201 protein-coding genes, 1 tRNA gene, 1 pseudogene and 5 riboswitches (2 of these 208 cut by a window edge) are annotated in these 223,509 nt (G+C 67.9%); of the genes and pseudogenes, 136 read left to right on the top strand and 67 right to left on the bottom strand.

The features are described from left to right. The 9 genes from LMJ29_RS18190 to pdxH form a co-directional block, all read left to right on the top strand. Nucleotides 1–762, top strand: the 3' portion of a protein-coding gene (locus LMJ29_RS18190; protein WP_229606932.1) for an acetyl-CoA carboxylase carboxyltransferase subunit alpha. Its footprint begins 189 nt before the window's first position; 762 of the gene's 951 nt are visible here — the last part of the coding sequence; its start codon lies beyond the left edge, outside the window; its stop codon occupies nucleotides 760–762. Between the two features lie 133 nt (nucleotides 763–895). Further along, nucleotides 896–2,209: a tRNA lysidine(34) synthetase TilS gene (tilS, locus tag LMJ29_RS18195; RefSeq protein ID WP_229606933.1), complete on the top strand. Its 1,314-nt coding sequence runs from the start codon at nucleotides 896–898 to the stop codon at nucleotides 2,207–2,209. Between the two features lie 106 nt (nucleotides 2,210–2,315). Next, on the top strand, nucleotides 2,316–3,950 hold the full coding sequence (locus LMJ29_RS18200) for a CTP synthase (protein ID WP_229606934.1): 1,635 nt from the start codon (nucleotides 2,316–2,318) through the stop codon (nucleotides 3,948–3,950). A 2-nt stretch (nucleotides 3,951–3,952) separates the two neighbouring features. Further along, nucleotides 3,953–4,798, top strand: coding sequence for a 3-deoxy-8-phosphooctulonate synthase (gene kdsA, locus LMJ29_RS18205; RefSeq protein ID WP_229606935.1), 846 nt, complete (start codon nucleotides 3,953–3,955; stop codon nucleotides 4,796–4,798). Between the two features lie 129 nt (nucleotides 4,799–4,927). Next, nucleotides 4,928–6,217 carry a phosphopyruvate hydratase gene (gene eno, locus LMJ29_RS18210; RefSeq protein ID WP_229606936.1) on the top strand — a complete coding sequence of 430 codons (1,290 nt, stop codon included), beginning with the start codon at nucleotides 4,928–4,930 and terminating at the stop codon, nucleotides 6,215–6,217. A 73-nt stretch (nucleotides 6,218–6,290) separates the two neighbouring features. Further along, complete coding sequence (ftsB, locus tag LMJ29_RS18215; RefSeq protein WP_229606937.1) at nucleotides 6,291–6,569, top strand: cell division protein FtsB; 279 nt, start codon at nucleotides 6,291–6,293, stop codon at nucleotides 6,567–6,569. Continuing rightward, nucleotides 6,566–7,270, top strand: a complete 705-nt coding sequence (gene ispD, locus LMJ29_RS18220) for a 2-C-methyl-D-erythritol 4-phosphate cytidylyltransferase (RefSeq protein ID WP_229606938.1) — start codon at nucleotides 6,566–6,568, stop codon at nucleotides 7,268–7,270. Before ftsB ends, ispD begins: the two co-directional genes overlap by 4 nt. A gap of 300 nt (nucleotides 7,271–7,570) precedes the next feature. After that, complete coding sequence (locus tag LMJ29_RS18225) at nucleotides 7,571–8,431, top strand: OmpA family protein (RefSeq protein WP_229606939.1); 861 nt, start codon at nucleotides 7,571–7,573, stop codon at nucleotides 8,429–8,431. An 83-nt stretch (nucleotides 8,432–8,514) separates the two neighbouring features. Continuing rightward, a complete protein-coding gene (pdxH, locus tag LMJ29_RS18230) occupies nucleotides 8,515–9,162 on the top strand; it encodes a pyridoxamine 5'-phosphate oxidase (protein ID WP_229606940.1) in 648 nt (215 codons plus the stop codon). A gap of 29 nt (nucleotides 9,163–9,191) precedes the next feature. Here the strand turns inward: pdxH and LMJ29_RS18235 are convergent, their stop codons facing one another. After that, nucleotides 9,192–9,428 carry a hypothetical protein gene (locus LMJ29_RS18235; protein WP_229606941.1) on the bottom strand — a complete coding sequence of 79 codons (237 nt, stop codon included), beginning with the start codon at nucleotides 9,426–9,428 and terminating at the stop codon, nucleotides 9,192–9,194. A 101-nt stretch (nucleotides 9,429–9,529) separates the two neighbouring features. Between LMJ29_RS18235 and LMJ29_RS18240 the strand changes: the two genes are divergently transcribed. Continuing rightward, nucleotides 9,530–9,991 carry an outer membrane lipoprotein gene (locus LMJ29_RS18240; RefSeq protein ID WP_229606942.1) on the top strand — a complete coding sequence of 154 codons (462 nt, stop codon included), beginning with the start codon at nucleotides 9,530–9,532 and terminating at the stop codon, nucleotides 9,989–9,991. Between the two features lie 62 nt (nucleotides 9,992–10,053). Here the strand turns inward: LMJ29_RS18240 and LMJ29_RS18245 are convergent, their stop codons facing one another. Next, entirely contained in the window at nucleotides 10,054–10,713 is a 660-nt protein-coding gene (locus tag LMJ29_RS18245; protein WP_229606943.1) for a COG3650 family protein, read from the bottom strand. Between the two features lie 188 nt (nucleotides 10,714–10,901). Here LMJ29_RS18245 and ihfB point away from each other — a divergent pair, with 188 nt between their 5' ends. Genes ihfB through LMJ29_RS18260 form a run of 3 tightly spaced genes read left to right on the top strand, consistent with a single transcriptional unit; the run spans nucleotide 10,902 to nucleotide 12,681 of the window. Beyond that, nucleotides 10,902–11,186 carry an integration host factor subunit beta gene (gene ihfB, locus LMJ29_RS18250; protein WP_229606944.1) on the top strand — a complete coding sequence of 95 codons (285 nt, stop codon included), beginning with the start codon at nucleotides 10,902–10,904 and terminating at the stop codon, nucleotides 11,184–11,186. 40 nt (nucleotides 11,187–11,226) lie between these two features. Then, complete coding sequence (locus tag LMJ29_RS18255) at nucleotides 11,227–11,532, top strand: lipopolysaccharide assembly protein LapA domain-containing protein (protein WP_229606945.1); 306 nt, start codon at nucleotides 11,227–11,229, stop codon at nucleotides 11,530–11,532. A 3-nt stretch (nucleotides 11,533–11,535) separates the two neighbouring features. Beyond that, complete coding sequence (locus LMJ29_RS18260; protein WP_229606946.1) at nucleotides 11,536–12,681, top strand: tetratricopeptide repeat protein; 1,146 nt, start codon at nucleotides 11,536–11,538, stop codon at nucleotides 12,679–12,681. A 24-nt stretch (nucleotides 12,682–12,705) separates the two neighbouring features. On the opposite strand, the gene LMJ29_RS18265 is transcribed toward LMJ29_RS18260, so the two are convergent. Further along, nucleotides 12,706–13,905, bottom strand: coding sequence for a CaiB/BaiF CoA transferase family protein (locus tag LMJ29_RS18265; RefSeq protein ID WP_229606947.1), 1,200 nt, complete (start codon nucleotides 13,903–13,905; stop codon nucleotides 12,706–12,708). A gap of 195 nt (nucleotides 13,906–14,100) precedes the next feature. Between LMJ29_RS18265 and LMJ29_RS18270 the strand changes: the two genes are divergently transcribed. From LMJ29_RS18270 to LMJ29_RS18300, 7 genes are all read left to right on the top strand, one after another. After that, on the top strand, nucleotides 14,101–15,252 hold the full coding sequence (locus LMJ29_RS18270; protein WP_229606948.1) for a GGDEF domain-containing protein: 1,152 nt from the start codon (nucleotides 14,101–14,103) through the stop codon (nucleotides 15,250–15,252). 117 nt (nucleotides 15,253–15,369) lie between these two features. After that, complete coding sequence (gene bacA / locus LMJ29_RS18275) at nucleotides 15,370–16,002, top strand: biofilm formation regulator BacA (protein ID WP_229606949.1); 633 nt, start codon at nucleotides 15,370–15,372, stop codon at nucleotides 16,000–16,002. Continuing rightward, nucleotides 15,999–16,697 carry a PspA/IM30 family protein gene (locus LMJ29_RS18280; protein ID WP_229606950.1) on the top strand — a complete coding sequence of 233 codons (699 nt, stop codon included), beginning with the start codon at nucleotides 15,999–16,001 and terminating at the stop codon, nucleotides 16,695–16,697. Before bacA ends, LMJ29_RS18280 begins: the two co-directional genes overlap by 4 nt. A gap of 77 nt (nucleotides 16,698–16,774) precedes the next feature. Beyond that, on the top strand, nucleotides 16,775–17,413 hold the full coding sequence (locus LMJ29_RS18285; RefSeq protein WP_229606951.1) for an OB-fold-containig protein: 639 nt from the start codon (nucleotides 16,775–16,777) through the stop codon (nucleotides 17,411–17,413). A gap of 31 nt (nucleotides 17,414–17,444) precedes the next feature. Next, complete coding sequence (locus LMJ29_RS18290) at nucleotides 17,445–19,490, top strand: flotillin family protein (protein ID WP_229606952.1); 2,046 nt, start codon at nucleotides 17,445–17,447, stop codon at nucleotides 19,488–19,490. A gap of 182 nt (nucleotides 19,491–19,672) precedes the next feature. Next, nucleotides 19,673–24,901 (top strand): DNA repair ATPase, encoded by a 5,229-nt coding sequence (locus tag LMJ29_RS18295; protein WP_229606953.1) that lies wholly within the window; start codon nucleotides 19,673–19,675, stop codon nucleotides 24,899–24,901. Nucleotides 24,902–25,055: 154 nt separating this feature from the next. Continuing rightward, complete coding sequence (locus tag LMJ29_RS18300) at nucleotides 25,056–25,598, top strand: YaeQ family protein (protein WP_229606954.1); 543 nt, start codon at nucleotides 25,056–25,058, stop codon at nucleotides 25,596–25,598. 24 nt (nucleotides 25,599–25,622) lie between these two features. On the opposite strand, the gene LMJ29_RS18305 is transcribed toward LMJ29_RS18300, so the two are convergent. From LMJ29_RS18305 to LMJ29_RS18320, 4 genes are all read right to left on the bottom strand, one after another. Then, complete coding sequence (locus LMJ29_RS18305) at nucleotides 25,623–26,849, bottom strand: NRAMP family divalent metal transporter (protein ID WP_229606955.1); 1,227 nt, start codon at nucleotides 26,847–26,849, stop codon at nucleotides 25,623–25,625. A 139-nt stretch (nucleotides 26,850–26,988) separates the two neighbouring features. Continuing rightward, nucleotides 26,989–27,945 (bottom strand): 5-oxoprolinase subunit C family protein, encoded by a 957-nt coding sequence (locus LMJ29_RS18310; RefSeq protein WP_229606956.1) that lies wholly within the window; start codon nucleotides 27,943–27,945, stop codon nucleotides 26,989–26,991. Next, entirely contained in the window at nucleotides 27,942–28,643 is a 702-nt protein-coding gene (locus LMJ29_RS18315) for a 5-oxoprolinase subunit B family protein (RefSeq protein WP_229606957.1), read from the bottom strand. The genes LMJ29_RS18310 and LMJ29_RS18315 overlap by 4 nt, the downstream gene beginning before the upstream one ends. After that, complete coding sequence (locus LMJ29_RS18320) at nucleotides 28,640–29,389, bottom strand: 5-oxoprolinase subunit PxpA (protein ID WP_229606958.1); 750 nt, start codon at nucleotides 29,387–29,389, stop codon at nucleotides 28,640–28,642. Before LMJ29_RS18320 ends, LMJ29_RS18315 begins: the two co-directional genes overlap by 4 nt. A gap of 179 nt (nucleotides 29,390–29,568) precedes the next feature. Between LMJ29_RS18320 and LMJ29_RS18325 the strand changes: the two genes are divergently transcribed. Next, entirely contained in the window at nucleotides 29,569–30,096 is a 528-nt protein-coding gene (locus LMJ29_RS18325) for a winged helix DNA-binding protein (RefSeq protein WP_229606959.1), read from the top strand. A 38-nt stretch (nucleotides 30,097–30,134) separates the two neighbouring features. Continuing rightward, a complete protein-coding gene (recJ, locus tag LMJ29_RS18330; protein WP_229606960.1) occupies nucleotides 30,135–31,850 on the top strand; it encodes a single-stranded-DNA-specific exonuclease RecJ in 1,716 nt (571 codons plus the stop codon). A gap of 36 nt (nucleotides 31,851–31,886) precedes the next feature. Here the strand turns inward: recJ and LMJ29_RS18335 are convergent, their stop codons facing one another. From LMJ29_RS18335 to ydcS, 3 genes are all read right to left on the bottom strand, one after another. Then, entirely contained in the window at nucleotides 31,887–32,363 is a 477-nt protein-coding gene (locus tag LMJ29_RS18335) for an ester cyclase (RefSeq protein WP_229606961.1), read from the bottom strand. Between the two features lie 159 nt (nucleotides 32,364–32,522). Continuing rightward, nucleotides 32,523–33,947, bottom strand: coding sequence for a gamma-aminobutyraldehyde dehydrogenase (locus LMJ29_RS18340; protein WP_229606962.1), 1,425 nt, complete (start codon nucleotides 33,945–33,947; stop codon nucleotides 32,523–32,525). A 400-nt stretch (nucleotides 33,948–34,347) separates the two neighbouring features. Continuing rightward, entirely contained in the window at nucleotides 34,348–35,499 is a 1,152-nt protein-coding gene (gene ydcS, locus LMJ29_RS18345) for a putative ABC transporter substrate-binding protein YdcS (RefSeq protein WP_229606963.1), read from the bottom strand. 397 nt (nucleotides 35,500–35,896) lie between these two features. On the opposite strand from ydcS, the gene LMJ29_RS18350 reads away from it, so the two are divergent. Together LMJ29_RS18350 and LMJ29_RS18355 are read left to right on the top strand one after the other, a co-directional pair. Then, on the top strand, nucleotides 35,897–37,003 hold the full coding sequence (locus LMJ29_RS18350) for an NADH:flavin oxidoreductase/NADH oxidase (protein ID WP_229606964.1): 1,107 nt from the start codon (nucleotides 35,897–35,899) through the stop codon (nucleotides 37,001–37,003). A gap of 94 nt (nucleotides 37,004–37,097) precedes the next feature. After that, nucleotides 37,098–37,811, top strand: coding sequence for a tellurite resistance TerB family protein (locus LMJ29_RS18355; protein WP_229606965.1), 714 nt, complete (start codon nucleotides 37,098–37,100; stop codon nucleotides 37,809–37,811). Nucleotides 37,812–37,816: 5 nt separating this feature from the next. Here the strand turns inward: LMJ29_RS18355 and LMJ29_RS18360 are convergent, their stop codons facing one another. Further along, nucleotides 37,817–38,713 carry a LysR family transcriptional regulator gene (locus LMJ29_RS18360; RefSeq protein ID WP_229606966.1) on the bottom strand — a complete coding sequence of 299 codons (897 nt, stop codon included), beginning with the start codon at nucleotides 38,711–38,713 and terminating at the stop codon, nucleotides 37,817–37,819. Between the two features lie 163 nt (nucleotides 38,714–38,876). Between LMJ29_RS18360 and LMJ29_RS18365 the strand changes: the two genes are divergently transcribed. The 8 genes and pseudogenes from LMJ29_RS18365 to rpoS form a co-directional block, all read left to right on the top strand. Next, on the top strand, nucleotides 38,877–39,989 hold the full coding sequence (locus tag LMJ29_RS18365; protein WP_229606967.1) for an S-(hydroxymethyl)glutathione dehydrogenase/class III alcohol dehydrogenase: 1,113 nt from the start codon (nucleotides 38,877–38,879) through the stop codon (nucleotides 39,987–39,989). 83 nt (nucleotides 39,990–40,072) lie between these two features. Beyond that, the gene (gene fghA, locus LMJ29_RS18370) at nucleotides 40,073–40,918 is read left to right on the top strand and encodes an S-formylglutathione hydrolase (RefSeq protein ID WP_229606968.1); all 846 of its coding nucleotides are present in this window, start codon (nucleotides 40,073–40,075) and stop codon (nucleotides 40,916–40,918) included. An 88-nt stretch (nucleotides 40,919–41,006) separates the two neighbouring features. Continuing rightward, nucleotides 41,007–41,480: a 2-C-methyl-D-erythritol 2,4-cyclodiphosphate synthase gene (gene ispF, locus LMJ29_RS18375; protein WP_229606969.1), complete on the top strand. Its 474-nt coding sequence runs from the start codon at nucleotides 41,007–41,009 to the stop codon at nucleotides 41,478–41,480. After that, the gene (truD, locus tag LMJ29_RS18380) at nucleotides 41,477–42,547 is read left to right on the top strand and encodes a tRNA pseudouridine(13) synthase TruD (RefSeq protein ID WP_229606970.1); all 1,071 of its coding nucleotides are present in this window, start codon (nucleotides 41,477–41,479) and stop codon (nucleotides 42,545–42,547) included. The genes ispF and truD overlap by 4 nt, the downstream gene beginning before the upstream one ends. Further along, nucleotides 42,535–43,281, top strand: coding sequence for a 5'/3'-nucleotidase SurE (gene surE, locus LMJ29_RS18385; RefSeq protein WP_229606971.1), 747 nt, complete (start codon nucleotides 42,535–42,537; stop codon nucleotides 43,279–43,281). The genes truD and surE overlap by 13 nt, the downstream gene beginning before the upstream one ends. Before the next feature lie 32 nt (nucleotides 43,282–43,313). Continuing rightward, nucleotides 43,314–43,949 (top strand): protein-L-isoaspartate(D-aspartate) O-methyltransferase, encoded by a 636-nt coding sequence (locus LMJ29_RS18390; protein WP_229607232.1) that lies wholly within the window; start codon nucleotides 43,314–43,316, stop codon nucleotides 43,947–43,949. Between the two features lie 29 nt (nucleotides 43,950–43,978). Then, complete coding sequence (locus LMJ29_RS18395) at nucleotides 43,979–44,821, top strand: peptidoglycan DD-metalloendopeptidase family protein (protein ID WP_229606972.1); 843 nt, start codon at nucleotides 43,979–43,981, stop codon at nucleotides 44,819–44,821. Nucleotides 44,822–45,071: 250 nt separating this feature from the next. Continuing rightward, nucleotides 45,072–45,935 (top strand): annotated as a pseudogene (gene rpoS / locus LMJ29_RS18400) (RNA polymerase sigma factor RpoS); the annotation flags it as partial. A gap of 780 nt (nucleotides 45,936–46,715) precedes the next feature. Here the strand turns inward: rpoS and LMJ29_RS18405 are convergent. Then, nucleotides 46,716–47,570 (bottom strand): sulfurtransferase, encoded by an 855-nt coding sequence (locus LMJ29_RS18405; protein WP_229606974.1) that lies wholly within the window; start codon nucleotides 47,568–47,570, stop codon nucleotides 46,716–46,718. A 146-nt stretch (nucleotides 47,571–47,716) separates the two neighbouring features. Between LMJ29_RS18405 and rnd the strand changes: the two genes are divergently transcribed. The 5 genes from rnd (at nucleotide 47,717) to LMJ29_RS18430 (ending at nucleotide 51,913) form a co-directional block, all read left to right on the top strand. Further along, nucleotides 47,717–48,835, top strand: coding sequence for a ribonuclease D (gene rnd / locus LMJ29_RS18410; RefSeq protein WP_229606975.1), 1,119 nt, complete (start codon nucleotides 47,717–47,719; stop codon nucleotides 48,833–48,835). A gap of 8 nt (nucleotides 48,836–48,843) precedes the next feature. Next, complete coding sequence (locus LMJ29_RS18415) at nucleotides 48,844–49,137, top strand: YcgL domain-containing protein (protein WP_229606976.1); 294 nt, start codon at nucleotides 48,844–48,846, stop codon at nucleotides 49,135–49,137. 178 nt (nucleotides 49,138–49,315) lie between these two features. Continuing rightward, entirely contained in the window at nucleotides 49,316–49,765 is a 450-nt protein-coding gene (locus tag LMJ29_RS18420; protein ID WP_229606977.1) for a YcgN family cysteine cluster protein, read from the top strand. Between the two features lie 50 nt (nucleotides 49,766–49,815). Continuing rightward, a complete protein-coding gene (locus LMJ29_RS18425; RefSeq protein ID WP_229606978.1) occupies nucleotides 49,816–51,039 on the top strand; it encodes a M61 metallopeptidase family protein in 1,224 nt (407 codons plus the stop codon). Between the two features lie 337 nt (nucleotides 51,040–51,376). After that, nucleotides 51,377–51,913, top strand: a complete 537-nt coding sequence (locus LMJ29_RS18430; protein WP_229606979.1) for a hypothetical protein — start codon at nucleotides 51,377–51,379, stop codon at nucleotides 51,911–51,913. A 47-nt stretch (nucleotides 51,914–51,960) separates the two neighbouring features. Here LMJ29_RS18430 and LMJ29_RS18435 read toward each other — a convergent pair whose 3' ends face one another. Continuing rightward, nucleotides 51,961–54,000: a S9 family peptidase gene (locus LMJ29_RS18435; RefSeq protein WP_229606980.1), complete on the bottom strand. Its 2,040-nt coding sequence runs from the start codon at nucleotides 53,998–54,000 to the stop codon at nucleotides 51,961–51,963. A 74-nt stretch (nucleotides 54,001–54,074) separates the two neighbouring features. Here LMJ29_RS18435 and LMJ29_RS18440 point away from each other — a divergent pair, with 74 nt between their 5' ends. Both LMJ29_RS18440 and LMJ29_RS18445 read left to right on the top strand, forming a co-directional pair. Then, nucleotides 54,075–54,509, top strand: a complete 435-nt coding sequence (locus LMJ29_RS18440; protein WP_229606981.1) for an MFS transporter — start codon at nucleotides 54,075–54,077, stop codon at nucleotides 54,507–54,509. Nucleotides 54,510–54,537: 28 nt separating this feature from the next. Beyond that, nucleotides 54,538–55,317, top strand: a complete 780-nt coding sequence (locus LMJ29_RS18445; RefSeq protein WP_229606982.1) for a class II glutamine amidotransferase — start codon at nucleotides 54,538–54,540, stop codon at nucleotides 55,315–55,317. A 73-nt stretch (nucleotides 55,318–55,390) separates the two neighbouring features. Here the strand turns inward: LMJ29_RS18445 and LMJ29_RS18450 are convergent, their stop codons facing one another. From LMJ29_RS18450 to cysK, 3 genes are all read right to left on the bottom strand, one after another. Then, on the bottom strand, nucleotides 55,391–55,597 hold the full coding sequence (locus LMJ29_RS18450) for a cold-shock protein (protein ID WP_090348816.1): 207 nt from the start codon (nucleotides 55,595–55,597) through the stop codon (nucleotides 55,391–55,393). 214 nt (nucleotides 55,598–55,811) lie between these two features. Further along, nucleotides 55,812–57,533 (bottom strand): bifunctional isocitrate dehydrogenase kinase/phosphatase, encoded by a 1,722-nt coding sequence (aceK, locus tag LMJ29_RS18455; protein ID WP_229606983.1) that lies wholly within the window; start codon nucleotides 57,531–57,533, stop codon nucleotides 55,812–55,814. Between the two features lie 135 nt (nucleotides 57,534–57,668). After that, a complete protein-coding gene (cysK, locus tag LMJ29_RS18460; protein WP_229606984.1) occupies nucleotides 57,669–58,643 on the bottom strand; it encodes a cysteine synthase A in 975 nt (324 codons plus the stop codon). Between the two features lie 159 nt (nucleotides 58,644–58,802). On the opposite strand from cysK, the gene LMJ29_RS18465 reads away from it, so the two are divergent. The 5 genes from LMJ29_RS18465 (at nucleotide 58,803) to LMJ29_RS18485 (ending at nucleotide 63,231) form a co-directional block, all read left to right on the top strand. Next, entirely contained in the window at nucleotides 58,803–59,648 is an 846-nt protein-coding gene (locus LMJ29_RS18465) for an AAA family ATPase (RefSeq protein WP_229606985.1), read from the top strand. Nucleotides 59,649–59,658: 10 nt separating this feature from the next. Beyond that, nucleotides 59,659–60,054 carry a GFA family protein gene (locus LMJ29_RS18470; protein ID WP_229606986.1) on the top strand — a complete coding sequence of 132 codons (396 nt, stop codon included), beginning with the start codon at nucleotides 59,659–59,661 and terminating at the stop codon, nucleotides 60,052–60,054. A gap of 10 nt (nucleotides 60,055–60,064) precedes the next feature. Beyond that, a complete protein-coding gene (locus LMJ29_RS18475) occupies nucleotides 60,065–61,246 on the top strand; it encodes a vWA domain-containing protein (RefSeq protein ID WP_229606987.1) in 1,182 nt (393 codons plus the stop codon). Nucleotides 61,247–61,611: 365 nt separating this feature from the next. Beyond that, nucleotides 61,612–62,565: a DMT family transporter gene (locus tag LMJ29_RS18480; protein WP_229606988.1), complete on the top strand. Its 954-nt coding sequence runs from the start codon at nucleotides 61,612–61,614 to the stop codon at nucleotides 62,563–62,565. A 51-nt stretch (nucleotides 62,566–62,616) separates the two neighbouring features. After that, nucleotides 62,617–63,231, top strand: a complete 615-nt coding sequence (locus LMJ29_RS18485) for a tRNA-uridine aminocarboxypropyltransferase (protein ID WP_229606989.1) — start codon at nucleotides 62,617–62,619, stop codon at nucleotides 63,229–63,231. 36 nt (nucleotides 63,232–63,267) lie between these two features. Here the strand turns inward: LMJ29_RS18485 and LMJ29_RS18490 are convergent, their stop codons facing one another. From LMJ29_RS18490 to LMJ29_RS18500, 3 genes are all read right to left on the bottom strand, one after another. Continuing rightward, nucleotides 63,268–64,623, bottom strand: coding sequence for an HlyD family type I secretion periplasmic adaptor subunit (locus LMJ29_RS18490; RefSeq protein ID WP_229606990.1), 1,356 nt, complete (start codon nucleotides 64,621–64,623; stop codon nucleotides 63,268–63,270). A gap of 10 nt (nucleotides 64,624–64,633) precedes the next feature. Beyond that, nucleotides 64,634–66,793: a type I secretion system permease/ATPase gene (locus LMJ29_RS18495; protein ID WP_229606991.1), complete on the bottom strand. Its 2,160-nt coding sequence runs from the start codon at nucleotides 66,791–66,793 to the stop codon at nucleotides 64,634–64,636. Nucleotides 66,794–66,940: 147 nt separating this feature from the next. Continuing rightward, a complete protein-coding gene (locus tag LMJ29_RS18500) occupies nucleotides 66,941–68,230 on the bottom strand; it encodes a TolC family outer membrane protein (protein ID WP_377655780.1) in 1,290 nt (429 codons plus the stop codon). 534 nt (nucleotides 68,231–68,764) lie between these two features. Between LMJ29_RS18500 and LMJ29_RS18505 the strand changes: the two genes are divergently transcribed. Next, nucleotides 68,765–74,917, top strand: a complete 6,153-nt coding sequence (locus LMJ29_RS18505) for a retention module-containing protein (protein ID WP_229606993.1) — start codon at nucleotides 68,765–68,767, stop codon at nucleotides 74,915–74,917. Nucleotides 74,918–75,005: 88 nt separating this feature from the next. Beyond that, nucleotides 75,006–75,347, top strand: a complete 342-nt coding sequence (locus LMJ29_RS18510) for a tryptophan synthase subunit beta (RefSeq protein ID WP_229606994.1) — start codon at nucleotides 75,006–75,008, stop codon at nucleotides 75,345–75,347. 195 nt (nucleotides 75,348–75,542) lie between these two features. Here LMJ29_RS18510 and lapD read toward each other — a convergent pair whose 3' ends face one another. The 4 genes from lapD to LMJ29_RS18530 form a co-directional block, all read right to left on the bottom strand. After that, entirely contained in the window at nucleotides 75,543–77,492 is a 1,950-nt protein-coding gene (gene lapD, locus LMJ29_RS18515) for a cyclic di-GMP receptor LapD (protein ID WP_229606995.1), read from the bottom strand. 9 nt (nucleotides 77,493–77,501) lie between these two features. Continuing rightward, on the bottom strand, nucleotides 77,502–78,206 hold the full coding sequence (gene lapG / locus LMJ29_RS18520) for a cysteine protease LapG (protein WP_377655867.1): 705 nt from the start codon (nucleotides 78,204–78,206) through the stop codon (nucleotides 77,502–77,504). A 72-nt stretch (nucleotides 78,207–78,278) separates the two neighbouring features. Further along, nucleotides 78,279–78,680, bottom strand: coding sequence for a YbaN family protein (locus LMJ29_RS18525; protein WP_229606996.1), 402 nt, complete (start codon nucleotides 78,678–78,680; stop codon nucleotides 78,279–78,281). 10 nt (nucleotides 78,681–78,690) lie between these two features. Next, the gene (locus tag LMJ29_RS18530; RefSeq protein WP_229606997.1) at nucleotides 78,691–79,278 is read right to left on the bottom strand and encodes a UPF0149 family protein; all 588 of its coding nucleotides are present in this window, start codon (nucleotides 79,276–79,278) and stop codon (nucleotides 78,691–78,693) included. 265 nt (nucleotides 79,279–79,543) lie between these two features. On the opposite strand from LMJ29_RS18530, the gene recQ reads away from it, so the two are divergent. The 5 genes from recQ to LMJ29_RS18555 all read left to right on the top strand — a co-directional run bounded on the left by recQ (nucleotide 79,544) and on the right by LMJ29_RS18555 (nucleotide 85,351). Next, entirely contained in the window at nucleotides 79,544–81,685 is a 2,142-nt protein-coding gene (gene recQ, locus LMJ29_RS18535; RefSeq protein ID WP_229606998.1) for a DNA helicase RecQ, read from the top strand. Nucleotides 81,686–81,836: 151 nt separating this feature from the next. Continuing rightward, nucleotides 81,837–82,268 carry a MarR family transcriptional regulator gene (locus LMJ29_RS18540; protein WP_229606999.1) on the top strand — a complete coding sequence of 144 codons (432 nt, stop codon included), beginning with the start codon at nucleotides 81,837–81,839 and terminating at the stop codon, nucleotides 82,266–82,268. Next, nucleotides 82,268–83,668, top strand: a complete 1,401-nt coding sequence (locus LMJ29_RS18545; protein WP_229607000.1) for a DHA2 family efflux MFS transporter permease subunit — start codon at nucleotides 82,268–82,270, stop codon at nucleotides 83,666–83,668. The genes LMJ29_RS18540 and LMJ29_RS18545 overlap by 1 nt, the downstream gene beginning before the upstream one ends. Nucleotides 83,669–83,763: 95 nt before the next feature. Further along, the gene (locus tag LMJ29_RS18550; RefSeq protein ID WP_229607001.1) at nucleotides 83,764–84,057 is read left to right on the top strand and encodes a SelT/SelW/SelH family protein; all 294 of its coding nucleotides are present in this window, start codon (nucleotides 83,764–83,766) and stop codon (nucleotides 84,055–84,057) included. Between the two features lie 250 nt (nucleotides 84,058–84,307). Beyond that, nucleotides 84,308–85,351 (top strand): glycosyltransferase family 4 protein, encoded by a 1,044-nt coding sequence (locus LMJ29_RS18555; RefSeq protein WP_229607002.1) that lies wholly within the window; start codon nucleotides 84,308–84,310, stop codon nucleotides 85,349–85,351. A gap of 13 nt (nucleotides 85,352–85,364) precedes the next feature. Here the strand turns inward: LMJ29_RS18555 and rtcR are convergent, their stop codons facing one another. Further along, nucleotides 85,365–86,957 carry an RNA repair transcriptional activator RtcR gene (gene rtcR / locus LMJ29_RS18560; RefSeq protein WP_229607003.1) on the bottom strand — a complete coding sequence of 531 codons (1,593 nt, stop codon included), beginning with the start codon at nucleotides 86,955–86,957 and terminating at the stop codon, nucleotides 85,365–85,367. 226 nt (nucleotides 86,958–87,183) lie between these two features. Between rtcR and LMJ29_RS18565 the strand changes: the two genes are divergently transcribed. The 4 genes from LMJ29_RS18565 (at nucleotide 87,184) to rtcA (ending at nucleotide 90,809) form a co-directional block, all read left to right on the top strand. Then, on the top strand, nucleotides 87,184–87,606 hold the full coding sequence (locus LMJ29_RS18565; protein ID WP_229607004.1) for a zinc-ribbon domain containing protein: 423 nt from the start codon (nucleotides 87,184–87,186) through the stop codon (nucleotides 87,604–87,606). A 130-nt stretch (nucleotides 87,607–87,736) separates the two neighbouring features. Further along, a complete protein-coding gene (locus LMJ29_RS18570; protein WP_229607005.1) occupies nucleotides 87,737–88,951 on the top strand; it encodes an RtcB family protein in 1,215 nt (404 codons plus the stop codon). Between the two features lie 17 nt (nucleotides 88,952–88,968). Further along, the gene (locus LMJ29_RS18575) at nucleotides 88,969–89,772 is read left to right on the top strand and encodes a nucleotidyltransferase domain-containing protein (RefSeq protein ID WP_229607006.1); all 804 of its coding nucleotides are present in this window, start codon (nucleotides 88,969–88,971) and stop codon (nucleotides 89,770–89,772) included. Continuing rightward, complete coding sequence (gene rtcA / locus LMJ29_RS18580) at nucleotides 89,769–90,809, top strand: RNA 3'-terminal phosphate cyclase (protein WP_229607007.1); 1,041 nt, start codon at nucleotides 89,769–89,771, stop codon at nucleotides 90,807–90,809. Before LMJ29_RS18575 ends, rtcA begins: the two co-directional genes overlap by 4 nt. Nucleotides 90,810–90,967: 158 nt before the next feature. Here rtcA and LMJ29_RS18585 read toward each other — a convergent pair whose 3' ends face one another. Both LMJ29_RS18585 and LMJ29_RS18590 read right to left on the bottom strand, forming a co-directional pair. After that, nucleotides 90,968–91,819, bottom strand: coding sequence for a DMT family transporter (locus tag LMJ29_RS18585; protein WP_229607234.1), 852 nt, complete (start codon nucleotides 91,817–91,819; stop codon nucleotides 90,968–90,970). Nucleotides 91,820–91,956: 137 nt separating this feature from the next. Beyond that, nucleotides 91,957–92,706, bottom strand: a complete 750-nt coding sequence (locus LMJ29_RS18590) for a helix-turn-helix transcriptional regulator (protein ID WP_229607008.1) — start codon at nucleotides 92,704–92,706, stop codon at nucleotides 91,957–91,959. A gap of 127 nt (nucleotides 92,707–92,833) precedes the next feature. On the opposite strand from LMJ29_RS18590, the gene LMJ29_RS18595 reads away from it, so the two are divergent. From LMJ29_RS18595 to LMJ29_RS18605, 3 genes are all read left to right on the top strand, one after another. Then, a complete protein-coding gene (locus tag LMJ29_RS18595; RefSeq protein ID WP_229607009.1) occupies nucleotides 92,834–93,661 on the top strand; it encodes a UDP-2,3-diacylglucosamine diphosphatase in 828 nt (275 codons plus the stop codon). Next, nucleotides 93,658–94,668 (top strand): glycosyltransferase family 4 protein, encoded by a 1,011-nt coding sequence (locus tag LMJ29_RS18600; RefSeq protein ID WP_229607010.1) that lies wholly within the window; start codon nucleotides 93,658–93,660, stop codon nucleotides 94,666–94,668. The genes LMJ29_RS18595 and LMJ29_RS18600 overlap by 4 nt, the downstream gene beginning before the upstream one ends. A 440-nt stretch (nucleotides 94,669–95,108) precedes the next feature. Further along, the gene (locus LMJ29_RS18605; protein WP_229607011.1) at nucleotides 95,109–96,431 is read left to right on the top strand and encodes a dicarboxylate/amino acid:cation symporter; all 1,323 of its coding nucleotides are present in this window, start codon (nucleotides 95,109–95,111) and stop codon (nucleotides 96,429–96,431) included. Here the strand turns inward: LMJ29_RS18605 and LMJ29_RS18610 are convergent. The 3 genes from LMJ29_RS18610 to LMJ29_RS18620 all read right to left on the bottom strand — a co-directional run bounded on the left by LMJ29_RS18610 (nucleotide 96,406) and on the right by LMJ29_RS18620 (nucleotide 98,412). Next, on the bottom strand, nucleotides 96,406–96,897 hold the full coding sequence (locus LMJ29_RS18610; RefSeq protein WP_229607012.1) for a SprT family zinc-dependent metalloprotease: 492 nt from the start codon (nucleotides 96,895–96,897) through the stop codon (nucleotides 96,406–96,408). The genes LMJ29_RS18605 and LMJ29_RS18610 overlap by 26 nt on opposite strands. A gap of 152 nt (nucleotides 96,898–97,049) precedes the next feature. Beyond that, entirely contained in the window at nucleotides 97,050–97,649 is a 600-nt protein-coding gene (locus tag LMJ29_RS18615) for a Yip1 family protein (RefSeq protein ID WP_229607013.1), read from the bottom strand. A 169-nt stretch (nucleotides 97,650–97,818) separates the two neighbouring features. Next, nucleotides 97,819–98,412, bottom strand: a complete 594-nt coding sequence (locus tag LMJ29_RS18620; protein ID WP_229607014.1) for a DNA-J related domain-containing protein — start codon at nucleotides 98,410–98,412, stop codon at nucleotides 97,819–97,821. A gap of 347 nt (nucleotides 98,413–98,759) precedes the next feature. On the opposite strand from LMJ29_RS18620, the gene ttcA reads away from it, so the two are divergent. Beyond that, entirely contained in the window at nucleotides 98,760–99,584 is an 825-nt protein-coding gene (gene ttcA, locus LMJ29_RS18625) for a tRNA 2-thiocytidine(32) synthetase TtcA (protein ID WP_229607015.1), read from the top strand. A gap of 30 nt (nucleotides 99,585–99,614) precedes the next feature. Here the strand turns inward: ttcA and LMJ29_RS18630 are convergent, their stop codons facing one another. Genes LMJ29_RS18630 through cbiE form a run of 3 tightly spaced genes read right to left on the bottom strand, consistent with a single transcriptional unit; the run spans nucleotide 99,615 to nucleotide 102,301 of the window. Beyond that, entirely contained in the window at nucleotides 99,615–100,331 is a 717-nt protein-coding gene (locus LMJ29_RS18630) for a (2Fe-2S) ferredoxin domain-containing protein (RefSeq protein ID WP_229607016.1), read from the bottom strand. Between the two features lie 33 nt (nucleotides 100,332–100,364). Next, nucleotides 100,365–101,102 carry a cobalt-precorrin-6A reductase gene (locus LMJ29_RS18635; protein ID WP_229607017.1) on the bottom strand — a complete coding sequence of 246 codons (738 nt, stop codon included), beginning with the start codon at nucleotides 101,100–101,102 and terminating at the stop codon, nucleotides 100,365–100,367. Beyond that, a complete protein-coding gene (cbiE, locus tag LMJ29_RS18640; protein WP_229607018.1) occupies nucleotides 101,099–102,301 on the bottom strand; it encodes a precorrin-6y C5,15-methyltransferase (decarboxylating) subunit CbiE in 1,203 nt (400 codons plus the stop codon). Before cbiE ends, LMJ29_RS18635 begins: the two co-directional genes overlap by 4 nt. Nucleotides 102,302–102,362: 61 nt before the next feature. Beyond that, nucleotides 102,363–102,551: riboswitch (cobalamin riboswitch) on the top strand. Nucleotides 102,552–102,644: 93 nt separating this feature from the next. Here cbiE and cobG point away from each other — a divergent pair. From cobG to cobJ, 4 genes are all read left to right on the top strand, one after another. After that, nucleotides 102,645–103,973 (top strand): precorrin-3B synthase, encoded by a 1,329-nt coding sequence (cobG, locus tag LMJ29_RS18645; protein WP_229607019.1) that lies wholly within the window; start codon nucleotides 102,645–102,647, stop codon nucleotides 103,971–103,973. Then, entirely contained in the window at nucleotides 103,970–104,596 is a 627-nt protein-coding gene (locus LMJ29_RS18650) for a precorrin-8X methylmutase (protein ID WP_229607020.1), read from the top strand. The genes cobG and LMJ29_RS18650 overlap by 4 nt, the downstream gene beginning before the upstream one ends. Continuing rightward, nucleotides 104,596–105,339 carry a precorrin-2 C(20)-methyltransferase gene (locus LMJ29_RS18655; protein WP_377655790.1) on the top strand — a complete coding sequence of 248 codons (744 nt, stop codon included), beginning with the start codon at nucleotides 104,596–104,598 and terminating at the stop codon, nucleotides 105,337–105,339. The genes LMJ29_RS18650 and LMJ29_RS18655 overlap by 1 nt, the downstream gene beginning before the upstream one ends. A gap of 304 nt (nucleotides 105,340–105,643) precedes the next feature. Then, nucleotides 105,644–107,305: a precorrin-3B C(17)-methyltransferase gene (gene cobJ, locus LMJ29_RS18660; protein ID WP_229607022.1), complete on the top strand. Its 1,662-nt coding sequence runs from the start codon at nucleotides 105,644–105,646 to the stop codon at nucleotides 107,303–107,305. Nucleotides 107,306–107,522: 217 nt separating this feature from the next. On the opposite strand, the gene LMJ29_RS18665 is transcribed toward cobJ, so the two are convergent. Both LMJ29_RS18665 and norR read right to left on the bottom strand, forming a co-directional pair. Continuing rightward, nucleotides 107,523–108,020, bottom strand: a complete 498-nt coding sequence (locus LMJ29_RS18665) for a hypothetical protein (RefSeq protein WP_229607235.1) — start codon at nucleotides 108,018–108,020, stop codon at nucleotides 107,523–107,525. Nucleotides 108,021–108,187: 167 nt separating this feature from the next. Next, a complete protein-coding gene (gene norR, locus LMJ29_RS18670; RefSeq protein ID WP_229607023.1) occupies nucleotides 108,188–109,717 on the bottom strand; it encodes a nitric oxide reductase transcriptional regulator NorR in 1,530 nt (509 codons plus the stop codon). A 138-nt stretch (nucleotides 109,718–109,855) separates the two neighbouring features. On the opposite strand from norR, the gene ytfE reads away from it, so the two are divergent. Further along, nucleotides 109,856–110,539, top strand: a complete 684-nt coding sequence (ytfE, locus tag LMJ29_RS18675; RefSeq protein ID WP_229607024.1) for an iron-sulfur cluster repair protein YtfE — start codon at nucleotides 109,856–109,858, stop codon at nucleotides 110,537–110,539. Beyond that, nucleotides 110,532–112,811 carry a nitric-oxide reductase large subunit gene (locus LMJ29_RS18680; protein WP_229607025.1) on the top strand — a complete coding sequence of 760 codons (2,280 nt, stop codon included), beginning with the start codon at nucleotides 110,532–110,534 and terminating at the stop codon, nucleotides 112,809–112,811. Before ytfE ends, LMJ29_RS18680 begins: the two co-directional genes overlap by 8 nt. A 331-nt stretch (nucleotides 112,812–113,142) precedes the next feature. Here the strand turns inward: LMJ29_RS18680 and LMJ29_RS18685 are convergent, their stop codons facing one another. Both LMJ29_RS18685 and LMJ29_RS18690 read right to left on the bottom strand, forming a co-directional pair. Next, nucleotides 113,143–113,877, bottom strand: coding sequence for a hypothetical protein (locus LMJ29_RS18685; RefSeq protein WP_229607026.1), 735 nt, complete (start codon nucleotides 113,875–113,877; stop codon nucleotides 113,143–113,145). After that, nucleotides 113,864–114,691, bottom strand: coding sequence for a hypothetical protein (locus LMJ29_RS18690; RefSeq protein ID WP_229607027.1), 828 nt, complete (start codon nucleotides 114,689–114,691; stop codon nucleotides 113,864–113,866). The genes LMJ29_RS18685 and LMJ29_RS18690 overlap by 14 nt, the downstream gene beginning before the upstream one ends. Nucleotides 114,692–115,146: 455 nt before the next feature. Between LMJ29_RS18690 and LMJ29_RS18695 the strand changes: the two genes are divergently transcribed. After that, nucleotides 115,147–115,362 carry a DNA-binding protein gene (locus tag LMJ29_RS18695; RefSeq protein ID WP_229607028.1) on the top strand — a complete coding sequence of 72 codons (216 nt, stop codon included), beginning with the start codon at nucleotides 115,147–115,149 and terminating at the stop codon, nucleotides 115,360–115,362. Between the two features lie 162 nt (nucleotides 115,363–115,524). Then, on the top strand, nucleotides 115,525–116,370 hold the full coding sequence (locus LMJ29_RS18700; protein WP_229607029.1) for an alpha/beta fold hydrolase: 846 nt from the start codon (nucleotides 115,525–115,527) through the stop codon (nucleotides 116,368–116,370). Here the strand turns inward: LMJ29_RS18700 and LMJ29_RS18705 are convergent. From LMJ29_RS18705 to LMJ29_RS18720, 4 genes are all read right to left on the bottom strand, one after another. Further along, on the bottom strand, nucleotides 116,360–116,929 hold the full coding sequence (locus LMJ29_RS18705; RefSeq protein ID WP_229607030.1) for a flavin reductase family protein: 570 nt from the start codon (nucleotides 116,927–116,929) through the stop codon (nucleotides 116,360–116,362). The genes LMJ29_RS18700 and LMJ29_RS18705 overlap by 11 nt on opposite strands. A gap of 240 nt (nucleotides 116,930–117,169) precedes the next feature. Next, nucleotides 117,170–117,937, bottom strand: a complete 768-nt coding sequence (gene cobF / locus LMJ29_RS18710; protein WP_229607031.1) for a precorrin-6A synthase (deacetylating) — start codon at nucleotides 117,935–117,937, stop codon at nucleotides 117,170–117,172. Then, nucleotides 117,934–118,644, bottom strand: a complete 711-nt coding sequence (locus tag LMJ29_RS18715; protein ID WP_264758962.1) for a vWA domain-containing protein — start codon at nucleotides 118,642–118,644, stop codon at nucleotides 117,934–117,936. The genes cobF and LMJ29_RS18715 overlap by 4 nt, the downstream gene beginning before the upstream one ends. Beyond that, entirely contained in the window at nucleotides 118,626–119,627 is a 1,002-nt protein-coding gene (locus tag LMJ29_RS18720; RefSeq protein WP_229607033.1) for an ATP-binding protein, read from the bottom strand. The genes LMJ29_RS18715 and LMJ29_RS18720 overlap by 19 nt, the downstream gene beginning before the upstream one ends. 49 nt (nucleotides 119,628–119,676) lie before the next feature. Between LMJ29_RS18720 and LMJ29_RS18725 the strand changes: the two genes are divergently transcribed. Both LMJ29_RS18725 and LMJ29_RS18730 read left to right on the top strand, forming a co-directional pair. Beyond that, on the top strand, nucleotides 119,677–119,832 hold the full coding sequence (locus LMJ29_RS18725; RefSeq protein ID WP_229607034.1) for a hypothetical protein: 156 nt from the start codon (nucleotides 119,677–119,679) through the stop codon (nucleotides 119,830–119,832). Nucleotides 119,833–120,102: 270 nt separating this feature from the next. Then, nucleotides 120,103–121,176: a 3-deoxy-7-phosphoheptulonate synthase gene (locus LMJ29_RS18730; RefSeq protein ID WP_229607035.1), complete on the top strand. Its 1,074-nt coding sequence runs from the start codon at nucleotides 120,103–120,105 to the stop codon at nucleotides 121,174–121,176. A 383-nt stretch (nucleotides 121,177–121,559) separates the two neighbouring features. Here the strand turns inward: LMJ29_RS18730 and cobN are convergent, their stop codons facing one another. Then, the gene (cobN, locus tag LMJ29_RS18735; RefSeq protein ID WP_229607036.1) at nucleotides 121,560–125,294 is read right to left on the bottom strand and encodes a cobaltochelatase subunit CobN; all 3,735 of its coding nucleotides are present in this window, start codon (nucleotides 125,292–125,294) and stop codon (nucleotides 121,560–121,562) included. Nucleotides 125,295–125,298: 4 nt separating this feature from the next. Further along, nucleotides 125,299–126,351: a cobalamin biosynthesis protein CobW gene (gene cobW, locus LMJ29_RS18740; protein WP_229607037.1), complete on the bottom strand. Its 1,053-nt coding sequence runs from the start codon at nucleotides 126,349–126,351 to the stop codon at nucleotides 125,299–125,301. Between the two features lie 97 nt (nucleotides 126,352–126,448). Further along, nucleotides 126,449–126,645, bottom strand: a riboswitch (cobalamin riboswitch). 319 nt (nucleotides 126,646–126,964) lie between these two features. After that, a riboswitch (cobalamin riboswitch) is annotated at nucleotides 126,965–127,175 on the top strand. A 98-nt stretch (nucleotides 127,176–127,273) separates the two neighbouring features. Here cobW and LMJ29_RS18745 point away from each other — a divergent pair. The 4 genes from LMJ29_RS18745 to cobM all read left to right on the top strand — a co-directional run bounded on the left by LMJ29_RS18745 (nucleotide 127,274) and on the right by cobM (nucleotide 129,537). Continuing rightward, nucleotides 127,274–127,459 carry a CbtB domain-containing protein gene (locus tag LMJ29_RS18745; RefSeq protein WP_229607038.1) on the top strand — a complete coding sequence of 62 codons (186 nt, stop codon included), beginning with the start codon at nucleotides 127,274–127,276 and terminating at the stop codon, nucleotides 127,457–127,459. Nucleotides 127,460–127,628: 169 nt separating this feature from the next. Then, the gene (locus LMJ29_RS18750) at nucleotides 127,629–128,354 is read left to right on the top strand and encodes a CbtA family protein (RefSeq protein WP_229607039.1); all 726 of its coding nucleotides are present in this window, start codon (nucleotides 127,629–127,631) and stop codon (nucleotides 128,352–128,354) included. Beyond that, nucleotides 128,351–128,764, top strand: coding sequence for a cobalamin biosynthesis protein (locus LMJ29_RS18755; RefSeq protein ID WP_229607040.1), 414 nt, complete (start codon nucleotides 128,351–128,353; stop codon nucleotides 128,762–128,764). Before LMJ29_RS18750 ends, LMJ29_RS18755 begins: the two co-directional genes overlap by 4 nt. Beyond that, nucleotides 128,761–129,537, top strand: coding sequence for a precorrin-4 C(11)-methyltransferase (gene cobM, locus LMJ29_RS18760; RefSeq protein ID WP_229607041.1), 777 nt, complete (start codon nucleotides 128,761–128,763; stop codon nucleotides 129,535–129,537). The genes LMJ29_RS18755 and cobM overlap by 4 nt, the downstream gene beginning before the upstream one ends. On the opposite strand, the gene LMJ29_RS18765 is transcribed toward cobM, so the two are convergent. Then, entirely contained in the window at nucleotides 129,497–129,802 is a 306-nt protein-coding gene (locus LMJ29_RS18765) for a hypothetical protein (RefSeq protein ID WP_229607042.1), read from the bottom strand. The two genes, cobM and LMJ29_RS18765, sit on opposite strands and share 41 nt — an antisense overlap. Nucleotides 129,803–130,070: 268 nt before the next feature. Here LMJ29_RS18765 and LMJ29_RS18770 point away from each other — a divergent pair, with 268 nt between their 5' ends. From LMJ29_RS18770 to LMJ29_RS18780, 3 genes are all read left to right on the top strand, one after another. Further along, nucleotides 130,071–130,742 (top strand): DNA-3-methyladenine glycosylase I, encoded by a 672-nt coding sequence (locus LMJ29_RS18770; protein ID WP_229607043.1) that lies wholly within the window; start codon nucleotides 130,071–130,073, stop codon nucleotides 130,740–130,742. A 300-nt stretch (nucleotides 130,743–131,042) separates the two neighbouring features. Beyond that, nucleotides 131,043–131,624 carry a C40 family peptidase gene (locus LMJ29_RS18775; RefSeq protein WP_264758936.1) on the top strand — a complete coding sequence of 194 codons (582 nt, stop codon included), beginning with the start codon at nucleotides 131,043–131,045 and terminating at the stop codon, nucleotides 131,622–131,624. A gap of 99 nt (nucleotides 131,625–131,723) precedes the next feature. Continuing rightward, entirely contained in the window at nucleotides 131,724–132,236 is a 513-nt protein-coding gene (locus tag LMJ29_RS18780) for a C40 family peptidase (RefSeq protein ID WP_229607045.1), read from the top strand. Between the two features lie 19 nt (nucleotides 132,237–132,255). On the opposite strand, the gene LMJ29_RS18785 is transcribed toward LMJ29_RS18780, so the two are convergent. Next, nucleotides 132,256–132,744: a BCAM0308 family protein gene (locus tag LMJ29_RS18785; protein ID WP_229607046.1), complete on the bottom strand. Its 489-nt coding sequence runs from the start codon at nucleotides 132,742–132,744 to the stop codon at nucleotides 132,256–132,258. A gap of 261 nt (nucleotides 132,745–133,005) precedes the next feature. On the opposite strand from LMJ29_RS18785, the gene LMJ29_RS18790 reads away from it, so the two are divergent. Beyond that, the gene (locus LMJ29_RS18790; RefSeq protein WP_229607047.1) at nucleotides 133,006–133,677 is read left to right on the top strand and encodes a phosphoribosyltransferase; all 672 of its coding nucleotides are present in this window, start codon (nucleotides 133,006–133,008) and stop codon (nucleotides 133,675–133,677) included. A gap of 7 nt (nucleotides 133,678–133,684) precedes the next feature. Here LMJ29_RS18790 and LMJ29_RS18795 read toward each other — a convergent pair whose 3' ends face one another. The 3 genes from LMJ29_RS18795 to LMJ29_RS18805 all read right to left on the bottom strand — a co-directional run bounded on the left by LMJ29_RS18795 (nucleotide 133,685) and on the right by LMJ29_RS18805 (nucleotide 137,632). After that, nucleotides 133,685–134,302, bottom strand: coding sequence for a trimeric intracellular cation channel family protein (locus LMJ29_RS18795; protein WP_264758937.1), 618 nt, complete (start codon nucleotides 134,300–134,302; stop codon nucleotides 133,685–133,687). Nucleotides 134,303–134,326: 24 nt separating this feature from the next. Then, a riboswitch (glycine riboswitch) is annotated at nucleotides 134,327–134,426 on the bottom strand. A 1-nt stretch (nucleotide 134,427) separates the two neighbouring features. Beyond that, nucleotides 134,428–134,525, bottom strand: a riboswitch (glycine riboswitch). 243 nt (nucleotides 134,526–134,768) lie between these two features. Next, entirely contained in the window at nucleotides 134,769–135,776 is a 1,008-nt protein-coding gene (locus LMJ29_RS18800) for an adenosine deaminase (protein ID WP_229607048.1), read from the bottom strand. Nucleotides 135,777–136,009: 233 nt separating this feature from the next. Continuing rightward, a complete protein-coding gene (locus LMJ29_RS18805; protein ID WP_229607049.1) occupies nucleotides 136,010–137,632 on the bottom strand; it encodes a L,D-transpeptidase family protein in 1,623 nt (540 codons plus the stop codon). A gap of 214 nt (nucleotides 137,633–137,846) precedes the next feature. Between LMJ29_RS18805 and LMJ29_RS18810 the strand changes: the two genes are divergently transcribed. Beyond that, entirely contained in the window at nucleotides 137,847–138,566 is a 720-nt protein-coding gene (locus LMJ29_RS18810) for a murein L,D-transpeptidase catalytic domain family protein (RefSeq protein WP_229607050.1), read from the top strand. Between the two features lie 13 nt (nucleotides 138,567–138,579). Here the strand turns inward: LMJ29_RS18810 and LMJ29_RS18815 are convergent, their stop codons facing one another. Continuing rightward, entirely contained in the window at nucleotides 138,580–139,134 is a 555-nt protein-coding gene (locus LMJ29_RS18815; RefSeq protein ID WP_229607051.1) for a DedA family protein, read from the bottom strand. Between the two features lie 153 nt (nucleotides 139,135–139,287). Then, nucleotides 139,288–139,515 carry a DUF3565 domain-containing protein gene (locus LMJ29_RS18820; protein ID WP_229607052.1) on the bottom strand — a complete coding sequence of 76 codons (228 nt, stop codon included), beginning with the start codon at nucleotides 139,513–139,515 and terminating at the stop codon, nucleotides 139,288–139,290. A 103-nt stretch (nucleotides 139,516–139,618) separates the two neighbouring features. On the opposite strand from LMJ29_RS18820, the gene recC reads away from it, so the two are divergent. From recC to LMJ29_RS18840, 4 genes are all read left to right on the top strand, one after another. Then, a complete protein-coding gene (gene recC / locus LMJ29_RS18825) occupies nucleotides 139,619–143,071 on the top strand; it encodes an exodeoxyribonuclease V subunit gamma (protein ID WP_229607053.1) in 3,453 nt (1,150 codons plus the stop codon). Then, nucleotides 143,068–146,748 carry an exodeoxyribonuclease V subunit beta gene (gene recB / locus LMJ29_RS18830; RefSeq protein ID WP_229607054.1) on the top strand — a complete coding sequence of 1,227 codons (3,681 nt, stop codon included), beginning with the start codon at nucleotides 143,068–143,070 and terminating at the stop codon, nucleotides 146,746–146,748. The genes recC and recB overlap by 4 nt, the downstream gene beginning before the upstream one ends. Further along, nucleotides 146,745–148,859 (top strand): exodeoxyribonuclease V subunit alpha, encoded by a 2,115-nt coding sequence (gene recD / locus LMJ29_RS18835; RefSeq protein WP_377655802.1) that lies wholly within the window; start codon nucleotides 146,745–146,747, stop codon nucleotides 148,857–148,859. The genes recB and recD overlap by 4 nt, the downstream gene beginning before the upstream one ends. Before the next feature lie 110 nt (nucleotides 148,860–148,969). Next, nucleotides 148,970–149,749: an SIR2 family NAD-dependent protein deacylase gene (locus LMJ29_RS18840; protein WP_377655870.1), complete on the top strand. Its 780-nt coding sequence runs from the start codon at nucleotides 148,970–148,972 to the stop codon at nucleotides 149,747–149,749. Nucleotides 149,750–149,753: 4 nt separating this feature from the next. Here LMJ29_RS18840 and LMJ29_RS18845 read toward each other — a convergent pair whose 3' ends face one another. From LMJ29_RS18845 to LMJ29_RS18860, 4 genes are all read right to left on the bottom strand, one after another. After that, nucleotides 149,754–150,842, bottom strand: coding sequence for an acyltransferase family protein (locus LMJ29_RS18845; RefSeq protein ID WP_229607056.1), 1,089 nt, complete (start codon nucleotides 150,840–150,842; stop codon nucleotides 149,754–149,756). 150 nt (nucleotides 150,843–150,992) lie between these two features. Next, nucleotides 150,993–151,244 (bottom strand): hypothetical protein, encoded by a 252-nt coding sequence (locus tag LMJ29_RS18850; RefSeq protein ID WP_229607057.1) that lies wholly within the window; start codon nucleotides 151,242–151,244, stop codon nucleotides 150,993–150,995. A gap of 703 nt (nucleotides 151,245–151,947) precedes the next feature. Next, nucleotides 151,948–152,023, bottom strand: a tRNA-Asn gene (locus tag LMJ29_RS18855). Nucleotides 152,024–152,092: 69 nt separating this feature from the next. Next, nucleotides 152,093–153,289, bottom strand: coding sequence for an amino acid aminotransferase (locus LMJ29_RS18860; protein ID WP_229607058.1), 1,197 nt, complete (start codon nucleotides 153,287–153,289; stop codon nucleotides 152,093–152,095). Between the two features lie 258 nt (nucleotides 153,290–153,547). Between LMJ29_RS18860 and uvrB the strand changes: the two genes are divergently transcribed. Continuing rightward, nucleotides 153,548–155,563: an excinuclease ABC subunit UvrB gene (gene uvrB, locus LMJ29_RS18865; RefSeq protein WP_229607059.1), complete on the top strand. Its 2,016-nt coding sequence runs from the start codon at nucleotides 153,548–153,550 to the stop codon at nucleotides 155,561–155,563. Between the two features lie 185 nt (nucleotides 155,564–155,748). Here uvrB and LMJ29_RS18870 read toward each other — a convergent pair whose 3' ends face one another. Next, nucleotides 155,749–156,924, bottom strand: coding sequence for a benzoate/H(+) symporter BenE family transporter (locus LMJ29_RS18870; RefSeq protein ID WP_229607060.1), 1,176 nt, complete (start codon nucleotides 156,922–156,924; stop codon nucleotides 155,749–155,751). Nucleotides 156,925–157,028: 104 nt separating this feature from the next. Here LMJ29_RS18870 and LMJ29_RS18875 point away from each other — a divergent pair, with 104 nt between their 5' ends. Beyond that, on the top strand, nucleotides 157,029–157,586 hold the full coding sequence (locus LMJ29_RS18875) for a helix-turn-helix domain-containing protein (protein ID WP_229607061.1): 558 nt from the start codon (nucleotides 157,029–157,031) through the stop codon (nucleotides 157,584–157,586). Between the two features lies 1 nt (nucleotide 157,587). Here the strand turns inward: LMJ29_RS18875 and LMJ29_RS18880 are convergent, their stop codons facing one another. Further along, nucleotides 157,588–158,049, bottom strand: coding sequence for a DUF1499 domain-containing protein (locus LMJ29_RS18880; protein ID WP_229607062.1), 462 nt, complete (start codon nucleotides 158,047–158,049; stop codon nucleotides 157,588–157,590). A gap of 22 nt (nucleotides 158,050–158,071) precedes the next feature. Between LMJ29_RS18880 and LMJ29_RS18885 the strand changes: the two genes are divergently transcribed. Beyond that, nucleotides 158,072–158,878: an MOSC domain-containing protein gene (locus tag LMJ29_RS18885; protein WP_229607063.1), complete on the top strand. Its 807-nt coding sequence runs from the start codon at nucleotides 158,072–158,074 to the stop codon at nucleotides 158,876–158,878. A gap of 142 nt (nucleotides 158,879–159,020) precedes the next feature. Here LMJ29_RS18885 and LMJ29_RS18890 read toward each other — a convergent pair whose 3' ends face one another. After that, complete coding sequence (locus LMJ29_RS18890; RefSeq protein ID WP_229607238.1) at nucleotides 159,021–160,949, bottom strand: transglycosylase SLT domain-containing protein; 1,929 nt, start codon at nucleotides 160,947–160,949, stop codon at nucleotides 159,021–159,023. A gap of 135 nt (nucleotides 160,950–161,084) precedes the next feature. Between LMJ29_RS18890 and LMJ29_RS18895 the strand changes: the two genes are divergently transcribed. Further along, entirely contained in the window at nucleotides 161,085–162,995 is a 1,911-nt protein-coding gene (locus LMJ29_RS18895) for an ATP-binding cassette domain-containing protein (protein ID WP_229607064.1), read from the top strand. A 33-nt stretch (nucleotides 162,996–163,028) separates the two neighbouring features. Next, entirely contained in the window at nucleotides 163,029–163,721 is a 693-nt protein-coding gene (locus LMJ29_RS18900) for a DUF6901 family protein (protein ID WP_229607065.1), read from the top strand. A gap of 50 nt (nucleotides 163,722–163,771) precedes the next feature. Here LMJ29_RS18900 and LMJ29_RS18905 read toward each other — a convergent pair whose 3' ends face one another. Beyond that, complete coding sequence (locus tag LMJ29_RS18905) at nucleotides 163,772–164,209, bottom strand: universal stress protein (RefSeq protein WP_229607066.1); 438 nt, start codon at nucleotides 164,207–164,209, stop codon at nucleotides 163,772–163,774. A 330-nt stretch (nucleotides 164,210–164,539) separates the two neighbouring features. On the opposite strand from LMJ29_RS18905, the gene fadB reads away from it, so the two are divergent. The 6 genes from fadB (at nucleotide 164,540) to LMJ29_RS18935 (ending at nucleotide 171,959) form a co-directional block, all read left to right on the top strand. Beyond that, a complete protein-coding gene (fadB, locus tag LMJ29_RS18910; protein WP_229607067.1) occupies nucleotides 164,540–166,687 on the top strand; it encodes a fatty acid oxidation complex subunit alpha FadB in 2,148 nt (715 codons plus the stop codon). A gap of 28 nt (nucleotides 166,688–166,715) precedes the next feature. Beyond that, entirely contained in the window at nucleotides 166,716–167,891 is a 1,176-nt protein-coding gene (fadA, locus tag LMJ29_RS18915; protein ID WP_229607068.1) for an acetyl-CoA C-acyltransferase FadA, read from the top strand. 75 nt (nucleotides 167,892–167,966) lie between these two features. Continuing rightward, complete coding sequence (locus LMJ29_RS18920) at nucleotides 167,967–168,230, top strand: DUF1653 domain-containing protein (RefSeq protein ID WP_229607069.1); 264 nt, start codon at nucleotides 167,967–167,969, stop codon at nucleotides 168,228–168,230. A gap of 122 nt (nucleotides 168,231–168,352) precedes the next feature. Then, nucleotides 168,353–170,953 (top strand): type I DNA topoisomerase, encoded by a 2,601-nt coding sequence (gene topA / locus LMJ29_RS18925; RefSeq protein ID WP_229607070.1) that lies wholly within the window; start codon nucleotides 168,353–168,355, stop codon nucleotides 170,951–170,953. A gap of 128 nt (nucleotides 170,954–171,081) precedes the next feature. Then, nucleotides 171,082–171,606, top strand: coding sequence for a DUF6586 family protein (locus LMJ29_RS18930; RefSeq protein WP_229607071.1), 525 nt, complete (start codon nucleotides 171,082–171,084; stop codon nucleotides 171,604–171,606). Between the two features lie 113 nt (nucleotides 171,607–171,719). Beyond that, on the top strand, nucleotides 171,720–171,959 hold the full coding sequence (locus LMJ29_RS18935) for a hypothetical protein (RefSeq protein WP_229607072.1): 240 nt from the start codon (nucleotides 171,720–171,722) through the stop codon (nucleotides 171,957–171,959). An 85-nt stretch (nucleotides 171,960–172,044) separates the two neighbouring features. On the opposite strand, the gene lexA is transcribed toward LMJ29_RS18935, so the two are convergent. Then, nucleotides 172,045–172,659 carry a transcriptional repressor LexA gene (lexA, locus tag LMJ29_RS18940; RefSeq protein WP_229607073.1) on the bottom strand — a complete coding sequence of 205 codons (615 nt, stop codon included), beginning with the start codon at nucleotides 172,657–172,659 and terminating at the stop codon, nucleotides 172,045–172,047. A gap of 193 nt (nucleotides 172,660–172,852) precedes the next feature. Between lexA and LMJ29_RS18945 the strand changes: the two genes are divergently transcribed. From LMJ29_RS18945 to LMJ29_RS18960, 4 genes are all read left to right on the top strand, one after another. Then, nucleotides 172,853–173,557: a TetR/AcrR family transcriptional regulator gene (locus LMJ29_RS18945; protein ID WP_229607074.1), complete on the top strand. Its 705-nt coding sequence runs from the start codon at nucleotides 172,853–172,855 to the stop codon at nucleotides 173,555–173,557. A 204-nt stretch (nucleotides 173,558–173,761) separates the two neighbouring features. Then, entirely contained in the window at nucleotides 173,762–174,298 is a 537-nt protein-coding gene (locus tag LMJ29_RS18950; RefSeq protein ID WP_229607075.1) for a L,D-transpeptidase, read from the top strand. 10 nt (nucleotides 174,299–174,308) lie between these two features. After that, on the top strand, nucleotides 174,309–175,304 hold the full coding sequence (gene nagZ, locus LMJ29_RS18955) for a beta-N-acetylhexosaminidase (RefSeq protein WP_229607076.1): 996 nt from the start codon (nucleotides 174,309–174,311) through the stop codon (nucleotides 175,302–175,304). A gap of 16 nt (nucleotides 175,305–175,320) precedes the next feature. Then, complete coding sequence (locus LMJ29_RS18960) at nucleotides 175,321–176,058, top strand: S-methyl-5'-thioinosine phosphorylase (RefSeq protein ID WP_229607077.1); 738 nt, start codon at nucleotides 175,321–175,323, stop codon at nucleotides 176,056–176,058. 72 nt (nucleotides 176,059–176,130) lie between these two features. Here LMJ29_RS18960 and LMJ29_RS18965 read toward each other — a convergent pair whose 3' ends face one another. Together LMJ29_RS18965 and mfd are read right to left on the bottom strand one after the other, a co-directional pair. Beyond that, on the bottom strand, nucleotides 176,131–176,658 hold the full coding sequence (locus LMJ29_RS18965; protein ID WP_229607078.1) for a CsiV family protein: 528 nt from the start codon (nucleotides 176,656–176,658) through the stop codon (nucleotides 176,131–176,133). An 11-nt stretch (nucleotides 176,659–176,669) separates the two neighbouring features. Beyond that, nucleotides 176,670–180,110 (bottom strand): transcription-repair coupling factor, encoded by a 3,441-nt coding sequence (gene mfd, locus LMJ29_RS18970; protein ID WP_229607079.1) that lies wholly within the window; start codon nucleotides 180,108–180,110, stop codon nucleotides 176,670–176,672. 129 nt (nucleotides 180,111–180,239) lie between these two features. On the opposite strand from mfd, the gene LMJ29_RS18975 reads away from it, so the two are divergent. The 10 genes from LMJ29_RS18975 (at nucleotide 180,240) to sthA (ending at nucleotide 190,645) form a co-directional block, all read left to right on the top strand. Next, nucleotides 180,240–181,700, top strand: coding sequence for a glyceraldehyde-3-phosphate dehydrogenase (locus tag LMJ29_RS18975; protein ID WP_229607239.1), 1,461 nt, complete (start codon nucleotides 180,240–180,242; stop codon nucleotides 181,698–181,700). Between the two features lie 287 nt (nucleotides 181,701–181,987). Then, on the top strand, nucleotides 181,988–183,325 hold the full coding sequence (locus LMJ29_RS18980; protein ID WP_229607080.1) for a Na(+)-translocating NADH-quinone reductase subunit A: 1,338 nt from the start codon (nucleotides 181,988–181,990) through the stop codon (nucleotides 183,323–183,325). A gap of 2 nt (nucleotides 183,326–183,327) precedes the next feature. Continuing rightward, nucleotides 183,328–184,539 carry an NADH:ubiquinone reductase (Na(+)-transporting) subunit B gene (locus LMJ29_RS18985; RefSeq protein WP_229607081.1) on the top strand — a complete coding sequence of 404 codons (1,212 nt, stop codon included), beginning with the start codon at nucleotides 183,328–183,330 and terminating at the stop codon, nucleotides 184,537–184,539. Further along, nucleotides 184,532–185,320 (top strand): Na(+)-translocating NADH-quinone reductase subunit C, encoded by a 789-nt coding sequence (locus LMJ29_RS18990; RefSeq protein WP_229607082.1) that lies wholly within the window; start codon nucleotides 184,532–184,534, stop codon nucleotides 185,318–185,320. Before LMJ29_RS18985 ends, LMJ29_RS18990 begins: the two co-directional genes overlap by 8 nt. Further along, a complete protein-coding gene (locus tag LMJ29_RS18995; protein ID WP_229607240.1) occupies nucleotides 185,317–185,991 on the top strand; it encodes an NADH:ubiquinone reductase (Na(+)-transporting) subunit D in 675 nt (224 codons plus the stop codon). Before LMJ29_RS18990 ends, LMJ29_RS18995 begins: the two co-directional genes overlap by 4 nt. After that, on the top strand, nucleotides 185,991–186,599 hold the full coding sequence (gene nqrE, locus LMJ29_RS19000) for an NADH:ubiquinone reductase (Na(+)-transporting) subunit E (protein ID WP_229607083.1): 609 nt from the start codon (nucleotides 185,991–185,993) through the stop codon (nucleotides 186,597–186,599). Before LMJ29_RS18995 ends, nqrE begins: the two co-directional genes overlap by 1 nt. Nucleotides 186,600–186,614: 15 nt before the next feature. Then, a complete protein-coding gene (gene nqrF, locus LMJ29_RS19005) occupies nucleotides 186,615–187,841 on the top strand; it encodes an NADH:ubiquinone reductase (Na(+)-transporting) subunit F (protein ID WP_229607084.1) in 1,227 nt (408 codons plus the stop codon). Between the two features lie 4 nt (nucleotides 187,842–187,845). Then, nucleotides 187,846–188,877, top strand: a complete 1,032-nt coding sequence (locus LMJ29_RS19010) for an FAD:protein FMN transferase (protein WP_229607085.1) — start codon at nucleotides 187,846–187,848, stop codon at nucleotides 188,875–188,877. Further along, a complete protein-coding gene (gene nqrM / locus LMJ29_RS19015; protein WP_229607086.1) occupies nucleotides 188,874–189,110 on the top strand; it encodes a (Na+)-NQR maturation NqrM in 237 nt (78 codons plus the stop codon). The genes LMJ29_RS19010 and nqrM overlap by 4 nt, the downstream gene beginning before the upstream one ends. A gap of 140 nt (nucleotides 189,111–189,250) precedes the next feature. Further along, a complete protein-coding gene (gene sthA, locus LMJ29_RS19020; RefSeq protein ID WP_229607087.1) occupies nucleotides 189,251–190,645 on the top strand; it encodes a Si-specific NAD(P)(+) transhydrogenase in 1,395 nt (464 codons plus the stop codon). Between the two features lie 42 nt (nucleotides 190,646–190,687). Here the strand turns inward: sthA and LMJ29_RS19025 are convergent, their stop codons facing one another. Then, the gene (locus tag LMJ29_RS19025) at nucleotides 190,688–191,410 is read right to left on the bottom strand and encodes a glycerophosphodiester phosphodiesterase (protein WP_229607088.1); all 723 of its coding nucleotides are present in this window, start codon (nucleotides 191,408–191,410) and stop codon (nucleotides 190,688–190,690) included. A 224-nt stretch (nucleotides 191,411–191,634) separates the two neighbouring features. Here LMJ29_RS19025 and LMJ29_RS19030 point away from each other — a divergent pair, with 224 nt between their 5' ends. Then, nucleotides 191,635–192,879 (top strand): lipoprotein-releasing ABC transporter permease subunit, encoded by a 1,245-nt coding sequence (locus tag LMJ29_RS19030; RefSeq protein ID WP_229607089.1) that lies wholly within the window; start codon nucleotides 191,635–191,637, stop codon nucleotides 192,877–192,879. Further along, complete coding sequence (gene lolD / locus LMJ29_RS19035; RefSeq protein ID WP_229607090.1) at nucleotides 192,872–193,561, top strand: lipoprotein-releasing ABC transporter ATP-binding protein LolD; 690 nt, start codon at nucleotides 192,872–192,874, stop codon at nucleotides 193,559–193,561. The genes LMJ29_RS19030 and lolD overlap by 8 nt, the downstream gene beginning before the upstream one ends. 52 nt (nucleotides 193,562–193,613) lie before the next feature. Here lolD and LMJ29_RS19040 read toward each other — a convergent pair whose 3' ends face one another. Next, nucleotides 193,614–194,144: a DUF2062 domain-containing protein gene (locus LMJ29_RS19040; RefSeq protein ID WP_229607091.1), complete on the bottom strand. Its 531-nt coding sequence runs from the start codon at nucleotides 194,142–194,144 to the stop codon at nucleotides 193,614–193,616. A gap of 136 nt (nucleotides 194,145–194,280) precedes the next feature. Between LMJ29_RS19040 and LMJ29_RS19045 the strand changes: the two genes are divergently transcribed. The 8 genes from LMJ29_RS19045 to murB all read left to right on the top strand — a co-directional run bounded on the left by LMJ29_RS19045 (nucleotide 194,281) and on the right by murB (nucleotide 201,104). Then, complete coding sequence (locus LMJ29_RS19045; RefSeq protein ID WP_229607092.1) at nucleotides 194,281–196,506, top strand: DNA internalization-related competence protein ComEC/Rec2; 2,226 nt, start codon at nucleotides 194,281–194,283, stop codon at nucleotides 196,504–196,506. Nucleotides 196,507–196,577: 71 nt separating this feature from the next. Further along, nucleotides 196,578–197,213: a MotA/TolQ/ExbB proton channel family protein gene (locus LMJ29_RS19050; protein ID WP_229607093.1), complete on the top strand. Its 636-nt coding sequence runs from the start codon at nucleotides 196,578–196,580 to the stop codon at nucleotides 197,211–197,213. Next, nucleotides 197,210–197,638 (top strand): ExbD/TolR family protein, encoded by a 429-nt coding sequence (locus LMJ29_RS19055; protein ID WP_229607094.1) that lies wholly within the window; start codon nucleotides 197,210–197,212, stop codon nucleotides 197,636–197,638. Before LMJ29_RS19050 ends, LMJ29_RS19055 begins: the two co-directional genes overlap by 4 nt. Continuing rightward, nucleotides 197,638–198,636: a tetraacyldisaccharide 4'-kinase gene (gene lpxK, locus LMJ29_RS19060; protein ID WP_229607095.1), complete on the top strand. Its 999-nt coding sequence runs from the start codon at nucleotides 197,638–197,640 to the stop codon at nucleotides 198,634–198,636. Before LMJ29_RS19055 ends, lpxK begins: the two co-directional genes overlap by 1 nt. A gap of 39 nt (nucleotides 198,637–198,675) precedes the next feature. Next, complete coding sequence (locus tag LMJ29_RS19065; protein WP_229607096.1) at nucleotides 198,676–198,861, top strand: Trm112 family protein; 186 nt, start codon at nucleotides 198,676–198,678, stop codon at nucleotides 198,859–198,861. Continuing rightward, nucleotides 198,858–199,622, top strand: coding sequence for a 3-deoxy-manno-octulosonate cytidylyltransferase (gene kdsB, locus LMJ29_RS19070; protein WP_229607097.1), 765 nt, complete (start codon nucleotides 198,858–198,860; stop codon nucleotides 199,620–199,622). The genes LMJ29_RS19065 and kdsB overlap by 4 nt, the downstream gene beginning before the upstream one ends. Nucleotide 199,623: 1 nt before the next feature. Beyond that, on the top strand, nucleotides 199,624–200,088 hold the full coding sequence (locus tag LMJ29_RS19075; protein ID WP_229607241.1) for a low molecular weight protein-tyrosine-phosphatase: 465 nt from the start codon (nucleotides 199,624–199,626) through the stop codon (nucleotides 200,086–200,088). Then, complete coding sequence (gene murB, locus LMJ29_RS19080; protein ID WP_229607098.1) at nucleotides 200,085–201,104, top strand: UDP-N-acetylmuramate dehydrogenase; 1,020 nt, start codon at nucleotides 200,085–200,087, stop codon at nucleotides 201,102–201,104. The genes LMJ29_RS19075 and murB overlap by 4 nt, the downstream gene beginning before the upstream one ends. 94 nt (nucleotides 201,105–201,198) lie before the next feature. Here murB and rne read toward each other — a convergent pair whose 3' ends face one another. After that, nucleotides 201,199–204,324, bottom strand: coding sequence for a ribonuclease E (gene rne, locus LMJ29_RS19085; protein ID WP_229607099.1), 3,126 nt, complete (start codon nucleotides 204,322–204,324; stop codon nucleotides 201,199–201,201). Between the two features lie 546 nt (nucleotides 204,325–204,870). Between rne and rluC the strand changes: the two genes are divergently transcribed. Genes rluC through LMJ29_RS19100 form a run of 3 tightly spaced genes read left to right on the top strand, consistent with a single transcriptional unit; the run spans nucleotide 204,871 to nucleotide 207,475 of the window. Further along, nucleotides 204,871–205,824: a 23S rRNA pseudouridine(955/2504/2580) synthase RluC gene (gene rluC / locus LMJ29_RS19090; protein ID WP_229607100.1), complete on the top strand. Its 954-nt coding sequence runs from the start codon at nucleotides 204,871–204,873 to the stop codon at nucleotides 205,822–205,824. Continuing rightward, nucleotides 205,817–206,494, top strand: a complete 678-nt coding sequence (locus tag LMJ29_RS19095) for an HAD-IA family hydrolase (protein ID WP_229607101.1) — start codon at nucleotides 205,817–205,819, stop codon at nucleotides 206,492–206,494. The genes rluC and LMJ29_RS19095 overlap by 8 nt, the downstream gene beginning before the upstream one ends. A 6-nt stretch (nucleotides 206,495–206,500) precedes the next feature. Then, entirely contained in the window at nucleotides 206,501–207,475 is a 975-nt protein-coding gene (locus tag LMJ29_RS19100) for a S49 family peptidase (RefSeq protein WP_229607102.1), read from the top strand. A 6-nt stretch (nucleotides 207,476–207,481) separates the two neighbouring features. Here the strand turns inward: LMJ29_RS19100 and LMJ29_RS19105 are convergent, their stop codons facing one another. Then, on the bottom strand, nucleotides 207,482–208,060 hold the full coding sequence (locus LMJ29_RS19105) for a Maf family protein (protein WP_229607103.1): 579 nt from the start codon (nucleotides 208,058–208,060) through the stop codon (nucleotides 207,482–207,484). Nucleotides 208,061–208,165: 105 nt separating this feature from the next. Here LMJ29_RS19105 and LMJ29_RS19110 point away from each other — a divergent pair, with 105 nt between their 5' ends. The 13 genes from LMJ29_RS19110 (at nucleotide 208,166) to LMJ29_RS19170 (ending at nucleotide 218,194) form a co-directional block, all read left to right on the top strand. After that, nucleotides 208,166–208,696: a YceD family protein gene (locus LMJ29_RS19110; RefSeq protein WP_229607104.1), complete on the top strand. Its 531-nt coding sequence runs from the start codon at nucleotides 208,166–208,168 to the stop codon at nucleotides 208,694–208,696. 13 nt (nucleotides 208,697–208,709) lie between these two features. Beyond that, nucleotides 208,710–208,892 carry a 50S ribosomal protein L32 gene (rpmF, locus tag LMJ29_RS19115; RefSeq protein ID WP_013791824.1) on the top strand — a complete coding sequence of 61 codons (183 nt, stop codon included), beginning with the start codon at nucleotides 208,710–208,712 and terminating at the stop codon, nucleotides 208,890–208,892. Nucleotides 208,893–208,895: 3 nt separating this feature from the next. Then, nucleotides 208,896–209,903 (top strand): phosphate acyltransferase PlsX, encoded by a 1,008-nt coding sequence (gene plsX, locus LMJ29_RS19120; protein ID WP_229607105.1) that lies wholly within the window; start codon nucleotides 208,896–208,898, stop codon nucleotides 209,901–209,903. A 110-nt stretch (nucleotides 209,904–210,013) separates the two neighbouring features. Next, nucleotides 210,014–210,952: an ACP S-malonyltransferase gene (gene fabD / locus LMJ29_RS19125; RefSeq protein ID WP_229607106.1), complete on the top strand. Its 939-nt coding sequence runs from the start codon at nucleotides 210,014–210,016 to the stop codon at nucleotides 210,950–210,952. 19 nt (nucleotides 210,953–210,971) lie between these two features. Continuing rightward, nucleotides 210,972–211,712, top strand: coding sequence for a 3-oxoacyl-ACP reductase FabG (gene fabG / locus LMJ29_RS19130; protein ID WP_229607107.1), 741 nt, complete (start codon nucleotides 210,972–210,974; stop codon nucleotides 211,710–211,712). 204 nt (nucleotides 211,713–211,916) lie between these two features. After that, nucleotides 211,917–212,156 (top strand): acyl carrier protein, encoded by a 240-nt coding sequence (acpP, locus tag LMJ29_RS19135; RefSeq protein WP_090348699.1) that lies wholly within the window; start codon nucleotides 211,917–211,919, stop codon nucleotides 212,154–212,156. Between the two features lie 133 nt (nucleotides 212,157–212,289). Beyond that, a complete protein-coding gene (gene fabF, locus LMJ29_RS19140; protein ID WP_229607108.1) occupies nucleotides 212,290–213,534 on the top strand; it encodes a beta-ketoacyl-ACP synthase II in 1,245 nt (414 codons plus the stop codon). Beyond that, complete coding sequence (gene pabC, locus LMJ29_RS19145) at nucleotides 213,534–214,349, top strand: aminodeoxychorismate lyase (RefSeq protein ID WP_229607109.1); 816 nt, start codon at nucleotides 213,534–213,536, stop codon at nucleotides 214,347–214,349. Before fabF ends, pabC begins: the two co-directional genes overlap by 1 nt. Nucleotides 214,350–214,351: 2 nt before the next feature. Next, nucleotides 214,352–215,407 carry an endolytic transglycosylase MltG gene (gene mltG, locus LMJ29_RS19150; RefSeq protein WP_319942235.1) on the top strand — a complete coding sequence of 352 codons (1,056 nt, stop codon included), beginning with the start codon at nucleotides 214,352–214,354 and terminating at the stop codon, nucleotides 215,405–215,407. Beyond that, on the top strand, nucleotides 215,404–216,036 hold the full coding sequence (gene tmk, locus LMJ29_RS19155; RefSeq protein ID WP_229607110.1) for a dTMP kinase: 633 nt from the start codon (nucleotides 215,404–215,406) through the stop codon (nucleotides 216,034–216,036). The genes mltG and tmk overlap by 4 nt, the downstream gene beginning before the upstream one ends. Next, entirely contained in the window at nucleotides 216,029–217,015 is a 987-nt protein-coding gene (locus LMJ29_RS19160; RefSeq protein ID WP_229607111.1) for a DNA polymerase III subunit delta', read from the top strand. The genes tmk and LMJ29_RS19160 overlap by 8 nt, the downstream gene beginning before the upstream one ends. A gap of 34 nt (nucleotides 217,016–217,049) precedes the next feature. Beyond that, nucleotides 217,050–217,406 (top strand): PilZ domain-containing protein, encoded by a 357-nt coding sequence (locus tag LMJ29_RS19165; RefSeq protein WP_229607112.1) that lies wholly within the window; start codon nucleotides 217,050–217,052, stop codon nucleotides 217,404–217,406. Nucleotides 217,407–217,408: 2 nt separating this feature from the next. Further along, nucleotides 217,409–218,194, top strand: coding sequence for a TatD family hydrolase (locus tag LMJ29_RS19170; RefSeq protein WP_229607243.1), 786 nt, complete (start codon nucleotides 217,409–217,411; stop codon nucleotides 218,192–218,194). 270 nt (nucleotides 218,195–218,464) lie between these two features. On the opposite strand, the gene LMJ29_RS19175 is transcribed toward LMJ29_RS19170, so the two are convergent. Continuing rightward, entirely contained in the window at nucleotides 218,465–219,592 is a 1,128-nt protein-coding gene (locus LMJ29_RS19175) for an aminotransferase class V-fold PLP-dependent enzyme (protein WP_229607113.1), read from the bottom strand. A gap of 117 nt (nucleotides 219,593–219,709) precedes the next feature. Between LMJ29_RS19175 and LMJ29_RS19180 the strand changes: the two genes are divergently transcribed. Beyond that, entirely contained in the window at nucleotides 219,710–220,276 is a 567-nt protein-coding gene (locus LMJ29_RS19180) for a DUF1285 domain-containing protein (RefSeq protein WP_229607114.1), read from the top strand. Nucleotides 220,277–220,317: 41 nt separating this feature from the next. Here the strand turns inward: LMJ29_RS19180 and LMJ29_RS19185 are convergent, their stop codons facing one another. Together LMJ29_RS19185 and LMJ29_RS19190 are read right to left on the bottom strand one after the other, a co-directional pair. Beyond that, the gene (locus LMJ29_RS19185) at nucleotides 220,318–221,973 is read right to left on the bottom strand and encodes an electron transfer flavoprotein-ubiquinone oxidoreductase (RefSeq protein ID WP_229607115.1); all 1,656 of its coding nucleotides are present in this window, start codon (nucleotides 221,971–221,973) and stop codon (nucleotides 220,318–220,320) included. 14 nt (nucleotides 221,974–221,987) lie between these two features. After that, on the bottom strand, nucleotides 221,988–222,278 hold the full coding sequence (locus LMJ29_RS19190) for a hypothetical protein (protein ID WP_229607116.1): 291 nt from the start codon (nucleotides 222,276–222,278) through the stop codon (nucleotides 221,988–221,990). A 9-nt stretch (nucleotides 222,279–222,287) separates the two neighbouring features. On the opposite strand from LMJ29_RS19190, the gene LMJ29_RS19195 reads away from it, so the two are divergent. Both LMJ29_RS19195 and LMJ29_RS19200 read left to right on the top strand, forming a co-directional pair. Further along, nucleotides 222,288–223,037, top strand: a complete 750-nt coding sequence (locus tag LMJ29_RS19195) for an electron transfer flavoprotein subunit beta/FixA family protein (protein WP_229607117.1) — start codon at nucleotides 222,288–222,290, stop codon at nucleotides 223,035–223,037. After that, nucleotides 223,037–223,509: the 5' portion of an electron transfer flavoprotein subunit alpha/FixB family protein gene (locus LMJ29_RS19200; protein ID WP_229607118.1), read on the top strand. Its footprint extends 457 nt past the window's final position; 473 of the gene's 930 nt are visible here — the first part of the coding sequence; it begins with the start codon at nucleotides 223,037–223,039; its stop codon lies beyond the right edge, outside the window. The genes LMJ29_RS19195 and LMJ29_RS19200 overlap by 1 nt, the downstream gene beginning before the upstream one ends.

Genomic DNA, 223,509 nt, shown 5'->3' on the forward strand with positions numbered 1-223,509 from the left:
GCCCGTCATCCGCGCCGTCCGTACACCCTGGACTACATCCAGCACATCTTCACCGAGTTCGACGAGCTGCATGGCGACCGTCACTTCGCCGACGACGCCGCCATCGTCGGCGGTGTCGCGCGTATCGACGACAAGCCGGTGATGGTCATCGGTCACCAGAAGGGTCGCGAGGTGCGCGAGAAGGTGCGCCGCAACTTCGGCATGCCGCGTCCGGAAGGCTACCGCAAGGCGTGCCGTCTGATGGAGATGGCCGAGCGCTTCCAGCTGCCGATCCTGACCTTCATCGACACCCCCGGCGCCTATCCGGGCATCGATGCCGAGGAGCGTGGGCAGAGCGAGGCCATCGCCTGGAATCTGCGCGTGATGGCGCGTCTGAAGACCCCGATCATCGCCACCGTGATCGGCGAAGGCGGCTCGGGCGGTGCGCTGGCCATCGGCGTGTGCGACCAACTGAACATGCTGCAATACTCCACCTACGCGGTGATCTCGCCGGAAGGTTGCGCCTCGATCCTCTGGCGTACCGCCGAGAAGGCGCCGGAGGCCGCCGAGGCCATGGGCATCACCGCCGAGCGCCTGAAGGATATCGGTATCGTCGACACCGTGATCGCCGAGCCGCTGGGTGGCGCCCACAGCGATCACGCCGCCATGGCGGCGAGCCTGCGCCAGGTGCTGGTCAAGCAGCTCGACGAGCTCGGCAAGCACGACACCAAGGCCCTGCTGGCGCGTCGCTACGAGCGCCTGATGAGCTACGGCGCGGTCTGATCCGCCGCGCTTGGTTCGCTGGTTTCCGCGCGCCGCGTGGGAGCCGGCGGCCGGGGCGCTGCGCGTCCCAGGCGGTGCGTCCGGTTCGAATGCCGGACGCGACCTGTCGGCCCTTTTCCTGGAGCCCGCCGCCATGTCCCTGGAATCCCGTCTTCTGCAAGCCCTCGAGCCCTGGCGTCAGGCGCCGGCCTGGTGGGTCGCCTTCTCCGGCGGGCTGGATTCCGCCGTCCTGCTCCATCTGCTTGCCCGCCTGCGCGACGCCCACGCGCTGCCGCCGATCGCCGCCATCCATATCCATCATGGCCTGCAGGCGGTCGCCGACAGCTGGGTCGGCTTGTGCCGCGCCCAGTGCGAGGGGCTGGGCATTGCCCTGGCGATCCGCCATGTCCGGGTGGACGAGGGCGCCAGTCTCGAGCGTGCCGCGCGCGAGGCTCGCTATCAGGCCTTCGCCGGGCTGCTCGGCGAAGGTGAAGTGCTGCTCACCGCCCAGCACCAGGACGACCAGGCCGAGACGCTGCTGCTGCGCCTGCTGCGCGGCGCCGGCGTGCGCGGCCTGGCGGCCATGCCGACGAGCCGGCCGCTGGGGGGCGGGCAACTGGTGCGCCCCTTGCTCGGCGTGGCGCGCGCCGAGCTGGAGACCTGGGCGTGCCGCGAGCAGCTGGCGTGGATCGAAGATCCGAGCAATCTGGATATCCGTCTGTCGCGCAACTTCCTGCGTCACGAGATCCTGCCGCGTCTGACCCAGCACTGGCCGGCGGCCGGTGCCGTACTGGCGCGCGACGCCGAGCAGCTGGCCGAAGCCGACCGCCTGCTCGGCGAGCTGGCCGAACTCGACCTGGCGACGGCGCGCACGCCGGCGGAGCCCGCCTGGCTGGCGCTGCCTTCGCTGGAGCTGGCGCCGCTGCGAGCGCTGCCCTCGGCACGCCAGCGCAATGCGCTGCGGCATTGGTTGCGCGGCCTGACGCTGCCGCCCGAGCGCGAGCACTGGGTGGGCTGGGACAATCTGCGCGATGCGGCCGAGGACGCGGCGCCGGTCTGGCGGCTGGCCGGTGGCGAGCTGCGGCGTGCCGGCGGGCGCCTGTGGTGGCTGAGCGGCGACTGGTTGCAGCTGCCGGTCGCCGCATGCGACTGGGCGGATCCGCGCCAGGCGCTGGTGTTACCCGGCAACGGCCGGGTCTGGCTGGAGGGCGAGGCGGGCGCCGGACGGCTGCAGATCCGCTATCGGCGTGGCGGCGAGGTGCTCGAGCTGGCCGGGCGCGGCCATCGCGACCTCAAGCGTCTGCTGCAGGAAAGCGGCGTGCCGGCCTTCGTGCGCGGCCGTCTACCGCTGCTGTATGCCGACGAGCGTCTGCTCGCCGTGGCCAACCTGCCGCGCCTGCAGGCGCCCGCTGCCGGGGCGCTGCGCCTGTGCTGGACAGGGCCGACGGGCGGTGCGGGTTTGAGCTGAAGGGGCCTTTCGCGTAAACTATGCTCCCGTCTTCAAGAGGCTTTCTGCCTCCCTTCGCATTCTCCGGCGGTGCCGACCGCCTCAACGCAGACTTCTAGGGTTATTCATGACGCGCTACATCTTCGTCACGGGTGGTGTTGTTTCTTCTTTGGGGAAAGGCATCGCCTCGGCTTCCTTGGCGGCAATCCTGGAGGCGCGGGGACTGAAGGTCACCATGCTCAAGCTCGACCCCTACATCAACGTCGATCCGGGCACCATGAGCCCGTTCCAGCATGGTGAAGTGTTCGTGACCCACGACGGCGCGGAAACCGACCTCGATCTGGGCCACTACGAGCGGTTCATCCGCACCACCATGACCCAGAACAACAACTTCACCACCGGTCGCGTCTACATGGACGTGCTGCGCAAGGAGCGCCGCGGCGACTACCTGGGCGCCACCGTGCAGGTGATTCCGCACATCACCGACGAGATCAAGCGTCGCATCATCAAGGGCGCCGGCGATGCCGACGTGGCCCTGGTGGAGATCGGCGGCACCGTCGGCGACATCGAATCGCAGCCGTTCCTCGAGGCCATTCGCCAGCTGCGCGTCGAAGTCGGCGCCAAGCGCGCCATGCTGATGCACCTGACCCTGGTGCCGTACATCGCCACCGCCGGCGAGACCAAGACCAAGCCGACCCAACATTCGGTGAAGGAGCTGCGCTCCATCGGCCTGCAGCCGGACGTGCTGGTCTGCCGCTCCGACCACCCGGTCGACCTGTCTTCGCGGCGCAAGATCGCCCTGTTCACCAACGTCGAAGAGCGCGCGGTGATCAGCCTGGAAGACGTCGACACCATCTACAAGATCCCCGCGGTGCTGCACGCCCAGGGTCTCGACGACATCGTCGTCGAGCGCTTCGGCCTTGACTGCGGCCCGGCCGACCTGTCCGAGTGGGACCGCGTGGTCGATGCCAAGCTCAATCCCGAGCACGAAGTCACTATCGCCATGGTCGGCAAGTACATGGAACTGCTGGACGCCTACAAGTCGCTGATCGAGGCGATGGGCCACGCCGGCATCCAGAGCCGCACCAAGGTCAACCTGCGCTACATCGATTCCGAGGACATCGAGAACCAGGGCACCGGCCTGCTGGAGGGCGTCGACGCCATCCTGGTCCCGGGCGGCTTCGGCCTGCGCGGCGTGGAAGGCAAGATCACCGCCGTGCGCTACGCCCGCGAGAACAAGATTCCCTACCTCGGCATCTGCCTCGGCATGCAGGTGGCGGTGATCGAGTACGCCCGCAACGTGCTGGGCTGGAAGGACGCCAACTCCACCGAGTTCGACCATGCCAGCAGTCATCCGGTGGTCGGCCTGATCACCGAATGGCAGGACGCGACCGGTGCCGTCGAGCAGCGCAGTGAAGGCTCCGATCTGGGCGGCACCATGCGTCTGGGTGGCCAGGAGTGCCAGCTCGAGCGTGATTCGCAGGTGCACGCCTGCTACGGCAAGGACGTGATCGTCGAGCGCCATCGCCACCGCTACGAGGTCAACAACAACCTGCTGCCGCAGCTGCAGGAAGCCGGCCTGCGCGTCAGCGGCCGTTCCGGCGACGGTGCGCTGGTGGAAGTGGTCGAGGCTCCGGAGCATCCGTGGTTCGTCGCTTGCCAGTTCCACCCGGAGTTCACCTCCACCCCGCGCGACGGCCACCCGCTGTTCAGCGGCTTCGTCAACGCCGCCCTCAAGCAGCATCAAGCGAAGAAGGCCTGACCATGGCGCAGAAGATCATCCGCGTCGGCGACCTCCAGATCGGCAACGAGCTGCCGTTCGTGCTGTTCGGCGGCATGAACGTGCTGGAGTCGCGCGACCTGGCGCTGAAGGTATGCGAGGAATACGTGCGGGTCACCGACAAGCTCGGCATCCCCTACGTGTTCAAGGCCAGCTTCGACAAGGCCAACCGCTCCTCGATCACCTCGTTCCGCGGCCCCGGCCTGGAAGAGGGCATGAAGATCTTCGAGGAAGTGAAGAAGACCTTCGGCGTGCCGGTGATCACCGATGTTCACGAGCCGCACCAGGCGGCGCCGGTGGCGGAGGTCTGCGACATCATCCAGCTGCCGGCCTTCCTGTCGCGGCAGACCGACCTGGTGGTGGCCATGGCCAAGACCGGCGCGGTGATCAACATCAAGAAGGCCCAGTTCCTCGCTCCGCAGGAAATGAAGCACATCCTCAGGAAGTGCGAGGAAGCGGGCAACGACCAGTTGATCCTCTGCGAGCGCGGCTCCTCGTTCGGCTACAACAACCTGGTCGTCGACATGCTCGGCTTCGGCATCATGAAGCAGTTCGAATACCCGGTGTTCTTCGACGTGACCCACGCCCTGCAGATGCCGGGCGGACGCGCCGATTCGGCCGGCGGCCGCCGCGCCCAGGTCACCGACCTGGCCAAGGCCGGCATGAGCCAGGGCCTGGCCGGCCTGTTCCTCGAGGCCCATCCGGATCCCGACCAGGCCAAGTGCGACGGTCCCTGCGCGCTGCGTCTGGATAAGCTGGAGCCGTTCCTCGCCCAGCTCAAGGCGCTGGACGACCTGGTCAAGAGTTTCCCGCCGATCGCGACTGCCTGAGGCAGCACCGTTCCGGTAAAGTAGCGGCGCCCCGAGCGGGCGCCCGTTCCGTTTCTCCCAGTGGCGGCGGCCGAGGTGCAAGCCTCTCCGCGGTCACCTGTACGTCAACCCTCTGGAGTGCTACCAGCAATGGCAAAAATCGTCGACATCAAAGGCCGTGAGGTCCTGGATTCCCGCGGTAATCCGACCGTTGAAGCCGATGTGATCCTTGATAACGGCATCATCGGGAGCGCCTGCGCGCCGTCCGGTGCCTCCACCGGTTCGCGCGAAGCGCTGGAACTGCGTGATGGCGACAAGAGCCGTTACCTGGGCAAGGGCGTACTGAAGGCGGTGGCCAACGTCAACGGCCCGATCCGCGACCTGCTGCTGGGCAAGGACCCGGCCGACCAGAAGGCGCTGGACCAGGCGATGATCGAGCTGGACGGTACCGAGAACAAGGCCACCCTGGGCGCCAACGCCATCCTCGCCGTGTCCCTGGCCGCCGCCAAGGCCGCTGCCCAGGCCAAGGGCGTGCCGCTGTACGCGCACATCGCCGACCTGAACGGCACTCCGGGCGTCTACTCCATGCCGGTGCCGATGATGAACATCATCAACGGCGGCGAACATGCCGACAACAACGTCGACATCCAGGAGTTCATGGTCCAGCCGGTCGGCGCCAAGACCTTCGCCGACGCCCTGCGCATGGGTGCCGAGATCTTCCATCACCTGAAAGCCGTGCTGAAGTCCCGTGGCCTGAACACCGCCGTCGGTGACGAGGGTGGCTTCGCCCCCAACCTGGCCTCCAACGAGGACGCCCTGGCCGCCATCGCCGAAGCCGTGGCCAATGCCGGCTACAAGCTGGGCGAGGACGTCACCCTGGCCTTGGACTGCGCCTCCTCCGAGTTCTTCAAGAACGGTCAGTACGACCTGGAAGGCGAGGGCAAGGTGTTCAGCGCCGAAGGCTTCGCCGACTACCTGGCCGGCCTGACCCAGCGCTACCCGATCATCTCCATCGAAGATGGCATGGACGAATCCGACTGGGCCGGCTGGAAGGTGCTGACCGACAAGATCGGCGCCAAGGTGCAACTGGTCGGCGACGACCTGTTCGTCACCAACACCAAGATCCTCAAGCGCGGTATCGAGGAGTCGATTGGCAACTCGATCCTGATCAAGTTCAACCAGATCGGCTCGCTGACCGAGACCCTGGAAGCCATCCAGATGGCCAAGGCCGCCGGTTTCACCGCGGTGATCTCGCACCGCTCCGGCGAGACCGAGGACAGCACCATCGCCGATCTGGCCGTGGGCACCGCCGCCGGCCAGATCAAGACCGGCTCGCTGTGCCGCTCCGACCGCGTTTCCAAGTACAACCAGCTGCTGCGCATCGAGGAGCAACTGGGTGCCAAGGCCCCCTACAAGGGTCGCGCCGAGTTCCGCGGCTAAGCTGTAGTTACCGGCCGGGTCGCCTGCGGGCGCCCGGCCGGCGACGCCACTCGGACTTGGAGGGCTGACCGGGATGCAAAAGGCCCACTGGCTGTTCGTTGTTCTCCTGTTGCTCCTCGGGGGGCTGCAGTATCGCCTGTGGTACGGCGACGGCAGCATCACCCAGAACCGCCAGCTGCTGGCGCAGATTGCCGAGCAGAAGAGCGAGAACGAACAACTGCAGGAGCGCAACCGCATTCTCGAAGCCGAGGTGGCCGAGCTCAAGCGCGGGATGGAAACCGTCGAGGAGCGTGCCCGTCATGAGCTGGGCATGGTCAAGGAAGGCGAAACCCTGTATCAGCTGAGCCAATGAGCCTGACCCCGCTGCCCGAATTCTGGGCCGTCGTGCCGGCGGCCGGAGTGGGCGCGCGCATGCGCGCCGACCGTCCCAAGCAGTACCTGCGCCTCGGCGAGCGCACGGTGCTCGAGCATACGCTCGACTGTTTCCTCGACCATCCGACCCTCAGGGGGCTGGTGGTGTGCCTGGCCGAGGACGATCCCTACTGGCCAGCCCTGGCCTGTGCCGGCGACCCGCGCATCGCCCGTGCCGCCGGTGGCTGCGAGCGCGCCGACTCGGTACTCAATGGCCTGCTGCACCTGCGCACTCTGGGCGCCGCCGACGATGACTGGGTGCTGGTCCACGATGCCGCTCGTCCCAACCTGAACCGTTCCGATCTCAACCTGCTGCTGGGGGAGCTGGCCGAGGATCCGGTCGGCGGCCTGCTCGCCGTACCGGCGCGCGATACCCTCAAGCGCGCCGACAAGGCGGGCCGCGTGTGCGAAACCATCGATCGCAGCGTGATCTGGCAGGCCTATACGCCACAGATGTTCCGCCTCGGCCAGCTGCACCGCAGCCTGGCCGACGCCCTGGTCTCGTGCGCCAATATTACCGATGAAGCATCCGCCCTCGAATGGGCTGGCCTTGCGCCGCGTCTGGTGGAGGGGCGAGCCGACAACCTGAAGATCACCCGCCCGGAGGATCTCGAATGGTTACGGCAACGCTGGAATTGTTAGGCGCCGCTGGCCCAGCCGGCCCGGCAACCGTTGGTCGGGGACAATCGCCGATTTTTTCGCGCGCCATTCCCGCGGCGCCGACCGCACGTCTGCGATGCGACCCGCAGCGCTTCGCCGCGCTGGCGACGCCCGGCCTATTGCGTCACCATCATTGTGAATGCCCGACCCGGTCTACGCTTGTGTCGGTACAGAGGATTCTGGGGCGCGGTGCCTGGGGCTGAACCAGGCACAGGCCGTTTCCATTGCGGCAGCCGGTCGACGACCGCTGCAGGTTTTTGTTCTGTTCAACTGGAATTGATCATGTCACTCATCAAACCCGCTGCTCTGTTCGTTTGTGTCGCCCTGGCCGGTTGTGCCGGGAAGTGGGGGCTGGCCGATCCGGCCAAGGATGTAGCGGCCACCAAGGAAAAGCCGCTGGTCCAGGCACAGAAATCTGAATCCAGGCCGGCGGCGGAGCCGCAGGGCAAGAAGGCGAGCGGTCCGGACGCTGCGCAGAGCGCCAGGAAGGATGAGAGCAGCGCCGCCGCGAAAAAGGACCTCAAGCCCAGCGCGCCGGCCGCCAAGGCGGAAGAAAAGGTGGCCGCTGAGCCGGCGGTCAAGGAAGTTGAAAGCTCCTGGTGGTCGTTTGGCAGCAAGAAGAAGCCGGCTGCCGGAGAGGTCGCTGCGAAGAAGGTCGAAGTGATCAAGGTCACTCCGGCCTGGCTGGACGACAACGAGAAGCGCCTCAAGGAAGCCGTGGCCGGCAGCAAGTTCCAGGTCGAGCGTCGGGGCGACGTGCTGGTGGTGGTGGCTCCGGTCGACGCCTCGTTCAACCCGGATCGCCCGAGCATGCTGCTGCCGATTACCCTCGGCCCGCTGAGCCGGATCGCCAAGCTGGTAGCCAGCGATCCGCAGAATGCCGTGCTGATCCTCGGTCATGGCGACGGTAGCGGCAAGGCCGAGGACGGTCGCAAGCTCAGTCTGGAGCGCGCCCAGTCGGTGGCCTCGATCTTCCGCATGAGCGGTCTGAAGAGTGATCGCCTGATGCTGCGCGGCCTCGGCGCCGACAAGCCGCTGGTGAGCAACGACAATGCCAAGGGGCGCGCTCAGAATCGTCGCGTCGAGGTCATGCTGACCATGCGCCATACCCTTTCCGGGCTGGTGGCGCAGAACAGCCGCTGACCGACGAGGGTTTTGCCCGGGCGGGGGTGTGACAAGGCGAGCGAATGGTTAAGCTGAGGCAGGATTCCCCAAGGAGTTTTGCCATGACCCATTCGCTTGCCGACATGCGCCGTGATTACGCCCGGGACGGGCTATCCGAGGAGCATGCGCCGTCGGAGCCGTTCGAGCTGTTTCACCACTGGTTCGCCGAGGCGGTCAAGACCGAGCAGCCGCCCGTCGAGGCCAACGCCATGACCCTGGCCACCGTCGACCGCGAGGGCCAGCCGCATTGCCGCGTGCTGCTGCTCAAGGCCCTCGACGTCCGTGGCTTCACCTTCTTCACCAACTACGACAGCGCCAAGGGCGAGCAACTGCTCGCCAATCCCCGCGCGGCGATGACCTTCTTCTGGCCGACCCTCGAGCGTCAGGTGCGCATCGAGGGGCTGGTGGAGAAAGTGACCGCGGAAGAGTCGGACGCCTACTTCAAGGTGCGGCCGCTGGGCAGTCGGCTGGGGGCCTGGGCGTCGCCACAGAGCCAGGTGATCGAAGGCCGTGCCGAGCTGGAGCGCTTGCTCGCCGAAACCGAGCAACGCTTCATGGACACCGCGCCGCACTGCCCGGAGCACTGGGGAGGCTACCGCCTGATTCCGCAGCGCATCGAGTTCTGGCAGGGGCGGCCGAGCCGCCTGCACGATCGCTTGAACTATCGCCTGGGTGACGGCGGCTGGACGCGCGAGCGCCTGGCGCCCTGACCGCACGAACGTCGGCGACTGTTGTCTCATCAGGCAGCTTGGTATTCCTCTGCGGCCTTCTTCAGCCAGGTGTCGAGCTCCTTGCGCTTGACGCCCTGGCGTTGCGCCTCCTGCAGGCGGCTCAGCATGTAGTCGCGCTTGGCCGGATCCTCGCCGCCGAAGGAAAGGGCCAGGTCGCGATCGGTCCAGCGCTGGATACGGCGATACAGCCACCAATGGAAGTACAGGCCGCTTACCGTGGCGACCAGGATGATGAAATAATCCATGACAGGTTCCTTGATTGAGGTCCTCACCCTAGCCGATCGGGCGTTTGCGGCAAAGTCCGGCGAGCGACAGGGAGGGCCGGCATGCACTATGGAGAACGGTGATGCGTAAGACAGCGGTATTTCTGAGTCTGGCCCTGGCGGCTCTCGCGGTCGGCGGTTGTGCCTCCAAGCTCAGTGGCGACACCTATACGCGCGAGGAGGCGCGGGCGGTGCAGATCGTGCGCATGGGCACCATCACCGCCTTGCGTCCGGTACGTATCGAGGGCACCAAGACGCCCATCGGTACGGGGGCCGGCGCAGTGGTCGGCGGCATCGGCGGCAGCACCATCGGCAGCGGTCGTGGCAGCGCGGTGGCGGCGGTCATCGGTGCGGTAGCCGGCGGTCTGCTTGGTGCGGCCACCGAGGAAGGGATGACCCGCACCCAGGGCGTCGAGATCACCGTGCGCGAGGACGACGGCACCATGCGCGCCTACGTCCAGGAGGTCGCCGAAGGGGAGGTCTTCCGGGTCGGCGAGCGCGTGCGCATCCTCTCGGTCAACGGCAACAGCCGCGTGGCGCACTGATCGGCAGGCCTAGCGAGCCTGGCATCCTCCCCGCATAAACCCCGTGCCCAGCGCCGGGGTGTTCAATTACGAGCGCCTCCCAAGGCGCCGCAACCGGCGAGCGGCGCCTCGCCGTTGAGCGTCAGGCGCGCCTGCAGATGGCTGCGGGCGCCGCTCATGCTGTCCACGCAGCGCGTCGGCGCCAGCCACAACTCGATGCGCTGGTCGTTGGCCTCGCTGGAGAAGCTCAGGCTGCCGTCCGGCAGGCTTTCCTCGACGTAGGGCAGGGCGAGCGGTGCGCTGCCGGGACGCTCGAGCACCATGCCGCGCGCCGAGACGCTGACCAACCATTCCGGCTCGTGGCCGCCGGCGCGCACGATCAGTCGCTTGAAGGCCGGATTGGCGCAGCCCGGACCTTCGGCCTGCAGGCGGTACAGCCGGGTGACGGCAAAGAGGCCGTCGGCGTCGCCGTCCAGGTCGCCGCCAAGATCGGCGAACAGCGGCTGGGCGCCGGGCGACTGCAGATGCGCTGCACTTTCCTCCAGGCCGAGCTGGGCGGCATCGATCAACAGCAGATTGCGCTGTTCGCCGCACGGCACCATCAACAACATCTCGCCGGCGCGGCGCAACTCGCCCTGCAGGCGGGTCGGGATGGCATCGGACTCCTCGGGCTTGCTCGACAGCCACTGGCAACCGGCCACGACAGGAAGCAGGCCGAGGGCCAGCAGGGGGGCAATACGCATGCAATCTCTCCATGGCTGAATGGCTGCCACGGTAATCGGCACCGTCGCCAGCGACAAGCCGCCAACGCTGAAAACGCGAGCGCTCACAACGGTCAATGGCTGTCAATAGCGATGGGCTGGTCAAACCCTGCAGAGCATGCTAAAAACACATCAGAGTGATCTAGCCGCTTGAAAGACAAGGGAAAACCATGACCAAGTCGGAGTTGATCGAACGCATCGTTACCCATCAGGGCCAACTCTCGTCCAAGGACGTCGAGCTGGCCATCAAGACCATGCTCGAGCAGATGGCACATGCCTTGGCTGCGGGAGATCGCATCGAGATCCGCGGCTTCGGCAGCTTCTCGCTGCACTACCGGGCGCCGCGGGTCGGACGCAATCCGAAGACCGGCGAGTCGGTACGGCTTGATGGTAAATTCGTCCCCCATTTCAAGCCGGGCAAGGAACTGCGCGACCGCGTCAACGAGTTGCCGTGAGTTGCGTGGCCCTCCGGCCGCTTCCGTCCAAGGAGTCGACATGCTCTGGATCAAACGCATCCTGGTGATTGCTGTCGCCCTGCTGGTCGCGGCGGTGACACTGGTGTTCATTCTCGAGAACCAGAGCCACGCCCGCCTGCAATTCATGACCCTGCAAAGTCCCGAGCTGCCGGTCGCCTTCTTCGTCGCCCTGGCCTTCGTCGCCGGCGGTCTGGCCGGTGTCCTGCTCAGCCTCTACCTGCGCGCCCGCCTCAAGTTCGCCCTCGCGCGCAATCGCGGCGAACTCAACCGCTGCCGCCGGGAACTCGACAGCCTGCGCCAGAAGCTCACCGACCCGGGGCGCTGAGGCGTGTCCGAGCTGCTGTGGCTGGGCCTGTTCACCCTGGCCGTCGGCAGTGGCTGGTGGCTGGGCAGGCGTGAGCAACTGCCCCACCTGCGCCGCCGCAGCGCGGCCATCATCAGCTACAACCACCTGCTCGATGCGCAGTCCGATCAGGCCCTGCGCCGTCTGGCGGAGGTGCTGGAGGTCAACGACGAGACCTTCGAGGCCCATCTCGGCGTCGGCCGCCAGTTCCGCCAGCGCGGTGAGCTGGAAAAGGCCACCCAGGTCCACCAGAACCTGCTCGGTCGCCCCGAACTGGGGGCGGCGCAGCGCGAGCGGGTCCAACTCGAACTGGCCCATGATTTTCTCGCCGCCGGCGAGCTGTCGCGCGCCGAGTCGCTCCTGCAAGGCCTGATCGACGGCGACTCGGCGATCGCCGTGCAGGCGCAGCGCGGTCTACTGCGCATCTACGAACAGGAGCGCGAGTGGGAACGGGCGATCGAGATCGGCAACCGGCTGGCGCGCAGCGAGCCCACCGCCAGGGTCGCCTGCGGCCACTATCATTGCGAGCTGGCCGAGCAGTTGCTGCGCCGCGAGGCGGTCGAGGCGGCGCAACGGCAGCTCGAACTCGCCCTGCAGGCCGATCCCGCCTGCGTGCGTGCCAGCCTGATCCTCGCCCGCCTGGCCTGGCAGCAGGGGCATGCCGATGAGGCCGTCGACCATCTGTTGCAGGTGGCCGGCCAGGACGCCACCCTGTTCCCCGAGGCGCTGCCGCAATTGCTCGATTACACCGCCGGCAGCGCCGCGCGCGAGCGCCTCGAGCGCTTCCTGAACTCAGTGCTCGAACGGGCCGGCGACAGCCGCGCCGATCCGCTGGTGCTCGCCCTGGCGCTGGTGATCCGCGAGCGTCAGGGACTTACCAGCGGCATCGATTTCCTCAGACAGCGCCTGGCGTGCCAACCCTCGCTGCGTCTCATCCAGCGCCTGCTCGAGTGGCAGGACGAGCAGGCCACCAGTGCCGAGTCCGCCTGTCTGCGCGAGGCGGTCGACAGCCTGATCGGCCACAGTCCGGCCTACGGCTGCCGCCAGTGCGGCTTCCAGGCCCGCCAGCTGCACTGGCAGTGTCCGACCTGCCACGGCTGGTCGGTACTGCGCCGTCGCAGCCACGGCTGAGGGCGCTCGTCTGCGCCGTCCTCGTCAGATCGCTCCTGCGGCTTTCAGCGCGGCGATACGCGGGGCATCGTAGCCCAGCTGCTGGAGGATCGCCGCGGTGTGCTCGCCGAGCTGCGGGCCGAGCCACTCGGTGCCGCCGGGAGTCTCCGAGAGCTTGGGCACGATGCCGGGGATGCGGAACTCCTTGCCGTCCGGCAGCCTGGCCTTCTGCAGCATGTCGCGGGCGAGGAACTGCGGATCGCCGAACATGTCCTCGACGCTGTAGATGCGGCTGGCTGGCACCTCGGCCTGCTGCAGCACTTCCAGCACGGCGTCCAGCGGCAGCGACTGCGCCCAGCGGTCGATCACCCCGTACAGCTCGTCGCGTCGCGCATCGCGGCCGGCGTTGTCGGCCAGGCTCGGGTCGTTGGCCAGGTCGTCGCGGTCGATGGCCAGCATGAAGCGCCGGAAGATGGCGTCGCCGTTGGCGCCGATCTGCACATGCTTGCCGTCGGCGCTGGTATGGATGGAGGAGGGCGTGATGCCGGGCATGATGTTGCCGGTGCGCTCGCGGATGAAGCCGAACACGTCGAATTCCGGCACCAGGCTCTCCATCATGGCGAACACCGCCTCGTAGAGCGCCACGTCCACCACCTGGCCCAGGCCGCCGTTGACCTCGCGATGGCGCAGCGCCATCAGCGCGCCGATCACCCCCCACAGCGCGGCGATCGAGTCGCCGATGGAGATGCCGGTGCGCACCGGCGGACGATCCGCGAAGCCGGTGATGTAGCGCAGCCCGCCCATCGACTCGCCGACCGCGCCGAAGCCCGGCTGATCCTTCATCGGTCCGGTCTGGCCGAAACCGGACAGGCGCACCATCACCAGCTTCGGGTTGAGTTCGTGGAGCACCTCCCAGCCGAGACCGAGTTTTTCCAGCACGCCGGGACGGAAGTTCTCGATGACGATGTCGGCCTCGCGCACCAGCTGCTTGAGGATCTCCTGCGCCTCGGGATGCTTGAGATTGAGGGTCAGCGACTGCTTGTTGCGCGCCTGCACGAACCACCACAGCGAGGTGCCCTCGTAGAGCTTGCGCCACTTGCGCAGCGGATCGCCGCCGTCGGGCGACTCGATCTTGATCACCTCGGCGCCGAACTCGGCGCAGATGCGCGAGGCGAACGGCCCGGCGATCAGGGTGCCGAGTTCGATGACCTTGAGGCCGGCGAGGGGTTTGGCGGGCAGTGACATGGCGACTCCGGGGTAGAAGGGATGGCCAAGCCTAGGCGATTGCCGGCGTTGCGGCGAGCGGCGCCGCTTCGCGGTAAGGAAGGGCCGATCACTGGCGTCGCGCTGCCGAGTGTGATGTGCTTCACTTTTGGCAAACTGCGGGCAAAAGCCTCACGGGCCGTCCCGTGGTCGCCCCTCCTTCCAGCGAGCCCGGCGATGACTCTGCACCTACCGACGCTGCTCCTGCTCGACATCAGCGTACTCATTCTGCTCGGCCTGCTGCTGCTGTACGTCTGGTCGCGCAGCGGCGGCGAGGCGGTGCTCGGCTTCCTCGCCGCCACGCTCCTGCTGGCCGCACTGGGGACCGCGGTGCTCAGCCTGCGTAGCTGGGGATGGGTCGGGCTGGCGGTCGTCCTCGGCAACCTGCTGCTCAAACTGGCGGGCGGCGTTGGCTGGACGGTCATGCGCGTGTTCGCCGGGCGACGACCCTGCTGGCCGGGCGTGGTCGCCGGCGCGTTGCTGTGGGGAGGACTGTGCCTGTGGCCGCCATTCATGGTTTCCTTGCCGCTGCGGGTGACGATCGGCACCCTGCTCGTGGTCGCCTACGCCTGTCTGGGCGCCTGGGAGCTGTGGCGCGCGCGCGACCGCCTGGAAGTGGCCATCCTGCCGACGGTGGCGCTCTTGTTGATGCATGCGCTGTTCTGCATCGGTCTCCTGCTGGCGGATGGCGGGCCGGCCCTCGAATGGATCTGGAACGAGCAGACCAGCGGCTTCATGACCTGGCGCCTGCTGGAAGCCCTCCTGTTCGCCATCGGCCTCGCCTTCGTCACCCTGGCGATGGTCCACGAGCGCGCCGCGCTGCGTTACCGGGCGGTGGCCAATCGCGACCCGCTCACCGACATCGGCAACCGCCGCGCCTTCATGGAAGGCGCGCAGGCCCGGCTGGCCGCCTGTGCGGTGGCGGGGCGACCGGCGGCCCTGCTGCTGTGCGATCTCGACCATTTCAAGCGCCTCAACGACAGCCACGGCCACGCCATGGGCGACGCCGCGCTGGTGGCCTTCGGTCGCGTGCTGGTGCGCAGCGTGCGCCAGCACGACGTGTGCGGACGCATCGGCGGCGAGGAGTTCGCCTGCCTGTTGGCCGAGGCCGACGCTGCGGTGGCGGCGCAGGTGGCGGAACGCGTTCGCCGCGAGTGCAGCGAGCTGGCCCTGCAGGCCGCCGAGCCGGTTTCCGTCAGCGTCAGCATCGGCCTGGCGGCGAGCGAGCAGGCCGGCTACGACCTCGCCGTGCTGCTGGCGCAGGCCGACCGCGCCCTGTACCGCGCCAAGGCCGGCGGTCGCGACCGCGTCGAGTTGTATCGCGACTAGGCGATTGTGCGTGCTGCAGCGCGGGGCGAAAGGCTTGTGCCGATTCTGTGCGCGGCTTGGCGAAAATCACACATGTAAGACGTGGCGATTCCACATGTGATGTTCTAGCCTCAAGGCATGGACAGCAAATCGTCAGCTCACTACCAGCGCCTGTATCGGCAGCGCCTGCGCGAACAGGGGCTGGTGAAGAAGGAAGTGTGGATACGGCCCGAGCACTCCGTGCGGCTGGCCGCCTTGGAACGGAAACTACGCCAGCCCGTCGAGGGCCTGGCCTCAATGGAAGAGGAAGGGATGCACATGCCCAGGTTATGGACCACCGCCGAGCTGCACGATGCGCTGGCGGACGTGGAGTTGCTGCGCACGGGACGGGCGAGCATGGAGTTGCTGCAGGGGGCCGATCCCAGCCTGCTCCTGACCCTGCACGAGTATGGCGATCTGCCGCTGTTCGCCGCCGTGTTCGGCGAGCAGATCCTGGTCGAGGCCCTGCTCTGGCCCCAGGCCGACGTGCGCGATCCAGCCGCCTTCAATGAGGAAGTGCTGCGCACTCACAAGCTGTTCCCGCTCTCCAGCATCGCCCTGGAGACGCTGGCCGACGGCCGCTCCGGCTACCTGATGTTCGGTGCCCTGAGCGCCGCCGCCAGCCTGGCCGACGTGGTCTGCGAGATCGAGACCCTGGCCGATAATGTGATCAAGGCCACCGAGGCCTACGAAGACTTCCTGCTTGTCACTGTCGAGGAGAGCCGCGCATGAACGTCTGGAGCAAGCTGCTGACCGCGCTGCGCGGCGGCGTCAACGAGGCGGGCGAGGCACTGGTGGACAGCCAGGCGCTGCGCATCCTCGATCAGGAAATCCGCGACGCCGATCAGGAGCTGCGCCAGTCGCGCGAGGCGCTGGCGGAGATCATGGCCAGGCAGAAGCTGGCCGCCGAGCGGGTCGGCAAGGGCGAGGCGCGGGTCGCCGAATACGAGCAGTACGCGCTCAAGGCGCTGGCCGCCGACAACGAGGCGCTGGCCAGCGAAGTGGCGGAGAAGATCGCCCATCTGGAGGCCGAACTGGCGGCCGATCGCGAGCAGGCCGCCGGTTTTGCGGCCAGCGTGGCGCGCCTGCGCCAGGCGGTGAGTCAGGCAGAGGGGCACATCCGCCGGCTCAAGCAGCAGGTCGACACGGTCAAGGCCACCGAGAGCGTGCAGCGCGCGCAGTTGGCGGTGGCCCAGCGCCACGGCGGCTCGCAGGCCAAGCTGCACACCGCGGTCGAGTCTCTGGAGCGCATCAAGCAGCGCCAGGCCGAACGCGCCGCCAAGCTGGAGGTCGAGGCCGAGCTGGCCGCCGAGCAGCCGGAAGCCAGCCTGGAGAGCAAGCTGCGCGCCGCCGGCATCGTCCCCGACAACGGCAGCGCCGCGAGCGTGCTGGCACGCCTCAAGGACAAGGCGCACAACCCCTCCTGACCGCCTCCGGGCTGCGCTGCGCATCGGCTTGACGCCGGCGCGCAGCGCCCGGCTTCCAGATTCACGGATGGAACACGATGGAACTCTTCCTGCACAGCGCCCTGGCGTTTCCCACCGTGCTGTTCAGCTTTCTGCTGTGCCTGGCGATCCTCTACTGGCTGATCGCCGCACTGGGCATTCTCGAGGTGGACGTGCTCGACGGCGACTTCGCCGCCGATGGGGAGGGCCTCGAGCTCTCGGGGCTGGCCGGCCTGTTGCTCAAGCTCGGCTTGGGCGGCGTACCGGTAACGCTGGTGCTGACCCTGCTGGTGTTCTTCGCCTGGTTCGCCAGCTACTTCATCGAGCTGCTGTTGCTGCGCCATCTGCCGCTGGGCTGGCTGCGCTATCCGCTCGGCCTGGCGGTGGCGGCCCTGGCGCTGCTGCCGGCGGTGCCGCTGACCGGCATGCTGTGCCGGCCGCTGCGCCGGCTGTTTCGCAAGGTCGAGGCGCCCTGCGCGCGGAGCGTGCTCGGCCAGGTGGCGCGGGTGCGTAGTGGCACGGTCACCCCGCAGTTCGGCGAGGCCGACCTGGACGACCAGGGCGCCGGGCTGATCCTGCGCATCCGTGCCGACGAATCCGCCGGTTTCCGGCGTGGCGACCGGGTGGTGTTGCTGCAGTACCTGGAGGCCGAGCACGCCTACCGGGTGGTCAGCGAAGACGAATTCAAGGGCCTCTGAGCCGTCTGTTTCATAAGGAGATGATGAAAAAATGATCGAGATTCTGATGCCCTTCGCCATCGGGGTCGGCGTGGTCTTCCTGCTGATCTTCGGCTTCTTCGTGCTGTTCAAGGCCTTCTACATCAAGGTGCCGCAGGGCACCGCGCTGATCGTCAACGACATGTCCTCACAGCCCAAGGTGCACTTCACCGGCGCCTTGGTCTACCCGGTGATCTACAAGAAGGAGTTCATGCAGATCTCCCTGATCACCCTGGAGATCGACCGCCGCGGCAAGGACGGCCTGATCTGCCAGGACAACCTGCGCGCCGACATCACCGTGGCTTTCTACCTGCGGGTCAACGAAACCCAGCAGGACGTGCTCAAGGTGGCCAAGGCCATCGGCGCCGAGCGCGCCTCCGACCGCGGCGCGGTCAACGACCTGTTCAACGCCAAGTTTTCCGAGGCGCTGAAGACCGTCGGCAAGCGCTTCGACTTCGTCCAGCTGTTCGAGGAGCGGCAGAACTTTCGCGACCGCATCGTCGAGGTGATCGGCAACGACCTCAACGGCTACGTGCTGGAAGACGTGGCCATCGACTACCTGGAACAGACGCCGAAGAGCTCGCTCGATCCGACCAACATCCTCGACGCCCAGGGCATCCGCAAGATCACCGAGCTGACCGCCGCGCAGAACGTCATCACCAACGATCTGGAGCGCAACCAGGAACTGGCGATCAAGAAGAAAAACGTCGAGACCCGCGAGGCGACCCTGGCCCTGGAGCGCCAGCAGGCCGATGCCGAGGCGCGCCAGCAGCGCGAGATCGCCACCATCCGCGCCCGCGAACAGGCCGAGACCCTCAAGGTGCAGGAAGAGGAGCGCCTCAAGGCCGAGCAGGCGCGCATCCAGACCCAGCAGGAGCTGGACATCCGCGCCGAGAACCACCAGCGCGAGGTGGAGGTGGCGCAGCAGAACCGCCAGCGCGCGGTAGTGATCGAGGAAGAGAAGGTCACCCGTGCCCGCGAGCTGGAGATCGTCTCCCGCGAGCGCGAGGTCGAGCTGCAGCGCATCGAGAAGGAAAAGGCGCTGGAAGAACAGCGCAAGAACATCGCCAACGTCGTCCGCGAGCGGGTGGCGGTGGAGAAGACCGTGGCCCAGGAGGAGGAGCGCATCAAGGAAGTGCGCGAGGTTTCCGAGGCCGAGCGGCTCAAGCAGGTCGCCGTGCTCAACGCCCAGGCCGAGGCCGAGCAGGAGCTGGTGCGCCAGGTCAAGCAGGCCGAAGCCGACGAGACTCGCTCGCGGCACAAGGCGGTGGAAATCAACACCCTGGCCCAGGCCGAGCTGGAGGCGGCGGCCAAGCAGGCCGAGGCGAAGAAGAAGCTGGCCGAGGGCATCGAGGCCGAGCGCGCCGCGCCAGGGCTGGCCGATGCGCGGGTGCGCGAGGTGACCGCGGCGGCCAAGGAGAAGGAAGGACTCGCCGAGGCGCGGGTGAAGGCCGAGCAGCTGATCGCCGAAGCCCGCGGCGAACAGGAAAAGGGCCTGGCCGAAGCGCGCATCACCGAGGCTCAGGCGCAGGCCAAGGAGAAGGACGGTCTGGCCGAGGCCAAGGTGCTTGAGGAGAAGCTCGGCGCCCAGGCGCGCGGCGAGGAGCAGCTGGGCAGCGCCAAGGCCAAGGCGACCAAGGATCTCGGTCTGGCCGAGGCCGAAGTGTTGCTGCAGCGCTTCAATGCCGAGGCTGAGGGCCTGGGCAAGAAGTTCGGCGCCCTCGACGAGCTCAGCGACAGCGCTCGTCAGCACGAGGAGTTCCGCATGCAGCTGGAGAAGAACTTCGAGGAGTCGATGGCCAGCATCGCCGCCAACCAGGAGATCGCCAAGGAACAGGCCGAGGTGCTGTCCGCCGCGCTGTCCAAGGCGAAGATCGAGATCGTCGGCGGCGAGGGCGACTTCTTCAACTCCTTCGCCAAGTCGCTGTCGGTGGGCAAGGCCATCGAGGGTGTGGTCGGCAAGAGCCCGGTGGTGCAGGAAGTGCTGGCGCGGCTGATGGCCGGCAAGCCGGCCGAGCCGAAGAACGTCGAAACGCTGGTCGACAAGACCCCAGCCTGATTGTGGCGGCCCCGCCCGGGGCCGCACGTCACCCCCGGCGCAGGCTCTGGAAAACCCGCGTGCCGTCGCGCCCGCGCAGGCGCAAACCCTGGCACTACGAGCTTCTGGATTCCCGCCGGCGCGGGAATGATCGCCTGCGCAGACTTTCCCTACCCCTCGCGTCACCCTGAGGAAGCACAACGATGTCGGATGCCAAGGACGCAAGCCGCGAACAGGACATGGTGGACCAGGCGGTCGCCCAGGGCGGCGCCTACGAGGTGCTGCAGCGCCGTCTGGCCGAGCAGGGCCAGCGCCTGCGCCAGGGCGTCGATGCGCTCAATGGCCGGCGCCTCGCCGAGTTCGGTGGCAGCGAGATGGCGGTGCTCGGCCGCGTGCGCATCCGCACCGAGAACAACTGCATTGCCCGTGACATCGTCCAGGTCGGCGACTGCCTGCTGTTCGGCTACAACGTGTTCCTCGGCCTCAAGCAGGAAACCCGCGTCGAGGACGTGTTCTCCCTGTACCGCCTGACGGCCGAGGCGGAGGGCTTCGATGCCGAGCCGCTGGCGCTGGAGAGCAGCTTCCTCGCCCAGACCAGCTTCGTGCAGGACTTCCGCGAGCTGTACGCCTACTACAAGAACACTCGCCTGCTGCAGCTGGTGGTGCGCGACGGCAAGCTGCTGGCCAGCTTCCAGATCGGCGAGCGCCTGACCGACATCCGCGTGTTCCGCTGGTCGATTTCCGTGGACGGCCACGAGGTGCGCTACATCGACAACCGCGGCGAGCGCGACATCGCCCTGCCGGCGCCCTACGACTTCGCCTGGCAGAAGACCACGCGCGAGATGGTGACCAACGGCCGCCATCCGCACCTGAACATTCTCGACACGGTGTTCGTCGAAACCATCGGCGGCGACCTGACCATCAAGGTCGAGAACAACACCGAGGACGGCCTGGGCATCTACCGCGAGGCGGTGGTGGACCAGACCCAGTCGCTGGACGACGCGCAGATCGAGTTCGCCCGCCTCGGCAGCCTGATCCTGCTCAAGGTGCTGCCGTATCGCGAGGAGCAGTGGCGCTACCTGGTGTTCAACGGCCTGACCCGCCAGGTCGAGCGCATCGACGCCATCGGCCAGGCCTGCGTGCAGCTGCCCGAGGACCACGGCATCGTCTTCCCCGGCGGCTACTACCTGCAGAGTGGCGAGTCCCGGACCTTCGACCAGCCGATGGCCGGCATGCGCTTCAAGCGCGCGGTGCGCTCGCCCAACGGCGAGGACGTGCTGTACATCTTCTACCAGCCGGAGGAGGGCCGCGCCGCGCTGTTCACCTACAACCTGATCGAGCGCCAACTGCACAGCCCGATCTTCGGCCACGGCTATGCGCGCCTGGAGGACGGGCGCATGGTGATCTTCGCCGCCGAGGGCGCCGAGCCGACGCGCATCCATCCCATGCAGATCTGGCAGACGCCGTTCGCCAGCGACGAGTTCGCCGCCCGCCAGCCGGCGCGCAGCGGCTTCCTCGGCCGCATCGGCAACGCCGAGTTGGTGCGCGGGGTGTCCGAGCTGCGCAACCTGTGCCGCGAGATCGATGCCCCGGTGGTGTCGGTGCAGCGCTACAGCCAACTGTGCCAGGTCGTGCGCCGGCTGTTCGACGCCCACCACTGGCTGGGCGCCGCCGAGGTCGGCGAGCTGGCGCCGCTGCTGCGCGAGATCGCCGCCACCGCCGAGCTGGTGCTCGACGAGTTCGAGAAGGTCGAGAGTATTCGCCAGCAGTCGGCGCGCGCCATGGCCGAGGCCGAGACCCGCCAGCAGGCGCTGCTGTCCGGCCTGCACGTCGACAGCTGGGACGCGGTGGCCGCCTTCGTCGAGGCGCTCAACGCGCTGACCGCCCAGCGCGGCCTGCTGCTGACCATCCGCGACTACCGCTACATCGACGTGGCGCGCATCGACGCCATGGAGAGCGCGCTGCTCGAGGCCCAGGCGCAGGTCGCCGCGGCCACCGCGCGCTTTCTTGCCGGCGAGCGGGCACTGCAGCCTTACGTGGAGCGCCTGGAGCAGCTCGACGCAGCGGCCCAGCACGCACCGAGCGTTGCCCAGCTGGCCGAGCCGCTGGCCGGCCTGCAGACGATGGCCGCCGATCTGGACATGCTGTCCAACCTGATGGCCAGCCTGGAGATCGACGACGCCACCCAGCGCACGCGCATCGTCGAGGCGATCTCGGAGCTGTACGCCCGCCTCAACCAGGCGCGGGCGCGCGCCGAACAGCGGCGCAAGGGCCTCGGCTCGGCGGAGACGGTCGCCCAGTTCGGCGCCCAGTTCCGGCTGTTCGGCCAGGGCATCACCAGCGCACTCGGCCAGGCGACCGATCCCGAGCGCTGCGACGAGCAACTGGCGCGCCTGCTGCTGCAACTGGAGGAGCTGGAAAGCCGCTTCGGCGAGCAGGAACAGTTTCTCGCCGACATCCTCGCCAAGCGCGAGGAGCTGCTGGAAACCTTCGAGGCGCACAAGCAGGCGCTGCTCGACGAGCGCCAGCGCAAGGCCCAAGGCCTGCAGGACGCCGCGCGGCGCATCCTCGACAGCCTGGCGCGGCGCACCGCGCGCTTCGCGGCGATGGAGGAGCTCAACGCCTTCTTCGCCGCCGACCCGCTGATCCTCAAGCTGCGCGACCTGGCCGAGCGCCTGCGCGAGCTGAAGGACAGCGTCAAGGCCGACGACCTGGAGGCGCGCCTCAAGGGCGCCCGCGACCAGGCGGTGCGCGCCCTGCGCGACAAGAGCGAGCTGTTCGAGGAGGGCGGCAATCTGATTCGCCTCGGCCGCCACCGCTTCAGCGTCAACAGCCAGGAACTGGACCTGACCCTGCTGCCGCGCGGCGACCAGCTGTGCCTGCACCTGACCGGCACCGACTTCATCGAGCCGCTGGTCGATGCCGAGCTGGAGGGACTGCGCGCGTTCTGGCAGGCCAGCCTGGAGTCGGAATCGGCTGAGTTGTACCGCGGCGAATACCTCGCCGGCGAGGTACTGAACGCCGCCGAGCGTGGCGAGTGCGGCCTCGATCTCGACCGCCTCAAGCTGCTGCTGGCCCAACCCGAGGCGCTGGTGCGCGCGGTGCGCGAGTTCGCCGCGCCGCGCTACAAGGAAGGCTACGAGAAGGGCATCCACGACCAGGACGCCGCCGTGATCCTCGCCCGCCTGCTGCCGCTGACCGGCAGCGCCGGGCTGCTCCGCCATGCGCCGCTACCGCGCGCCTTCGCCTGCCTGTGCTGGGACCGCCTGCGCGACCGGGAGCAGCCGGCGCAGTGGCCGGAGCGGGCGCGCACCAGCCGGCACATCCGCCAGCTGTTCGGTCGCGACGACGGCCTGCGCAGCCTGCAGGGCGAGATCGTCGCCGCGCTGCAGGCCTTCCTCGCCGAGCAGCCGCTGGGCCTGGACCCGGCGGTGGTGGCCGAGGCCGCCGAGTATCTGGTGCAGGAGCTGGCCGCCGAGCGCGTCGAGTTCACCTTCAGCAAGTACGCCCGCCAGCTGCAGGACGCCCTGCGCGCGCGTCTCACCGAGGCGCGCATGTGGGACGACTACCGCCAGGCGCTGGCGCGCCTGGGCGAACGCCCGGCGGCGCAGTGGGCGCTGGCGCTCGACTGGCTGCACGGCCTGTGCAGTCAGAACGAGTTCGCCGCGCTGGCCGCCTACGCGGCCGAGGCGGCGGCGCTCGAGCTGCTTGGCGAGGAGCTGCCGCGGCGGGTCACCGAGGTCGACCTGCGCTTCAGCATCGAGGGCCTGCTCGGCGAGCATCCGCGCATCCGCGAGCAGCGCCTGGAGCTGGCCCTGGACGATCTGTTCGCCCGCCTGCGCGCGCACCGCGAGCACTACCTGCCTGGGCTCGCGCGCTACCAGACGCTGCGCCAGGCGGTGATCGCCCGCGAACGCGCGGCGCTGCGCCTGGCCGAGTTCAAGGCCCGTCCGCTCAGCTCCTTCGTGCGCAACCGGCTGATCAACGACGTCTACCTGACCTTCATCGGCGACAACCTGGCCAAGCAGATGGGCAGTGCCGGGGAGAACAAGCGCAGCGACCTGATGGGCCTCTTGATGCTCATCTCGCCGCCCGGCTACGGCAAGACCACCCTGATGGAGTACGTCGCCCACCGCCTCGGGCTGATCTTCATGAAGATCAACGGTCCGGCGCTGGGCCACGAGGTGCGCTCGCTGGACCCGGCGCAGGCGCCCGACGCCACCGCCCGTCAGGAGCTGGAGAAGCTCAACCTGGCGCTGGAGATGGGCAACAACGTGATGCTCTACGTCGACGACATCCAGCACACCCACCCCGAGTTCCTGCAGAAGTTCATCTCGCTGTGCGACGGCACCCGGCGCATCGAAGGGGTGTGGAAGGACCGTACGCGCACCTACGACATGCGCGGCAAGAAGTTCTGCGTGGTGATGTCCGGCAACCCCTATACCGAGTCCGGCGAGGTGTTCCGCATCCCCGACATGCTGGCCAACCGCGCCGACATCTACAACCTCGGCGACACCCTGGGCGGCATGCAGGAGGCCTTCGCGCTCAGCTACATCGAGAACGCGTTGACCTCCAACCCGGTGCTCGCGCCGCTGGCCACGCGCGAGATGGCCGACCTCTATCGCCTGGTGGCCAGGGCCGAGGGCCGCGAGTTCTCCGCCAACGAGCTGTCGCACACCTACAGCGGCGCCGAGCTGGACGAGATCACCGCCACCCTGCAGCGCCTGATGCAGGTGCGCGACGTGGTGCTCAGGGTCAACCAGCAGTACATCGCCAGCGCCGCCCAGGCCGACCAGTATCGCAGCGAGCCGCCGTTCAAGCTGCAGGGCAGCTACCGCAACATGAACAAGATGGCCGAGAAGGTCAGCGCGGTGATGAACGACGCCGAGCTGCTGCAGCTGATCGCCGACCACTACCAGGGCGAGGCGCAGTTGCTCACCAGCGGCGCCGAGGAGAACCTGCTCAAGCTCGCCGAGCTGCGCGGCAACCTGACGCCCGAGCAGGCAGCGCGCTGGGAACAGATCCGCGCCGATTTCCGCCGCGCCAAGGCCATGGGCGGCGGCGAGGCCGACGTCGGCGTGCGCATGGTGGCCCAGCTGCGCGACCTGGCCGACGCCGTGCAGAGCCTCGGCGCCGCCGCGCCGGTGCCCTGGGAGGAACTGCTCGCTCGCCTGCAGGCGCTGGCCGAGCAGCGCCCGCAGGTCGCGGTGGAAGTGGCTGCGGCGCCGCAGCCGGACTTCGCCGCGCTGCTCGTTGGGTTGGGGCAGTCGCTGCAGGACAGCTTCCTGCCGCTGATCCACTCCATCGAGAAGAAGGGCGACATCGGCCTGCGCATTCACAAGCACCTGCACGAGCTGTCCCGCGACATGCGCCAGCTGGGTCTGCTCCGCGCGCGTGCGCCGGACGGCAAGATCGAGGAACTGCCGGGCTGAGAAGGCCTCAGGAGCGTATTCATACGCGGCAGCGGTCGCGGATGAATGCGCTCCTGCACGGGGGCGCACCTGTTATCCAGAGCCTTCTCGGCTGCAGGGCCATGAGCGCTTTCGGTTACACTGCCGACCTTTTCCATTCCAGCCGGAAAGCCTCATGGCCCTGCAGTCCACCCCCTACAAAGTCGAACTCAACCTCACCGACCTCGATCGCGGTGTCTACGAGAACCTGCGTTTCACCGTCGCCAAGCATCCCTCGGAAACCGAGGAGCGCCTGGCCGTGCGTCTCTTGGCCTACGCGCTGTGGTACGACGAGCAGGTCGCCTTCGGTCGCGGCCTGTCCGACGTGGACGAGCCGGCGCTGTGGGAGAAGAGCCTCGACGACCGCGTGCTGCACTGGATCGAGGTCGGCCAGCCGGATGCCGAGCGCATGACCTGGTGCTCGCGGCGCGCCGAGCGGGTCAGCGTGCTGACCTACGGCAACCTGCGCGTCTGGCAGGACAAGGTGGTGAGCGCGGTGAAGACGCTGAAGAACCTCAACATCGCCGCGCTGCCCCAGGAGCCGCTGGCCGAGCTGGCCCGCGACCTGCCGCGCTCGCTCTCCTGGAGCGTGATGATCAGCGAGGGCACCCTGTTCGTCACCGACGAGCGCGGCCAGCACGAGCTGCCCGTCGAGTGGCTGCTCGGCGAGCGCGGCTGAGCCACGCCCGCCTGGAGTTCGGTTTCAGCTGAACCAGAACTGCAGCAGCGACTGGAACGACATCGCCACGCCGACCACGGTGGCCAGCATCGCCACCACGCCGAACACCAGCATCCAGCGCGGGTGCTGGTAGTGGCTGCCGACGATGCGCTGCTGATGCGCCGCCCACAGCACGCAGCCGAGCGCCAGCGGCAGGACCAGGGCGTTCAGTGCGCCGGCCACCACCAGCACCTGCACCGGTTTGCCAATCAGGCAGTAGATCAGCGTCGAGCAAACGATGAAGGCCACCACCCAGCGCTGGCTGTGGTTGCGCACGCTGCTGTGCAGCGAGTACAGGAAGCTGACACTGGTGTAGGCGGCGCCGATCACCGAGGTCAGCGCCGCGGCCAGCAGCACCAGGCCAAAGGCCTTGTAGCCGAACGCGCCGAGGGCGTGGGCGAATACCGAGGAGGCCGGGTTACCCGGATCGAGCTTGAGGCCCTGGCTGACCACGCCGAGGGTGGCTAGGAACAGGCAGATGCGCACGGCGCCGGTGGTCAGGATGCCGGTCACCGCGGCGCGGGTCACCACGCCGACGTTCTCCACGCCGGTGATGCCGGCCTCCACCAGGCGATGGCCGCCGGCGAAGGAGATGTAGCCGCCGACGGTGCCGCCCACCAGGGTGATGATCGGCAGCATCAGGATCAGCGGGTCGTCCGGAGCGAAGGTGTGGCTCAGTGCCGCGGCCACCGGCGGATTGGCGGCGAACACCGCGTAGCCGACCATCACCAGCATCAGCAGGCCGAGCAGCTGGCTCACCGCGTCCATCACCCGGCTGGCGTTGCGCACCAAAAAGATCGCAATGCATGCCACGGCCGAGATCAGCGAGCCGACCAGCGGCGAGACGCCGAAGATCACGTTGAGCGCCAGGCCGGCGCCGGCGATGTTGCCGATGTTGAAGGCGATGCCGCCGAGGGCGATGAAGGCAGTGAGCAGATGGCCGAGGCCGGGCAGTACCCGGTTGGCGACGTCCTGGCCGCGCATGTTGGACACGCTGATCACTCGCCAGATGTTGAGCTGGGCGCCGATGTCGATCAGCAGCGAGATGAGGATCGCGAAGGCGAAGCTGGCCAGGTATTTCTCGGTGAACAGCGAGGTCTGGGTGAGGAACGCCGGGCCGATCGCCGAGGTCGCCATCAGGAAGATGGCGCCGCGCAGTACGCTGCGTTGCGAGGCTTGGGGGACGCTGGAGCAGACTTGGGTGGGCTGCATTTTTCTTTACCTTTAATAGTTCTTGTTGGTCTGAGGGCAGGTGGTTCAGGGCCTTCGGGTTGTGATCCCTGCATCCAGTGCCACGGCGTCCCGGCCGTGGGCGTTTCTCTTCGAGTCGATTGTCCTCCTTCCGGGCGACTCAGGCGGTTCGCCTGGCCTGCTCGGTGGACGTTTCATGGCCGTGCTGCCAGAGCGCCAGCAATTGCCGCTGCTGGCGCTGGGCGGCTTCCAGACCGACCGGGCTCAGGCGCAGGACGCTGCCCGGCGGGCACTGCGCCAGGCGTGCCACCGCCAGCGGGGTGAGCGCGCCGAGGCGCGGGTAGCCGCCGATGGTTTGACGGTCGTTGAGCAGCACGATGGGCTGGCCGTCGGCCGGCACCTGGATGGCGCCCAGCGGGATGCCTTCCGACACCATGTCGCGGCTCCGGCACTCCAGGCGCGGGCCGAGCAGGCGCACGCCCATGCGGTCGGCACGGTTGTCCACCGTCCAGTCGCTGTTGAAGGCATCGAACAGGCTCTGTCCGGCGAAGTCGCCGATCTGCGCGCCGAGCACCACCGCCAGCGGTGCACGGCTGTCCAACGCCGGGATCCGCTCGGCCGGCACTTCGCGCGGTGCCGGCGAGGTGCCGCGCCAGCTCAGGCGCTCGCCCTCGGCCAATGGCCGGCCGTCGCGATGCAGGCCGCCGAGACCTTCGCGGACCACCGTAGCGCAGCTGCCCATCACCGCAGGCGCCTGGAAGCCGCCCGGCGCGGCCAGGTAGGCGCGCAGGCCGAGGCGCGCCTGGTTGAGGCTCAGGCGCTGGCCTTTGCGGATGACGAAGCTGCGCCACGGGGCGAGCGGCGTGTCGTCGAGGTGCGCGTCGAGGTCGGCGCCGCACAGGGCCAGACAGACGTCCTGCTCGGCGACCAGGCTGAAGCCGCCGAGGGTGATCTCGATCACCGCGGCGTCCGGCGCATTGCCCAGCAGCCAGTTGGCCCAGCGCTGGGAAATCCAGTCGGCGCCTCCGCCCTGGCCGACGCCGAGGTGGCGCACGCCGAAGCGTCCGGCGTCCTGCAGGGTGGCCAGCAGGCCATGGCGTTCGATCACAAGGCTCATGGCTGCACCTCGAAGGGGCTGGCGTCGCCGCCCAGGCGGATGAATTCGGCTCTGTCGACCGGCTCGAAGCGCACCCGGTCACCCGGCTGCAGCAGGCTGCGGCCCTGTTCGCGATCGAACAGCGGGATGGGCATGCGGCCGATCAGGTTCCAGCCACCCGGGGAGACGGAGGGATACACGGCGGTCTGGCGGTCGGCGATGCCGAGGCTGCCGGCGGGTACGCGCTGGCGCGGGGTGGCCAGGCGCGGCGAGGCCAGTTGCGGCTCGACCAGACCCATGAAGGCGAAGCCGGGAGCGAAACCGAGGGCGAACACCTGGTACTCGCGGCCGCTGTGGCGCTCGATCACCCCGGCGATGCCCAGGCCGCTACGCTCGGCGAGCCGCGTCAGCTCCGGGCCGACGCTGGCGTCGTACCACACCGGCAGACGGTGCAGGGTGCCGCTGCCGGCGCTGGCCGGCTCGAGGTTGCGCAGGGCCTGCTGGATCAGCGCGCGCGCCTGGCCGTCGTCCAGTTGCTCGAGGTCGTAGTGCAGCATCAGGGTGGTGTAGGAGGGCACCAGGTCGACCAGCGCCGCGCCGAAGGTCTCGCGCAGGCGCTGCGTGGCGGCCAGCAGCCAGGGCATGTGCGCCTCGTCGATGGCGTCGAACAGGCGCAGCATCAGGCAGTCGATGGCGACGGGCTCGATGCGCAGGTTCATGCCGGCAGCCCGTCCAGTGCATCGCGGATGCGCCGCACCGCCGCCACCGAGCTGGCGTTGTCGCCGTGCACGCACAGGCTGTCGGCGCGCAGGACCAGGACGCTGCCGTCGCTGGCGGTCAGCGGCTGGCCGCTGGCCAGCGCCAGCGCCTGGGCGATCACCTGCTCGCTGTCGTGGTGCACCGCACCGGGCTGGCTGCGCGCGACCAGGAAACCGGCGCCATCGTAGGCGCGGTCGGCGAAGGTCTCGAACCACAGCCGGACGCCCTGTTCGGCAGCCAGTGCCTCGGCGGCGCTGTTGTCGCGCACCGACATCAGCATCAGCGGCAGGGAGGGATCGTAGAGACGCACCGCGCGCAGCACCGCGCGCAGCAGCTCGGGCTTGCGCATCATGTCGTTGTACAGCGCGCCGTGCGGCTTGACGTAGCTGACCCGGGTGCCCTCGGCGCGGCAGATGCCGTCCAGCGCGCCGATCTGGTAGAGCAGCATGTCCTCGACCTCCTGCGCGCTGCAGGCCATCGAGCGGCGGCCGAAGCCGACCAGGTCGGGGTAGGCGGGGTGGGCGCCGATGCGCACCTCGTGCCGCACCGCCAGGGCCACGGTGCGGCGCATGATCGAGGGATCGGCGGCGTGGAAACCGCAGGCGATGTTGGCGCAGTCGATATGCGGCATGACCTCGGCGTCGAGGCCCATGGTCCAGGCGCCGAAGCTTTCGCCGATATCGCAGTTGAGGAGCGGGCGACTCATGGCTGGGTTCCCTTGGTTGTTATTGGCGGGATAGGGAGGGCGATTGAACGTCCTGGGTAAAACAATGATAAAACGTTGATAAAACGTCAACATAAATTTGCTATGCGCCCGTGCTGCAGATGAACGGCGCATTCCTGTTATTCTTGCCTGCCCCAATCGCCTCCCCGATGGAATGCCCGATGGCTGATCTACCCACCCCCCGGTCGCCGCGCTCGCCCATAGTGGCCTCCGCCCACCTGGCGGCGCAGTCGCAGGAGCTGTCCGAGTTCGAGTTCGGCCTGATCATCGCCGGCCATGCCTTCATGCGCTGGATGGAGCGGTGCATGAGGGCTGCGGGTGGCGCCGAGCTCAACGCCCTCGACGTGATGGTGCTGCACAACCTGACCAGCCGCGACCGTGCCAAGCGCCAGGCGGACCTGTGCCTGCTGCTGAACATCGAGGACACCCACACGGTGACCTATGCGCTGAAGAAGCTGATCAAGCTCGGCCTGGTGGAAGGCGAGAAGCAGGGCAAGGAGATGTTCTACCGCACCACCGAACAGGGCCGGTCGCTGTGCCTGGAGTACGCGGAGATCCGCGGCGAATGCCTGATATCCTCCTTCGAGAGCCTGAAGATCGACCCCGCCGAGCTGCATCGCCTGGCCGGACTGCTGCGGACCCTGTCCGGGGTCTACGACCAGGCCGCCCGCGCCGCCACCTCGCTGTGATCCGTCCGTCCCCCGTCGAGTCCCGAACCCAATTCCCGATGCGCATCGTCCCCCGCCCCCTGCCGTCCGTGCTGCCCGATCTCGGCGACCTGCCGCCCCTGCTGACTCGCCTGTACGCCGCCCGTGGCGTGCAGTCCGCCGCCGAGCTCGACAAGGCGCTGGCGCGGTTGATTCCCTACCGCGAGCTGAAGGGCATCGACGCCGCGGTGGAGCTGCTGGTGACGGCGCTGGAGAGCCGCCAGCGCATCCTCATCGTCGGCGACTTCGACGCCGACGGCGCCACCGCCAGCAGTGTCGGCGTGCTGGCGCTGCGGATGCTCGGCGCCGCCCAGGTCGACTACCTGGTGCCCAACCGCTTCGAGTACGGCTACGGCCTGACCCCGGAGATCGTCGCGGTGGCGCTGGAAAAACAGCCGCAGCTGCTGGTCACCGTGGACAACGGCATATCCAGCATCGACGGCGTGGCGGCGGCCAAGGCGGCGGGCCTCGCGGTGCTGGTCACCGACCATCACCTGCCCGGCCCCGAGCTGCCGGCGGCCGACGCCATCGTCAACCCCAACCAGCCGGGCTGCAGCTTCCCGAGCAAGGCGCTGGCCGGCGTCGGGGTGATCTTCTACGTGCTGCTGGCCCTGCGCGCGCGGCTGCGCGAGCTGGACTGGTTCGCCCGCCGCGGGATCGCCGAGCCCAACCTCGCCGAACTGCTCGATCTGGTGGCCCTCGGCAGCGTCGCCGACGTGGTGCCGCTGGACGCCAACAACCGCATCCTGGTCCACCAGGGCCTGGCGCGCATCCGCGCCGGGCGGGCTCGTCCGGGCCTGCGCGCGCTGCTCGAGGTGGCCGGCCGCGACCATCGGCGCATCACCTCCACCGATCTCGGCTTCATCCTCGGCCCGCGCCTGAACGCCGCCGGCCGTCTGGACGACATGAGCTTGGGGATAGAGTGCCTGCTCTGCGAGGACGAGACGCTGGCCCGCGACATGGCCCAGCAGCTCGATCAGCTCAACCACGACCGCAAGGCCATCGAGCAGGGCATGCAGCGCGAGGCGCTGGCCCAGCTCAAGGAGCTCAAGGTCGAGGAGCTGCCGTTCGGCCTGTGTCTGTTCGACGCCGACTGGCACCAGGGGGTGATCGGCATCCTCGCCTCGCGCCTCAAGGAGCGCTACCACCGGCCGACCATCGCCTTCGCCGATGCCGGCGACGGCGTGCTCAAGGGCTCGGCGCGCTCGATCCCCGGTTTCCACATCCGCGACGCGCTGGATGCGGTGGCGGCGCGCCATCCCGGCCTGATCGCCAAGTTCGGCGGCCACGCCATGGCCGCCGGCCTGTCGCTGCCGGCGGAGAATTTCCCGGCCTTCGCCGCCGCCTTCGATGCCGAGGTGCGCCGCCAGCTGGTCGAGGACGACCTGGCCGGCCGCCTGCTCACCGACGGCGCGCTGGCCGCCGAGGAGTTCCGCCTCGACCTCGCCCAGTCGCTGCGCCACGCCGGCCCCTGGGGCCAGCACTTCCCCGAGCCGCTGTTCCACGGCGTGTTCGAGATCGTCCAGCAGCGCATCGTCGGCGAGCGCCACCTCAAGCTGGTGCTGAAGACCGAGTGCGGGCGCAGCCAGCTGGACGCCATCGCCTTCAACGTCGACCGCGAGCGCTGGCCCAACCCCAACGTGCGCTGGGTCGAGGCGGCCTACAGGCTGGACGTCAACGAATACCGCGGCCAGGAGAGCGTGCAGCTGATGGTCGCCCACCTCGAGCCGCGCTGAAGCAGGCGCCGCCGGCCGGGGGCGGCGGCGGGCGGCTTACCAGCCGAGCTGCTTGTTGAAGCCCAGGGCGTCGTAGTAGTCGCCCTGGTAGACGATCTTGCCATCCTTGACGCGCACGAAGCTGACCCCCTGGAACTTCAGCGGCTTGCCAGTGGCCGGGGTTTCCGCATTCCAGGCGCCGGTGTTGGTACCGGCGAACTCCCATTGGAAGGCGATGCCGTCGGGACTGACGATGGGGGCGCTGGTCATTTTCCAGGTCAGGTCCGGCACGGCATTGACGAACACCTTGATCACCTTGTCGCGGGCGGCGGCACGGCCTTCCTGCGGGGTGCCGACGGTGGCGTCGAAGTACACCGCGTCCTCGGCGAGGAAGCTGGCGGCCTTGTCGACGTCGTGGGCATTCCACGCCGCCATGTAGCCGTCGACGATCGCCTTGGCGTCGTCCGCCGCCTGCGTCAGGCCGGCGACGGCACAAAGCAGGATGAAGCTGAAATTACGCAAGGTATTACGCATGGCGTGTGCTCCTGGTGGGGGCAGCGTGGGTTACATCCTGTAGGGGCGATTTCAATCGCCAAACGGACTGCAGGCCCGCCCTTGGGATCGTCAGGGACAGCTGCGCTGCCCGTGGCGAATGAATTCGCCCCTACAACAACGTGCTAAGCGGCGCTCGGATCAATGCTTGATCATCACGTGGCGGATGGCGGTGTAGTCCTCCAGGCCGTACATGGACAGGTCCTTGCCGTAACCGGAAAGCTTCATGCCGCCGTGGGGCATTTCGCTGACCAGGGTGAAGTGGGTATTGACCCAGGTGCAGCCGTACTGCAGGCGCGCGGACAGGCGATGGGCGCGGCCGACGTCGCGGGTCCACACCGAGGAGGCCAGGCCGTAGCCGGAGTCGTTGGCCCAGGCCAGCGCCTGCGCCTCGTCGTCGAAGCGGGTGACCGAGACCACCGGACCGAACACTTCGCGGCAGACGATCTCGTCCTCCTGGCGGGCGCCGGCCAGCACCGTGGGCAGGAAGAAGAAGCCGGCGCCGCCGGCCGGCTTGCCGCCGGTGACCACGTCAATGTGCGGCTGCGCGCTGGCACGCTCGACGAAGCCGGCTACCCGTTCGCGGTGCAGGTCGGTGATCAGCGGGCCGAGCTCGGTGGCCGGATCGTCCTGCAGGCCGTGCTTGATCGAGCCGACGGCGGCGGCCAGCTTGGCAACGAACTTCTCGTAGATGCCCTTCTGCGCGTAGATGCGGCAGGCGGCGGTGCAGTCCTGCCCGGCGTTGTAGAAGCCGAACACGCGGATGCCCTCCACGGCGGCGTCGATGTCGGCGTCGTCGAAGATCAGCACCGGCGCCTTGCCGCCCAGCTCCATGTGCATGCGTTTCACGCTGGCCGCGGTGCTGGCGATGATCTTCGCGCCGGTGGGAATGGAGCCGGTCAGCGACACCATGCGCACCTTGGCGTGGTTGACCAGCGTCTCGCCGACGCTGGCGCCGCGGCCGAACACGATGTTGACCACCCCGGCGGGGAAGAGGGCGGCGATCAGCTCGCCCAGGCGCAGGGCGGTCAGCGGGGTCTGCTCGGAGGTCTTGAGCACCACGCAGTTGCCGGCGGCCAGCGCCGGGGCGAGCTTCCAGGCGGCCATCATCAGCGGGTAGTTCCAGGGCGCGATGGAGGCGACCACACCGATCGGGTCGCGGCGGATCATCGAGGTATGGCCGGGCAGGTACTCGCCGGCGGCGGAGCCCTGCAGGCAGCGGCTGGCGCCGGCGAAGAAGCGGAACACGTCGGCGATGGCCGGCAGCTCGTCGTTGCGCACGGCGGCGTAGGGCTTGCCGCAGTTCTGCGACTCCAGGCGGGCCAGTTCGTCGGCATGGGCGTCGATGGCGTCGGCCAGCGCCAGCAGCAGGGCCGCGCGGTCCCTAGGCGGGGTCTGCGCCCAGCCGTCGAAGGCGGCGTCGGCGGCGCGCACGGCGGCGTCGATCTGCTCGGCGCTGGCCTCGGGTATCTGCACCAGCGCCGCGCCGAGCGAGGGATTGAGCACGGGCTGGGCCGTCCCCAGACCGGCGACCAGTTCGCCATTGATCAACAGTTTGGTCTGCATGACGAGTCCTCCTTTGGAATTCTCGTGGATGTTGTCCGTGCCGGCGGCCCTGGCCGGTCCGCCGAAAAAGTCACGGGCCGCTGCCGGCCACCGTTTCGCTGTCCCGACTCGGGTAAACGGCGCCGAGGCGCGGCCGTATCACCAGCATGGCCGCCCCTGGCGCTCCGGCACGTCGCGCGGTCGCGCCCGTAGGTCGAGCCGCCCGATCGGCAGGGACCGTTGCTGGCCGGCGGGGATGGGGCGCGACGATGGCGTCGGGCGACAGGACGAAGGCCTGCGCGCCGTCCTGGCGGCCGCCCAGGGGCCGGGCGTCCGGACAGAAGGCCAGTGGCCTTGCGGCCACTGGCCGAGCATTGCCCAGGCACCGATCAGGCCTGCGCCGCAGCCGCCAGGCCGGCGTTCAGCGGCCGCCCATGATGGCGATGTAGTCCTGGGTCCAGCGGCTGTAGGGCACGTACTTGCCGCCCTCGGCCTGCGGGGTCTTCCAGAAGGCGATCTTGTCGAAGTTGTCGAAGCCGTTGGTCTTGCAGCCTTCGTCGGTCAGCAGGGCGTTGCCCGTGCACGCCGCCGGTACCGCCGGCACCGAGCCGAACCAGGCGGCCAGGTCGCCCTGCAGCTTGGGCTCCAGCGACCAGTTCATCCAGGCGTAGGCACAGTTGGGGTGCTTGGCCTCGGCGTGCAGCATGGTGGTGTCGGCCCAGCCGGTGGCCCCTTCGCTCGGCACCACCGAGGCGATCGGCTGCTTCTCGCCCTGCAGGGCGTTGACCTGGTACTTCCAGGAGCTGGAGGCGACCACCCCCTCGTTCTTGAAGTCGGACATCTGCACGGTGGCGTCATGCCAGTAGCGGTGCGCCAGGGCGTGCTGGCGGCGCAGTAGCTCGAGGGTGGCGGCGTACTGTGCCTCGGTGAGCAGGTAGGGGTCCTGGATGCCCAATTCCGGCCGGGTGGCCTTCAGGTAGAGCGCCGCGTCGGCGATGTAGATCGGCCCGTCGTAGGCCTGGATGCGCCCCTTGTTGGACTTGCCGTCGGGCAGGGTCATCTCCTCGAACACCACCTTCCAGCTGGTCGGCGGCTGCTTGAACACGTTGGTGTTGTACATCAGCACGTTCGGGCCCCACTGATAGGGCGTGCCGTAGTGCTGGCCGTCGACCACATGCCAGGCGCCGTTCTTCAGGCGCTCGTCGACGTTCTTCCAGTTGGGGATCAGCGCCAGGTTGACCGGTTGCACGCGCTTGCCATGGATCAGGCGCAGCGAGGCGTCGCCCGAGGCGGTGACCAGGTCGTAGCCGCCCTTGGTCATCAGGCTGACCATCTCGTCGGAGGTCGCCGCGGTCTTGACGTTGACCTTGCAGCCGCTGGCCTTCTCGAAGCCGGTCACCCAGTCGTAGTTCTTGTCGGTGTCGCCGCGCTCGATGTAGCCGGGCCAGGCGATGATGTCGAGCTGGCCTTCGTTCTTACCCAGGGCCTTGAGCGGCTCCGCCGCCTGGACGACGCCGGCGGCCAGCAGGGCGGCGCTGAGCGCGCCGAGCAATGCGGTTTTACGCGTGGACATCATGGTTCCCTCTTGTTGTTTCGTTGTGGTCGGGGCGGTGAATGTCGGGACAGCGGTGGCCGGCGGTCAGGGCAGCTTTCCATGACGGGCCATGCGGTGGCGCACCACGCGATGGGCCTGCAGCGCATCGCGGGGCGGGGAGATGAACACCGCCCGGGCGCGGGAGGTGGCGCCGGTCTGGGGGACGGCGATGAAACAGCGAATCGGGCGCAGGGTCGGCATGGTGGCGTGGCCGGGCAGCGACGATGGGTTGAGTATGGTTTGTGGAATGCCGGGGCGATGGTTCTTTTTTATCGAAGGCCGGGCCGCAGGTTGGGAGCCATCCGCGGTGGGCCTTGATTCTCTGCGCCGGTGGTGCCATATCCGCTGGATAACGGACTACCTGTGGAGCCCCGCCATGATCCAGCTGTTCCAGCCGCTGACCCTGCGGCAACTGACCCTGCCCAATCGCATCGTGGTGTCGCCGATGTGCCAGTACAGTGCCCGCGACGGCCTGGCCAACGACTGGCACCTGGTCCACCTGGGCAGCCGCGCCACCGGCGGCGCCGGGCTGATCCTCGTCGAGGCCACCGGGGTCACCCCGGAGGGGCGCATCAGCCCGCATTGCCTGGGATTGTGGGACGACGCGCAGATCGAGCCGCTGCGGCGCATCACCCGCTTCATCGACAGCCAGGGCTCGGTGGCCGGCATCCAGCTGGCGCACGCCGGGCGCAAGGCCGGTACCTGGCGGCCGTGGGAGGGCAAGGCCGGCTCGGTGCCGCTGGAGCAGGGCGGCTGGACGCCGCTGGCGCCGTCGGCGCTGGCCTTCGATACCAACCATCACGTCCCGCAGGCCCTGACCCGCGAGCAGATCGCCGCGCTGGTGCAGGATTTCGCCCGCGCCGCCGAACGCGCGCTCAAGGCCGGCTTCAAGGTGGTCGAGGTGCACGCCGCCCACGGCTACCTGCTGCACCAGTTCCTCTCGCCGCTGAGCAACCAGCGCGACGACGAGTACGGCGGCAGCTTCGCCAACCGTACCCGCCTGCTGCTGGAGGTGGTCGACGCGGTGCGCGCGGTGTGGCCGGCCGAACTGCCGCTGTTGGTGCGCCTGTCGGCTACCGACTGGCTGGACGGCGGCTGGCACGAGCGGGACACCGTCGAGCTGAGCGCACTGCTCAAGGAGCACGGCGTCGACCTGATCGACGTCTCCTCCGGCGGCCTGGCGCCCAACGCGCAGATCCCGGTGGGTCCGGGCTATCAGTCGCGCTTCGCCGAGCGGGTGCGCCACGAGGCCGGCATCCCCACCGGCGCGGTCGGCCTGATCACCGAACCGGCGCAGGCCGAGCACGTGCTGCGCAGCGAGCAGGCCGATCTGGTGCTGATGGCCCGCGAGCTGCTGCGCGATCCCTATTGGCCGTTGCACGCCGCCGAGGCGCTCGGCCATCGCCTGCCGTGGCCGCCGCAGTACGTGCGCGCCGCGCAGCGCGACACGCCGATCCGCGAGCTGGGCGAGGATCTCGACTGAGGCCGTCATATCCGCTTGCAGTTTTGTGCCGCCGCCGGGCGTTGCCCCGGCGAGCTGCCCGGCATAATCGACTGATCTTCACAGGAGGATGACCATGGACACTCGCAGTCTGCTCGACCAGTTGCTCAAGGCCGCGCCTGATTTGCTGGGCAAGTCGGGTTCGGCTCGCCCGGAGGGGCGGCAGGCCGCTGGCAAGGGTGGTGACACGCGTGGCGGCCTCGACAGCCTGCTCTCCGGCGCAGCCAGCAGTACCTTCGCCGCGGGCGCCCTCAGCCTGCTGCTGGGCAGCAAGAAGACGCGCAAGTACGGTGGCAAGGCGCTGACCTACGGTGGTCTGGCGGCCCTCGGGGTGATGGCCTACAAGGCCTACAGCAACTGGCAGCAACAGCAGGGCAGCGCGGCTCAGCCCGCCGGTGCCGCCCCGCAGACCATCGACCGGCTGCCGCCGCAGCAGGCTGAGCAGCACAGCCATGCGATCCTGCGCGCGCTGATCGCGGCGGCCAAGGCCGATGGCCATATCGACGAGCGCGAGCGCCAGCTGATCGACGCCGAGGTGGCCAAGCTCAGTCAGGATCCGCAGCTGTTGCAGTGGATCGACAACGAACTGCACCAGCCGCTGGATCCGGTGGCGGTGGCGCGCGCCGCGCAGACCCCGGAGATGGCGGCGGAGATGTATCTGGCCAGCCTGCTGGTGGTGGATGAGCAGAGCTTCATGGAGCGCGCCTACCTGGACGAACTGGCCCGCCAGTTGCGTCTCGATCCCGCCTTGCGTGCCGAACTGGAGCGTCAGGTGCAGCAGACGCCGTAGGTCGCTCAGCCGGCGCTGCGGTACTCCGGCAATTCGCCCAGCCGTTGCCGGAGGAAGTCCACCAGCTGGCGCACCTTGGGCGACAGGTTGCGCTGCGGCGGATGCAGCGCCCACACCGCAGTGTTCGGCGGGCGGTGCTGTTCCAGCAGGGAGACCAGCGCGCCGCTTTTCAGGTGCTCCCGCACGTAGTAGTCGGGCAGCTGGCACAGGCCGAAGCCGCGCAGCGCCGCGTCGAGCACCGCTACGCCGCTGTTGCAGCGCCAGTTGCCCTGCACCCGCAGCTGGGTTTCCCCGCCGTTCTCGGCGAAGCTCCACAGATCGCTGCTGCCGACCAGGCAGTTGTGGCGACCCAGCTCGGCCAGGCTCTGCGGTGCCCCGGCGCGCTCGAGGTAGGCCGGCGCCGCGCACAGGTACATCTCGCGCGGTGCCAGACGGGTGGCGACCAGCCGGGCTTCGCTGAGGCGGCCGAGGCGGATGGCGAGGTCGAGACCCTCGTGGAGCAGGTCGAGGGGACGGTTGGTCAGCTGGATGTCGACGCTCAGCTGGGGATGCAGACTCATGAACTCGTTGACCAGCGGCACCACGAAGCGCTCGCCATAGGCCACCGCGCAGGTCATGCGCAGCAGGCCCTTGGGCTCGGCGGACAGGTCGCTGACGGCGCGCCAGGCCTCGTCGCGGGCATCGATCAGGTTGCGGCAGTGCTGCAGGAAGGTCTGCCCGGCCTCGGTCAGGCTGACCTTGCGGGTGCTGCGGTAGAGCAGGCGACTCTGCAGGCACTCCTCGAGGCGGGCGATCTGCCGGCTGACGTGCGAGGAGGACACGCCGAGACGCTCGGCGGCGGCGGTGAACTGGCCGCATTCGGCCACGGCGACAAACTCGTCCAGGCCTTCCCAGCGATTCATGGCAACTCCTTGGGTGTAGGGAGGGATTATCCCTGTACGGCAATAATATTTTGCCTGAACGCCGATTACTCGCCATTCTGAGGTGATCTACACTTTTCGCTATTCTGGGCGCAGTGGCGGTTCGCCGCTGCGCCGTTTCCGTCAGCGTTCCAAGGAGTTGCGCATGATCAAGTCGCGTGCCGCCGTAGCCTTCGCCCCCAACCAGCCGCTGCAGATCGTCGAGGTGGACGTGGCGCCGCCGCAGAAGGGCGAGGTGCTGGTGCGCATCGTCGCCACCGGCGTCTGCCACACCGATGCCTATACCCTGTCGGGGCAGGACAGCGAGGGCGTGTTCCCCTGCATCCTCGGCCACGAGGGCGGCGGTATCGTCGAGGCGGTGGGCGAGGGCGTCACCTCCCTGCAGGTCGGCGACCATGTGATCCCGCTGTACACCGCCGAGTGCGGCCAGTGCAAGTTCTGCAAGTCCGGCAAGACCAACCTGTGCAGCTCGGTGCGCGCCACCCAGGGCAAGGGTCTGATGCCCGACGGGACTAGCCGCTTCTCCTACAACGGCGAGCCGGTCTACCACTACATGGGCTGCTCGACCTTCTCCGAGTACACCGTGCTGCCGGAAGTCTCCTTGGCCAAGATCCCCAATGAGGCGCCGCTGGAGAAGGTCTGCCTGCTCGGCTGCGGCGTGACCACCGGCATCGGCGCGGTGCTCAACACCGCCAAGGTGGAGGAGGGCGCCACCGTGGCGATCTTCGGCCTGGGCGGCATCGGCCTGGCGGCGATCATCGGCGCCAAGATGGCCAAGGCCAGCCGCATCATCGGCATCGACATCAATCCGGCCAAGGAAGCCGTGGCCCGCGAGCTCGGTCTCACCGACTTCGTCAATCCGAAGGACCATGACAAGCCGATCCAGAACGTCATCGTCGAGATGACCGACGGCGGCGTGGACTACAGTTTCGAGTGCATCGGCAACGTGCAGCTGATGCGCGCGGCGCTGGAGTGCTGCCACAAGGGCTGGGGGGAGTCGACCATCATCGGCGTGGCCCCGGCCGGCGCCGAGATCAGCACCCGGCCGTTCCAGCTGGTCACCGGCCGCGTCTGGCGCGGCAGCGCCTTCGGCGGCGTGAAGGGCCGCAGCGAGCTGCCGAGCTACGTGGCGAAAGCGCAGAGCGGCGAAATCCCCCTGGACACCTTCATCACCCACACCATGGGGCTGGAGGACATCAACCAGGCGTTCGACCTGATGCACGAGGGCAAGAGCATCCGCACCGTCATCCACTTCTGAGTGGGACGGCGCCTGCCTCTCGATGACCGCGCCCACGCCATTGCGTGGGCGTTCCGTTTCAGGACTCCGCTAAGGAACCGCCCATGACCCTCGAACTGCTCTCCAGCCAGAAAAGCTTCGGCGGCTGGCACAACCGTTACCGCCACCGTTCTTCCACCCTCGCCTGCGACATGGTGTTCGCCGTCTACCTGCCGCCGCAGGCGGGGCAGGGCGCGAAACTGCCGGTGCTCTACTGGCTGAGCGGTCTGACCTGCACCGACGAGAACTTCATGCAGAAGGCCGGTGCCCAGCGCCTGGCCGCCGAGCTGGGCTTGGTCATCGTGGCGCCGGACACCAGTCCGCGTGGTGCGGACGTGCCCGGCGATCCGGATGGCGCCTGGGATTTCGGCCTGGGTGCCGGTTTCTACCTGAACGCCACCGAGCAGCCCTGGGCGCAGCACTACCAGATGCACGACTATGTGGTGCACGAGCTGCCGGCGCTGGTCGAGGCGAATTTCCCGGTCAGCGACAAGCGCGGCATCAGCGGCCATTCCATGGGCGGCCACGGCGCACTGGTCTGCGCCCTGCGCAATCCCGGGCGCTATCTGTCGCTGTCGGCCTTCGCGCCGATCGGCAATCCGAGCAACTGCCCGTGGGGCGAGAAGGCCCTCTCGCGTTTCCTCGGCGACGACCGCGATGCCTGGCGCGAGTGGGACGCCTGCGCGCTGCTGATCGCGGCCAGCGAGCGTCTGCCGATCCTGGTCGACCAGGGCGAGGCCGACAGTTTCCTGAACAGCCAGCTCAAGCCCGAGGTGTTGCGTGCCACCGCCGAGGCGGCCGGTCATCCGCTGACCCTGCGCCTGCAGCCGGACTACGACCACAGCTACTACTTCATCGCCAGCTTCATCGACGATCACCTGCGCCATCATGCGGCGGCGCTGACCGGTTGAGTGCCTTCACGGGCGGGACTCGCCCCTAGGGGGAGTAGCGGCCTGTCCTGTAGAATTGCGCCCTGACTTTTCCAGGGCGTTTTTCCATATGCGTATCGGCCACGGCTACGACGTGCATCGCTTCGGCGAGGGCGAGTTCATCACCCTCGGCGGCGTGCGCATCCCCCACAAGTTCGGGCTCATCGCCCACTCCGACGGCGACGTGCTGCTGCATGCGCTGAGCGATGCGCTGCTCGGCGCCGCGGCGCTCGGTGACATCGGCCGCCACTTTCCGGATACCGACCCGCAATTCAAGGGCGCCGACAGCCGTGCCCTGCTGCGCCACGTGGTCGGTCTGGTGCAGAACAAGGGTTGGCGGGTCGGCAACGTCGACGCCACCATAGTCGCCCAGGCGCCGAAGATGGCGCCGCACATCGAGGCCATGCGCGCCCATATCGCCGCCGACCTGCAGGTCGAGCTCGACGCGGTCAACGTCAAGGCCACCACCACCGAGAAGCTCGGCTTCACCGGCCGCGAGGAGGGCATCGCCGTGCATGCGGTGGCCCTGCTGCTGCCGCGATGAGCGAGGTTCTCGACGAACTGGCCCTGCTCGGCCCGACCGCCTGGGGCGCGCCCTGCGGCTCCGCGCTGCTCAAGCACACGGCCGAGGACTTCCAGGTCAACGAGGTGCTCGACATCCCGCTGTCCGGCAGCGGCGAACACCTCTGGCTGTGGGTGGAGAAGCGCAATCTCAACACCGAGGAGGCCGCGCGGCGGATCGCCCGTGCCGCCGGCGTACCGCTCAAGGCGATCAGCTACGCGGGGCTCAAGGATCGCCAGGCGCTGACCCGCCAGTGGTTCAGCCTGCACCTGCCGGGCAAGGCCGATCCCGATCTGGCCGCCGCCGAGGGCGATGACCTGCGCATCCTCGAGCGCACCCGCCATTCGCGCAAGTTGCAGCGCGGCGCCCATGCCGCCAACGGCTTCATCATCCGCCTGACCGCCCTGCAGGCCGATCATGCGGCGCTGGAGGAACGCCTCGCGCAAATCGCCGCCGGCGGGGTGCCGAACTACTTCGGCCTGCAGCGTTTCGGCTTCGACGGCGGCAACCTGCACGAGGCGCGCCACTGGGCGGCGCAGGGCAGCCTGCCAGAGCAGCGCAACCGCCGCTCGCGGGTGCTGTCGGCGGCGCGCAGCCATCTGTTCAACCGGGTGCTGGCGGCACGGGTGGCCGAGGGCAGCTGGAACCATGCCCGTCCCGGCGACCTGCTGGCGTTCACCGACAGTCGCAGCCACTTCCTGGCCGGCGAGACCGAGTGCGCCGATCCGCGTCTGGCCGCGCTGGACCTGCATCCCACCGGGCCGTTGTTCGGCCGCGGCGAGCCGTCGACCGCAGGGGCGACGCTGGCTCTCGAGCAGCAGGTGCGCAACGAGCACGCGGCCTTGGTGAACTGGCTGGCAAATGCCGATCTCGAGCAGGAGCGGCGCATCCTGCGGCTCCCCATCGGCGACCTGGCATGGCATTATCACGGCACTGACACCCTGCAACTGGAATTCGTCCTGCCGGCTGGCTGTTTCGCAACCGTGGTGGTGCGCGAACTCGTCCGGCTGATGCCGAATGGACCTACGGAAACCCCATGCGCTTATTGATCGCCAACGATGACGGCGTATACGCCCCCGGGATAGTTGCGCTGCACGACGTACTGGCCGACTACGCGGAGTGCGTGGTGATCGCTCCCGATGCCGACCGCAGCGGCGCGAGCAGCTCGCTGACTCTCGACCGCCCCTTGCATCCCCAGCGCCTAGGCAATGGTTTCATCAGCGTCAACGGTACGCCTACCGACTGCGTGCACCTGGGACTCAACGGCCTCCTCGAGTACATCCCGGACATGGTGGTGTCGGGGATCAACCTGGGCGCCAATCTCGGCGACGACGTGCTGTATTCCGGCACGGTGGCGGCCGCGCTGGAAGGCCGTTTTCTCGACAAGCCGGCGTTCGCCTTCTCGCTGCTGTCGCGCCTGCCGGACAACCTGCCGGCCGCCGCGCATATCGCCCGCCGCCTGGTCGAAGCGCACGAGCAGCTCGACCTGCCGCCGCGCACGGTACTCAACGTCAATATCCCCAACCTGCCGCTGGAGCGTATCCGCGGTGTGCAGCTGACCCGTCTCGGCCACCGTGCCCGAGCGGCGGCGCCGGTCAAGGTGGTCAATCCGCGCGGCAAGGAAGGCTACTGGATCTCGGCAGCCGGCGATGCCGAGGATGGCGGAGCGGGCACCGACTTCCACGCGGTGATGCAGGGCTATGTATCGATCACCCCGTTGCAACTGGATCGGACCTTCCACGAAGCCTTCCGCGGCCTGAGTATCCTGGAGAACCTGCTTTGATTACGGACGACCTGCAGCGCCGCGGCATCGGCATGACCTCCCAGCGTACCCGCGAGCGCCTGATCCAGCGCCTGTACGAGGAGGGGTTGAGCAATGCCCACGTGCTCGAGGTCATCCGGCGTACGCCGCGGCATCTGTTCGTCGACGAGGCGCTCGCCCATCGCGCGTACGAGGACACCGCCCTGCCGATCGGCCACAACCAGACCATCTCGCAGCCGTTCATGGTGGCGCGCATGACCGAGTTGCTGCTGGCCGGTGGCCCGCTGGACAAGGTGATGGAGATCGGCACCGGCTCCGGCTATCAGACCGCGGTGCTGTCCCAGTTGGTTGAGCGGGTGTTCTCCGTCGAGCGCATCCAGCCGTTGCAGGACCGCGCCAAGGAACGGCTGCTCGAACTCAATCTGCGCAACGTTGTCTTCCGATGGGGCGATGGCTGGGAAGGCTGGCCGGCGCTGGCGCCGTACAACGGCATCATAGTCACCGCCGCCGCTGCCCAGGTACCGCAGGCGCTGCTCGATCAACTGGCTCCGGGCGGACGCCTGGTGATCCCGGTCGGTAGCGGCGACGAGCAGCAATTGATGTTGATCGTCCGCGAGGGCGCCGGTTTCACCCGCCAAGTTCTCGATTCCGTGCGCTTCGTCCCCCTGCTGAGTGGTACGGTGTTCTGATCCGCATTCCCTGTTTTACGGAAAAATCGATGCGAAATTCTTTCCTGTCCCTGCGCCTGTGCGGCGGCATCTGCGCGAGCCTGCTGCTGGGCGCGCTGGCGGGGTGTGCGACTTCCAGCGGTACCAGTCAGAGTATCGAAACGCGCCCGACCGCCGCCCCGACCCGCCAGCCGGTGACCCAGGGGCAATACCGCGTGCGCCGTGGCGACACCCTGTACTCGATCGCCAACCGCCATGGCTGGGACTGGCAGCCTCTCGCCCAGTACAACGGCATCGAGCCGCCATACAGCCTTCGGGTCGGGCAGGTGATCCGCTTCGGCAATTCCAAGGCGTCGAAAGCGCCAGCCGCGGCGGTTACCCCGGTGACGCCGGCCGTTGCTGCGGCCCCGGCAGCGACGCCCACCCAGCCCACCACGGCAGTTGCCCCGGTCGTCGTCACTTCGCCGGCCCAGTCCGCCGGTTCGGCAACTTCCGTCAGCAGCGCACCGGCGGCGATATCCCCGAGTGGCTGGGGATGGCCGGCCAATGGGCAAGTGATCGGCCTGTTTTCCTCAAACAGTAGTTTGAATAAAGGTATTGATATAGCCGGCGACTTGGGACAGCCTGTTTACGCCGCGTCGACTGGGAGTGTGGTGTACGCGGGAAGTGGACTCAGGGGATACGGCGAGCTCGTTATCATTAAGCATAGCGACACTTACGTCAGCGCCTACGGTCATAACCGTAGGTTGTTGGTTCGGGAGGGGCAGCGGGTCAAGGCCGGGGAGAAGATTGCCGAAATGGGATCAACGGGGACGGACCGGGTCAAACTGCATTTCGAGATTCGCCGTCAGGGAAAACCCGTAGACCCATTGCAATACCTGCCGCGTCGCTGACCTGTCACCTTTTGCCGATAGCGTAAGTCAACGGACCCAACTGGCCCCGTCAGGGGCGGAAGGGCGCGTTGTCGAACTCAGCAAAGGGACAGTAGAAATGGCCATTACAAAAACAACGCCGGAGTTTGATGCTGACGATGAATTGCTCCTTCTGGAGTCAAGCGTCATTCCGGAATTGCTTGCGTCTGAAGGACCGGACAGTGAAGAAGGCAATAGCGAGCCATTCAGGGGCTCGGCCAAATCTGGGGGTGGTCGGCAGCACAAGTTTGTCGATTACAACCGCGCTCTTGATGCTACTCAACTGTATTTGAATGAAATCGGCTTCTCTCCCTTGCTGAGCCCGGAAGAAGAAGTCCACTTCGCCCGCATGGCCCGCCGTGGCGAGGCTGCGGGACGCAAGCGCATGATCGAGAGCAATCTGCGCCTGGTGGTGAAGATCGCCCGCCGCTACGTCAATCGCGGCCTGACCCTGCTCGATCTGATCGAGGAGGGCAATCTCGGTCTCATTCGCGCCGTGGAAAAGTTCGATCCCGAACGCGGCTTCCGCTTCTCCACCTACGCGACCTGGTGGATCCGCCAGACCATCGAGCGCGCGATCATGAACCAGACGCGCACCATCCGCCTGCCGATCCACGTCGTCAAGGAACTCAACGTCTACCTGCGGGCCGCGCGCGAGCTGACCCAGAAGCTCGACCACGAGCCGACCGCCGAGGAAGTCGCTCTGTTGCTGGAGAAGCCGGTGACCGAGGTCAAGCGTATGCTCGGTCTCAACGAGCGGGTGACCTCCGTTGACGTTTCCTTGGGGCCGGACTCGGACAAGACCCTCCTGGATACCCTGACCGACGATCACCCCACCGATCCATGCGAACTGCTGCAGGACGAGGATCTCGGGCAGAGCATCGATACCTGGCTGTCCGATCTGACGGAGAAGCAGCGGGAGGTGGTCATCCGGCGCTTTGGTTTGCGCGGCCATGAGAGCAGCACCCTGGAGGAGGTCGGTCGGGAGATCGGGCTGACTCGCGAGCGGGTACGGCAGATCCAGGTCGAGGCGCTCAAGCGTCTGCGCGAGATTCTGGAAAGCAACGGCTTGTCGAGCGACGCGCTGTTCCAGTGAGCGGGACCGTCTCCATGGCTGGCAGGGAAGAAGCCAGGCGTTTCAGGCATTGATGCCGCAGGAGGTGTGAGTTTGGATCGCGCTTATGCAAAAACCCCGACCCCGTTCGGGGTTTTGCTTTTCTGGGCAGCACCTTTTAAGGAGCGCGTGGTGGAGGGCTTTTTCTGAGCTGATGGTCAAAATTCCTCGCCCGGCTCCATCTTCCAGTTTCACGGTTGAACAGCAGGATAGGGATGTTGTTCAGTGGGGTTCACAACGTTGGGAAAATTGGCGCAGGCTGGTGTAAGTCGATGCTTACACGGCGTGTAGGTTGGAGGCGGAATATGGCAGCTGTTATAACCGCTTTTTTCCTGCGTGAATTTATAAGATATTGTTTTTGAAGGATTATTTTCTCTGCAAAAGCAGTGAAGCAGAAGGTCGTGGCGGTCTGTGTCCGCTTGCAGGGGCTGCTGGGTGAAGTAATATCAACTTGCGCTCACGGACGAACGCAACCGGCAAGGAAGCCGGTAAGGGACACCGCAGGACGCGGTCCACTAGGATGGTGGCGAGGGACTAAAGAATAGGCGGGGAAACCCGCCTTTCTTTATTTCTGCTGCAAAAATCTTCCTGCTTCCTGCTTCCTGCTTCCTGCTTCCTGCTTCCTGCTTCCTGCTTCCTGCTTCCTGCTTCCTGCTTCCTGCTTCCTGCTTCCTGCTTCCTGCTTCCTGCTTCCTGCTTCCTGCTTCCTGCTTCCTGCGCCTTCTCTCGCCGGTGCTTTGCTCCTTTCCCGCGATCGCTCTTTCAGGCTTCCTTCACCACCGGTCGGCTTGGATCGGTAATCCATTCGCTCCAGGAACCGGCATACAGGCGTGCCAATGGATAACCGGCCAGGCACAGGGCGAACAGGTTGTGGCAGGCCGTCACACCCGAACCGCAATAGGCGACCAGTTGCTCCGACGAGCGATTGCCGATCACCGCGGCGAAACGCTGATGGAGGATCTCGGCCGGCAGGAAGCGGCCGTCATCGCCCAGGTTGTCGATGAAGGGCGCGCAATACGCTCCCGGAATGTGCCCGGCGACCGGGTCGATCGGTTCGACTTCGCCACGAAAGCGCGGCAGGCCGCGAGCATCCAGCAGGGTCAGTTCGGGATCGATCAGTCGGGACAGCAGCTCTTCGGCTTCGACGACCAGTTCGGAATCGGGTTTCCCCTCGAAGTTACCCTTGGGCGGATGGGGCAGTTCCTGGCTCAGCGGCAAGCCGGCGGTCTGCCAGGCGTTCAGCCCCCCATCGAGCAGATAGACGCCCTCGCGCTTCCCCATCCACAGCAGCAGCCACCAGGCGCGTGCCGCGAAGGCTCCGGGACCGTCGTCGTAAAGCACCACCTGGCTGTCGTTGTGCACGCCCCAGTCGCGCAGGCGCTGGATCAACTGCTCCGCGTTCGGCAGCGGATGGCGCCCGGTCTTGCCTGGCACCACCGGAGCGGACAGGTCGCGTTCGAGGTCGGCAAAGCAGGCGCCAGGCAGGTGCCCGGCCGTATAGGCGCGGCTGCCCTGGTTCGGGTCTTCCAAGGCAAAGCGACAATCGAGAATCACCAGTCCCGGCTGACCCAGGCGCGGGGCGAGGTCTTGCGGGGTGAGGAGGCGGGCGAGTGACATGGTAGGCGGCTCCTTGGGGTAGGGCGGGCCTTCCAAGCCCGCGATGGGGCACAGCTTAACCTGCGCCGGAGCCGCTGCGCAGAGCGGATTCATGGGTGAAGCGGCGGTCTGTCGCGGTATACTGCGATTTTTCGCAGGAGATCCCCGTGTCCGCTATCGATATCCGTTGGATACTGGATGATGCGACTCTGGCGGCGTGCTGTCGCGAGTGGCGCACCCGGCCGTTCGTCGCCCTGGATACCGAGTTCATGCGGGTCGACACCTTCTATCCGATTGCCGCGCTCGTGCAGGTTGGCGATGGCGAAGCTGTGTGGCTGATCGATCCGCTGCGTATCCAGGATTGGGCGCCGTTCGCCGCGTTGCTGGAGGACGCGGCGGTGGTCAAGGTGTTGCACTCCTGCAGCGAAGATCTGGAGGTGTTCCGCCGCCTGACCGGCAGCCTGCCCCAGCCCCTGTTCGACAGCCAGCTGGCCGCCGGCTACCTCAACATCGGCTTTTCCATGGGCTACTCGCGCCTGGTGAAGGAGTTGCTCGGCATTGAGCTGCCGAAGGACGAGACCCGTTCCGACTGGCTGGTGCGTCCGCTCAGCGAGATGCAGGTGCGCTACGCCGCGGAGGACGTACAGCACCTGTGCGAGGTCTACCGCGAACTGGATGGTCGGCTGAGCGCGGAGAAGCGCGCCTGGTTGCTGGAAGATGGCGCAGAACTGGTCGCCGCCCAAGGCGTCGAGGTGGACCCGCAGGACGCCTGGCGCGAGGTCAAGCTGGCCTGGCGGCTCAATCCGCAGCAACTGGCCGTGCTGCGCGCGCTATGCGCCTGGCGCGAGGAGCAGGCGCGCAGCCGCAACCTGCCGCGCAATCGCATCCTGCGCGAGCGCTCGCTGTGGCCGCTGGCGCGGACCCGCCCGCGAGATGTCGGCAGCCTGGCGGCCATCGAGGACATGCATCCGCGTACCGTGCGCCAGGATGGCGAGACCATCCTGCGCCTGATCGCCGAGGCGGCCGCCCTGCCGCCCGAGCAGTGGCCGTCGCAGCTGCCCGAACCCTTGCCGCTCGAGGTTTCGCCGCTGCTCAAGACGCTGCGCGCGGTGGGCCAGCGCGAGGCTGAGCGCCTGCAGATCGTGCCCGAGTTGATGCTGCGCAAGAAGGTGCTCGAGGCACTGCTGAAAACCGGCTATCCCGCCGGCCCCTATACCCTTCCGGATTCCTTGCGTGGCTGGCGCCGCGCGCTGATGGGCCAGGCCCTGCTCGATACCCTGGCTTGAGGTTGACGATGAAACGTATCTGCTCCATCTACAAAAGCCCGCGCAAGCGCGAGATGTACCTGTACGTCGACAAGCGCGAAGCGCTGACGCGTGTCCCCGAAGCATTGCTGAGCGTGTTCGGTGCCCCGCAGCATGTGTTCGACATGCTGCTCACCCCCGAGCGCAAGCTGGCCCGCGAGGAAGCCGGCCAGGTGCTGGAGAACATCGAGAAGCAGGGCTTCCACCTGCAGATGCCGCCGCCGGAGGAGGAGTACATCGAGCACCTTCCCGAGGAACTGCTACGCCGCAACGATCCGGTCTGACGCAAAACTTCGGCAAGCCCCTGAGGGGTTGGCCAGGGGCAAGGAGCAGGGCGTCAAGATAGGCAAGTAAGTCCGAGCGCCGCCCCGGTCTGGGCGGCGGTCCGTCGGTTTGTCGACTCCGTACTTGGCCGCATGGGGGTGTCCCGCTAGACTGCCGCACCCCGCCCGGAGTCCCGCCATGGCCGCCAAAACCGAACCCTTCTGGATCCGCAAGACCCTCGACCAGCTCGACCGCGAGGAGTGGGAGTCGCTGTGCGATGGCTGCGGCCTGTGCTGTCTGCAGAAGCTCGAAGACGAGGAGGACGGCAGCGTCTATTACACGCGTATCGCCTGCAAGCTGCTCGATCTGCAGACCTGTCGCTGCAGCAACTACGCCGAGCGCAAGCGTTATGTGCCCGACTGCATCCAGCTCACCGCGGACCAGGCCGACCAGTTCCGCTGGCTGCCACCGACCTGCGCCTACCGCCTGGTGGCCGAGCGCAAGGACCTGCTGCCCTGGCACCACTTGGTCTGCGGCGATCCGCAGGCGGTGCACGAGGCGCGTATCTCCCAGGCTGGGCGCATGCTCAGCGAATCCAGCGTCGCCGAGGACGACTGGGAAGACCATCTGATTTTTCGCGCCGGTTGAACCTGCCGCAGCGCGCAGAATCAAACTTCCCGGCATAAGGAGATTCATTCATGTTGCAAGGTTTCAAGCCCTGCTGGGCGGTGCTGCTTTGTGGCCTGGCAGCGCCCTTGGCGGCGGCGCAGCGGGTCGATCTGGACTATCAGGTGCGCTTCCTGCCGGACAGCGACCAGGCTGAGGTCAGCCTGATCCTGGAGCGCGGCGAGGCGGTCAAATACTTCGACTTCTCCTTGGGCGATGAGGGCGCCTACAGCGACTTCAAGGCCGAGGGCGACTGGCAGCAGAGCAGTCCCGAGCACGGCGTCTGGCGCCCGCAGGCCGGCAAGGCGCGGCTCAGCTACCGGGTGAAGATCAGCCATCCGCGCGACAACGGCCGTTTCGACGCGCGGATGACCCCGGATTGGGCGCTGCTGCGCGGCGACGACCTGGTGCCGGCGGCCAAGCTCAGCCTGGAAGACGGTACCGATCTGGTCAGCCGCGTGCAGTTCGAGCTGCCTGAGGGCTGGAAGGGTATCGAGACCGGCTGGCCGCGCATCGGCAAGAACCGCTTCCGCATCGACAATCCCGAACGGCGTTTCGACCGCCCCACCGGCTGGATCCTGGCCGGCAAGCTCGGCGTGCGGCGCACCACCCTCGGCAAGACCGAAGTGGCGGTGGCCGCGCCGGTGGGCGAGGGGCTGCGCCGGATGGACATACTCACCCTGCTGACCTTCGTCTGGCCGCAGGCGCAGGCGGTGTTCCCGCGCGAGCCGGAGAAACTGCTGATCGTCGGCGCCGGCGAGCCGATGTGGCGCGGTGGGTTGTCCGCCGCCAATTCGCTGTTCATGCACAGCGACCGGCCGCTGGTCAGCGAGAATGGCACCAGCTCGCTGGTGCACGAGCTGGTCCACGTGTTCAGCCGGATCAGCGACACCGACCGTAGCGACTGGATCAGCGAAGGGCTGGCCGAGTACTACGCCATCGAGCTGATGCGCCGTGCCGGTGGGTTGAGCGAGGAGCGCCACAAGAAGATCCGCGAGCAGCTGGTCCGCTGGAGTCGCAAGGTCACCAGCGTGCGCGGCGAACAGGCCACCGGGGCGGTGACGGCGCGGGCCGTGCTGCTGCTGCAGGATCTCGACGCCGAGATCCGCAAGGGCACGGGTGGCGAGCGCTCGCTGGACGACGTGACCCGCGGCCTGATGCGCCTGAAGAAGGCCAGCACCGACGATTTCGTGCAGATCAGCGAGAACGTCCTGGGCGGGCCATCGCAGGTGCTGGATAGCCGCCTGCTGCGCTGACCCTTCATCGGCTGGGAAGAGGCTCCGTGTTTCGACACGGGGCCTTTTTTATGCGCGCGCCAATCGGCTGCGATCGAGCGAAGGGTTGGCGTGGTTGAGGCGGGCGTCGTCGAAGGCGCAGGGCAATGGGGAGAGGCAGGCCAAGCTTACGACCAAGGGCAAGGCAGAGTGGCGAGTTTCGATATTTTCGCCGGCTTCCGGTTGGTGGCGTCGTAGTCCGGGCCCCGCGTTCCGGTCGAGCGAGCATTTGTCATCTGGCTGCCATCCAGCCTTCATCGGTCGGTCATCGAATTGCGGCAACGTGCCAGCCCATCATAAAACGCCAACAGGAGTTGCCATGTCCCTTCTCAAGCCGCTGTCCTTCGCCGTGCTGGCCGCGACCCTCACCGCCTGCGCCGCGCCGATGCAGGCAGCCAAGCAGGAGCCGCTGAACAACGAGGACTGGTATCAGGTGCGCACCGATACCCAGGTCTTCGTCTTCGATGACTACCAGGTGTTCAAGGACTTCCTGGCCACCGGCAAGGCGCCGGTCCTGCGCACGCTGGAGGAGAAGGACCCGGCCGGCCAGGAGCTGATCCTCGCCCTGCGCGCCGAGGACGAAGGCAAGGCGCTGGAGAAGATTTCCGCCTACCGTTTCCTCAAGGTTGCCCAGCCGCCGGCCGACCCCTTCTACGGCGAGGTGCGCAAGGACGGGAAGATCTTCGTGTTCAAGCGCTACGGCGACATGCAGGACGCCATCAAGCTGGGCGAGCCGATCTTCCGCTACACCGATATCGGCGGCGGCCCGGACGGCAAGACGGTGATCTACGGTCTGCAGAAGGAAGAAGGCCGTCCGGAGGCGACCATCAAGCAGTTCAAGACCAAGCACATGTAAGACGGCTGGCCGCGTCGGGGGCGCCATGCTCCCCCGCGCGGCGCGGTTCAGACCAGCCCCAGTACCTTGAGCAGGAAGGCGTACTCCAGCGCCGCGTCCTTGAGCGCCTGGTAGCGCCCGCTCATGCCGCCGTGGCCGGCGGCGAACTCGGTCTTCAGCAGCAGCGGGCGCTCGTCGATCTTGCTCGCGCGCAGCTTGGCCACCCACTTGGCCGCCTCCCAGTACTGCACCCGACTGTCGTGGTAGCCGGCTACTGCGAGGATCGCCGGATAGGCTTGGGCGGTGACGTTCTCGTAGGGCGCGTAGGCCCTGATCCGCGCGTATACCTCGGGCTCGCCGGGATCGCCCCACTCGTCGTACTCGGTCACCGTCAGCGGCAGCTCGGGATTCTGCATGGTGTTGAGGATGTCGACGAAGGGCACCTCGGCGATGGCGGCGGCGAACAATTCCGGCCGCTGGTTGAGCACCGCGCCGATCAGCAGGCCGCCGGCGCTGCCGCCACTGATCGCCAACTGCGCCGAGCTGGTGTAGCCGTCGGCAAGCAGTTTTTCCGCGCAGGCGATGAAGTCGCCGAAGGTGTTCTGCTTGTGCTCCAGCTTGCCGGCCAGGTACCAGGCCTCGCCCAGCTCGCCGCCGCCGCGCACGTGGGCGATGGCGAACAGGAAACCGCGCTCCAGCAGGCTCAGGCGGGCGTGGGAGAACCAGGGGTCGAGGCTCTCGCCATAGGCGCCGTAGCCGTACAGATACAGCGGCGCGGGACACTGCGACTGCAGGACGTCGCGGCGGCCGACCAGGCTGATCGGCACCAGGGTGCCGTCGGCGGCGCGGGCCCACACACGGCGACTCTCGTAGGCGTCGGCGTCAAACGGGCCTTCCACCGGAGTCTGCTTGAGCACCGACTGTGCACCGCTGGCCAGCTCCAGCTGGCGGATCTGCGCCGGGCGGTTGAGCGCCTCGTAGCGCAGGCGGATCACCGGGCTGTCGAACTCCAGATGGTCGTAGACGTGCAGGCTGTAGGCGGCGTCCGGCAGCTGCACGCGATAGGGCGCGCCGCCGGCGGGCAGCACCTCGATCACCGGCAGGCCGTTGTCGCGCAGACCGAGGGTGATGGCGCCGGCGTTCAGACTGACTTCTTCCAGCATCAGTTCGCTGCGGTGGGACACCAGTTCCTGCCAGTGGGTGCGGGTCGGTGCTGTCTCTTCCGCTTGGTACAGAGCAAAGTTGATCCCCGCCTGGTTGCTGCGGATCACCCAGCACCAGCGGCCCTCCACCTGGCCGTGGTCGGGGTAGTACTCGTGGCCTTCCTCACGCGGTGCCAGGCACTGGAATGCGTCGTCGGGCCGCTCGGCATCCAGTACCCAGGCCTCGCTGGTCGTCTTGCTGGCCAGCAGCAGGATCAACTGGCGTTCGGAGCTTGCGCGGTGGCAGCCGAGGAAGAAGCGCCCGTCGCGCTCCTCGAACACCAGCGTGGCGCCGTCCTCGCCGAGACGGTGGCGATACAGCTTGTGCGGGCGGTGGGTGTCGTCCAGCTCGCCGAAGAACAGCGTGCGGCTGTCGTTGGCCCAGGTCATGCTGCCGTCGCAGTCGGCGAAGGGCAGGGCACTGACCGCGCCGCTCTGCAGGTCCTTGACGTACAGCTGGTAGACCTCGTCGCCCTGGGTGTCCAGGCTGTAGGCCAGGCGGCTGTGGTCGGGGCTGATGCTGAAGGCGCCGAGCGCCAGGTAGCCGTCGCCGGCCAGGGCGTTGGGATCGAGCAGCAACTGCTCGGCGGCTGCGTCGATGCTCAGCGAGCCGTCGGCCGGGCGCGGGCAGCGATAGTGACGCGGGTATTCCTCGCCGGCGGTGGTGCGTTGGTAGTACAGCCAGGGGCCCCAGGGCGAGGGCAGGGACAGGTCGGTCTCACGGATGCGCGCGCGGATCTCCTCGAACAGCTGCTCGCGCAGCTGCGCCTGGTCGGCGAGCTGCGCCTCCAGCCAGGCGTTCTCGGCGTGCAGGTAGTCGAGCACTTCGGCGCTGTCGCGCTGCTCCAGCCAGGCGTAGGGATCGGCGCCGTCCTGGCGGCGGGCGATGGGCGGGGTGGTGGACATCGGTTGACCTTGCGCGCGGCTGCGGGGAAAAGCCGCTATCATAAGCGCCCTGATTCCGCCGCTGCCATGCACCGATGACTGAACAAGACTATCTCCTCGCCTGGGCCGTCTACGCCGTTGCCGCCCTCGGTTGCCTGCTGGTCGGCTGGCATATCACCGGCTGGCTGTGGCGCTGGCTGCGCGAGCCGTTGCGGGTGGTGATCGGCGTGCTGCTGTTCACCCCGACCCTGGTCGAGCCGGCCCGCGAGCTGTATGCCCCGGCCATCGCCATTGCCGCCCTCGATGTGCTGTTCAAGGTCGGCAGCAACGTGTGGCGCGCCGCCACCGACCTGGCCACCGTCGGCATGGTCGCCATCGCCCTCTATCTGGTCTTCGCTGCCCTGCGCTGGCCATTGCAGCGCTGGCTCCGGCAGCGCCATGTGGCCGCCGCTGCCGAGCGCGAGCCGACCATGAGCGAGCTGCTCGAGGGCCGCGCGCGCAGCGACGGGCGCATCGAGCCGCGGGCCTGAGCCCGCTTACCGTCAGGAGACTCTCGCCATGTGCGAACTGCTGGGCATGAGCGCCAACGTTCCCACCGACATCGTCTTCAGTTTCACGGGGCTGATGCAGCGCGGCGGGCGCACCGGGCCGCACCGTGACGGCTGGGGCATCGGCTTCTACGAAGGCCGCGGCCTGCGCCTGTTCCAGGACCCGCAGGCGAGCAGCGAGTCCGAAGTCGCGCGCCTGGTGCAGCGCTATCCGATCAAGAGCGAGGTGGTGATCGGCCACATCCGCCAGGCCAACGTCGGCCGGGTCGGTCTGGCCAACACCCACCCGTTCGTGCGTGAGCTGTGGGGACGCAACTGGTGCTTCGCCCACAATGGCCAGCTCGCCGGCTTGGCGCCGCCCACGGGCTTCTACCGCCCGGTGGGCGACACCGATAGCGAGACGGCCTTCTGCGACCTGCTCAACCGGGTGCGCCTGGCCTTCCCGGAGCCGGTGGAGGTCGAGCAATTGCTGCCGGTCCTGGTGGCGGCGTGCCGCGAATACCGCACGCTCGGCGTATTCAACGCGCTGCTCAGCGATGGCGACTGGTTGTTCAGCTTCTGCTCCACCAAGCTGGCGCACATCACCCGTCGCGCGCCTTTCGGTCCGGCCCAGCTCAAGGACGCCGACGTGGTGGTGGATTTCCAGGCGGAAACCACGCCGGACGACGTGGTGACGGTGATCGCCACCGAGCCGCTCACCGCCAACGAGAACTGGAGCCGCTACCAGCCGGGGCAGTGGCTGCTGTGGCGCAGTGGCGAGTTGCTGGCCTGCGGTCAATTGACTGGCTGAGCTCCAGGACTGCGAATTGCAGGCATAAAAAAACCCGGCTCGAGAGCCGGGTTTTTTACATACAGATCAGCGATTAGCCGATGACCTGGATGTTGGAAGCTTGCTTGCCCTTCGGACCGGTGGTCACTTCGAAGGAGACTTTCTGGTTTTCGGCCAGGGTCTTGAAGCCCTGAACGCGAATTTCGGAGAAGTGGGCGAACAGATCATCACCGCCATCGTCCGGCTTGATGAAACCGAAGCCTTTGGTGTCGTTGAACCACTTAACAGTGCCAGTTGCCATTTCGTGCAATTCCTTGGTGTTGATTTGTTGCTGGACCGAAGTCCACGGGTGTGGAATCAAGATATCGAGAATGACGGACTGACGTACTGATTCAGTGCGTTCACAGCTGACGTATTCCGCCTTGACCAACGACTTCACTTTGCCCGTTCCGTTGCGGCATGGCAAACAATTTTTGTCGGGCCCGGAAAAATTCATTTTGCACCCTGGCCCGTGCTCAGGCCCCATGGGCCGCCTGCTGCGGGCGTCGATAGGGGAACACGTCGATCACCTTGCCGGCGCGGATCGCCTCCTGCAGCCCCTGCCAGTAGGCGGCCTGGAACAGGTCGCCGTGCAGTTCGGCGAACAGTCGCCGCAGCGCCGGATCGGCGAACAGGAAGGTGGGGAATTCCTCGGGAAACACATCGTTGGGCGCCACCGAATACCAGGGTTCGGAGGACATTTCGTCCTCCGGATAGCGTGGCGGGGGAATGCGTCGGAAGTTCACCTCGGTGAGGTAGGAGATCTCGTCGTAGTCGTAGAACACCACCCGGCCATGCCGGGTGACGCCGAAGTTCTTCAACAACATGTCACCGGGGAAGATGTTGGCGGCGGCCAGTTGCTTGATGGCCATGCCGTAATCGTAGAGCGCCTCGCGGGTCTGCGTCGGGCTGGCGGTTTCCAGGTAGAGGTTCAGCGGCGTCATGCGCCGCTCGGTCCAGCAGTGGCGGATGCGCACCAGCTCGCCCTCCACGCTGATGGTCGAGGGCGCCACCTCGAGCAGCTCGGCCAGGCAGTCGGGGGCGAACTTGCCGACCGGGAAGCGGAAGTCGGCGAACTCCTGGGTGTCGGCCATGCGCCCGACCCGGTCGACGCTCTTCACCAGGCGATAGCGGTCGATCACCGTGCGGCGATCGACCGTCTTCGACGGCGAGAAGCGGTCCTTGATCACCTTGAACACGGTATTGAAGCCGGGCAGGGTGAATACCGTCATCACCATGCCGCGCACGCCGGGAGCCATGACGAAGCGGTCGTCGCTGCCGGCCAGATGGTTGAGCAGGGCGCGGAAGAACTCCGACTTGCCGTGCTTGTAGAAGCCGATCGAGGTGTACAGCTCGGCGATGTGCTTGCCGGGCAGGATGCGCTTGAGGAAGGCGACGAACTCCGCCGGAATCGCCACGTCCGCCATGAAGTAGGAGCGGGTGAAGGAGAAGATGATCGACACCTCGGCCTCGTCGGTGATGATGGTGTCGCTCTCGATGCCCCGTCCCTCGCTGTGGATCAGCGGGATCACCAGCGGCCAATGCTCGTCGCGGGTGTACAGACGGCCGACCAGGTAGGCGCCCTTGTTGCGATAGAGCACCGGGTTGACCAGTTCCAGGGTCAGCTGCGGGTCCTTGCATACCCAGTCCGGCAGGTTGCTGCGCAGGATATCCTCGAGCTTGGCCAGGTCCCCCTCGAGATCGTGGTAGGGCACGTCGAAGCGGTAGTCCTCGAAGATCTCCGCGAGGGCGCCGCGCAGGTTGCCGTGCGGGATGTATCTGCGTACCTGGGGCAGCGCAGGCTGGTTGCGCAGGGCCGGGCGGGTGGTGTGGACGAACATGTTGCCGTCGTTGATGCAGTCGTGGCTGAGCAGGCTGCAGAAGATCGAGTTGTACCAGGTCTCGGCCAGCTCGTCGTCGAAGCGCGGGTCGATTAGGCGGATGTAGGCGCTCTTGATCAGCGGCCAGATCTGCACGTCGAGCAGTTCGCCTTCGGGAAAGCGCTTGCGCAGGTGCTCGGCGACCGCGTTGACCTTCTCCTCGTAGAGGTCGATACGCGCGGCGGCTGCGCGTTGCGCCTCCTGCCACTGTGCCTGCTCGAAGCGGGCCTGGGCGCCGTCGGTGATGCGGCGGAAACCGTCGCGGTAGTCGTCGAAGCCTTGCAGGATGCTCTGGGCGATTTCGGCGGCTTGCGGCATGGGGAGCTCCCGACGGCTGGGCTGAGCGTGCAGCTTAGCCACTGCGGGGGAGGTTGGGGAAGCCTGCGCAAGTACTGGGCGGCTCGGCCGCCGGGAGGAGGGGAGGTGCCGGCGCCTGGCGCCGGCACCCGGTATTTACTGTTGCAGCTCTTGTTCGCCGAACAGACCGTCGAACAGCATGGAGGACAGGTAGCGCTCGCCGGAGTCGGGGAGGATCACCACGATGGTCTTGCCCTGCATCTCCGGCTCCTGGGCGATGCGCACCGCGGCGGCCATGGCGGCGCCGCAGGAGATGCCACAGAGGATGCCTTCCTCGCGCATCAGGCGCAGGGCCATTTCCTTGGACTCGTCGTCGGTAACCGTCGCCACGCGGTCGACCACCGACAGATCGAGGTTCTTCGGCACGAAGCCGGCGCCGATGCCCTGGATCTTGTGCGGGCTGGGCTTGACCTCCTGGCCTGCCAGGGTCTGGCTGATCACCGGCGAACCGGCCGGCTCCACCGCCACCGAGAGGATCGGCTTGCCCATGGTCTTTTTGATGTAGCGCGACACGCCGGTGATGGTGCCGCCGGTACCGACGCCAGAGACCAGCACGTCGATGGCGCCGTCGGTGTCGTTCCAGATCTCCGGGCCGGTGGTCTGCTCGTGGATCGCCGGGTTGGCCGGGTTCTCGAACTGCTGCAGCAGCAGGTACTGCTCGGGGTGGGCGGTGGCGAGTTCGGTGGCCTTCTCGATGGCACCCTTCATGCCCTTGGCCGCCTCGGTCAGCACCAGCTCGGCACCGAGGGCCTTGAGCACCTTGCGTCGTTCCAGGCTCATCGAGGCCGGCATGGTCAGGACCAGCTTGTACCCCTTGGCGGCGGCGACGAAGGCCAGGCCGATACCGGTGTTGCCGGAGGTCGGCTCGACGATGGTCATGCCCGGCTTGAGCCGGCCGCTCTGCTCGGCTTCCCAGATCATGCTGGCGCCGATCCGGCACTTGACCGAGTAGGCCGGGTTGCGCCCCTCGTTCTTGGCCAGGATGGTCACGCCCTGCGGGCCGAGACGGTTGATGCGGATCAGCGGCGTGTTGCCGATGGCCTGGGCGTTGTCTGCGAAAATGCGGCTCATGTCGGGCCTTCTCCTCCGATGAAAAGTTGAATCGCAACAGCCTATGCCCTCGCCGCGGGAGCGTCCAGCGCCGGCGTTCCCCGTCCGCGGGCCCGCGCGCTATAGTCGGACATTCGCCGCCGGCCCGGCCGGCCACGCATTGCACGAGGATGATTTCCGATGAAGTTCGCAGGTACCGCCTCCTACGTCGCCACCGACGATCTCAAGCTGGCGGTCAACGCCGCCATCACCCTGCAGCGCCCGCTGCTGGTCAAGGGCGAGCCGGGCACCGGCAAGACCCTGCTCGCCGAAGAGCTGGCCGGGGCGCTGGGCACCCGGCTGATCACCTGGCATATCAAGTCGACCACCAAGGCCCACCAGGGCCTCTACGAGTACGACGCGGTAAGCCGCCTGCGCGATTCGCAGCTGGGCGTCGACAAGGTCCACGACGTGCGCAACTACATCAGGAAGGGCAAGCTGTGGGAGGCCTTCGAGGCTGACGAGCGGGTGGTCCTCTTGATCGACGAGATCGACAAGGCCGACATCGAGTTCCCCAACGACCTGTTGCAGGAACTCGACCGCATGGAGTTCTTCGTCTACGAGACCGGCGAGACGATCAAGGCCCGCCAGCGGCCGATCATCATCATCACCTCCAACAACGAGAAGGAGCTGCCGGACGCCTTCCTGCGCCGCTGCTTCTTCCACTACATCGCCTTCCCCGACCGCGCCACCCTGCAGCGGATCGTCGACGTGCACTTTCCCAGCATCCGTCAGGAACTGGTGCAGGAGGCGCTGGAGATCTTCTTCGACATCCGCAAGGTGCCGGGGCTGAAGAAGAAACCGTCGACCTCCGAGCTGGTCGACTGGCTCAAGCTCTTGATGGCCGACCAGATCGGCGAGGCGGTGCTGCGCGAGCGCGATCCGACCAAGGCGATCCCGCCGCTGGCCGGCGCGCTGGTGAAGAACGAGCAGGACGTCATGCTGCTCGAGCGCCTGGCGTTCATGACTCGGCGTGGCAACCGCTGAGGAGCCGGTGATGCATAAAGGCAGTTGCCTGTGCGGCGCGGTGGAATATGCAATCGACGCCGCCATCGAATCCGCCACCCATTGCCATTGCAGTCAATGTCGCAAGGGCCACGGCGCGGCGTTCGCCAGCTACGCCAACGTGCGTCGCGAACACTTCCGCTTCACCCGTGGCGAGGACGCGGTCAGCGAGTTCCAGTCCTCGCCCGGCGTTACGCGTACTTTCTGCCGGCACTGCGGCTCCAACCTGCAATGGTTCGCCGAGCGGCCCTATCCGGAGTGGCTGTCGGTCGCCCTGGGCACGCTGGACACGCCGCTGGAACGCATCGCGCAGAAGCATATCCACGCCGAATCCTGCGCCAGCTGGTACGCGATTGCCGACGACCTGCCGGTCGAAGAGCGCCACTGAGGAAGCCGCCATGCTGCTCAACCTGTTCAACGAACTGCGCGCTGCCAAGGTGCCGGTGTCGCTACGCGAGCTGCTCGACCTGCTCGAAGCGCTCGAGCGCCAGGTGGTGTTCGCCGACCTGGATGCCTTCTACTTCCTGGCGCGCACCACCCTGGTGAAGGACGAGCGCTATTTCGACAAGTTCGACCGCGCCTTCGCCGCCTACTTCAACGGCCTGCAGAACCTCGACGCGGCGCTGCAGGCGCTGATTCCCGAGGAGTGGCTGCGCAAGGAGTTCGAGCGTTTCCTCAGCGCGGAGGACAAGGCGAAGCTGCAGAGCCTGGGCGGCCTGGACAAGCTGCTCGAGGCGTTCAGGGAGCGCCTGGCCGAGCAGAAGGAACGCCACGCCGGCGGCAACAAGTGGGTCGGCACCGGCGGCACCAGCCCGTTCGGTTCCGGCGGCTACCATCCCGAAGGCATCCGCGTCGGCGATGCCGGCGAGCGCCAGGGGCGCGCCGCCAAGGTGTGGGACCAGCGCCAGTACCGCAACCTCGACGACCAGATGGAGCTCGGCTCGCGCAACATCCAGCTCGCCCTGCGCCGCCTGCGCAAGTTCGCCCGCGAGGGCGCGGCCGAGGAGTTCGATCTCGACGGCACCATCGAGCACACCGCGCGCGACGCCGGCCTGCTCAACATCCGCATGCGTCCCGAGCGGCGCAACGCGGTCAAGCTGCTGTTGCTGCTCGATATCGGCGGCTCCATGGACGCCCACGTCAAGGTCTGCGAGGAGCTGTTCTCCGCCTGCCGCACCGAGTTCAAGCACCTCGAGCATTTCTACTTCCACAACTTCGTCTACGAGTCGGTGTGGAAGGACAACCAGCGGCGTGCCGGCGAGCGCATCGCCACCTGGGACCTGCTGCACAAGTACGGCGCCGACTACAAGGTGGTGTTCGTCGGCGACGCCTCCATGGGGCCCTACGAGATCACCCACGCCGGGGGTAGCGTCGAGCACTGGAACGAGGAGCCGGGCTTCGTGTGGATGCAGCGCTTCATGGACACCTTCCGCAAGCTCGTCTGGATCAATCCCTACCCGCAGGACGCGTGGAAATACAGCAGCTCCAACGCCCTGGTGCGCGAGCTGGTGCAGGAGCGCATGTATCCCCTGACCCCGGCCGGCCTGGAGGAGGGCATGCGTTTCCTGGCCGCCAACTGAGCCGCCGCGCCTGGCGGCTGCGGTTCCCGCGGCATGGGCGCTCGTGATGATCGGCGCGCAGGGATTGGCGCGCGTGTCGCGGAGGGGTAGCCGCCAAGTCGCGGATAAGCATCCGGGAGTGCGGGGTCGCCTCGCATCATCGGTTTCAAGGCCCCGACTGCCGGGGCAGGCGCATAAAGCCAATTTGCCGATCCGCGGGGGCGAATTCCTTCACCTTGGCGGTATATTTCGGTGAATAAATCCGCCCCTAGAGCGGATCGACCAGACTCTGAAGCCATTCGCGCGCCCCAGAGCGCCGCGATAACCGTTTTCGGCCGGCCACTCTGCACTCATGCAACGGCCTGCCCCTGCCCGAGGATTTACCGATGTCCGCCACCCGCCGGGGAATGGATGCTTTCGCCTTGCAGCTGATGGTGGTGCTCTGCGCCCTGTGGGGCATGCAGCAGGTGGTGATCAAGCTGGCGGCGGCGGACATGACGCCGCTGTTGCAGGTGGGCCTGCGCTCGGCCATCGCCGCGGTGCTGGTGGCGCTGTTCATGCTCTGGCGCCGCCAGCCGTTCGACCTCGGTGACGGCACCGCGCGCGCCGGTGCGCTGGTCGGCGTGCTGTTCACCCTCGAGTTCCTCACCGTCGCCGAGGCGCTGCGGCATACCAGCGCCGCCCACGTGGTGGTGCTGCTCTACACCGCACCGATCTTCTCCGCCCTCGGTCTGCATCTGCTGTTGCCCGGCGAGCGCCTGCGCCGCCTGCAGTGGGGCGGCATTCTGCTGGCCTTCGCCGGCATTTTCGTGGCCTTCGGCGCGGGCGCGCTGCAGCAGCGATTGTCCTCCGAGGTGCTGCTTGGCGATGTCTGCGCCCTGCTGGCCGGGCTGTTCTGGGGGCTGACCACGGTGGCCGTGCGTTGCTCGCGGCTGGCCGAGGCGACGGCGGCCAAGACCCTGCTCTACCAATTGGCCGGTGCCGCCCTGCTGCTCCTGCCGCTCGCCTGGTTCGGCGGCCAGGCCAGCGAGGTGCGCTTCACCGCGCCGGTGTGGATCAGCCTGCTGTTCCAGGGCGTGCTGGTGGCCTTCGTCAGCTACCTGGCCTGGTTCTGGCTGCTGCGCCGCTACCTGGCCTCGCAGCTTGGCGTGTGCTCGTTCCTGACACCGCTGTTCGGCGTGGCCTTCGGCGTGCTGCTGCTCGACGAGCGTATCGATGTCTACTTCGTCGCTGGCGGGCTGCTGGTGCTGCTCGGCATCAGCCTGGTCAGCGCCGATGGCTGGTGGCGCCGTATCCTGGGGGCTGCGGCGCCGGGCGCACGGGCGGCGGACGGGAAATAGCCGGCCGGCGGAGCGCGCCACCACGGGGGCGGCCGTGCGACAATGCGCGCCATGTCCCGAGCCCGCTGCCCGCGCTGCATGCGCCCGCTGACACACTGCCTGTGTCCGCTGATTCCCCATCTCGAAAGCCGTACCCGGGTGCTGATCCTCCAGCACCCGGACGAAACCGGCCACGCGCTGAACACCGCCCGCCTGGCGGCGCTCGGCCTGGCCAACGCCGAGCTGCGCGTCGGCGAGACCTTTGCAGAATTGCCGGCCGAGCTGGCCGGAGTCGAGGCCTGGCTGCTGTTTCCCGGTGAGACGGCGCTCGGTGTGGAGCGGCTGGCCGCCACGGACGCCGGCGTGCCGGTCGAGCGCTGGCTGATCGTGCCGGACGGCACCTGGCGCAAGGCCCGGCGCCTGCTGCACTGCAACCCCTGGCTGGCGCAGCTGCCGCGCCTGACCTTGGAGGAAGCGCGGCCCAGCCGCTATCGCCTGCGCAAGGCGCCCGGCCCGGGCGCGCTGTCCACCCTGGAGGCCATCGTTGATTGCCTCAACGCGTTGGAGGGGGAGGGGCGCTTCGATGCGCTGCTGCGCCCGTTCGAGGCGCTGATCGACGGGCAGATCGCGGCGATGGGCGAGGACACCTATCGGCGCAACCACCTGGGCGAAGGTCGCTCGGAGTGACGCGGGGGGCATCGGCCCCCGCTGGCGGGACGGCGCTCAGCGCTCGCGCAGGGCCTCGGTGCGTGCCTTGAGCACCGGCTTGAGCAGGTAGTCGAGCACGCTCTTGCGGCCGGTGATGATATCGACGTTGGCCACCATGCCGGGAATGATCAGCAGCGGCTTCTCATCGCTGCCCAGGTGGTTCTTCTCGGTGCGTAGCTGGATCAGGTAGAAGCTGTTGCCTTCCTCGTCGGTGATGGTGTCGGCGCTGATCAGCTCCAGCTTGGCCTTGAGGCCGCCGTAGATGGTGTAGTCGTAGGCGGTGAACTTGACCATGGCCGGCTGGCCGGGGTGCAGGAACGCGACATCCTGCGGGCGGATGCGCGCCTCGATCAGCAGGCTGTCCTCCAGCGGCACGATTTCCAGCAGGTCGCTGCCCGGCTGCACCACGCCGCCGATGGTGTTGACCTTGAGCTGCTTGACGATGCCGCGCACCGGCGACACCACGGCGGTGCGGCTGACGCGGTCCTCGATGGCCCGGCCAGACGCGGTGATCTTGCTCAGCTCGGTACGTGCCGCGTTGAGATCGCCCAGCGCCTCGGTGCGGAACTTCAGCCTGGCTTCCTCGATCTTGCGCTCGACCTCCTTGACCCCCGCTTCGGCGCGCGGGATCGCCAGGGTGGTGGCGTCCAGCGCGCCGCGGGTTTCCACCGCGCTACGACGCAGGCGGAGGATCTCGACCGGGGAGATGGCGCCGCTCTTCACCAGCGGTTCCGACATGTTCAGCTCGCTCTGGATCAGGCCCAGGCTGGAGCGGTATTGCTGCGCCTTGGCACGGAATTCGGCCAGCTCCTGGGTCTTCTGGCGCAGCTGTTCCTGCAGGATGTTGACCTCGCTGGCCAAGCCCTGCTGGCGCGAGCGATACAGCGCCTGCTCGTCGGCAGCCAGCCCGGGGGCCGCCTTGGTGATCTCCGCGGGCAGCTGCAGCTCGCGCCCTTCCGCCTCGGCGCTGAGCCGCTCGACCTTGGCGAGCAAGGCGAGGCGGTCGGCCTCGCTCTCGCTCATGTTGGAGACGAAGCGGGTATCGTCCAGGCGCAGCAGCATGTCGCCCTTGTCCACCACCTGGCCTTCGCGCACGAAGATCTCCGCGACTATGCCGCCCTCGAGGTTCTGGATGGTCTGCAGCTTGCTGGAGGGGATCGCCTTGCCTTCGCCGGTGGTCACCTCGTCGAGCACGGCGAAGTGCGCCCACACCAGGGCGGTGAGGATGAACAGCGCGATCAGCCACACGGTCAGCCGGGTCAGGCGGGTGGAGTCCTCGACCAGCGCGCCCTGGACCTCGGGCATGAACTCGATGTCGTGCTTGCCGTGGCGCGGGCTGAGGTAGTCGCTGATGTTCTGCAGGGCACCCATGATCGCCTCCTCACACCGCTGCCGGGCCGACGCGCCCCTTGCGCAGGGCCTCGATGACCGCTTCCTTGGGCCCATCGGCGACGATCTTGCCGCCATCGAGGACGATCAGCCGATCGACCAGACTGAGCATGGCCGCGCGGTGGGTGATCAGCAGCAGGGTCTTGTTGCGGTTCCACTCGGCGAGGCGGTTGCGCAGGATTTCCTCGCTGCTGTTGTCCATCGAGCTGGTCGGTTCGTCGAGCACCAAGATCGGCGGGTCGAGCATCAGGGCCCGGGCCAGCAGCACCGCCTGGCGCTGGCCTCCGGAGAGCAGCTGGCCGCGTTCGCCGACCGGCCGCTCGAAGCCCTGCGGGTGCTGGCGGGCCAGCTCGCTGACGCCGGTCAGCTCGGCGACTTCCAGCAGGCGCTCGTCGCTGACGTAGCGGGCGCCGAGGGTCAGGTTGCTGCGCAGGGTGCCGGAAAGCAGCGGCAGGTCGTGGGCGACGTAACCGATCTGGTGGCGCAGGTCGGCCACGTCGAGCTGCCGCTGGTCGAGGCCGTCGAACAGGATCTGCCCGTCGCTCGGCGCGTAGAAGCCCATCAGCAGACGGGCCAGGGTGCTCTTGCCCGAGCCGCTGCGGCCGATGATGCCGATCTTCTCGCCGGGGGCGACGCGCAGGTTGATGTCCTGCAGGGCGGGCGAACTCTGCTCGGGGTAGCTGAAGGCGGCCTGGCGCAACTCGATCGCCCCCTTCAGGCGCGCATGCTCCAGCGGCCTTTGCTGGCTGGCGCGCTCCTGCGGCAGGGCCATCAGGGCGTCGGTGCTCTTCATGGTCAGCTGCGCCTGCTGATGGCGGGTGATCAGGCTGGCGATCTGTCCCAGAGGGGCCATGATCCGGCTGTTGAGCATGTAGCAGGCGACCAGCGCGCCGACGCTCAGGTTGCCGGCGATGATGCTGTAGACCCCGGCGACGATCACGGCCATGCCGGCCAGCTGCTGCAGGAACAGGGTGCCGTTCAGGGCGATGGCCGAGAGCATGCGGGCGTGGCCGTCCAGGCGGGCCAGCGCGCCGTGGGTGCTTTCCCACTGGTGCTGGCGCTCGCTCTCGGCGCCGCAGCTTTTCAGGGTTTCCAGGCCGCTCAGGGTTTCGATCAGCAGGGCCTGGCGTTCGGCGCCCAGCGCCAGGCTGCGCTGCACGGTGTCGCGCAGGCGGTGCTGGATGACCAGGGCGAACACCGCGGTGATCGGGAAGGCCAGCAGCGGGATGACCACCAGCCAGCCACCGAGCAGGCCGATGACCAGGATCATCAGCAGGGCGAAGGGCAGGTCGATCAGGCTGGTCAGGGTCACCGCGGTGAGGAATTCGCGCAGGCCCTGGAAGTCGTGGATGCTCTGGGCGAAGCCGCCGATGCTGGCCGGGCGCGCCTTCATCGTCATGCCGGTGATGCGCTCGAACAGGGTGGCGGAAAGCACCACGTCGGTCTTCTTGCCGGCCACGTCGAGCAGGCGGAAGCGCAGGACGCGCAGCAGCAGCTCGAACAGCGTGCCGAGCAGCAGGCCGATGGCCAGCACCCACAGGGTGGAAAGCGCCTGGTTGGGCACCACGCGGTCGTAGGTCTGCATGACGAACAGCGGCGCCATCAGACCGAGCAGGTTGATCAGCAGGCTGGCGAGGATGGCGTCGGTGTAGAGGCCTCGGGACAGCTTGAGGGTGTCGCGGAACCAGGACTGCACGCGCGGCACCAGCGGCGTGCGCAGCTCCTCCAGCTCGTGGCGCGGGCGGGCGAACAGCGCCTGGCCGGTGTATTCGTCGGCCAACAGGGCGCGCTCGACCCATTGTTCGCCGCCGGCGGCTTCGCTCGGCAGGATCAGCGCGCGGCCCTGCGCGTCCCATTGGCGCAGCACGGCGCTGCGACCGTCCCGCAGCAGCAGCAGTACCGGCAGATTGAGGGCGGAAATGGCCTCCAGCGGCCGGCGCAGCAGGCGCGCCTGCAGACCGGCGCGCGCGGCGGCACGGGGCAGGAGCTCGGCACTGAGGCGCTGGTCGGCCAGCGGCAGACCGGCGCTGAGACTGGCCCGGCTGATCGCCCGTCCATGCAGCCTGCTGAGGATCAGCAGGCCATCGAGCAGCGGGTCGTCATGAAATTGCCGTTGGTCGCAGGCTTTGCCCACTTGTTCCATGGTCATCATGACGACATCCCCCATCCAGCAAGTGAGTCACTCTTCTTATTGTGGTACTCGTCATGCAGCGTGACCATTTCACGCCGGTGGCCCATTCCCTGAGCCGCCCGCCGGCCCCGCCGGACCGGCTTCGCGTGCAGCGTCACGGCGCTGCGCTCACTTCAGGTTAGGCAGACGTGCCTCGCTCTTCACTTCGGTCAGTGCCACGGACTCGCTCGGCGCCACTATGTTGTGGGTGCGCAGCAGGTTGCCCATGGTGGCTATCACCCGGTACATGGAGAACTCTTCGGTGTAGCGCACCTCGGTGTAGCGGCGGTTGGCGGTGAACAGTTCGTTCTCGCTGTCCAGGAGGTCGAGCAGGGTGCGCTGGCCGAGCGAGAACTGCTGCTGGTAGCCCTCGCGAACCCGGCTGCTGTAGTCCGCGTAGTCGCGGGCTCGCGGCGTTTGCAGGCGGGCGTTCTCCATGGCATTCCACGACAGCATCAGGTTCTCGTTGAGCAACCGCAGCGCATTGTTGCGGATGTCCATCGACTCGTTGATCCGGTGGGCGTTGGCCTGCAGCAGCGCCTTGTCACGGGTGCCGTTGAACAGGTTGTAGTTCATCAGCACACCGGCATACCAGGTGTTGTGGTGGCCTTCGTCCCCCTCGATATCGTTGTCGGCGGTGCTCGACAGTTCGACATCGAAGCGCGGATAGAACCTCGACTTGGAAGCCTCGTACTGCTTCTCGGCGGCTTGCACGTCGGCCTGGGCCGACTTGAGCAGCGGGCTGTTGTCCATCAGGGTGTCGCGGGCGCTGGCGATGCTGTCGGGCATCTGGCTGCGCAGCGAGGCGGGGGTTTCCAGCTGGTCGGGCATGCGGCCGACCGTGCTGAAGAAGTTCGCCTCGGCATCGGCCAGGTTCACCTGCTCGGTGTAGAGGTTGTTCTCGGCCAGGGCCAGACGGGCGTCCGACTGGTTGCCGTCGGCGGCGCTACCGACGCCGCGCTCGGTGCGCAGGCCGATCTGGTCGTGGATGCGCCGGTGGGCCTGCAGGTTGTTTTCGGCCAGGGCGACCATCTCGCGCCGCTTGAGCACCTCCAGGTAGACCTCGACGGTGCGCAGCGCCAGGCTCTCCGCCGCGCCCAGCAGACGATAGGCCCGCGAGTTCACCACCGCTTCGCTGCGCGCCACTTCGTTGGGGGTGAGAAAACCGTCGAACACCATCTGCCGCAGGCGCAGCTCGGAGGTGCCGGCGTTCAGGGTTTCCTTGTTGTGATCGCCGACGAAACGGGTGCTCGGGCTGTCGGTCTGCTCGCGCCCATAGCTGGCCAGCACGTCCACGGTGGGCAGGTAGCCTCCCTTGGCGATCTTCAATTCTTCGTCGGCCGACAGGCGGCTGTTGGTGGCGGAATGGATTTCAGGATGGTTGTCGATCGTGCTCTGAATCGCTTCCGAAAGGCTCATGGCCGAAGCCTGATTGAAGCCCGCAGTCAGCAGAAGCCCGACCCAAAGGGGAGGTAAACGCATGGGTATCTCCTTTTCCACATTCCATTCTTGCGGGTGGTTCAGGCGCCAAAAAACTGGCGAATCCTGCATCCTTGGTACGTCCCGGTTCTAAAAACATGTAAGAACATTCAGATGGAAATGCTCAGAAGAGTTCTTCATAAAACCTATGCCGAAACGGTCTTATGTCTTCCTGTGAATCCTGACCATTTTTTAGAGAGGAAAAATCCGTGCATTGGGACGTGGTCGGCGGATTTTTGGGAGAGAGTAGATCGGGCGGAAGGAACGAATTAAGGAAAACCCAGCCAGGGCGCCGGTCATTGTGGATTCATGGTCACTGGAATGACGACTTTCCGTCATTTGTCTGCGGTGAGTGGCCCGATCAACCGCAAGCATCCGCATCGTTTCACCATGGACTGGCTGGCTTCCGATAGCTCCTCTGCCTGACTCGGCGATGCACGCTGGCTGCCCCTGGCGGCCACTGGAGGATGAGTCATGGCTAGGTTGATCGGAGTCGTCAAGACGGTTGTCGGCGAGGTGTATGCGATAGCGCCTGACGGCAGCAAGCGCCTGCTCGAGCAGGGCGATCGCGTCTATGCCGGCGAACAGCTGCTCACCGGCGCCGATGGGGCCGTCGCCATTCGTCTGGTCAATGGCGAGGAACTGACGGTCGGCCGCGACAGCACGCTGGCGCTGGACGACCAGCTCCTGGCGGGCGAGGACGCGCGGGTGAGGATCGAGCCCGCCTCCCACGACGAGGCTCCGGGCACCTTGCAGGTGACCGAGGTCGATCAGGCACAGCAGGCCATCGCCGCCGGCATCGACCCGACCACCGGGTTGCCGGCCACCGCCGCAGGTCCGGGCGGAGGAGGGGCTGGCGGCGCCGGGAGTGGCGGTGGTGGTCTTACCTTCGTGCTGCTCGGCGAAACGGGCGGCCGCGTGGACCCGACTATCGGCTATCCGACCGGACCGATCTCGTCCTCGGTGGAGGCGCCCCGGGAGTTTCTCATCGATCTCGATGACCAGCCCGATCCCCGGCCGTCGATCAAGATCGAGTATTTCACCGACGCCAGTGGCCAGTTCCTGGCGGAGCGTGGCCTGGTGGACGAAACCGCACTGCCGGGCGGCAGCAACGCGCAGAGCAACGGCGAGGTCGCTTTCGGTCGTCTGGTGATCAACTCGCCGGACGGCATCCAGGCCATCCAGGTCCTCGATGTCAATGGCAACTGGGTCGACGTGACCCAAGGTGGCACCGTGGAGGGGCCGTTGGGCACGTTGGTCGTGACAGCCGACGGCCTGTGGATCTTCACTCTCAGGCAACCCAGCCTCGACCACAGCGATCCGAATGCCTCGGGTACGGCCGATCAGGTGGAGCGTACCTTCCAGGTCCGGGTGATCGATGGCGACGGCGACGTCGCAGGGCCGGTCTCGCTGGTGATCAACATTGCCGACGATGCGCCGCAGGCGTTCAACGACAGCGTGACCACGCCCGAAGACACGCCGGTCACCGTCAACGTGCTCGGCAACGACATCGCGGGCGCCGACGGCGGTGCCACGCTGGTTTCCGCCGTGGTGACCGGCGGCAGCGGCACGGTCAGCTTCACCGCGGACGGTTCGCTGACCTTCACGCCCGCCCCGGGCTTCGAGGGGCTGGCCTCCATTCGCTACGTCATGCGCGATGGCGACGGCGATACCTCCCAGGCAGTGCTCACCGTGGGCGTGGGTGTGGATTCCATTCCGGACCTGGGCATCACCTATGGTCCGGGCGGGGGAGTGGTCGACGAAGCTGCGCTGGACTCGGGAGGCAGCAATCCCTCCAGCACGGCAGAGCAGACCTCGGGCTCCCTGATCGTGGACACCAGGGGCGACTCGCTTGGCAGCGTGACCATCGGCAGCGTCATCATCGGCGGCGTCGACGTGACCAACGGCGGCACGGTCGCCGGACAGTACGGCGTGCTGACGGTGACCAAGGTCTCCGAGGGGGAGTACAGCTGGACCTACACCCTGGACGGCAACAGTCCCGACCATACCGGAGCCGGCCTGACCGGCAGCGCAGACCAGGTATTCGACGTCTTCACCGTGCAGGCCACCGACAACGAGGGGGATCCGGCGGGGCCCCAATCGCTGACCATCGCCATCAACGACGATGGGCCCGCGGCGGTCGCCGACCTCAACAGCCTGACCGAGGACACTCCGGTCGCGACCGGCAATGTGCTGGCCAACGATGTGGGTGGTGCCGACAGCGGTCCGGTGGTCACCACGGCCGGTACCTTCGCCGGCAACTACGGCCAGCTGACCCTGGGCGCCGACGGGGTCTACTCCTACGCCCTGGCTTCCGGCAATCCGCTGGTGCAGGGCTTGGACGAGGGCGAGAGCCTGACCGAGACCTTCGCCTACACCCTGAGCGATGCGGACGGTGACACCAGCAGCGCCACCCTGACCATCACCATCACCGGCAGCAACGACGGGCCGGGCGTGACAGTGGACCCCGGCAACGGCGGCGCCAACGACGTGGTGTTCGAGTCCGGCCTGCCGACCGGTTCGAATGCCGCGGCGGGCAGCGAATTCGCCGGCGGCACCTTCACCCTGACGGACGCCGACGGGCTGGGCGATCTGCAGAGCGTGACCATCAACGGCACCACCGTGGCCATCGCCAGTCTGGCCGGCTCCAGCTTCGCCGGCAGCAACGGCACCCTGACCATCACCAACTACGATGCGGCCAGCGGAGTGGCCAGCTACACCTACCAGCTCACCAGCCCGACCACCGACGGTGCGGGCGTGGAGGTCGACGAGTTCACCCTGAGCGTGTCGGACGGCACGGCCTCGTCGAGTCCGGCGCTGATCACCATCGAGATCACCGACGACCTGCCGACGGCGGTGGACGACAACAACAGCCTGAGCGAAGACGCCAGCAGCGTCGGCGGCAACGTGCTGGACAACGACATTGCCGGCGCCGATGTCGCCCCGGCCGTCACCACGCCCGGCAGCTATGCCGGCACCTACGGTCAGCTGGTGTTGAGTGCCAACGGCAGCTACACCTACACGCTGTACACCGACCCCGCCACTCAGGCGGTCATTCAGGGGCTGAGCGAAGGCGAAACGCTGAGCGAATCCTTCGGCTACACCATGCAGGATGCCGACGGCGATCAGGACAGCGCGACCCTGACGCTCACCATCCAGGGCGCCGAAGATGGCGTGGTCATCACCGGCCTGAACCAGCAGGGTGGCGAAGCGCTGGTGGACGAGGACGACCTGCCCAGCGGCACCGACCAGACTCCCGAGTCGCTGAGCGACAGCGGCACCTTCGGCATCAGCGCACCGGACGGCATCGCCACCATCAGCGTCGGCGGGACGACCTTCACCTTCGCCCAGCTGGCCAACTCCGGCACCGGCAACCTGGTGATCGACAGCCCGGCCGGCGTGCTGGTGATCAATGGCTACAGCGGCACGGCCACCGACGGCACGGTGTCCTACACCTACACACTGCAGGCGCCGGTGAGCAACGCCACCGGCTCCGATCTGGCCAACGAAAGCTTCGCTGTGGTGGTCACCGACACCGACGGCACCTCGGCCTCCGCCTCCCTGGATATCGCCATCGTCGACGACCTGCCGGTCGCGGCGAACGACAGCAACAGCCTGAGCGAAGACGCCAGCAGCGTCTCCGGCAACGTGCTGACCAACGACATCGCCGGCGCCGACGGCGGCGCGGTGGTGACCAATCCCGGCAGCTATGCCGGCACCTATGGGCAACTGGTGTTGAATGCCAACGGCAGCTACACCTACACGCTCTACACCACCCCGGCCACCCAGGCGCTCGTCCAGGGACTGAGCCAGGGCCAGTCGCTGAGCGAATCCTTCAACTACGGCATGCGCGACGCCGACAACGACCCGGGTTCCGCCACCCTGACCCTGACCATCCAGGGCGCCAACGACGTCGTGACCATCACCGGCCTGAACGTGACCGGCGGCGAGGTGCTGGTCGACGAGGACGACCTGCCCAACGGCACCGACCAGACTCCCGAGTCGCTGAGCGCCAGCGGCACCTTCGCCATCAGCGCGCCGGACGGCGTCGCCACCATCAGCGTCGGCGGGACGACCTTCACCTTCGCCCAGCTGGCCAACTCCGCCACCGGCAACCTGGTGATCGACAGCCCGGCCGGCGTGCTGGTGATCAACGGCTACAGTGGCACGGCCGCCGGCGGCACGGTGTCCTACACCTATACGCTGCAGGCGCCGGTCAGCCATGCGGCTGGCTCCGACCTGGCCACCGAAAGCTTCACCGTGGTGGTGACCGATGAGGATGGCTCCGCATCCACGGCCTTCCTCGACGTCAACATCGCCGACGACCTGCCGATCGCCAGCGCCAACACCAACAGCGTCGCCGAAGGCGGCGTGGTCGGCGGCAACGTCCTCACCGACGGGGTCGACGACGTGTTCGGCGCCGACGGCCCCACCGCCGGTGGCGGGGTGGTCGGCGTGAAGGCGGGCGGCAACACCGGCACGCCGGCGTCCGGCAATCTCGGCGTGGCGGTGGCGGGCACCTACGGCACCCTGATCCTCAATGCCGACGGCAGCTACACCTACGACGGCGCGCCGAACCAGGTGCCGCCGGCGGGGGCCACCGATGTGTTCACCTACACCATTCGCGATGCGGATGGCGACCTGAGCACCACGACGCTCACCATCAGTCTGACCGACAGCGGCCTGGTCGCCGTGGCCGACAACGATGACGTGCTGGTCTACGAGAAGGCGCTGGATACCACCGTCTCCGGCGCCGATCTCGCCGCCGGGACGGTGACCGGCAGTCTGGCCGGCGACCCGGGCGAAACGGACGCCAGCAACCAGCTCACCGCCACCGGCGGCGTGGGAGCCCTCACCTACAGCCTGGTGGGCAGTGCCACGGGGACCTACGGCACCATCCAGATCAACAGCGACGGCAGCTACATCTACACGCTGACCAAGCCCTACGACACCAGCCCGGATGCCGACAACGGCGCCAACGTCGAGCAGAACAAGGACAGCTTCACCTACAGGGTGACCGACGCCAACGGCAACACCGCGACGGCCACCATCGTGGTCGACATCGTCGACGATGTTCCGAGCGTATTCGCGCCGGTCCGCGCGCTGCTGGCCGACCAGAGCACCTCGACCCACACGGTGACGGTCGACCTGCGCTTCGCCGAGTCGGCCGGTGCCGACGGGGTGGGCAACGTGGTGTTCAATCTTGCCCAGGAAGGGCTGGCGGCCACCGACGTCAACGGCAAGCTGCTGCTGCTCGATGGAGAGCAGCTGTACCTCTTCTATGGCGATGACCGCACCGAACTGGTGGCCAGGACGGCGGATGGCGATCTCGGCTACACCATCGATATCGACCCGGCTGCCGACAGCTACACGCTGACCACTCACGGGATCATTTCCATCGCGGTGAAGGAGATCACCACCACCAACCTTTCCGGGGTCGGCGCCGGCAACGTCAACGTCAAGGGGTTGATCAATATCGGCGGCACCGAGGAGGACGTGCTGGTTTCTTCGACCACCGGCAGCATCAACAGCGATATCGACGACATCGGTATCGGCAGCCAGTGGATCAGCACCGCCGAGAATGTGCGTTTCGACTTCGTCAACAGCCTGGCCTTGGGCGGCTCGAACGGCACGGGGTTCGTCTACGGCAACCACAACCAGATATTCAGTTTCCGCCAGCGCATCTTCGTTCAGGGTGGGCCCAGCAGTCTGGCCAGTCTGGTGGTGACCGCGATCCTGGCCGATAACGACTACGTGTTCGGCAGTACCGACAGCGGCGAAACCCGGGTCGATCTCTCGACTTCGGACATCCAGGTGTTCAACGGCAGCGTGGATGTGACCAGCCAGGTAACGCTGGTGGACAACGGCGACTCCATCACCATCCAGGGCATGAAGGACGGCTGGAGCTTCCAGATCACCTCCGATGATCCTTTCAGCGCCGTGCAGGTCGCCGGGGCATCGGGGACGAGCGAGTTTTCCCTGAGCTTCTTCAGCTATAGCAGGGAGCTGCCCACGCAGCCGATCAGCCTCAGCCATGCGATCACCGCTACCGATGGCGACGGCGACAGCGTCTCCAGCACTATCGCGGCCACGCTGTATTCGGAGGGCGATAGCCAGGTGGGTAGCGATGCCGTCGATACCCTCACCGGCACCGGCGAGACCGATTACCTGTTCGGCAATGGCGGCGCGGACCAGCTGTATGGCCTGCTCGGCGACGACGTGCTGGCGGGCGGCGAGGGCAACGACCTGCTGGTGGGCGGGCTGGGCAACGATCTGCTGAGCGGCGGGGCCGGTGTCGATACCTTCAAATGGCAACCCGGCGACAGCGGAACGGACCGCATCGCCGACTTCAAGCCGGGCGAGGACGTCCTGGATCTTTCCGATCTGCTCACCGGGCTGTCGCCGGCTCCCGATGCGACCGAGCTGACCCACTACCTGAACTTCACCTTCGCCACCACGGGAACCACTATCGCGGTGGACGTGCAGGGCGACGGCAGCGCGGCCGAGCAGACCATCGTGCTGGAAGGCGTGGACCTTTCCAGTGGAGCCTATTACGGCAGCACCGACGCGGGACAGGTGATCGGCAAGATGCTCGACGACGGTTCCCTGAAGGTAGACACTGCCTGAGTTTGCCATTGCAGCCCCTGCCCGCCATTCTCTGAATGGCGGGCATTTTTATGGCCGAACGTTTATGACCGAACTACAGGAGGTAGCGATGGTTTACGTACAGAGAGGCCCGGAGGGCCAACTGCTGCGGGTCGAGCACCAGCCGTTCGAGGGGATGACCGAGCAACTGGCCATGGAAAGCGAGGAGTTGCAGACCTGGCTGACCCGTGAGGAAGTGCGCGACCGGCTGAGCCGGCTGAAGGACTCCGACCTGGAGCTGATCCGCGTGCTGGAGGACCTGGTCGGCGTGCTGGTCGAGCGCGGGGTTATCCGCTACACCGACCTGCCGCTGGCGGCGCAGCGCAAGCTGCAGGAGCGCGCCGAGGTGCGTGCCGGCCTGGGCGGTCTGAGTGGCCTGCTCGGCGACGAGGAAGACCATCACCTGATCTAGTGGCCTGCCGGGCTCGCCGGGTCGATTCCGGCGCCCGAGGCCCCGATCCGGCGTGCCGCTCCTCGCCATAGTCCTGCTATGACTCGTTGCGGCGCTGGGTCTCGGAACCTCGGTCGTCCGAACCTGAATCAATCCTGAATCAATCAACCGCACACCTCATTGGCCGGACCCCGGCGGCCGCCCCGCAGCGCCGGCTCAGCCCTGCGGCCAGGGCGCCGGGGCGCCGATCAGGCGACCCATCACGCCGTGGATGCCCAGTTCGCGCAGCGCCTGGGCCTCCCCCTCGTTTTCCACCATCTCGGCGATCAGCGGCAGATCGATGCTGTGCGTGGTACGGCGGATGGCCTCGATGAACACGCGCTTGTCGGCTTCCTTGTCCAGCCCGCGGATGTAGCTGCCGTCGATCTTCAGATAGGCCAGGCCCAGGTGGGTGAGGTTGCCGATCAGGCTGAAGCGGCCGCCGAAATGCTGCAGGGCGATGCGGAAGCCGGTTTCGCGAATCGACTGGCAGAGCGGCTGCAACTGCTCCGGCGGCGGCAGGCTGCGCTCGTCCAGCTCCAGGGTGAGCAGCTCGGCGGCCTGCGGATGTTCGCGCAGGGTGTGCAGGATCAGCGCCATGCTGACCTGGTCGTGCAGGGTGGCGCCGGCCAGGCTGAGGCCCAGCGGCTGGCGATGGCGGCGGACGTGGTCGAGGGCGTGCTCGAGCATCAACTGGTCGAGGCGCGCCGACCAGCCGAGGCGGGCGATCCACGGCAGGAACAGACCGGCCGGGATGGCCTTGCCCTGCGGATCGAGCAGGCGGGCGAGCACCTTGTGCTGGAGGATCGCCGAGCGGTCGGCGCTGCGCACCACCGGCTGGAAGTACAGCTGCAGCTTGCTCTGTTGCAGGGCCTCGTCCAGCCACTGGTGCCACTCGTGCTGGTCGCGGCCGCCGCCCGCCTCGTAGGCGTCGACGCGCTCCCACGGACGGTCGGGACGCTGTTCGGCCTGGGCCAGCGCCTGGTCGGCGCGGGTCAGCAGTTGCTGCTCGCTTTCCCCGGGCTGGAACAGGGTGAGGCCAAGCGTGGCCACCGGCACGCAATCGCTGGCGCCGGTATCGCGCAGGTTTTCGCACTCCTTGCTGAGCGCCGCCGCGAGGGCGTCGGCCTCGCCGGTGGACAGGCCGGGCGCGAGCAGGGCGAAGTCGCCGCCGCGCATGCGCGCTGCCAGCCAGTCGGAGTGGTCGTGCCGGGCCGCCTGGCGGCGCAGCAGCTCGGCGATGGTGCGGATCAATTCGTCGCTGCGCGCGGCGCCCAGGCGCTGATTGAGGCCGGCCAGGTCGTTGATGCGCAGCAGCAGCAGGTAGCCGGAGGCGTTCTGTTCGCCGGCGATGAGCTGGGCGTTCAGGCGGATGTCGAGCTGGCGGCGGTTGGCCAGGCCGGTGAGGCTGTCCTGGTAGGCCTCGCCGCGCAGCGTTTCGCTGCGCGCGGCCTCCTCGGCGAACAGGCTGCGCAGCTTGTCGGCCATCTGGTTCATCGCCAGCACCACCCGGCGCAGTTCCGGTGTGCGCGGAACCTGCGGCAGACTGAGGAATTCGCGGCGACTGATCGCCTCGGCCTGCCGCACCATGTTGTCCAGCGGGCGCAACTGCATACGCAGCAGCCAGCCGCCGAGCGCCGCGCTGAGCAGGCCGCAGAGCAGCAGCCAGGACAGGCTGCCCAGTGCGCTGTCCCACAGGCGGGCGAGGGCGAACTGCGGATGGCTGACCACCTCGACCCGCGCCGCCTGCTCCCAGCCGCGCATCACCAGCGCCTCGCCGCCTTCCGGATCGAGGTCGACCAGATGGGCGAACCAGCCGGGCACCGCGTCGCTGCCCGGCGTCATCTGCCGTTCGACCAGCACCTTGCCGTCCTCGACCTGCAGCACGCGGATGCTGGAAAAGTAGCCGCTGTCGAAGATCGAGCTGACCATCAGCTCGACCATCGCCGGGTCGTCGATGTGCGGGGTGAGCGACAGGCCCAGGGCCGTGGCGGCATCCTGGGCGTGCGAGCGCAGCTGGGCGATCATCTGCGTGCGCGAGGCTTCCAGGCCGGTGACGAAGCTGCCGGTGAAGGCCACCAGCAGGAACAGGCAGATGGCCAGGAACAGTTGTTTCAGCAGAGACATGGAGCCCTCCTAGCCCTCGGTCGGGGCGAAGCCTTCGGCGCGCATCTTCTTCAGCAGGTCCTGCCAGCGCGACAGCTTCTTGCTGTCGCCCGCGCGCCGTCCTCCGCCGGGGCCGGGCAGCCAGAGGCCTTCGGCGTTGAAGGCGTACACCGGCAGCAGGTCGCGGCGTTGCGAGGCGGGACGGATGTCGGCGGTCAGGTTGTCCAGCACCAGCGGGTCGCTGGTCGGTGTGGCGTACCAGGTCAGCACCATGTGCGCCTGGTTGATTCTCAGTGCCTTGACGTAGGTGATGCGCAGCTTCTCGCTGGCGATGCCGAGGCGGCGCAGGGTGAGGTACTTGGCGATGGCGTAGTCTTCGCAGTCGCCGGCGCCCTTGACCAGCGCCTCCACCGGCGTCGCCCAGTAGTCGACCTGCCGCCAGTTGCGCTCATCGTCGATGAACAGCAGGGAGCGGTTGAAGAAGGCGTTGACCTCGCGCAGCTGCTCCTGCTCGCTCATCGCGCCGCCCTGTTCGACCAGCGCGGCCCAGTCCTGCAGCCGTGCCTTGCCGCGGCCCAGGTCGCCATAGCGCTGCTCGGCCAGGCGGATGATTTGTGCGAAATCCCAGCGCGCCTGCACCTGCAGGCCCAGCAGCAGGGCGGCGAGCAGACAGAGGGCGACGACGAGCCGCCTGCCCATCCGTTGCGCCGGGGGAATCCCTTGCCGCTGCTCCATCGCCGTGCTCATGCCTGGCTGCATTGCCGTTGAGTCTAGGCGCAAACCCAAGGGCTTGCCGCCCGGCGCAAATCACTGACGGTAGAGAGTTTTCTGGCGAAGGATGTAGACGGTGACCAGCACCGCGCTGGTCAGCATGAAGAGGCGCGCGTAGAGCAGCGGCACCAGGTAGCAGGACAGCAGGATGCTCGGCCACATCAGGCCGATGGCCCAGACCTTGCCCTTGAGCGGGATGCCCTGGCCTTCGAGGTAGTCGCGCACCCAGGGGCCGAGGCGCGGATGGCCGACCAGCCACTGGTAGAGGCGCCGCGAACTGCGCAGGAAGCAGGCGGCGGCGAGAAGCAGGAAGGGCGTGGTCGGCAGCACCGGCAGGAAGATGCCGAGCACGCCGAGCGCCACGCTGAGGCAGCCGACCCCGACCAGCGCGATGCGCAGCCAGGGCTGGCGGACCTGTCGGGGTTCGCGTGGCGCCATAGGCGCAGGCTCAGTGCTGACGGGGCTTGAGCAGCGAGGGCTTCTCGTCGGGCGCCTGGCAGAGCAGGAACAGGGCGGTCAGGATCTCGGGAATCTGCTCGACCATGTCGTCGACCAGGTCGCGGTCGCGGGCGATGTCCTCGAACTCCGGCTGTTCGTCGAACAGGCCCGAACCGACCATGATCGGCAGCAGCAGCTCGCTGACTTCTTCCTCGGCGTCCTCGAACCACACGTTCTCGCGCAGGAACACGCCCTCCATGAAGCCGATGCACCAGCCGCGCAGGTCGGAATCGTCGGGGTCGGCGCCGAGGTCGTGGTCGCAGGGCAGCTCCATGTCCTCGTCGCTGGCCAGCTGGCGGCCGATGTGCGCCTTGAGCTGGATGAGGGTTCCCTCGATTTCCACCTTCTCGGCTTCGCTGCGGTAGTGCGGCGGCTCGGCGAACAGGGCGTCGATCCACTCGCGATCGGGAACCGGATCGGGACAGATGGCCAGCGCGGTCAGGTAGCCGTGGGCGGCCACATAGTCCAGAGCCTCCTCGTGCAGGTCATCGGCATCGAGAAAGGCTTGCAGGCGGGACAGTTGCTCGGCGAAGGACATCGGGACACTACCTTGGAAAGAATGCCGGGAAATTGTAGACGAGCAGCGGACCCGCTGCTAGGCAGAGGCACTGCATGAAGCCGACTTCCCGGCCTGCAGGAGCGAATTCATTGGCCACGGCGGGGTATTTCGGCGCATGGAGTCGCCCGGGCAGGGGATCGGCCAGGCTCGGAAGCCACCCATGCGTTTGTCCTGCGGCAAGGCGAGTGGCGCACGGCAGAGGGACGGGGCTCGCGTATAATCCCCCGCTTCATTCGGAGGCCCCATGCTCGATTCCGCCCTGCGCACCCTCAAAGACGTATTCGGTTACGACGCCTTCCGCGGCAATCAGGCGCGGATCATCCAGCGCGTGAGCGAGGGTGGCGATGCCCTGGTGCTGATGCCCACGGGCGGCGGCAAGTCGCTGTGCTATCAGGTGCCGGCGCTGCTGCGCGACGGCGTGGCCGTGGTGGTGTCGCCGCTGATCGCGCTGATGGACGACCAGGTCGCCACCCTCGACGAGCTGGGCGTGGCGGCGGTGGCGCTGAACTCGACGCAGACCCCGGACGAGCAGCGCGAGATCGCCGAGCGCCTGCGCCGCGGCGAGATCAAGCTGCTCTACCTCGCCCCCGAGCGCCTGGTGCAGCCGCGCATGCTGGCCTTCCTGCAGCGCCTGCCGATCGCCCTGTTCGCCATCGACGAGGCGCACTGCGTGTCGCAGTGGGGCCACGACTTCCGCCCCGAATACCTGCAGCTCGGCCAGCTCGCCGAGCTGTTCCCGCAGGTGCCGCGCATCGCCCTGACTGCCACCGCCGACAAGCGCACCCGCGAGGAGATCGTCCAGCGCCTGCACCTGGCCCAGGCCGAGCGTTTCCTCTCCAGCTTCGACCGGCCGAACATCTTCTACCGCATCGTGCCCAAGGATCAGCCGCGCAAGCAGCTGCAGGCCTTCCTCGCAGGCCGCAAGGGCGACGCCGGCATCGTCTACTGCATGTCGCGCAAGAAGGTGGAGGAGGTCGCCGCCTTCCTCGTCGAACAGGGCTACCCGGCGCTGCCGTATCACGCCGGGCTGTCCAGCGAGCTGCGCGCGTTCAACCAGAAGCGCTTCATCAACGAGGAAGGGCTGATCATGGTGGCGACCATCGCCTTCGGCATGGGCATCGACAAGCCCAACGTGCGCTTCGTCGCCCACCTCGACCTGCCCAAGTCGCTGGAAGCCTACTACCAGGAAACCGGCCGCGCCGGCCGCGACGGCCTGCCTTCGGAAGTGTGGATGGCCTACGGCCTGCAGGACGTGCTGTTCCTGCGCCAGATGCTGCAGAACTCCGAAGGCGACGAGCAGCACAAGCGCGTCGAGCGGCACAAGCTGGACGCCATGCTCGCGCTCTGCGAGGAGTCCCGCTGCCGCCGTCAGGCGCTCCTGGCCTACTTCGACGAGGACATGCCGCAGCCCTGCGGGCACTGCGACAACTGCGTGGACGGCGTGGAAACCTGGGACGCCACCGAGCCGGCGCGCCTGGCGCTGTCGGCCATCTACCGCAGCGGCCAGCGCTACGGCGTCGGCCACCTGGTCGACCTGCTGCTCGGCCGCGAGAACGACAAGATCCGCACCCTCGGCCACCAGCACCTGGCGGTGTTCGGCAAGGGCAAGGAACTGGCCGAGGCCGACTGGCGCACCCTGTTCCGCCAACTGGTGGCGCGCGGCCTGGCCGACGTCGACATCGACGGCTTCGGCGGCCTGCGCCTGACCGATAGCTGCCGGCCGCTGCTGCGCGGCGAGGTGTCCCTCGAACTGCGCCGCGACCTCAAGCCGCAGCGCGCGCAGCGCAGTTCGGGCGGGCCGAGCCAGGCCAGCCAGCTGGTGCGCGGCGACGAGCGGCCGCTGTGGGAGGCGCTGCGCACCCTGCGCCGCAAGCTGGCCGAGGAGCACAGCGTGCCGCCCTACGTCATCTTCCCCGACGCCACCCTGCTGGAGATGCTGCGCAGCCAGCCGCAGTCGCTGTCCGACATGGCCCGCGTCAGCGGCGTCGGCGCGCGCAAGCTGGAGCGCTACGGCCAGGCGTTCCTCGACGTGCTCACCGACAGCGCCGAGGCGCCGAGCACGCCGCCGGTGGTCACCGACCTGCGTCACGAGCTGGTCAGCCTGGCGCGCTCGGGCATGACCCCGACGCAGATCGCCCGCCAGCTCGATTGCACCGAGAAGAACGTCTACAGCCTGCTGGCCGAGGCCATCGGCCGCCAGCAGCTGAGCCTCGAGCAGGCCATCGACCTGCCCGAAGAGCTGTTCGGCGAAATCCAGGACGCCTTCCTCGACGGCGACGGCGAACTGCCGCCGGTGGCGGCGGTGGCCGAGCTGTTCGACGGCCGTGTGCCGCTCGGCGTGCTGCACTGCGTCAGGGCGGCGCTGGAGAGCGAGCTGGGCGCCTGACGCGCCGCGTCTTCCGCTACGGCGCTCGCCCGATCCGGCGGGCGCTGTGATTTCTTACCTGAAGCCAGCGATCCTGCGGGAGAGAAACTTATTGCAGGCTAATAATTAGCGCGCTAATAATTAGCTCATTAATTTTCTGGAGCATCGCGCCATGGCCCATACCGATCACCGCCTGGGTGCCCACGTGGCCCTGCTGGCCCGCACCTGGCGTGCCGAACTGGATCGCCGTCTCAGCCACCTCGGACTGTCGCAGGCCCGCTGGCTGGTGCTGCTGCACCTGGCCCGGCATGCCGAGGCGCCGACGCAGAGCGAGCTGGCGCAGATGGTCGGCGTCGAATGCCCGACCCTGGCGCGCCTGCTCGACGGCCTCGAGGCGCAGCAGCTGGTGCGCCGGGTGACGGTGACGGAGGATCGCCGCGCCAAGCGCATCGAGTTGATGCCGCAGACCGCCGGCCTGATCGCCGACATCGAGGCCATCTCCAGCCAGTTGCGCGCCGAGGTGCTCGCCGGCATCGACCAGGGTGAGCTGGAGGTGTTCCAGCGGGTGCTCGGCCAGATGCTGGGCAACCTGGAGCGGCTCTGATGGGCCACGACCTCGACGCCTTGCAGGCGCGCTTCGGCGCCCGCTATCCGGCCTGGCTGCTGGCTCTGCTGATTCTTTCCACCATGACCATGGTGCTGGCCTCGACCAGCATCAACGTCGCCCTGCCGGCGATCATGGCCGACTTCGCCATCGGCCGGCCGCTGGCCCAGTGGCTGATCACCGGCTTCCTCGCCGCCATGACCTCCGGCCTGCTGCTCTCGGCCTGGGCGCAGGCGCGCTTCGGCGCGCGCCGTACCCTGCTCGGCACCTTCGCCCTGTTCCTCGCCACCTCGCTGCTGGCGCCGCTGGCGCAGACCATCTGGCAGCTGATCGCCCTGCGCATCTTCCAGGGCGCCTGCGCCGGCATCGTCCAGCCGCTGGCCATGGTGCTGATCTTCCGCGCCTTCCCCGACCGCGGCCGCGGCCTGGCGCTCGGCCTGTTCGGCCTCGGCGCGATGATGGCGCCGGCGCTGGGGCCGTCGCTGGCCGGCTACCTGGTCGATCATTTCGGCTGGAGCGCGATCTTCTGGCTGCCGGCGCCGATCTGCATCCTCAGCCTGGTGGGCGGCGCCTGGCTGCTGCCGAGCTTCCGCTCGCTGACCCCGCCGCGTCTCGACGTGCCGGGCTTCGTGCTCCTCAACCTGGCGGTGTTCGGCATTCTCGGCGGCCTGGCCGAGGCGCAGCGCTTCGGCTGGCTGGCCGCGCCGACCCTGGCGCCGGGCGGCATCGGCCTGCTCGCTCTGGCGGCCTTCCTCTGGCGCTGCAGCCGGCACGACGCGCCGCTGCTGCCGCTGCGCCTGTGGCGCAACGCCAGCTTCCGGCGCACCAGCTGGGTGGCGATGGCGCTGGGCGTCGGCCTGTTCGGCATCACCTACCTGGTGCCTTTGTACGTGCAGACCGTGCAGGGCTTCAGCGCCTCCGACGCCGGCCTGGTCCTGCTGCCCACCGGCCTGGTACTGGGCGTGGCGGTGTTCGCCGGCGGCTGGCTGAGCGATATCCTTTCGGCGCGCTGGCTGCAGGTCGGCGGGCTGGCGCTGCTCGCCCTGTCCGCCGCCGGCCAGGCATTGATGGGCGGCGCGGGGGGCTTCTGGGCGATCTGCGCATGGGCTTCGCTGGGCCGCGTCGGCCTCGGCGGCATCATGCCCGGGGTGAGTACCGCGGCGGTGCAGGACCTGCCCGCCGAGGAACTGTCGCGCGCCACCGGCGCCACCACCTTCATGCGCCAGCTCGGCGGCGCGCTGGGCATCAACCTGCTGACCTTCTTCCTCGAATGGCGCCACGAAGCCGAAGGCGGCGGCGTGGCCGGCAACGCGCTGGCCTTCCAGCAGAGCTTCTGGCTGGTGACGGCGCTGTTCGCCCTGGCGATCGTGCCCGCCTGGCGCCTGCGCAACAATCGCTGATCCTCCCGCCACGCCCTGCCGCGCGTGAAGGAACGCTAGGTCGGCGGGCGGGGCGCTATCATGGCGTTCCGCCCGTTTCCGTTCAGGACCCCGCCATGAGCACCGGCAAACCCGAAGTCGTCATCACCTACTGCACCCAGTGCCAATGGCTGCTGCGCGCTGCCTGGCTGGCCCAGGAGCTGCTCTCCACCTTCAGCGACGACCTCGGCCGGGTCAGCCTGGAGCCGGGCACCGGCGGGGTGTTCCGCATCACCTGCGACGACGTCGAGATCTGGGAGCGCAAGGCCGACGGCGGCTTCCCGGAGGCCAAGGAACTCAAGCAGCGGGTGCGCGACCGCATCGATCCGGAGCGCGATCTGGGCCACAACGACCGGCCGCGCGCCGGCTGAGCCGCAGCGCCCGGCGGCCGCCGTTCGGCAGGGCCTTTGCTATGCTGCGAAGAGGAGGTCAGTCACGGCTGTAGTTCCGGTTCGGCGCGTCGTTTGCCGACGGATTGTCATGTCGCCTTCATCACCGCCGAACCCCGAGCCAGTCTCGCTGGAGGCCGTCGATGATGTGTAATCCGTTCGCCGTGTCGGTCAGTACCCTGCCGCCTGGCGATCCGCGAGCCAGCCAGCCCATCCCCAGCGAGCCATCGTCATGCGGTTGCTGATCGTCAGCGACACCTGGATGCCGCGGGTCAGCGGCGTGGTCACCTGCCTGCGTGCGCTGATCGCCGAGCTGGAGGCGCTCGGTCACGAGGTGTGCGTGCTGTCGCCGCTGGAGTTCCATTCGCTGCCCTGTCCGGGCTATCCGGAAATCCCCCTGGTCTGGGATGTCTGGCGGGTGGCCCGCAAGATCGACGAGTTCGCCCCCGATGCCGTGCACCTGGCCACCGAAGGGCCGCTCGGCTGGGCGGCGCGCCATTGGTTGCGCCGGCGCGGCCTGGCGTTCTCCACCGCGATGCACACGCGCTTTCCCGAGTTCGTCCATGCCCGCTGGCCGGTGATCCCGCTCGGCGTCGGCTACGCCTGGATGCGCGCCTTCCACCGCTCCAGCGATGCCGTGCTGGTCAGCACCGTGCGCATGCAGGCCGAGTTCGCCGGGCAGGGCTTCGCCCACCTGGCGTTGTGGCGCAAGGGCGTCGATCTCCAGCAGTTCCGGCCGCGCCTCGAGCGGCGGGCGGGCGAGCCGGTGTTCCTCTACGTCGGCCGCCTGGCCGCGGAGAAGACCCTGGAGGACTTCCTCGACCTAGACCTGCCGGGCGAGAAGCGGGTGGTGGGCGACGGCCCGCTGCGCAGCGAGCTGGAGCGCCGCTACCCGCAAGTGCGCTTTCTCGGTTACCTGCGCGGCCCGCTGCTGACCGACGCCTACCGTGACGCCAGCGTGCTGGTCTTCCCCTCGCGCACCGACACCCTCGGCCTGGTGATGCTCGAGGCCATGGCCTGCGGCACGCCGGTGGCGGCCTTCCCGGTCTGCGGGCCGCTCGACGTGCTGCGCCAGGGCGTCAGCGGGGTGATGGACGAGGATCTGCGCCGCGCCTGCCTGCAAGCCCTGCGCCTGGATCGCCAGCTGTGCGCCGCCGAGGCGCGGCGCCAGTCGTGGCGGGTCTCGGCGCTGGAGTTCCTGGCCCGCCAGCCGCGTCTGGATGGCGCGCCCTGCGTGTCCGCCGAGCAGCTGCGCGCCGAGCGTGCCGCGCCCTGAGCGGGCCGTAGCCTCATCCCTCCTGCTTGAGCGTCGCCCACTCCAGGCCGAAGCGGGCCAGGTACTTGCGCAGGCGGTCGGCGTCGTTGCTGCTGGCCTTCTGCTGGCGCGACACGCCGAACAGCCGGCGGCCGGCCTCGGACAGCGAGGTGCACTGACGGGCGACGGCGACGACCTGCTCCAGTTGCAGACGGTCGAACAGATCGAGCTGCTCGGCCGGGGCGCCCAGCAGATCGTCCAGCGGCCCGTCCCGGCGCGCCTCCTGCCAGTCGTGGCGCAGGCGGGCGAGTTCCTCCTCGACGCCGGCCAGACCGATGCGCCCGACCTCGGCCAGGGTCGCCATGCGCGTGACCGAGGCCGACAGCTCGCGGAAGTTGCCCGGCCAGCGCGCCTCGCCGGAAGTGGCGAAGGCCAGCCAGGCCTGGCGAGCCTCGCTGGTGAAGCGCACCCGCTGGCCGTTCTCGCGCGCGAAGCGCTCCAGCTCGAATTCGAGGTTGGGCTCGATGTCCTCGCGGCGCTCGGCGAGGCCGGGCAGCGTGAAGGTCCACAGGTTGATGCGCGCGTAGAGATCCTCGCGAAAGCGCCCCTCGGCCACCCACTGGCGCAGGTCGCGCACCGTGCCGGCGATCAGCTGGAAGTCGCTCGCCACCTCGCGGTCGCTGCCCAGCGGAAAGAAGCGCTTCTCCTCGATGGCCTTGAGCAACATGGCCTGCTCGTCGAGGCCGAGTTCGCCGATCTCGTCGAGGAACAGCAGGCCGCCGTCGGCGCTTTTCAGCAGGCCGGCGCGCTCGTGCTGCGCGCCGGTGAAGGCGCCCCTGGCGTGGCCGAACAGCGCCGACATGGCGCCGTCGCCGCGCAGGGTGGCGCAGTTGAGCTCGACGAAGCGCCCGGCGAGGCGCTGACGGCTCTTCTTCAGCTCGAAGATGCGCCGGGCGAGGAACGACTTGCCGGCGCCGGTCGGCCCGCACAGCAGGATCGGCGCCTTCGAGCGCACCGCGACCTGTTCGATCTGCTCGATCATGCGGTTGAAGCGCGGGTTGCGGGTGGCGATGCCGGACTTGAGGAAGGACACCGTGCGCTCGTGCTCCACCGCGAAGCGGCTGGCGATGCGGTCGTAGCGCGACAGGTCGAGGTCGATAAGGGTGTGGCTGCCGGCGCCCTCATCGCCATCGCGCTTGCGCGGCGGCGAGGTCTGTACCAGCCGCGCCGGCAGGTAGTGGGCCTCGGCCAGCAGGAACCAGCAGATCTGCGCGACGTGGGTGCCGGTGGTGATGTGGATCAGGTAGTCCTCCGCCTCGGGAGCGAAGGGGTAGCCCGCGGCGAAGTCGTGCAGCGTGGCGTAGACCTCCTCGAAGTCCCAGGGATCGCGCAGGTCGATCTCCACGCCGCGGACTTCGGTTTCCGGCGACACCTGGGCGATGTCCTGCCGCAGGCGTTCGAACAGGCTGCGGCTGCGCGCGTCGTGGAGCAGTTCGAGGCGGTCGATCAGCAGGTCCGGCTGCTGGCACAGGCCGATGGTCGGGCGCCACTTCTCCCAGCGGCGCTGGCCGCGCCCGGCGAAATCCAGCACGGTGCCGACGAAGCCGAAGGCGACGGTCTTGCGCATCCTGTCTATCCCAAAAGATAAATGACGAGATAAGCATATCGGATTTTCGGCGCAGCCGACCTGCGCGGCGTTGCGTTTGTTGCGCGGGATTTTTGATAAATCCTTACAAATCAATGTCTTGTATTTTTTATAGAGAGGTGGGGCAGGCCTGGCATGCCAGCTGCAATACCTGGGTGCCAGGGCCAAGCGGCCAGGCGCAGGCGAGCCGGCGCGGCCGGGAGGAGCAATGGACAGTGGCAAGCAGAAACGCGCGCGCATCATGGCGCGCCGCCGGCAACGGCGCGAAAGGGCGGCGCTGGTGGCTGCGGGTTGCGACAGCTCCAGCGGCGGGCTGCCGGTCGACGAGCATCTGCTGTCCTGGGCCGGCTACCACAGCTACGGCGTACCGGACTTCGTGATGCGCGGCCGCTACGTCGACCGGCCGTTCCGCTGCCGCGACTGCGGCAGCCAGGAGGTCTGGACCGCGGCGCAGCAGAAATGGTGGTACGAGACGGCCCACGGCAGTCTGTACACCACCGCGGTACGCTGCCGGGCCTGCCGCCAGGCGCGTCGGGACAATTGTATGAATACCCGCGCGGCGGCCTGGCTTGGCCCGCGATCTACTGTGGGGGCGAATTCATTCGCCAACGCGGCCCGGTCAGGCGAATGAATTCGCCCCTACAGGAGGGGACCGCCGGGCTCCCTGCGATTGCCCAGCCGGACCGCCGCAAGCGAAGCGAAAAGTCGCCCGCCCGGCCCACGGCCTGATCGAATCGAATACATGGAAAAAGAGAAAAACGATGAGTAGCCACGACACCCTCGCCGTCACCGACGGCGCCCCGATCAAGCTGTGGACCCGCGGCGTGCCGGTGGAGGACGAGGCGCGCGAGCAGTTGCTGAAGACCGCGCGCATGCCCTTCATCTACAAGCACCTGGCGGTGATGCCGGACGTGCACCTGGGCAAGGGCTCGACCATCGGCAGCGTGATCCCCACCGTCGGCGCGATCATCCCGGCGGCGGTCGGGGTGGACATCGGCTGCGGCATGATGGCGGCGCGTACCAGCCTGGTGGCCGCCGACCTGCCGGACAACCTGGCCGGGCTGCGCAGCGCCATCGAAGCGGCGGTACCGCACGGTCGCACCGCCGGGCGCCGCGATCTGGGCTCCTGGGAAACGCCGCCGGCGGCGGTGGACGCCATGTGGGGCGAGCTGCACGAGGGCTTCAAGCGCATCACCGACAAGTACCCACGGCTGAAGAACACCAACAACCACAAGCACCTGGGCACCCTGGGCACCGGCAACCACTTCATCGAGGTGTGCCTGGACGAGGTCGACCGGGTGTGGTTCATGCTCCACTCGGGCTCGCGCGGGGTCGGCAATGCCATCGGCAACCTGTTCATCGAACTGGCCCAGGCCGACATGCGCCAGCACATCGCCAACCTGCCGCACCGCGATCTGGCCTACTTCGAGGAAGGCAGCGCGCACTACGACGACTACGTCGAGGCGGTCGGCTGGGCCCAGGACTACGCGCGGCGCAACCGCGGGGTGATGATGCACAGCGTGGTCGCCGCGGCGCGCCGGGTGATCGCCAAGCCGTTCACCGCCGACGTGGAGGCGGTCAACTGCCACCACAACTACGTGCAGAAGGAGACCCACTTCGGCCGCGAGGTGCTGGTGACCCGCAAGGGCGCGGTGGCGGCGCACAAGGGCCAGCTGGGCATCATTCCCGGCTCGATGGGCGCCAAGAGCTTCATCGTCCGCGGCCTGGGCAACGAGGAGGCGTTCTGCTCCTGCAGCCATGGCGCCGGTCGCACCATGAGCCGGACCCAGGCGAAGAAGCGCTTCAGCGTCGCCGACCAGGTGCGCGCCACCGCCCACGTCGAGTGCCGCAAGGACGCCGAGGTGATCGACGAGATCCCCATGGCCTACAAGGACATCGACGCGGTGATGGCGGCCCAGGCCGATCTGGTCGAGGTGGTGCACACCCTGCGTCAGGTGGTGTGCGTGAAGGGATGAACGAGGAGGTATCGGAAATGGAGTTCCCCTATGCCCACCCGGTGGGCGATGCGGTGCGCGCACGCGTGCTCGCCGAACTGGCCGAAGTGGAGCGCCGCCACCAGGTGCGCGTGCTGTTCGCCTGCGAATCCGGCAGTCGCGGCTGGGGCTTCGCCTCGCCGGACAGCGACTACGACGTGCGCTTTCTCTACGTGCACCGGCCCGAGTGGTACCTGCGGGTTGAGGCGCAGGCGGATGTCATCGAGCGGCCGCTGGACGACGAGCTGGACATCTCCGGCTGGGAACTGCGCAAGGCCCTGCGGCTGATGCAGCGTTCCAACCCGACGCTGTTCGAGTGGCTGGATTCGCCGCTGGTCTACCGCGAGGATGCGATGGTCGCCGCCCGTCTGCGGGCGCTGGCGCCGGCGTTCTACTCCGACTGCAAGGGCCGCTGGCACTACCTGTCGATGGCGCGCAAGAACTACGCCCGCCATCTGGAGGGCGAACAGGTACGGCTGAAGAAATACCTGTACGTGCTGCGCCCGCTGCTGGCGGTACGCTGGCTGGACGCCGGGCGCGGCATGCCGCCGATGCGCTTCGCCGATCTGGCCGCGGCGACCGTGGACGATCTGGCGCTGGCCGCCGAGATCCGCGCCTTGCTGGAGCAGAAGATGGTGGCGGGCGAGGCCGAATATGGGGCGCGTTTCCCGCATATCCATGCTTTCATCGAGGAGGCGCTGGCGGCGGAGCCGGTGGTGGGGGATTTCCGCCAGCCGACGGGCGAGCCGGTCGTGTTGGACCGGCTGCTCTACCGGACGGTATGCGAGGAGGAAGCGGCATGAAGACTCGCCAGACGGGGCCGATCGTGCTCGATGGCGCCGAAGGCGGCGGCCAGCTGCTGCGCACGGCGCTGAGCCTGTCGATGCTCACCGGCACGCCCTTTCGCATCGAGCGCATCCGCGGCGGGCGCAGCCGGCCGGGGATGCTGCGCCAGCACCTGACCGCGGTGCAGGCCGCCGCCGCGGTGTGTGGCGCCACTGTCGAAGGCGCGGTGCTGGGCTCGCTGGCGCTGAGCTTTCGTCCCGGCCCGATTCGCGGCGGCGACTACCGCTTCGCCATCGGCAGCGCCGGCAGCTGCATCCTGGTGCTGCAGACCGTGCTGCCGGCGCTGTGGTTCGCCGACGGCCCGGCCACCGTGACGGTGAGCGGCGGCACCCACAACCAGGCGGCGCCGCCGGCAGATTTTCTGATCCGCAGCTGGCAGCCGCTGCTGGCGCGCATGGGCGTGCGCCAGCGCCTGGAGCTGCGCCGCCACGGCTTCTATCCGGCCGGCGGCGGCGAGCTGCTGGCTACGGTGGAGCCCTGCGCCGGGCTGACGCCGCTGGAACTGCCCGGGCGCGGCGAACTGCGCCGGCTGCGGGCCGAGGCCCTGGTTGCCGGGCTGCCGGCGGGGATCGCCTGGCGCGAGCTGCAGCGGGTCCGGCAGCTGCTCGCCGACGCCGATATCCAGCCCCGCGAGCTGCCGCGTGAGCAAGGGCCGGGCAACGTGCTGATGATCGAGGTCGCCGGCGACGCGGTGTGCGAGCTGTTCACCGGCTTCGGCGCCAAGGGCGTGAGCGCCGAAAGCGTGGCCGAGCGCACCGTCGCCGAGGTCGAGCGCTACCTGCACAGCGGCGCGGCGGTCGGCGAGCACCTGGCCGACCAGTTGCTGTTGCCGCTGGCGCTGGCCGGTGGTGGCGCCTTCACCACCACCCACGTTTCCGATCACCTGCACAGCAATGCCGCGGTGATCGAGCGCTTCCTCGCCGTCGAGGTGCGGTTCGAGCCGCAGGAGACGCGGGTGCTGGTGCGCGTGCGGCCTAGTGGTCTGTTTGGTTAGTTCAGTCAGTCAATTTCGGCGCCCATGGCTCCGATACTGCGTTGCCACTCCTCGCCATAGCCCTGCTATGACTCGTCGCGGCGCCTTGTCGCGGAACCATTAGTTGGTTGAGTAAAGGGTCATCCGAACTTGAGTTAACCAACTAACCGCACAGGCCACTAGCGCCCCAGCCGCGCGCTGAGGAAGGTCGCCAGCACGATCAGCGCGCCGCCGCCGAGGGGGCGCAGGCCGGGCACCTCGGCGAACAGCAGCCAGGCGAAGCCGATGCCGTAGACCGGTTCCATGGCGAACACCACCGCCGCGGTGCGCGCCTTGAGCACGCGCAGGCTGGAGACGAACAGGCTGTGGGCGAGGCCGGTGCACAGCACGCCGAGCAGGCCCAGCCACAGCCAGTCCAGCGGCGCCATCGCCGGCAGCTGCGGCGCGGCCAGCGGCAGCAGGCACAGGGCGATGGTCAGGTTCTGCCACAGCGCCGCCTGTACCGGGCTGATGCCGCGCGCGCTGACCCGGTTGGTGAGCGACAGCAGGGCGAACAGCAGGCCGGACAGCACTGCCCACAGCAGACCCTGGGTGGCCTCTCCGGCCAGCTCGAATTGCGGGGTGACCAGCAACAGGCCCAGGCACACCAGACCGACCACGGCGAACTCGCCGGCGTGCAGGCGCTCGCGGAACAGCAGGCCTTCGAGCAGCAGGGTGAAGGCCGGGAAGCTGGCGAAGCCGAGGGTGGCGATGGCCACGCCGCCGACCTTCACCGCCTGGAAGAAGGTCAGCCAGTGCGCGCCGAGCAGCAGGCCGCCCAGCACCAGCAGGCCGAGCTGGCGCAGGCCGGGGCGGGCATGCGCGCCGTTGCGGGCGAGCGCGGCGAACAGGCCGAGGGCGACCACGGCGAAGGCGGCGCGGCCGGCGGTGATCAGCAGCGGCGCGGCGGCGGCCAGCTTGCCGAGCACGCCGGTCAGGCCGAACAGCAGGGCGCCGAGGTGCAGGGCGAGCAGGGCGTTGCGCGGGCCCATGGACGGCGCATCCGGGCTGGCGGAGTGCGGCAGGGCGGGAGTGGTGGACTTCACGGCGGGACTTCCTGGCAGGATCGGGCGCAGTCTAGGCGCTCCGGCCCTGCCTGTCTGTCGCGCGCCTCGCGGCTTTTGTCGCGCTACTCGCCCCGTCGGCGCAGCTCGCGCGGAGTCGCGCCGAACTCGCGGGCCAGGGCGGCGGTGAAGGCGCTCTGCGAGCTGTAGCCGACCCGCGCGGCGATCTCGCCGACGCCGAGGGCGCTGTCCAGCAGCCACTGGCGGCCCTGGCGCAGGCGCCGGCGGCGCACGTAGTCCATCGGCGTCTGCCCGGTGGCGGCGAGGAAGCGGTCGTGGAAGCGTGCCACCGACAGGCCGCTGAGCCGCGCCAGGTCCGCCACCTGCAGCGGGCTGGCCAGGTGGCGGTCGATGTGCGCGTCCAGCGCCGCCAGCGGCAGGCCGACCGGCTCGGCGGGCGCGGTCGGGACGGCCAGGCTGGCCAGCAGCAGGCGGGCGGAATGTTCGGCGACCAGCGCATCGGCGAGCGCCGTGCTGGCGATCCAGCCGACCAGCTGGCTGTGCGCCGGCGCGAGGTCGTGCTGGCCGGGCTTCTCCAGCAGGCGGCGGCCGGCGTCGTAGTGCGCGCCCAGGCTGTCCTGCAGCCAGTCCTCGCTCGGCACGTCGAGCACCAGGCACTGGCTGCCATGGCGGCTGGCGCAGGCGTGGTGTTCCTCGGGCGGCACTATGGTCAGTCCCTGGCGCTCGATGCGGGTGGTCTGCCCGCCGACCGCCAGCTCCAGGCAGCCGGACAGGCCGAACACCAGCTGCACGTGGGCGTGGCTGTGGGCCAGCAGCTCTTCGCGGTAGTGGCGCAGGGTGAGGATCGGGGACATGACGAACTCCATGACGAGGCCGCCAGTTTACCCGCCGGGCATCGCCTGTCATCGCCCTGCCGTCGTGCTGTCATGGCGGTTAAACGGGGAGATCGCAGCATCGAGGCAAAACCGCCGGAGGCCGTCGATGACCAGTGCCCAACCGCTGCCGCTGAAACGCAAACTGCACGTACGAACCCTGTGGATCTCCGACGTGCACCTGGGGACCCGCGACTGCCAGGCCGAACGCCTGGATGCCTTTCTCAAGCGCTACCGACCCGAGCGGGTGTACCTGGTCGGCGACATCATCGACGGCTGGAAGCTGCGCAGCGGCGTGTACTGGCCGCAGAGCCACACCAACGTGATCCGCCGGCTGATCAACATGAGCCGGCGCGGCACCGAGGTGATCTACGTCACCGGCAACCACGACGAGTGCCTGCGCCGCTACGCCGACCTGGTGCTCGGCAACATCCGCCTGGTCGACGAGGCCGAGCACCTGACCGCCGACGGCCGCCGCCTGCTGGTGCTGCACGGCGACCAGTTCGACGTGATCACCCGCTACCACCGCTGGCTGGCCTTCCTCGGCGACTCCGCCTACGAGTTCACCCTGACCCTCAACCGCTGGCTCAACCACTGGCGCCAGCGCTGGGGCTACGGCTACTGGTCGCTGTCGGCCTGGCTCAAGCACAAGGTCAAGGGCGCGGTCAGCTACATCAGCGAATTCGAGGACGCGCTGGCCCATGAGTGCACCCGGCGCGGTTTCCAGGGCGTGGTCTGCGGCCATATCCACCACGCCGAGATCCGCCGCATCGGCGCCGTCGAGTACCTCAACTGCGGCGACTGGGTGGAATCCTGCTCGGCGCTGATCGAGCACGCCGACGGGCATATCGAGCTATATCGGCTGGCCGCCGAACGGCAGGTCAAATTGTTGCCCGCTGCCCCCGTCAGCGAGCCCGCCACGGAGGTGCAGGCATGAGACTCTTGATCGTCAGCGACGCCTGGGCGCCGCAGGTCAATGGCGTGGTCACCAGCCTGGTCGCGCTGGTCGAGGAGCTGGAGCGCCTCGGCCACCAGGTCGGCGTGCTGTCGCCGCAGGACTTCCGCACCCTGCCATGCCCGGGCTACGCGGCCATCCCGCTGGCCTGGGACGTCTGGAAGATGGCGGAGAAGATCCGCGACTTCGCCCCGGATGCCGTGCACCTGGCCACCGAGGGACCGCTCGGCTGGGCGGCGCGGCGCTGGCTGCGCCGCGAGGGGCTGGCGTTCTCCACCGCCATCCACACGCGCTTTCCCGAATACGTGACCGGCCGCTGGCCGTGGCTGCCGCTGAACTGGGGCTACGCCTGGCTGCGCGCCTTCCACCGGCCGAGCCGGGCGGTGCTGGTCAGTACCGAGCGCCTGCAGGACGAGTTCGCCGGCCGCGGTTTCCCGCGTCTGGCGCTGTGGCGCAAGGGCGTCGACCTGCGCCAGTTCCAGCCGCGCCTGGAGCCGGGGGAGGGCATGCCGCTGTTCCTGTATGCCGGGCGGCTGGCGCCGGAGAAGAACCTCGAAGCTTTCCTCGATCTCGACCTGCCGGGCAGCAAGGAGGTGGTCGGCGACGGCCCGCTGCGCGAGGAGTTGCAGCGGCGCTACCCGCAGGTGCGCTTCCACGGCTACCTGCCGACCGACGAGCTGGCCGCCGCCTACCGGCGGGCCAGCGCGCTGGTGTTTCCCTCGCGCACCGACACCCTCGGCCTGGTGATGCTCGAGGCGCTGGCCAGCGGCACGCCGGTGGCGGCCTTCCCGGTGCCCGGCCCGCTCGACGTGCTGCGCCAGGGCGTCAGCGGGGTGATGGACGAGGACCTGGAGCGCGCCTGCCTGGGCGCCCTCGAACTGGACCGCGGCACCTGCGCCGCCGAGGCCCGTCGCCTGTCGTGGCAGGCCTCGGCGCTGGAGTTCCTCGCCCACCAGCCGCGCCTGGACGGCGCGCCCATCTGGCGCTGAGCCCGCCGCGCCGGATCGCGCGCGGCATCCCCTGACGCCGGTCGCCCTGGCCGGCCCGCGGGCCGCCGGGGCGCAGTCGCGTCGCCGCCAGCACACCGCCGCAGCGGGCCGGGCCGCCGACTGGCGACCCGGGCCCGGCGACTTGTCGCCGCCGCGCGCCGTGCCTGGCGGCCAATTCCTGTCCCCCCAGGGCGGGGTGGCGAAAATCCCGCCGCCCAGGTGGCGGAAGTCCGCCGCAAACGCCCGGCGGATGCCCGCACGAGCCTCTCAATGCGTTGATTTACAAGGGTTTTTACTGTCTTTTGGCGGCTGGCACAGGGCTTGCTTTAGGCAGATTGCCCTCTCGCGAGGGCCAAACAATAAGCCCCCGGGGTGGGGTCAACGCATAGGTGATGATCGACCACAGGGAACAGGTCGGTTCTGCCCGAGAGGAACAACCAATGTCTCGCCAACCGCTGTACAAGAGCCTGTATGTCCAGGTGCTGGTCGCGATCGCCATCGGCGTTGCGCTGGGCCACTTCTATCCGGAAACCGGCGCGGCGATGAAGCCGCTGGGTGACGGGTTCGTCAAGCTGATCAAGATGGCCATCGCGCCGATCATCTTCTGTACCGTGGTCAGTGGCATCGCCGGCATGCAGGACATGAAGGCGGTGGGCAAGACCGGCGGCATCGCCCTGCTGTACTTCGAGATCGTCTCCACCCTGGCGCTGGTCATCGGCCTGGTGGTGGTCAACGTGGTCAAGCCCGGCGTCGGCATGCACGTCGATCCGGCCACCCTGGATGCCAGCAGCATCGCCGCCTATGCCAAGGCCGGTGCCGAGCAGAGCACCGTCGGCTTCCTGATGAACGTCATCCCCAACACCGTGGTCGGCGCCTTCGCCGAGGGCAACATCCTCCAGGTGCTGTTCTTCGCCATCCTGTTCGCCTTCGCCCTGCAGCGCATGGGCAAGCTCGGCAAGCCGGTGCTGGAGTTCATCGACGGCATCGCCCACGTGATGTTCGGCATCATCGGCGTGATCATGAAGCTCGCCCCCATCGGTGCCTTCGGCGCCATGGCCTTCACCATCGGCAAGTACGGCGTCGACTCGCTGGTGCAGCTCGGCCAGCTGATGCTGTGCTTCTACATCACCTGCGTGTTCTTCGTGCTGATGGTGCTGGGCGCCATCGCCCGCGCCAACGGCTTCAGCATCCTGCGCTTCATCAACTACATCCGCGAAGAGCTGCTGATCGTGCTGGGCACCTCCTCCTCGGAGTCGGCCCTGCCGCGCATGCTGAACAAGATGGAGAAGCTCGGTTGCCACAAGTCGGTGGTCGGCCTGGTGATCCCCACCGGCTACTCCTTCAACCTCGACGGCACCTCGATCTACCTGACCATGGCCGCGGTGTTCATCGCCCAGGCCACCGACACCCCGATGGACCTGACCCAGCAGCTGACCCTGCTGGCCGTGCTGCTGATCTCCTCCAAGGGCGCCGCCGGCGTCACCGGCAGCGGCTTCATCGTTCTCGCCGCCACCCTGTCGGCGGTCGGCGGCCTGCCGGTGGCTGGTCTGGCGCTGATCCTCGGCATCGACCGCTTCATGTCCGAAGCCCGCGCGCTGACCAACCTGATCGGCAACGGCGTGGCCAGCGTGGTGGTGGCCAAGTGGTGCGGCCAGCTGGACAACGAGCAGCTGCAGCGCGAACTGGCCACCCCGAGCCGCGGCGCGGTGGAGCTGCCGCTGGCGGCCGAGCCGGCGGCTACGGCTGACGCAGCTCGCCGCTGAACACCAGCGTCTCCCTGCAGCGCCGGCACAGGTAACGGCGCCCCCGCAGCACCAGCGCATGGCGCTGCGGGGTGAACGGAAACTCCCCCTCCGGACACCGACAGCGGTACACATAGTGCCGCTGTCGGCGTTTCACTTCGTAGGTATGGCAGCGCTCGGCCGGCAGGCCGTAGACCTTGCCCATGATCTGCTGCCACTCGCCGCCGTGCGGGCGGATGCCCGAACCGAACAACTGATGGGCGACCAGATGGGCCACCTCGTGGGCCACGGTCTGGCGCAGGAAGTGTTCGCGATTCTCCCGATACAGCTGGGCGTTGAAGCGCAGGCGGTTCTCCGTCAGATGGGCGACGCCGGCCTTGAGGCCGCGCAGGCGCAGGCTGACCTTTGGGCGGGGAAAGCGGCGGGCGAAGAAGGCTTCGGCCTGCTGGTAGCAGGCCTCGACGCGGGCGAGCAGCTGGTCGGGCATGGACGGATCGGGGGAGGGGGAAAGGGCGATTATGCCAGCGGCCTGCGGCACAAACAGCAGGGCCGCCCGCAGGCGGCCCAGGTATTTTTGGTCCGAGATTGTTTTACGCTCGACCGGACCTACGCCATCTATTCGTTCAACTGGCTATTCGTTCAACTCGAGTACACGGGGCCGATGCCGAAGCCCCACAGCACCACCGAAATGGCCATCATCGCCACCAGCACCACCAGTCCCACCGCCAGCACCGAGCTGGAGAACATGAAGCCTTCCTCTTTGGGAATGTTCATGAAGGTGGGAATGCCGACGTACAGCAGGTAGGCCGTGTAGCACACCGCCGCCGTTCCCACCGCCATGGCCAGCCACAGGTTGGGATACAGGGCCGCCAGGCCGCCGATGAACAGGGGCGTGGCGCAGTAGGCGGCGAACACGATCGAGTCGGTCAGGCTGGGCTTGGCGTCGTAGGTGCGCGACATCCAGTGGATGAAGGCGCCCATGGCAGCGATGCCGGCCAGCATGGCCAGGTAGGACAGCACGGTCATCTGCAGCGCGCTCGACTCGGTGAGGCGAACCGCCTCGCCGCCGGCGACCGACCAGCCGACCCGGGTGGTGCCGATGTAGGCGGATACCACGGGAATCGCCGCCAGGATGAGTACGTGGCTCAGATACATATGGCTGATGGTTTCTTTATCGCCACGAATCTCTTGCCATTCTTGATCAGGATGGGTGAAGAGCCCCCAGACGTGGTGAATCATGATAGGACACCTCTTCTTCGTTATATGCGAATCGACCCCAATTAGGCTTAGGCGCCGGAGGCACGTGATCCAGTGCCTTCCGGTGCCAGATCGCTCTCTGCGACCTTATGACGCAGTATAGGTGTCGGCGTCTCGCCTGCTCGTCGGAAGAGTAGAGCGATTCGCTCCCTCAGGCCGGCTTGTAATAACGATCGAGAATTTCCATGGCCTTGTTGATCGACTGCAGGCGCGTGGTGCTGCCGCCGCGGTCGGGGTGGTGCTGGCTGACCAGTTGGCGGTAGCGCAGGCGGATGGCGGAGTAGTCGGCGCGCGCGTCGAGGCCGAACAATTCCAGCGCGGCTTCGCGCTCCTCGCCGCCGTGCATGCGCGTCCAGAAGCTCTGCAGCAGGTGCACGACGTCCGCCTCGGTGGTGTCGCGCAGGCGCGCCTCGTCGAGGTAGTAGGCGCGCAGCGGATCGTGCTCGCCGAGCGCCTGCGGGCCGTCCTGGTAGGGCAGCAGGCGGATCAGCAGCGGGTTGATCTCCAGGTGCGCGCTGCGCTCGCCCCACAGGCGGTCGCGCAGGCGGTAGAGGGCGTTGAACAGCAGGAAGTGGGTGCGGAACAGCACCAGCTTGTCGGTCAGTGGCAGCTGGGGCAGGTGGGTGCAGTGCGCCTCGCGCAGACGGCGGATGAGCTGGTGCTCGCTGAGGCCGTCGGGCACCCGGCGCAGCAGGGCGAGCAGTTGTTCCATCAGGTCGATGGCGGGATCGTAGCTGGTATTCATGGCCGGCAAGCCTAGCACGGGGGTTTGCGGCGAGCCCGAACAGCGGCGGAAGGCGTGAACCGCCTCGCAAGGGCAGGACGACGGTCGTTGCGCCAGGGCAATGCGCTCTTTTGTAGGGGCGAATTTATTCGCCGAGGGGTGCGAAGCGCCCCAGGAGCCATCAAGGGCAGGCCGTTGGCCTGCTCGGCGAATGAATTCGCCCCTACAGGCGGACGTTGGCGCCCGTACCTCGGGCATTGCGGCGATGGGGCTGGGGTGTGCGGCCATTTGTGCGTAAAATGACCGCCTTTTTCGCACTTCCCTTTCCGCAACTCCTTTTTCTCAAATCCCCCGGACTCCACATCACCATGGGCACCCTTTCGGTCAACCAGAACAAGCTGCAGAAGCGCATTCGCCGCCTGGCCGGCGAAGCCGTCACCGACTTCAACATGATCGAGGACGGCGACAAGGTCATGGTCTGCCTGTCCGGCGGCAAGGACAGCTACACCATGCTCGACGTGCTGCTCTATTTGCAGAAGGTCGCGCCGATCAAGTTCGAGGTCGTGGCGGTGAACATGGACCAGAAGCAGCCGGGCTTCCCCGAGCACGTGCTGCCCGAGTACCTGAAGTCGATCGGCGTCGAGTACCACATCATCGAGAAGGACACCTACTCGGTGGTCAAGGAGAAGATCCCGGAAGGCAAGACCACCTGCTCGCTGTGCTCGCGCCTGCGCCGCGGCACCCTGTACACCTTCGCCGACCAGATCGGCGCGACCAAGATGGCCCTCGGCCATCACCGCGACGACATCCTCGAGACCTTCTTCCTCAACATGTTCTACGGCGGCACCCTCAAGGCCATGCCGCCCAAGCTGCTCTCCGACGACGGCCGCAACGTGGTGATCCGCCCGCTGGCCTACTGCAACGAGGCGGACATCGAGGCCTACGCGAAGATCCAGGAATTCCCGATCATCCCCTGCAACCTGTGCGGCTCGCAGGAGAACCTGCAACGCCAGGTGGTCAAGGAGATGCTCCAGGAGTGGGAGCGCAAGAGCCCGGGCCGCACCGAGATCATGTTCCGCGCCCTGCAGAACGTGGTGCCCTCGCAGCTGGCCGACCGCAACCTGTTCGACTTCAAGAGCCTGAAGATCGACGACGAGGCGACGCCGCGCTTCCTCGACGTGATGAGTCTGTGACCCCCGACCGGCTGCCCAGTGCAGCCGGTTTCACATCTGCCGCATGATCAGCTCGACCACCTCGCGCCCCTCGACGAACTGCTCCTGGACCAGGCGCTGCACATCGTCTTCGCTGCTTACCCGATACCAGGTGCCGGCGGGGTAGACGCTGAGGGTCGGCCCCTGATCGCAGGGGAACTGGCACTGGGTGCGGGTGAGGTGCACGCCGCCTTCGCACTCCAGCCTGCCGGCCGCCTTCAGCCGCTCGCGCAGCGTTTTCCACAGCGGCAGGGCGCCGCGCCGGATGCAGCGCGGACCGTTGCACAGCAGCACGCGGTAGTGATGCTGGGGAATGCACGACCAGGCATGCGCCGCCGGCAGCGCCGGCACCTCCACGCAACCCAGATGGCGCTCGGGCTGTTCGATCAGGGCGCAGACGGCATCGAGCTGGCCGGCATCGCTGCTGGCGACGAACAGCCGGTCGGCCACCCCCTCGCCGATGGCCTGCAGCTCGCTGCGCAGCCAGTCCAGGTACGGGCTGCTGGCGTTGGGGTCGAGATCGACCAGCAGCAGAGGTAGCTCGCCGGCGGCGATGCAGTCGCGCACGCGTTGCCAGAGCCCGGCGTAGCCTTCGGTGGTATCGACGATATCGGCCAGCGCCGCCGCGCCGCGCAGGGCCGAAAGCTCGCGCTGGAACAGTTCGGCGAAGCTGCCGCGGGCCAGGTCGGGGCCGACGAACAGCACGCGGGCGTAGGGCGAAGTGGACATGGCGGTACCTGCTGGCGGCAAAGGGCCGGCAGTCTACCCGAGAGCGCCGGGCAGGGCTTGCAGCGCCTGCCAGAGTTCCTCGACGGCGGCGAACTCGCAGTCCACCGCCGGCAGTGGCGGGCGCGCCAGGACCAGCACCGGCAGACCGCGCTCGCGGGCCACCTGCAGCTTGGCCTCGGTGGCGCCGCCGCCGCTGTTCTTGCTGATCAGCACGTCGAAATCCTCCGCCGCGAACAGTGCGCGCTCGGCCTCCAGGCCGAACGGTCCGCGGGCGGCGATCACCCTGGCCCGCGCGTTGCCCGGATGCTCGTCGAGCACCCGCACGGTCCAGAACTGCCCGGCGGGGATGGCGTCGAGGTGGGCCAGCGGCTCGCGGCCGAGCGTGAAGAACGGCCGGCGGAAAGCCGCCAGCGCGTTGCTCAGCTCGTTCCAGCCGGCCACCTCGCGCCAGTCGTCGCCGGCGCCGGCCTGCCAGCCGGGACGGCGCAGCGCCCAGCAGGGAATGCCGGCGAGCTGTGCGGCCTGGGCCGCGTTGGCGCTGATCCGCGCCGCGTAGGGGTGGGTGACGTCGAGCAGCAGGTCGATGCCTTGCTCGTCGATGAAGCGCGCCAAGCCCTCGGCGCCGCCGAAGCCGCCGACCCGCACCCGGCAGGCCAGATCCTGCGGCACCTTGCCCAGCCCGGCCAGGCTGTAGACGTGTGCGGGGCCGAGGCGCCGGGCGATGGCCAGGGCGTCGCCGACGCCGCCGAGCAGCAGGATGCGCCGGCTCACGGCTTGCGCACTTGCAGCAGGGTGATCGGCAGGGCGCTGCGCCAGGTGTCGAAGGCGCCGAGCGGCTGCGCCTGGGCCACGGCGATGCGGGTCAGCTCGCCGCCGTGTTCCTCGCGCCAGGCCACCAGCGCCGCCTCGCTCTGCAGGGTCACCGCGTTGGCGATCAGCCGGCCGCCGGGCTTGAGCGCCTGCCAGCACTGTTCCAGCACGCCGGGCACGGTCACCCCGCCGCCGATGAAGACCGCATCCGGTCGCTCCAGCCCGTCCAGTGCCTCGGGTGCGGCGCCGGCCACCAGCTGCAGGCCGGGCACGCCGAGGGCGTCGCGGTTGTGGGCGATCAGTTGCTGGCGGCCGGCATCCGCCTCGATGGCGATGGCCCGGCAGCTGGGGTGGGCGCGCAGCCACTCGATGCCGATCGAGCCGCAGCCGGCGCCGACGTCCCAGAGCAGTTCGCCCGGCGTCGGCGCCAGGCGGGCCAGGGTGATGGCGCGCACGTCGCGCTTGGTCAGCTGGCCGTCGTGGCGGTAGGCGTCGTCCGGCAGGCCGCAGGTCAGCGGCAGGCGGCGGGCGTCGGCACCGGCGACGCACTCCACCGCCAGCAGGTTGAGGTCGGCGACCTGCTCGACCGCCCAGCTTTCCGCCAGGCCGTCGATGCGCCGCTCCAGCGCGCCGCCCAGGTGCTCCAGCACGCTCAGCCGGCTGGGGCCGAAGCCGCGCTCGCGCAGCAGGGCGGCGATGGCGGCGGGGCTGGCGCCGTCGTTGCAGAGGATCAGCAGGCGCTGGCCGGCATGGATGTGCAGGTTGAGCGCCGCCAGCGGGCGGGCCACCACCGACAGCACGGTGGTCTCCTGCAGCGGCCAGCCGAGGCGCGCGGCGGCCAGGGAGCAGGAGGAGGGCGCCGGCAGCACGCGCAGCTCGTCCGCCGCCACCTGGCGCGCCAGGCTGGCGCCGACGCCGAACAGCATGGGATCGCCGCTGGCCAGCACGCACACCGGCGTGCCGCGCCGCTCCAGCACCGGCGCCAGGCTGAACGGGCTCGGCCAGCTGTGCCGCGTGGCGCGGATCTCCGCCGGCAGCAGCTCCAGCTGGCGCGGTGCGCCGACTATCTGCTCGGCCGCCAGCAGGGCGCGGCGCGCCGCCTCGCCGAGTCCCGCATAGCCGTCCTCACCGATGCCCACCACCGTCAGCCAGGCTGTCATGCACGTCTCCTCGTTGCCCGTTGCCGACGGACAGGCTTGGCCTGGCGCCGGAAAAAGCGGGCATAATAGCGCCTTCGTCGGTGCCTGATGGGCTTGCCCATCGGCCTAAGAGGGAACACGGACCAACCGTGGCTGCCCCCGCAACTGTAAGCAGCGAGTCGCTCCGCACACGCGCCACTGAGCAATCGGGAAGGCCGCGGATCGATGCCGACCTGCCAGCCAGGAGACCTGCCGACGACGCAGTCGCGAGTGCCAACATCGGGCGGGGTGTACCGATGCCAAGGAATCCCTTCGTGCGGATTCCGCTGGTTCGGTCGCCGCGTCGTTCGTTGCCGGTGACCGCGTGCCGCCCGATTCTTCCATTCCCGTTCCGTTTTCCCCCCGGCCCTCCGCCTGCCCGGGGCTGTGGCGCATCGTCTCCGCGCTGGACGGAGGCATCTGCCGGGTCAAGCTGCCCGGCGGCCAGCTGTCCAGCGCCCAGGCGCGCGCCGTGGCCGCCGCCGCGCGCACCTGCGCCAGCGGCGTGCTGGAGTTGACCAACCGCAGCAACCTGCAGCTGCGCGGCGTGCGCGTCGAGCGTCAGGCCGAGCTGGTGGGCGGCCTGCTGGCCGCCGGCCTCGGCCCGCGCCGCGCGGAAGCCGACGATGTGCGCAACCTGCTGCTCAGCCCCGCCGCCGGTCGCGACCGCGCGGCCCAGCTCGACGTGCGCCCGCTGGCCGGGCAACTGCTCGACCTGCTGGAGGACACCCCCGACTTCCATCGCCTGTCCGCCAAGTTCGCCCTGCAGCTGGACGGCGGCGAGGCGCTGGCCATGCTCGACCATCCCCACGACCTCTGGCTCGCCGCCTGGCCCGGCGGCACGCGGATCGCCTTCGGTCTGGCCGGCGGCGCCCGGCGCCAGGCGCTGGCCAGCGTCGAACCGGCGCAGGTGCCGCAGCTGGTGGAAACGCTGCTGCGCCTGTTCCTCGAACTGGCCGGCGCGCACACGCGCATGCGCGAGCTGCTGGCCGAGCTGCCGGTGGCGGAGTTCCTCGACCGCCTGCAGGCGCGCCTGCCGTTCGCCCTGGAGCGCGCGGTGCCGGCGCTGCCGCTGGCCGACACGGCCGCCGCGCCGCTGGGCGTCTACGTCCAGGCGCAGCCGGGACTGACCATGCTGCTGGCCGGCGCGCCGCTGGGCCGCGTGGACGCCGCGCAGCTCGACGCTCTCGCCGAGCTGGCCGAGCGCGAAGGCAGCGGCGAGCTGCGCCTGACTCCCTGGCAGGGCGTGCTGCTGCCGGATATCCCCGTGGCCCGGATGGCCGCGGTGGCCGACGCCTTGGGCGAGATCGGCCTGCTGCTGGACGCCCGCGCGCCGCTGGCCCGCCTGCTCGCCTGCAGCGGCAGCAGCGGCTGCGTCAAGGCCCACGCCGACACCAAGGCCGACGCCCGCCGCCTGGCCGCGCGGCTGGGCGAGCACGGGCCGGCGCAGGTGCACCTGAGCGGCTGCCCGCGCTCCTGCGCGGCCGCCCACGTCGCCCCCTACACCCTGCTGGCCCAGCCCGGCGGGCGCTACCACCTCTATCGACGCGAGCAGGGACTGGCCGGATTCGGCCGCCTGCTCGCGCCGTCCCTCGACATCGACCAAGCCGGCGACTGGCTCGCCGCACTGCCCCCCTCAGGAGCTCCCGCATGATCGACTACATCCGCGACGGGCAGGAAATCTACCGCCAGTCCTTCGCCACCATTCGCGCCGAGGCCGACCTGTCGGCCATCCCGGCGGACCTGGAAAAGCTCGCCGTCCGCCTGATCCACGCCTGCGGCATGGTCGACGTGGTGCAGGACCTGCGTTTCTCAAAGGGCGCCGGCGCCGCCGGCCGCGCCGCGCTGGCCGCCGGCGCGCCGATCCTCTGCGACGCGCGGATGGTCGCCGAGGGCATCACCCGCGCGCGCCTGCCGGCCCACAACGAGGTGATCTGCACCCTCAACCAGCCCGACGTGCCGCAGCTGGCCCGCGAACTGGGCAACACCCGCTCGGCGGTGGCCCTGGAGCACTGGCGCGAGCGCCTGGAAGGCAGCGTGGTGGTGATCGGCAACGCGCCGACCGCGCTGTTCTACCTGCTGGAAATGCTCGACGCCGGCGCGCCCAAGCCGGCGCTGATCCTCGGCATGCCGGTGGGCTTTATCGGCGCCGCGGAATCCAAAGAGATGCTCGCCGCCGACAGCCGCGGCGTGCCCTACGTCATCGTGCGCGGTCGTCGCGGCGGCAGCGCCATGGCCGCCGCGGCGGTCAACGCCCTGGCCACGGAGGTGGAATGATGCGCAAGGGACGTTTGCTCGGCCTGGGCGTCGGCCCCGGCGACCCCGAGCTGATCACCCTCAAGGCCCTGCGCCTGCTGCAGTCCGCGCCGGTGGTCGGCTACTTCGTAGCCAAGGCCAAGGCCAGCAAGGGCCAGGGCGGCAACGCCTTCGGCATCATCGCGGAGCACCTCGCCGACGCCCAGCAGCGCCTGCCGCTGGTCTACCCGGTGACCACCGAGAAGCTGGCGCCGCCGCTGTCCTACGAGGATGTGATCGCCGACTTCTACGACACCTGCGCGGCGCAGATCGCCGGGCACCTGGACGCCGGCCGCGACGTGGCGGTGATCTGCGAGGGCGACCCGTTCTTCTACGGCTCCTACATGTACCTGCACGACCGCCTGGCCGCCCACTACGAGGTCGAAGTGGTCCCCGGCGTGTGCTCGATGCTCGGCTGCGCCTCGGTGCTCGGCACCCCGCTGGTGTACCGCAACCAGAGCCTGTCGGTGCTCTCCGGCGTGCTGCCCGAAGAGGAACTGAAACGCCGCCTGCAGGACGCCGAGGCCGCCGTGGTGATGAAGCTCGGCCGCAATTTCGACAAGGTGCGCCGGGTGCTCCAGCAGCTCGGCCTCGACCGCCGCGCCCACTACGTCGAGCGGGCGACCATGGACAACCAGCGCATCGTGCCGCTGGACGAGGTCGACCCGCTGTCCTCGCCGTACTTCTCGATGATCCTGGTGCCCGGGGAGAAGTGGCGTGGCTGAACGCGGGCCGCGCCGGTCGAGGGCGCGAATCGCTGCCCGCCGCACGGGCGAATTCATTCGCCCGTGCGAGCAATCCCGCCAGCACGGCCACCGCTGCTTTTCTGTAGGGGCGAATTCATTCGCCCACGCGCAACACCGCCCGTACCGCCGCCGCTGCCTATCTGTAGGGGCGAATTCATTCGCCTATGGGCACCACCGCCAGCCCGGCCACCGCTGCCTTACCTGTAGGGGCGAATTCATTCGCCTCTATAAAGCCTCGGGCCAATGACCCGGCCCCGGCCGCTCATCGAATAGGAAACACCCCATGTCCAAATCCCCGGCCATCGTCATCCTCGGCCCCTCCGCGCTGGCCACCGCTCGACGCCTGCAGGACCTCTATCCGCAGGCCGCGATCCACGGCCTGCGCGCGCGGATCGACGACGTCGAGCAGCCCTACGACGACTTCGGCGCCACCCTGCGTGCGCTCTACCGGGACGGCACGCCGATCATCGCCCTGTGTGCCGCCGGCATCGTCATCCGCAGCTTGGCGCCGCTGCTCGCCGAGAAGGGCGCCGAGCCGCCGGTGCTGGCGGTGGCCGAGGACGGCAGCGCCGTGGTGCCGCTGCTCGGCGGCCTGGCCGGGGTGAACGTGCTGGCCCGCGAGATCGCCGCGCTGCTCGCGGTGGCGCCGGCGATCACCACCAGCGGCGAGCTGCGCTTCGGCACCTGCGTGCTCAACCCGCCGCCCGGCTACGTGCTGGCCGACCTGGAGCAGGGCAAGCGGCTGGTCAGCGATCTGCTCGGCGGCCAGCCGGTGCGCGTCGAGGGCGAGGCGCCCTGGCTGGACGCGGCGCGCCTGCCGCTGGACGAAGCAGCCGAGCGGCGCATCCGCATCAGCCCGCAGCGCCAGGGCGGCGCCGACGAACTGCTGATCCACCCGCGCCTGGTGCTGGCCCGCTGCAGCGCGGAAGAGGGCGATCTGCCCGCCGCCGTGCGCGCCGCGCTGCAGCGCGTGGATCTGGCCGAGGCGGCGCTGGCCGCCGTGCTGGCCGATCCGGCCGACCTCGGCAATGCGCGCCTGGCCGCCGCGGCGGCCGAGCTGGGCGTGCCGCTGCGCTTCTTCCCTGCCGACGCCGCGCTGCCGCCGGCCTGCTTCGAGGCGCCGGGCCTCAGCCTGCACCTCGCCGACAGTCCCGCCCAGGCCGCCGCCATCGGCCAGCCGCGCGGTCGGCTCAGCGTGGTCGGCCTCGGCCCCGGCGCCAGTGAGCTGATGGCCCCGGCCGTGCGCCACGCGCTGGATACGGCCGAGGACGTGCTCGGCTACGACACCTACGTCAACATGGCCGGCCCGTTCCGCGCCGATCAGGTGCTGCACGGCAGCGACAACCGCGAGGAACTGCAGCGCGCCGCCCACGCCTTCGAACTGGCCGCGCAGGGACGCCGGGTGGTCATGGTCTCCTCCGGCGACCCCGGCGTGTTCGCCATGGCCGCCGCGGTGCTCGAAGCGCTGGAAGCCTCCAGCGACCCGCGCTGGCACGCCGTGGAGTTGGAAGTGCTGCCCGGCATCTCCGCCGCCCTGGCCACCGCCGCCAAGGCCGGCGCGCCGCTCGGACACGACTTCTGCCTGCTGTCGCTGTCGGACAATCTCAAACCCTGGACGGTGATCGAGAAACGCCTCGACCACGCCGCCGCCGCCGATCTGGCCATGGCCTTCTACAACCCGATCTCCAAGGCCCGCCCCTGGCAACTCGGCCGCGCGCTGGACATCGTCCGCCAGCACCGCACCCCGCAAACCCTGGTGGTCCTCGGCCGCGACATCGGCCGCCCGGCCGAAAGCCTGCGCGTGCTGACCCTCGGCGAGCTGAGTCCGGAGTTGGTGGACATGCGCACCCTGGTGATCATCGGCTCCAGCCAGACCCGCCGTTTCCCCCGCGCCGGGGGCGGGGAGTGGGTGTATACGCCGCGGTGGTATCCGCAGGAGGGGTGAGGGTGAGGCCCGGTTGCTAGGTGGTGGTGCGACGGGCGCCTTATCGCAGGGAGAGCATCCGATCGGATGCTCCGGGCTTGGCGCCTGCGAGCGTTAGGCTACCCAGCCCTGTCCGCTAGGGCGGCTGGAATCGACCAGAAGCAGCCAGAGGGCAGACGCTGCGCCAGGACCGCTCCCGGTCGAACGGACTCGCCAACAGTAGCTGCCCGGCGCGCGGCTAAACCCGGGCGCTCGAGGTGCCGCGAGCGTACTTCTTCTGCAGGATCATCGACGCTTCGTTGTAGGCAGTCTGGAAGGCGTCGCCGCCGATCCACTTCACTGCCGTGTCTTCGTCTTCATCGTGGAAGATCCCGCGATAGACGATCAACAGGCCCATCATGAAGTCGATGGCAGCGTCTTCCTCTTCCTCAGCGACGACCAGCTCCAACACCGGGTACTGCAGGAACACCAGGCACATCGCCAGCAGGCTGATGCCTTCGCCGACCTTCATCGCCTGGAACAGGTCGTCGAAGTGCGCCGGATCGAAACCGTTCTCTTCGATGTCCTTGAAGTCGAAGGTGCTCAGGTCGATATCGACATCATCGAATGGCTCGTTGACCAGCGGATTGGCCAGCAGCGGATGCAAGACATTGGCCTTGGCTTTGCCCGAACGGTTCTGCTTGGCCTTGGCTTTCGCCCGCTGGGCACGTTTTTGCTGTTTATCCGGGGAGGCCATGGAGGCGAGTTCCTTGTTCGATGCAGCCATGTTCATGGCTCGGGGTAATCGGGCACAAATTGTATTGAGTCTTGGCCAGGTTCGTCGGCCAAGGGGGCGGATTTTTGTGCTCCCAACGGTGCTTTCGACCAGAGGCAGCCCTTTGCTCAACGGATTCCCCCGTCGACTCAAACCAGATTCAACCGTTTCGCCAGCTTGCGCAGGTTGCTCGGGTCTATGGCCAGCGCCCGGGCCGCGGCGGCCCACTTGCCGTCGTGCTGGGCCAGGGCGCCCTGGATCAGTTCGCGCTGATAGCGGTCCATGGCCTGCTGCAGGCTTTCGCTCGGCGCCGGCGGCACGGACGCCGGCGCGCTGGCCGGGGCTGGCGCCGGTCCGTCCAGCCCCAGCCAGGGCGCCTCGATGCTGAGCAGGGCGGTGCGCGATTCGGCCTGGCTGAGGACCTTGAGGGCGGCGCGGCTGATCACATGCTCCAGCTCGCGCACGTTGCCCGGCCAGGGGTAGGCCAGCAGGGCACGCTCGGCATCGGCGGACAGGCGCAGGCAGCGCAGGCCCAGGCGGGCGCGGTTGAGTTCGAGGAAGTGGCCGGCCAGCACCAGCACGTCGCGGCCACGCTCGCGCAGCGGCGGGATGTGCACCGGGTAGACCGACAGGCGGTGATAGAGATCGGCGCGGAAACGCCCCTCGCGCACCTCCTCCCACAGCCGCCGGTTGGTCGCCGCGATCACCCGCACGTCGACATGCCGCGGACGGTCGGCGCCCAGGCGCTGAATCTCGCCGTTCTGCAGGGCGCGCAGCAGCTTGGCCTGGATCGACAGCGGCAGCTCGCCGATCTCGTCGAGGAACAGGGTGCCGCCGTTGGCCGCCTCGAAGCGTCCTGGGCGGTCCTGCGCAGCGCCGGAGAAGGCGCCTTTCACATGACCGAACAGTTCGCTCTCGGCCAGGGTCTCCGGCAGCGCCGCGCAGTTGACGTAGACCAGCGGCTGGCGCGCGCGCGGCGAGTGGGCATGCAGCCAGCGGGCGAACAGCTCCTTGCCGACACCGGTTTCGCCCTGCAGCAGCACCGACAACTCGGAGTCCGCCACGACCGCCAGTTCATCGAGCAACTGGCGCAGCACCGGGCTGTCGCCGAGCAGCATGCCGGCCGCTTCGTCGCTGACCTCGCCTTCCTCGCGCCGCGCCAGGCGCAGGCTGCGAATCTCGTTCTCCAGCCGGCAGACGCGCAGCGCCGCCTCGATCAGCAGGGCGTGGCTCTGCAGGCGCTCGCTCGCGCTGCAGTCGAACGTGCCGGGGTGCAGGGCATCCAGGGTCACCGCGCCCCACAGGCGGCCGTCGAGGAACAGGCTCATGCCCATGCAATCGTGCACCGGCAGCGGCTCGTCGGGGCTGTTCTGCAGCAGGCCGTCGTAAGGGTCGGGCAACTCGCTGTGGGCGGCGAACTGTAGCGGCTCGCGCTGCGCCATGATCTGGGCCAGGCGCGGATGTTTGGCCAGCACGAAGCTGCGCCCGAGTACCTCGTGGGCCAGGCCCACCGCCGCCTGCGGGCGCAGACTCTCGCCGTCCAGGCGCAGCAGCACCACGGCGCTGCAGGCGAAGATCTCGCGCAGGCTGACCACCAGCCGTTGCAGGCGCACGGCCGCTGGCAACTCGCCGACCAGGTCGGCGAGCAAGGCGTTCTGCAGCGGGGTGAAATCTACCATTTCGGGTATCCATGACCTGATCTGTATCGGGTAATTTATACCGCTGCGGCGCGCAAACCCTTGATTTCCGTCAGGTTTGAGCATGGCACGGGGCTTGCGATGGAGATGGCAGACCAACACGCCTGAAAGGAGTCCTTCATGGCCAGCCAATTGCTCGACAAAACCCTCGGCGACATCGCCTGCAGCATCCCCGGCGCCACCCGCGTGTTCCACGAATTCCATCTCGACTTCTGCTGCGGCGGCCAGAAAACCCTGCGCGAGGCGGCGCTGGCGCGCGGCGTCGACGCCGAGCGCGTAGAGCAGCGCCTGCTCTCCCTCAGCGGCGAGGACGACCGGGAGATAGACTGGCGCCAGGTGCCGCCGGAGCGCCTGATCGAGCATCTCCTGCAGCGCTACCACGCGGTGCACCGCGAGCAATTGCCGGAGCTGATCCGTCTCGCCGGGCGGGTCGAGCAGGTCCACAGCGACCGCGAGCACTGCCCGCTGGGGCTGACCGAGCTGCTGATCGACATGCAGCAGGAGCTGGAAAGCCACATGCAGAAGGAGGAGCAGATCCTCTTCCCGATGATCCAGCGCGGCGGCGGCAGGATGGCCGGCGGCCCCATCTCGGTGATGCGCTTCGAGCACGACCAGCACGGCGAAACCCTGGAGCGCATCGTCGAGCTGACCGACGACATGCAGCCGCCGGCCAACGCCTGCAACACCTGGCGCGCGCTGTACCGCGGCCTGGACGAGCTGCGCTGCGACCTGATGCAGCACATCCACCTGGAAAACAACCTGCTGTTCCCGCGCGCCCTCGGCGAAGAGGTGCAGCATGGGTGAGTACCGCAAACTCTGGTGGACGCTGATAGCCGTACTCGGCGTGACCTTCTGCCTGCTCGGCTGGTTCGGCCGCGAGGTGTATCGCCAGGCGCCGCCGATTCCGCAACAGGTGCAGAACGCCGACGGCCGCCCGCTGTTCACCGGCGATGACATCCTCGATGGCCAGACCGCCTGGCAGAGCGTCGGTGGCATGCAGCTTGGCTCGATCTGGGGCCATGGTGCCTACCAAGCGCCGGACTGGACCGCCGACTGGCTGCACCGTGAACTGACGACCTGGCTCGACCTGGCCGCCCAGCAGGAATATGGCAAGCCCTTTGCCGAGGTGGACGAAGACCACCAGGCGCTGCTGCGCCAGCAACTCAAGCGCGAGTACCGCGGCAACCAGGTGCAGGGCGAGGTGCTGGTACTCAGCGAGCGGCGCATCGCCGCCATCGCGCAGACCGCCAGCTACTACGACGCGCTGTTCGGCAACGACCCGGCGCTGCAGGGCAGCCGCAAGAGCTTCGCCATGAAGGAGAACACCCTGCCCGACGCCGCGCGGCGCGAGCAGCTGACCCGGTTCTTCTTCTGGACCGCCTGGGTGGCCGCCACCGAGCGCCCCGGCAGCGAGGCGACCTACAGCAACAACTGGCCGCACGAGCCGCTGATCGACAACCAGCCGACCGCGGAGAACCTGATGTGGTCGGTCGCCAGCGTGGTCCTGCTGATCGCCGGCGTCGGCTTCCTGGTCTGGGCGTGGGCCTTCCTGCGCGGTCGCGAGGAGGACGAACCGGCGGCGCCGGCCCACGATCCGCTGAGTCTGGTGGCGCTGACGCCGTCGCAGAAGGCGCTGGGCAAGTACCTGCTGCTGGTGGTCGGCCTGTTCGCCTTCCAGGTGCTGCTCGGCGGCGCCACGGCGCACTACACGGTGGAAGGCCAGGACTTCTATGGCTTCCCACTGTCGCAGTGGTTCCCCTATTCGCTGCTGCGCACCTGGCACATCCAGAGCGCGCTGTTCTGGATCGCCACCGGCTTCCTCACCGCCGGCCTGTTCCTCGCGCCGCTGATCAACGGCGGCAAGGACCCGAAATTCCAGAAGCTCGGTGTCGATGTGCTGTTCTGGGCGCTGGTGGCGGTGGTGGTCGGCTCCTTCGTCGGCAACTACCTGGCGATCGCCCAGGTCATGCCGCCCGAGTGGAACTTCTGGCTCGGCCACCAGGGCTACGAATACGTCGACCTCGGCCGCCTGTGGCAGATCGGCAAGTTCGCCGGCGTGGCCTTCTGGCTGCTGCTGATGCTGCGCGGCATCCTGCCGGCCTTCCGCCAGCCCGGCGACAAGAACCTGCTGGCCCTGCTGTCCGCCTCGGTGATCGCCATCGGCCTGTTCTACGGCGCCGGCTTCGCCTACGGCCAGCGCACCCACCTGTCGGTGATGGAGTACTGGCGCTGGTGGGTGGTCCATCTGTGGGTCGAAGGCTTCTTCGAGGTATTCGCCACCACCGCCCTGGCCTTCATCTTCTCCAGCATGGGCCTGGTGTCCAGGCGCATGGCCACCACCGCCAGCCTGGCGTCGGCCTCGCTGTTCATGCTCGGCGGCGTGCCCGGTACCTTCCACCACCTATACTTCGCCGGCACCACCACGCCGGTGATGGCGGTCGGCGCCACCTTCAGCGCCCTGGAAGTGGTGCCGCTGATCGTGCTCGGCTACGAGGCCTGGGAACACTGGCGCCTGAAGAGCCGCGCGGTGTGGATGGAGCGGGTCAAGTGGCCGCTGATGTGCTTCGTCGCCGTGGCCTTCTGGAACATGCTCGGCGCCGGCGTATTCGGCTTCATGATCAACCCGCCGATCTCGCTGTACTACGTGCAGGGCCTCAACACCACGCCGGTGCATGCCCATGCCGCGCTGTTCGGGGTCTACGGCTTCCTCGCCCTGGGCTTCACCCTGCTGGTGCTGCGCTACATCCGCCCGCAGCTGCAGTTCAACGAGGGACTGATGAAGGTCGCCTTCTGGTGGCTCAACGGCGGCCTGGTGCTGATGATCGCCACCAGCCTGCTGCCCATCGGCATCATCCAGTTCCACGCCAGCGTCAGCCAAGGCCTGTGGTACGCCCGCAGCGAAGCCTTCATGCAGCAGGACCTGCTGCAGACCCTGCGCTGGGTGCGCACCTTCGGCGACGTGGTGTTCATCGTTGGCGCCCTGGCCATGGCTTGGCAGGTGGTCAGCGGGTTCTTCTCGCCCAGCGGCGAGAGCGTGCCGCAGCGCGGGGAGGCGGGGGCTGCATCGGCTAGTTGATGGGGTGTAGGTGGATTGGCTGGACTCGGCCCGCGTTGTGCGGGTTGAGTCATTTTTACCGCCGCGCCGTACCGTTCGATAGAAGTTTTCAGCGCCCAGAAAACGAAAAAGCCCTGAAGACCAAGGCCCTCAGGGGGGCGTGAAAGTGGCGGTGAAGGAGGGATTCGAACCTACTTTTGCCGTTCCGTATCGTCTCAAACCCGCTCAATCTATGGCCTCGGCGCCCTCCTTCCTCTCAATGTGTAGCTATCCGGCTCAGTGATTTTGACGCATTTTAGACACATGCCACCCCTTGGCCTACACAAGATTACAGCACCCAATTAGCAGAACATTACTGAGCCTTAATCAAAGATTTCATAGCATCCAACGCCTCCTTATTGGCTTCTCGATCAAAAAAGCCCAGCCCTCTAGGCTGCTCTAGTATTCTCCAGCCGCTATAGGCCTCCATCATAAAAAGCAAGAATTGGGCTTTTGTGGGAATTATAAGGCTTATCATGTCAACATATCGCGCTCGCTCTTGCTCTGGACAGATGTCGACAGTCAATTTAAATAGGGCGCAGAACGATCTTACCAAAGAATAAATGCATTCATGATTGCTCTGATCAATTTCATTTATCAGCTTATCAAAATCATTTTTACTGCGCTCGGCAGATAGTAGCCTTTCCTGTAAGTAAGTTACTGCCTCCCCGCTCTTTAAAAGAGTCCCATCTAATCCAGGCAGCGAGAACGACTTGTATTCATCAATTGCAACCTGAGCAAAGGTCAACAACGAACTTTCATATGATCGAAGAGCTTCGTTTCTTCTGGCTTCTGCGAGATCATTTCGAGCCTCATCAGCCTCAGACTTTGCAATCTCTATTTGTTTTTCTTGGAAGCTCAAGCTCTTTATCAAAAGATAAATCGTTATAAAATTTAGGAGTGGGTTTAAGACTCCGCCCGTGTAGTCACCAAAAACCCCCCATTCCCCAGGGTCTTTTGAGAGCGCCCCGCCAAAATTGCCGTAGTATACAGTCCACACTAAGGCTAGAAGTGCTGCAGCCAAAATAACCGGACTAAACTTTTTCATAAACACGATGCAGTATGTAGTGTTTTACGCGCCCATCATATGAGCGTATCTCTGTCACGTCCGCTTGAACAGGCAAAAACAAATCGTTTACAACCCCAGTTAGGCTGCTGGCGAGAAAGTTCATTTCCTTCTTGGTGATCTGAGGCTGCCCCTTAACCACTTTAGGCGAAAAACTAATTGATTCTGCATCATGCCGATCAATAAAACGCCCAGTACAACGCCGGCCATTGAAACGACTTACTGCAACAGTTATCGTTTTTTCTTTGGGGTCTTTAATGTCCTCAGTCATATACTTATGACTCAGGCTATCAAATATAACCATTTTGGTTTGTGCTTTTTTGAGGGTTACCTTGTACCCCTGCCCGCTAACAGGGTGGTGAATCCGCACAAGAGGCCTATATAAGCGATCTAGCAACTTATCCAGATCATCCATATTATTTAGCCACTTCATTGTTTTGCGGCGCTCTGATTTAGTAGTCCCTCCCATAGGGATTCCTAGAAGTAGCGTTAGGGTCTCAATGAAGGCGGGAATTCCCATGGTGGTGAGGGCGCTTACTGCCATCGCATCGGTAAACTCAATTTCGAACTTCTGCCGAAAAGACCCTGGCGATGAATTTTTGAAGTTAAGACCAAAGCCTTTAACTGAAGGTGTTTGCGTAACCACCTCATCGTGAATTATCGCGTGAGTAGCAATGGCTATCGCTTCGGCTGCACCACCCATAGAGTCGGTCCCATAATAAAAATCCAACTCACTAAACTTGCTTTCGCCGCTCTCATAATAAAGCTCGAGTGGTATTTTTACACTTCCCTGCATGACAATCCTCAAACATACTTCTTGGTAATAATTTCCGTGCGAACTAGCGCCTGACTACATTTTGAGTGATCGCTATTCTGCGCTCTGATTGGGCTGGCTTGAACTTTCTTCATCATGGTCTGGGCTAATCTGTCCAATATCTGGAATTACCTCTTCAGTGAGTAGCCACCATCGATAATGCGGGAAAAGACGGCCTAATATTTCTATTTCGTTTGCGCCTAGTCGAGATCGGAGACGGTTAATGTTTTGCCAGCGTATAGTCGATTCCCCCTGCCTCAGCTAGCAGTTTGATGCTTGCCGGCTCTGTCAATAGCATGGCTCTATTGCTTTTCTATTATTTAATAGAGGAATTCCATCGTTGCGCTCTGTACATACATCACAATGGGTGTCCTCTGCGCATAGGTATATATTACATATCCAGTCCTGATAATGCCTCAAATAGTGACGTAACGAGCATGGAACTGAAAGAGCTGAAGTCCGCCAAGCTAGTAGGGCCACAACAGGATCTAGAGCCCATAGAGAAATGGGCAGACCGCAACGGCGTTACCTATGGCACTGCCCGCGCCTGGGTCTATCGGGGCGTATTACCTTCGGTGAAGCTGGGCAAGCTGCGGATGGGGAACCGCGCTTTGTTACGCACTTGGCTACTTGAGCAAGAGTCGACCTCATGAGTCGTACTGACCCGGAATTCAAACTCCGCGTCCCGCCGGAGTTCCGCGCTCAGACTCGAAAAAAGGGACGGATTAATTTTCCACGAATGACCGCCGTGTCCGGCGGGGCACCGACTAGTCTGATTCGGTGTTCATCCCGTCGATCAGCGCAGGAGCCCCGTCATGCCGCAGAATCAGCCCGCCCATCAGGTAGCCAACCAGTTCGTCGAAATCAACGGCCGTCGCCTGGCCTACCGGGTGATGGGTGAGGGCGTGCCGCTGCTGCTGTGCGTGCGCTTTCGCGGCACGATGGATTCCTGGGATCCGCTGTTTCTCGATGAGCTGGCCGCGCGGGGTTTCAGGGTGCATGTGTTCGACTACAGCGGCCTGGGCTTGTCCAGCGGCGAGCGCAGCTACGACCCGGCGACCCTGGCGCGCGACGTGCTCGACCTGATCCAGGCCCTCGGCTTGCAGCGCCTGGTGCTCGGCGGCTGGTCGCTGGGCGGCATCGTCGCCCAGCTGGTGTTCCTGCAGGCGCCGCAGTTGCTCAGCCATCTGCTGCTGCTCGGCACCACGCCGCCCGGCGAGCTGGCCAAGACCGGCGAGGCGCTGTTCTATCAGCTGGCGCGGCGGGAGAACGACTTCGAGGACTTCGTCCAGCTGTTCTTCGAGCCCCTCTCGGCGGAGAGCCGCGAGGCGGCGGCCCGCTCGGCCGAGCGCATCGCCGCGCGCTGCGAGGGCGCCTGCCCGCCGGTGCCCCACGAATGGGCCGGCCAGCAGCTGGGCGAGGGGCCGCGCAACCCGGCGTTCCCGGTGCCGGCGGTGCTCGACGCGCTCAAGCGCACGCGGATTCCACTGCTGCACATCGGCGGCAGCCACGACATCGTCTTCCCGGTGGAGAACTGGCACGCCCTCAGCGGCGTGCTGCCGACCCTGCACCTGCTGACCCTGCCGAGCTCCGGCCACGGCCCGCACCTGCAGTACCCGCAGCTGTGCGCCGCGAGCATCGCGGCCTTCGTTAGGCCTTGAGCGCCTCGCCGATGGCATAGAAGTGCCCGCCGGCCACATGGTGCAGGCTGCGCCAGGCCGGGTCGGCGTCCTCGAAGTGCCAGCGGCCGTCGCGGAACACGCGGTCGTCCGCCCAGGCGCCGACCACTTCGCCGATGAACAGGTCGTAGACCGCCTGGTTGTGCGGCTCGGGGATCAGCTCGCAGGCCAGCCAGGCCGAACAGCCGGCGACCAGGGGCAGGTTGTGGCCGGGCAGTTCGAACAGCTCGACGCCGGCCCTGGCCAGTTTGTCCGGCTCGTCCTTGAGGCTGTGGTTGCCGACCTGGTTGGTCAGCTGCAGCTGCGCCGCAGTCGGCACCTGGATCGCGAAGCGGCCGCTGCGCTCGATCAGCTCGCGGGTGCGGGTGGCCTTGTCCAGCACCACGGTGAGCTTGGGCGGGGCGAAGTCCAGCGCGCAGGCCCAGGCGGCGGCCATCACGTTGTCCACGCCGGCGTGGCGGGCCGAGACCAGCACGGTCGGGCCGTGGTTGAGGAGGCGATAGGCCTTGGCGAGGTCGACGGCGCAAAGGTCGGGATTCATTCGGGGTTCCTGACGACAAGGGTGGCGGGATGCTCGCCTGTGGAGCGGGGTTCGGCAACTGGTGTTGGCTGGGGGCGGGGTGTTTCGGCTGCTCTGTGATCGCTCCGACGCTCTGCGTGGGAGTGCTTCGCTGGACGCTTTGCGTCCGTTTCAGTGACGCAGAGCGTCACTGGCTGCATTCCCACGCAGAGCGTGGGAACGATCAAATCCGCGGGATGGCCATCGGTGGGGTGGACAGCGCTAGTCCCGCGTCGTCCCGCTCTTGCGCAACAAATAGCTGTCCATGATCCAGCCATTGCGCTGGCGCGCTTGCGCGCGGATCGCGGCGATGCGTTCCGCCACCTCGTCCAGCGGCCCGGCGATCAGGATCTCGTCGGCCGTGCCGACATACGCTCCCCAATAGATATGCAGGCCCTGACCGACGAAGCGCAGGTAGGTGTCCTTGGCGTCGAGCATCACCGCCACGCTGTCCACGCCCTGCGGCCAGCCTTCGGCGAGCAGGCGGCCGGTGGTGATTTCCACGGCGCGGCCGATGCTGTTGAGCAGCACGCGGTGGCGGGCGGTGAGGGCCTGCAGGCTGGTGATGCCGGGGATCACATCAAAGCTGAGGTCGCTGCGGGCGGCGGCGATGGACTCGATGATGCGGATGCTGCTGTCGTACAGCGAGGGGTCGCCCCAGACCATGAAGGCGGCGACTTCGCCATCGCTCATCTGCTCGTCGATCAGTTGCTCGAACACCGCCTGCTTGTCGCGGTTCAGGTCGTCCACGCTGGCGCGGTAGTCGGCGGCGTCGCGTTCGCGCTCCGGCTGCTGGCCTTCGGCGAAGCGCGGGCTGTGGCCATCCAGAAAGCGCGCGCAGATTTCCCGGCGCAGGGCGTTGAGCTTGTGTTTGGCCGGGCCCTTGTCCATCAGGAAGATCACGTCGGCGCGGCGCAGGGCCTTGATCGCCTGTTGGGTGATGTAGTCCGGGTCGCCGGCGCCGATGCCGACCAGCAGCAGTTCTTTCATGGTCTGTTCCAGGTGGGCGCACGGGGGCTCGGCGCCAGTTCGTCGATATGGTGGTAGTCGGCGCCCAGCTCGGCGGCCAACTGACGGGCGCGGCCGAGGCGGATGGGCGCGCGTTCGATGTCCAGCAGCAGGCCGGGGCAGGGTAGCGCCGCTAGGGCCGGCCATTCGCGCAGGCGACCGTCGGTGAGCAGCAGCAGGCGCTGGCGTTCGCCTGGTTTGTGGCGTTGCCGGCGCAGCAGCCAGGGGCTGGCCAGTTGCAGGGCCTCGATGATCGGCGTGCCGCCGCCGGCGCCGAGTTGCTGCAGCCAGGTATGCAGTTCGCTAGATGACTTTTGTCCTTGCCACAGCCAGCGCGGCTGGGCGCCGCCGGCCTCCAGCACGGCCAGGCGCGCGCGCTGGCGGTAGGCACTGTCGAACAGCTCGGCGAGCAGGCCCTTGGCCTGGGCCAGGGCTCCATGACGACGGGTGCTGGCCGAGGCGTCGACGATCACCAGCCACAGCTCGCCGGGGCGCAGCTGGCGGGCGTGCCAGCGCAGATCGGCGTGGCGGCGCGGGCGGCCGTGGGCGAGGGTCGCCGGCCAGTCGATGCGCGTGGGCGCGCCGCTGCCGCGGGCGCCGCTGCGTCCGCCTGGGGCCTGGCCGGGGAGGGGAAGGGCATCCGCGCCTGTGGCCGGGCGCGGGCGGATGCTCAGGGCTTTTTTGGCCAGGCCGGCGGCGCGCGGCGCTCGCCGATCGCCACGGCCTGCGGCGGCAGCGCGCCCCACTGGCCTTCGCCCCGATCCTGTTGCGAGGACTGTTGTTCCGACTGGTTCGGTGCCGGCGGCGCACTGGCGGTGGGTGGCGTGTGTTCGCGGCGGCGATGGGCGAGGACGAAGGGCTCCAGGGCGTCGATATCCTGCACCCCGATCCGGCTCGCGCCGCGCCAGGCGGCGTGGGCGCGGGCGCCGCGCAGCCAGACCAGATCGGCGCGCAGTCCGTCCACGGCGGCGGCGAAGCAGCGCTGGGCGATGGCCTCCAGGCTGGCGTCGTCCAGCGGGATTTCGCTCAGCCGTCGGCGCGCCTCGGCGCAGCGCTGACGCAGGGCGTCCTGCTCGCTCTGCCAATGGGCGAGGAAGGCCTGCGGCGCCTCGTCGAAGGCCAGGCGGCGACGGACGATCTCGGCGCGCTGCGCGGGCTCGGGCGTGCCGCCGAGCTGCACCTTGAGGCCGAAGCGGTCGAGCAGTTGCGGGCGCAGTTCGCCTTCCTCGGGATTCATGGTGCCGATCAGCACGAAGCGCGCCGGATGGCTGTGCGACAGGCCATCGCGTTCGACATGGTTGATGCCGCTGGCGGCCACGTCGAGCAGCAGGTCGACTAGGTGGTCGGGCAGCAGGTTGACCTCGTCGACGTAGAGTACGCCGCCGTGGGCGTTGGCCAGCACGCCGGGGGAGAAGCGCGCGCGGCCTTCGCCGAGCGCGGCGTCCAGGTCGAGGGTGCCGACGATGCGTTCCTCGCTGGCGCCCAGCGGCAGTGTGACGAAGCGCCCGCCATCGAGCAGGTCGGCCACGCCGCGCGCCAGGGTCGACTTGGCCATGCCGCGCGGCCCTTCGATCAGCACGCCGCCGAGGGCCGGATCGATGGCGGCCAGGCACAGGGCCAGCTTGAGGTCGTCGGCGGCCACCACGGCGGCCAGGGGGAAATGGGGCTCCATGGCGTTATCTCGGATCAAAGGTTGAAAGGGCACGGGGGGATCGGTTAGCGTGGCAACCATCGTTTTGGAGATCAGCATGTCGCCTCGTCCTTCCCTGAACCGCCTCGTTCGCTCCGCCGCTGTCGGCGTGGCCGGCGTGCGCGCGCAGGTCGCGGCGGCCGGTTATTTCTTTTACGGGTATTGGTTTAGCCAACGGCGCGCCTGATACCCCACAGGCGCCCCAGAGCAAAGGGTCGCCACCAGCCAGTTTCACGAAACCCCGGTCGGCCACCCGACCGGGGTTTTTGTTTTTCCGGCCCACAAGGCCAGCACGATGCAACCACAGGATCGCAACATGACTGCTCATTACCGCACCTATTACCGCACCTACGCCTGGCGATTTAGCAGCGCTGCCGCGCACCACCGAGATTCCAGTCGAACACTCAGATAGCGCGCCGCGCGTGGCATGAGGCCACGCCGGGCGAGGATCACCGCCATGAATGCTTCCGTTACCGCTCTGCGCGCACAGCCCGTGCCGCCGCTCACCGCTCGCCGCCGCGAAACCCCGCTGCCGAGCCCCACCGAACTGCGCCAGCAGCTGCCGCTGCCCGCCAATCTCGCCACCCAGGTGCAGGCCCAGCGCGAGGCCATTCGCGCCGTGCTCGATGGCTCCGACCCGCGCCTGCTGGTCGTCGTCGGACCCTGTTCCCTGCACGACCCCGTTTCCGCCCTCGAATACGCCGACCGCCTGGCCGCGCTGGCGCCGCAGGTCGGCGACCAGCTGCTGCTGGTGATGCGCGCCTACGTCGAGAAACCGCGCACCACCATCGGCTGGAAGGGCCTGGTGTACGACCCGCAGCTGGACGGCAGCGGCGACATGGCCGAAGGCCTGGCGCTGTCGCGCCGGCTGATGCTGGCCATGCTCGAACGCGGTCTGCCGCTGGCCACCGAGCTGCTGCAGCCGCTGGTGGCCGGCTACTTCGACGACCTGCTGGGCTGGGCCGCCATCGGCGCGCGCACCAGCGAATCGCAGGTGCACCGCGAGCTGGTCAGCGGCCTGGACCTGCCGGTGGGCTTCAAGAACGGCACCGACGGCAGCCTGGCCATCGCCTGCGACGCCATGCGCTCGGCGGCGCATGCCCACCAGCACTTCGGCGTGGACGGCCTGGGCCGGCCGGCGCTGGTGCAGACCGACGGCAACCCGGATACCCACCTGGTGCTGCGCGGCGGCCACGGCGGGCCGAACTTCGATGCCGCCAGCGTCGCCGTGGCACGCGCCGGGCTGGCCAAGCAGGGCATCGCCGCGCGGATCATGGTCGACTGCAGCCACGCCAACAGCGGCAAGGACCCGCTGCGCCAGCCGGCGGTGCTGGCCAGCGTGCTCGACCAGCGCCTGTCCGGCGACGACGCCTTGCGCGGGGTGATGCTGGAGAGCCACCTGGAGGACGGTTGCCAGCCGCTGTCCGCCGAGCTGCGCTACGGCGTGTCGATCACCGACGGCTGCCTGGGCTGGAGTGGCACCGAGGCAATGTTGCGCGAGGCGGCGCAGCGCTTGCGCGCCGGGTGCTGAGGGCGGCGGCAGGGCGGGCGACGCTTTGTTCGTCCACCGTTGCGGCTCGGTGGATGGGAACGACGCCATCCACCCTGCCTGACTTGGTGGGTTACGCCGCGTCACCAATGGCGTGCCGTTCGGAAATGTCGGCGTGCGGCTAACCCACCCTGCGCACTGCATTCCATGGGGTTTGCGTAGGGTGGGCAACTCGCGCAGCGATTGCCCACCAGGCGGGCAGCGCGCGGGGATCGGTAGAAAATCGCTGCGCGAGTTTTCTACCCTACGGATTCGCTCACCTCGGTGGTGTTTTGGCCGATGGCCAAGGCCTGGGCGGCTGAGCGGCTCCGGCGTCGGGTGGACAACGGCGCAGCCTTGTCCATCGATGCGCACCCCACGGTTGTTCATGTTTCCTCGCTATCCAGCAGCAGGTTCTCCAGCGCCGCGCGGTACTCGCCGGGGTGCTCCCAGAGGCCGCGCTGCTGGGCTTCCAGCAGGCGTTCGAGAATGTCCTGCAGGGCGCCGGGATTGTGTTGCTGGATGAAGTCGCGGGTGTCCCTGTCGAGCAGGTAGGCGTCGGCGAGCAGGGCGTACTGGTGGTCCTCGACCAGCTCGCTGGTGGCGTCGAAGGCGAACAGGTAGTCGACGGTCGCCGCCAGCTCGAAGGCGCCCTTGTAGCCGTGGCGCTTCATGCCCTCGATCCACTTGGGATTGGCGGCGCGGGCGCGCACCACGCGGCTCAGCTCCTGCTGCAGGCTGCGGATGCGCGGGCTGTCCGGCTGGCTGTTGTCGCCGTGGTAGCTGGCGACCTTGGCGCCGCGCAGGGTTTCCACCGCTGCCAGCATGCCGCCCTGGAACTGGTAGTAGTCGTTGGAGTCGAGCAGGTCGTGCTCGCGGTTGTCCTGGTTGTGCAGCACCGCCTGCAGCTGCTCCAGCCGCTCGGCGAACTGCGCGCGCGCCGGGGTGCCTTCGGCGCCCTTGCCGTAGGCGTAGCCGCCCCAGTTCAGGTAGACCTCGGCCAGGTCGGCGCGGGTCTGCCACAGGCGTTCCTCGATGGCGTTCTGCACCCCGGCCCCGTAGGCGCCGGGCTTGGCGCCGAACACCCGCCAGCCGGCCTGGCGGCGCGCCTCGGCCTCGCCCAGGCCGCCGTCCTCCAGGCGCAGTGCCTCGCGCCAGACCCGCGCGGACAGCGGGTTCAGCTCCTCCGGCTCGTCGAGGTCGGCGACCGCCTGCACGGCGTCGTCGAACAGGCGGATCAGGTTGGCGAAGGCGTCGCGGAAGAAGCCGGAGACGCGCAGGGTGACGTCCACCCGTGGGCGGCCGAGCTGCTCCAGCGGCAGCACCTCGAAGCGCTCGACCCGCTGGCTGCCGGCCTGCCACACCGGGCGCACGCCGAGCAGGGCCAGCGCTTGGGCGATGTCGTCGCCGCCGGTGCGCATGGTCGCCGTGCCCCACACCGACAGACCGAGCTGGCGCAGGTGATCGCCGTGGTCCTGCAGGTGGCGTTCGAGCAGGCGCTCGCTGGCCAGCACGGCGATGCGCCAGGCGGTGGGCGTGGGCAGGTTGCGTACGTCCACCGAATAGAAGTTGCGCCCGGTCGGCAGCACGTCGAGGCGCCCGCGGCTGGGCGCGCCGCTCGGCCCGGCGGGCACGAAGCGGCCGGCCAGCGCCGCGAGCAGGCCGGCCATTTCCGCCGGGCCACAGGCGTCCAGCAGCGGGGCGATACGCTCATGTAACTCGTCGAGAACCAGCGCGCTGGCCGGGCCGACGGCGGCGCCCTCGCGGCTGCCGATCAACTGCAGGGCCAGCAATTCCAGGCGCTCGCGGGTGTCGCCGGCGGTGCGCCAGGGACTGTCGCCCAGGGCCTGCAAGGCGGCGGGGCGTGGGCCCTGCCAGGGGGCGGCCATCGCGCAGTCGAGCGGGTCGAAGTCCAGCAGCAGGTCCTGGGCCAGGGCGCGCAGCAGGCTGGCGTTGGCGCCCTGGCCGTCGCCGCGCGGCAGGCGCAGCAGCGCCAGCAGGGTGTCGCGGCGCAGCGCGCCGGCCGGCGATTCGCCGAACACGTGCAGGCCGTCGCGGATCTGCGACTCCTTGAGGTCGCACAGATAGGCGTCCAGCTGCGGCAGCCAGCTGTCCGCATCGTCGTTGAGCTGCAGGCCCAGTTCGCGGTCGAGGCTGGTCTCGCGCACCTTGCGCAGGATCTCCCCGCGCAGTTCCACGGCGCGGCGCGGGTCGAGCTGGCTGGCCTCGTAGTATTCGTCGGCCAGCCGCTCCAGGTCGCGCAGCGGGCCGTAGCTCTCGGCGCGGGTCAGCGGCGGCATCAGGTGGTCGACGATCACCGCCTGGGTGCGCCGCTTGGCCTGGGCGCCTTCGCCGGGGTCGTTGACGATGAACGGGTAGATGTTCGGCAGCGGGCCGAGCAGCGCGCCGGGCCAGCACTGCTCGGACAGGCCGACGCTCTTGCCCGGCAGCCATTCCAGGTTGCCGTGCTTGCCGACGTGGATCACCGCGTCGGCGGCGAAGGTGCGGCGCAGCCAGAAGTAGAAGGCCAGGTAGCCGTGCGGCGGCACCAGGTCGGGGTCGTGGTAGACCGCCGCGGCGTCGAGCTGATAGCCGCGCGCCGGCTGGATGCCGACGAAGGTCAGGCCGAAGCGCAGGCCGGCGATCATCAGCCGGCCGCCGCGGAACATCGGGTCGCGCTCCGGGCCGCCCCAGCGCTGCAGCACGGCCTGTTGATTGGTCTCGGGAAGCGCTTCGAAAAATCGTAGGTAATCGTCCAGCGCCAGGCTCTGCGCGCAGGGGCGCAGGTCGAGGTTGTCCAGATCGTTGGTCACCCCGCCGAGCAACTGGTGGATCAGCGCGGTGCCGCTGTCCGGCAGGCCTTCGACCGGGTAACCCTGCTGCTCGAGGGCGCGCAGGATGTTCAGCGCGGCGGCCGGGGTATCGAGGCCGACGCCGTTGCCGATGCGTCCGTCGCGGGTCGGGTAGTTGGCCAGCACCAGGGCGATGCGCTTGGCGGCGTTGGGCCGGCGCGCCAGTTCGCACCAGCGGCGCGCCAGCTCGGCGACGAAGTCCATGCCCGGCAGGTGGGCGCGGTAGCAGACCACGTCGCTCTGGCTGCGCTCGCTGCGCCAGGCCAGGCCCTTGAAGCTGATCGGCCGGGTGATCAGGCGGCCGTCCAGCTCGGGCAGGGCGACGTGCATGGCCAGGTCGCGCGCGCCGAGGCCCTGGGCGCTGGCCTGCCACTGTTGTTCGCTATCCAGGGCGCAGAGGGCCTGCAGGACGGGCACGTCGCGGCGGAAGGGGCGCAGCCCCGGCGCTTCCGGGTTGCTCATGGCAAAGCCGGTGGTGTTGAGGATCGCGCTGGCGCCGGCCTGGTCCAGCCAGTCCTCGACCTGCGTCAGGCACGCCGCTTCCTTGAGGCTGGCCACGGCGATCGGCAGCGGGTTGAGGCCCTGCATCTGCAGGCGTTCGCAAAAGGCGTCGACGAAGGCGGTGTTCGCTGCCTGCACGTGGGTGCGGTAGAACAGCAGCGCCGCCACCGGCCGGTCCGCCTGCCAGTCGGCGCGCCAGTGATCGAGTGCGGCGTCGCTGTGGCGCGGGTGATAAATGCCGACGCGGGGCAGGGCGCGCGGCTCCCGCCAGGGGTAGTCGCGGCCGAGGTACAGGCTGGCGATGCAGTGGAAGAAGGCGCGCGCGTTGTTCACGCCGCCCTGGCGCAGGTACTGCCAGAGCCGCTCGGACTCGGCCGGGTCGACGTTGCCCAGGCTGCTCAGCTCGGGATCGGGACTGTCGTCGCCGGGCACCAGGATCAGCTTGGCGCCGCGCGCGGCCAGCTCGACCAGCCGCTCGATGCCGTAGCGCCAGTAGCTGACGCCGCCGTGCACGGAAATCAGGATGACCTTGGCGTGCTGCAGCACCTGCTCGACGTAGAAGTCCACCGAGGCGTGGTTGGGCAACTGCGCCGGGCTGGCCAGGCGCAGGCTCGGGTAGTCCTCGGGCAGCTCGCGGGCGACCGCGGCCAGCAGCGACAGGTGCGAGTCGCCGGTGCAGAGGATCGCCAGCTCGGCCGGGGTCTGGCCGAGGTCGGCGATGCTGTCGGCCGGCAACTGGACGCCGGGCTGGGTGCGCAGCAGGTGCATGGTCTTAGCCGGCCAGCGCTGCCTGCAATTCGGCGGCGATGGCCGCCTGGTCCAGCGCCTGACCGATCACCACCAGGCGGGTGAGGCGCGCCTCGTCGGCCTGCCAGGCGCGGTCGAAGTGCTTGTCGAAGCGCTGGCCGACGCCCTGCAGCAGCAGGCGCATGGGCTTGCCGGGCACGGCGGCAAAGCCCTTGATGCGCAGGATGCCGTGGCTGGCCACCGCGTCCTTCAGGGCCTGCAGCAGGCGCGCTTCCTCGGCTTGCGGCAGTTCCACGGCGAAGGAGTCGAACTCCTCGTGGTCGTGGTCCTCGTCTTCTTCGTCGTGGTGGGTGCGGCGGCCGTCGATGTGCAGTTCGGTCGCGCAGTTGAGGCCGAGCAGCACGTCCAGCGGCAGCTCGCCGCCGTGGGCCTCGACGACCTTGACCGCCGGCGGCAGCTCCTCGGCAACCTCGGCGCGCACCGCGGCCAGCGCCTCGGCGTCGAGCAGGTCGGCCTTGTTGAGGATCACCAGGTCGGCGCTGGCCAGCTGGTCGGCGAACAGCTCGTGCAGCGGCGATTCGTGGTCGAGGTTGGGGTCCTGCTTGCGCTGGGCGTCGACCTGCTCGGGGAAGGCGGCGAAGGTGCCGGCGGCCACGGCCGCGCTGTCGACCACGGTGATCACTGCGTCGACGGTGCAGGCGTTGCGGATTTCCGGCCAGTTGAAGGCCTGCACCAGCGGCTTGGGCAGGGCCAGCCCGGAGGTCTCGATGAGGATGTGGTCGAGCTCGCCGCGGCGTGCCACCAGTTCGCGCATCACCGGGAAGAACTCTTCCTGCACGGTGCAGCACAGACAGCCGTTGGCCAGCTCGAAGACGCGGCCGCTGGCTTCTTCTTCGCTGCAGCCGATCGAGCATTGCTTGAGGATTTCGCCGTCGATGCCCAGCTCGCCGAATTCGTTGACGATCACCGCGATGCGTCGCCCTTCGGCATGGCCGAGCATGTGGCGCAGCAGGGTGGTTTTGCCGGCGCCGAGGAAGCCGGTGACGATGGTGACGGGAAGTTTGGCGAGGGATTTCATCGAGGGCCCCGGTGCGTCGCTGGATTGACGGACGGGCAGGGGCGGGCCGCAGCCGGGCAGGCGCAGGCCAAGCACCACCGGATCACCCCGCCCGGACAGTTGAAGTTCTTTCGAGGCAGGTCTCCTGGCTCACGGCTGGCGCATCGCGCACTCCCTTCACCTTCCCGCCGGCTGGCAGTGGTCTATCGAAGGGGCTTTGACCGTTCACAGTTGCGGGGGCAGCCACGGCATCACCGTGTTCCCTCTTAGCTCCGGCCTTGCAGCAGCCGGAGAACCTCGAAGGCGGCAAGGCTACGCAGTGGCCACGGGCGGGTCAACCGTGGGGGCGGGGTAGGCGCGGCCGAGCGTCGGCCTGGTGTGTGCAGGGGCGAATTCATTCGCCATTGGCGGCCGTTGGGCGAATAAATTCGCCCCTACACCTTCGCTGTGCGCTGGCCCGGCAGGTCGACCGGCGCAGCGGGACACGGACAGGAACTTCCGAGCGCCCGGGCTGGCGCCTGTAGGGGCGAATTCATTCGCCGGTGCGGGGCCGTTGGGCCAGCGAATTCGCCCCGACATCCCCGGCCCAGCCAGCCAACCTTGGCGGTTGACGCTGGTCGGGGCTTCGTGATGTTCTAGAAAAGCTGTTTCAGGTGTCTCGCGCCGCCGTGCGCGAGGTGAAACGGGAAGCCGGTGGGTCTCCAGGAGACGAGTCCGGCGCTGCCCCCGCAACGGTAAGCGATCGTCGGGTCATCCACGCCACTGTGCTTCGTGCATGGGAAGGCCGACCCGGTTCCTGCAAAGGCGTCGCAAGCCCGGAGACCGGCCTGAAGCCTCGTTTGGCAACCCGCGGTGGGCGGGTGCGCGCCGGATCCGGGCCTTGCGTGCCTGCTCGTGCTGCGTTCCTTCTGCCCCGTTTATCACCTCAACAGAAGGTCAGATCATGTCCAGCAGCGCACTGTCGTCTTCCGCTTCCGTCTCCCTCCCGCTCTCGCAACGCCTGCTCCTGGCCGTCGGCAGCTGCCTGCTCGGCGCGGCGCTGATCTTCGTCGCCGGCTTCTCGCACCTCGAAGTGGTGCACAACGCCGCCCACGACACCCGGCATAGCGCGGCGTTTCCCTGCCACTGAGCCAGGCAATCCCAGCCAGCCAGAGTTCCGGTCCATAGGGGCGAATGCATTCGCCTGGGCGGATTTTTTGGCGAATGAATTCGCCCCTACAGTGGGCACGCATCTGCCCTGAGCGACTGCATCGTTTCGCGCAGGGCGCAATGCCCGCTCACCTCGAGAAGTCCTGTCGATGATCAAACGCATCGCCCAAACGGCCGGCTTCGCCGGCCTGCTCGCCGCCATCGTGCTGACCCTGCTGCAAAGCCTGTGGGTCACCCCGCTGATTCTGCAGGCGGAAACCTACGAGAACGCCGCGCCGGCGGCCGAGGCGGCCGGACACGAGCATGCCGCCGCGGTGCATGACCATGCCGCGCACGATCACTCCCATGCCGCCAGCCATGACCACGGCGCCGCCTGGGCGCCCGAGGACGGCTGGCAGCGCCTGCTGTCCACCGGGCTGAGCAACCTGGTGGTGGCGGTCGGCTTCGCCCTGATGCTGGCGGGGCTGTTCACCCTGCGCGCGCCGGGGCGCACCTGGCAGGGCCTGCTGTGGGGGCTCGGCGGTTTCGCCACCTTTTCGCTGGCGCCCTCCGCCGGCCTGCCGCCGGAGCTGCCGGGCACCGAGGCCGCCGACCTGCTGCTGCGCCAGTACTGGTGGCTCGGCACCGCCGCGGCGACCGCCGCCGGCCTGGGCCTGCTGGCCTTCGGCCGCCACCAGGCGCTGCGCATCGGCGGTGTGCTGTTGCTGGCTCTGCCGCACCTGATCGGCGCGCCGCAGCCGGAGGTGCACGCCAGCCTGGCGCCCGCCGCGCTGGCGCAGGAGTTCGTGCTCGCCTCGCTGCTGACCAACGCGCTGTTTTGGTCCGCCCTGGGCCTGGCGGCCGCCTGGTTCTTCGGCCGCGCGCGCAGCGCATGAGCGTGCGACACATCGTCGGCCTCGGCTGTCGGCGCGGCTGTTCGATGGGCGAGCTGCTCGACCTGCTGGAGCAGACCTTGCGCCAGCAGGGCCTGCAGCTGGCCGATCTGGACGGCCTGGCCAGCAGTGCGCACAAGGCCGGCGAAGCGGGACTGCAGGAGCTGGCCGAGCACCTGCGCCTGCCGCTGGCGCTGCTGAGCGCCGAGCAGCTCGCCCGCTACCACGAGCGCCTGAGCCGGCACTCCGTCCTGTCCCTGCGCATCACCGGCAGCGCCGGAGTGGCGGAGGCCAGTGCCCTGGCCCACGCCGAGGCCCTCGGTGGCGGCCGCGTGGAACTGCTCTGCGCCAGGCGCAGCAGCGCCAGGGCCACCCTGGCGATAGCCCGCACCCGATTCGAGGAGCATGCATGACCGTCTATTTCATCGGCGCCGGTCCCGGCGACCCCGAGCTGATCACCGTCAAGGGCCAGCGCCTGCTGCGCAGCTGCCCGGTGATTCTCTACGCCGGCTCGCTGGTGCCCGAAGCGGTGCTCGACGGACATAGCGCCGAGCTGGTGGTCAACACCGCCGAACTGCATCTGGAGGAGATCATCGCGCTGATCCGCGCGGCCGACGCGCGCGGCCAGGACGTGGCGCGCGTGCACTCCGGCGATCCGTCCCTGTACGGCGCCATCGGCGAGCAGATCCGTCATCTGCGCGCGCTGGGCATCGCCTTCGAGATCGTTCCCGGCGTCACCGCTACCGCGGCCTGCGCGGCCCTGCTGGAAAGCGAGCTGACCCTGCCGGAGGTGGCGCAGACGGTGATCCTCACCCGTTACGCCAGCAAGTCGAACATGCCCGACGGCGAGCAGCTGGGCGATCTGGCGCGCCATCGCGCGACCATGGCCATCCACCTGGGCGTCCAGCATCTCGGTCGGATCGTCGCCGAGCTATTGCCGCACTACGGCGGCGACTGCCCGATCGCCGTGGTGCACCGCGCCAGTTGGCCGGATCAGGACTGGGTCAGCGGTACCTTGGCCGATATCGAGCAGCGGGTGCGCGCCAAGGGCTTCCGCCGCACGGCGCTGATCCTGGTCGGTCGGGTGCTCGGCGCCGAGGGCTTCGCCGATTCGGCGCTCTACCACCAGGACACCCGCCACCTGTTCAGGCGGGTCGACGACGCAGGCAATACAGACTCGCACTGACCTTGCCGCGATTGTCGGCGATGGCGATTTCCGCGCCGTGCTCGCGCAGCTCCAGGTTGATCCGGCTGGCGAACAGCTGGCGGACGAAGGCGCGGTACTCCGGCGCTTCGCCGCTCGCCAGTCGCGCGGCGACAAAGGCATGCAGGGCCGGCAGGCTGAAGGTCCAGCTCGCCGGCGCGCAGGCGAAGCCCTGGGCGCGCAGCTGTTCGATCAGGGCGGCGTCGCCGTGCAGGATGCGCTGGCAGCAGTCGAGAAAGGTTTGCACGGCCGGGGTCATGGCGGCGGGGGTGTCCGGGATGGGGCGGGGCAGTGTTGCAGATCGCGGCGTCCGCCGACAGCCGGGGGCCATTCACTGTAGGGGCGAATTTATTCGCCTGAAGGGACCGCGCCGGCGAATGAATTCGCCCCTACAGAGCGAGAGCGGCCCTGTCGGCCCCGCTTGCCTTGCGCCGCGCCTGCCGGGCAACCTGTTGCCCCTATCGGCCCGCCCGGTTGGCGGCGGGCCGCCACCCACTTCATGCCAGGACGGACAGATGCGCGACTACCAATGGCTCCACGAATACTGCCTGAATCGTTTCGGCTCGGCCGAAGCGCTGGAAGCGCGCCTGCCGCAGGCCAGGTCGGCGGAAGAACTGCGCGCCGTCGGCGACGACCGCTACCTATCGCTGCTCAGCCTGCGGGTGTTCCGCGCCGGCCTCAAGCACAGCCTGGTGGACGCCAAGTGGCCGGCCTTCGAGGAGGTGTTCTACGGGTTCGATCCGCACAAGGTGGTGCTGATGGGCGCCGAGCATCTGGAGCGGCTGATGCAGGACGAGCGGCTGATCCGCCACCTGGCCAAGCTCAAGAGCGTGCCGCGCAACGCCCAGTTCGTCCTCGACGTGGCCCGCGAGCACGGCAGCTTCGGCGCCTGGCTGGCCGACTGGCCGGTCGCCGACATCGTCGGGCTGTGGCGCTACATCGGCAAGCACGGCAGCCAACTGGGCGGCCTGTCCGCGCCGCGCTTTTTGCGCATGGCCGGCAAGGACACCTTCATCCCCACCGAGGACGTGGTCGCCGCCCTCCAGGCCCAGGGCGTCGTCGACAAGGCGCCGAGCAGCCAGCGCGATCTGGCTGCCGTACAGGCGGCCTTCAACACCTGGCAGGCGCAGAGCGGCCGTCCGCTGTGCCAGCTGTCGGTGATGCTGGCCCACACCGTTAACCACTGATCGGCACGGCAACTTCGTAGAGGCCCTGCGGCACCCGGCCGCAGCGGTTTTTTCGCCCCTTAACGAGTCATTTTCCGCCCGCAGGGGCTCGCGGAGCCTGGGTCGTGGTTTCTCGCGCAAAAGCTGCAAGCCGTCTATTCCGGGGCTTTCCGGCCTCCGCAGGGGCGAGCGGAACGCGCAGACGGCAGTGGTAGCCTACAAAGTCACACTCTGCACGATAAAATTTGCAAATTGCCTTTCCAGCCGGCATAGTCGCGCCACATCGAGTTTCATCAACTTTACACAGACACGGTCGTGCCCATGCTCAAGCGCTTCGCACCCCTCGTGCCAATTACCCTGGCCCTCCTGCTGACCGCCTGCGCCAGCACTTCGCAGCAGCCCGTCGACTACGTCGCCGTACAGCAGCCCAGCATCTCCTTCGAGCTGGATGCCGAGGCCGCCGCCAAGGCGCAGGAAAGCAGCATCGAAGAACAACTGCTCGACGACAAACCCTACGAACTGCCGGGCCTGAGCGGCATCCTGTTCCGCGGTTTCTCGCTGATCGGCACCCCCTACCGCTTCGGTGGCACCTCGACCGCCACCGGTTTCGACTGCAGCGGCTTCATCGGCTACCTGTTCCGCGAACAGGCCGGTATCAAGCTGCCGCGCTCGACCCGCGAGATGATCGCCATGCCGGCGCCCAAGGTGGATCGTCACGAGCTGCAGCCGGGCGACCTGGTGTTCTTCGCCAGCCGCGGCCGGGTGAACCACGCCGGCATCTACATCGGCGAAGGCGAGTTCATCCACTCCTCCAGCACCCGCAGCGGCGGCGTGCGGGTGGACAAGCTGTCCAGCGACTACTGGAACAGCCACTACCTGATGGCCAAACGGGTCCTCAACTGAAACAAGCGCCGCATCTGCGGCGCTTCTTCTTTGTGCGGCTTGCCTAAGCGCGGGGTGCGCAGCTAGCGTCAAAGAATTCTTCGCAGGGATTCGCTCAGCATGACCTCTCCGGCCCGCCTCGCTTTTCTTCTCGCTGCCCTCCTGCTCAGCGCCTGCTCCTCCCGGGCCCCCGTGCCTCCCAGCGTTGCCGTCCCGTCACCCTCGCCACTGGCCGAGGACGTGCTGTTTCGCGCCATCGGTCTGGTCGGCACGCCCTATCGCTGGGGCGGCAATACGCCGGACGGCGGCTTCGATTGCAGCGGCCTGATCGGCTACGTCTACCGCGACGCCGCCGGCCTCGCGCTGCCACGCAGCACCCGCGAGATGAGTGCGCTGCCGGCGCCGCGGGTGCCGCGCCAGCAACTGAGCCCGGGGGATCTGGTGTTCTTCGCCACCGGCGGCGGCCGGCAGGTCAGCCACGCCGGCATCTATGTCGGCGAGCAGCGCTTCGTCCATGCGCCGAGCAGCGGCGGCACGGTGCGTCTGGACAGCCTCGACGACGGCTATTGGCGGCAGCGCTACCTGGATGCGCGCCGTCCCCTGGCGGGGGAGCGTCTGGCGCACAGGCCCTGACGCCCGCCGCAGCCGTGCTTCAATCGCGCTGCCAGGTCACGTCCAGGTGGGTCTCGTTGTCGGTGTAGGTGTATTTCACGGCGCCGTCGTAGGCGGCCTCCAGGGCATGGCCGATGCGGTTGGCCAGATGGGGGCCGGTGGTCGCCACCATCATTTTGCCTTCCTCCTCGCTGATGCCGATCAGTCGCTCCAGGGCGTGCTCCCGGCGTTCGGCGTCCTCGGTGTTGCGGATCAGATTGAGCAGCTCCTCGCGATGGTTGCGCACGAAGCCGCCCGACAGAGCGACGTTGCCGGCGGCGTCGTTGTCGGCGATGCGCCGGCAGGCCGGGCAGGTGACGGTTTCCGGCTGGCCTGCGGCCGGCCGCTGCCATGACCAGCGCCCGGCGTCGAAGTAGGCATCGCAGCCGGGGCAGTGGGCGGGGCCGGCGATGCGCTGGCGCTCCTTGTCGCGATCATGATGCTGGGGCTGGATCAGCGTTTCTCTATGACCCTGTCGATGCTTGTCCATAACCGCTTCCCTCCGAATTGAGTAGGGTTGCTGGACCCCGGCTGCCTGGACCGGTCGCTTGGCCTGTCTCGCAAAGCCCGCCGGGGCATAGAGTGATTATGCTCACGTCGCTTTGGCCGGCCTTAGTCGGTTTTGCTGTTTGCGGGTTCGAGCAGATAGCCATTCGTCCTCAGCCGGGTGCGTTCGACGCTGCCCGCCGGCAGGCCGCAGGGTTTAGGCTGGAGGCTGAATCGGCCGGCCAGTCGCCGGCGGGAGGTAGCCATGGTGCGCAAGGCGCAGATCGAGGTGCCGATCCCCGACCGGGTGGCGGCGGGCCGCACCCTGGCCCGCATGCTCGAATCCTATCGTAACAAGACCGACGCCATCGTCCTCGCCCTGCCACGCGGCGGGGTGCCGGTGGCCTGGGAAATCGCCCGTGAGCTGGCGCTGCCGCTGGATCTGCTGCTGGTGCGCAAGCTCGGCATTCCCGGTCACGAGGAGTACGCCATGGGGGCGATCGCCAGTGGCGGGGTGCGGGTGTTCAACGAGGAGGCGCTGCGCCTGGGCCGCGTCGACGATGTTTCCCTGGAGCTGGTGAGCCAGCGCGAGCAGCGCGAGCTGGAGCGCCGCGACCGTCTCTATCGCGGCGAGCGGCCGCAGCCGGTGCTGCACGACCGGCAGGTGCTGCTGGTCGACGACGGCCTGGCCACCGGCTCGACCATGCGCGCGGCGGTGCAGGCGGTGCGCCAGCAGGGGCCGGCGCGCATCGTGCTGGCCGTGCCGGTGTCCTCCATGGAGGCCATCGCCATCCTCACGCCGCTGGTCGATGAGATCGTCTGCCCGCTGGTGCCCGACTGGCTGTCGTCGATCGGCGAGTGGTACCACGACTTCGGCCAGACCAGCGACCGCGAGGTGCAGGAGCTGCTGCGTCAGGCGTGGGAGCGCACGCCCTAGGCCGGCGTTACTCCCAGCGCCCCGCCTGGTAGGAAAACACCGGCAGCGACCACGACCAGCGGATCGCCGCCAGGCGCAGGGCCAGGCCGAAGCCGAAGGAGGCGAGCAGGATGATGTCCTGCTCGACGCCCAGGTCGTGCAGGGTCAGGTAGAGGATGGCCACCAGCATCGACACGCTGGCGTACAGCTCGTGGCGCAGGACCACGGGGACGCGCTGGCAGAGGATGTCGCGCAGGATGCCGCCGAAGATGCCGGTGATCATGCCGGCCATCACCACCACCGGCGGCGAATAGTCGAGCTGCAGCGCCACGCTGCAGCCGATCACCGTGAAGGCGATCAGGCCCATGGCGTCGAGGATCAGGAACACCTTGTAGAGGTGGTGCATGAAGCGCGCGACCAGCATGGTGAACAGGCCGGCGCCGATGGTCAGGTAGATGTAGGGGGGATGCTGGGTCCAGCCGACCGGGAAGTTGCCGAGCAGCATGTCGCGCACGGTGCCGCCGCCCAGGGCGGTGATGAAGGCGATCATCGCCACGCCGAACATGTCCATGTTGCGGCGGCCGGCCGCCAGCGCGCCGGACATCGCTTCGGCGGTGATCGCGATGAGATAGATATAGGTCAGCAAGAGAGGACTCCTTAAGCCCGAATCGCCTCTCCCTCTGTCCTGCTTACCTGAGAGTTTACGCAGCCGGTGGCCGCTTGCCCCTTCGGTGGACTGCTCGCGGCAGTCTCTCTCCAGTTGGCGTCAATCGAATCTTCGCAGTTCGTGGACCTGAGCGATTATGGGAGTTTGCGCCTTCGGCGGAGCGCTCGGGATCGCCGCGCGCTCGCTCTCCTGCGAAGTGACACATTATACGCCCGTAACGCGCCCTTGGCAGTAGCAGATGGTCTATTGCGGTGCAGGGTAAAACGGTTTGCCTCAATTCAGTGCTCTGTGCAGGAGTTCGACGCAGAATTGCTCCTCATCGGGTGGCACAAGGCATTCGGGGATGTCGGTGGGCGCCCCCGGCAGGCGCAGGCCGGCGAAAGCGTGCGCCAGGGTAACCCCATCAAGCAGGCTCCCGGTCCGTAGGGGCCGCCCCCCCCTACGTTTACCTCGTCGCCAGCGCCTCTAGGCGCGCCAGCCAGGGCGCGCGCTCGGCGTCGTCGACGAAGGCGGCCTCCAGGCTGTTGCGGGCGATGCGCGCCAGCTCGGCGCGGCTCAGCCCCAGCGCCTCGGCGGTCTGCCGGTAGTTCTCCAGCACGTAGCCGCCGAAGTAGGCCGGGTCGTCGGAGTTGATCGTCACCTTGAGACCGGCATCGAGTAGCGTCTTCAGGTTGTGGTCCTCGAGGCGCGGGAACACGCACAGCTTGACGTTGGACAGCGGGCAAACGGTCAGTGGCACCTGCTCGCGGGCCAGGCGGGCGAGCAGCGCGGGGTCTTCGGCGGCGCGCACGCCGTGGTCGATGCGCTCGACCCCGAGCAGGTCCAGCGCCTCGACGATGTAGGCCGGCGGGCCTTCCTCGCCGGCGTGGGCGACCCGGTGCAGGCCCAGCTCGCGGCAGCGCGCGAACAGGCGGGCGAACTTGCTCGGCGGATGGCCGCGCTCGGAGGAGTCGAGGCCGACGCCGTGGATGCGCGACAGGTGGGGCAGCGCCTCTTCCAGGGTGGCGAAGCCGTCCTCCTCGCTGAGGTGGCGCAGGAAGCAGAGGATCAGCCGCGAGCCGATGCCGAAGCGCGCGTGGGCCTCGGCGCAGGCGCGTTCCAGGCCGTCGAGCACGGTGGCGAAGGGCACGCCGCGGGCGGTATGGGTCTGCGGATCGAAGAACAGCTCGGCGTGCACCACGCCGTCGGCGGCGGCGCGGGCGAAGTAGGCCATCGCCAGGTCGAAGAAGTCCTGCTCGTGGAGCAGCGCGGCGGCGCCGGCGTAGTAGAGGTCGAGAAAGCTCTGCAGGTCGCTGAAGGCGTAGGCCGCACGGGTTTCCGCGACGCTGGCCCAGGGCAGGGCGACGCCGTTGCGCTGGGCCAGGGCGAACATCAGCTCGGGCTCCAGGGTGCCCTCGATGTGCAGGTGCAGCTCGGCCTTGGGCAGGGCGCGCAGATAGTCTTCAAGGTCCATGGTGATCTCCCGGTTCCGATTTGGGGGACTCTCTAGTGGCCTGTGCGGTTGGTTGATTGATTCAAGTTCGGATGACCCTTTACTCAACCAACTATTGGGCCCGAGACAAGGCGCCGCGACGAGTCATAGCAGGGCTATGGCGAGGAGTGGCAACGCAGTATCGGGGCCTCGGGCGCCGAAATGGACCAAGCGAACTAACCAAACAGGCCACTAAGCAGCGTAGGGCAGGCCGCTCAGCCGCGCTCGGCCCGCTCCAGGGCGGCCAGCAGCGGCGCGTCGTGGCGGTAGAGGTCCGGGCGGTAGTTAACGAGCCCTTCGTCGTCGACCTCGACCGTCCAGTAGGCCATCAGGATGGTCACCGGCTGCGGCAGATTGACGTTCCTGGTCTCGCCGCTGGCCTGCAGGGCGGCGATCCGCGCACGCTCGGCGGGCGGGGCGTCGGCGAGCAGCAGGTCGAGCAGCCGGGCGACCTGCTCGACGCGCACGCAGCCGGAGCTGAACACCCGCGGCAGCTTGTCGAACAGATGCTGGTTGGGGGTGTCGTGCAGGTACACCGAGAAGGGGTTGGGGAAGCGGATGGCGAGCACCCCCAGCGCACTGGTCGGTCCGGCGTCCTGGCGCAGCAGGATGCTCGGCGGGTTGTTCCAGTCGATCTGCCGGGGATCCAGCTGGTTGCCGTCCGGATCGAGCACGCGGATGCGGTTTTCCGCGAGGTAGCCGAGGTCGCGGCGGATCTCCGGCAGCTTGTCCTCGCGGAAGATGGTCGGCGGCACCGTCCAGGTCGGATTGAGGGTCAGGTGGGTGATGTGCGATTTGAGCAGCGGCGTCGGTCGCTCGGCGCGCCCGACCTGGGTACGCGCCTGCCACACGCGCTGGTGGTCGCGATAGTAGCTGACCGTGGCGCCGGCCACGTCCACCAGCACCATGCGCGGTTCCGCCTCGCGGGCCAGCCAGCGCAGGCGCTCGAGATTGACGCGCAGCTGGTCGCGGCGCGCCGCCGGGCCGATGTTCAGCTCGGCCAGGGTGGCCGGGCCGACGACGCCGTCGCTCTGCAGGTGATGGCGGCGCTGGAAGGTCTCCACCGCGCTCTCCAGCCATGGCTCGTAGCGCGTGGCATCCTCCTGCCGCACCATGGCCTCGAGGCTGGCTTCGTCCAGATAGCCTTCCGCGGCCAGGCGCCGGGCCAGCGCGGGAACGCGCTCGTCCTGCTGGCCGGGGCGTAGCAGCCGGCCGCTGGCGATGCGCTCCCAGCTCGGCAGCGGCTGGCGGCGCAGCTGGGCCCAGACCTCGCGCAGGTCGCGGTACGGCTTGAATTGCGGGCGCGCGCGGTCGAACGCGGCGGCAAGGTCGTCCAGCTCCTCCCGCGCGAAGCTCGGCGGTACGAGCGGGCGAACCGGCGCCGGGGTGTGCGCCGAATGCCAGATCGGCTCGACCGGGGTCGGGTCGAGCTTGCCCCAGGCGAGGTCCTGCAGCGCCTGCAGGTAGGCATGGCTGGCGAGCAGATCGGTGCAGGCCGACGCGCGTGCGGCGCGATCCCGGGCCAGATTGCGCAGCGTGGCGAGCTGGTAGTCGTCCGGATCGAGCCCGTCGTCGGCCAGTTGCTCGAGCTGTTCCACCAGCTGCTGGAGGCGGTGGCGCCGGCTCCAGACCGGCTCGAAATCCTGCGCGCGGTAGAACTCGCGCAGGGCTTGCCGCTGCGTCTCCGACAGCGCCAGCTCCGGCGCGGGACAGACCAGATTGGCCTGCTGCAATTCCAGGCCGATGGCTTCCCGTACCGCGCCGTCTGGCGTGGCCGCGAAAGAAAACGGGCTGGTCAGCAGCAGGATCGCCAACCAGGGTGTATGTTTTTTAGACAAGCGCTCAACTCCCGCACACCTTTTGCTTGCTAGAATGCCCGACTTTGCGGGCCAGGGCATGACCGAAGACTGGTTGTGCGTGCCCGATCCTGAAACCAGGACGACAGCATCAGCGACAGGGCGTCGAGGACAGGCGGAGCGGTGGGATTCGGCACGTGCCCTGGTGGGTGCCGGTCCTTACCCTCCGTCGGGACAACAGAGGACACCTTATTTCATGACCGGGCTGCTTCGTTCGCTCTGGCTGGCCGCAGGCCTTGCGGCTTTTTCCACCTCCCTGCTGGCCAGTACGCCGAGCGCCCCGTCGTTGCTCGGCAGTCTTGCCAAGGCCGCACCCACGCTCAATCGCGAAGTGCTGCGCCATGCCCTGGCGGCCATGCAGTGCGCCGTCAACAACGGCTCGGCGCCGGCTGACCGCCTGGCGGTGATCGACTTCTCGCGGCCCTCGTCCGAGCGCCGCCTGTGGATCTTCGACCTCAAGCGCAGGAAGCTGTTGCTGCGCGAGCTGGTCGCCCACGGCCAGGGCTCCGGCGAGAACTTCGCCACCCGCTTCTCCAATCGCGAGGGCAGCCACCAGTCGAGCATCGGCCTGTTCCGCACGTCGGAAACCTATATCGGCCAGCATGGCTACTCGCTGCGCATGGATGGCCTGGAGGCCGGCATCAACGACCGCGCCCGCGAGCGCGCCATCGTCATCCATCCGGCCGACTACGTGCACCCCGCCTGGATCAGGCGCCACGGCCGCATCGGCCGCAGCCACGGTTGCCCGGCGGTACGCCCGGAAGTGGCTCGTATGGTGGTAGACAGTCTCAAGGGAGGGCAGTTCATGTTCTCCTGGTATCCCGACGACACCTGGATGCGCTCTTCCGCCTACCTCAACTGCAAGCCGCAGCGGGTGGCCGCGCTGCCGCCGCGCAGCAGCGACCCGGAGAGCTGATCGGCGGCGAACGTCACTGGCGCCGCTGGTGGCGGTGCCACAGGCCGAGCGCCGCGGCGCCGGCGAGTAGCGTCAGCAGGGCGATTTCCTCGATATGCCGGGCGTCGGCGAACAGGGTCACCAGCGTGTGGCCGAACAGGTAGCCGGCGCCGCCGACCAGCGGCGCCCAGAGCGCTGCGCCGATCAGGTTGAACGCCACGAAGCGCGCGGTGCGCACCGTGCTCATGCCGATCGCCAGGGGGCCGATCAGGCGCAGGCCATACAGGAAGCGCAGGCCGACGATCAGCCCGCTGTGATAGCGCAGCAGCAGCCGGTCGACGCGCTGCACGCCGGGCGCCAGCGACGGAAAGCGCTCCAGCAGCCGGCGGCCATAGCGGCGGCCGAGCAGGAAGCACGCCTGATCGCCCAGCACGCCGCCGCACAGGGCCACCACGATCACCCAGGGCAGCGACAGATAGCCCTGCTGGGCGGCGAAGCCGGCGAGCAGCAGCACGGTTTCGCCTTCGAGAAGGGCGCCGGCGAACACCGCCAGATAGCCGTACTGGGCGAGGAACTCGCTCAGGCTCATTGATCGGTCTCCGTGTCGCCCATGACCGCGCCTGGCTGTGCCATCCGTCGGATGGGCTGCAAGGCGTCGATGCGCAGGGCCCGATGGCCAGGCGCCTATGGTTGCCGATGGCGGAACCCCGCCGTGGCACGGTTCCGCCGGCATTGCGCAAGTCTAGATGGCGGCGTGCTCCGGCAGCGGCCGGTCCGGCGGTGCGCCCTCGTCGCATTTGCGGCATTCCAGCCGGTAGCCGAGCATGCGCGCGCGGCCTTCGGCGCTGGTCACCCACGGCCGGCTGAACCACGGCGGGTCATGGCGCACGTGCTGGTTGTGGCCGCAGCCCAGCTCGGCGACCCAGTGGTCTTCTTCGTCGCGGTGGTATCCGCAGATTGGCTGTTTCATGGCCGCAGGTTAGCAACCGCCCGCCGGCCTGCGACACCCATTGTCGCAAGCGGATGGCACAATGCGCGGTCGGTCGGATAAGGGACGGGTAAGGGAGCGGGACATGCAGGACAATGAGGTGATGCCGGGGCTCATGGTGGTGCACGGCAACCGCCTGGAGGAGTTACGGGAACTGGCGGTGGCATGGATGCAGAGTCATCCGCTCGCGCCGTTGGAGAACGAGGTGGTGCTGGTACAGAGCAACGGCATCGCCCAGTGGTTGAAGTTGGCACTGGCCGCCCAGGACGGTTGCGGCATCGCCGCTGCCGTGCAGGTCGAACTGCCGGCGCGCTTTCTCTGGCAGTGCTACCGAGCTGTGCTCGGTGGCGACGCCATCCCCCGCGAATCCCCGCTCGACAAGGCGCCGCTGACCTGGCGCCTGATGCGCCTGCTGCCCGGACTGCTGGAGGACGAAGCCTTCGCTCCGCTGCAGCGTTTCCTCGAGGACGACGACGACCTGCGCAAGCGCCACCAATTGGCCGAGCGCCTCGCCGACCTGTTCGACCAGTATCAGGTGTACCGCGCCGACTGGCTGGCCGACTGGGCCGAGGGGCGCGACCAGCTGCGCCCCTCGCGCGGCGGCGTCAAGGAAGTGCCGGCGGCGGCGCGCTGGCAGCCGGCGCTGTGGCGCGCGCTGCTGGCCGACGTCGGCGGCGAGCAGCTGGCCGAGAGCCGTGCCGGCGTGCACCCGCGCTTCGTCGAGCGCCTGCGCAGCGTCGACAGTCGGCCGCGTGGCCTGCCGCGCCGGGTGGTGGTGTTCGGGATTTCCTCGCTGCCGGCGCAGACCGTCGAGGCGCTCGCCGCCCTGGCGCGCTTCAGCCAGGTGCTGCTGTGCGTACACAACCCCTGCCAGCATCACTGGGGCGACATCGTTCCCGACCAGGACCTGCTGCGCCACCAGTACCGCCGCCAGCGGCACAAGACCGGCCGGACGCCGGGCCTGTCGGCCGACGAACTGCACCAGTACGCCCATCCGCTGCTGGCCGCCTGGGGCAAGCAGGGCCGCGACTACATCAACCTGCTCGACCAGCACGACGACCCCGAGTACTACCGCGCGCGCTTCGCCGCCCTCGGCCAGCGCATCGACCTGTTCGCCCCCGGCGACTGCAGCCACCTGCTCGGCCAGCTGCAGGACGACATCCTCGAGTTGCGCCCGCTGGCCGAATCTCTCGAACGCTGGAAAGCGACGCCGATCGAGCCGAGCAGGGACCGCTCGCTGCGCTTCCATATCGCCCACAGCGCCCAGCGCGAGGTGGAAATCCTGCACGACCAGTTGCTGGCCTGCTTCGCCGCCGACGCGACGCTGCGCCCGCGCGAAATCATCGTCATGGTCCCCGACGTCAACGCCTACGCGCCGCACATCCAGGCGGTGTTCGGCCAGTACGCCCAGGACGATTCGCGCTACATCCCCTTCACCCTGGCCGACCAGGGCCAGCGTGGCTGCGAGCCGCTGCTGATCGCCGTCGAGCATCTGCTCCGGCTGCCGGAGGGGCGGCTGGCGGTCAGCGAGGTGCTCGACCTGCTCGACGTACCGGCGCTGCGCGCGCGCTTTTCCATCGACGAGAGCGAAGTGCCGACCCTGCGCCGCTGGATCGGCGGCGCCGGCGTGCGCTGGGGGCTGGACGCCGAGCGGCGCGCCGCGCTCGGCCTGCCGGACGGCCTGGAACAGAACACCTGGCGCTTCGGCCTGCGCCGCATGCTGCTCGGCTACGCGGTGGGGCGCGGCACGGCCTGCTCCGGCATCGAGCCCTACGACGAGATCGGCGGCCTGGACGCCGCCCTGATCGGCCCGCTGGTCGGCCTTCTGGATGCGCTCGACGCCCTGCATCGCCGGCTCGCCAAGCCCGCCGCGCCGCACGCCTGGGGCGGGATCCTGCGCGGCCTGCTCGGCGACTTCTTCTGCGCGCAGAGCGAGCGCGACGAGACCCTGCTCGGCCAGCTCGGCGAGGCGCTGGATGGCTGGCTGGAATTGTGCGCCGGCGTCGGCCTGGAGGAGCCGCTGCCGCTCACCGTGGCTCGCGAGGCGTGGCTCGGCAGCCTCGACGAGGGTCGCCTCAGCCAGCGTTTTTTGGCCGGCGCGGTGAATTTCTGCACCCTGATGCCGATGCGCGCCATTCCGTTCCGCATGGTCTGCCTGCTCGGCATGAACGACGGCGACTATCCGCGCAGCGTGACGCCGCTGGACTTCGACCTGATGGCTGGCGACTACCGCCCGGGCGATCGCTCGCGCCGCGAGGACGACCGCTACCTGCTGCTCGAGGCGCTGCTCGCCTGCCGCGAGCAGCTGTACGTCAGCTGGGTGGGACGCAGCGTCCGCGACAACAGCGAGCGGCCGGCCTCGGTGCTGATCAGCCAGCTGCGCGACCACCTGGCCGGCGGCTGGACGCTCGCGGGCGGCGGCGACCTGTTGCACGCGCTGACCACCGTGCACCCGCTGCAGCCGTTCAGCCGCGACTACTTCTCCGCGGCCGATCCGGCGTTGTTCAGCTACGCCCGCGAGTGGGCCGAGCTGCATCGGCCGGTCAGCGCCGAGGAGCCGGGTCGGGCGCTGCCGCCGTTCCAGGCCGGCGCGCCGCTGGCGCTGGAGACCCTGCAGAGCTTCCTGCGCGACCCGGTCAAACACTTCTTCACCCAGCGCCTCAAGGTGCACCTCGACGAGGACGCCCAGGCGCAGCTCGACGAGGAGCCGTTCGGCCTCGACGCGCTGCAGCTGCACCAGCTGCGCCAGACGCTGCTCGGGGCCGCCAGCCTGGCGCTGGAAGAGGGCGCCGAGCGGGTCGAGCCGGCGTTGCGGGACGCGGCCCGGCGCCTGCAGCGCAGCGGCCAGCTGCCGATGGCCGGCTTCGGCGAGCGCCTCTGCGAACAGGTGCTGGCGCCGCTGCCGGTGCAGATGCAGCGCTACCAGGCGCTGCTCGCCCTGTGGCCGGAGCGGCTGGTGTCGCCCAGGCCGCTGCGCTTCGCCCATGCCGGCGTCGCGCTGGACGGCTGGCTGGGTGGCCTGCGCAGTCGCGGCGACGATGGCGAGCTGGCGCGTATCGAGCTGCAGCCCGGCGATCTCGGCAAGGACAAGAGCTGGAAGTGGCATCGCCTGCTGCGTCCCTGGGTGGCCCACGTCGCCGCCGCGGCCTGCGGCCTGACGCTGACCACCCTGCTGGTCGGCGAGGACGTCAGCCTGCGCTTCGCCCCGCTCGAACCGGCGCAGGCGCAGGCCATCCTGCGCCGCTGGCTGGAGGGCTACGCGACCGGCCTCAATGCCCCGCTGCCGGTGGCGCTGAAGACCGCCATCGCCTGGCTGGCCGCCGGCGACGAGGACAAGGCGCTCAAGGCCGCCAGCGAAACCTACGAGGGCGGCTTCCAGCGCACCGGCGAGGTCGGGCAGAGCGCCAGCCTCGCCCGCCAGTACCCGGACTTCGCCGTGCTCAGCGCCGACGGCGATTTCCAGGCCTGGAGCCAGGATCTCTACCAGGCGCTGCTGCAAGCCGACATCGACGACCTCAAGGAGGAGGCCTGCGCATGAGCCAGACCCCGCACGACGACCGCCCGCTGGCGCTGCGCTTCCCCCTGCGCGGCAGCCGGCTGATCGAGGCCAGCGCCGGCACCGGCAAGACCTTCACCATATCCGCGCTGTACCTGCGCCTGGTGCTCGGCCACGGCGGCGAGGAAGCCGGGTTCGCCCGCGAGCTGTTGCCGCCGGAAATCCTCGTGGTGACTTTCACCGACGCCGCCACCCGCGAGCTGCGCGACCGAATCCGCGCCCGCCTGGTCGAGGCGGCCAAGGTGTTCCGCGCGCAGGAGGAAGGCGACGACCTGCTGCAGCAGCTGCGCGACGATTTCTTGCCCGAACGCTGGCCGGCCTGCGCCCGCCGCCTGGAGGTCGCCGCGCAGTGGATGGACGAGGCGGCGGTGTCGACCATTCACGGCTGGTGCCAGCGCATGCTGCGCGAGCACGCCTTCGACAGCGGCAGCCTGTTCACCCAGACCCTGGAGACCGACCAGAGCGCGCTGCTCGCCGAGGTGGTGCGCGACTATTGGCGTCAGCAGTGTTATCCGCTGCAGGGCGCCGCACTGGTGTGGGTCATGAATCACTGGCAGCACCCCGACAAGCTGCTCAAGGACAGGTTGCGTCCGCTGCTCGGCGAGGTCGGCGAGCCGCCGGCCTACGCGCTGGGCACGCTGCTCGACGCGGCGCTGGCCGAGCAGGCTCGCCAGCTGAGTGAGCTCAAGGCGCCATGGGCGGCCTGGGCCGACGAGCTGGAGCGCGAGCTGGACGCCGCGGTGGCCGCCAAGGCGGTGGACGGGCGCAAGATCCAGGCGCGCTACTACCAGCCCTGGTTCGCCAAGCTGCGCGAATGGGCCGCCGGCGAGGAGGCGGCGCTGGATCTGGGCAGCGGTTTCACCCGGCTGACCGCGGACGGCCTGGCCGAGGCCTGGAAGAAGGGCGCGCCGCCGGCGCATGCGGCGCTGGAGGCCATGCGCGAGCTGCCGCGGCGCCTGCGCGCGCTGGGCGGCCCGGCCGAGGAGGCGCTGCGCCACGCCGCCGCCTGGGTCGGCCAGCGTTTCGACCAGGAGAAGCGCCGCCGCGCCGAGATGGGCTTCGACGACATCCTCGTGCGCCTGGACGCCGCCCTGCAGGGCGCCAACGGCGCGCGGCTGGCCGAGGTGATTCGCGGCCAGTTCCCGGTGGCGCTGATCGACGAATTCCAGGACACCGATCCGCTGCAGTACCGCATCTTCGACACCGTCTACCGCATCGAGGCCAACGACGCCGCGGTCGGGCTGTTCCTGATCGGCGACCCCAAGCAGGCGATCTACGCCTTCCGCGGCGCCGACATCCACACCTACCTGCGGGCCCGCTACGCCACTGAGGGCCGCCACGCCGACCTGGATACCAACTTCCGTTCCAGCCAGGCGCTGGTCGACGCGGTCAACCGGGTGTTCCAGCTGGCCGAAGGGCGCGGCGAGGGGGGCGGCGCCTTCCTGTTCCGCGAAGCGGGAGGCAATCCGCTGCCGTTCCTGGAGGTCAAGGCGCGCGGGCGCAAGGAAGTCTGGCAGGTCGAGGGAGAGCGCCCGCCGGCGCTGACCCTCTGGCAGCTGCCCAGCGACGAGCCGCTGGCCGCCACCACCTATCGCAGCGAGATGGCCGCGCGCGCGGCCAGCGAGATCGCCCGTCTGCTGACCCTCGGCCAGCAGGGCCAGGCCGGGTTCGCCACGGCGGAGCGCTTCGCCGCGCTGCAGCCCAGCGACATCGCCGTGCTGGTGCGCGACCGCAAGGAGGCCGAGGCGATCCGCGGCCAGCTGTACCAGCGCGGGGTGCGCAGCGTCTATCTGTCGGACAAGGATTCGGTGTTCGCCAGCCAGGAAGCCCGGGATCTGCTGCTGTGGCTGCGCGCCTGCGCCGAGCCGGACGTCGACCGTCCGCTGCGCGCCGCGCTGGCCAGCCGCAGCCTCGACCTGGCGCTGGCCGAGCTGGAGCAGCTCAACCAGGACGAGCGCATCTGGGAGCAACGGGTCATGCAGTTCCGCGCCTATCGCCAGCGCTGGCAACGCCAGGGCGTGCTGCCGATGCTGCGCCAGCTGCTACACGACTTCGAGCTGCCGCAGCGGCTGATGGCGCGCGTCGACGGCGAGCGTTCGCTGACCAACCTGCTGCACCTGGCCGAACTGCTGCAAATGGCGGCCGCCGAGCTGGATGGCGAGCAGGCGCTGATCCGCCACCTCGCCGAGCTGCTGGCCGGCGAGGCCGAGGCGGCCGACGAGCAGGTGCTGCGCCTGGAGAGCGACGCCGCGCTGGTCCGGGTGGTGACCATCCACAAGTCCAAGGGCCTCGAGTATCCGCTGGTGTTCCTGCCGTTCATCTGCGCCTTCCGCCCCATGGAAGGCGGCAAGCCGCTGACGGTCCACGATGGCGAGCGGCGCCGCCTGGTGCTCAACCCGGACGAGGCGACCGTCGAGCGCGCCGACCGCGAGCGCCTCGCCGAGGAGCTGCGCCTGCTCTACGTGGCGCTCACCCGCGCCCGCCACGCCTGCTGGCTGGGGGTCGCCGACCTCAAGGACGGCCGCGCCCGCCACTCCGGGCTGCACCGTTCGGCGCTCGGCTACCTGCTGGGCGGCGGACCCGCGCTGGAGTCCAGTGCAGCGCTGGCCCAGTGGCTGGCGCCGCTGGCGGTGGCGGGGCAGAGCGCCGTGCTGCCGGCGCCGGAGAGCAGCGACGCGCGCTTCGTCGAACAGGCCGCCAGCCAGGCCGAGCCGCGCTGGCGCACGCCGGCGCGCAAGGCCGCCGAGCACTGGTGGATCGCTTCCTACAGCGCCCTGCGCACCGGCGAGATCGAGGCGCCGCCGGCCAGCCGCTTCGACGATGCCGCGCCGGACAGCCCGGCGGCGCAGAAGGCGGGCGACGACGAGCGCGAGAACCTCGTCGTGCCGCTGCGGGCCAACGAGGCGCCGAGCCTGCACCGCTTCCCGCGCGGTCCCGGCCCGGGCACCTTCCTGCACGGCCTGCTGGAAATGGCCGGCCGCGAGGGCTTCGCCGAGTTCGCCGCAGCGCCGGCGCGGCTGCGCGAGCAGATCGCCCGGCGCTGCCAGCTGCGCGGGCTGACCGCGTGGATCGAGCCGCTCGCCGACTGGCTGCTCGACCTCATCGCCCGGCCGCTGGCATTGGGCACCGGGGAGGCGGTGGTGCTGGCGCAGCTCGCCAGCTACCAGCCGGAGCTGGAGTTCTGGTTCGAGGCCCGTCGGGTCGATGTGCTCAAGGTCGACGAACTGGTGAAGCAGCACGTGCTGCCCGGCCTGGCGCGCCCGGCGCTTGTCAAGGACCAGCTCAACGGCATGTTCAAGGGCTTCATCGACCTGGTGTTCGAGCACGAGGGGCGTTACTACGTGGTCGACTACAAGTCCAACTGGCTGGGCGAGGACGACACGGTCTACACCGCCGAGGCGATGGCGGCGGCGGTGGCCGCCCATCGCTACGACCTGCAGTACGTGCTCTACCTGCTGGCGCTGCACCGTCAACTCCAGCTGCGCCTGCCCGACTACGACTACGACCGCCACGTGGGCGGTGCGCTCTACCTGTTCCTGCGCGGCAGCCGCGCGGCCGGGCAGGGCATCCATCACGCCCGCCCGCCGCGGGTGCTGATCGAGGCGCTGGATGCGCTGTTCAAGGGTGAACAAGCCGAGCACGCGGAGGCCGTGGCATGATCGAACAACTGTCCCTGGACATGGACGCGGCTCCGGTCGCGGAGCTGGCCAGTAACACCGCGCTGTTGGCGTTGCTGGACGAATGGGTGGCGCGCGGCTGGCTGCGCGCCCTCGACCGCGCGCTGGTGGCCTTCTTCGCCGAACTGGACGACGCCAGCCCGCCGCTGGTCCTGCTGGCCGGCGCGCTGGCCAGCCACCAGCTCGGCCACGGTCACGTCTGCCTGGACCTGACCGCTACCCTGGCCAGCCCCGACTTCGCCCTGTCGCTGCCGCCGGAGGGCGAGGACGGGGCGCGGGCGACCCTGCTGCCCTCGCAGGTGCTCGCCGGTATCCATCTGGCCGACTGGCTGGCCGCCCTGCGCGGCAGCCGCCTGGTGTGCGCGGACGGTGCCGGCGAGGAGGCGCCGCTGGTGCTGCGCGGCGAGCGTCTGTACCTGCGCCGCTACTGGAACTACGAGCGCTCGGTGGCGGCCATCCTCGGCGCGCGCCTGGGCGATGCCCCGGCGCTGCCGGACGACCTGCCGGCCCGCCTGGCGCGGCTGTTCCCCGAGCCGCTGCAGGTCGACGGCGAACGCCAGACCGACTGGCAGAAACTGGCCTGCGCGCTGGCCGCGCGCGGCAGCTTCGGCCTGGTCACCGGCGGCCCCGGCACCGGCAAGACCACCACGGTGGTGCGCCTCCTGGCGCTCCTGCAGGAACCGGCGCTGGCCGCTGGCCAGCCACTGCGCATCCACCTCGCCGCGCCCACCGGCAAGGCCGCCGCGCGGCTCACCGAATCCATCGGCGCGCAGGTCGCCTCGTTGCCGGTCGACGACGCGGTGCGCGCGCAGATCCCCAGCGAGGTCACCACCCTGCACCGTCTGCTCGGCAGCCTGCCGGACAGCCGCCACTTCCGGCACCACGCCGGCAATCCGCTGCCGCTCGACGTGCTGGTGGTCGACGAGGCCTCGATGATCGACCTGGAGATGATGGCCTGCCTGCTCGACGCCCTGCCGCGCCACGCCCGGCTGGTGCTGCTCGGCGACAAGGACCAGCTGGCCTCGGTGGAGGCCGGCGCGCTGCTCGGCGACCTGTGCCGCGACGCCGAGGGCGGTTTCTACGCGCCGGAGATCTGCGCCTGGCTGGAGGAGGTCGGCGGCGAGAGGCTGGCCGACCCGGCGCTGCGTGTCGGCGAGGCCACGTGCCGGCCGCTGGCTCAGCGCACCGTGATGCTGCGTCATTCGCGGCGCTTCGGCAGCGCCTCGGGCATCGGCCGCCTGGCCCGCGCGGTCAACGCCCGCACGCCGGAGCTGGCGCGCGAAATTCTTGCCGAAGGCAATCCCGACCTGCACCTGCTGTCCCTGCGCGGCGAGCAGGACACCGGCCTGGAGAGTCTGCTACTGGAGGGCCTGCCGGCGCGCGGCGCCGAGCCGCAGAGCGGCAGGCCGCAGGGCTATGTCCACTATCTGAACGTGCTGCACGACAGCCGTCCGACCGGCGACTGCGCGGCGGACTGGACGCAGTGGGCGCAGCGGGTGCTCCAGGCCTTCGACGAGTTCCAGCTGCTCTGCGCGGTGCGCAAGGGGCCATGGGGCGTCGAGGGACTCAATCCGCGCATCGCCAGCGCGCTGCATCGGCGCGGCCTGCTGGAGGGCGAATATGGCTGGTACGAGGGGCGGCCGGTGCTGGTCACCCGCAACGACTACAGCCTGGGACTGATGAACGGCGACATCGGCATCGCCCTGCGCCTGCCCGAGCCGGGCGCGCGCGAGGGCGAGGAAGCGCGCACCGTGCTGCGCGTGGTATTCCCGCGCAACGACGGCAGCGGCGGCCTGCGCCACATCCTGCCCAGCCGGCTGAATGCGGTGGAGACGGTGTTCGCCATGACCGTGCACAAGTCGCAGGGTTCGGAGTTCGCCCACACCGCGCTGATCCTGCCCGACACCCTCAACCCGGTGCTGACCAAGGAGTTGGTGTACACCGGCATCACTCGCGCGCGGCAGTGGTTCAGCCTGATCGAGAGCCGCACCGGGGTGTTCGACGAGGCGGTGCGCCGTCAGGTGGAGCGGCGCAGCGGGCTGATGGAGGCGTTGACGCCGCTGTTGGCCGAGGTTTCCGCGGGGGTCGCCTGACGGAGGCTGCGGCCGGGCGCGGCGACGGCACGCGGAGCAGCCGCGCCGGCGCGTACGCCGCCGTGACCGTCGGCATTCTGTTTGAGAGAGGAGAGGAAGGCATGACGGATCTGCAGGCGGTAGCCGAGGCCCTGCGTACGGCCCGGCATGTGGTGGTATTCACCGGCGCCGGGGTGTCGGCGGAAAGCGGCATCCCCACCTTCCGCGATGCCCTGACCGGCCTGTGGCAGCGCTTCGATCCGGCCGAGTTGGCCACCCCGGAAGCCTTCCGCCGCGATCCCGCGCTGGTCTGGGGCTGGTACGAGTGGCGGCGGGCGCGCGTGCTGGCGGCGCAGCCCAACCCGGCGCATCGTGCCATCGTCGAACTGGCCGGCCTGGTGCCCCGGCTGACGCTGGTGACCCAGAATGTCGACGACCTGCACGAGCGCGCCGGCAGCGGCGGCGCCATCCATTTGCACGGCAGCCTGCATGCGCCGCGCTGTTTCGCCTGCGCACGCCCTATCACGGGGCTCGCGGCCGATCTCCGCGAGCCGCAGGAGGGGCGGCGCATCGACCCGCCGCGCTGCGCCCATTGCGGTGGCCCGGTGCGCCCAGGCGTGGTGTGGTTCGGCGAGGAGTTGCCGACGCAGGCGCTCGAACAGGCCTTCGACGCCGCGCAAAGCTGCGACCTGTTGCTGTCGGTGGGTACTTCCGGGGTGGTCTATCCCGCCGCGCAGATTCCCCGGCTCGCCCTGCAGGCAGGAGCCCGGGTGGTGCACGTCAACATGCAGCCGGTCGAGGTCGGCGGGGCGCGCGAGATGTCGCTGGTCGGCGCGGCGGGCGAGTTGTTGGCGGCCCTGGTCGAGCGGGTGAAGGCGGCGGACGGCGCCAGTCACTCGCACCCGTCCTGAACAATCACGCCTCGGCGGATGAGCCGGCCAGCGCCGGTTGCGGGGCGAACAGTCGTTTTCTCAGCGCCAGCGCGGGCTTCTCGATGGCGTGCCAGGACAGGACGGCCAGGCCGAGGGTGATCGGCAGGGCGATGGCCATCAGCTGCAGCGGCGCGATGCCGGGCAGCAAGTGCACGCACAGTTGTTGCACCGGGAAGGCGGTGATGTAGGCGCCGTAGGAGTAGTCGCCCAGCCGGTTGTAGCGCAGCAGTAGAGGCTGTTTGCCGAAGCCGATCAGGAAGGTCAGGTAGCTGGTGCACAGCACCAGCGCCTCGTACTGGAGCGCGCTGCCGTGGCACAGCCAGGCGAGGGCGACGCCGGCTGCCGCCAGCCAGGGCGACAGCGGCAGCTTGTCGCGCAGGGCGTGGCAGCTCATGCCGACGACGAAGGCCAGGCTGAACTTGAAGAAGGTGGCCGTCTGGAAGTCCAGGCTGTCCGGCGCGCGCAGGGTGGTCAGCTTGTAGGCGGCATAGGCGCCCAGGTAGGCGACCAGCAGTAGCGCGAACCTGCCGCGGGAGCGGGTCAGGCCCAGCAGCCCGGAGCCGGCGAGCAGGGCGTAGCAGGAAACCTCGTAGAACAGGGTCCACAGCGAGCCGTTGATCGACTGCGGGAAGGGCGCGGCGACCAGCACGCCGGGAAGGGCCCATTGCGGGTCTTTCAGGAGCAGGTTGTGGGTCAGGTAGCTCCAGGTTTGCGGATGGGTGAAGTATTCGCCCTTCCACAGCGTGGTGAGCGCCGGACCGATGGCCAGCACGGTGGCGAACAGGACGACCAGCAACGCCGGATAGATCCGCAGCGCCCGCGCGGCGACGAAGTCGAGCAGCGAGCGGCTGCGCGCCAGGCTGGCGGAAACGAAATAGCCCGACACGCTGAAGAACACCAGCACCGCCAGGGTACCGAGGGTGATGCCCAGGCTGTCCTGCAGCGGTTCCGGGGTGCCCATGCCACTGGCCAGCGGATAGGAATGGGAGACCAGCACGCTGACGGCGGCCAGCATGCGGATCAGGTTGAAGTGGTTGTCGTGCCCGTTATCCAGGCTGGCTATGGTTTTCACGCGCTCGGCTCTTGCATCGTCTGGGCGCGTGGTTGCGCCGCTCCTGTCGGCGGGGCGCATTGTTGTCCGTGTTCGCCGGCAAGACAAGCGCGCGGCAGGTGCTGGGGCGTCGCCGGCGGGCCAGAGCCGGCGTCGCCCATCCCGCCGAGGTCACTCCTCCTCGTTGAGGTCTAGGTAGTCGCGCACGAACTCGATGATCCGCTCGTGGCTGGAGGGCAGCTCGGCGGAGGTGTAGGGCAGGTCGTGCCAGTCGTCCTCTTCGCTGTAGCGGCGCCAGCTGACATCGCCGTCGGCGCGCACGGTGTTGTAGCTGACCACGATGTCGCCATCGGTGATCTCTTCCAGCTCGTCCTGCGGGAGGCCGGTGTAGCCCTGGGACTGCTTGATCGTGCGGACGGTCATGGTGCTGTTCCTCCGCTGGAGCCTGGCCGGGCGCCAGGCCGTAGCTACACCTTAAGCCAGACTCGCGGCGCTGCGCGCCCGCGATTCGACCGCCGGCCCAGGCGCCATCGGCGGGTATCCGGCCGTGGCGGGCGTCGTTCCGCCGGGATATGGGCCAGCTGGGCCGAATAACCGGGGACGCAGTCCCGGGCGAGAGTCCGGCACAAACGATGGGGTTTTCTGGGATCTGGCTCCGCGACCTGGAGTCGACGGCGCAGACCGAACGCCGCGTCAGCGGCGGCCCCGAAGGGGTGAGGTCCGCAGGACCGAATAACCGGGGACGTGGTCCCTGGTGAGAGTCCGAGGGCAATAAAAAAGCCCCGGGTTTTCACCCAGGGCTTTGTAAGCTGGCTCCACGACCTGGACTCGACGGCGCAGCCGAACGCCGCGTCAGCGGCGGCTCCGAAGGGGTGAGGTCCGCAGGACCGAATAACCGGGGACGTAGTCCCGGGCGAGAGTCCGGCACAAACGAAAAAACCCAGCCGAGGCTGGGGTTTTCTGGGATCTGGCTCCGCGACCTGGACTCGACGGCGCAGCCGAACGCCGCGTCAGCGGCGGCCCCGAAGGGGTGAGGCCCGCAGGGCCGAATAACCGGGGACGCAGTCCCTGGTGAGAGTCCGGCACAAACGAAAAACCCCAGCCGAGGCTGGGGTTTTCTAGAATTTGGCTCCGCGACCTGGACTCGAACCAGGGACCCAATGATTAACAGTCATTTGCTCTACCGACTGAGCTATCGCGGAACAACGGTGGCTATCCTACTGATTTATAAGGCGAAGTCAACCCCTTCGGAATGACTTCGCAGATATTTTTCAGAGCACTTCGACGATGGCGCGGGTGACCACTTCGAGGTTCTTGCTGTTCAGCGCGGCGACGCAGATGCGGCCGGTGCTGACGGCGTAGATGCCGAACTCGTTCTTCAGGCGATCGACCTGCTCGGCGGTGAGGCCCGAGTAGGAGAACATGCCGCGCTGGCGGGCGACGAAGCCGAAGTCGCGCTTGGCGCCCTGGGCGGCCAGCTGCTCGACCATGCTGGTGCGCAGGCTGCGGATGCGCTGGCGCATCTCGCCCAGTTCCTCTTCCCACATGGCGCGCAGTTCGGGGCTGTTGAGCACTGCGGCGACCACGCTGGCGCCGTGGGTCGGCGGGTTGGAGTAGTTGGTGCGGATCACCCGCTTGACCTGCGACAGCACGCGGCCGGCTTCTTCCTTGGAGGCGGTGACGATCGACAGCGCGCCGACGCGCTCGCCGTACAGCGAGAACGACTTGGAGAAGGAGCTGGAGACGAAGAACTGCAGGCCGGACTCGGCGAACAGGCGCACCGCCTCGGCGTCCTCGGCGATGCCGTCGCCGAAGCCCTGGTAGGCGATGTCGAGGAACGGCACGTGGCCGCGCTCGCGGACCACTTCCAGCACCTGCTTCCAGTCGGCGGAGGACAGGTCGACGCCGGTCGGGTTGTGGCAGCAGGCGTGCAGCACGACGATCGACTGCGCCGGCAGGGCGCGCAGGTCGGCGAGCATGCCGGCAAGGTTCAGGCCGTTGCTGGCGGCGTCGTAGTAGCTGTAGTTCTGCACCGGGAAGCCGGCGGACTCGAACAGCGCGCGGTGGTTCTCCCAGCTCGGGTTGCTGATCGCCACCACGGCATCGGGCAGCAGGCGCTTGAGGAAGTCGGCGCCGGTCTTCAGTGCGCCGGTGCCGCCCAGCGACTGGGTGGTGACCACGCGGCCTTCGGCCAGCAGCGGCGAGTCCGCGCCGAACAGCAGCTTCTGCACGGCGCTGTCGTAGGCGGCGATGCCTTCGATCGGCAGGTAGCCGCGCGGCGCCTTGGCTTCCAGGCGGGCTTTCTCGGCCTCGATCACGGCGCGCAGCAGCGGAATGCGGCCTTCCTCGGTGAAGTACACGCCTACGCCCAGGTTGATCTTGCCCGGGCGGGTGTCGGCGTTGAAGGCTTCGTTGAGGCCCAGGATCGGATCGCGGGGCGCCATTTCGACGGCGGAGAACAGACTCATGTGCGGCAGCTCTGAGAGGATGAGGAATGGGGATGCTAGGCAACCTCTGCCATCACCGGGAGCAGGGGTTGCGCGGACGGGGCAACATTATAGGGGTGGCGCTCCGGCAGGGCGATATACTGGTGCGGCGAAAACGGCCATCCGTGCGACAAAATGGCGCACGCGCGGGCTTGCGGCGTCGTCGTACCGGCCGGCCGCGGCCGTGTCCGCCGGGTTCGGGCCGCCTGCGCAGGCCCTTGCGGTGTTTCGAGGATTCGTATGTCCAGGTTCAAGCTAGTCACCCGCTTCAAGCCCGCCGGCGATCAGCCGGAGGCGATCCGCCAGATGATCGAGGGCCTGGAAGCCGGGCTATCGCACCAGACGCTGCTCGGCGTGACCGGCTCGGGCAAGACCTTCAGCATCGCCAACGTCATCGCCAAGGTGCAGCGGCCGACCCTGGTCCTCGCCCCGAACAAGACCCTGGCCGCGCAGCTGTACGGCGAGTTCCGGAGCTTCTTCCCCGACAACGCGGTGGAGTACTTCGTCTCCTACTACGACTACTACCAGCCGGAAGCCTACGTGCCGTCCTCCGATACCTATATCGAGAAGGACGCCTCGATCAACGACCACATCGAGCAGATGCGCCTGTCGGCGACCAAGGCGCTGCTCGAGCGGCCGGACGCGATCATCGTCGCCACGGTGTCGTCGATCTACGGCCTGGGCGATCCGGCCAGCTACCTGAAGATGGTCCTGCACGTCGACCGCGGCGACAAGTTCGACCAGCGCGCGCTGGTGCGCCGCCTCGCCGAGCTGCAGTACACCCGCAACGACATGGACTTCGCCCGCGCTACCTTCCGCGTGCGTGGCGACGTGATCGACATCTTCCCGGCCGAATCGGAGCTGGAGGCGATCCGCATCGAGCTGTTCGACGACGAGGTGGAGAGCCTGGCGGCCTTCGATCCGCTGACCGGCGAGGTGATCAGGAAGCTGCCGCGCTTCACCTTCTACCCCAAGAGCCACTACGTCACCCCGCGCGAGACGCTCCTGGAGGCGGTGGAGCAGATCAAGGTCGAACTCAAGGATCGCCTGGAGTACCTGCGCACCCATGACAAGCTGGTCGAGGCGCAGCGCCTGGAGCAGCGCACCCGCTTCGACCTGGAGATGATCCTCGAGCTGGGCTACTGCAACGGCATCGAAAACTACTCGCGCTACCTGTCCGGCCGCGCGCCGGGCGAGGCGCCGCCGACCCTCTACGACTACCTGCCGGCCGATGCGTTGCTGGTGATCGACGAGTCGCACGTCACCGTCCCGCAGGTCGGCGCCATGTTCAAGGGCGACCGCTCGCGCAAGGAAACCCTGGTGGAATACGGTTTCCGCCTGCCCTCGGCGCTGGACAACCGTCCTCTGCGCTTCGAGGAGTGGGAGGCGATCAGCCCGCAGACCATCTTCGTCTCCGCCACCCCCGGGCCCTACGAGGGCGAGCACGCCGGGCGGGTGATCGAGCAGGTGGTGCGTCCCACCGGGCTGGTCGATCCGCAGCTCGAGGTGCGCCCGGCGACCACCCAGGTCGACGACCTGCTCTCGGAGATCCGCAAGTGCGTGGCCGCCGGCGAGCGCGTGCTGGTCACCACCCTGACCAAGCGCATGGCCGAGGACCTCACCGACTACTTGGGCGACCACGACGTCAAGGTGCGCTACCTGCACTCGGACATCGACACCGTCGAGCGCGTGGAGATCATCCGCGACCTGCGCACCGGCGCCTTCGACGTGCTGGTCGGCATCAACCTGCTGCGCGAGGGCCTGGACATGCCCGAGGTGTCCTTGGTGGCGATCCTCGACGCCGACAAGGAAGGCTTCCTGCGCAGCGAGCGCTCGCTGATCCAGACCATCGGCCGCGCCGCGCGCAACCTCAACGGCCGGGCGATCCTCTACGCCGACAACATGACCGGCTCGATGCAGCGTGCCATCGGCGAGACCGAACGGCGCCGCGCCAAGCAGATCGCCTTCAACGAGCAGCACGGCATCGTGCCGCGGGGCGTCAAGAAGGACGTGCAGGACATCCTCGAGGGCGCCGTGGTGCCGGGCGCGCGCAGCCGCAAGCGCGGCGCGGCGGCCAAGGCGGCGGAGGAGAGCGCCCGCTACGAGGCGCAGCTCAACTCGCCCAGCGAGATCACCAAGCGCATCCGCCAGCTGGAAGAGAAGATGTTCCAACTGGCCCGCGACCTCGAGTTCGAGGCCGCCGCGCAGCTGCGCGACGAGATCCAGAAGCTGCGCGAGCGGTTGCTGGCGCTGTGATGGTGATCGTTCCCACGCTCCTGCGTGGGAACGCCGCGCGGGACGCTCCGCGTCCCTTCGCCCCGTGCGCCGGTGCGGAGCCGGGTAGGGTGGGTTAGGCCGCAGGCCGTAACCCACCGAGCCGGCCGAGAGGCCGGCAAAGGGGATGCCTGACGGCATCCTTGGCGGGTTACGCCGCTGGGCGGCTAACCCACCCTACGCTTCAGCGGGCCGTTGAACACCGCGCTGGCCAGCCCGCCGGCGACCAGCCCCCAGAACGCCGCGCCGACGCCGAGAAAACTCAGGCCCGAGGCGGTGACCAGGAAGGTAATCAGCGCCGGCTCGCGCTGGCGCACGTCCTGCAGAGCGCCGGCCAGGCTGTTGCTCAGGGTGACCAGCAGCGCCAGGCCGGCGATGGCGAGGATCAGCGCCTTCGGGAAGGCGGCGAACAGGCTGGCCACGGTGGCGCCGAACAGGCCGATCAGCAGGTAGCAGGCGCCGGCACACACCGCCGCCCAGTAGCGCCGTTGCGGTTCCTGGCCGGCCTCGGGGCCGGCGCAGATCGCCGCGGTGATCGCCGCCAGGTTGATGGCGAAACCGCCGAACGGCGCGAGCAGCAGGCTGGCCAGGCCGGTCCAGGCGATCAGCGGCGACACCGGCACCTGTTCGTAACCGGAAGTGCGCAGCACCGCCACGCCGGGCAGGTTCTGCGAGGCCATGGTGACCACGAACAGCGGGATGCCGACGCCGACCAGCGCCGCCCAGGAAAACTCCGGGCGGACGAACTGCGGCACCGCCATGGCCAGCTCTACCGCTTGCCAGTGCAGCAGGCCGAGTCCCCGGGCCAGGCCGATGCCGAGCAGCAGCACCAGCAGGATCGCGTAGCGCGGCAGCAGGCGTTTGCCGAGCAGATAGGCGAGGAACAGGCTGCCCACCAGCAGCGCCTGCTCCTCGAAGGCGCCGAACAGCTCGAGGCCGAAGCGCAGCAGTACGCCGGCCAGCATGGCCGCCGCCAGCGCCTGGGGGATGCGCTGCATCAGCCGGGCGAACAGGCCGGTGACGCCGCAGAGGGTGATCAGCGAGGCGCTGAACAGGAAGGCGCCCACCGCCTCGCCCATGCCCAGCCCGCCCAGGCTGCCGGCCAGCAGGGCGGCGCCGGGCGTCGACCAGGCGGTGAGCACCGGCGCGCGGTAGCGCAGCGACAGGCCGATGCTGGTCAGCCCGCAGCCCAGGCACAGCGCCCACAGCCAGGAGCTGACCTGCCCGTTGTCGGCGCCGGCCGCGGCGGCGGCCTGGAAGATGATCACCGCCGAACTGGTGAAGCCGACCAGCACGGCGATCAGGCCGGCGCTGACGTGGCTGGGGGCAGGGAGGCGGGACATGAGTACTCCTCTGGCTTGAGGGATGGGCGACTTTGTGCGTTATTGCGCACGTCACGACAAGTTACCCTTGTGCGCTATAGCGCACAAGGGGGGGGAGGGAAGCGATGAGCGACATCAACGGGCGGATCGCCGAACGGCTGCGCGCACTGCGCCACGCGCGGGGCTGGAGCCTGGATGCGGCGGCCCGGGAAACCGGGGTGAGCAAGGCGATGCTCGGCCAGATCGAGCGCGGCGAGTCGAGCCCGACGGTGGCCACCCTGTGGAAGATCGCCGCCGGCTTCCACACCTCGTTTTCCGGCCTGCTCGAGGATGCCCCGGCCGACGGCGGCGTGCTGCTGCGCAGTAGCCGCGGCGCCGACTGGCCGAGCGACGAGGGCGGCATCCAGGTGCGCGCGCTGTTCCCCTTCGATCCGGTGCTGGGCATCGAATTCCTGGTGGTCGAGCTGGCGCCGGGCGCCTGCCACCAGTCTGTGCCCCACGACCGCGGCGTGACCGAGCACGTGATCCCGCTCAACGGCAGCCTGGAGGTCTGCGTGGACGGCCAGTGGCAGAACGTGGCCAGCGGTGAGGGCCTGCGCTTCGCCGCCGACCGGCCGCACGCCTATCGCAACGGCGGCAGCGCGCCGCTGCTGTTCCACAACTTGATCCACTATCGCGGCTGAACTAGCGGGCTCCGGCGCTCATGCGCCGCCGCAGATGCTCGATGCGCTTGCGATTGACGCCGAAGTCCGAGTGGCCGAGGCGCGAGGCCGAGCGCACGTCGATCTGCCGCTCGCCGATAAGGAACTCGACGTCGTCGACGAAGCGGAAGACGAAGCTGGTGAACTCGGCGCGCAGGTAGCGCTCCTGCTGCTCGACCACGCGCACGCGCGGCTCGCTGGCGAGGATCTCGAGCAGGCGGACACGGCTGGCCTCGGGGCTGCCCGCCAGCGGCAGCGGGGCGATGGCGTGGCGCGCGTCGCTGGCCTGGCTGCACACGCAGTTGGGCGAGTCGGGGCAGGGCGCCAGGCGGCCGTCATGCACGCCCAGGTGCGTCGGCGTAGGACCCGAGCAAGCGGCCAGCCCCAGCGGCAGGCAGCACAGCAGCGCCTTGTGGAGGGCGCGTCGGCACTTTATAAAACGCACTTTCCCGGAAGGATGAAGACCCATGCTGCGACTCTCCGCGCTCTACCGTTTCCCCGTCAAATCGCTCGCCGGCGAATGCCTGCAGCGTGCCGAGGTGGACGACCTCGGTCTCGCGGGCGACCGTCGCTGGATGGTAGTCGACCCGGCCACCGGCCGCTTCCTGACCCAGCGCCAGCTCGGCCGCATGGCGCAGGTCGGCGCGCGCTGGCGCGATGCCGGGATGCTGGAGCTGAGCGCGCCCGGGCAGGCGGCGCTGGCGGTGGCGGTGCCGCCGGCCGACGAGGCGCTGCGCGGGGTGACGGTGTGGAGCGACAGCCTGCAGGCGCCGGATGCCGGCGACGCGGCGGCAGCGTGGCTGAGCGCCTTCCTGGAGCGCGACTGCCGGCTGGTGCACGTGCCGCCGAGCCGCGCCCGCCAGGTGGATACTGCCTACGCACAGCCGGGCGACCAGGTGGGTTTCGCCGACGGCTTCCCGCTGCTGCTGATCGGCCAGGGTTCGCTGGACGACCTGTCGGCGCGGGTCGGCCGGCCGCTGGAGATGCTGCGCTTCCGGCCCAACCTGGTGGTCGAGGGCGCCGTGCCCTACGCCGAAGACGGCTGGGGACGCCTGCGCATCGGCGAGGTGGAGTTCGAGCGGGTCAAGCCGTGCTCGCGCTGCGCCATTCCCACCCTCGATCCGCATTCCGGCGAACGCTCCAGCGATGGTGAGCCGCTGCGAACCCTGGCCACCTACCGGCGCGACGCCGACGGCGTGTACTTCGGCCAGAACCTGATCCAGCGCGGTCGGGGCGTGCTGGAGGTGGGCATGCCGGTGGTTCTGCTGGACTGAGCCCTGGAACCGTAGGGTGGGTTAGGCCGCAGGCCGTAACCCACCGGGCGGTCGCGAGGCCGCAGGGGATGCCTGGCGGCATCCGTGGTGGGTTACGCCGCTGTGCGGCTAACCCACCCTACATGTGTGCACCGGGTAGACCTCACTGCGGCCCCAGCTCGCGCTCGTGCCATTCCACCAGCTTCTGCGGTGCGCCGAGTTTTTCGCCGTAGATCACCGAATAGGACAGCACGTTCTGCACGTACTGGCGGGTCTCGTCGAAGGGGATGGTCTCGATCCAGATATCGAATGGCATCTGCTCGTTGCCGCTCAGCCACTGCCGCACGCGGCCGGGGCCGGCATTGTAGGCGGCCGAGGCGAGGATGCGGTTGCCGCCGAACTGACCGTAGACCTGACTCAGGTAGGCGGCGCCGAGCTGGATGTTGACCTCGGGGTTGAGCGCCTGTTGCGGCGAGCGCAGCGGGATGCCGAAGCGCCGCGCGGTGTCCTTGGCGGTGCCCGGCATCAGCTGCATGAGGCCCATGGCGCCGACCCCGGAGCGCGCGTCGGCCATGAAGCCGCTCTCCTGGCGGGTGATGGCGAACACCCAGCTCGAATGCAGGCCGCGGGTGCGGGCCTCGCGGGTCAGGGCGTTGCGGTGCGCCATCGGGAAGCGCACGTCGAGGTCGTCCCAGTACTGCGCCTGGCTGATGGTGCGGATCGCCGGGAAGTACCAGCCCATCTCGTAGCCCAGGCGTGCCTGCGCCACCAGTTCCTCGCGGCTGAACAGGCGGCTGACGTAATACCACTCGCGGCGGCCGTCGACGATGTCGCCGCGGGCATGGAACTCCAGGGCGCGGCGGATGCCGGCGGTGTTGCGCACCTTCTGCATCACCTTCGGGTCGATGGCCATCGGCTTGTGGTTGAGCTGGTAGGGCGCGTCGATCCGGTCGGCGGCGAGGAAGCCATAGAAGTCGCGCTCGCCGGCCACCGGCAGGTACAGGCGTACCGGGTCCTTGCTGCTGGGGTCGGCCAGCTGCAGGCTGCGCGCCTGCCAGTAGCGCCAGCGGCTGGTGGCGGCCAGGTCGCCGGGCATCTGCCGGGTCAGCTGATTGACGTCGGCCCAGCGGCCGAGACGCAGCAGCAGGCGCGCGCGCCACTCGCTGACCGTGTTGTCGCGCAGGTCGGGGTCGTACTGGGTCATCACCCGCAGGGCGCGGGAGTCGAAATTCTTGGCCAGCGACAGGCCGATCTGCCGGGCGATGGCGACCTTCTCCTCGTGGGAGAACGGCAGGCGCGCGCTGTACTCCTCGAGCAGGCCGAGGGCCTGTTCCGGGTTCTGCCGCGCCAGACGGCGCAGGCCGAGGCCGACGGCGTCGGCAGTGTGGCGGTCGCTGCCGGCGAAACGCTGGCGCTGCACCAGCAGCTCGGGCTTCTGCGCCACGTCGATCAGCAGCTGGCCCGGGCCGGCCAGGCCGCCGAGGGTCTTCTGCAGATAGGTGGCCAGGCCGTAGTTGCGCTCCTCGGCGGCCAGCTTGAGGCGCTTCCAGCGCATGTCCTCGGTCAGTCCGCCCTGGGCGCGCCACAGGTCGAACAGGCGGTCGCAGGTGTCCGGCTGCGACTTGCCGGTCAGCCACAGGCGCTGGGCGGCCACCGCGCCGTCGCCGGGCTTGCCGTGGCGGTAGTGGTACTCGCCGAGCAGGCAGTCCAGTTCGGTGAACTCCAGCGCCGGGCTGTAGTGCTTGATGAAGGTCTGCCACTCGCCGCGTTCGGCCAGCCAGCGCAACCAGCGCAGCTTCATCCAGCCGATCTGCGGCAGGTCGCCATGTTCGGCGAGGAAGGTTTCGATCTCGCGGTTGCTGGCGCTCTTCAGGCGCAGGGTCAGCTCGTCGTAGGCGAGGTGCGGCTCCAGCGGATAGTCGCGCAGGGCCTGGCGATAGCGCAGATAGACGGAGGGATCGTTCTTGTCCAGGGCACGCTCGGCTTCGTCGTACATGCTGCGCTGCTGGGCAAGGGAGGCCGCCGTGGCGAGCGGGGAAAGACCGATGCTGGCCACGAGGGCGGCCAACAGGACGAGCGGGCGAAGACGCATGGGCATTGGGACGGACACGGGGGCGGGAGGGATTCTCGATAAGCTTAGCGTGCCACCGGGCGCGGTTAAAGCATTGTCCCCCGGCACTGGTCGATTGCGAGTAGAATGCGCCGCCCTTCTGCTGGAGACCTCGCCATGACGCTGCTCAAGTTCACCGATGTGTCGCTCGCCTACGGCCTCACGCCGTTGCTGGACCAGGTGTCCTGGCAGATCGCCAACGGCGAGCGGGTGTGCATCATCGGCCGCAACGGCACCGGCAAGTCCAGCCTGCTCAAGCTGGTCAAGGGCGAGCAGCGTCCGGACGACGGCGAGATCTGGCGCGCGCCGACGCTGAAGATCGGCGAGCTGCCCCAGGAGCTGCCGGCAGCCGACGAGCGCAGCGTCTACGACGTGGTCGCCGAGGGCCTGGCCGAGGTCGGCGAGCTGATCGCCCGCTACCACCACCTGTCCCAGCACATCGAGGGCGAGGACGATCTCACCGAGCTGGCGCGCGTCCAGCAGGCGCTGGAGGCCCGCGACGGCTGGCGCCTGCAGCAGCTGGTGGAGAACACCCTGAGCCGCCTGCAGCTGCCGGCCGACAAGACCCTCGCCGAGCTGTCCGGTGGCTGGCGCCGCCGCGTGCTGCTGGCCCAGGCGCTGGTCGCCGAGCCCGACCTGCTGCTGCTCGACGAGCCGACCAACCACCTCGACATCGGCGCCATCGCCTGGCTGGAGGAAGCGCTGCTCGGCTTCAATGGCGCGGTGCTGTTCATCACCCACGACCGCGCCTTCCTGCAGAGCCTGGCCACCCGCATCCTCGAGCTGGACCGCGGCCACCTGATCGACTGGAACGGCGACTATGCCAGCTTCCTGGTTCATAAAGAGCAGCAACTGGCGGCCGAGGAGGCGGCCAATGCGCTGTTCGACAAGCGCCTGGCCCAGGAAGAGGTATGGATCCGTCAGGGTATCAAGGCCCGCCGCACCCGCAACGAGGGCCGGGTGCGCGCGCTCAAGGCGATGCGCGCCGAGCGCGCCGAGCGCCGCGAGCGCCAGGGCAAGGCGAGCATCCAGCTGGATGCGGCCGACAAGTCGGGCAAGCAGGTGATGGTCGCCGAGCACGTCGACTTCGCCCATCCCGGCGGCGAGCCGCTGATCCGCGATTTCTCCATGGTCCTGCAGCGCGGCGACCGCATCGGCCTGCTCGGCGCCAACGGCACCGGCAAGACCACCCTGCTCAAGCTGCTGCTCGGCGATCTGCAGCCAACCGCCGGCAGCATCAAGATCGGCACCAAGCTCGAGGTGGCGTACTTCGACCAACTGCGCAATCAGCTCGAACCTGAGAAAACAGTGATCGAGAACATTGCCGAGGGCCGCGACTTCATTACCATCGACGGTCAGAACCGCCACGTCCTCAGCTACCTCGGCGACTTCCTGTTCAGCCCGCAACGCTCGCGTTCGCCGGTGAAGGCGCTGTCCGGCGGCGAACGGGCGCGACTCTTGCTAGCCAAGTTGTTCAGCAAGCCGGCCAACCTGCTGGTGCTGGACGAGCCGACCAACGACCTGGACGTGGAAACCCTCGAGTTGCTCGAGGAGGTGCTGCTCGGCTTCCCGGGCACCGTGCTGATGGTCAGCCACGATCGCGCCTTCCTCGACAACGTGGTGACCAGCACCCTGGTGTTCGAAGGCGAAGGTCTGGTGCGCGAATACGTCGGCGGCTATCAGGACTGGCTGCGCCAGGGCGGTTCGCCGCGCCTGCTGGGGGTCGGCAAGGAGCCGGCGGACAAGCCGGTGCGGGCGGAGAAGCCGGCGCCGGTGGAAAAGGTGGCGGTCGCGCCGGCAGTCCCGGCGCGCAAGAAGCTGAGTTACAAGGAGCAGCGCGAGCTGGACGCGCTGCCCGCGCAGATCGAGGCGTTGGAGGGCGAGCAGGCCGCCCTGCAGGAAGAGACCGCCAACCCCGATTTTTATCTGCGGCCCCAGGAGCAGACCCATGCGGCGCTGGCCCGCCTGGAATATCTCCAGCAGGAGCTGGATCGTCTGCTGGAGCGTTGGGCCGAGCTGGAAGGTTGATGTGCTGACACGGATACGGACACGGAGTAGGGAATGACCATCGAGTACAAGATCACCCTGGACGACAACCACGAGTTCAACTATCGGGTCGATCTCGAGCGACAGTACGACCCCGCCCGGGTCGGCGAGGTGCCGCGCTGGACGCGCCTGGACCACGAGCAGTGCACCAACTGCCCGCTCAGCAAGGAACTCAACACCCACTGTCCCGCCGCCGTCGACCTGCACCCGGTGATCGAGGCGTTCCGCGGCCTGCCGGCCTTCAAGAAGGCCAAGGTGCGGGTGATCACCGCCGAGCGCGAGTACTACAAGGAAGTCAGCGTGGAGGCCGCGCTGCGCGCGCTGCTCGGCGTGCTGATGGCCACCAGCGCCTGTCCGATGCTCTGCCGTCTGCGGCCGATGGCCCAGCAGCACCTGCCGTTCGCCAGCAACCAGGAATTCATCATGCGCACGGTCTCGCTGTACCTGATGCGCCAGTACTACAACATGCGCGAAGGCCGCCACGCTGACTGGGAGCTCAAGGGGCTGGTGCGCCACTACCAGCAGTTGCAGCTGGTCAACCAGGCGTTCTGGCAGCGCATCCACGACACCTGCGAGAACGACTCCAACCTCAAGGCCTTCCTCAGCTTCTTCTCGATGGCCTCCAGCGTGTCGTACTCGCTGGAAGCCCAGCTCAGCAAGATCCGTCCGCTGGTGATGAGCAGCGGCACCGAACTGGGCGTTTACTGACAGTCGTCGTCACATCGCGCCGGGCGCAAGGCCCGGCGCGGCGCGCATCCTCAGGACTTCTTCAGGTGCACCGCCAGCACGTCGCAGGGCGCGGCATGCAGCACGTCGTTGGAGGTCGAGCCCAGCAGCAGGGCCAGGCCATGGCGGCCGTGGCTGCCGACCACGATCAGGTCGCAGCCGTTCTCCTTGGCCAGACGGTGGATTTCCTGGCGCGGCTGGCCGAAGGCCAGGTGGGTGTTGTCCTTGGTGATTTCCGGGTGGCTCGCGGAGAAGCCTTCCAGCTGCTTGCGCGCCTGGTCGATCTGCTGTTCCTGCAGGGCCGACAGATCCATGGGCACGTCGCCGCCGAAGGCCATCGACATCGGCTCGACCACGTGCACCAGCGACAGTCGGGCCTGGCAGCAGTTGGCCATCTCCACCGCGCGCTGGATCACGGTATGGCAGTCGTCGGTCATGTCGATCGCCACCAGCAGGTGTTGATAGTTCATCTTGTTTCTCCGTGGCAGTGAGTGAATCCATTATGGGCCAGTCGCTAACCGGCCTCTATTCCCAATGATGCAGTAGTTATGCGTCGCCGCGCTGACATCGATCAGTTCGCCGGCAGGCTTCCATTCGCCCGCGTGCGGCCCGGCAGGCCCCGCGATTGACAAGGCGGGGGAATTCTCCGAGGGTGTGACAAGGGAATCAAACGCCCGTATGAGTCGCTGCGCAGCGGTGCCGCGGCCGAGCGCGAACGGCAGTGGGCGGTGAGGGCGCAACTATCCTAGGGAGAGGCGCCACGGCGCGGAGTCGAGCTCCCATCGCAAGGAGATCAGTCGATGATTTACCAGGGTAAGGCCATCAGGGTACAGGTTGTCGAGGACGGCATCGCCGAGTTGACCTTCGACCTCGAGGGCGAGTCCGTCAACAAGTTCAATCGCCAGACCCTCGACGAGCTGCGCGCGGCGACCGCCGCGCTGCAGGCGACGGCGGGGCTGCGCGGGGTGCTGGTCACCAGCGCGAAGGAGAGTTTCGTCGTCGGCGCCGATGTGGGCGAGTTCCTCGGCCTGTTCGCCCTGCCGGAGGACCGCCTCCTGGCCGCCAACCTCGACACCAACCGCATCTTCAGTGCCTTCGAGGATCTGCCGCTGGCCAGTGTGGTGGCGATCAACGGGGTGGCGCTCGGTGGCGGCCTGGAGATGTGCCTGGCGGCGGATTTCCGGGTGATGGCCGAGGGCGCCAAGGTCGGCCTGCCGGAGGTCAAGCTCGGAATCCACCCCGGCTGGGGCGGCACCGTGCGCCTGCCGCGGCTGATCGGCGCCGACAACGCGATCGAGTGGATCGCCGGCGGCAAGGAGTACGACGCGGCCGCTGCGCTCAAGGTCGGCGTGGTCGATGCGGTGGTCGGCCCCGCCCAGCTGCGCGAGGCCGCCCTGGACCTGTGCCGACGTGCCGGCTCCGGCGAACTCGACCATCTGGCCCGCCGCCGACCGAAGCTGGAGAAGCTCAAGCTCGGCCAGATCGAGCAGATGATGGTGTTCGAGAGCGCCAAGGGCTACGTGGCCGGCCAGGCCGGGCCGCACTATCCGGCGCCGGTCGAGGCGGTCAAGACGATCCAGAAGGGCGCCGTCCACGGCCGCGACAAGGCCCTGGAGATCGAATCGCAGGCACTGGTCAAGCTGGCCAAGGGCGAGGTGGCACGCAATCTGGTCGGCCTGTTCCTCAACGACCAGGAACTCAAGCGCAAGGCCAAGGGCCACGAGAAGGCGGCCCGCGAGGTCAGGCTGGCCGCGGTGCTCGGCGCCGGCATCATGGGCGGCGGCATCGCCTACCAGTCGGCGGTCAAGGGTACGCCGATCCTCATGAAGGACATCCGCGAGGAGGCCATCCAGCTCGGTCTGGGCGAGGCGGCCAAGCTGCTCGCCAAGCGGCTGGAGAAGGGGCGACTGACCCCGCTGGAGATGGCCGGCGCGCTGAACGCGATTCGCCCGACCCTGTCCTACGGCGACTTCGGCCAGGTCGACCTGGTGGTCGAGGCCGTGGTGGAGAATCCCAAGGTCAAGCAGGCGGTGCTGGCCGAGGTGGAAGGGCAGGTGAGGGGCGACGCCATCCTCGCCACCAACACCTCGACCATCTCGGTCAGCCTGCTCGCCCAGGCCCTCAAGCGGCCGGAAAACTTCTGTGGCATGCACTTCTTCAACCCGGTGCACATGATGCCCCTGGTCGAGGTGATCCGCGGCGAGAAGACCGGCGAGGCGGCGATCGCCACCACCGTGGCCTACGCGCGCAAGATGGGCAAGACGCCCATCGTGGTCAACGACTGTCCGGGCTTTTTGGTCAACCGCGTGTTGTTCCCCTATTTCGGCGGTTTCACCCGCCTGGTGGCGGCCGGCGTCGACTTCCAGCGCATCGACCGGGTGATGGAGAAATTCGGCTGGCCCATGGGGCCGGCCTACCTGCTCGACGTGGTCGGCATCGACACCGCGCATCACGCCAGCGCGGTGATGGCCGCCGGCTTCCCCGAGCGCATGCAGAGCGATGGGCGCACCGCGCTGGACGTGCTGTTCGAGGCCGGACGCCTGGGCCAGAAGAGCGGCAAGGGCTTCTACGCCTACCTGGGCGACAAGAGCGGCAAGCCGAAGAAGATCGTCGACCCCGGCGTGCCGGCGCTGCTCGCCCCGCTGGTCCAGACGCCGCGCGAGCTGTCCGACGAGGACATCGCCAACGTCATGATGCTGCCGCTGTGCCTGGAGACGGTGCGCTGTCTGGAGGAGGGCATCGTCGCCAGCGCCGCCGAGGCGGACATGGGGCTGGTCTACGGCATCGGCTTCCCGCCCTTCCGCGGCGGTGCCCTGCGCTACATCGACAGCCTCGGCGTGGCCGCGTTCGTCGCCCTGGCCGAGCGCTACGCCGAGTTCGGGCCGTTGTACCAGCCGACCGCCGGCCTGCGCGAGATGGCCGCCAGCGGCCGCCAGTTCTTCGCGTGAGTGCGCAACCTTTGCAGCGAGAGAAGCTATGAGCCTGAATCCGAGAGACGTGGTGATCGTCGACTTCGGTCGCACTCCCATGGGCCGCTCCAAGGGCGGCATGCACCGCAACACCCGCGCCGACAGCCTGTCGGCCGACCTGATTACCCGACTGCTGGCGCGCACCCCCCAGCTCGATCCGGCCGAGGTGGAGGACGTGATCTGGGGTTGCGTCAACCAGACCCTCGAGCAGGGCTGGAATATCGCCCGCATGGCCGCGCTGATGACGCCGATTCCGCCGACCAGCGGCGCGCAGACGGTCAGCCGCCTGTGCGGCTCGTCGATGAGCGCGCTGCACACGGCCGCCCAGGCGATCCAGTCCGGCAACGGCGACGTCTTCGTGGTCGGCGGCGTCGAGCACATGGGCCACCTGCCGATGACCCACGGCGTCGATCCCAATCCGCGACTGTCGCTGCACGCCGCCAAGGCGGCCGGCATGATGGGCCTGACCGCCGAGATGCTCGCGCGCATGCACGGCATCGGCCGCGCCGCGCAGGACGAGTTCGCCTGCCGTTCGCACCGGCTGGCCCACCAGGCCACCGTGGAGGGCCGCTTCAGGGATGAGCTGATCCCCTTCGAGGGATACGATGCGCACGGTCTCCTCAAGGTGTTCGACTACGACGAGACCATCCGCCCGGAAACCACCCTGGAAGGGCTGGCCGAGCTCAAGCCGGTGTTCGACCCCAAGAACGGTACCGTCACCGCAGGCACCTCCTCGCAGATCACCGACGGCGCCTCCTGCATGCTCGTGATGAGCGGCCAGCGCGCCACCGACCTCGGCATCCAGCCGCTGGCGCGCGTCCGCGCCATGGCGGTGGCCGGCGTCGATCCGTCGATCATGGGCTACGGCCCGGTGCCGGCCACCCGCAAGGCGCTCAAGCGCGCCGGCCTGAGCATCGACGATGTCGACTTCGTCGAACTCAACGAGGCCTTCGCCGCGCAGGCCCTGCCGGTGCTCAAGGACCTCAAGCTGCTCGACAAGCTGGACGCCAAGGTCAACCTGCACGGCGGCGCCATCGCCCTGGGCCATCCGTTCGGCTGCTCCGGAGCGCGGATTTCCGGCACCCTGCTCAACGTGATGAAGCAGCGCCAGGGCACCATTGGTCTGGCCACCATGTGTATCGGTCTCGGTCAGGGTATCGCAACGCTGTTCGAGCGCGTCTGATAGCGCAATGGAAGAGAAGCCGGGGTTCGTGGCCCCGGCTTTTCCTTTTTGGGCTGCGCAATTCGCGGAGGTTACATGGCGCTGCAAACCGGACTCTATCGTCACTACAAGGGACGCGAATATCGCGTGCTGGGGCTGGCCCGGCATTCGGAAAGCGAGGAGGAGCTGGTGGTTTACCAGGCGTTGTACGGCGATTTCGGCCTGTGGGTCCGGCCGTTGGCGATGTTTCTCGAGGTCGTCGAAGTGGAGGGCGAAACCCTGCCGCGCTTCGCCCTGGTGCGCGGTGAAAGCGTGGAATTCCACTACGCTGAGGGCAATCCGGCCGAGCCGCGCGCTTGACCTCGCCGCGCGGGCCACTATATATAGCGTGGCCTTGAGGGGGCGCCGTCACATTTAATTGCATTTATTGCGCCGCCACACTCGCCGTTCATCTCGCCATTTTTTCAGGAACTTTCCGATTCATGGGCAAATCTCTGGTCATCGTGGAATCCCCGGCCAAGGCCAAGACGATCAACAAGTATCTGGGCAGCCAGTACGTGGTGAAGTCGAGCATCGGCCACATCCGCGACCTGCCCACCAGCGGTTCGGCCGCCAAGGAGCCGGCCAAGCGCGGCAAGGCGGCCGCCGAGACGCCGGCCCTGTCGCCGAAGGAAAAGGCCAAGCGCCAGCTGTTCGCGCGCATGGGCGTCGACCCCGAGCAGGGCTGGAAGGCCCAGTACGAGATCCTGCCCGGCAAGGAGAAGGTGATCGAGGAATTGCGCCGCCTGGCCAAGGATGCCGACACCATCTATCTCGCAACCGACTTGGACCGCGAGGGGGAGGCCATCGCCTGGCACCTGCGCGAGTCGATCGGCGGTGACGAGAGTCGCTACCGGCGCGTGGTGTTCAACGAGATCACCAAGAAGGCGATCCAGGACGCCTTCTCCCAGCCCGGCGAGCTGGACATCAACCGCGTCAACGCCCAGCAGGCGCGCCGCTTCCTCGATCGCGTGGTCGGCTACATGGTCTCGCCGCTGCTGTGGGCCAAGATCGCCCGCGGCCTGTCCGCCGGTCGCGTGCAGTCGGTGGCGGTGAAACTGGTGGTCGAGCGCGAGCGCGAGATCCGCGCCTTCGTGCCGGAAGAATACTGGGAGGTGCACGCCGACCTCACCACCGCACGCGAGGAAAAGGTGCGCTTCGAGGTCGCCCGCCACAAGGGCGAGGCGTTCAAGCCGCTCAACGAAGCCCAGGCCATGGCCGCGGTCGCGGCGCTGAAATCCTCGGCCTATTCGGTGAGCAAGCGCGAGGACAAGCCGACCTCGAGCAAGCCGGGCGCGCCCTTCATCACCTCGACCCTGCAGCAGGCGGCGAGCAATCGCCTGGGCTTCGGCGTGAAGAAGACCATGATGCTGGCCCAGCGCCTCTACGAGGCCGGCTACATCACTTACATGCGTACCGACTCGACCAACCTCTCCGCCGATGCGCTGGAGATGGCGCGCGGCTTCATCGAGGGCGAGTTCGGCAAGCAGTACCTGCCGGCCAAGCCGAACTTCTACAGCAGCAAGGAGGGCGCCCAGGAAGCGCACGAGGCGATCCGCCCGTCCGACGTCAACCTGCGCCCGACCCAGCTGTCTGGCATGGAACGCGACGCCGAGCGTCTCTACGAGCTGATCTGGCGCCAGTTCGTCGCCTGCCAGATGCCGCCGGCCGAGTACCTGTCGACCAGCGTCAGCGTGCAGTCCGGCGACTACGAGCTGCGCGCCAAGGGCCGCATCCTCAAGTTCGACGGCTTCACCCGCGTGCTGCCGCCGCAGAGCAAGTCCGGCGAGGACGACGTGCTGCCGGACATGGCCCAGGGCGACAAGCTGAGCCTGCTGGCGCTCGATCCGAGCCAGCACTTCACCAAGCCGCCGGCGCGCTTCTCGGAAGCCAGCCTGGTCAAGGAACTGGAGAAGCGCGGCATCGGCCGGCCGTCGACCTACGCGGCGATCATCTCCACCATCCAGGAGCGCGGCTACGTCACCGTTCACAACCGCCGCTTCTACGCCGAGAAGATGGGCGAGATCGTCACCGAGCGCCTCTCGGAGAGTTTCGCCAGCCTGATGGACTACGGCTTCACCGCCGGCATGGAGGAGCATCTCGACGACATCGCCCAGGGCGAGCGCGAGTGGAAGCATCTGCTCGACGAGTTCTACGCCGACTTCCGCGGCAAGCTGGAGACGGCCGAGGCCGGCGAGGGGGGCATGCGCGCCAATCAGCCGACCCTGACCGACATTCCCTGCAAGGAATGCGGCCGGCCGATGATGATCCGCACCGCCTCGACCGGCGTGTTCCTCGGCTGCTCCGGCTATGCCCTGCCGCCGAAGGAGCGCTGCAAGGCCACCGTCAACCTGGTGCCGGGCGACGAGATCGCCGCCGACGACGAGGGCGAGTCCGAATCCCGCGTGCTGCGCAGCAAGCACCGCTGCGCCAAGTGCGGCACGGCGATGGATGCCTACCTGCTCGACGAGAAGCACAAGCTGCACATCTGCGGCAACAACCCGGATTGCTCGGGCTACGAGATAGAGGAAGGCCAGTACCGCATCAAGGGTTACGAGGGGCCGAGCCTCGAGTGCGACAAGTGCGGCAGCGAGATGCAGCTCAAGACCGGCCGTTTCGGCAAGTTCTTCGGTTGCACCAACGCCAGCTGCAAGAACACCCGCAAGCTGCTGAAGAACGGCGAGGCGGCGCCGCCGAAGATCGATCCGATCAAGATGCCGGAGCTGCGCTGCGCCAAGGTCGACGACATCTACGTGCTGCGCGACGGCGCCTCGGGGCTGTTCCTCGCCGCCAGCCAGTTCCCCAAGAACCGCGAGACCCGCGCGCCGCTGGTGGCCGAGCTGATTCCGCACAAGGACGAACTGGACGCCAAGTACCACTACCTGCTCGCGGCGCCGCAGCAGGATCCGGAGGGCCGTCCGGCGGTGATCCGCTTCAGTCGCAAGACCAAGGAGCAGTACGTGCAGAGCGAGGTGGACGGCAAGCCCACCGGCTGGCGCGCGTTCCATGCCGATGGCAAGTGGCAGGTCGAGGACAAGCGCTGAGTTCCACCTGATGCGTCAGGAGACCGGCCGGTGCGCGCAGGCGCCCGGCCGGTTTCGTTTGTGACCGGCCGCTGCCCTGCGCCTTTGCGGCGGCTGGTTATACTGCAGGTTCTGTCGAGGAGTTCGCCATGGCCAACGAGCTGTACACCCGCACCAACCAGAAACTGTATTTCGCCACCCTGGCGCTGGACGCCTGGCGGGCCGCCGAGGCGGCTCGGGTGCTGAATGCCCAGGCGCAAATCCAGGGCGCCCGGGAAAGCGCGCTGTTCCATCTCTATGGCGCGTTGCTCGGCCTGTGCCACGAGATCGCCGGATTCTATCGCCTGCCGCAGGCCGGCGCCGTGGAGATCGGCCAGCTGCTGAATGCCGAGGCCCTGGCCGCCGTGCCCAGCCCCGAGCTGGCCGAACTGATGGAGTTGGCGCAGGCGCGGCAGAGCTGGCTGGGACGGCTGCTGGCGGCCTACCACGGACTGTTCGAGCCGCCGCGCGAGGCGAAGAGGAACAAGGTCGATCCGGCCCTGGAGCTGATCACCGCCGTGAACGTCGGCGAGCCGCAGGCCGAGGCGGAGGTGGAACTCGCCACCCTGCTTGACTGGCAGCAGCACATCAAGCAGCTGGCGGTGCGCTTTCGCCAGGGCATGAGCGAATGGTGAGCGCCGGCGCCTGAGAGCGGGGCGAGCCAGGGTACGCCAAGGGCGTCATGACGCTAGGGTGTGACGCGCGTCGCTGCTACAATGCCCGCCTTTTTTCGCGGAGCGCCCTTGCCATGCCGACATCCTTTCTGGAAATCGTGGAATTGCCCGATGGACGCATCGTCCTGCGCCGCGGCGACGACGAGGAAGCCCTGGTGACGCTCGAATTTTCCGAGGATGCCAAGGCCTTCCTGCAGGGGCAGCATATCGAGGTGGCCAAGGCCATGTTCAACCTGGGCGTGCAGATGGCGGGCAGTCTGGCCGATGGCGACTACGACACGGAATACGGCGAGGAGCCGCGCGTGCTGCATTGAGCCCGCGGCGGTCTTGCTGAGCGGGTGAGGACCCGCGATGCCCGGCTTGCAATGAACCGGGCAGGAGAGGGCGATTGTCCGGCGGTCAGCGGCGAATGACGCCGACGCTCAGGCCTTCGATGACGAATTCCTGGTCCGGTCGCTCCAGATCGATCACGATGGGCGCGAATTCGGGATTTTCCGCCAGCAGCTGCACCTGTTTGCCGCGACGCTGGAAGCGCTTCACCGTCACTTCCTCACCGATCCGCGCCACCACGATCTGCCCGTTGCTGGCTTCGCGACAGGCATGCACGGCGAGCAGATCGCCATCGAGAATCCCCACATCCTTCATGCTCATGCCGCGCACGCGCAGCAGGAAGTCGGCGCGCGGATGGAAGAACTCCGGATTGATCCGGCAGCTGTCTTCGATATGCTGCTGAGCGAGGATGGGCGCCCCGGCAGCGACCCGGCCGATGATCGGCAGCTCGTTCTCAGCGAGCGGCTGTTCGGCGTCGGGGATGCGGATGCCGCGCGAGGCGCCGGGAATCATCTCGATGGCGCCCTTGCGGGCCAGTGCGCGCAGATGTTCCTCGGCGGCGTTGGGCGAGCGGAAGCCGAGCTCCTGGGCGATCTCGGCGCGGGTGGGCGGGTAACCGTGCACGTCCAGCCAGTTCTTGATGAAGGCCAGGATCTCGCCTTGGCGCGGAGTCAGTTTCTGCATGGACCGGGCTCTGTCTTTTTATCCAGTTGCTGGAAGTATATACAGGGAAAAGTCCGAGGCAAACCACTTTGCTGCGACCTCGGCACGCGCGCGTTTGTCCAATTGTGTGGCGAAGCCATGGCGGGACAGACATACTCGCTTAATACGAAAGTTCAATTTCGATGTTCGTGTCGCACTAGCGGCTGGGGTGTCCATGGCGCATTCGGAGACAGTTGAACGGATTCTCGATGCTGCGGAGCAGCTGTTTGCCGAGCGAGGCTTCACAGAAACCTCCCTGCGCATGATCACCGCCAAGGCCGGTGTCAATCTGGCTGCGGTCAACTACCACTTCGGCTCCAAGAAGGCGCTGATCCACGAGATATTGGCGCGTTTCCTCACGCCCTTCTGTCAGGGTCTGGACGCCGAGCTGACCCGCCGGCAACGCCTGGCGGGCGAGGACGGCCTCAGTCTCGAGGAGTTGCTCGAGCTGCTGGTGCAGCAGGCATTGCGGGTCGAGCCGCGCCTGGGCAACCACCTCGCGGTATTCATGCGCCTGCTCGGGCTGGCGCTGATCCAGGATCAGGGGCATGTACGCCAGTACCTGGACGACAAGTACGGCAAGGTGTTTCGCCGCTACATGCAACTGCTCAACGAGGCGGCGCCGCCCGTTCCGCCGCTGGAGCTGTTCTGGCGCCTGCATTTCATGCTGGGCGCGGTGGCGTTCAGCATGGCCGGTATCCAATCATTTGGGCGGGTCGTCGAGAATCGTTTCGAGGTGGCGACCTCCAGCGCGCAGGTGCTGCAATTGCTGGTGCCCTTCATGGCAGCCGGCATGCGTGCCGACGCGTCGCTGCTCGATGCGACGCTGATCGCCGCGCGCCCCTGCCCGGATGGCAAGCTCAGCCAGCCCGGCAAGTAAGCCGCAGGTGCCGCCGGCAGGCGGATCGGCTAAGCTAGTGGCCTGTTTGCTTGGTTCACGTGGTCAATTTCGGCGCTCCAGGCCCCGAATTGCGTTGCCCGTCCTCGCCATAGCCCTGTTATGACTCGTTGCGGCGCCTGGTCTCGGCGTCGCGGTCGTGCGACGCCGAGTCAAGCAACCAACCGCACAGGCCATCCGCGCCCCATGCCTGACGTCACCCCGATGCTCGATCTGCTGCATATTTCCCTCGCCGACCAGTGCCTGTACGGCTTCGCCGCCGGCGTGCTGCGCGTGCGCCTGCCGGTATCCACCGCGCTGAACGGGCCGGGCGAGCGCCAGGGCTCGGGCTGCACGCCGCGCGGCCGTCACCAAGTGCGTGCGAAGATCGGCGCCGGCCTGCCCGAGGGCGCGGTGCTGGTCGGCCGGCGCTGGACCGGCGAGGTCTGGTCGACCGAGCTGGCGGCGCAGTTCCCACAGCGCGACTGGATCCTCACCCGCATCCTCTGGCTCAGCGGCTGCCAGCCGGGGAGCAACCGCCTGGGCGGTGTGGATACCTTCCGCCGCTACATCTACCTGCACGGCACCCCGGACAGCGAGCCGATGGGCGAGCCGCGTTCGCACGGCTGCATCCGCCTGCGCAACGCCGATCTGCTCGCGCTGTTCGAACGGGTGCCGGTGCACTGTTCCGTGATCATCGACGAGGCGCCGCAGCCGCAGTGGCAGGCTGCCGTGCTCGCCTGAGGAGTTTTTCATGTTGGGTTCCCTGATGCTGGATATCGCCGGCACCTGGCTGACCGCCGAGGACCGCCATCTGCTGCGCCAGCCCGAGGTGGGCGGGCTGATCCTGTTCGCCCGCAACATCGAGCATCCGCAGCAGGTGCGCGAGCTGTGCGCGGCGATCCGCGCGCTGCGTCCCGATCTGCTGCTGGCGGTCGACCAGGAGGGCGGTCGCGTGCAGCGCCTGCGCCAGGGCTTCGTGCGCCTGCCGTCGATGCAGGCGCTGGCCGCCGCGCCCGATGCCGCGCGCCTGGCCGAGCATTGCGGCTGGCTGATGGCCAGCGAGGTGCTGGCCGTGGGCATCGACTTCAGCTTCGCCCCGGTGCTCGACCTCGACCACGGCCGCAGCACGGTGATCGGCTCGCGCTCGTTCGGCGCCGATCCGGCGCAGGTCGCCGAGCTGGCCGGCGCCTTCATCCGCGGCATGCGCGCCGCCGGCATGGCTGCCACCGGCAAGCACTTCCCTGGCCACGGCTGGCCCGAGGCCGATTCGCACATCGCCATTCCGCGCGACGAGCGCAGCCTGGACGAAATCCGCGCCTGCGACCTCAAGCCGTTCGTCGCTCTGGCCCCGCAGCTCGCCGGCCTCATGCCGGCCCATGTCATCTATCCGCAGGTCGACGCGCAGCCGGCCGGCTTCTCGCGGCGCTGGCTGCAGGACATCCTGCGCGGCGAGCTGGGCTACCAGGGGGTGATCTTCAGCGACGACCTGAGCATGGCCGGCGCCCACGTCGCCGGGGCCGCCGACGCGCGGGTGGCGGCGGCGCTGGATGCCGGCTGCGACATGGCGCTGGTGTGCAACGACCGCGCCGCCGCCGAGCTGGCGCTGAGCTACCTGCAGCGCCGCGGCGTACGGCCGGCGGCGCGCCTGACGGGCATGCGCGCGCAGGCCTGGCCGGGCCAGGACTACCGGGCCCAGCCGCGCTGGCTCGAAGCGGTGGGTGCGCTGCGCGCCGCCGGATTGATCTGATCTATAGGAGAACTGGATGAGCGTTGTAGCCATCATCGGCGGTACCGGACTGACCCAGCTCGCCGGGTTGACCATTCGCGAGAGCCTCACCCTGGACACGCCCTGGGGCCAGCCGTCGGCCGAGGTGCTGCGCGGCGAGTTCGGCGGCCGCGAGGTGCTGTTCCTCGCCCGCCACGGCCATCCGCACCGCATTCCGCCGCACCAGGTCAACTATCGCGCCAACCTGTTCGCGCTGAAGGAGGCCGGTGCCGAGGCGATCGTCGCGGTCAACGCGGTGGGCGGCATCCATGCGGCGATGGGTACCGGGCACCTGTGCGTGCCGCACCAGCTGATCGACTACACCTGGGGGCGCGGTTCGACCTTCTTCGAGGGCGAACTGGACTGCGTCACCCATATCGACTTCAGCCACCCCTACGACGAGGAGCTGCGCCAGCGTCTGATCGCCGCGCTGCGCACTGAGGGCTGCGAGTTCAGCGGCCGCGGCGTATATGCCTGCAGCCAGGGGCCGCGCCTGGAGACGGTCGCCGAGATCGTCCGCATGGAGCGCGACGGCTGCGACATCGTCGGCATGACCGGCATGCCCGAGGCGGCGCTGGCCCGCGAGCTGGAGCTGCCCTACGCTTGCCTGGCGCTGGTGGTCAATCCGGCGGCCGGCAAGTCGACCGGCATCATCACCATGGCCGAGATCGAGCAGGCCCTGGCCGAGGGCATGGACACGGTCAAGGCGGTGCTGCGCGGGGTGCTGGCCGGCTGATCGCCGCTAACCGGGCATGAAAAAGGGCGGCAGATCGCAGGATCTGCCGCCCTTTGCGTTCAAGGCGTCGGCTTACAGCGGAGTGACGCGGATCAGCGCACCCAGGGTCGGGTGGTCGAGGTAGGTCAGCTGGCCGGGCACCAGGCGGCGCTTGACCTGCAGGCGCTCGCTGGCGGCCAGGAAGCCGTCGCCGTTGAACTGGTTGATCCAGGTGGTCAGCGCCAGCTCGAGCTGGCGCTCCTGGCTGAGGTCGAGCACGCCTTCCACCGGGAAGTGGCCGTCGCGTTGCTTGCCGGCGCTGAAGCGCACCGGTGCCGGGCTGGTGCCGACGCCCTGCTGCCAGGCCTTGTGCAGCAGCACCTGGTAACCCTGGGCGCTCTCCAGCTTGCCGGCGGTGTCGGTCAGCGCCGGGCTGCGTTCGTTCTGCGCGGGGATGGCGGCGGCGTTGGCGGCCCAGTCCTCCGGCGCCGGCTGGCTGGCGTCGAGCGTCTGTTGCGCCTGGCGGAAGACGATCAGCTCGACCTGGTAGAGCGCCTCGGCGAAGGCGCCGGGGGCAATCAGCAGCAGGGCGAGCAGGAGGGGGCGAAGCAGTCGGGGCATGGGCGTATCCTTCAGGCGGCGTGCGGGGTCAGGCGCTCGAACAGCGCCTCCAGGGTGTTGAAACGCTGTTCCGGGCGCTCCATCGGCACCTGGAACTTGAACAGGGTGGCGCCTTCGAACTTGTAGCGGTTCGGTTGGCTCTGGATCAGCTTGATCAGGGTCAGCGGGTCGACCGGGGTATGCGCGGCGAACTCGAGGCGTCCGCCCTGCGGCCCGGCGTCGATCTTCTTGATCCCCAACTGCTCGGCCTGCAGCTTGAGCAGGGTGAGGCGCATGAGGTTCTTGGCCGGCTCGGGGAGCAGGCCGAAGCGGTCGATCATCTCCACCTGCAGCTCGTCGAGGGCGCTCTCGTCGGCGGCCGAGGCGATGCGCTTGTAGAGGATCAGGCGGGCGTTGACGTCGGGCAGGTAGTCCTCGGGGATCAGCGCCGGCAGGCGCAGGTTGACCTCCGGGCCGCCGCCCAGCGGCTGCTCCAGGTTGGGCTGCTCGCCCTTGCGGATCGCCTTGACCGCGCGTTCGAGCATCTCCATGTACAGGGTGAAGCCGACCGCCTGGATTTGCCCACTCTGGCCTTCGCCGAGCAACTCGCCGGCGCCGCGGATTTCCAGATCGTGGGTGGCCAGCACGAAGCCGGCGCCCAGGTCCTGGGCGTTGGCGATGGCCTCCAGGCGCTTCTGCGCGTCGTCGGTCATCTGCTTGCGCGGCGGGGTGAGCAGGTAGGCGTAGGCCTGGTGGTGGCTGCGGCCGACCCGGCCGCGCAGCTGGTGCAGCTGGGCCAGGCCGAACTTGTCGGCGCGCTCGATGATGATGGTGTTGGCGCTGGGCACGTCGATGCCGGTCTCGATGATGGTCGAGGCCACCAGCACGTTGAAGCGCTTGTGGTAGAAGTCGCTCATCACCTGCTCCAGCTCGCGCTCGCGCATCTGCCCGTGGCCGATGCCGATGCGCGCCTCGGGCACCAGTTCGGCCAGGTCGGCGGCGCACTTCTCGATGGTCTTCACGTCGTTGTGCAGGTAGTAGACCTGGCCGCCGCGCAGCAGCTCGCGCAGCAGCGCCTCCTTGATGGTCGGCTGGTTGGCCTCCATGACGAAGGTGCGCACCGACAGGCGGCGTGCCGGCGGGGTGGCGATGATCGACAGGTCGCGCATGCCCGCCACCGCCATGTTCAGCGTGCGCGGAATCGGCGTGGCGGTCAGGGTGAGGATGTCCACCTCGCTGCGCAGCGCCTTGAGCTGTTCCTTCTGGCGCACACCGAAGCGGTGCTCCTCGTCGATGATGGCCAGGCCCAGGTCGCGGAACTTCACGTCGTCCTGCAGCAGCTTGTGGGTGCCGATGACGATGTCGATCTTGCCCTCGGCGAGCAGTTGCTCGGCCTCGCGCACTTCCTTGGCGGACTTGAAGCGGCTCATCACCTCGACCTTCACCGGCCAGTCGGCGAAGCGGTCGCGGAAACTGTTGTAGTGCTGCTGGGCGAGCAGGGTGGTGGGCACCAGCACCGCCACCTGCTTGCCGCCATGGGCGGCGATGAAGGCTGCGCGCATGGCCACCTCGGTCTTGCCGAAGCCGACGTCGCCGCACACCAGCCGATCCATCGGTTTGGCGCTGAGCATGTCGGCGCGCACCGCCTCGATGGCGGCCTGCTGGTCGGGGGTCTCCTCGAACGGGAAGCCGGCGGCGAAGGTCTCGTAGTCGACCTGGGGATCGCCGAAGGCATAGCCCTCGCGGGCGGCGCGGCGGGCGTAGACGTCGAGCAGCTCGGCGGCGACGTCGCGCACCTGCTCGGCGGCCTTGCGCTTAGCCTTCTGCCAGGTCTCCGAGCCCAGGCGGTGCAGCGGGGCGAGGGAGTCGTCGCTGCCAGTGTAGCGGGCGATCAGGTGCAGGCTGGACACCGGCACGTACAGCTTGGCTTCCTCGGCGTACTCCAGCATGAGGAATTCGGCGGGCTGGCCCTCGACCTCGAGGGTGACCAGGCCATGGTAGCGGCCGACGCCATGGTCGATGTGTACCACCGGCGCGCCTTCGCGCAGCTCGGTAAGATGCTTGACCACGTTGTCGCCGGCGTCGCGGACCTTGTCGCGGCGCCGGCGCTGCATGACGCGGTGGCCGAACAGCGGGCTTTCCGGGATCAGCGCCAGCGTATCGAGCAGCAGGCCCTCGTCGAGCGGGGCGATGCAGATCGCCAGGCGCTCGCCGCCGGCGGCGAAGGCGGCCCAGCCGTCGACTTCGCGGGGCTTGAGCTTGAGACGGGCGAGCAGCTCGAGCAGCACCTCGCGGCGGCCGGCCGATTCGGCGCAGAACAGCACGCGGCCGGGGTATTCCTCGATGAAGCGGCGCAGCGCGGCCAGCGGCTCGCCGGCCTTGGCCTGGATCGCCAGGTCGGGCAGCGGGCGGGCGGCGAAGCGTTCGCGGCCGACGCCGGGCTCGAGGTCGCGCTGGTCGGCGATCACCCGCGGCCAGCCCTTGAGGCGGGCGAAGCAGTCCTCGACGGCGAGGAACAGCTCGGCCGGCGGCAGCAACGGACGCTCCGGATCGTAGCGGCGATCCTCGTAGCGGCTGCGCAGGTCGTTCCAGAACTGCTCGGCGGCGTGCTCGATGCCGGGCAGGGAGAACACCTGGGTGTCGGCCGGCAGGTAGTCGAACAGGCTGGCGGTGTCGTCGAAGAACAGCGGCAGGTAGTACTCGATGCCGGCCGGGATCAGGCCGCTCGAGAGGTCCTGGTACAGCGGGCAGCGCCGGTAGTCGACGTCGAAGCGCTCGCGAAAGCGCGCGCGGAAGTCGGCCACCGCCTTCTTCTCCAGCGGGAACTCGCGGGCGGGGAGCAGGCGCACGGAGTCGACCTTGTCCACCGAGCGCTGGGTCTCGGGGTCGAAGGTGCGCAGCGTCTCGATCTCGTCGTCGAACAGGTCGATGCGGTAGGGCAGGGCGCTGCCCATCGGGAACAGGTCGATCAGCGCGCCGCGCACGGCGAACTCGCCATGTTCGTAGACGGTATCCACGCAGCGGTAGCCGGCCGCCTCCAGGCGCGTGCGCATGTCGTCGACGTCGAGCCGCTGGCCGACGTCCAGGACCAGGCTCGAGCCGAGCAGGAAGCGCGGCGGCGCTAGGCGCTGCAGGGCGGTGGCGATCGGCACCACCAGCACGCCGTGCTTGAGTTCCGGCAGGCGATAGAGCGCGGCGATGCGCTGGGAAATGATGTCCTGGTGCGGCGAGAAGACGTCGTAGGGCAGGGTTTCCCAGTCGGGGAAGTGCAGCACCGGCAGGTCCGGGGCGAAGAAGCGCAGCTCTTCCTGCAGGCGCTCGGCGCTTTGGCTGTCGGCGGTCAGCAGCAGGGTGAAGCGGCGGGCGCCGGCGGCCGCCTCGGCGATGGCCAGGCTCTGGGCGGCACCCGGCAGGTTGCCCCAGTGTTGTTTGCCGGCGGCGGCCGGCAGGCTTGGAAGGCGCAGTACGGTCACGGGCGACTCGCGGTGGCGGCAAAGCGGCCATTGTAGCGGGCCGGCGAGCCGACTGTCAGTGATGGCCGTGGCACGTTGCCCGAACGCTTCGGGGCCGTCATAATGTAGCCCTTTTTGTTATCCCCTACATTGTGGAAGGTACCGCCCGTGAACCAGAAGACCGACCAGTGCCTTGGTGATTGGATTGACCGTGAGGCTCTCGCCGAGGCCATGATTCCGCTGATCGGCCAGCTCTATCGCAACAACAATGTGGTGACTTCCATCTATGGCCGCGGCCTGATCAACCGTTCGGTGATCGGCATCCTCAAGGCGCATCGCTTCGCCCGTCAGATCGACGACGCCGAGCTGTCGGTCCATGACACCTTCCCGCTCCTGCAGGCCCTGAGCGTGCTGGAAGTGGGCGCCGCTTCGGTCGACCTGGGTCGTCTGGCGGTCAAGTACAAGAGCGAAGGCAACGGCCGCAGCGCCGAGCAGTTCGTCCGCGAAGAGCTGGCCGAAGTGGTCGGCAAGCAGGGCAGCGAGCAGCGCGAAGGCACCGACGTCGTGCTGTACGGTTTCGGCCGCATCGGCCGCCTGCTGGCGCGCATCCTGATCGAGAAGACCGGCGGCGGCGACGGCCTGCGTCTGCGCGCCATCGTCGTGCGCAAGGGCGCCGCCAACGACCTGGTCAAGCGTGCCAGCCTGCTGCGCCGCGACTCGGTGCACGGTCCGTTCAACGGCACCATCACCATCGACGAGGAGAACAACACCATCCTCGCCAATGGCAACCTGATCCAGGTGATCTACTCCAACGATCCGACCACCGTCGACTACACCGCCTACGGCATCAACAACGCCATCGTCGTCGACAACACCGGCAAGTGGCGCGACGCCGAAGGCCTGGGCCAGCACCTGAAGTGCCCGGGCGCCGCCCGTGTGGTGCTGACCGCGCCGGGCAAGGGCGAGATCAAGAACATCGTCCACGGCATCAACAGCAGCCTGATCAGCTCGGACGACAAGATCCTGTCCGCTGCCTCCTGCACCACCAACGCCATCGTGCCGGTGCTCAAGGCTGTCTACGACAAGTTCGGCATCGCCCATGGTCACGTGGAGACCGTGCACTCCTACACCAACGACCAGAACCTGATCGACAACTTCCACAAGGGCGATCGCCGCGGCCGCAGCGCGCCGCTGAACATGGTGATCACCGAGACCGGTGCCGCCACCGCCGCCGCCAAGGCCCTGCCGGTACTGAAGGGCAAGCTGACCGGCAACGCCATTCGCGTGCCGACGCCGAACGTCTCCATGGCCATCCTCAACCTGACCCTGGAGAAGGCCACCAGCCGCGAGGAGATCAACGAGTACCTGCGCCACATGGCGCTGCACTCCGAGCTGCACAAGCAGATCGACTTCACCAACTCGCCGGAAGTGGTGTCCACCGATTTCGTCGGTTCCCGCCATGCCGGCATCGTCGATGGCGAAGCGACCATCTGCAACGACAACCGTGTCGTCCTGTACGTCTGGTACGACAACGAGTTCGGCTACAGCTGCCAGGTGGTGCGTGTACTGGAAGAGATGGCTGGGGTCACCCCGCCGGCCTTCCCGCGCTGATCCGCACAGGTCGCCAGTGAAAACGGGAGCTTCGGCTCCCGTTTTTCATTTCTGGCGCCCGGAAAATGCGGAACGGACGGCCAGAGCGGCGGCGCAGTCCATCACCTGGCCGTCCCGGGGGCGCTGGTGGAGGGCGTCCCTCTAATTGGTCGGCTTTTTGCAATGGGGGTGTCAGCTGTGTTCGTTATCTGACAATGCGAGGTCTGGCCGGCGTGGGGCGGTCATTGCAGTTTCAGGTGACGTAAGACATCCTTGTTCGTTTAATTGTTAATAATTGGGCAAAGCGGATGATAAAAATCAAACGTGGTCTGGACCTGCCCATCACCGGCGCTCCCGCGCAGCGCATCGAGGCCGCCCGGCCGGTGCGCAGCGTGGCGCTCGTTGGCTTCGACTATCACGGGATGAAGCCCACGATGCAGGTGCAGGTCGGTGATCGAGTCAAGCTCGGCCAGGTCCTGTTCTCCGACAAGAAGACCCCGGGAGTGAACTACACGGCGCCCGCCGCCGGCATCGTCAGCGCCATCCATCGCGGCGAGCAGCGCGTGCTGCAGTCGGTGGTCATCGACGTGGAGGGCGACGAGCAGTTCACCTTCGCCCGCTATCCGGCCGAGCGGCTGGGGGCGTTGGAGGATGGTCTGGTTCGCGACAATTTGCAGGCTTCCGGCCTGTGGACCGCCTTGCGGACCCGCCCGTTCAGCAAGGTGCCGGCTGTCGATGCCGTGCCCAGTTCGATTTTCGTCACCGCCATCGACAGCCATCCGCTGGCTGCCGATCCGGCGCTGGTGATCGGCGAGCACGCCGGCGATTTCGAGAACGGCCTCAAGGTGCTCGGCCGTCTGGCGCGGGTTTTCCTGTGCAAGGCCGAGGGAGTCGCCCTTCCGGGCGAAGGCGTGGCCGGGGTGACCGTCGAAAGCTTCGCCGGCCCGCACCCGGCCGGCCTGGCCGGCACTCATATCCACTTCCTCGACCCGGTCAGCGCGACCCGAAGCGTGTGGACCATCAACTACCAGGACGTCATCGCCGTCGGCAAGCTGTTCACCAGCGGCCAGCTGTGGGTCGAGCGAGTGGTCGCCCTCGGCGGTCCGGTGGTCGCGCAGCCGCGCCTGCTGCGTACCCGCCTGGGCGCCAGCCTGGACGAGCTGACCGCCGGCGAGCTGCAGCCCGGCCACAACCGGGTGATCTCCGGCTCGGTGTTCGGCGGGCGCACGTCCCGCGGCGCCGCCGCCTTCCTCGGCCGCTATCACCTGCAGGTGTCCTGCCTGCGCGAGGGCACCGACCGCGAGCTGCTCCACTATCTGCGCGCAGGGGTGGAAAAGCACTCGGTGCTCAACGTGTTCGTCTCCCGGTTGCTGGGCGACAGGAAGTTCCCGTTCAGCACCACCACCAACGGCAGTCCGCGCGCCATGGTGCCGGTCGGCAACTACGAGCAGGTGATGCCGCTCGACATCCTGCCCACCCAGTTGCTGCGCTACCTGATCGTCGGCGACACCGAGATGGCGCAGAAGCTCGGCGCCCTCGAGCTGGACGAGGAAGACCTGGCGCTGTGCAGCTACGTCTGCGCCGGCAAGTACGAATACGGTCCGATCCTGCGCGACAATCTGGCCCGCATCGAGAAGGAGGGTTGACCATGGGTATGCGCGATTTTCTCGACAGGATCGAGCACAACTTCGCCGCGGGCGGCAGGTACGAGAAGTGGTACGCCCTCTACGAGGCGGTGGACACCTTCTTCTATCGTCCGGCCAGCGTGACCAAGACCACCGCCCACGTGCGCGACGGCATCGACCTCAAGCGCATGATGATCACCGTCTGGCTGTGCACCTTCCCGGCGATGTTCTTCGGCATGTGGAACGTCGGCCACCAGGCCAACCTGATCTTCGCCCAGAGCCCCGAGCTGCTGGCGGCCCAGCAGGGCTGGCGCTTCAGCCTGATCGGCGCACTGGCCGGCTTCGACCCCGCCAGCCTGTGGGACTGCCTGGTCCAGGGTGCCGCCTGGTTCCTGCCGATCTACCTGGTGACCTTCGTGGTCGGCGGCTTCTGGGAGGTGCTGTTCGCCTCGGTGCGTCGTCATGAGGTCAACGAGGGCTTCTTCGTCACCTCGGTGCTGTTCGCCCTGATCCTGCCGCCGAGCATCCCGCTGTGGCAGGTGGCGCTGGGCATCAGCTTCGGTGTGGTGCTGGGCAAGGAGGTGTTCGGCGGCACCGGCAAGAACTTCCTCAACCCGGCGCTGGTCGGCCGGGCCTTCCTGTTCTTCGCCTACCCGGCGCAGATCTCCGGCGACGGCGTGTGGACCGCGGTGGATAGCTACGTCGGCGCCACCAGCCTGAGCCTGGGCGCGGCCGGCGGCGTGGAGGCCATCGCCGGCCAGGGGATCACCTGGATGGATGCCTTCCTCGGCTTCGAGCATGGCTCGATCGGCGAAACCAGCGCCCTGGCCATCCTGATCGGCGGCGCCGTGCTGCTGCTGACCAAGATCGCCGCCTGGCGCATCGTCGCCGGGGTCATGCTGGGCATGATCGCCACCAGTGCCCTGTTCAATGCCATCGGCTCGGACAGCAACCCGCTGTTCGCCATGCCCTGGTACTGGCACCTGGTGGTCGGCGGCTTCGCCTTCGGCATGATCTTCATGGCTACCGACCCGGTGTCGGCGGCGATGACCCACACCGGCAAGTGGCTGTTCGGCGCGCTGATCGGCCTGATGGTGGTGCTGATCCGCGTGGTCAACCCGGCCTTCCCGGAAGGCATGATGCTGGCGATCCTGTTCGCCAACCTGTTCGCGCCGCTGATCGACCACTTCGTCGTTCAGGCCAATATCAAGCGGAGGCTGGCACGCAATGTCTAGTCAAAAGGAATCCACCGCCCGCACCCTGCTGGTCGCGCTGGTGGTCTGCCTGGTGTGCTCGGTGTTCGTCGCCGGCGCGGCCGTGGCGCTCAAGCCGATCCAGATCGACAACCGCCAGCTCGACAAGCAGCGCAGCATCCTGGCCATCGCCGGGCTGGGCGAGGCGGGGCTGTCCGGCAAGCAGGTCAAGGCGCTGTTCGCCGAGCGCATCCGCATGCGCGTGGTCGATCTGCAGAGCGGCAGGTTCACCGATGCCCAGGATGCCGCCACCTTCGATCCGCTCAAGGCGGCCAAGGATCCCCAGCTGTCCGATGCCCTGCCGGGCGAGCAGGACATCGCCTCGATCAAGCGCCGCGAGCGCTTCTCCACCGTCTACCTGGTGGAGACCGATGGCAAGCTGGACACCCTGATCCTGCCGGTGCGCGGCTATGGCCTGTGGTCGACCCTGCACGGCTTCCTGGCGGTCAAGGGCGATCTGAACACGGTGGCCGGCTTCGGCTTCTACCAGCACGCCGAGACCCCGGGTCTGGGCGGCGAGGTGGACAATCCGAAATGGAAGGCGCTGTGGCCGGGCAAGACCCTGTTCGACGAGCAGGGCGCACCGGCGGTGCAGATCATCAAGGGCACGGTCGATCCGCAGAGCCCGCAGGCCAGTCATCAGGTGGACGGCCTCGCCGGCGCCACCCTGACCAGCAAGGGCGTGCACAACCTGCTGCAGTTCTGGCTCGGCCGCAGCGGTTTCGGTCCGTTTATCGCTAATCTGCGTGCCGGGGAGGCCTGATCATGGCGCAACCGACTATCAAGGAAGTTCTGCTCAACCCCATCGTCCACAACAACCCGATCGGTCTGCAGATCCTCGGGGTCTGCTCGGCGCTGGCGGTGACCTCCAACCTGAAGACCGCCCTGGTGATGGCCATCGCCCTGACCCTGGTGACCGGCTGCTCCAACCTGTTCATCTCCATGGTGCGCCATCAGATCCCCAGCTCGATCCGCATGATCGTGCAGATGGTGATCATCGCGTCCCTGGTGATCGTGGTCGACCAGATCCTCAGGGCCTACGCCTTCAGCCTGGCCAAGCAGCTGTCGGTGTTCGTCGGCCTGATCATCACCAACTGCATCGTGATGGGCCGCGCCGAGGCCTTCGCCATGGCCAACCCGCCGGTGCTGTCGTTCTTCGACGGGATCGGCAACGGCCTGGGCTACAGCGCCATGCTGATCATCCTCGGCGTGATCCGCGAGCTGTTCGGCGCCGGCAAGCTGCTCGGTTTCGAGATCATTCCGGTGGTCAACGACGGCGGCTGGTACGTGCCCAATGGGCTGCTCCTGCTGCCGCCCTCGGCGTTCTTCCTGATCGGCCTGATCATCTGGGGACTGCGCAGCTGGAAGACCGAGCAGGCCGAGGCGCCCAGCTACAAGATGGCACCGCAGGTGCAGAACAAGGAGGCCTACTGATGGAACACTACCTCAGCCTGTTCGTGAAGGCCGTGTTCGTGGAGAACATGGCGCTGGCCTTCTTCCTCGGCATGTGCACCTTCATCGCCATTTCCAAGAAGGTGGAGACGGCGATCGGCCTGGGCGTCGCCGTGGTGGTGGTGCAGACCATCACCGTGCCGGCCAACAACCTGCTGTTCACCTACCTGCTCAAGGAGGGTGCGCTGGCCTGGGCCGGCCTGCCGGAGGTCGATCTGAGCTTCCTCGGCCTGCTCAGCTATATCGGCGTGATCGCCGCCATCGTGCAGATCCTCGAGATGCTCCTCGACAAGTACGTGCCCTCGCTCTACAACGCGCTCGGCGTGTTCCTGCCGCTGATCACGGTGAACTGCGCGATCATGGCCGGCTCGCTGTTCATGGTCGAGCGCGACTACAACTTCTCGGAAAGCGTGGTCTACGGCCTGGGTTCGGGCTTCTCCTGGGCGCTGGCGATCGCCGTGCTCGCCGGGGTGCGCGAGAAACTCAAGTACAGCGACGTGCCGGCCGGCCTGCAGGGCCTGGGCATCACCTTCATCACCATCGGACTGATGTCGCTGGGCTTCATGTCCTTCTCCGGCGTGCAGCTCTAAGGACGGGATGAACAGATGATCAGTTTCGAGCTTTTTCTCGCCATCGGCATGTTCACTGGCATCGTGCTGGCGCTGGTGGCGATCATCCTCGCCGCGCGCGCCAAGCTGGTGTCCAGCGGCGATGTGAACATCGTCATCAACGGCGAGCGCACCATCACCGTGCCGGCCGGCGGCAAGCTGCTGCAGACCCTGGCGGCCAACGACATCTTCCTGTCCTCCGCCTGCGGCGGCGGCGGCACCTGCGCGCAGTGCAAGTGCATCGTCGAGTCGGGCGGCGGCGAGATGCTTCCCACCGAGGAATCGCACTTCACCAAGCGCGAGGCCAAGGCGGGCTGGCGGCTGTCCTGCCAGACCCCGGTCAAGCAGGACATGCACATCGAGGTGCCGGAGGAGGTCTTCGGCGTGAAGAAGTGGGAATGCACGGTGGAGTCCAACCCCAACGTCGCCACCTTCATCAAGGAGCTGACCCTGCGCCTGCCGGCAGGCGAGAGCGTGGACTTCCGCGCCGGCGGCTACGTGCAGCTGGAGTGCCCGCCGCACGTTGTCAAGTACAAGGACTTTGACATCCAGGAGGAGTACCGCGGCGACTGGGACAAGTTCAACATGTGGCGCTACGTGTCGAAGGTGGACGAGCCCACCATTCGCGCCTACTCCATGGCCAACTACCCGGAAGAGAAGGGGATCGTGAAGTTCAACATCCGCATCGCCTCGCCGCCGCCGGGCAGGGACGACATTCCGCCGGGCAGGATGTCCTCCTACGTGTTCAACCTCAAGCCGGGCGACAAGATCACCGTGTACGGTCCCTTCGGCGAATTCTTCGCCAAGAATACCGACAACGAGATGGTGTTCATCGGCGGCGGCGCCGGCATGGCGCCGATGCGCTCGCACATTTTCGACCAGCTCAAGCGCCTCAATTCGCAGCGCAAGATGAGCTTCTGGTACGGCGCGCGCTCGATGCGCGAGGCCTTCTACGTCGAGGAGTACGACCGGCTGCAGGCGGAGAACCCGAACTTCCGCTGGCACCTGGCGCTGTCCGATCCGCAGCCCGAGGACAACTGGGATGGCCTCAAGGGCTTCATCCACAACGTGCTCTACGAGAACTACCTCAAGGACCATCCGGCGCCGGAGGATTGCGAGTTCTACATGTGCGGCCCGCCGATGATGAACGCGGCGGTGATCAAGATGCTGCTCGATCTGGGCGTGGAGCGGGAGAACATCCTGCTCGACGATTTCGGAGGCTAGCGCCATGGCCATCGCCTCGTTCCTGCGGTCCCTCGCCGCTGCCGCCCTGGCGGCAGCGCTGGCGGGTTGCGAATTCTCCGACCCGCTGGAGTCCTTCGGCGGCCCGACCATGGGCAGTACCTACACGATCAAGTACGTGCGCGCCGACGGCGTCGCGGATGCCAAGACCCTGCAGGCGGGCGTCGAGGCGATCCTCGCCGAGGTCGACCAGCAGATGTCCACCTACCGCGACGACTCGCTGATCGAGCGCTTCAACCGCGCGCCGGCCGACACCTGCATGGCCATGCCGCAGGACGTGCTGGAGCTGGTGCGCCTGGGCGAGGGGCTGTCGCTGCAGAGCGACGGCGCCTTCGATCTCACCGTCGAGCCGCTGCTGAACCTGTGGGGCTTCGGGCCCAAGTCGCGCGGCGAGCAGGTGCCCAGCGCCGAGGCCATCGCCGAGGTGCTCCAGCGCGTCGGCCACCAACATTTGCGCATCGATGGCGAGCAGCTGTGCAAGGACGCCAAGGTCCAGGTGGACCTCAACAGCATCGCCGCCGGCCATGCCGTCGACCGCATCGCCGCCTGGCTGGAGCAGCAGGGGGTGGCCAGCTATCTAGTCGAGGCCACCGGCGAGCTGAAGATGCGCGGGCGCAAGCCCGACGGTTCGGCCTGGCGGATCGCCATCGAGGAGCCGCGCGAGGACCAGCGCGTGGCGCAGAGGACGCTCGAGCTGGATGGCTACGGGGTGTCGACCTCGGGTGACTATCGCAACTATTTCGAGGAGAATGGCCGGCGGTATTCGCATACCCTCGATCCGCGCAGCGGCGCGCCCATCGCCCACAAGCTGGCGGCGGTGACCGTGCTGCATCCCAAGGCCGTGCTGGCCGATGGCCTGTCCACCCTGCTGATGGTACTGGGTCCCGAGGATGGCCTGGCCTGGGCCGAGCGGCAGGGTATTGCGGCGTTTTTCGTGACCCGTGCGGGCGACGGCTATGTCACCCACGCGACCAAGGCTTTCACGGCGCTGGCAAAGGCGCCCGAGGATCGACGATGACCTGGCTACTGGCTTTCGCGCTCATGCTCCTGGTGGTGCTCGGCATGGCCATCGGGGTGATCATGGGGCGCAAGCCGATCGCCGGCTCCTGTGGCGGCATCGCCAACCTCGGCCTCGAGAAGGACGATTGTCCGATCTGCGGCGGCGATAGCAACAAGTGCGAAGAGGCCAACAGCGAAGGCGTGGACAAGGCGGCAGGTTCCCTGGCCTACGACGCCAACCGCGCTGGATGAATCCCGACGGGGCAGTGGCTACACTGCCCCGTTTTTTATTTACGGTTGCCGGGCGCGAGCCGAATGGTTCGTGCGCATTCGGCGATCGCATGCGAGGCCCGCCGTGTGGCGGGTTGAAGTTTGTCCTGAAGGAGTGGCAGATGGCTGTCTACAACTACGACGTTGTGGTGCTGGGCTCGGGCCCGGCGGGCGAGGGTGCGGCGATGAGCGCCGCCAAGAGCGGGCGCAAGGTGGCGGTGGTGGATAGCCGCAAGCTGGTCGGTGGCAACTGCACCCACCTGGGCACCATCCCGTCCAAGGCCCTGCGTCACTCGGTACGGCAGATCCTGCAGTTCAACACCAATCCCATGTTCCGCCAGATCGGCGAGCCGCGCTGGTTCTCCTTCCCGGATGTACTGAAGAGCGCCGAGAACGTCATCGCCAAGCAGGTCGCCTCGCGCACCGGCTACTACGCGCGCAACCGCATCGACATGTTCTTCGGCACCGCCAGCTTCGCCGACGCCAACACCATCGAAGTGCTGGCCAACAACGGCGTGGTCGAGCGCCTGGTGGCCAAGCAGATCGTGATCGCCACCGGTTCGCGTCCCTATCGTCCGGCCGACGTCGATTTCAGCCACCCGCGCATCTACGACAGCGACACCATCCTGACCCTCAGCCACACCCCGCGGCGGATGATCATCTACGGAGCCGGGGTGATCGGCTGCGAGTACGCGTCCATCTTCAGTGGCCTGGGCGTGCTGGTCGACCTGATCGACAACCGCGACCAGCTGCTCAGCTTCCTCGACGACGAGATCTCCGACGCGCTGAGCTACCACCTGCGCAACAACAACGTGCTGATCCGCCACAACGAGGAATATGAGCGCATCGAAGGCCTCGACCACGGCGTGGTGCTGCACCTGAAGTCGGGCAAGAAGATCAAGGCCGACGCCCTGCTGTGGTGCAACGGCCGTACCGGCAACACCGACAAGCTGGCCCTGGAGAACGTCGGCATCGAGGCCAACAGCCGCGGCCAGATCGCCGTCGACCAGCAGTACCGCACCGACGTGCCGAACATCTACGCCGCCGGCGACGTGATCGGCTGGCCGAGCCTGGCCAGCGCCGCCTACGACCAAGGGCGTTCGGCCGCCGGCAGCATCGTCGAGGACGGCAGCTGGCACTTCGTCGACGACGTGCCGACCGGCATTTACACCATTCCGGAGATCAGCTCGATCGGCAAGAACGAGCAGGAGCTGACCAAGGAGCGGATCCCCTACGAGGTGGGCAAGGCCTTCTTCAAGTCGATGGCCCGCGCGCAGATCTCCAACGAGCCGGTGGGCATGCTGAAGATCCTCTTCCACCGCGAGACCCTGCAGATCCTCGGCGTGCACTGCTTCGGCTACCAGGCCTCGGAGATCGTCCATATCGGCCAGGCGATCATGAACCAGAAGGGCGAGGCGAACACCATCAAGTACTTCATCAACACCACCTTCAACTACCCGACCATGGCCGAGGCCTATCGGGTGGCGGCGTTCGACGGCCTCAACCGGCTTTTTTAAGCGGCTCCGACCGGTGGCCTGAGCCGGTCGGAGACTGGCCGATCAGCGATTCCCGAGCGTGGCGTTGGCCAAACCGGGAAAGTCTGTGATCAGGCTGTCCACCCCTATGTCGGCGAGGCGGCGCATCAGCGCCGGCTCGTTGACCGTCCACACCGACACGTGCAGCCCCTGGTTTTGTGCCTTGCGCAGACGCTCGGGGCTGCACAGTGGCCAGTTCAGCGCCAGCAGCCGGCACTGATAGCGCTGCGCCACCTTGAGCGGATCGAGCCAGCCGTGTTCGGCCACCAGGCCGCGCTCCAGCTGGGGAGCCAGTTCCTGCAACGCATGCAGCACGGTGCGCGAGCTGGTGGTCACGGTCACGCTGCGGGTCAGGCCGAATTCGCGGGTGAGCGCGGCAATCGCCGTCACCGTCTGCGCTGCGCGGGTCCTCGAGGCGCTTTTGACCTCCAGTTGCCAGTGCTTGAAGTGGCACTGTTCGAACAGGGTGCGCAATCGCGGGATCGGGCAGGGCTGTGGCCAGTCGGGGCCGCTGAGGCGGGCATCCAGGCGCTCCAGGTCCGCCGCGTCATGGTCGGTGACCTTGCCGCGTTGGCCGGTGGTGCGCTTCAGCGTCGGGTCATGGATCACCATCAGCTCGTTGTCGGCGGAGAGATGCAGATCCAGCTCGCAGCGGTGCACGCCCTGTTCCAGGCAGCGCTGGAAGCTCGCCAGGGTGTTTTCCGGGGCTTCGCCCCGCGCGCCGCGATGGCCGTAGATGAGGGTCACGGCAGTTCCTCTTGCAGCAGTGATAATCGCGACTTCTACCATGCCGTCCGTCGTTTGAGGAGTGTGGCGCGCGCGTTGCGCCGCCCGGCGGTGCGCGCCCTCCGGCGTTGCGGTAGACTGCCGCCCGTCCGGCGAACCGCCGGCCGCCGGCGCGGTCTGAGCTAGATCGCCGTTGCTGGCGAGACAAATGGACGTCTTCCTTTCGCCTGCAAAGCAGCCCGAGCATGTTCAGACCCCTATCCGTATTTATCGGCATGCGCTACACGCGTGCCAAACGCCGCAATCACTTCATTTCGTTCATTTCCCTGACCTCGATGGCCGGTCTTGCCCTGGGCGTGCTGGTGATGATCCTGGTGCTGTCGGTGATGAACGGTTTCGACCGTGAACTGCGCACCCGCATCCTCGGCATGGTGCCGCACGCCACCATCAGCGGCTCCCAGCCGATCGACGACTGGCGAGCGCTGGCGGCCAAGGTGCAGAGCCACCCCGAGGTGGAGGGCGTCGCGCCCTTCACTCAGCTGCAGGGCATGCTGACCCACAGTGGCGGCGTGCAGCCGGTGCTGGTCAACGCGGTGTTGCCGGAGGCGGAGAAGAACGTCTCGATCATCGAAAAGCACATGGTCGAGGGCAGCCTCGAGAACCTGAAGGACGGCGAGTTCGGTATCGTCATCGGCCAGATCAGTGCGCGGCGTTTCCGGGTGGCGGTCGGCGACAAGCTGACCTTCATCCTGCCGGAGGCTTCGGTCACCCCGGCGGGCGTGTTCCCGCGCCTGAAGCGTTTCACCGTGGTCGGCGTGTTCAAGGTCGGCGCCGAACTGGACAGCTCGCTGGCGCTGATCCACGTCGGCGATGCCGCGCGCCTGTCGCGCTGGCAGCCCAACCAGGTGGAGGGCGTGCGCCTCAAGCTCAAGGACCTGTTCCAGGCACCCGAGGTGGCCTGGCGCATCGCCGGCCAGCTCGGTGACGACTACCTGGCCCGCGACTGGACGCGCAGCCACGGCAGCCTGTTCCAGGCGATCCAGATGGAAAAGACCATGATCGCCCTGCTGTTGCTGATGATCGTCGCGGTGGCCGCGTTCAACATCATTTCCACCCTGGTGATGGTGGTGACCGACAAGAAGGCCGACATCGCCATCCTGCGCACCCTGGGCATGACGCCGCAGCAGATCATGCTGGTGTTCATGGTCCAGGGCACGGTGATCGGCGTGGTCGGCACCTTGATCGGTGGCGTGCTCGGCGTGATCGCCGCGCTCAACGTCACCGAGTGGGTTGCCGCGCTGGAGAACCTGCTGGGACACAAGTTCCTCAGTTCGGACGTCTACTTCATCAATTACCTGCCCTCGCAGTTGCGCATCGAGGACGTCGTGCTGATCTGCTCGGCGGCGCTGTCGATGAGCTTCCTGGCGACCCTGTATCCGGCCTGGCGGGCGGCGCGCACCCAGCCGGCGGAGGCTCTGCGTTATGAGTAAGGACAAGGCGGTACTGCTGTGCCAGAACCTCGGCAAGCGCTACGAGGAGGGCCCGCAATCGGTGGAGGTGCTGGCCGGCGTCGAGCTGCAGCTGCTGCCGGGCGAGCGGGTAGCCATCGTCGGCAGTTCGGGTTCGGGCAAGACCACGCTGCTCAATCTGCTCGGCGGCCTGGATACACCCAGCAGCGGCAGCGTCTGGCTGGCCGGCGAGCAACTGTCGGCCCTCAGCGAGAAGGCCCGTGGCCTGCTGCGCAATCGGGCGATGGGCTTCGTCTACCAGTTCCACCACCTGCTGCCGGAATTCAGCGCCCTGGAGAACGTGTGCATGCCGCTGTTGATCGGCGCCACGCCGATCGCCGAAGCGCGCCAGCGGGCCACCGCGCTGCTGGAGCGGGTCGGCCTCGGCCACCGTCTCGGCCACAAGCCGGCCGAGCTGTCCGGCGGCGAGCGTCAGCGCGTGGCCATCGCCCGCGCGCTGGTCAACCAGCCGGCGCTGGTGCTGCTCGACGAGCCGACCGGCAACCTCGATCAGCACACCGCCCGCGGCATCCAGGAGCTCATGCACGAGCTGAGCACCGCGTTGCACACCGCCTTCCTGGTGGTGACGCACGATGTCGGTCTGGCCCGGCAGATGGACCGCGTGCTGCGTCTGCAGGACGGTCGTCTGGTGGCGGAGGAGTAGGGCAGGAGAGGAAGGCGTGCCGGGCCGCTGGCACGCCGTGTTGAGCGGGAGGTCAGGAAGCGCGTTGCTGGCGGCGCAGCGATTGGCGCTTGTGCCAGCTGCGACGTACCCACCAGCGCCAGTAGAGCATGGTCAGGCAGTAGCCGAGGATGGCGGAGAGAATGCCCACCACCACCGAGCCGAGCAGGAAGGGCTGCCACAGGCTGGTCAGCTCGCCGGTGATCCACTCCACGCTCAAGTGTTCCGGCAGGGTGATCGGCGGCAGGTGCATCAACCAGGCGCCCATTTTGTAGGTGCAGTAGAACACCGGCGGCATGGTGATCGGATTGGTCAGCCAGACCAGGCCGATGGAGATCGGCAGGTTGCCGCGCACCGGGATGGCCAGCGAGGCGGCCAGCAGCATCTGCATCGGCAGGGGGATGAAGGCGGCGAACAGGCCGACGGCCATGGCACGCGCCACCGAGTGGCGATTGAGATGCCAGAGGTTGGGGTCGTGGATCAGTTTGCCGAGAAAGCGAAGGGACTTGTCACCCCTGATGCGCTCCGGGTCGGGCATGTAACGCTTGAAAATTCGGCGCGGCATGGGGCACTCGACGGCTGATGGGCGCCGGTATTATGCACGGATTCGTGACAGCGGGGACCGGCGGGAACGATTTTCCGGATAGGCTGTCGCCCGATCTGTAACAGGATTTCTACGCTGGCAGTTCAAGGATGAACGCATGCGCTGGGGATTGACCGCTCTGTGCGCCGGCCTGCTGAGCCTGCGCTTTCTACCCGACTTGCCGCCGCCGGCAGCGTCGCTGCTGCTGGCCTTGCTGGGCGCGGGCCTGTTTTCGACCCGGGGCCGGCCGCTGGGCTGCTTCCTGCTCGGCCTGGCCTGGGCCTGCGTCGGCGCCCAAGGGGCGCTGGATGATCGTTTGGCGGCGGAGCTGGATGGTCGCACGCTGTGGCTCGAGGGGCGGGTGGTCGGTTTGCCCGAGCGGGAGGCGGGGGTCACCCGCTTCTATCTCGAGGATGCCCGCTCGCGCCGTGCGGATCTGCCGCAGCGGCTGCGCCTGTCCTGGCACGACGCGCCAGCGCTGGCGGCCGGCGAAACCTGGCGTCTCGCCGTGCGCCTCAAGCGGCCGCGCGGGCTGGTCAATCCGCAGGTGTTCGACTACGAGGCCTGGCTCACCGCGCGGCGGATCGGCGCTACCGGCGCGGTGAAGAGCGGCGAACGTCTGGTCGCCGCCGCGGGACCGGCCGCCTGGCGCGACCGCCTGCGCCATCGGCTGCTCGACGTGGATGCCTGGGGACGTCAGGGTGCCTTGGCCGCCCTGGTGCTGGGCGATCCCTCGGGGCTGCGCGACGAGGACTGGCACGTCCTGCAGGCCACCGGCACCGTCCATCTGCTGGTCATTTCCGGGCAGCACGTGATGTTGCTCGGCGGTTTGCTCTATGGCCTGGTGCTTCTGCTGTTTCGCCGTGGCTGGTGGCCGCGGCGCTGGCCCTGGCTGCCCTGCGCCTGCGCTCTGGCGCTGCTCGGGGCCCTGGGTTACGGCCTGCTGGCCGGCTTCGAGGTGCCGGTGCAGCGCGCCTGCGCCATGCTGGCGGTGATCCTGCTCTGGCGCCTGCGCTTTCGTCATCTGGGCGTGTGGCTGCCGCTGTTGTGCGCCCTGGTGTTGGTCCTGCTGGCCGAGCCGCTGGCCAGCCTGCTGCCCGGCTTCTGGCTGTCGTTCGGCGCGGTGGCGCTGCTGGCCTGGTGCTTCAGCGGACGTCTGCGGGCGCCGCGCGGCGGGCTGTCCCTGCTGCGCGCGCAGTGGGCGATGACGCTGGGATTGCTGCCGCTGCTTCTCGCGCTCGGCTTGCCGGTCAGTCTGAGCGGACCGCTGGCCAATCTGCTGGCGGTCCCCTGGGTGGGCGGACTGGTGGTGCCGATGGCGTTGCTGGGGACCCTGCTGCTGCCGGTGCCCGGCATCGGGGAGGGCCTGCTCTGGCTGGCCGGCGGGCAGTTGGAGTTGCTGTTCCGTATCCTGGCGGTGGTGGCGGGCTGGGCGCCGTCCCAGGTACTGCCGGCGCCTCCCGACTGGGCGGTGCTGCTCGGCGAAGCGGGCGTGCTGCTCGCGCTGCTGCCCTGGGGCGTGCCGCTGCGCCTGCCCGGTCTGCTGATGCTGCTGGCGCTGCTGTGCCCTGCGCAGTCCCAGGTGGCGACGGGGGAGGCCGAGGTGCACGTGCTGGACGTCGGCCAGGGACTGGCGGTGCTGGTGCGTACGCGCGAGCATGCACTGCTCTACGACGCCGGGCCGGCCAGTCCCGGTTTCGACAGCGGCGCCAAGGTGGTGCTGCCGCGTCTGCAGGCGCTGGGGGTGCGGCGGCTGGATACGCTGCTGCTCAGCCATGCCGATCGGGATCACGCCGGCGGCGCGGCGGCGCTGCTGGCCGGGCTCGAGGTGGGGCGCCTGGTTTCCGGCGAGGTGCAGGGGCTGGAGTTGTCGCGCGGGGCCGAGACTTGTCGGGATGGGGAACAATGGCAATGGGATGGCGTGGCCTTTCGCACCCGGACCTGGGCCGGAGCGGGCAATCCCAACGACGCCTCCTGTCTGCTGCAGGTCGAGGCGCGCGGCGAGCGTCTGCTGCTCGCCGGCGACATCGGCGCGGCGGGCGAGCGGCATCTGCTGGAGGGAGGCGCTGACCTGCACGCCGAGTGGCTGGTGGCTCCTCATCATGGCAGTCGAGGCTCCTCCTCCGCAGCATTCATCGCCGCGGTGAAACCGCAGGCCGTGCTGTTCAGCCGCGGCTGGAACAACGCCTTCGGTCATCCCCACCCGCAGGTGGTGGCCCGCTATCGGAGCGCGGGGGCGCGCATCCTCGACACCGCGACGGACGGCGCTCTGATGCTGGCCCTCGGCAGCCGCGGTCCGGCCGAGCGCGCGCGGGAGCAAAGGCGCTTCTGGCGGGAAAAATGAGAACCGCACCGGGCGGCAGGCGCGCCGCACTGTGCTAGAGTTGCGCCACTTTTTTCAGGGGGTTGGTAACTGTGTGGGAACTGGTCAAAGCCGGCGGCTGGATGATGCTGCCGATCATTCTCTGCTCGATTGCAGCACTCGCTATCAGCGCCGAGCGCCTGTGGACCTTGCGTCCCTCGCGCATCACGCCGCCTAATCTGCTCGGGCAGGTGTGGCGCTGGATTCAGGACAAGCAGCTGGATGCCCAGAAGCTCAAGGAACTGCGCGCCTCTTCGCCGCTCGGCGAGGTTCTGGCCGCGGGCCTCGCCAACTCCAAGCATGGTCGTGAGGTCATGAAGGAGTGCATCGAGGAGTCCGCTGCCCGCGTCATCCACGACTTGGAGCGTTACCTCAATGCCCTCGGCACCATCGCCGCCATCGCGCCGCTGCTCGGCCTGCTCGGCACCGTGCTGGGCATGATCGAGATCTTCAGCGGCTTCATGAGCAGCGGCATGTCCAACGCGCCGGTCCTGGCCGGCGGCATCTCGACCGCGCTGATCACCACCGCCGCCGGCTTGATGGTGGCGATTCCGGCGCTGTTCTTCCACCGTTACCTGCAGCGTCGGGTGGACGAGCTGGTGGTCGGCATGGAGCAGGAAGCCATTCGCCTGGTCGAAGTGGTCCAGGGTGACCGCGAGGTCGATCTGGGTGAGGGCGGCAAACGGTGAAATTCCGGCGTAAACCACGGGAAAACGTCGAGATCAACCTGGCGTCCCTGCTCGATGTGGTGTTCATCCTGCTGCTGTTCTTCGTGGTGAGCACCACCTTCAACCGCGAGGCGCAGCTCAAGATCGAGCTTCCCGAAGCCGAAAGTGCAGAGGTTCAGGAGGCTCCGCCCCGCCAGCTGGAGATCACCATCGCCGCCGACGGCAGCTATGCGCTCAATGGCCAGGGCCTGGTCAAGAGCGACATGGCCACGCTGAGCAGCGCGCTGCAGAAGGAATCCGAAGGGGACAGCAGCCTGCCGCTGGTGATCAGCGCCGATGCGCGCACGCCGCACCAGGCGGTGATCACCGCCATGGATGCCGCCGGCAAGCTGGGCTTCACCCACCTTCGTATCAGCACGGTCGACGCCGAGCCGGCCAAACCCTGATGCGCCTTGCCGAGCGTCTCGCCGCGGCCTGGTACCAGGGCCATCCGGCCCTGGCGCTGCTGCGCCCGCTCGAGGCGCTCTACCGGCTGGTGACGGGACGCCGGCGGGCCGCCTTCCTGTCCGGGCGTGCGCCCGCCTGGCGCGCGCCGGTACCGGTCATCGTCGTCGGTAACATCACCGTGGGCGGCACCGGCAAGACCCCGATGATCCTCTGGTTGATCGAACACTGCCGCGCTCGCGGGTTGCGCGTTGGCGTGGTCAGTCGCGGCTACGGCGCCCGGCCGCCCCGCCTGCCCTGGCGGGTGAGGGCGGGGCAGGCGGCTGCCGAGGCCGGCGACGAGCCGCTGATGATCGTCGAGCGCAGCGGTGTGCCGCTGATGATCGACCCCGACCGTCCCCGCGCGGTACGGGCCCTGCTCGCCGAAGCGGAGCTGGACCTGATCCTCTGCGACGATGGCCTGCAGCACTACCGCCTGGCCCGCGATCTGGAGCTGGTGCTGATCGATGCCGCCCGTGGCCTCGGCAACCGTCGCTGCCTGCCCGCCGGACCGCTGCGCGAGCCGCTGGAGCGTCTGGCGGCGGTAGACGCCTGTCTGGTCAATGGCGCCGCTGGCGACGGCTCGGCGGGTTTCGCCTTCAACCTGCGCCCCAGTGCGCTGGTCAACCTGGCCAGCGGCGAGCGGCGCCCCCTCGACAGCTTACCGCTCGGTCAGGCCGTGCACGCGGTGGCCGGGATCGGCAACCCCCAGCGTTTCTTCGCGACCCTCGAGGCGCTACACTGGCGGCCGGTTCCGCATGCCTTTGCCGATCACGCGGCCTACAGCCCCGAGGATCTGCGCTTCAGCCCGGCCCTGCCGCTGCTGATGACCGAGAAGGATGCGGTGAAATGCCGGGCATTTGCCGCCGACGACTGGTGGTATCTGGCGGTCGATGGTCTGCCGTCGCCAGCCTTCGTGGCCTGGTTCGACGCCCAGCTCGAGCGTCTGCTATCGCGTTGAAGTCGGTGGTCCCCCGATCTGTCTTCCCAGGACTGGACCATGGACTCGAAACTCCTCGATATTCTCGCCTGCCCGCTGTGCAAGGGCCCCCTCAAGCTCAGCGACGACAAGTCCGAGCTGATCTGCAAGAACGACGCTCTGGCCTTCCCGGTGCGTGACGGCATTCCCGTGATGCTGGAGGGCGAAGCGCGTACCCTCACCGTGGACGAGCGCCTGGACAAATGAGCATGGATTTCGTCGTCGTCATCCCTGCCCGTTTCGCCTCGACGCGCCTGCCCGGCAAGCCGCTGCAGGATATCGCCGGCAAGCCGATGATTCAGCACGTCTGGGAGCAGGCCAGGAAGAGCGCCGCCAGCCGGGTGGTGGTGGCCACCGACGATGCGCGCATTGTCGAGGCCTGCCAGGGGTTTGGTGCCGAGGTACTGCTGACCCGCGCCGACCACAACTCCGGCACCGACCGCCTGGCCGAGGTGGCCAGCCTGCTCGGTCTGGCGGACGAAGCCATTGTCGTCAACGTGCAGGGCGACGAGCCGCTGATCCCGCCGGCGATCATCGATCAGGTCGCCGCCAATCTGGCCGCGCATGCCGAGGCCGGTATCGCCACCCTGGGCGAGCCGATTCATGACGCCGCCCAGCTGTTCAATCCCAACGTGGTCAAGCTGGTGACCGACGCCAGCGGTCTGGCGCTGACCTTCAGTCGTGCGCCGCTGCCCTGGGCGCGTGACGCCTTCGCCGCCGGCCGCGAGCAACTGCCGGCGGGCGTGCCTTTCCGCCGCCACATCGGCATCTACGCCTATCGCGCCGGCTTCCTGCACGACTTCGTCGCCTGGGGACCGTGCTGGCTGGAGGATGCCGAGTGCCTCGAGCAGTTGCGTGCCCTCTGGCATGGCGTGCGTGTCCACGTCGCCGACGCCCTCGAGGCGCCGCCGGCCGGCGTCGATACCCCGGAAGATCTGCAGCGTGTCCGCCAGCTGCTGGGGGCCTGACGTGCGCCTGCTGTTCGTCTGTCTGGGCAATATCTGCCGTTCGCCTACCGCCGAGGGGGTGATGCGCCACAAGCTGCAGCTGGCCGGTCTCGCCGACCGGGTGCAGGTCGACTCTGCCGGTACCGGTGCCTGGCATATCGGCAAGGCCCCCGATCCGCGCACCCGTGCTGTCGCCGAAGGTCGCGGCTATGCGCTGCACGACCTGCGCGCGCGCCAGGTGCAGGCCGATGACTTCGCGCGCTTCGATCTGATCCTCGCCATGGATCACGACAACCTGTCCACGCTGCGCAGTCTGCGCCCGGCCCACGGCAACGCCGAACTGGATCTGTTCCTGCGGCGCGGCGGCCTGGCCGAGGAGGAGGTGCCCGATCCCTATTACGGGGGCGCCGATGGCTTCGAGCGTGTACTGGACATGATCGAGCTGGCCTGTGACCGGCTGATTGAGCAGATTCGGGGGCGCCTGTGAGTCTGATCATCCGTGAGCGGTATTCGCTGAAGAACTGCAACACCTTTGGGGTGGACGTGACGGCGCGCTGGTACGCCGAGGCGCGCAATGACGCCGAGGTGGGCGCGGCGCTGGACGCCGCCCGGCAGCGGGGCGCCGAATTGCTGGTCATCGGTGGCGGCAGCAACCTGCTGCTGACCGGCGACCAGGACGCCTTCGTCCTGCGCATGGCCAGCCAAGGGCGGCACCTGCTGGGCGAGGTAGGCGGGCGCCTGCTGGTCGAGGCCGAGGCTGGAGAAGCCTGGCATTCCTTCGTGCTGTGGACGCTCGAGCAGGGCCTGGCGGGTCTGGAAAACCTTAGCCTGATCCCCGGAACCGTGGGCGCCGCGCCGATGCAGAATATCGGTGCCTACGGCGTGGAGGTGAAGGATGTGCTGCACAGCGTGGTGGCGCTGGATCGCCAGACCGGCGAGCTGCGCGAATTCGCCGCCGGCGAGTGCGACTTCGCTTACCGCGACAGCCGCTTCAAGCGCGAAAGCGGCCGCTGGCTGATCCTGCGGGTGCGCTTCGCCCTCGCTCGCGAAGCCGAGCTGCACCTGGGCTACGGTCCGGTGCGCCTGCGCCTGCTGGAGGAGGGCATCGACGAGCCGACGCCGCTGGATGTCAGCCGGGTCATCTGCGCCATCCGTGCGGAGAAGCTGCCGGATCCGCAGGTGCTCGGCAATGCCGGCAGCTTCTTCAAGAATCCGGTGGTCGGTGCTGCCAGCGCCGAGCGCCTGCGCGAGCACTGGCCGGAGCTGGTCTGTTATCCGGCAGGCGCGGGCGAGGTCAAGCTGGCGGCGGGCTGGCTGATCGAGCGCGCCGGCTGGAAGGGTTATCGCGATGGCGATGCCGGGGTGCATGCGCTGCAGGCGCTGGTTCTGGTCAACTATGGCAGGGCCAGCGGTGGCCAGCTGCTGGCCCTCGCGCGGCGAATCCAGGCGGATATCCGCGCGCGTTTCGGGGTCGAGCTGGAAATCGAGCCGGTCGTTCGCTGAACGTCCGCCTCCGTAACGGGGGCCTGGCCATAAAACATAAAAAAGGGGGAATGCCGCAGCATTCCCCCTTTTTTATTGGGCGAACCCCTGGCTATCAGGCCTGGGGCTTGCGCTCCTCTTCAGCCTGCGGCTGGACTTCTTCACTGCCGACCGCCATTTCGGCAGGTTGCTTGCTCTCGGCAGGGGCTTGCGATTGCACCACTTCGGCCAGGGCTTCCTCGCGCGGAGTCTCTGCGGTCGGAGCTTCCTCGGCAGCCGCTGCGGTCTCCGCAGGAGCTTCCAGGGCCTCGGTCGGCGCGCTTTCGCTCGCCGCTTCGCTGGCGACGGGAGCGTCGGCTTCTTGGGCCGGCACGCTGCTGGCAACGCTCTCGGCGGCCGCGGCTGCGGCTGCTGCTTCACGGGCCACGCGCTCGGCTTCCTGACGGCGACGACGCTCACGCGGATCGTTGGCGGCGCGATTGCCGGCCGGGGCGCTTTCGGTCTCAGACTCGGCTGCTGCCGCCGGCGCGGCGGCGCCTGCCGCTGCGGGGGACGCCTCGATCGCACTGGCCGGCTCGACCAACGCGGTTTCCGCGTCCGCTTCCACCTGCGCCGCAACGACCGGTTCGGCCTGCAGCGGTTGGGTTTCGGCGATCGCCTCTGCTACTGCGGCGGTGGTTGCCGCGGCAGCTGCGGCGAGTGCGACACCTTCGGCGCCCTGGCCTTCGGCATGCACGCCTTCCGCTACCGGCAATTCCTCGACGCCGGCTTCACGCTGGCGCTCGCGGCGGTTGCTGCGACGGCGCTGACCACGGGAACGGCGGCGCGGACGCTCGCCTTCGCCACCTTCGGCCAGTTCCTCTTCCAGGTTCTCGGCTTCCTCTTCGCTCTCCAGCTCCTCGCCGACCGCTTCGGATTCGGCGCGCTCCTCGCGCGGCGGACGCTCACCGCGCGGCTTGCGCTCGGCGCGCTCCTCGCGGCGCTGTTCGCCTTGCTCGACGACCTCTACGCTGCGAGCTTCTTCGCTCTCGACGGCAGGGCGCTCCTCGTGAGGCTGACGCTCTTCGCGGGGCTGACGCTCTTCACGGGGCTGGCGTTCCTCGCGGGGCTGGCGCTCTTCACGCGGCTGACGCTCCTCACGGGGCTGACGCTCTTCACGCGGTTGGCGCTCTTCACGCGGCTGACGCTCTTCGCGCGGTTGGCGTTCTTCACGCGGCTGACGCTCCTCACGGGGCTGGCGCTCTTCGCGCGGTTGGCGCTCCTCGCGGGGCTGGCGCTCTTCACGCGGTTGGCGCTCCTCGCGGGGCTGGCGCTCCTCACGCGGCTTGCGTTCCTCGCGGGGCTGACGCTCCTCACGGGGCTGGCGTTCTTCGCGCGGCTTGCGCTCGCCGCGCTCGGGACGTTCGCCACGTTCGCTGCGCTCGCCTTCGCGGCGACGGCTCTGCTGGCGGCCGCTGCGGCGCTCTTCGCCGCGCGGGGCGCGTTCGGTGCTGGCCGGCTGCTCGACAGCCGCGGGCTTGGCTTCTTCCTTGCCAGCGAACAGGCTTACGAGCGAGCGGATCAGGCCCTTGAACAGGCTCGGCTCCGCCACCGGCTGGGCAATCGGCGCCGGTGCTGCCGGTGCTTCGACCACCTGCGGGGCAGGGCGCTCGTGGGTGACGGTCTTCACTGCGGCTTCCTGGCGAACCAGGGTGCGAGTGGCGGCCGCCGGTTGGACTTCCTCGATCTCGCTCGGAGCCATCTCGTAGCTGGACTGGCCAACCAGGGTTTCCGGGCTGTCGTCACGCAGGCGCTGCACTTCGAAGTGCGGCGTCTCGAGATGGTCGTTCGGCAGGATGACGATGCGTGCGCGGGTGCGCAGTTCGATCTTGGTGATGGCGTTGCGCTTCTCGTTGAGCAGGAAGGCGGCCACCGGGATCGGTACCTGGGCGCGGACCTCGGCGGTGCGCTCCTTGAGGGCCTCTTCCTCGATCAGGCGCAGGATGGCCAGCGACAGCGACTCCACGTCGCGGATGATGCCCTGGCCATTGCAGCGCGGGCAGACCACGCCGCTGGTTTCGCCCAGCGACGGGCGCAGGCGCTGACGGGACATCTCCAGCAGGCCGAAACGCGAGATGCGGCCGACCTGCACGCGGGCGCGATCGGCCTCCAGGCATTCGCGGACGCGATCTTCCACGGCGCGCTGGTTCTTCGCCGGGGTCATGTCGATGAAGTCGATGACGATCAGACCGCCGATGTCGCGCAGGCGCAGCTGGCGGGCGATTTCCTCGGCCGCTTCCAGGTTGGTCTGCAGGGCGGTTTCCTCGATGTCGCCGCCCTTGGTGGCGCGCGCCGAGTTGATGTCGATGGATACCAAGGCTTCGGTCGGGTCGATGACGATCGAGCCTCCCGACGGCAGCTTCACTTCGCGCTGGAAGGCGGTCTCGATCTGGCTCTCGATCTGGAAGCGATTGAACAGCGGCACGCTGTCCTGGTACAGCTTGACCTTGCTGGCGTACTGCGGCATCACCTGCTGGATGAAGCTCAGCGCTTCCTCCTGGGCCTCGATGCTGTCGATCAGCACCTCGCCGATGTCCTGGCGCAGGTAGTCGCGGATGGCGCGGATGATGACGTTGCTTTCCTGGTAGATCAGGAAGGGAGCGGCGCGGTCCTGCGAGGCTTCCTTGATCGCGGTCCACAGCTGGATCAGGTAGTCGAGGTCCCACTGCAGCTCTTCGCTGGAGCGCCCGAGGCCGGCGGTACGCACGATCAGGCCCATGTCGGCCGGGGCGTTGAGGCCATTCAGCGCTTCACGCAGCTCGTTGCGTTCCTCGCCCTCGATGCGGCGGGAGATGCCGCCGGCACGCGGATTGTTGGGCATCAGCACCAGATAGCGGCCGGCCAGGCTGATGAAGGTGGTCAGGGCTGCACCCTTGTTGCCGCGCTCTTCCTTTTCGACTTGGACGATGACTTCCTGGCCCTCGCGCAGCACGTCCTTGATGTTGACGCGGCCTTCGGGGCTCTTGGAGAAGTATTCGCGGGAGATTTCCTTGAGCGGCAGGAAGCCGTGGCGTTCGGCGCCGAAGTCGACGAAGGCGGCTTCGAGGCTGGGCTCGACGCGGGTGATGCGGCCCTTGTAGATGTTGGCCTTTTTCTGCTGGCGAGCGCCCGACTCGATGTCGAGGTCGAACAGGCGTTGGCCATCGACCAGGGCAACACGCAACTCTTCGGGCTGAGTTGCGTTGATCAGCATTCTTTTCATGTAGTACCAATGGTTTCCGGGCTGCCGGAAACGGCGGTTGGCACACACGACTCTCATGGTCGGTGTCAGGTGCGCCGGGAACGGCCTGGCCGTTGCCCTTGTCAAGCGTCGCAGGCTCTGGGCCTGGCGCGACTGGCGTCTCCTGCTAACTGTCAGCTACAGAAGCACTCAAACAGGAGGAGGAATCAAGCGACGCTGCGGACGCTCGGGGCGTCTGAAAAGTCGAGTGCTACGCAGTCCGTCGTTTGTGCATCTCCACCCTGCACGTATTCCTGAGAATCGGGTGCCGCGCGCAGAATCCGCAGCGGGTTGGCAATTTGCACGGGCCGCCTGGCGATCCGTACGTGATGTCTCGAGGCTTGATTTTCCGAGACATTCGCTCGCACTGGCGGATGTCCCGTCGGACGGCTCGACGTCCATTGATCGTCTGTCCGGTCCCAGGTTGTCGGCTCTGGGGCGCGGTATAAAGCCACTTTTGGCGGCGTCCGGAATATAGCAGCAATCATTAAGTGCTTCAATTCTGGGAAAAATTGCTATGATTCGCGCATGACAAATCCCTCGCAAATCTCCACTGGCGTCCAGCTGCTCGAAGTGCGGCCGGAACTCGCCGGACAGCGCATCGACAACTTCCTTCGGGCTCAGTTGAAAGGTGTTCCCAAGACCCTGATCTATCGCATCCTCCGTAAGGGCGAGGTGCGGGTGAACAAGGGGCGCATCAAGCCCGAGTACAAGTTGCAGGCCGGCGACGTGGTGCGTGTGCCGCCCCTGCGCGTGGCCGAGCGCGATGAGCCGGAGCCGATGGCCCAGGGACTGCTGCAGCGTCTCGAGGAAGCCATCGTCTACGAAGACAAGGCGCTGATCGTGCTCAACAAGCCGGCGGGGATCGCCGTGCATGGTGGCAGCGGTCTCAGCTACGGGGTGATCGAAGCCTTCCGTCAGTTGCGTCCCGAGGCCAAGGATCTGGAGCTCGTGCATCGTCTCGATCGCGACACTTCGGGTCTGCTGATGATCGCCAAGAAGCGTAGCATGCTGCGTCACCTGCACGAGGCGCTGCGCGGCGACGGCGTCGACAAGCGCTACCTGGCGCTGGTGCGTGGCAGCTGGCCGACCGCGAAGAAGAAGATCAGCGCGCCGCTGATGAAGAACAACCTGCGCTCCGGCGAACGTATGGTCGAGGTCAATGCCGAGGGCAAGGATGCCTTGACCGAGTTCCGCGTGGTGCGCCGTTTCGGCGACTTCGCCACCCTGGTCGAGGCCAGTCCGATCACCGGGCGTACCCACCAGATTCGCGTCCATGCCAAGCACGCCGGTCATCCGATCGCTGGCGACAGCAAGTACGGTGATGACGATTTTACCCGTGAGATCCGCGAGTTGGGCGGCAAGCGTCTGTTCCTGCACGCTCATGCGCTACGCGTGACCCTGCCCGATGGGCAGGTCCTTGCGCTGGAGGCGCCGGTGGATGAGGTATGGGGGCAGACCCTGGAGCGCCTGGATGCCTGATTACGGGCTGCTGGTGTTCGATTGGGATGGCACCCTGGTCGACTCGATCGCGCGGATCGTCGAGTCGATGCGCGTGGCGGCGGACGAGTGCATGCTGCCCCAGTTGGATGAGACGACCATTCGCGGGATCATCGGTCTAGGTTTGCCGGAAGCGATTCGCAGCCTTTACCCGGACTTCGAGGATGAGGCGCGGGTCGCCATCTTTCGGCGGGTCTACAGTGAGCATTACTTGTCCCTGGAGGTCGTGCCGTCGCCGCTGTTCGACGGGGTGCGCGAGTCCTTGCTGGAGTTCCGCTCCCGGGGCTACCGTCTGGCGGTGGCGACCGGCAAGAGTCGGCGCGGCCTGGAAAGGGTACTGTCCGGCTATGGCTGGCAGGAATTTTTCGATGTCACCCGCTGTGCGGATGAAACGGCGAGCAAGCCGGATCCACGCATGCTGCACGAGATTCTTGTACATTGCGGGATGCCGGCCGGGCGGGCGCTGATGGTCGGGGATTCACCCTTCGATCTGCAGATGGCGCACAATGCCGGCATGACCGCGGTGGCGGTGGGATATGGTGCGCAGCCGCTGGCGGTGTTACGGGGGTATCGTCCGCATCTGGCCATCGACAGCTTTGGCGATCTTGCGCGCTGGCTGGATGGGGAGCGTGGGCAGCAGGAAGAGGAGTGAGGCGATATGCAACAGGATGACTTGAAAGCCATGGCATCGTCCGACGAGAAGACATGGAAGTTGCTGGAGAAGGCGGTGCTCGCCGGCGTGGTCGAGCAGCGCCGTGCGCGGCGCTGGGGGATCTTTTTCAAGAGTCTCGCCTTTCTCTATTTTTTCATGGTGCTGCTCCTGCTCACGCCATGGGCGAAGCTCGATACGGCCGCCTCCCTGAAGCCGCATACGGCGGTGATCGAGGTGCGGGGGGTGATCGCCGACGATGAGCGCGCCAGTGCCGACAATATCATCGGCAGCCTGCGTTCGGCCTTCGAGGACAAGAATACCCGTGCGGTTGTGTTGCGCATCAATAGTCCCGGTGGCAGTCCGGTACAGTCTGGCTACATCTATGACGAGATTCGCCGCCTGCGCGCCAAGTATCCCGAGATCAAGTTGTATGCGGTGATCACCGATCTCGGTGCGTCCGGTGCCTACTATATCGCCAGTGCGGCCGACGCCATCTATGCCGACAAGGCCAGTCTGGTCGGGTCCATCGGGGTGACCGCGTCGGGCTTTGGTTTCGTTGATGTGATGAGCAAGGCTGGTGTAGAGCGGCGCGTGTACACCTCTGGCGAGCACAAGACCTTCCTTGATCCGTTCATGCCGCAGAAGGAGGAGGAAACCCGCTTCTGGAGCACGGTGCTGGAAACCACCCACAAGCAGTTCATCGCCAGCGTCAAGCAGGGGCGCGGCGAGCGCCTGAAGGACAAGGATCATCCGGAACTGTTCTCCGGCCTGGTCTGGTCTGGCGAGCAGGCGCTTGAGCTCGGCCTGGTCGACGGCTTGGGTAGCACCAGTTATGTGGCGCGTGAGGTGGTGGGCGAAGAGACCCTGGTCGACTTTACCGAGAAGGAGTCGCCGATCGATCGCTTCGCCAAGAAGTTCGGCGTGGGCGTGGCCGAGCAGCTGTCCTTGTGGATGGGATTGCGCGGCCCGGCCCTGCGCTGAGGGTTTTCAAGGAATTTGCACGCCTTCGGCGTGGAGCATGTCCACCAGGCGTATTAGTGGCAGGCCGACCAGGCTGGTGGCGTCCTCGCCGCAGGTGCTGCGGAATAGGCTGATGCCGAGGCCTTCCGACTTGAAGCTGCCGGCGCAATCGTAAGGCTGTTCGCGGTGCAGGTAGCGCTCGATGCCTGCGTCGTCAAGCAAGCGAAAATGCACGGTGAAGGGGGCGCTGGCGATCTGTGCTCGTCCGCTTTGCGAGTTGTACAGGCACAGGCCGGTGTGAAAGGTCACGCTGTTGCCGCTGGCTGCGCGTAGTTGTTCGCGGGCGCGTTCGAAGGTGTGCGGTTTGCCGAGGATCTGCGGGCCAAGGGCGGCGACCTGGTCGGAGCCGATGATCAAGTGCGCCGGATGGCTGGCGGCGAGGGCGCGAGCCTTGGCTTCGGCCAGGCGGCAGACCAGTTGCTCGGCGCTTTCGCCGGGCTGTGCGCTTTCGTCGATATCCGGCGACTGGCAGACGAAAGGCAGCTGCAGGCGCTCGAGCAGGGCGCGACGATATGGCGAACTGGACGCAAGTAGTAGTGGCAGCATGGCGATCTCCTTGAAATTACAGCGATTCTAGGTGCCGCCAGGGGCTGCTGCACGCACGGAATTTTCTTTGACAGTTAAAAGGGGTATCCCTAGAATGGCGCGCTTATGTTGAAAGGGTCGATTCCACCTCACGTCGATCCGCGAAAACTGGCCGATCGTGCCGCCACCCTCGAAGGCGGATGGCCGATCACGCAGTTTCCGCGGTTGTGCGAGCAGTTGGTCAGCGATGCCGGCGACGTCCGTGCCCGTTTGGATTTCGGGCGCGACGAGCAGGGGCTGATCGTCATGCGCGGCGAACTCGAGGTCGAGGTGCAGATGGTCTGCCAGCGTTGTCTGGAGCCGGCAACCCTTCCGGTGCACAGCGAGTTCGTCTACGCCGTGCTGCGGGAAGGCGCTGCGCAGGATTCCGTGCCGAAAGGTTACGACGCGCTGGAAGTGGGCGAGGAGCCGCTGGATCTGCTTGAGCTGATCGAGGACGAGCTTCTGCTTGCGCTCCCCATCGTACCGACCCACGACCCCGATGCATGCCAGCACCCGGCAGGTTTTGCAGCAGCACCAGAACCGAGCGTCAACGAGGTTTCGCGGTCCAACCCGTTCGATGTACTGGCGCAGTTGAAACGTGACCCAAACGTTTAGGAGTTAATTCACAATGGCTGTTCAACAGAACAAAAAGTCTCGTTCCGCTCGCGACATGCGTCGTTCCCACGATGCGCTCGAGGCCAACGCACTGTCCGTCGAGAAGAGCACCGGTGAAGTTCACCTGCGCCACCACGTGAGCCCGGAAGGCGTTTACCGTGGTCGCAAAGTGATCGACAAGGGCGCCGACGAGTAATCCTTGTCCGCTCCGATCATCGCGATCGACGCAATGGGTGGGGACTTCGGTCCCCGCTGCATTGTTCCGGCCTGCATTGATAGTCTGGCCGAGTACCCCTCCCTGCGGCTGATTCTCGTCGGCCAAGCCCCTCTCCTCGAACAGTTGATTGCCGAACATTCCGGTGTCGATCGTTCCCGCCTGCTCGTACATCCCGCCAGCGAAGTGATCGCCATGGACGAGCGTCCGGCGCAGGTGCTGCGCTGCAAGACCGACTCCTCCATGCGTCAGGCGTTGGAGCTGGTGCGTTCCGGCGCGGCTCAGGCCTGCGTCAGTGCCGGCAACACCGGTGCCCTCATGGCGCTTTCCCGCTATGTGCTCAAGACTCTGCCTGGTATCGACCGTCCGGCGATGATCAGTGCCGTGCCAACCGCCCGCGGGCGCTGCCATCTGCTCGATCTGGGCGCCAACATCGACTGTTCGGCCGAACACCTCTACCAGTTCGCGGTGATGGGTGCGGTGGTTGCCGAGGCGCAGGGCGTGGCCAGGCCACGGGTCGCGCTGTTGAATGTCGGCACCGAAGAAATCAAGGGCAATCAGCAGGTGCGCCTGGCGGCCAGTCTGCTGCAGCAGGCCTCGGCGCTGAACTATATCGGCTTCGTCGAAGGCGACGGTCTCTATCGCGGTGAGGCGGATGTGGTGGTCTGCGATGGTTTCGTCGGCAATGTCGTGCTCAAGGCTAGCGAAGGTCTGGCATCGATGATCGTCGCTCGGCTGGAGACGCTATTCCGCTCCGGACTGCGGGCGCGATTGGCCGGCTTGCTGGTACTTCCTCTGCTGCGCCGCCTGAGCGGTGAGTTGCGGCCGGCGCGGCACAATGGCGCGAGCTTTATCGGTCTGCAGGGGATTGTGGTAAAAAGCCACGGCGGCGCGGGGCCCGAGGGGTTTCGCGCGGCCATCGGGCGGGCGCTTGCCGAAGTCTGCGAGAATCTGCCGCAGCGTCTGCATGGGCGCCTCGGTCAGCTGCTCTAGTTGCCGGGGGTGTGACCCGTGCCGGACGCCTGTCATCCAACAGTCAATTCGCTGCGCAGCCTCGGTGGCGCGGCTTCCTGACGAACAAGTACACAAGGGACTAGCTCTCCATGTCTTCTTCCCTCGCTTTCGTTTTCCCCGGTCAGGGCTCCCAGACGGTCGGCATGCTCGCCGAGCTGGGTGCACAACATGCCGTGATCCGCGAGACCTTTGCCGAAGCGTCCGCGGCGCTGGGCTATGATCTCTGGGCGTTGACCCAGGAGGGGCCGGCCGAGCAGCTCAACCAGACCGACAAGACCCAGCCGGCGATCCTCGCCGCCTCCATTGCGCTGTGGCGTCTGTGGCAGGCCGAGGGCGGGGCGCAGCCGGCGTTCGTCGCCGGCCATAGTCTGGGTGAATACTCGGCGTTGGTGGCGGCTGGCAGCCTGCCGTTCGCCGAGGCCGTAAAGCTGGTCGAGCTGCGCGGTCAGTTGATGCAGCAGGCGGTGCCGGCCGGTCAGGGCGGCATGGCGGCGATTCTCGGCCTGGACGACGACACCGTGCGCGCGGCCTGTGCCGAGTCGGCGCAGGGCGAGGTGGTCAGTGCGGTCAACTTCAACGCTCCGGGCCAGGTGGTGATCGCCGGTGCCGCGGCGGCCGTCGAGCGCGCCATCGAGGCGTGCAAGGCCAAAGGGGCCAAGCGTGCCCTGGCCCTGCCGGTCAGCGTGCCGTCGCATTGCGCGTTGATGCGTCCGGCTGCCGAGAGGTTCGCTGCGGCGGTCGAAGCGATTGCCTGGCAGGCCCCGCAAATCGCCATCGTGCAGAACACCACCGCTGCCGTACCGGCTAATCTGGACGATCTCAAGCGCGAGCTGCTGGCTCAGCTGTACAGCCCGGTGCGCTGGGCGGAAAGCATCGTCGCCCTGGCCGACCGGGGTGTGACCGAGCTGGTCGAGTGCGGCCCGGGCAAGGTGCTGGCCGGTCTTAACAAGCGTTGCGCCAAGGGCGTCAACACCCACAATCTGGATACCCCCGACGCCTTCGCCGCCGCTCGCGCGGCCCTGGCCTGAACATCAGGAGAAATCACCCATGAGTCTGCAAGGTAAGGTCGCCCTGGTCACCGGCGCCACCCGTGGCATCGGCCAGGCCATCGCCCTCGAGCTGGGTCGCCAGGGCGCCATCGTCATCGGCACCGCCACCAGTGCCGCCGGTGCCGAGCGCATCGCCGAATTCCTCAAGGCGGCCGATATCGAAGGCGCCGGTCTGGTTCTCGACGTCGCCAGCGACGAGTCGGTGGCCGAAACCCTTGAGCACATCCAGCAGCATCTCGGCCAGCCGGCCATCCTGGTCAACAACGCCGGTATCACCCGCGACAACCTCATGCTGCGCATGAAGGACGAGGAGTGGCACGACGTCGTCAATACCAACCTGACCAGCATCTACCGCCTGTCCAAAGCCGTGCTGCGCGGCATGACCAAGGCCCGCTGGGGGCGCATCATCAACATCAGCTCGGTGGTCGGTTCCATGGGCAACGCCGGTCAAGCCAACTACGCGGCAGCCAAGGCCGGCGTGGAGGGCTTCAGTCGTGCGCTGGCGCGCGAAGTGGGCTCCCGCGGCATTACCGTCAACGCAGTGGCGCCGGGCTTTATCGATACCGACATGACCCGCGAGCTGCCGGAAGCGCAGCGTCAGGCCCTGCTGACCCAGATTCCGCTGGGTCGTCTGGGTCAGGCCGAGGAAATCGCCAGCGTAGTGGCCTTCCTCGCCGGTGATGGCGGCGCCTACGTGACCGGTGCGACCATTCCGGTCAACGGCGGCATGTACATGTAAGAAAATCGGTGGCAACGCCTCTCCCGGAGGGGCGCTGCAGCCTTTTTGCAAGCGTAAGTGGTTGTTTTCGCACCTGTTTATGTAACAGACGAACGGCAGGGTCGGATAGCGCGGCAAGGGTTTTGCTTGAAAAGCGGAAAACCCTTTCTATACACTACCGGCCACCAGCTACATGGAACTCTCCCATAGGAGTGAGAATTAGATATGAGCACCATCGAAGAGCGCGTCAAGAAGATCGTTGCCGAGCAGCTTGGCGTTAAAGAAGAAGAAGTGACCAACAGCGCTTCCTTCGTTGAAGACCTGGGCGCCGACTCCCTGGACACCGTTGAGCTGGTCATGGCTCTCGAAGAAGAATTCGAGACCGAAATTCCGGACGAGCAGGCCGAGAAGATCACCACCGTTCAGGAAGCCATCGATTACATCAATGCTCACGGTCAGCAATAAGTAATCGTCGGTTCCGGCCGGAAAAAGCCGCACGTCCGCAAAGACGTGCGGTTTTTCTTTGTGTGATAAGGAAGACGTAGCAGTCGGTTGGCTACGCTTCGCTGCTGTAGTGGATCAACAAGAGGAGAGCGCTGTGTCGCGTAGACGCGTCGTGGTCACCGGTCTTGGCATGCTGTCACCCCTCGGCCCGGACGTGGCCAGCAGTTGGCAGGGTGTGCTGGCCGGGCAGAGTGGCATCGGTCCGATCGGGCATATGGATGTCTCGGCTTTCGCCACCCGTTTCGGAGGCTCGGTCAAGGGCTTCAACGTCGAGGACTACCTGCCGGCCAAGGAAGCTCGCAAGATGGACCTCTTCATCCAGTACGGCATGGCCGCCAGCCTGCAGGCGGTTCGCGATGCCGGCCTGGAAGTCACCGACGCCAACCGCGAGCGCGTCGGCGTGGCCATGGGCTCGGGCATCGGCGGTCTGACCAACATCGAGAACAACGCCAAGTCGCTGCACGAGCAGGGGCCGCGGCGGATTTCGCCGTTCTTCGTGCCCGGCTCGATCATCAACATGATTTCCGGATTCCTGTCTATCCATCTGGGCGCACAGGGTCCCAACTACGCCATCACTACGGCCTGTACCACCGGTACCCACTGCATCGGCATGGCGGCACGCAACATCGCCTACGGCGAAGCCGACGTGATGATTGCCGGCGGTGCCGAGATGGCCACCTGCGGCTTGGGGCTCGGCGGCTTCGGCGCGGCTCGCGCGCTGTCCACCCGCAACGAGGAGCCGACCCGTGCCAGCCGTCCCTGGGATCGCGGCCGCGATGGCTTCGTGCTGGCCGACGGTGCCGGCGCGCTGGTGCTGGAAGAACTCGAATATGCCCGAGCGCGCGGCGCACGCATCTATGCCGAGCTGGTCGGCTTCGGCATGAGCGGCGATGCCTATCACATGACCGCTCCGCCGGAGACCGGGGAAGGTGCCGCGCGCTGCATGCAGAATGCCCTGCGCGATGCCGGCCTGAATCCGGAGCAGGTGCAGTACATCAACGCCCATGGCACCTCGACTCCCGCCGGCGATCTGGCCGAGTGCGCGGCGGTCAAGCGGGTGTTCGGCGAGCATGCCTACAAGCTGGCAGTCAGCTCGACCAAGTCGATGACCGGCCACCTGCTGGGCGCCGCCGGTGCGGTGGAGGCGATCTTCAGCATCCTCGCCCTGCGCGATCAGGTGGCCCCGCCGACCATCAACCTCGACGAACCCGACGAGGGCTGCGACCTCAACTTCGTCCCCCATCAGGCGCAAGCCATGCCGATCGACGTGGCGCTGTCCAACTCCTTCGGCTTCGGCGGCACCAACGGCACCCTGGTGTTCCGCCGCCTGGTCGACTGATGCGGGTGTGGATCGACGGTCGACCGGCTGCCATGCTGCCGGTCACCGACCGCGGCCTGGCCTACGGTGATGGGCTGTTCGAGACCATCGCCGTGCGCCAAGGCCGGATCGCCCTGCTCGAGCGCCATCTGCGGCGCCTGGGCGAGGGCACGGAGCGCCTGGGCATGCCGCTCGATATGGAGCGGGTGCGCAGCGAGTTGCTCGCCTTCGCCGCCGAGTTGCGCCATGGCGTGGCCAAGCTGATCGTCACCCGTGGCGACGGCCTGCGCGGCTATGCTCCGCCGCAGGATGCCCGTTGCCGGCGCATTCTCAGCGGCAACCCCGCGCCCGCCTATCCGGCGCGGCATCGTCTCGACGGCATCCATCTCTATCCCTGCGCGACCCGTCTCGCCGAGCAGCCCCGGCTGGCTGGCCTCAAGCATCTCAATCGCCTGGAGCAGGTGCTCGCCCGTGCCGAATGGCAGGACCCGCGCTACGCCGAGGGCCTGATGCGCGACCTGAGGGGGCATCCGATCGAGGGGGTATTCAGCAATCTGTTCGTGGTCAGGGACGGCGAGCTGCTGACGCCGGCGCTGACGCGCTGCGGGGTGGCCGGCGTGATGCGTGCAGAAATCCTCGACCGCGCCGCGGCGGCGGGAATCGCGACCCGCGTCTGCGACCTCGAATTCGCCGAGCTGACGGCGGCTGACGAGGTGTTTCTCTGCAACAGCCAGTACGGCATCTGGCCGGTGGTGACCTTTGAGACGCACGTCTGGCCGGTCGGCGAGCTGACCCGTAAACTCCAGCTACTTCTGGCCGATGTGGTGGATGCCTGATTGTGAAGCGCACTTTGCTATACCTCCTCGAAGGCGCATTGATGCTGTTCGGCCTGATGGTGGTCGTGGTTGGATGGCAGCAAAATGTCGCGCTCGACCGGCCGCTGACGATCACCGAGGAGCGTCTGCTCGAGGTGCCCTCTGGCGCCACCCCCAGCGGTCTGCTGGTCCGTCTGGCCGACGAGGGGGTGATCGATGGCGCCCTCTGGTTGCGCCTCTACTGGCGCTTCAACTACGACGGCAAGGGTCTGCAGAGTGGCGAGTACCGGCTGACGCCTGGGCAGACCGCCCGCGAGCTGCTCCGCCAGTGGCGCAGTGGCGAGGTGGTGCAATACAGTTTGACCCTCGTGGAGGGGTGGACCTTCCGCCAGCTGCGGACGGCGCTGGCCGCTCAGGAGCGCCTGGAGCAGACCCTGGCCGGTCTGGACGATGCGGCAGTGATGCAGCGCCTCGGCCTTGCCGGCCAGCACCCCGAAGGGCGTTTCTTCCCCGATACCTATCGCTATACGCGCGGCATGCGCGACATCGACCTGCTCCGCCAGGCCCAGCAGCGCCTCGCCGAGGTGCTGGACGGCGAATGGCAACAGCGGGCCGCCGACCTGCCATACCGCGATGCCTACGAGGCGCTGATCATGGCCTCGCTGGTGGAAAAGGAAACCGGCGTGGCGGTCGAGCGCGAGCAGATCGCCGGCGTGTTCGTTCGCCGCCTGAGCCGGGGCATGCTGTTGCAGACCGATCCGACGGTGATCTACGGCCTGGGTGAGCGCTATGATGGCAATCTGACCCGTGCCCACCTGCGCGAGCCGACCCCTTACAACACCTACGTCAACGCCGGCCTGCCGCCGACACCGATCGCCATGGTCGGGCGCGAGGCGATCCACGCCGCCCTGCACCCGGCCGAGGGCGACACCCTCTATTTCGTGGCGCGTGGCGATGGCTCCCACGTGTTCACCCGCAACCTCGACGAACACAACCGCGCGGTGCGCGAATTCCAGCTCAAGCGGCGCGAGGACTATCGTTCCAGTCCGGGCGCGGCACCACAAGGAAATGCCCAGTGAGCGGCCTGTTCATCACTCTTGAAGGCCCCGAAGGCGCCGGCAAGAGCACCAATCGCGATTATCTGGCCGAGCGTCTGCGCAGCGCCGGCTGCGAGGTCGTACTGACCCGCGAGCCGGGGGGCACGCCGCTGGCCGAACGCATTCGCGAGCTGCTGCTGGCGCCGAGCGAGGAAGCGATGGCCGTCGATACCGAGCTGCTGCTGGTGTTCGCGGCGCGCGCCCAGCACCTGGCTCAGGTCATCCGTCCGGCGCTGGCGGCGGGTAGGGTCGTGCTCTGCGACCGCTTCACCGACGCCACCTACGCCTATCAGGGTGGCGGGCGCGGTCTGCCTCAGGAGCGTATCGCCCAACTCGAGGCGTTCGTCCAGGGCGGTTTGCGCCCGGACCTCACCCTGGTGTTCGATTTGCCGGTGGAGGTGGGATTGGCCCGCGCCCAGGCGCGCGGCCGCCTGGATCGCTTCGAGCAGGAGGCGCAGGCCTTCTTCGAGGCGGTGCGGCGGACCTACCTGGAACGCGCCAGTCTGGCGCCCGGCCGCTATCGCGTGCTGGATGCCGGCCAACCGTTGGCGGCCGTCCAGGCGCAACTCGATGGTCTGCTGCCCGAGCTGTTGGATCGCGCCCGTGGCTGAGATCTTCCCCTGGCAGGAAGAGGTGTGGCAGCGGCTTAGTCGCCGCGAGCGCCATGCCCATGCATACCTGCTCTACGGCCCGCCGGGCATCGGCAAGCGCGCGCTGGCCGAGCAACTGGTCGCCCTCCTGCTGTGCGGTCAGCCCGGCGCGGTTGGTGCCTGCGGGCAATGCAAATCCTGTCTGCTGCTGCGCGCCGGCAGTCATCCGGACTACTTCGACCTGCAGCCCGAAGAGGCCGACAAGCCCATCCGCGTCGACCAGGTGCGCGAGCTGGTCGATTTCGTGACGCAGACCGCCCAACTCGGCGGACGCAAGCTGATCCTGCTCGAGCCGGCCGAGGCGATGAACCTCAACGCCGCCAACGCCCTGCTTAAGAGCCTGGAAGAGCCCTCGGGCGATACCGTGATGCTGCTGGTCAGCCATCAGCCGAGCCGTTTGCTGCCCACCATCAAGAGTCGCTGCCAGCAGCAGGCCTGCCCGCTGCCCGGGCCTGCCGTCGCCCTTGCCTGGCTGGCCGGCCGTCTGCCGCAGCTGGATGGCGAGGTGCACCGGCGCCTGCTCGAACTGGCGGCCGGCTCCCCGCTTCGGGCGCTGCAGCTGCATGCAGGGGGTGTGCTCGAACAGCGGGGGCTGGTCGAGGAGGGCGTGAAGAAGCTGCTCAAGCAGCAGGCGGCGCCTTCGGAGCTGGCCGAGGCCTGGAAGAACGTCCCCCTGCCGTTGCTGCTCGACTGGTTCTGCGAATGGCTGCTGCTGGTGCTGCGTTTCCAGATGAGCGGCGACGAGGCGGAGCTTGGCGACGCACAGATGAGCAAGGTGATGCGCTACCTTGCCGAGCGCACGCCGCTGCCCGCGGTTCTCGCCTTGCAGGACTGGTTGCTGGCCGAACGGCAGAAGGTGCTGGGCAAGGCCAATCTCAACCGAGCACTGCTTCTCGAAGCCCTGCTGGTGCGGTGGGCAAGCCTGCCGCTGGCGGGCTAGAATCGCGTATTGCTAACGCCGCGGACGTCTTTCCATGAGCATGCCCCCGAACCTTGGCGGTCGTAACGCCATCCTGACCGTCACTTTGAAGGATAAGGCGCAGTTGTATGCGGCCTATATGCCCTTCGTGCGTAATGGCGGCCTGTTCGTGGCTACCAGCAAGGCCTATCGCCTCGGCGACGAGGTGTTCATGCTGCTGAGCCTGATGGATGAGCCGGAAAAGCTGCCGGTGGCCGGCAAGGTGGTCTGGATCACCCCCAAGGGTGCCCAGGGAAACCGCCACGCCGGCATCGGCGTACAGTTCAATGACGGCGACCGCGTCACCCGCAACAAGATCGAGACCTACCTGGCCGGTGCGCTCAAGTCCGAACGCCCGACCCTGACCATGTGATGATCCTCGTAGACTCCCATTGCCATCTCGACCGCCTGGACCTCAGCGCCCATGGCGGCTCGCTCGACGCTGCCCTCGCGGCAGCCCGCAGCCATGGTGTCGGCTGCTTCCTGTGCATCGGCGTGAGTGCCGGCAACGCCGCGGCGGTGCGTGGCCTGGCGGCGAGCCATGCCGACGTGTACTGCTCGGTCGGTGTCCATCCGCTCGACCTCGAGCCCGGTAGCCAACCCGCGCTCGACTGGCTGCTCGGCGAGCTGGACGATCCGCGGGTGGTGGCCATCGGGGAAACCGGCCTCGACTACCACTATCAGCCGGACGCTGCCGCCCTGCAGCAGGAGGGTTTCCGTCTGCACCTGGAGGCGGCGCGGCAGACCGGCAAGCCGGTGATCGTTCACACTCGCGAGGCGCGTGCCGATACCCTGGCCATGTTGCGCGAGGCCGCCTTGCCGCAGGCCGGCGTACTGCATTGTTTCACCGAGGACTGGCCGATGGCCGCGGCCGCCCTCGACATGGGCTACTACATCTCGTTGTCCGGCATCGTCACCTTCCGCAATGCCGAGGCCCTGCGTGATGTGGCGCGGCGTGTGCCGGCCGACCGTCTGCTGGTGGAGACCGATGCGCCCTATCTGGCGCCGGTGCCCCATCGCGGCAAGCCCAATCTGCCCGAATACGTGCGCGACGTGGCTGACTTCCTCGCGGCCCTGCGTGGCGTTTCCGTCGAGACCCTGGCCGAGCAGACCACGGCCAATTTCCATCGCTTGTTCCCGCTCACGGCGCCTGGCGCCTGAATACTCCGGGCAAAAAAAACCCGGATTCTGGGGGATGAATCCGGGTCAAGACCATTAGGAGTGAAACCGGAACAGGCGCTCCACGCTGTTCCGCCTGACGGGCACTTGGGGGGGAGTGCCGCGCATCAGTGATTAACAGTATTGACCAGCCTCCCGCGCTTGATGGCCAGGAGTCACACTGTTTTAAAACGGATTTGAAATAGCGCTGTCATTGCTGAGTGCATCGCCGCATCAGCCATTATTTTCCCTTCGCCCGCTCTTTCGAGTGCTTCACACCAGTTGCCGCAGTATCGCCAGGGCTTCCTCGATCACCCGCTCCGGCGTGTAGAAGTGTGGTGACAGTCGCACGCCGCCGCCGCGCAGTGCGCATACCACCTGCTGTTGCTTGAGGGCCTCGAACAGGCGCGCATCCTCCAGGCTGGCGAGGCGGAAGGTGAGGATGCCGGCTCTGCGCTCTGTCTCCGCGGGGCTCAACAGGCTGACGCCGGGCAGGCTGGCGATGCCCTGGTGCAGCCAGGCGATGCGCTCTTCCAGGCGCGCGGCGACCTGGGGCATGCCCACTTCCTCGAGCAGCGACAGACTGGCCTCCAGTGCCGTGGCGCCGAGCATGTTCGGGCTGCCGCATTCGAAGCGCCTTGCGGTGCGCGCCGGCTGCCAGTCGCGCTTGTCGTAGTTGCCGGCCTCCTCCAGCATGTGCCAGCCGTACTCGTGCAGTTTCAGCTGTTCGCGCAGATCGCTGCGGCAGTAGAACACGCCGAGGCCTTCCGGGCCGAGCAGCCACTTGTGGCCGTCGGCCATGGCGAAGGCGCACTGGCTGGCCTGCACGTCGAAGGGCTGGGCGCCGAGCTGCTGGATGGCGTCGATGCACAACAGCACGCCGCGCGGCTGGCAGCCTGCACCGAGGCGCTGCATATCCAGGCGCAGGCCGCTGGCGTATTGCACGGCGCTGATCGCCAGCAGGCGAGTGCGCCCTGTGCAGGCGGCGAGCAGGGCGCCCTCCGGATCGCTGCCGGCGAGGCTGACCTCGATCACCTCCACACCCTGCGGGCGCAGCGCCTCCCAGACCACCCGATTGGAGGGGAACTCCTGGTCGCTGATCACCACCTGGTCGCCGGCACGCCAGTCCAGGCCGAAGGCGACGAACGACAGGGCCTCCGAGGTGTTCTTCACCAGTGCGACATCGGCCGTGGACGGTGCATTGAGCAGGCGCGCCAGGCGCTGGCGCAGGCGCTGCTCGACTTGCAGCCACTGCGGATAGTCGCGGGCGCCGATGCGCAGGTTCTGCTCGGCGAATGCACACACCGCCTGGCTGGCGCGCCGCGGCCAGGGGGCCACGGCGGCGTGGTTGAGGTAGCGCAGGCTGGGTTCCTGGGGAAATTCGTCTTGCCAAGGGCTCATCGTCGGTGCTCCTGCAATCGGGCGGATTGCGGCATGATACAGGGCAGGGCGGCCCGAGCCGCTCGCAGGGTCGGGCGCAGCGGGCATTTTTCGCAGCAGGATGGAGAGGTGGGAAAGATGGGTGATACGGGCAAGGCCGGCGAACTGCTGCAGCAGATTCCGGCCAGCAAGGGCGGGTTGCCGCCGGTGCATCTGTGGAATCCGCCGTTCTGCGGCGATATCGACATGCGCATCGCCCGCGACGGCAGCTGGTTCTATCTGGGCACGCCGATCGGGCGACCGGCCATGGTGCGGTTGTTCTCGACCATCCTGCGCCGCGATGGCGACGACTACTTCCTGGTGACCCCGGTGGAGAAGGTCGGCATCCGCGTCGACGATGCGCCATTCGTGGCGGTGGAAATGGACGTGGAAGGCGAGGGCGAGGCCCGACAGCTGCGTTTTCGCACCAGCGTGGGGGACGAGGTGCTGGCGGGCGCCGAGCACCCACTGCGCTTCGAACTGGACCCGCAGACCGAGGAGCCATCGCCCTACGTCCATGTGCGCGCCAACCTGGAGGCGTTGATCCATCGCAACCTGTTCTACCGGCTGGTCGAACTGGCGGTGCCGCGCGAGATCGCCGGGCAGATCTGGCTCGGCGTGTGGAGCGGCGGCGAGTTCTTCCCCATCGCGCCGCAGCCCGAGTAAGGACAACAAAAAAGGCCCCGCGGGGCCTTTTCTGTGAGCGCTTACATGTTGGGGTAGTTCGGCCCGCCGGTGCCTTCCGGGGCCACCCAATTGATGTTCTGCGCCGGATCCTTGATGTCGCAGGTCTTGCAGTGCACGCAGTTCTGCGCGTTGATCTGGAACTTCTTCTCGCCGCTTTCCAGGGTGACGATCTCGTACACCCCGGCCGGGCAGTAGCGCTGCGCCGGCTCGTCGTACAGTGGCAGGTTCCTGGCCAGCGGAATGTTTGGGTCGATCAGCTGCAGGTGGCAGGGCTGGTCTTCCTCGTGGTTGGTGTTGGAGAGGAACACCGAGGACAGCTTGTCGAAGCTCAGCTTGCCGTCCGGCTTGGGGTAGTCGATCTTCGGCGACTGCGCGGCGGGCTTGAGGCAGGCGTGGTCGGGCTTGTTGTCGTGCAGGGTGAGCGGGATCTTGCCGCCGAACAGGTTCTGGTCGACGAAGTTGAACGCCCCGCCGAGGATGGCGCCGAACTTGTGCATCGCCGCGCCGAAGTTGCGGCTGCGATACAGCTCGTCGTACAGCCAGCTGTCCTCGAAGGCCTTCACGTAGTTGTGCAGCTCGTCGCCGCCCTCGCGGCCGACGGCCAGCGCCTCGACGATCGCCTCGGCGGCCAGCATGCCGGACTTCATCGCGGTGTGGCTGCCCTTGATCTTGGCGAAGTTGAGGGTGCCGGCGTCGCAGCCGATCAGCGCACCGCCCGGGAACACCATCTTGGGCAGCGAGTTGAGGCCGCCCTTGCAGATGGCGCGGGCGCCATAGCTGATGCGCTTGCCGCCTTCCAGGTACTGCTTGATCACCGGATGGTGCTTGTAGCGCTGGAACTCGTCGAACGGCGACAGATGCGGGTTGCTGTAGGACAGGTCGACGATCAGGCCGACCACCACCTGGTTGTTCTCCAGGTGGTAGAGGAAGGAGCCGCCGGGATTCTCGTCGTTGAGCGGCCAGCCGGCGGTGTGCACCACCAGGCCCTGCTCGTGCCTGGCCGGGTCGATCTCCCACAGTTCCTTGATGCCGATGCCGTAGTGCTGGGCGTCGGCCTGGGCATCGAGGCGGTACTGCTTGATCAGCTGCTTGCCGATATGGCCGCGGCAGCCTTCGGCGAACAGGGTGTACTTGGCGCGCAGTTCCATGCCCGGGGTGTACAGGCCGTCCTTGGGCTTGCCTTCGTGGTCGACGCCCAGATCGCCGGTGACGATGCCGCGCACCACGCCCTGCTCGTCGATCAGCGCCTGCTGGGCGGCGAAGCCGGGGTAGATCTCCACGCCGAGGTTCTCGGCCTGCTGGGCCAGCCAGCGGCACAGGTTGCCCAGGGAGATGATGTAGTTGCCTTCGTTGTGCATGGTCTTGGGCACGGCGAAGTCGGGGATGCGGGTGGCGGCGGCATCGCTTTTCAGCAGGTAGATGTCGTCGCGCTTGACCGGGGTGTTGAGCGGGGCGCCGAGGGCCTGCCAGTCGGGGAACAGCTCGTTCAGGGCGCGCGGTTCGAACACCGCGCCGGAGAGGATGTGGGCGCCGACTTCGGAGCCTTTTTCCACCACGCAGACGCTGAGCTCCTGGCCGGCTTCGACGGCCTTCTGCTTCAGGCGGCAGGCGGCGGAGAGCCCGGCGGGGCCGGCTCCGACGATGACCACGTCGAATTCCATGTATTCGCGTTCCACAATTGTCTCCTGGCTCAAGGCTGGTAATCGCTCATTCTAATCAGCCGCTGCTTTGGCTTGTGCGGCGCAGTATATCCATGCGCGACGCCAGCACCAAACCTGGCGGCTGCCTTGGGCTGGGGTTTTTGCGAGGCGTCAATCGACGTTAGCACCGCCTGGCGGGGGCTCTGAGTCTTATTGACCGGGTAGGGGGATGCAGTCAAGATACCGTCGTTTTGGGTGTCGCGTTCCAGTTCGATGCGGTTGTTTTGGCTGGCAACCGCCAGATACGCCTCGGCGGCACCTCTTAATTTATCGGAAAACACGAGGAATCCATGAAGATTCTGGTAGCTGTCAAACGCGTGGTCGATTACAACGTGAAGGTCCGGGTCAAGGCGGACAACTCCGGCGTCGATCTCGCCAACGTCAAGATGTCGATGAACCCGTTCTGCGAGATCGCCGTGGAAGAGGCGGTGCGTCTGAAGGAGAGGGGCGTCGCCAGCGAAATCGTCGCGGTCTCCGTAGGCCCGACCGCTGCCCAGGAGCAACTGCGTACCGCCCTGGCTCTTGGCGTCGATCGCGCCATCCTGGTCGAGACCGCCGAGGAACTGAACTCCCTGGCCGTCGCCAAGCTGCTCAAGGCCGTGGTCGACAAGGAGCAGCCGCAGCTGGTCATCACCGGCAAGCAGGCCATCGACAGCGACAACAACCAGACTGGCCAGATGCTCGCCGCGCTGACCGGTTTCGCCCAGGGCACCTTCGCCTCCAAGGTCGAGATCGCCGATGGCAAGGCCAACGTCACCCGCGAGATCGACGGCGGCCTGCAGACCGTTGCCCTGAAACTGCCGGCCATCGTCACCACCGACCTGCGCCTCAACGAGCCGCGCTACGCCTCGCTGCCGAACATCATGAAGGCCAAGAAGAAGCCGCTCGACGTGCTGACTCCCGAAGCCCTCGGCGTGTCCACCGTCTCGACCGTGAAGACCCTCAAGGTCGAAGCGCCGGCTACCCGTCAGGCCGGTATCAAGGTCAAGTCGGTGGCCGAACTGGTCGAGAAACTGAAGAACGAAGCGAAGGTGATCTGATGGCCATTCTCGTCATTGCCGAACACAACAACGCCGCACTGGCCGCCGCGACCCTGAACACCGTGGCCGCCGCCGCGCAGATCGGTGGCGATATCCATGTGCTGGTCGCAGGTCAAGGCTGCGCCGCGGTCGCCGAAGCCGCCGCCAAGGTCGCCGGCGTCGCCAAGGTGCTGGTCGCCGACAACGCCGCCTTCGCTCACCAGCTGCCGGAAAACGTCGCCCCGCTGGTTGCCGAACTCGGCAAGAACTACAGCCACGTGCTGGCCGCCGCCACCACCAACGGCAAGAACGTCCTGCCGCGCGTCGCCGCGCTGCTCGACGTCGACCAGATCTCCGAGATCGTCAAGGTGGTCAGTGCCGACACCTTCCAGCGTCCGATCTACGCCGGCAACGCCATCGCCACCGTGCAGTCGAGCGCGGCGGTGAAGGTGATCACCGTGCGCAGCACCGGCTTCGATCCGGTGGCTGCCGA

The organism is Pseudomonas oryzagri, assembly GCF_020831405.1.
Classification (GTDB): Bacteria; Pseudomonadota; Gammaproteobacteria; order Pseudomonadales; family Pseudomonadaceae; genus Geopseudomonas; species Geopseudomonas oryzagri.

Coding starts and splice junctions, on each gene's coding strand:
- tilS (WP_229606933.1), top strand. CDS start 896: ATGTCCCTGGAATCCCGTCTTCTGCAAGCCCTCGAGCCCTGGCGTCAG.
- LMJ29_RS18200 (WP_229606934.1), top strand. CDS start 2,316: ATGACGCGCTACATCTTCGTCACGGGTGGTGTTGTTTCTTCTTTGGGG.
- kdsA (WP_229606935.1), top strand. CDS start 3,953: ATGGCGCAGAAGATCATCCGCGTCGGCGACCTCCAGATCGGCAACGAG.
- eno (WP_229606936.1), top strand. CDS start 4,928: ATGGCAAAAATCGTCGACATCAAAGGCCGTGAGGTCCTGGATTCCCGC.
- ftsB (WP_229606937.1), top strand. CDS start 6,291: ATGCAAAAGGCCCACTGGCTGTTCGTTGTTCTCCTGTTGCTCCTCGGG.
- ispD (WP_229606938.1), top strand. CDS start 6,566: ATGAGCCTGACCCCGCTGCCCGAATTCTGGGCCGTCGTGCCGGCGGCC.
- LMJ29_RS18225 (WP_229606939.1), top strand. CDS start 7,571: ATGTCACTCATCAAACCCGCTGCTCTGTTCGTTTGTGTCGCCCTGGCC.
- pdxH (WP_229606940.1), top strand. CDS start 8,515: ATGACCCATTCGCTTGCCGACATGCGCCGTGATTACGCCCGGGACGGG.
- LMJ29_RS18235 (WP_229606941.1), bottom strand. CDS start 9,428: ATGGATTATTTCATCATCCTGGTCGCCACGGTAAGCGGCCTGTACTTC.
- LMJ29_RS18240 (WP_229606942.1), top strand. CDS start 9,530: ATGCGTAAGACAGCGGTATTTCTGAGTCTGGCCCTGGCGGCTCTCGCG.
- LMJ29_RS18245 (WP_229606943.1), bottom strand. CDS start 10,713: ATGCGTATTGCCCCCCTGCTGGCCCTCGGCCTGCTTCCTGTCGTGGCC.
- ihfB (WP_229606944.1), top strand. CDS start 10,902: ATGACCAAGTCGGAGTTGATCGAACGCATCGTTACCCATCAGGGCCAA.
- LMJ29_RS18255 (WP_229606945.1), top strand. CDS start 11,227: ATGCTCTGGATCAAACGCATCCTGGTGATTGCTGTCGCCCTGCTGGTC.
- LMJ29_RS18265 (WP_229606947.1), bottom strand. CDS start 13,905: ATGTCACTGCCCGCCAAACCCCTCGCCGGCCTCAAGGTCATCGAACTC.
- LMJ29_RS18270 (WP_229606948.1), top strand. CDS start 14,101: ATGACTCTGCACCTACCGACGCTGCTCCTGCTCGACATCAGCGTACTC.
- bacA (WP_229606949.1), top strand. CDS start 15,370: ATGGACAGCAAATCGTCAGCTCACTACCAGCGCCTGTATCGGCAGCGC.
- LMJ29_RS18280 (WP_229606950.1), top strand. CDS start 15,999: ATGAACGTCTGGAGCAAGCTGCTGACCGCGCTGCGCGGCGGCGTCAAC.
- LMJ29_RS18285 (WP_229606951.1), top strand. CDS start 16,775: ATGGAACTCTTCCTGCACAGCGCCCTGGCGTTTCCCACCGTGCTGTTC.
- LMJ29_RS18290 (WP_229606952.1), top strand. CDS start 17,445: ATGATCGAGATTCTGATGCCCTTCGCCATCGGGGTCGGCGTGGTCTTC.
- LMJ29_RS18295 (WP_229606953.1), top strand. CDS start 19,673: ATGTCGGATGCCAAGGACGCAAGCCGCGAACAGGACATGGTGGACCAG.
- LMJ29_RS18300 (WP_229606954.1), top strand. CDS start 25,056: ATGGCCCTGCAGTCCACCCCCTACAAAGTCGAACTCAACCTCACCGAC.
- LMJ29_RS18305 (WP_229606955.1), bottom strand. CDS start 26,849: ATGCAGCCCACCCAAGTCTGCTCCAGCGTCCCCCAAGCCTCGCAACGC.
- LMJ29_RS18310 (WP_229606956.1), bottom strand. CDS start 27,945: ATGAGCCTTGTGATCGAACGCCATGGCCTGCTGGCCACCCTGCAGGAC.
- LMJ29_RS18315 (WP_229606957.1), bottom strand. CDS start 28,643: ATGAACCTGCGCATCGAGCCCGTCGCCATCGACTGCCTGATGCTGCGC.
- LMJ29_RS18320 (WP_229606958.1), bottom strand. CDS start 29,389: ATGAGTCGCCCGCTCCTCAACTGCGATATCGGCGAAAGCTTCGGCGCC.
- LMJ29_RS18325 (WP_229606959.1), top strand. CDS start 29,569: ATGGCTGATCTACCCACCCCCCGGTCGCCGCGCTCGCCCATAGTGGCC.
- recJ (WP_229606960.1), top strand. CDS start 30,135: ATGCGCATCGTCCCCCGCCCCCTGCCGTCCGTGCTGCCCGATCTCGGC.
- LMJ29_RS18335 (WP_229606961.1), bottom strand. CDS start 32,363: ATGCGTAATACCTTGCGTAATTTCAGCTTCATCCTGCTTTGTGCCGTC.
- LMJ29_RS18340 (WP_229606962.1), bottom strand. CDS start 33,947: ATGCAGACCAAACTGTTGATCAATGGCGAACTGGTCGCCGGTCTGGGG.
- ydcS (WP_229606963.1), bottom strand. CDS start 35,499: ATGTCCACGCGTAAAACCGCATTGCTCGGCGCGCTCAGCGCCGCCCTG.
- LMJ29_RS18350 (WP_229606964.1), top strand. CDS start 35,897: ATGATCCAGCTGTTCCAGCCGCTGACCCTGCGGCAACTGACCCTGCCC.
- LMJ29_RS18355 (WP_229606965.1), top strand. CDS start 37,098: ATGGACACTCGCAGTCTGCTCGACCAGTTGCTCAAGGCCGCGCCTGAT.
- LMJ29_RS18360 (WP_229606966.1), bottom strand. CDS start 38,713: ATGAATCGCTGGGAAGGCCTGGACGAGTTTGTCGCCGTGGCCGAATGC.
- LMJ29_RS18365 (WP_229606967.1), top strand. CDS start 38,877: ATGATCAAGTCGCGTGCCGCCGTAGCCTTCGCCCCCAACCAGCCGCTG.
- fghA (WP_229606968.1), top strand. CDS start 40,073: ATGACCCTCGAACTGCTCTCCAGCCAGAAAAGCTTCGGCGGCTGGCAC.
- ispF (WP_229606969.1), top strand. CDS start 41,007: ATGCGTATCGGCCACGGCTACGACGTGCATCGCTTCGGCGAGGGCGAG.
- truD (WP_229606970.1), top strand. CDS start 41,477: ATGAGCGAGGTTCTCGACGAACTGGCCCTGCTCGGCCCGACCGCCTGG.
- surE (WP_229606971.1), top strand. CDS start 42,535: ATGCGCTTATTGATCGCCAACGATGACGGCGTATACGCCCCCGGGATA.
- LMJ29_RS18390 (WP_229607232.1), top strand. CDS start 43,314: ATGACCTCCCAGCGTACCCGCGAGCGCCTGATCCAGCGCCTGTACGAG.
- LMJ29_RS18395 (WP_229606972.1), top strand. CDS start 43,979: ATGCGAAATTCTTTCCTGTCCCTGCGCCTGTGCGGCGGCATCTGCGCG.
- LMJ29_RS18405 (WP_229606974.1), bottom strand. CDS start 47,570: ATGTCACTCGCCCGCCTCCTCACCCCGCAAGACCTCGCCCCGCGCCTG.
- LMJ29_RS18415 (WP_229606976.1), top strand. CDS start 48,844: ATGAAACGTATCTGCTCCATCTACAAAAGCCCGCGCAAGCGCGAGATG.
- LMJ29_RS18420 (WP_229606977.1), top strand. CDS start 49,316: ATGGCCGCCAAAACCGAACCCTTCTGGATCCGCAAGACCCTCGACCAG.
- LMJ29_RS18425 (WP_229606978.1), top strand. CDS start 49,816: ATGTTGCAAGGTTTCAAGCCCTGCTGGGCGGTGCTGCTTTGTGGCCTG.
- LMJ29_RS18430 (WP_229606979.1), top strand. CDS start 51,377: ATGTCCCTTCTCAAGCCGCTGTCCTTCGCCGTGCTGGCCGCGACCCTC.
- LMJ29_RS18435 (WP_229606980.1), bottom strand. CDS start 54,000: ATGTCCACCACCCCGCCCATCGCCCGCCGCCAGGACGGCGCCGATCCC.
- LMJ29_RS18440 (WP_229606981.1), top strand. CDS start 54,075: ATGACTGAACAAGACTATCTCCTCGCCTGGGCCGTCTACGCCGTTGCC.
- LMJ29_RS18445 (WP_229606982.1), top strand. CDS start 54,538: ATGTGCGAACTGCTGGGCATGAGCGCCAACGTTCCCACCGACATCGTC.
- LMJ29_RS18450 (WP_090348816.1), bottom strand. CDS start 55,597: ATGGCAACTGGCACTGTTAAGTGGTTCAACGACACCAAAGGCTTCGGT.
- aceK (WP_229606983.1), bottom strand. CDS start 57,533: ATGCCGCAAGCCGCCGAAATCGCCCAGAGCATCCTGCAAGGCTTCGAC.
- cysK (WP_229606984.1), bottom strand. CDS start 58,643: ATGAGCCGCATTTTCGCAGACAACGCCCAGGCCATCGGCAACACGCCG.
- LMJ29_RS18465 (WP_229606985.1), top strand. CDS start 58,803: ATGAAGTTCGCAGGTACCGCCTCCTACGTCGCCACCGACGATCTCAAG.
- LMJ29_RS18470 (WP_229606986.1), top strand. CDS start 59,659: ATGCATAAAGGCAGTTGCCTGTGCGGCGCGGTGGAATATGCAATCGAC.
- LMJ29_RS18475 (WP_229606987.1), top strand. CDS start 60,065: ATGCTGCTCAACCTGTTCAACGAACTGCGCGCTGCCAAGGTGCCGGTG.
- LMJ29_RS18480 (WP_229606988.1), top strand. CDS start 61,612: ATGTCCGCCACCCGCCGGGGAATGGATGCTTTCGCCTTGCAGCTGATG.
- LMJ29_RS18485 (WP_229606989.1), top strand. CDS start 62,617: ATGTCCCGAGCCCGCTGCCCGCGCTGCATGCGCCCGCTGACACACTGC.
- LMJ29_RS18490 (WP_229606990.1), bottom strand. CDS start 64,623: ATGGGTGCCCTGCAGAACATCAGCGACTACCTCAGCCCGCGCCACGGC.
- LMJ29_RS18495 (WP_229606991.1), bottom strand. CDS start 66,793: ATGATGACCATGGAACAAGTGGGCAAAGCCTGCGACCAACGGCAATTT.
- LMJ29_RS18500 (WP_377655780.1), bottom strand. CDS start 68,230: ATGAGCCTTTCGGAAGCGATTCAGAGCACGATCGACAACCATCCTGAA.
- LMJ29_RS18505 (WP_229606993.1), top strand. CDS start 68,765: ATGGCTAGGTTGATCGGAGTCGTCAAGACGGTTGTCGGCGAGGTGTAT.
- LMJ29_RS18510 (WP_229606994.1), top strand. CDS start 75,006: ATGGTTTACGTACAGAGAGGCCCGGAGGGCCAACTGCTGCGGGTCGAG.
- lapD (WP_229606995.1), bottom strand. CDS start 77,492: ATGTCTCTGCTGAAACAACTGTTCCTGGCCATCTGCCTGTTCCTGCTG.
- lapG (WP_377655867.1), bottom strand. CDS start 78,206: ATGGAGCAGCGGCAAGGGATTCCCCCGGCGCAACGGATGGGCAGGCGG.
- LMJ29_RS18525 (WP_229606996.1), bottom strand. CDS start 78,680: ATGGCGCCACGCGAACCCCGACAGGTCCGCCAGCCCTGGCTGCGCATC.
- LMJ29_RS18530 (WP_229606997.1), bottom strand. CDS start 79,278: ATGTCCTTCGCCGAGCAACTGTCCCGCCTGCAAGCCTTTCTCGATGCC.
- recQ (WP_229606998.1), top strand. CDS start 79,544: ATGCTCGATTCCGCCCTGCGCACCCTCAAAGACGTATTCGGTTACGAC.
- LMJ29_RS18540 (WP_229606999.1), top strand. CDS start 81,837: ATGGCCCATACCGATCACCGCCTGGGTGCCCACGTGGCCCTGCTGGCC.
- LMJ29_RS18545 (WP_229607000.1), top strand. CDS start 82,268: ATGGGCCACGACCTCGACGCCTTGCAGGCGCGCTTCGGCGCCCGCTAT.
- LMJ29_RS18550 (WP_229607001.1), top strand. CDS start 83,764: ATGAGCACCGGCAAACCCGAAGTCGTCATCACCTACTGCACCCAGTGC.
- LMJ29_RS18555 (WP_229607002.1), top strand. CDS start 84,308: ATGCGGTTGCTGATCGTCAGCGACACCTGGATGCCGCGGGTCAGCGGC.
- rtcR (WP_229607003.1), bottom strand. CDS start 86,957: ATGCGCAAGACCGTCGCCTTCGGCTTCGTCGGCACCGTGCTGGATTTC.
- LMJ29_RS18565 (WP_229607004.1), top strand. CDS start 87,184: ATGGACAGTGGCAAGCAGAAACGCGCGCGCATCATGGCGCGCCGCCGG.
- LMJ29_RS18570 (WP_229607005.1), top strand. CDS start 87,737: ATGAGTAGCCACGACACCCTCGCCGTCACCGACGGCGCCCCGATCAAG.
- LMJ29_RS18575 (WP_229607006.1), top strand. CDS start 88,969: ATGGAGTTCCCCTATGCCCACCCGGTGGGCGATGCGGTGCGCGCACGC.
- rtcA (WP_229607007.1), top strand. CDS start 89,769: ATGAAGACTCGCCAGACGGGGCCGATCGTGCTCGATGGCGCCGAAGGC.
- LMJ29_RS18585 (WP_229607234.1), bottom strand. CDS start 91,819: ATGGGCCCGCGCAACGCCCTGCTCGCCCTGCACCTCGGCGCCCTGCTG.
- LMJ29_RS18590 (WP_229607008.1), bottom strand. CDS start 92,706: ATGTCCCCGATCCTCACCCTGCGCCACTACCGCGAAGAGCTGCTGGCC.
- LMJ29_RS18595 (WP_229607009.1), top strand. CDS start 92,834: ATGACCAGTGCCCAACCGCTGCCGCTGAAACGCAAACTGCACGTACGA.
- LMJ29_RS18600 (WP_229607010.1), top strand. CDS start 93,658: ATGAGACTCTTGATCGTCAGCGACGCCTGGGCGCCGCAGGTCAATGGC.
- LMJ29_RS18605 (WP_229607011.1), top strand. CDS start 95,109: ATGTCTCGCCAACCGCTGTACAAGAGCCTGTATGTCCAGGTGCTGGTC.
- LMJ29_RS18610 (WP_229607012.1), bottom strand. CDS start 96,897: ATGCCCGACCAGCTGCTCGCCCGCGTCGAGGCCTGCTACCAGCAGGCC.
- LMJ29_RS18615 (WP_229607013.1), bottom strand. CDS start 97,649: ATGATTCACCACGTCTGGGGGCTCTTCACCCATCCTGATCAAGAATGG.
- LMJ29_RS18620 (WP_229607014.1), bottom strand. CDS start 98,412: ATGAATACCAGCTACGATCCCGCCATCGACCTGATGGAACAACTGCTC.
- ttcA (WP_229607015.1), top strand. CDS start 98,760: ATGGGCACCCTTTCGGTCAACCAGAACAAGCTGCAGAAGCGCATTCGC.
- LMJ29_RS18630 (WP_229607016.1), bottom strand. CDS start 100,331: ATGTCCACTTCGCCCTACGCCCGCGTGCTGTTCGTCGGCCCCGACCTG.
- cbiE (WP_229607018.1), bottom strand. CDS start 102,301: ATGACAGCCTGGCTGACGGTGGTGGGCATCGGTGAGGACGGCTATGCG.
- LMJ29_RS18650 (WP_229607020.1), top strand. CDS start 103,970: ATGATCGACTACATCCGCGACGGGCAGGAAATCTACCGCCAGTCCTTC.
- LMJ29_RS18655 (WP_377655790.1), top strand. CDS start 104,596: ATGCGCAAGGGACGTTTGCTCGGCCTGGGCGTCGGCCCCGGCGACCCC.
- cobJ (WP_229607022.1), top strand. CDS start 105,644: ATGTCCAAATCCCCGGCCATCGTCATCCTCGGCCCCTCCGCGCTGGCC.
- LMJ29_RS18665 (WP_229607235.1), bottom strand. CDS start 108,020: ATGGCCTCCCCGGATAAACAGCAAAAACGTGCCCAGCGGGCGAAAGCC.
- norR (WP_229607023.1), bottom strand. CDS start 109,717: ATGGTAGATTTCACCCCGCTGCAGAACGCCTTGCTCGCCGACCTGGTC.
- ytfE (WP_229607024.1), top strand. CDS start 109,856: ATGGCCAGCCAATTGCTCGACAAAACCCTCGGCGACATCGCCTGCAGC.
- LMJ29_RS18680 (WP_229607025.1), top strand. CDS start 110,532: ATGGGTGAGTACCGCAAACTCTGGTGGACGCTGATAGCCGTACTCGGC.
- LMJ29_RS18685 (WP_229607026.1), bottom strand. CDS start 113,877: ATGAAAAAGTTTAGTCCGGTTATTTTGGCTGCAGCACTTCTAGCCTTA.
- LMJ29_RS18690 (WP_229607027.1), bottom strand. CDS start 114,691: ATGCAGGGAAGTGTAAAAATACCACTCGAGCTTTATTATGAGAGCGGC.
- LMJ29_RS18695 (WP_229607028.1), top strand. CDS start 115,147: ATGGAACTGAAAGAGCTGAAGTCCGCCAAGCTAGTAGGGCCACAACAG.
- LMJ29_RS18700 (WP_229607029.1), top strand. CDS start 115,525: ATGCCGCAGAATCAGCCCGCCCATCAGGTAGCCAACCAGTTCGTCGAA.
- LMJ29_RS18705 (WP_229607030.1), bottom strand. CDS start 116,929: ATGAATCCCGACCTTTGCGCCGTCGACCTCGCCAAGGCCTATCGCCTC.
- cobF (WP_229607031.1), bottom strand. CDS start 117,937: ATGAAAGAACTGCTGCTGGTCGGCATCGGCGCCGGCGACCCGGACTAC.
- LMJ29_RS18720 (WP_229607033.1), bottom strand. CDS start 119,627: ATGGAGCCCCATTTCCCCCTGGCCGCCGTGGTGGCCGCCGACGACCTC.
- LMJ29_RS18730 (WP_229607035.1), top strand. CDS start 120,103: ATGAATGCTTCCGTTACCGCTCTGCGCGCACAGCCCGTGCCGCCGCTC.
- cobN (WP_229607036.1), bottom strand. CDS start 125,294: ATGCACCTGCTGCGCACCCAGCCCGGCGTCCAGTTGCCGGCCGACAGC.
- cobW (WP_229607037.1), bottom strand. CDS start 126,351: ATGAAATCCCTCGCCAAACTTCCCGTCACCATCGTCACCGGCTTCCTC.
- LMJ29_RS18745 (WP_229607038.1), top strand. CDS start 127,274: ATGTCCAGCAGCGCACTGTCGTCTTCCGCTTCCGTCTCCCTCCCGCTC.
- LMJ29_RS18750 (WP_229607039.1), top strand. CDS start 127,629: ATGATCAAACGCATCGCCCAAACGGCCGGCTTCGCCGGCCTGCTCGCC.
- LMJ29_RS18755 (WP_229607040.1), top strand. CDS start 128,351: ATGAGCGTGCGACACATCGTCGGCCTCGGCTGTCGGCGCGGCTGTTCG.
- cobM (WP_229607041.1), top strand. CDS start 128,761: ATGACCGTCTATTTCATCGGCGCCGGTCCCGGCGACCCCGAGCTGATC.
- LMJ29_RS18770 (WP_229607043.1), top strand. CDS start 130,071: ATGCGCGACTACCAATGGCTCCACGAATACTGCCTGAATCGTTTCGGC.
- LMJ29_RS18775 (WP_264758936.1), top strand. CDS start 131,043: ATGCTCAAGCGCTTCGCACCCCTCGTGCCAATTACCCTGGCCCTCCTG.
- LMJ29_RS18780 (WP_229607045.1), top strand. CDS start 131,724: ATGACCTCTCCGGCCCGCCTCGCTTTTCTTCTCGCTGCCCTCCTGCTC.
- LMJ29_RS18785 (WP_229607046.1), bottom strand. CDS start 132,744: ATGGACAAGCATCGACAGGGTCATAGAGAAACGCTGATCCAGCCCCAG.
- LMJ29_RS18790 (WP_229607047.1), top strand. CDS start 133,006: ATGGTGCGCAAGGCGCAGATCGAGGTGCCGATCCCCGACCGGGTGGCG.
- LMJ29_RS18800 (WP_229607048.1), bottom strand. CDS start 135,776: ATGGACCTTGAAGACTATCTGCGCGCCCTGCCCAAGGCCGAGCTGCAC.
- LMJ29_RS18810 (WP_229607050.1), top strand. CDS start 137,847: ATGACCGGGCTGCTTCGTTCGCTCTGGCTGGCCGCAGGCCTTGCGGCT.
- LMJ29_RS18815 (WP_229607051.1), bottom strand. CDS start 139,134: ATGAGCCTGAGCGAGTTCCTCGCCCAGTACGGCTATCTGGCGGTGTTC.
- LMJ29_RS18820 (WP_229607052.1), bottom strand. CDS start 139,515: ATGAAACAGCCAATCTGCGGATACCACCGCGACGAAGAAGACCACTGG.
- recC (WP_229607053.1), top strand. CDS start 139,619: ATGCAGGACAATGAGGTGATGCCGGGGCTCATGGTGGTGCACGGCAAC.
- recB (WP_229607054.1), top strand. CDS start 143,068: ATGAGCCAGACCCCGCACGACGACCGCCCGCTGGCGCTGCGCTTCCCC.
- recD (WP_377655802.1), top strand. CDS start 146,745: ATGATCGAACAACTGTCCCTGGACATGGACGCGGCTCCGGTCGCGGAG.
- LMJ29_RS18850 (WP_229607057.1), bottom strand. CDS start 151,244: ATGACCGTCCGCACGATCAAGCAGTCCCAGGGCTACACCGGCCTCCCG.
- LMJ29_RS18860 (WP_229607058.1), bottom strand. CDS start 153,289: ATGAGTCTGTTCTCCGCCGTCGAAATGGCGCCCCGCGATCCGATCCTG.
- uvrB (WP_229607059.1), top strand. CDS start 153,548: ATGTCCAGGTTCAAGCTAGTCACCCGCTTCAAGCCCGCCGGCGATCAG.
- LMJ29_RS18870 (WP_229607060.1), bottom strand. CDS start 156,924: ATGTCCCGCCTCCCTGCCCCCAGCCACGTCAGCGCCGGCCTGATCGCC.
- LMJ29_RS18875 (WP_229607061.1), top strand. CDS start 157,029: ATGAGCGACATCAACGGGCGGATCGCCGAACGGCTGCGCGCACTGCGC.
- LMJ29_RS18885 (WP_229607063.1), top strand. CDS start 158,072: ATGCTGCGACTCTCCGCGCTCTACCGTTTCCCCGTCAAATCGCTCGCC.
- LMJ29_RS18890 (WP_229607238.1), bottom strand. CDS start 160,949: ATGCGTCTTCGCCCGCTCGTCCTGTTGGCCGCCCTCGTGGCCAGCATC.
- LMJ29_RS18895 (WP_229607064.1), top strand. CDS start 161,085: ATGACGCTGCTCAAGTTCACCGATGTGTCGCTCGCCTACGGCCTCACG.
- LMJ29_RS18900 (WP_229607065.1), top strand. CDS start 163,029: ATGACCATCGAGTACAAGATCACCCTGGACGACAACCACGAGTTCAAC.
- LMJ29_RS18905 (WP_229607066.1), bottom strand. CDS start 164,209: ATGAACTATCAACACCTGCTGGTGGCGATCGACATGACCGACGACTGC.
- fadB (WP_229607067.1), top strand. CDS start 164,540: ATGATTTACCAGGGTAAGGCCATCAGGGTACAGGTTGTCGAGGACGGC.
- fadA (WP_229607068.1), top strand. CDS start 166,716: ATGAGCCTGAATCCGAGAGACGTGGTGATCGTCGACTTCGGTCGCACT.
- LMJ29_RS18920 (WP_229607069.1), top strand. CDS start 167,967: ATGGCGCTGCAAACCGGACTCTATCGTCACTACAAGGGACGCGAATAT.
- topA (WP_229607070.1), top strand. CDS start 168,353: ATGGGCAAATCTCTGGTCATCGTGGAATCCCCGGCCAAGGCCAAGACG.
- LMJ29_RS18930 (WP_229607071.1), top strand. CDS start 171,082: ATGGCCAACGAGCTGTACACCCGCACCAACCAGAAACTGTATTTCGCC.
- LMJ29_RS18935 (WP_229607072.1), top strand. CDS start 171,720: ATGCCGACATCCTTTCTGGAAATCGTGGAATTGCCCGATGGACGCATC.
- lexA (WP_229607073.1), bottom strand. CDS start 172,659: ATGCAGAAACTGACTCCGCGCCAAGGCGAGATCCTGGCCTTCATCAAG.
- LMJ29_RS18945 (WP_229607074.1), top strand. CDS start 172,853: ATGGCGCATTCGGAGACAGTTGAACGGATTCTCGATGCTGCGGAGCAG.
- LMJ29_RS18950 (WP_229607075.1), top strand. CDS start 173,762: ATGCCTGACGTCACCCCGATGCTCGATCTGCTGCATATTTCCCTCGCC.
- nagZ (WP_229607076.1), top strand. CDS start 174,309: ATGTTGGGTTCCCTGATGCTGGATATCGCCGGCACCTGGCTGACCGCC.
- LMJ29_RS18960 (WP_229607077.1), top strand. CDS start 175,321: ATGAGCGTTGTAGCCATCATCGGCGGTACCGGACTGACCCAGCTCGCC.
- LMJ29_RS18965 (WP_229607078.1), bottom strand. CDS start 176,658: ATGCCCCGACTGCTTCGCCCCCTCCTGCTCGCCCTGCTGCTGATTGCC.
- LMJ29_RS18980 (WP_229607080.1), top strand. CDS start 181,988: ATGATAAAAATCAAACGTGGTCTGGACCTGCCCATCACCGGCGCTCCC.
- LMJ29_RS18985 (WP_229607081.1), top strand. CDS start 183,328: ATGGGTATGCGCGATTTTCTCGACAGGATCGAGCACAACTTCGCCGCG.
- LMJ29_RS18990 (WP_229607082.1), top strand. CDS start 184,532: ATGTCTAGTCAAAAGGAATCCACCGCCCGCACCCTGCTGGTCGCGCTG.
- nqrE (WP_229607083.1), top strand. CDS start 185,991: ATGGAACACTACCTCAGCCTGTTCGTGAAGGCCGTGTTCGTGGAGAAC.
- nqrF (WP_229607084.1), top strand. CDS start 186,615: ATGATCAGTTTCGAGCTTTTTCTCGCCATCGGCATGTTCACTGGCATC.
- LMJ29_RS19010 (WP_229607085.1), top strand. CDS start 187,846: ATGGCCATCGCCTCGTTCCTGCGGTCCCTCGCCGCTGCCGCCCTGGCG.
- nqrM (WP_229607086.1), top strand. CDS start 188,874: ATGACCTGGCTACTGGCTTTCGCGCTCATGCTCCTGGTGGTGCTCGGC.
- sthA (WP_229607087.1), top strand. CDS start 189,251: ATGGCTGTCTACAACTACGACGTTGTGGTGCTGGGCTCGGGCCCGGCG.
- LMJ29_RS19030 (WP_229607089.1), top strand. CDS start 191,635: ATGTTCAGACCCCTATCCGTATTTATCGGCATGCGCTACACGCGTGCC.
- lolD (WP_229607090.1), top strand. CDS start 192,872: ATGAGTAAGGACAAGGCGGTACTGCTGTGCCAGAACCTCGGCAAGCGC.
- LMJ29_RS19040 (WP_229607091.1), bottom strand. CDS start 194,144: ATGCCGCGCCGAATTTTCAAGCGTTACATGCCCGACCCGGAGCGCATC.
- LMJ29_RS19045 (WP_229607092.1), top strand. CDS start 194,281: ATGCGCTGGGGATTGACCGCTCTGTGCGCCGGCCTGCTGAGCCTGCGC.
- lpxK (WP_229607095.1), top strand. CDS start 197,638: ATGCGCCTTGCCGAGCGTCTCGCCGCGGCCTGGTACCAGGGCCATCCG.
- LMJ29_RS19065 (WP_229607096.1), top strand. CDS start 198,676: ATGGACTCGAAACTCCTCGATATTCTCGCCTGCCCGCTGTGCAAGGGC.
- kdsB (WP_229607097.1), top strand. CDS start 198,858: ATGAGCATGGATTTCGTCGTCGTCATCCCTGCCCGTTTCGCCTCGACG.
- rne (WP_229607099.1), bottom strand. CDS start 204,324: ATGAAAAGAATGCTGATCAACGCAACTCAGCCCGAAGAGTTGCGTGTT.
- rluC (WP_229607100.1), top strand. CDS start 204,871: ATGACAAATCCCTCGCAAATCTCCACTGGCGTCCAGCTGCTCGAAGTG.
- LMJ29_RS19095 (WP_229607101.1), top strand. CDS start 205,817: ATGCCTGATTACGGGCTGCTGGTGTTCGATTGGGATGGCACCCTGGTC.
- LMJ29_RS19100 (WP_229607102.1), top strand. CDS start 206,501: ATGCAACAGGATGACTTGAAAGCCATGGCATCGTCCGACGAGAAGACA.
- LMJ29_RS19105 (WP_229607103.1), bottom strand. CDS start 208,060: ATGCTGCCACTACTACTTGCGTCCAGTTCGCCATATCGTCGCGCCCTG.
- LMJ29_RS19110 (WP_229607104.1), top strand. CDS start 208,166: ATGTTGAAAGGGTCGATTCCACCTCACGTCGATCCGCGAAAACTGGCC.
- rpmF (WP_013791824.1), top strand. CDS start 208,710: ATGGCTGTTCAACAGAACAAAAAGTCTCGTTCCGCTCGCGACATGCGT.
- fabD (WP_229607106.1), top strand. CDS start 210,014: ATGTCTTCTTCCCTCGCTTTCGTTTTCCCCGGTCAGGGCTCCCAGACG.
- fabG (WP_229607107.1), top strand. CDS start 210,972: ATGAGTCTGCAAGGTAAGGTCGCCCTGGTCACCGGCGCCACCCGTGGC.
- acpP (WP_090348699.1), top strand. CDS start 211,917: ATGAGCACCATCGAAGAGCGCGTCAAGAAGATCGTTGCCGAGCAGCTT.
- pabC (WP_229607109.1), top strand. CDS start 213,534: ATGCGGGTGTGGATCGACGGTCGACCGGCTGCCATGCTGCCGGTCACC.
- LMJ29_RS19165 (WP_229607112.1), top strand. CDS start 217,050: ATGAGCATGCCCCCGAACCTTGGCGGTCGTAACGCCATCCTGACCGTC.
- LMJ29_RS19175 (WP_229607113.1), bottom strand. CDS start 219,592: ATGAGCCCTTGGCAAGACGAATTTCCCCAGGAACCCAGCCTGCGCTAC.
- LMJ29_RS19180 (WP_229607114.1), top strand. CDS start 219,710: ATGGGTGATACGGGCAAGGCCGGCGAACTGCTGCAGCAGATTCCGGCC.
- LMJ29_RS19195 (WP_229607117.1), top strand. CDS start 222,288: ATGAAGATTCTGGTAGCTGTCAAACGCGTGGTCGATTACAACGTGAAG.